This is a genomic window from Rhizobium etli 8C-3, assembly GCF_001908375.1.
GTDB lineage: Bacteria > Pseudomonadota > Alphaproteobacteria > Rhizobiales > Rhizobiaceae > Rhizobium > Rhizobium etli_B.
The window spans coordinates 57,672-288,357 of the sequence record NZ_CP017243.1 but is presented as its reverse complement, the minus strand read 5'-3'; the positions used below and the strand labels follow the sequence as shown (position 1 = coordinate 288,357).

The window sequence follows — 230,686 nt, the reverse complement described above, 5'->3', positions numbered from 1 at the left end:
AAGCCTGGCTGCACGGGAAGAAATACGCGATCTACGGCGATCCTGACTTCGTCTACGCCGTTGCCCGGTTCGTCTTGGAAACCGGCGGTGAGCCGACCCACTGCCTTGCTACCAACGGCACGTCGGCCTGGGAAGCCGAGATGAAGGCGTTGCTCGCATCCTCGCCCTTCGGCAAGGATGCCCAGGTCTGGGCGGGCAAGGACCTGTGGGCGTTGCGCTCGCTGCTCTTTACCGAGCCGGTTGATCTTATGATCGGCAATTCCTATGGCAAGTATCTCGAGCGCGACACCGGCACCCCATTGATCCGGCTGACCTTTCCGATATTCGACCGGCACCATCACCACCGTTTCCCGCTCATGGGCTACCAAGGCGGCCTGCGCGTCCTGACGACGATCCTCGACAAGATCTTCGACAAGCTCGATCGCGAGACGAGCGAGCCGGGTGTGACGGACTATTCTTACGACCTGACCCGCTAGGAGCGGCGGCGGTCGGCCTTGTGAGGCCGGCCGCCTTCATCTGAACTTGGAGACCGCAATGCCCTTGCTCAATGCTAAAGTCCAGGATGTCTTTGACGAGCCTGCCTGCGAGAAGAACCGCAGCAAGGATTCCAAGGCGCGCAAAAACGGCTGTTCGAAGCCGCTGATCCCCGGGGCGGCAGCCGGCGGATGCGCTTTCGATGGCGCCAAGATCGTGCTGCAGCCGATCACCGACGTCGCGCACCTGATCCATGGGCCTCTCGGCTGTGAGGGCAATTCCTGGGACAACCGCGGATCGGCTTCCTCAGGTCCAACGCTCTGGCGCACCAGTTTCACGACCGACCTCACTGAAACCGAAGTGGTGATGGGGCACGGCGAGCGGAAACTTTTTAAAGCAATCCGCGAGATCAAGGAGGCCTATGCTCCACCGGCGATTTTCGTCTATTCGACCTGTGTGACAGCATTGATCGGCGACGACATCGAGGCCGTCTGCAAGCGGGCCGCGGAAAAATTCGGCCTTCCGGTGGTGCCGGTCAACGCACCGGGCTTTGCCGGCTCCAAGAACCTTGGCAATAAGCTCGCCGGTGAAGCGTTGCTCGATCATGTGATCGGCAGCGTAGAGCCGAACGACGTGACCGCCTACGACATCAATATCATTGGTGAGTTCAACCTATCCGGCGAGTTTTGGCTGGTAAAGCCGCTTCTTGACCGGCTGGGGATCAGAGTAAGGGCCTGCATTCCAGGAGACGCCCGATATCTTGACATTGCTTCTGCGCATCGCGCCAAGGCGTCCATGTTGGTGTGCTCGACAGCACTCATCAACCTCGCCCGCAAAATGGAGGAGCTGTGGGATATCCCGTTCTTCGAAGGCTCCTTTTACGGAATTACCGACACCTCGGAAGCACTCAGACAGATCGCCAAGCTGCTCGTGATGCAGGGGGCGGATCCCGAAATCCTCGAGCGCACCGAGGCATTGATCGCGGAGGAGGAGGCGATTGCCTGGATGAAACTCGCAGCATATCGACCAAGGCTTGAAGGCAAGCGCGTGTTGCTCAACACCGGCGGCGTCAAGTCCTGGTCGGTTGTCCATGCGCTGATGGAGGTGGGCATCGAGATCGTGGGCACCTCGGTCAAGAAATCCACGCCTGAAGACAAGGAACGTATCAAGCAACTCCTGAAAGACGAAAACCACCTGTTCGAGTCAATGGCGCCGCGCGAGCTTTATAACATGCTCGCCGACGGTAAAGCCGACATCATGTTGTCTGGCGGGCGCACGCAATTCATCGCGCTGAAGGCCAAGACACCTTGGCTCGATATCAACCAGGAACGCCACCACCCCTATGCCGGCTATGACGGCATGGTGGAGCTCGTTCGCCAGATCGATCTTGCTATTCACAATCCGATCTGGATGGAGGTGCGGGAGCCGGCACCGTGGGAATGCCAGCATGCGGTGGAAGAAGAACTGACGAATACCAAGAGCGAGAACGAGACTGGGTACGTCTTGCAAAACTTTGTCGGCGCGGTCGCCGGCAGCTTCTGCAAGCGTTGAGGAAAGCCGATGGTTCAAGTCTTTCCCCAGACCAAATCAGCTGCGGTCAATCCGCTGAAATCGTCGCAGCCGCTCGGCGCCGCGCTCGCCTTTCTTGGCGTCGAGCGTGCCGTGCCGCTGTTCCACGGCAGCCAGGGCTGCACCAGCTTGGCGCTGGTACTTTTAGTCCGGCACTTTAAGGAAGCCATTCCCTTGCAGACAACGGCATTGGACGCAGTGGCGACCATTCTTGGCGGCGCAGGCAATCTGGAAGAGGCGATCCTAAATCTCAAGAGGCGCGCAAAACCCAAGCTGATCGGAATTTGCACGACAGCCCTGGTGGAAACCCGCGGCGAAGATTTCGCAGGCGATCTCGCCAACATCAAGCGGGATCGTGCCGATGAGCTCGCGGGTACGGAGGTTGTGCTGGCGAATACCCCGGATTTCGAGGGAGCGATCGAAGAGGGATGGGCGAAGGCCGTCATCTCTATGGTCGAGCGCATCACCACTCCAGGCGAGCAGAGCCGCCACCAAAAGAAGATTGCGATCCTACCAGGATGGCATCTGACAGTCGCTGACATCGAGCTTCTGCGCGAAACGGTCGAAAGCTTCGGTCTGAAGCCGGTGATCCTGCCGGACATTTCCGGCTCTCTCGACGGCACGGTGCCCGGCGATCGTTGGGTTCCGACCACCTATGGCGGTACTCCCGTCGACGAGATACAAGAGCTTGGCACGGCGGCGCAATGTATCGCGATCGGCGAGCATATGCGCCGCCCCGCAGAGCTACTGCGGACCCGGACGGGAGTCCCTTACGCATTGTTCCAGTCGCTGACAGGATTGAAACGAGCCGACCGGTTCGTCTCGTTTCTTTCTGAGATTTCTGGTGCGCCGGTGCCAGCAAACATCCGCCGTCGCCGAGCACAGCTGCAGGACGCCCTGCTCGACGGACATTTCCATTTCGGAGGCAAGAAGATCGCAATTGCTGTGGAGCCGGACCAGCTCTACCAATTCGCTACCTTCTTCACCGGCATGGGCGCCGAAATCGCGGCAGCGGTCACCACGACCGGCACCTCAAAAATACTCGCGGAAATGCCGGCCGAATCGCTCCAGGTCGGTGATCTTGGCGATCTCGAAGAACTTGCCGTCGGCGCTGATCTTCTCGTCACGCATTCGCATGGACGACAAGCGGCGGAGCGCCTTGGGATTCCGCTCATGCGGGTGGGCTTCCCGATATTCGACCGACTCGGCAGCCAGCATAAGCTCACAAGTCTCTATCAGGGAACGCGCGACCTGATCTTCGATGTTTCCAACATCTTCCAGGCCAATCAGCGCGCGCCGTGTCCTGGATCGCTTGATCCCTCCCGCAAAGGAGAACTGCCTAGATGATCGCCGCTCGTCGCCTTTCCCTCGTCCCTGACGGGGTTCACTCGTCAGCTCCAAAACGGAAGGCTGGCGCGTTGCGCGTCGCAATCGCCACTCAAGATATGAAATCTCTCGACGCCCATTTCGGATCGGCAAAACGTTTCGTCGTCTATGATGTGAGTCTCGACGACTGGAAACTGGTGGAAGTCCTGGACTTCGAAGACGTTTCCGACCAGAGCGGAAAGCATCGGAACGAGGACGTCGATCGTATTAACCCGAAGGTGAAGGCGTTGGAAGGTTGTCACTTATTGTTCTGTCTGGCGATCGGTGGGCCATCGGCAGCCCGAGTTGTTTCGGCCAAAATCCACCCAATTAAAGTATCCGATCCTCAACTGATCGAAGATGTTTTGTCGCGAACTCGGGCGATGCTCAGGACTACTCCGCCACCCTGGTTACGCAAGGTGCTAACCGAAGCAGGCGCCATTGAAAAGAAGCCTTTCGATGAGGAGGACTAGGACATGGGTACATTGACAGGAAGTACGAATGGCCCTGCTGTCAACGAAGATGGGGATCTCGCCACCCCTTTTCTCAGATGCCTGATAAGGCTCATCCGCGCTCAGGATGCCCATGGGGCGTGGGAAGGCAAATCGGACACTGACCTGCTGGCCGACTTCATCCTCACCAAGGAGCAGCGCCGTAAGATCCCGATCATAGGCGATCCGGATCCTGATGTGCTGTGGAGGCTACAGAATTTTTACAGTTGCGTGGGGCTTGTGATCGAAGAGTGCACAGGCCTGTTGGCATCGCCGATCATGACGATCGGCCATGAGGGCTTCGGCCGCTTGCTTTTGACGACTGGACGGTTGGTCGTTCTGTCGAAGACCCTGCGCGATGTCCACCGGTTCGGCTTTGAGACGCTAGGCAAGCTCGCCGAGACCGGCACGAAAATGGTCGATGACGCTATTGAAGTTATCGAAACCTATCCCGACGTGGCGCGGGCATCATGACATCAATTTTCGAGGAAAGAGATCATGTCAGACATTGTGGAGCAGCTGAAGAAGGTCCGCAAGCTGCAGTCCCGCGCCGCCGCTGCCAAAATCTCAGCATTTGCAATGGCCAGAACGAGAGTTCGATGGTGAGCTCACTGGCATGATCATGGCTCTCAACCACGCGGCGGTTGCCGCCTGAAGAACTGCCAGACTCTCGTTGCCGCAGACGACATTGCTGCGCAATCTCGCGAACAAATCAGGAGAACGGTGTTGCGTTTCACAATCTTTTGCGGCCTCCTGCTGCTCGTCGTCTGGGCGAAGGCACTAACGAGTTACTTCGTCTGGCATTCCATCCACGAAGTCATCGTTGCAATGGTGGCTAGTTTGTTGCTTCTTCAGTGGGCGTATATCGCAAGCCTGCTCTTTTCCATCTGGCAATCCAGCCGTAATTACAGGAGTCGCCAAAGGGCTAGACGATCCGATCATCGCTAGACTAGAACGTGGTGTCAGCCACAGCCTATCATGAGGGCGAAAACCTCGGCGTTCTTTGGAACGCCTCTCATCAAATCAGATCCAACCATGAGTCAACGGAATTCGAACCTGCCGGATGACGTGGATGCGTCGAGAGCCCTATCGCCGCGCAAGCTCTGCAACCTCGGCCGTGCCATGATGACGTGTAACAGGTGGCCTGCTCATGCCCTATCTGTGGTGGCTCCGACTTCATTCGCGGCGGCGAGACCGTCAGCGAAGTGCTGGACTATGTTCATGCGTCCTTCCGTGTCGTGCATCATGTCCAGCCCCGCTTTACCTGCAAAGCAAAATTGGCCCTTGTTTAGATAGTCGAGGCCGCACTGCCAGAACACAGCGAGGCGATTTTGTCTTGTGGCCAGGTATGTGAAAGACGCTCATGCGAGCCAGCAGCACTGGACAGGAGAGGTCAGCATTTGAATTTAAAAAGGTACCTTGATCCAAAAGTGGATGTGCTCGCTTCAGTAGCTGAATTGGATGGTCTGTACCGCGTCCAGAGGACCATAAAGAAACGTAAGTTATAAGGCTGAGCCTATGAATTTCATGAGAACGGAGCAGGGGCTTCTCTGCGTTTCAATTGCCGTTACCATCCTCCTTGCCTGCATCGGCATTTTGTTCGGGATCATTTCAGGTTCGTTCGCAATCATATTCGATGGTGTCTACGCATTGACGGACGCTGCTATGACTGTCGTAGCTCTGCTTGTTACAAAGCTCATCGCGTCATCCGAAGCGCCCTCCAGCAAAGGAAAACTTATCGAGCATTTCACGATGGGGTTCTGGCATCTTGAGCCCATAGTCTTGGCTCTCAACGGCATTCTCATAACCGGGTCGGCTGTTTACGCACTTGTCAACGCAATCGGCAGCATTTTGCATGGGGGACGTCCGCTCAACTTTAGTCAAGCAATCGTCTACGCCGTCGTAACACTCGGTGTGACAGCCACCATGGGGGTTATTGGTGATCGAGCTAATCGTAAGATCAAATCTGATTTCGTTGCCCTGGATACGAAAGCTTGGCTGATGTCCGCCGGGCTAACGATCGGGTTACTCGTCGCGTTTGCCATCGGATATTTCATTCAGGGGTCTTCTTACGAATGGATCTCGCCGTTTATTGACCCGGTCGCGCTGGCATTAATCTGCATTGTGATCATTCCCATTCCGGCGGGCACGGTTCGGCGAGCGCTCGCCGACATACTGCTTGTTACGCCATTAGATCTCAAACAACAAGTTGACGCGGTCGCCAAAACAATCATCGAACGACATGGATTCATATCCCACCGGGCTTATGTGGCCCGGGTCGGCCGAGGCCGGCAAATCGAGCTACATTTCGTTGTCTCAGAGGACCTCCCGGCGAGGAAATTGCAGGAATGGGATAAGATCCGTGACGAAATCGGGCTCGCGATTGGTAACGAGGGTCCGAGTCGTCGGCTCACCATCGCCTTTACAACCGATCCTGAGTGGGCGGATTAGGATTTTGAACCGAATTTGGAGCCCTGTATCGCAGGCATTCCATAACGGGCGTGATCCTCGAACCGGATGCATAGCTCGGCGTTTTTTCCAGCCACCATGCGTCAATTTCACGGTTCGTACCAATCTTCGATCAATGCGGCCAGTTTCGATGCCGTAGTTTTCCGTTATGCCTCCAGGCGCGATACTCGATTCAGCGAATAGGGTTGGCTGAACCCAGATCGCGCCTTTGCGTTCAAGCTCCACAGGCGGTTTCGCCGTCTTGATCTTGTTGAGATCCTGCCGGAGGCCGATTGTCTCGCGTTCTTTGAAACGAGCGACGCCTATGTCCTTGTACTGGCTCAGGAGGGCGCGGCCCAGCTGCCCAGGTTCCGATAGATGTCATCGCACAGCTGTCGGACCTGTCGATTGAGCTCACCAAGTTGCGCAGGCGTATGGTCGGAAATTTCCAGAAGAGCGTCGCCCAGGCAGCCAGCTCGCGACCTCAGCTCCGGCCCGCGTAACCCGCCGGGTGATGCTGCGGGCGGCAAGGGTCATCAGCGACTATGGTTCCGCGAACGCGACGAGGCGCCCGCGGATAGCCGTCGGCAACATGAAGTCGCCTCGTAGGTCAGACCTTGTGCAGAAAATCGACCACGCCGGTATCGAGATCATAATAGGCGGGCACGATCTTCACCTTGCCTTCCTCGACCAGGCGAGAAACAATCGCACTTTCGGTGAGGATGCGCTCGGCGCCGTTGAAGGCATTGGCATGGACGGTGTTGTCGACAAAATTGTCGCCGCGATCGGTCTCCGCCAAAGCCACGGGCAGGATCGGCTGGGTCATCTTGCCGATTGAGCCATCGAGCTTGGTGCCCTTGGACACGACCTCGCAGGCGGCGGAGACCGCCCCGCAACGCTTGTGGCCCATGACGACGATCAGCGGCGCATGCAGATGTTCGGTGCCATATTCGATCGTGCCGAGCACATCGGTGTCGACCACGTTTCCGGCATTGCGGGCGACGAAGAGTTCGCCGAGCGTCACGCCGCCGAATACAAGTTCCGGCACGACACGGCTGTCGGAACAGGTCAGCACGATCGCCCAAGGTGCCTGGCTCTTGGCGACGTCCTGCCGGCGCTTGGAAATATTGGCGGCGCAGGCTTCCGTGTCGGCGACGAATTTCTTGTTGCCTTCCTGGAGTTTTGCCAGTGCTTCATCCGGCAGAAGGGCGGGAGCGTTCGAGGCGAATGCCGGCATGGTCATGTCAAAGCCTGCAGTCATGACGGCCACGCCTCCGATGCCGGCAAATTTCAGCAGGGAGCGACGGCTGAGTGGGGAGGAATTGCATTCAAAGCACATGGTATCGGTCCTTTTGCAATATCCGGGATGGCTGCGGAGAAATGGCACCTGCTCCAAGTCATGTCCGGCAATTCTCCGGGAATCGGAGAATGGCCGATTGGTTATGCCTTGATATAGCACTCATCAAGCGGAATTTTGACGCATCGGAGGAGCTAAGCCAATACTGGAGTATTGCCCCGGCCGTACGGTAGATCAACCCGGCCCTGACGGGTTCTGGCGAGGGATGCTCATGCGCGGCATATTGGGTTGCAAGGGACCCTTTGGGCGCTGCCTTCTGCTTCTTTAGTGGCTCCGCTGCCGCCGGCGGGATCGCATTCATTAACTCACTCGGGAACCTAGGAGCATTTGTGGGGCCGTTCGTTATAGGGTATCTCCGTAGTCAGCCCGGAGGTTTTTCCACAGGCCTATACGCTTTGGCAATCATGGGCCTAGCCGCGACAGTCATGTTGATTTTCCTCCTGCGCCTCCTGCGCCTCCTGCGCCAAACTCGATAGAAACAACCAGATGTTCTTGTGTTTGTTGTCACGTGAGCCGAGCCGGTTAGGTGCACAACGAGATGCGGCTCGGGTCCGCGAGGAACCAACAGCAAGAGCTCGCAAAATTCCTCAGCGTCACCGGCCGCCGTCTTCGCACCCAAGGCCGAACCCGGCAATGCCGACGATGTGCTGGTGTCGACCGAAGCGATGAAGGTGGAAACGGCAATTCACGCCGAGGAGAACGGCACGATCGCCGAAGTTCTCGTCAAAGCCGGCGACCAGATCGATGCCAAGGACCTGCTTGTAACTATCGCGGCCGGTTCAGCGTAAAGTTCCATAACCTGCATTATGCTATTTGGTGTTGTAGAGGCTATTTAGTAATGCGACAGTTGGGCCAGTTAGAGATGCGACAATCTCGCCTCTCGACGACTGGTCAATGCCAATGTCGGGAGCAAGGATGACGACCTTCAGCCTGGTCGAGACCATGAGCGGTCGGAGTCGTCATGTCCTTTATGATCACTATGTCGCAGAAAGAATTGCATCGCCTCGAACTCATCCAGAAGATCCGTGACGAACGCCTGAGCGTTGTGCAGGCCGCCGAACGGCTCGACCTCAGTCGAAGTCAGGTCCATCGGCTGCTGCAGGCCTATGACCGGGATGGTCCGGCCGGGCTTGTTTCCAAGAAGCGATCGCGACCGAGCAACCGGCGCCATAGCGAGGAGTTTCGCAATGCGGCGCTGAATCTGATCCGTGAACGCTATCTGGATTTCGGTCCGACGCTGGCGCGTGAGAAGCTGATCGAGCTGCACCGGATCTCGGTCGCCAAGGAGACCCTGCGGCAATGGATGACCGAGGCCGGCATCTGGGTCTCGCGTCGGGAACGCAAGAAGCGGGTTTTCCAGCCACGCGGCCGACGTGATTGCTTTGGCGAACTGGTACAGATCGATGGCTCGCATCACTGGTGGTTCGAGAACCGTGGGCCCAAATGCGCCCTGCTCGTCTATATCGACGACGCCACCGGCAAGCTGCTGCATCTACGGTTTGCCGGCTCGGAGAACACCTTCGACTATCTGCACGCGACCAAGGCCTATCTGCAGCAATGGGGCAAACCGCTGGCCTTCTACAGTGACAAGCACGGCGTCTTTCGTTCGACCCATGCGTCGGAGAAGGACCGGACGAGCGGCCTGACACAATTCGGCCGCGCGCTTTATGAGCTGAACATCGACATCATCTGTGCCAATACCCCGCAGGCCAAAGGCCGCGTCGAACGTGCGAACCAGACACTGCAGGATCGGCTGGTCAAGGAAATGCGGCTGCGCGGCATGGACACGATCGAGGAAGCCAACGCCTATGCGCCTGAGTTCATTGCGGATTTCAACGCGCGTTTTGGCAAACAGCCGCGTAATCCGAAGGACATGCACCGGCCGTTGGCCGACCACTAGAACCTCGATGGCGCCATGTGCCGCAAGGAAGTTCGCACGCTGTCGCAGGCTTTGACGCTGCGCTATGACAAGGTGCTGTTCATCCTTGATCCGACAGATCTTTCCAGGTCCCTGGCGGGTAAGAAGGTCGTCGTTTGCGACTATCCGGACGGGCGCCTCGAGATCATGCACGAGAGCTTTGCCCTGCCCTACCGAACCTTTGACACGTTACGCTCCGTGCATCGCGCCGAGGTCGTCGATAACAAGCGGTTGGACGACATGCTGTCTGTTGTCGCCGAGCTGCAGGCTGGGCGGGAGCAGCAGCGCAGCAAGGGCGGACCACGGCGAACTGGGCAGACGGACCATATGTTCGGCATTCGCGATGGCAGCACGGGGAACGGCTACCAGAAGCGTGGACGCAAGCCGAGAACGGATTACATGAACGATCCGGCGGTGATCGCACGGCGGGAGAAAGCGTTATTGAGGCAGCCGGCTGCGGAATAAAGGGCGTCAATGCACGCCGATATCGCTTTGCGTATCTGACTCCAATTGCAGGCAGGCGGACCAAAGCGGCGTCTTGTGGAAGGCTCCGTCTTGAAGAAGCGTGAGCCCTTCTCGTGCCTCATAAAGCAGGCCCAGCCAGCACAGGCGCCGCAGGACGCCATATTGGAGATCGAATTTGAGCTCCCAGGCTTCCAGGGTCATTTCGGTGGCGGACAGAGGTGCCGTGTCTGGATAGAGGATCTTCACGACGTCCAAAGGCGTACAGCCTTCTCTCGCCTTGATATTGAGAAGATTGAGGAACATGCGCCACCAGCGTAGGCGCGCTTGCACCTCAGCTTCCCGCTCGGTGGCATGGACATACGAGTAGAGATAGTCTGTGGCCACGAGATCGAAGAAGGCTTGCGGGTTCACCAGAAACTCCCGGCCGCGTCTGGTTGGCAGCAGCACATCCTTTTTCCGGCGAAGCAGCTTCAGATGGCGGGTCATGTCCCGCACGACCCAGAGCGGCGGCATGTCGCTTTCGTTCAGCACTTTGTTCATGCTGTAGAGGTCTTCGGCTGTGAAGTCGGGCCACAGGAAGTTCACAGCGGCCCAATGTACGAATTTGCGGTTCATAGCACCGGTCGCGGTCAATCCTATGCCACCCTCACCGTCAGCATAGGCAACGGACAGAAGCATGCCGCGAAGAAGAGGTGACAGCGCGGCGACATCGACGTCACCCTGCAGCTTGATTTCCGGAAGCATCGTGCAGCTTTGATCCCTACCCGCTCAATTCAGATAAAAGCGAGTATCAGCCGGCGACTGAACAATTGCTATTGAGAAAGCTAAAGCCGAAGAGGTGTTCTTTCACCCGCCCCCGCTCCGCCCTTTCAACCCGGCCCAGCCGGTCGGATCGGGGGCTGATCATCGGTGCCAGTGTCGCGTTTCTAACTGGCCGACAGCGTCGCAGCCCTATTCGGCTTTGACAACTACTGTAGCCGCAAAGTTGAAGTGTCCTGTTTCTGCAAAGTTGGAATGTCACACTCCCCGCGTTTTTCTGACGTGGGAGATTGCAGATGGGATTGGTAGCGATGAGCGAGCGTGATCTGCAGCGGATCGAGGTTTTGTCGAAGGTGATCGCCGGCCGAATGACGATGGTGTCGGCGGCACATGTGCTTGATCTGAGCGAGCGCCAGGTGCGACGCCTGTTGGATCGCATCCGCACGACCGGCGCAGCCTCGATCCGCCACACGGCGATCGGCCGACCGTCGAACAACCGGATCAGCGACGGTGTTCGGGATTATGCGGTGACGCTGGTTCGTGAACGTTATGCGGATTTCGGTCCAACGCTGGCGGCCGAGAAGCTTGCCGAGCGCGATGGATTGCGAGTGTCGCGCGAGACGTTGCGCGGCTGGATGACGCAGGCCGGATTGTGGCTGTCACGCAAGCAGCGGCGGACGTTTCATCAGCCGCGGCTGCGGCGCGAAGCCTATGGCGAGCTGGTGCAGATCGACGGGTCCGAGCATCGCTGGTTCGAGGATCGTGGAGATCCGTGCTCGCTCCTGGTGTTTGTCGACGATGCGACTGGCCGATTGATGCAGTTGCGGTTCGTGCGCTCGGAAAGCGCCTTCAGCTATTTCGACGCACTTGAGCTTTATCTGAAGCAGCACGGGGCGCCGATCGCCTTTTATTCCGACAAGCACTCGGTCTTCCGGGTGACGAAGAAGGAGGCCAAGGGTGGTCAGGGCATGACCCAGTTCGGACGGGCACTCTCGGAGCTAAACATCGAGATTCTCTGTGCAACCAGCCAGGCCAAAGGCCGTGTCGAGCGGATGAACCGGACGCTGCAGGATCGTCTGGTCAAGGAATTGCGACTGGCAGGCATCGACACCATGGAGGCAGGCAATGCGTTTTTGCCTGGCTTCATGGTGGACTACAATGGGCGGTTTGCGATTGTCCCTGCCCGATCCGATGACCTGCACCGGCCGGTAAATCTTGCACCGGATCGGTTGAAGGAGATCCTGTGCAAACGCGAGCAGCGCTATGTCGGATCGCAGCTGACGTTTTCGTTCGAGCGTAAGCGGATCATGCTGGAGGAGACCGACGTGACGCGCGGATTGGCCGGCCGCTATGTCGAGACCTATGCCTATGCCGACGGCCGCCTCGATGTACGATGGAAGGGACATTCCCTGCCCTACAAAACCTTCGACAAAGACCAGCGGGTGACGCATGCGGCGATCACCGAGAACAAACGGCTCGGCGACGTTCTGACTTATATCAAGGAGCGCCAGGACCAGCAGTCGAAGCCGGTGGTGATGACCAACAGCGAGAAGAACGGCTATGTGCGACGGGCTCACGGTCCGGGACGGCGGAAGGATTTCATGAACGATCCGGCAGTGATCGAACGCCGCAAAGCAGCGCTGGCAAAGCTTGACGCTGCGGAGTGAGGCGTCAATCGCATCGTCTCAAAGCTAAAGCCGAAGAGGTACTCCCTCACCCGCCCCCGCTCCGCCCTTTCAACCCGGCCCAGCCGGTCGGATCGGGGCTGATCATCAGAGCCAGCGTCGCGTTTCTAACTGGCTGACAATGTCGCCCCTCTAATCAGCTTTGACAGCAATTGTAACCGCAAAGTTAGAATGTAAGAACGACTGGCATCTATTGCTCGATCCATCTCCACCCTATTGCTGGAAAAGGTAAATGTCGCTCTGCATGCCTGATGGCCCCAGAGTGGCCGTGTAGGGCACACCATGGATACTGAAGTTGGTGGGTTTGTCCGCGCTCGGCAGCAAGTCAAACAAGTACATTGCAGGCAGAAGGTCATCTGGTACCGGTTGATTGCCGTGTTGCCAGCTCGGAGGGACAAATCCTCCCAAGTCGTCCACAGGCAGCGTGTACTGTGGGGTGCCGAAGATCGATGCCCCCAAGCTTTGCTCCCATGGTGCGTCTGGCGGATTGACGCTTTGCACCGGTGAATAGGCGGCTGACGGCAAATCCTGCCGGAAGGGCGCTGTATTCCAGCTATCGGGAAGCTGGCCGGGTTGAGCCACTCCATGCCAAAACTCTGCGGGATCGGCGATCTGTGTGGAGGACTCCGGTCCAGCCGCCGCAGCCCCCGCTCGAGCACTGTTGGGCGCGGGGCTCAGACGTCGTTGGAGTTGCTCCCGATCGGCGACGAGGTTGTCGAGGTGCAGCACGGCTGGCCGGCCTCTTCGCGCCAGTCGTCTAACGAGCGCCCGCGTGCCGTCAACCACGAAGACTCCGCAATCATAGTCGTTGCGCTGTTGGGTCATGCGGACGGGCTCCAGACGGGTACCCAATCTTTGTGCGAGCATTGCTGCAAACTCGTCGTTCTGGCCCCGGAAGGAGTCATAGTGATAGGCAGCCGGCCCCTCGCGGTTGCGACGGTCAACGAGTAGCAGCGACCAATGGGTGCCGCGGTGATCAGGATCCGAAGCACTGGCATCGCTCACTGGAAGGAACAGGAAGTCGGCTGTATCTCTTCCATCCTGATCATTAACGATGCGCTGGAAAGCGCTCAGCGCGGTGCTCTCATCGCCCAGGCGCAGATGATAATGGGCTATCAGGGGATCGATAAGCCGCGTCCTGGCGGCGAGATCCGGATCGTTTCGCTGCAAGTCCTGCATTAGCAGCTCATAATCCGTCTGGATATGCTGGTCGCCCAGCCATTCGGTATGGTCGAGCGACAATCCGCTGCGGCCTTCGATCGATGGATCAACCTGCTGCAGCGGCGAAGTTGATCTGAACTCGGCACGTGGATCCGAACGGCCGTCCAGACCGGCCGGTTCCCGGCCACTTGCCTGCTCAGGGGACAACCCCGACGCTGCGTTCGCCTCAACGACTTGCTGGTACTGCCGAAGCCGCTTGAAAGAGATAGTGTGTTTTCCCATGTCTTCGGTGAAGTCTTGGTAATCTTTTTTCAACGACCATTGCTGCTGATCACTGCCGTTGAGCCGGCTCGCTATGCTCTCCCTACCCCTGGTTTGCAGCCAATCACTAAACTTTCGTTGATTGCTGGCCAGTCTCCAGACGACTCTCCTCTGCGAAGTCGAGTCCGGTCGGAGCTTACTCAGCTCTTCGTTGGCGAAGCTATCAATCATGAGGGCGTCGTCGGGATGGGGATCATGCTGTTTCAACTGCGACTCAGCGCCTAGATACTGCCGCAGCCGATCGAGACTCACGTTTATTTTTACTTCAACGTTAGTAGTAAATTCCCTAAAATCGTCCTTCAACGACCGTTGCTGCTCATCACTGCCAGTCAGGCGACTGCTTATGCTCCCCCGACCATTCTTTCGGAGCCAATTACTAAACCTCCGTTGATTGCTGGCCAGATTCAAGACGCCTTTCCTCTTGGAAGTCGAGTCCGGTCCGAGCTTGCTCAGCTCTTCATTGGCGAAGCCATCAATCATGCGGGTGTCGTCGGGATAAGGATCATGCTGTTTCAACTGCGACTCAGCGCCTAGATACTGTCGCAGCCGATCGAAACCCACGCTTATTTTTACTTCAACGTTAGTAGTAAATTCCCTAAAATCGTCCTTCAACGACCGTTGCTGCTCATCACTGCCAGTCAGGCGACTGCTTATGCTCCCCCGACCATTCTTTTGGAGCCAATCACTAAACCTCCGTTGATTTATCGCCATATTCTGGACAACTTTCCTCTTGGAAGTCGAGTCCGGTCCGAGCTTGCTCAGCTCTTCGTTGGCCAAGCCATCAATCATGAGGGCGTCGTCGGGATAAGGATGATGCTGTTTCAACTGCGACTCGGCGCCTAGATACTGCCGCAGCCGATCGAAACTCACGACCACTTTTCCCTCGGCCTCGGTAAATTTCCTAAAATCCTCCTGCAACGACCGTTGCTGCTGATCAGTACCCGTGAGTCGGCTGACTATGCTCCCCCTACCCTCCCTTTTGAGCCAATCGCTAAACTTTCGTTGGTTACTGGCATTTTTCTGAGAAATCGAGACCGGTCCGAACTTACTCAGCTCTTCCTTGGCCAAGCTATCAATGACGCGGGCGTCATCGGGATAGGGATCATGAATTCGGCGGCCCATCAGGCGCGGCCCAGCTCCAACGGCTTGGAGTTCTTGCCCCTCAGGTCCGAGCCTCCTGAAATGAGACAGCGCTGAGTTAAGACGGTTCTGATCGTCCTCACCGCTTGCCCAATAATCCGCGATATCAACGGCTAGTGAATCTGGATCGTTTAAAAACCGAGAAGCCATCGAATCTCTGTTTGCTGCTCGGAGCCAACGAGCGAACCTCCTAAGAATCCCTAAATTGTTCTCGACGGTAGCCTCGGGAACCCTTCCGTCCCCTCGGCCGATGCTACCGTCGGGTAGAATTTCGTAGTTTCGGACTGCTTCCGCGAACTGGTTGATACGGGTCTCGTCATCAGGATGCATGTCTCGGTCGGCGGGGCGACCACGCTTGCGAACCTTGGTTGAGGCCACGTGAGTCTCCGTTGCGGCATCGACGTCTTGCTGCCCCGAACCCCTCTCCGGCGCCAGCGACTGCGGCGTCACTCGCATCGAACCGCCCACGGAACTGCGACGCGGCACACGGTCGCCGGCGTCACTATCGTGCGAACCGAGGCGCAAGTCGGTCGGATCCTGTTCCATCTCTCGGCTCTCTGAATAGTAGTCGTCGATCCAGGCGTCCGTCTCGAAAGCTCCGGTCACGTCTTCGATCCACCCACTTACTTCGCGAGAATCGTCATCGCGCGGCTGGTTCCGTCTTGGGTACATCGATGCCGGTCCTCCGGAAATCAAATTTGGAACCTCGATCCTAATGCCTGCCGGCCGCCGCCCAGCATGCTAAACCCAGATCCAATCATGCCCTCAAGGCATGGCCGAACGCTATATGGCGACGGCCTGCCGACAATCGTCTGCACTCGACCATCAGGCCGGCGTAAGCGCTCTCCCTCTCGCACCTTGACCACTAGGTTTATGCCGTTTCGAATAGCGTCGCCATGTTCGAGACGGAGCTTCGCGCCGATTGCAGTTATGCTGCCCGTTGACCACTGAATGACGTGAGATCGAAATCATTACTTGGTCGCGGCTCATCTGCTACCAGCTCCAAAAAAATCATCCTTAGTTAGCACAAAGCCGATCGGCCGGCCTTTCGCCGATAGGCCGTAGATGTCCAGGTGGATCACTCTGGAAGACACGCTTAGATGAATTAAGCCAAGGCAGCCGCGTTCTCAACTTCGCAGTCAAGGGCTCATCGGTGATTTCAATATCAAGCCGCTTAAAAACTACACCAGGGAAGCGCGTCCCTAGCTTTGCGGGATCGATCTCGTAAACCGTTTAGGATTCCCTTTATCGGCAAAGGCGACAAAGGTGGGTAGCTGACTGTTGTCAACATTATACGGTCGACGACCTTTGGCGATCCGCAGTGTATCGAAGTCAGCGGGTGCCAAACTTCCAACGCTGTTCTTAACACCGAACGTACGCAGTACGTTAAATTCATAAATATTGTAAATTATGCTACCGCTTGGAGGCCTGCGGATCGGCAGGATATATACGGTGCCTTTGCCCCCAAGATCGAAGATCAAAGCCTCGCCGTAAAGCCGCGTGGTGCCCCCATTGCCGATCAGACTCTGTGTCACCTTCGAATAGGAAACTTCCATGACTGATGAACTTTCGACCGGCCGCCCGTCGACAGTGGCCAAAGCGATCACCTTAAAACGGACCGTTGCACTCTCGCCCTGGCATCCCATGAGCGGAAGCGAAACCAATGAGGCAATGAGCGTCCTTCGAGTATACGGCATTGATCAGACGAGGCGCTCCGAGATGGAAGCACACTATTAAGCGATTCCAGTAAGAGATCACTTAACGGCTCAGCATCGCATCCAGCCGTAAAACATCTGTTGCAGTCTTCACCGAGCAGCTTGCATATGCATAGGCGGCGACATCAAGACCAAGGACCATATACTTTAGATTTTTGAATGATCGCTGCGGGCCGACAGACGCCTTTACGCACCTATCACCCTGCCGGGTAATTCCACGGCAGGAGACCCTCAATCTGGCTCTGCTTGTGGCCGTTAACGATGGCGGTGAGCGTGCTGGTCAAATACGCAAACGGATCGACGGCATTGAGCTTGCACGTCTCGATCAGCGAGGCGATGGTCGCCCAATTCTCAGCTCCGGTGTGATGACCAGCGAAGAGAGCATTCTTCCGGTTTAGCGCCGGACCTGAGTCATTGTGCACTCCCTCTTTAAGTATCTGTAAACATTGGAAGCGTCTCCGTGTCGGGAATGCGACACGGGCGGCCCTTTCGGGCTATCGCGGCTTGGACGGTCGCCGAAGTCAGGTCGCTGGCCCGGATTTGATACGGCGCGCCGGGAACCACCTGCTCGGCAGACAACACGTTCGTGTTGATCAGGTGGCGTATTCGGTGGTTGGTCACGCCCAAAACCGCCGCAGCTTCTGTCATGGTCAGCCATTCGCCATCTTTGCCGGCTGATTTGTACGCGTGGATCGCGCGGACGCGCCTTACAGAAGCGACCCGGTGTGCGGTCCAGGTTTTTCCTTGCCCCGTGGGCATTCCCATTCGATTGAGCGAGGCGGCGATATGTTCATCGGACCAGCGTCCTGCCATGCTCCGCATCACTGCCAAAGCATCTTCCGTTGTGGCGCACCCGTGTTCCCCCGTCTGGGGCTTGCGAACCTTGAGCTCCGAATGCTGACCGCCTTTCCAGTGGATGGTCAGCACCACGTCGCGCACCTCATCATCAACATCGACAACGATGTCGGCGATCAATGTACGCAGCAGTTGCTGGCGCACGCGCATGGTGACATCCGGCGACTCCCAGGCCGCCTGCAGATTGTCGGCGAGGTTTGCGAAAGTGCCTGGGTCAACTTCGATGGTTGAAGGACTTTCGGCAGGCCTGCGCACTTCCAGATCACGGACGCGGCGTAGCGCCGTTTCCCAATTCTTCTCAAGCTGTGCAGCTATCAGGCGGTTGTCGGGATCGCATGCCGCATAGCGGCGCTCGGCGAGGCTAGCCTCGTAGCGGGCCTGTTGTCGCTCCAAATCGTGAATGTGGCGCTGGTCTTCCTGTCGCTCCCGATGCATCCGCTCTGCTTCAAAAGTCGCCTCGATCGCTAATGGTTCTACCGCGCGCAACAACTCGCGCGCAACCGCCGCATCGACCTTCGAGCCGCCGAACGTCATGCAACGGGGCAAGCCCATCATCAGATTCTGTTTGTAGCAACGATAGACAGGGCTTTGCGGATTGCCCGTATAGGCAACACTCAGCCGCCGCCCACACCGTCCGCAAGTTAGGAGACCCGATAATAATGCTTTGCCGCCACGGCCCGATTTAGTCCCACCCGAGCGGCCATAATTATTGAGCGCCAGTTGCTGTTGGTTACGCTCGTATTCGTCCCAACTGATGTAACCTTCGTGATGGTCCCGGATCATCACCTCCCAGGTACCGACGGGCTTGCCGTGCCCGTAACTGCGCCGAGCTCGTCCATCGACGATGGCAGTCCGCTTCTCGCTCTTCCCATAGACGTAAACGCCGGCGTAGAAAGGGTTTTTGAGGATGCCGATCACATTGCGATAACGGACTGGGATCCATACGAAGTTGGTCATGCGCCCTTCATCCCTGGGCCGAGGGAAGTGAATCTGATCTTTCGTCATCGACAGCAGCACCTGGCGCGCGCTTCCAAGCTCGTGGAAGCGGGTGAAGATGGATCGGATTACCTCTTGCAGACGCAGATCAGGATCGAGCCCGAGCCCGGCCTCGCGATGCCAGATGTAGCCGAACGGAACGGAAAGTCGCAATTCGCCACGGCGCGCTTTGGATCTGGCGGCATCGAGCATGCGGGCTCTCAGCACGCCCAATTCGAACTCGCTGATACTTCCCTTCATGCCTAATAACAGACGGTCGTTGGGCCGGCACGGATTGTAGACGCCGTCGTGGTCTATGACGCGGGCTTCAACGAGGCCGCATAGTTCGAGCAGATGGTGCCAGTCGCGGCCGTTGCGTGCGAGCCGTGAGGCGTCGAAGCAGAAAACGGCACCAACTTTGCCGGCGCACAGTAGGGCGACAAGACGATCGAAGCCGGGGCGCGCGACCGTTCCGCTGGCAGAGCGACCCAGGTCGTCGTCGATCACCTCGACGTCGCTGAAGCCGCGTTGTCGCGCAATGTCAACAAGATCATACTGCCGTCGCTGGCTTTCCAGATTGGTTATAACCTGCGACTGCGTGGATTGCCGCACATAAACGACGGCCTTGCGCGCGAGCAGCGCTGTCGGAATCAAATCAGTGCTGGTCATCGTTGAGCTCCTCGACGACCAGACCGGCCGCCTGCATCAGCAGGCAAGCCAGAGTTGCTACCGCCTTCTTGCGGTCCTTGTCGCTCACTCCGTCGAGCGTCCGAGGTTTGAATATCAGGTCGAGCTGCCGGCGTGACGCCGGCACCAGCGTATTGCGGGATCTCATCGTCTTCCTCCTGAGTGATTCTACGTCCACCTCGGAAGAGTGCAGGCTTGTCGCCGCCGGTGACCAGCCTGTTCAGTTCGATCAGCGCCGCAAGATCGACACGTGCAAGACCCATGGTCATGACGCCGCACACCACAGGATCAATCATCCAGCCCGAAATCGAGACCACGACACCTGTCGGCCCCAAAACCTTCAGAAACCGACCCGTCGCTCGTTCTTCGACGCGGCGAATTGAAACCCTCTGGCCAAAATACGGATGCCAGCGATAGTGAACCTCGACTTCATCGCCGACATGGGCAGAATGAACGGGGCATTGCTATCGGTCGGATGGTTCTCTCGACACTGTTGTTGTCGATCTCGATGCGGCCGTCAGCCACAAAGATGCACAGGCCATCCCAGTATTTGGCAATATAGTTGAGAGCCTCGCCAAGTGGCGACTTGCCAGCAACACGCGCACGATGATGAGTGAGCCAGGTCCGCATGTCCGCGATCAGCGGTGCTGATCGTTCTTGCCTTCCCGCAAGGCGAGCTTCGGGATTGAGACCGCGCAACTCAGCTTCGATGCGATAAAGTTCACCAATGCGCCTGACGCCTTCCTCAGCAATGGGCGCTGTGCCAGTACGGGTGATCTCGACCAGCTTGCGCCGCGCATGCGCCCAACAATAGGCGAGCTGAATGTTGGGACCGACGCGGTCCGGTGCAGTCAGGCGATTATATCCGGCGTAGCCGTCAACCTGAAGGACGCCCGCGAACCCCTGCAATATCCGTTCAGCATGCTGCCCGCCACGGCCGGGCGCGTAGGTGAAGGCGACTCCTGGTGGACCACCACCGCCCCAGGGTCGATCATCACGAGCAAGCGCCCAGAAGTACCCGATCTTGGTTTTACGGGAACCGGGATCAAGCACTGGCGCACGGGTCTCATCCATGAACAGCTTCGTGGAGCGCTTCAGGTCGGCAATCAAGGCGTCGAAGACCGGACGCAGTTCGAAAGCTGCCCGACCGACCCAATCGGCAAGCGTGGAGCGGTCGAGATCGATGCCCTGGCGGCTCATGATCTGAGCCTGCCGGTAGAGCGGCAAATGGTCGGCGTATTTGGACACCAGCACATGCGCGATGGTCGCCTCCGTCGGCAAGCCGGCTTGGATCAGTCGTGCCGGAGCCGGAGCCTGCGCAACGCCGTCGGTGCAGGCACGGCACGCATATTTGGGGCGGCGTGTGACGATGACGCGGAACTGCGCCGGGACTATATCCAGTCGCTCGGAGACATCCTCGCCAATGCAATGCAGGCAACCGCCGCAGGCGCAGATCAGGCTTTCCGGCTCGATCGCTTCTTCGACACGAGGAAGATGCTTTGGAAGGGAGCCCCGATTGATCGCGCGCGGCCTGATGGCCCTATTCCCGGTAGGAGTATCCGCCTCATCCTCGGCATGAATTGATGCCATGGCCGTTTCCAAGTCTTCTAGTGCCAGATCGAACTGGTCAGGATCACTCTTCTCGGACTTGCGCCCGAAAGCTGCCTGCCTGAAGGCCGCGACCAGCTTCTCAAGCCGCTCGATCCGCTCGTCCTTGCGGGCCATCTGGGCGTCTTTGCCTGCCTCGCGTGCCTTGGCTGCGATCAGCATCGCCTTCAGGGCAGCCACATCATCGGGAAGATCGGCGGTGTTCAGCATGGCCGGAACCTAGCAAATCCCGCACCCATTTGCCTTTGGAATTAGCCGTCCTGAGTCATCGTGCCGCAGCTATTCGATGGTCTCCGGCGTTCTCGTCTTGACGGCATGAACCCGCCGCCAATCGAGGCCTGCAAACAGGGCTTCGAACTGGGCGTGGGTCAGCGTCATCAGTCCATCCTTGATACCGGGCCAGGTGAAGGTGTGCTCTTCCAGCCTCTTGTAGGCCAGGACGATACCGGAGCCATCCCAGTAGATCAGCTTCAGCCGATCTGCCTTGCGCGACCGGAACACGAAGACCGTTCCGGTGAACGGGTCCTTGTGCAGCTCGTTCTTCACCAGTCCCGCCAAGCCGTCATGCCCCTTGCGGAAATCCACGGGTTTGGTCGCCACCATGATCCGTACGCGGTTCGATGGAAAGATCATGCCGTGGCCGCCAGGACACGCGCGATAACGGCGATCCGGGTGGCAGATGCTCCTTCCTCAAGACGGATGGTGACCGCACCGACGACGATCTCGGCACGGGAGGTCTGCTTGGCGGCTGGCGGCTCCGGCGCGGGAGTCTCGACAACCATGGCCGCGAATTCGACTACGTCCTCCGGCTCAGGCAAAACCAACTTGCCCCGCCGCGCCAGTGTTCGCCAGGATGACAGATGGTTGGCCTTCAGACCGTAGCGTTCCGCCACTTCGTTCACCGTCACGCCCGGTCGAAAGCTCTCCGAAACGATCCTTGCCTTGACCTCGTCAGGCCATTGGCGATGAACCTCACGTCGGCCCCGCCGCGTCGTGAGAACCTCCAACGTAGTCTCCATGGAGAAACTCCTTGTCGCTCGTCCATGGAACGTCGATCACAGATCAGGCGACAGCGAGCAATGTGGGAGCAGAACACCGGTTACAAGGCCGGCACATGGCTTGAGAGGCTCGCCAGCTTGCCGCTTGCCATGCGGAGCCCGCTAAAATTGGCCTTCATTTAAGCAGTTCGAGTGATGTGTTGGACATGCAGCGTGAAGGGTGCCGTCAGAATTTCCGATTCCAACCAATCTTTCCGCCGGCCTTTCTGATTTCGCCGCCTCAGGCAACGGAACCATTGCGGTGTAGCTGCTGACAGAACCCGTTGCGCGCCTGATAGTTATGCGACCTATGGGGCGGCGATCAGGATGAGACGCGCGCGACAATCTGGATGAGATTCTCATGTCGCGGTCGGGATGAAGTTATCATGTTGATTGTCGCTGGCAAGAGCTTCATCGTGGGTCTGATTGCCGCTCCGCGACTAACCGTGCGGTGCCTTTGATTGTCGCGAATGAGGCTGGCCTGCCGCGCCGGCGTTTGACCCCCATGGGTGGAACGTCGTCGATAGCTTTCGACGTTCATTTCGAATGATCGTTGCGTGATGAACAAGTCGGTCCACCGCGGCACCCGCCCGCAGGCATAGTTTGATAGTTGCAGGATACGTGGTCGGCATCGAGTACCCAACTCACACGTTGGCTCATGATCGCTGTATGAAATGCATCCGGCGCCATGGGCGGGTTTCGTCCTGGCCTGAAGCCATAGTAGAACCCGCAAAGGGTAGGCCGTCATAGACGGCACTAAGCACTTCAGCGACCGCGCCAGCATCCTTCGCACCCGAGGCTCTTCCCGCATCCGTATCTGTCTACACCTCAGATGCGACAGCCGTCGCCTCTTGGGATGCTGGCCAAACGTCACGTTTTGAAGGAAGACTGGCGACGTGCACATTCGATGTCGCCCCCGGCACTGGGGATCGTCTCATCTGGGTTGGCGCGCTGCACGTGGCCGCGTAAAAACGGATTCTCCCTCAACGATTTGGTGCTTTTTCAAGAACGACTGGCATCTATTGCTCGATCCATCTCCACCCTATTGCTGGAAAAGGTAAATGTCGTTCTCCCTGCCTGATGGCCCCAGAGTGGCCGTGTAGGGCACACCATGGATAGTGATGCTGGTCTGGGGGTTGTCCGCGCTCGGCAGCAACTCAAGCCAGGACATCGCAAGCCGAAGGCCAGCCGGTGCCGGTTGATTGCGGTGTTGCCAGCTCGGAGGGACAGCTCCTCCCAAGTCGTCCACAGGCAGCATGTACTGTGGGGTGCCGAAGATCGATGCCCCCAAGCTTTGCTCCCATGGTGCGTCTGGCGGATTGACGCTTTGCACCGGTGAATAGGCGGCTGACGGCAAATCCTGCCGGAAGGGCGCTGTATTCCAGCTATCGGGAAGCTGGCCGGGTTGAGCCACTCCATGCCAAAACTCTGCGGGATCGGCGATCTGTGTGGAGGACTCCGGTCCAGCCGCCGCAGCCCCCGCTCGAGCACTGTTGGGCGCGGGGCTCAGACGTCGTTGGAGTTGCTCCCGATCGGCGACGAGGTTGTCGAGGTGCAGCACGGCTGGCCGGCCTCTTCGCGCCAGTCGTCTAACGAGCGCCCGCGTGCCGTCAACCACGAAGACTCCGCAATCATAGTCGTTGCGCTGTTGGGTCATGCGGACGGGCTCCAGACGGGTACCCAATCTTTGTGCGAGCATTGCTGCAAACTCGTCGTTCTGGCCCCGGAAGGAGTCATAGTGATAGGCAGCCGGCCCCTCGCGGTTGCGACGGTCAACGAGTAGCAGCGACCAATGGGTGCCGCGGTGATCAGGATCCGAAGCACTGGCATCGCTCACTGGAAGGAACAGGAAGTCGGCTGTATCTCTTCCATCCTGATCATTAACGATGCGCTGGAAAGCGCTCAGCGCGGTGCTCTCATCGCCCAGGCGCAGATGATAATGGGCTATCAGGGGATCGATAAGCCGCGTCCTGGCGGCGAGATCCGGATCGTTTCGCTGCAAGTCCTGCATTAGCAGCTCATAATCCGTCTGGATATGCTGGTCGCCCAACCATTCGGTATGGTCGAGCGACAATCCGCTGCGGCCTTCGATCGATGGATCAACCTGCTGCAGCGGCGAAGTTGATCTGAACTCGGCACGTGGATCCGAACGGCCGTCCAGACCGGCCGGTTCCCGGCCACTTGCCTGCTCAGGGGACAACCCCGACGCTGCGTTCGCCTCAACGACTTGCTGGTACTGCCGAAGCCGCTTGAAAGAGATAGTGTGTTTTCCCATGTCTTCGGTGAAGTCTTGGTAATCTTTTTTCAACGACCATTGCTGCTGATCACTGCCGTTGAGCCGGCTCGCTATGCTCTCCCTACCCCTGGTTTGCAGCCAATCACTAAACTTTCGTTGATTGCTGGCCAGTCTCCAGACGACTCTCCTCTGCGAAGTCGAGTCCGGTCGGAGCTTACTCAGCTCTTCGTTGGCGAAGCTATCAATCATGAGGGCGTCGTCGGGATGGGGATCATGCTGTTTCAACTGCGACTCAGCGCCTAGATACTGCCGCAGCCGATCGAAACTCACGCTTATTCTTTTTCCTTCAGCGTTGGTAAAGTTACTGTAATCGTCCTTTAACGACTGTTGCTGCTGATCACTGCCAGTCAAGCGACTGCCTATGCTCCCCCGACCCTTCTTTCGGAGCCAATCACTAAACCTCCGTTGATTGCTGGCCAGATTCAAGACGACTTTCCTCTGCGAAGTCGAGTTCGATCCGAGCTTGCTCAGCGCTTCCTTGGCTAGGTCATCAATGATGCGGGCGTCGTCGGGATAAGGATCATGCTGTTTCAACTGCGACTCGGCGCCTAGATACTGCCGCAGCCGATTGAAACTCACGACCACTTTTTTTCCTTCCTCCTTGGTAAAGGCCCTAAAATCCTCCTGCAACGACCGTTGCTGCTCATCAGTACCGGTGAGTCGGCTGACTATGCTCCCCCTGCCCTCCCTTTTGAGCCAATCGCTAAATTTTCGTTGGTTACTGGCATTTTTCCGGGAAGTCGAGACCGGTCCGAGCTTACTCTGCTCTTCGTTGGCCAAGGCCTCAATAATGAGGGCGTCGTCGGGATAAGGATCATGCTGCTTCAACTGGGACTCGGCGCCTAGATACTGCCGCAGCCGATCAAAACCCACGTTTATTCTTCCTTCAGCCTTGGTAAAGCCCCTAAAATCGTCCTTCAACGACCCTTGCTGCTGATCACTGCCAGTCAGGCGACTGGCTATGCTCCCCCTACCATTCTTTTGGAGCCAATTGCTAAACCTCCGTTGATTTATGGCCGTAATCCGGACAACATTCCTCTTGGAAGTCGAGTCCGATCCGAGCTTGCTCAGCTCTTCGTTGGCGCAGCCATCAATCATGAGGGCGTCGTCGGGATAAGGATTATGCTGTTTCAACTGGGACTCGGCGCCTAGATACTGCCGCAGCCGATCGAAACTCACGACCACTTTTCCCTCGGCCTCGGTAAATTTCCTAAAATCCTCCTGCAACGACCGTTGCTGCTCATCAGTACCCGTGAGTCGGCTGACTATGCTCTCCCTGCCCTCCCTTTTGAGCCAAGCGCTAAATTTTCGTTGGTTACTGGCATTTTTCCGGGAAGTCGAGACCGGTCGGAGCTTACTCCGCTCTTCGTTGGCCAAGGCCTCAATAATGAGGGCGTCGTCGGGATAAGGATCATGAATTCGGCGGCCCATCAGGCGCGGCCCAGGTCCAACGGCTTGGAGTTCTTGCCCCTCAGGCGAGAGCCTCCTGAAATGAGACAGTGCTGAGTTAAGACGCTTACGATCGTCCCCACCGTTTGCCCAGTAATCCGCGATATCACCGGCTAGCGAATCTGGATCGTTTAAAAGCCGAGAAGCCATCGAATCTCTGTTTTCTGCTCGGAGCCAACGAGCGAACCTCCTAAGAATCCCTAAATTGTTCTCGACGGTAGCCTCGGGAACCCTTCCGTCCCCTCGGCCGACGCTACCGTCGGGTAGAATTTCGTAGTTTCGGACTGCTTCCGCGAACTGGTTGATACGGGTCTCGTCATCAGGATGCATGTCTCGGTCGGCGGGGCGACCACGCTTGCGAACCTTGGTTGAGGCCACGTGAGTCTCCGTTGCGGCATCGACGTCTTGCTGCCCCGAACCCCTCTCCGGCGCCAGCGACTGCGGCGTCACTCGCATCGAACCGCCCACGGAACTGCGACGCGGCACACGGTCGCCGGCGTCACTATCGTGCGAACCGAGGCGCAAGTCGGTCGGATCCTGTTCCAGGTCTCGGCTCTCTGAATAGTAGTCGTCGATCCAGGCGTCCGTCTCGAAAGCTCCGGTCACGCCTTCGATCCACCCACTTACTTCGCGAGAATCGTCATCGCGCGGCGGGTTCCGTCTTGGGTACATCGATGCCGTTCCTCCGAAATTCAAATTTGGAACCTCGATCCTAATGCCTGCCGACCGCCGCCCAGCATGCTAAAGCCAGATCCAATCATGCCCTCAAGGCATGGCCGAACACCATATGGCGACGGCTTGCCGACAATCGTCTGCACTCGACCATCAGGCCGGCACATGGCTTGAGAGGCTCGCCAGCTTGCCGCTTGCCATGCGGAGCCCGCTAAAATTGGCCTTCATTTAAGCAGTTTCGGGTGATGTGTGGAACATGCAGCGCGAAGGGTGCCGTCAGAATTTCCGATTCCAACCAATCTTTCCGCCGGCCTTTCTGATTTCGCCGCCTCAGGCAACGGAACCATTGCGGTGTAGCTGCTGACAGAACCCGTTGCACGCCTGATAGTTATGCGACCTATGGGGCGGCGATCAGGATGAGACGCCGTATTGCCTCACCCAAGAGTGTTCCCGGAGAATAATGTCGTTGCCTCACTCGATGTTTTCGAATGCCTCACGGGTTGTTCCGATCGTATCCCCGCACCTGGTGCAGGTGACGGAGGTAGCGAAGCCGCTCGCGAGCGCGCCTCTCAATAGCGCTGTAGCGAGCGGGCGGCTTCGCGGGCGGTCATCATGTTTTCCGGTGGGGTCGGTTGTCGAAGGCCAACCTGGCGGTAAGAGCGCGGATGACGATCCTGTATTGTTCGGTAATGATCTCACTGCCCGACCTCTATACTTTCCGTCTGCCGCGCGGCATCGGCGAATGGCCCGAACACCAGCGCATTGGCCTGTGTACTGCGCCAGATTTTCATTCGGCGCTGCACGGTCCGAATGAGGCCGTCGGGATACACGCCGGGGCATTTGACCTGCAAGCGTTCAAGCAACTCTCGCGAAGTTCGCCAAGGCTCCGCCTCGAACCATTCCTCGAGTTCGGCAGTGACGGCGAGTAGAGGATCGGGCCTCCGCCGCTCTCGCTTGGCCGCTGGCTTGGAGCGGGCAGTCGGTTTCACTTCACCACCACGCCAAGCAATCCGTAAGCCAGAAAGAAAGTCTTCGAGCGTCAGGTACATCGCCTTGAGCCAAAGGCATGTATCCTCCGGCGTGCGTGGGTCGTCAAACAGCCGCTGGAAGAGTGTGGCAGGACGATGATAGCGCTTGATCACCTTGGCTCCGTCACGGTGCTTTTCTTCCAGCTTGACTGATGGCTGAAAGAAATTCACGAACAACCGCATTGACGAATAAAGCTTGGCCAGCTCCCGAGTGGCTCGCAGCCCCTCGAAGCGTCGGTATCCAACGATCTTGCGCACGATTGCGCCATTCTTCTGCTCGACAAATGCCTGATCATTCTTTCGGTAAGGGCGGCAACGGGTAAGTTCGATATTATCGCGCAAGCAATACTCATGAACACTCTCGTTCATGAACACACTGTCGTTATCGGTGTCGAAGCCCAGCAGCGGGAACGGCAGCAACTTGCGCAGTTCGGCCAACGCAGTGATCAGTACCGTTTGCTCGCGAACCAGCAGCGGCGCGCATTCCGTCCAGCCCGTGGCTATATCTGTCAACACCAGCGTTTGCGAGAAGGCACCCCTCGGGTACGGGCCGGAATGAGAAACGAGGTCAGCTTCGACAAAGCCAAGTGCGGGGTCATCCCAATCCGAGAAGGTTCGAACGGGAACACTACGCCGAATCGCTGTTGATCCTTTCCGGCGCCGCGGACCCGTGGCGCTCGCTTTAATCTCCTTGAGGACCCGATCAATCGTCGCTGGGCTCATCGTCAAGAGTCGCCGGCGCGTCTCGCTATTCATATCGCCGTGTCCATGACGTTCCATCGCTTCGATTAGTGTTGGCAACAGGGGGTGTAGTCGCTTGCCGCAAATTCGATCCGACGCCTCCCAAACAACGACGAGCGCTGCCCGCACGTCGTCGCCGTAAACCCGGCGCCCTGGCCGAGGACCACCCTTCGCCGGTTTGCGTTCTCCTCGCAGCAGTCGCATCGCATGCTTGCGATGAAAGCCCGTGAGCGCCACGAACTCGTCTAACATCCTCGCCTTCTCGGCCCGCCCGCCTAACACATAGCGACAACTGATCGCTGCCACCAATTCCGCACGTGTCGCCATGCTGACCTTCCTCATCACAGCTCCCGAGGTTGATTCGGCGGGAGCAATTTAGATGAGGCAATAACCCATTCTCAGGGAGCAGTTCAGGCGAGGCAATGCGCGCGACAAACTGGCGGTGCCTTTGATTGTCGCGAATGAGGCTGGCCTGCCGCGCCGGCGTTTGACCCCCATGGGTGGAACGTCGTCGATAGCTTTCAACGTTCATTTCGAATGATCGTTGCGTGATGAACAAGTCGGTCCACCGCGGCACCCGCCCGCAGGCATTAGTTGCAGGATACGGGTCGGCATCGAGCACCCAACTCACACGTTGGCTCATGATCGCTGTATGAAATGCATCCGGCGCCATGGGCGGGTTTCGTCCTGGCCTGAAGCCATAGTAGAACCCGCAAAGGGTAGGCCGTCATAGACGGCACTAAGCACTTCAGCGACCGCGCCAGCATCCTTCGCACCCGAGGCTCTTCCCGCATCCGTATCTGTCTACACCTCAGATGCGACAGCCGTCGCCTCTTGGGATGCTGGCCAAACGTCACGTTTTGAAGGAAGACTGGCGACGTGCACATTCGATGTCGCCCCCGGCACTGGGGATCGTCTCATCTGGGTTGGCGCGCTGCACGTGGCCGCGTAAAAACGGATTCTCTCTCAACGGTTTGGTGCTTTTCAAGAACGACTGGCATCTATTGCTCGATCCATCTCCACCCTATTGCAGGAAAAGGTAAATGTCGCTCTGCATGCCTGATGGCCCCAGAGTGGCCGTGTAGGGCACACCATGGATACTGAAGTTGGTGGGTTTGTCCGCGCTCGGCAGCAAGTCAAACAAGTACATTGCAGGCAGAAGGTCATCTGGTACCGGTTGATTGCCGTGTTGCCAGCTCGGAGGGACAAATCCTCCCAAGTCGTCCACAGGCAGCGTGTACTGTGGGGTGCCGAAGATCGATGCCCCCAAGCTTTGCTCCCATGGTGCGTCTGGCGGATTGACGCTTTGCACCGGTGAATAGGCGGCTGACGGCAAATCCTGCCGGAAGGGCGCTGTATTCCAGCTATCGGGAAGCTGGCCGGGTTGAGCCACTCCATGCCAAAACTCTGCGGGATCGGCGATCTGTGTGGAGGACTCCGGTTCAGCCGCCGCAGCCCTCGCTCGAGCACTGTTGGGCGCGGTGCTCAGACGTCGTTGGAGTTGCTCCCGATCGGCGACGAGGTTGTCGAGGTGCAGCACGGCTGGCCGGTCTCTTCGCGCCAGACGTCTAACGAGCGCCCGCGTGCCGTCAACCACGAAGACTCCGCAATCATAGCCGTTGCGCTGTTGGGTCATGCGGACGGGCTCCAGACGGGTACCCAACCTTTGTGCGAGCATTGCTGCAAACTCGTCGTTCTGGCCCCGGAAGGAGTCATAGTGATAGGCAGCCGGCTCCTCGCGGTTGCGACGGTCAACGAGTAGCAGCGACCAATGGGTGCCCCGGTGATCAGGATCCGAAGCACTGGCATCGCTCACTGGAAGGAACAGGAAGTCGGCTGTATCTCTTCCATCCTGATCATTAACGATGCGCTGGAAAGCGCTCAGCGCGGTGCTCTCATCGCCCAGGCGCAGATGATAATGGGCTATCAGGGGATCGATAAGCCGCGTCCTGGCGGCGAGATCCGGATCGTTTCGCTGCAAGTCCTGCATTAGCAGCTCATAATCCGTCTGGATATGCTGGTCGCCCAGCCATTCGGTATGGTCGAGCGACAATCCGCTGCGGCCTTCGATCGATGGATCAACCTGCTGCAGCGGCGAAGTTGATCTGAACTCGGCACGTGAATCCGAACGGCCGTCCAGACCGGCCGGTTCCCGGCCACTTGCCTGCTCAGGGGACAACCCCGACGCTGCGTTCGCCTCAACGACTTGCTGGTACTGCCGAAGCCGATTGAAAGACATATTGAGTTTTTTTCCCATGTCTTCGGTGAAGTCTTGGTAATCTTTTTTCAACGACTGTCGCTGCTGATCAGTACCGGTGAGTCGGCTGACTATGCTCTCCCTGCCCTCCCTTTGGAGCCAATCGCTAAACTTTCGTTGATTGCTGGCCATATTCCAGACAACATTCCTCTTGGAAGTCGAGTTCGATCCGAGCTTGCTCAGCGCTTCCTTGGCTAGGTCATCAATGATGCGGGCGTCGTCGGGATAAGGATGATGCTGTTTCAACTGCGACTCGGCGCCTAGATACTGCCGCAGCCGATCGAAACTCACGACCACTTTTTTTCCTTCCTCCTTGGTAAAGGCCCTAAAATCCTCCTTCAACGACTGTTGCTGCTCATCACTGCCGGTGAGCCGGCTGACTATGCTCTCCCTGCCCTCCCTTTTGAGCCAAGCGCTAAACTTTCGTTGGTGACTGGTATTATTCCGGGAAGTCGAGACCGGTCCGAACTTACTCAGCTCTTCCTTGGCCAAGCTATCAATGACGCGGGCGTCGTCGGGATAAGGATCATGTATCTGGCGTCCCATCAGGCGCGGCCCAGGTCCAACGGCTTGGAGTTCTTGCCCCTCAGGTCCGAGCCTCCTGAAATGAGACAGTGCTGACTTAAGACGGTTCCGACCATCCCCACCGCTTGCCAAATAATCCGCGATATCAACGGCTAGTGAATCTGGATCGTTTAAAAGCCGAGAAGCCATCGAATCTCTGTTCTCTGCTCGGAGCCAACGAGCGAACCCCCTAAGAACCCATAAATTGTTCTCGACGGTAGCCTCGGGAACCCTTCCGTCCCCTCGGCCGACGCTACCGTCGGGTAGAATTTCGTAGTTTCGGACTGCTTCCGCGAACTGGTTGATACGGGTCTCGTCATCAGGATGCATGTCTCGGTCGGCGGGGCGACCACGCTTTCGAACCTTAGTTGAGACCACGTGAGTCTCCGTTGCGGCATCGACGTCTTGCTGCCCCGAACCCCTCTCCGGCGCCAGCGACTGCGGCGTCACTCGCATCGAACCGCCCACGGATCTGCGACGCGGCACACGGTCGCCGGCGTCACTGTCGTGCGAACCGAGGCGCAAGTCGCTCGGATCCTGTTCCAGGTCTCGGCTCTCTGAATAGTAGTCGTCGATCCAGGCGTCCGTATCGAAAGCTCCGGTCACGCCTTCGATCCACCCACTTACTTCGCGAGAATCGTCATCGCGCGGCTGGTTCCGTCTTGGGTACATCGATGCCGGTCCTCCGGAAATCAAATTTGGAACCTCAATCCTAATGCCTGCCGACCGCCGCCCAGCATGCTAAAGCCAGATCCAATCATGCCCCCAAGGCATGGCCGAACACCATATGGCGACGGCTTGCCGACAATCGTCTGCACTCGACCATCAGGCCGGCACATGGCTTGAGAGGCTCGCCAGCTTGCCGCTTGCCATGCGGAGCCCGCTAGAATTGGCCTTCATTTAAGCAGTTCGAGTGATATGTGGGACATGCAGCGTGAAGGGTGCCGTCAGGATTTCCGGTTCCAACCAATCCATCCGCCGGCCTTTCTGATTTCGCCGCCTCAGGCAACGGAACCATATGCGGTGTAGCTGCTGACAGAACCCGTTGCGCGCTTGATAGTTATGCGACCTATGGCGCGGCGATCAGGATGAGACGCGCGCGACAATCTGGATGAGATTCTTATGTCGCGGTCGGGATGAAGTTATCATGTTGATTGTCGCTGGCAAGAGCTTCATCGTGGTCTGATTGCCGCTCCGCGACAAACTGTGCGGTGCCTTTGATTGTCGCGAATGAGGCTGGCCTGCCGCGCTGGCGTTTGGCCTCCATGGCGGAACGTCGTCGATAGCTTTCGACGTTCATTTCGAAGATCGTTGCGTGATGAACAAGTCGGTCCACCGCGGCACCCGCCCGCAGGCATAGTTTGATAGTTGCAGGATACGGGGTCGGCATCGAGCACCCAACTCACACGTTGGTTCATGATCGCCGTATGAAATGCATCCGGCGCCATGGGCGGGTTTCGTCCGGGCCTGAAGCCATAGTAGAACCCGCAAAGGGTAGGCCGTCATAGACGGCACTAAGCACTTCAGCGACCGCGCCAGCATCCTTCGCACCCGAGGCTCTTCCCGCATCCGTATCTGTCTACACCTCAGATGCGACAGCCGTCGCCTCTTGGGATGCTGGCCAAACGTCACGTTTTGAAGGAAGACTGGCGACGTGCACATTCGATGTCGCCCCGGGCACTGGGGATCGTCTCATCTGGGTTGGCGGCTGCACGTGGCCGCGTAAAAACGGATTCTCCCTCAACGATTTGGTGCTTTTTCAAGAACGACTGGCATCTATTGCTCGATCCATCTCCACCCTATTGCTGGAAAAGGTAAATGTCGTTCTCCCTGCCTGATGGCCCCAGAGTGGCCGTGTAGGGCACACCATGGATAGTGATGCTGGTCTGGGGGTTGTCCGCGCTCGGCAGCAACTCAAGCCAGGACATTGCAAGCCGAAGGCCAGCCGGTGCCGGTTGATTGCGGTGTTGCCAGCTCGGAGGGACAGCTTCTCCCAAGTCGTCCACAGGCAGCATGTACTGTGGGGTGCCGAAGATCGATGCCCCCAAGCTTTGCTCCCATGGTGCGTCTGGCGGATTGACGCTTTGCACCGGTGAATAGGCGGCTGACGGCAAATCCTGCCGGAAGGGCGCTGTATTCCAGCTATCGGGAAGCTGGCCGGGTTGAGCCACTCCATGCCAAAACTCTGCGGGATCGGCGATCTGTGTGGAGGACTCCGGTCCAGCCGCCGCAGCCCCCGCTCGAGCACTGTTGGGCGCGGGGCTCAGACGTCGTTGGAGTTGCTCCCGATCGGCGACGAGGTTGTCGAGGTGCAGCACGGCTGGCCGGCCTCTTCGCGCCAGTCGTCTAACGAGCGCCCGCGTGCCGTCAACCACGAAGACTCCGCAATCATAGTCGTTGCGCTGTTGGGTCATGCGGACGGGCTCCAGACGGGTACCCAATCTTTGTGCGAGCATTGCTGCAAACTCGTCGTTCTGGCCCCGGAAGGAGTCATAGTGATAGGCAGCCGGCCCCTCGCGGTTGCGACGGTCAACGAGTAGCAGCGACCAATGGGTGCCGCGGTGATCAGGATCCGAAGCACTGGCATCGCTCACTGGAAGGAACAGGAAGTCGGCTGTATCTCTTCCATCCTGATCATTAACGATGCGCTGGAAAGCGCTCAGCGCGGTGCTCTCATCGCCCAGGCGCAGATGATAATGGGCTATCAGGGGATCGATAAGCCGCGTCCTGGCGGCGAGATCCGGATCGTTTCGCTGCAAGTCCTGCATTAGCAGCTCATAATCCGTCTGGATATGCTGGTCGCCCAACCATTCGGTATGGTCGAGCGACAATCCGCTGCGGCCTTCGATCGATGGATCAACCTGCTGCAGCGGCGAAGTTGATCTGAACTCGGCACGTGAATCCGAACGGCCGTCCAGACCGGCCGGTTCCCGGCCACTTGCCTGCTCAGGGGACAACCCCGACGCTGCGTTCGCCTCAACGACTTGCTGGTACTGCCGAAGCCGCTTGAAAGACATGGTGAGGTTTTTTCCCATGGCTTCGGTGAAGTCTTGGTAATCTTTTTTCAAGGACCTTTGCTGCATCTCGCTGCCGTTGAGCCGGCTCGCTATGCTCTCCCTACCCCTGGTTTGCAGCCAATTACTAAACTTTCGTTGATTGCTGGCTATAGTCCAGACAACATTCCTCTTGGAAGTCGAGCCCGATCCGAGCTTGCTCAGCTCTTCGTTGGCGAAGCTATCAATCATGAGGGCGTCGTCGGGATAAGGATCATGCTGTTTCAACTGCGACTCGGCGCCTAGATACTGCCGCAGCCGATCGAAACCCACGACCACTTTTTTTCCTTCATCCTTGGTAAAGGCCCTAAAATCCTCCTGCAACGACCGTCGCTGCTCATCAGTACCGGTGAGTCGGCTGACTATGCTCTCCCTGCCCTCCCTTTTGAGCCAAGCGCTAAACTTTCGTTGCCCACTGGCATTTTTCCGAGAATTCGGGACCTCTTCCTTGGCCAAGCTATCAATGACGCGGGCGTCGTCGGGATAAGGATCATGTATCTGGCGTCCCATCAGGCGCGGCCCAGGTCCAACGGCTTGGAGTTCTTGCCCCTCAGGCGCGAGCCTCCTGAAATGAGACAGTGCTGACTGAAGACGGCCCTGACCATCCCCACCGCTTGCCCAATAAGCCGCGATATCAACGGCTAGTGAATCTGGATCGTTTAAAAACCGAGAAGCCATCGAATCTCTGTTCTCTGCTCTGAGCCAACGAGCGAACCTCTTAAGAATCCCCAAATTGTTCTCGACGGTACGCTCGGGAACCCTTCCGTCCCCTCGGCCGATGCTACCGTCGGGTAGAATTTCGTAGTTTCGGACTGCTTCCGCGAACTGGTTGATGCGGGACTCGTCATCGGGATGCATGTCCCGGTCGGCGGGGCGACCACGCTTGGCGTAATCGACGCGAACCTTGGTTGAGACCACGTGAGTCTCGGTTGCGGCATCGACGTCTTGCTGCCCCGAACCCCGCGACGACGTCTTGCCGCTGCTCAATCCGAACGCCTTCTTGAACCCTGACACCATGCGCGACTTAAATCCGCGGCTTCTGCCCTGCGGCGCCGCGGCGACTTCTCCCGCGTCCGCCATATTGCTCGATGTCTTGCTCCCCGAGCCGCCGAATCGCAAGCTGCTGGAGCCCGCCCGAGAGACGTCTATGCTGTGGCGGGCGCCGCTCAACGAGTTCTCCGGCGCCAGCGACTGCGGCGTCACTCGCATCGAACCGCCCACGGATCTGCGACGCGGCACACGGTCGCCGGCGTCACTGTCGTGCGAACCGAGGCGCAAGTCGCTCGGATCCTGTTCCATGTCTCGTCTCTGTGAATAGTAGTCCTGGATCCAGGCGTCCGTATCGAAAGCTCCGGTCACGTCTTCGATCCACCCACTTACTTCGCGAGAATCGTCATCGCGCGGCTGGTTCCGTCTTGGGTACATCGATGCGGGTCCTCCGGAAATTCAAATTTGGAACCTCGATCCTAATGCCTGCCGACCGCCGCCCGGCATGCTAAAGCCAGATCCAATCATGCCCTCAAGGCATGGCCGAACGCTATATGCGACGGCTTGCCGACAATCGTCTGCACTCGACCATCAGGCCGGCACATGGCTTGAGAGGCTCGCCAGCTTGCCGCTTGCCATGCGGAGCCCGCTAAAATTGGCCTTCATTTAAGCAGTTTCGGGTGATGTGTGGAACATGCAGCGTGAAGGGTGCCGTCAGCATTCCGATTCCAACCAATCTTTCCGCCGGCCTTTCTGATTTCGCCGCCTCAGTGCGCGGCGACAAACAAGGTGAGACTCAGCCAGATTGTCGCTCTACAGAACCCACTCGGCCTTCCGTGATCATTCAACTTTTGAGGCTCATTCCCGCACCCGTATCTGTCTACACTTCAGCCCCCCCCGTTACCGCGACGCCCGCAAGACTCGCCCCGGCTTCGCCGCTGTGACTTTGGCCGGATGGGACTTGCGCCGCCAAGCAGCTATCAGCTTGGCATGACGTATTCCCGAGCGGAGGTCCATCATCTCATTGGTCATCAGTGGCCTTCTATCGGGCTGTGCTTGAACAACCAGACCCTGCCGAAAAACCACTGATGCCCACCTACTCCTCAGAACCTTCACCACCTAAGGGGACTCCGTGGATCCGCTTTTCCAAAGCATTTTGGAATATCGGTTTTGCATGATGGCGGCCAGTCCGGTTGCACTAGCATATGCGTAATCTGCAATTGGAGACCAACAACGGTGAACACAGAACAGGCCCGCGGGGCGGTAAATCCTCCGAGGACACCTCTAACATTCAAGCTAATCTTAGCCCTGCCGCGGCGCAGACACCTCCGACGGACTTCCACGATGGTTTGGCGAAGGGACCACGCTTTCACGAATCCTCGAGGCTTGGGCTGAGGAAAGGGATCAGGAGGAGACGAGGAGCGGCTGGAGGCGGTAAGACGAACTATAACGTGGATGGACGCTGGCGATGTTAATGCAACTACAATCACTGCGGCTGGCCAAGCCGCCGGCACTGTTCCGCCAGAGCTCCAGAAGCTCGCGGACGACAACCGGCTGTGAGCAGCTTCCCGAGCGGGTCCGGACGACGCTGGCAGAACCAGTGATCGCATCGGGCTATATGGGCCCCGCAGGTCGTCTTTCCGCCCAGTTCGCGGAAGTTTAGTCCCCTCTAGGCGAGACCAGGAGCCGCGCATGCAACGCGTACCCCCCGCTTCATCGAAGCTTAGCAGTCACGTATCCGCTTTATAGGCCGGACATGTGAGCGCACCGTTCCCACATGTGAAGCGACTGAAAAGGATGCGCTTCATCACACCTTTCACTCTCAGGAGAGACCGCCATGGATAACACAGAACGATCGCTGCGCTACAACATTTCCGAGGAAGATGATCGCACCCGGGCCATGGCGGGGTGGATCGAGAATATGACCGGGGCACAAACACTTACGGGCATGCCGTCCCGATCAACGTCAGATCCCCATGCTCGTTCGCCTTCGTCGCCAACGCGGCCATACTCGCTCTCTTCCGAACCTCCAATTAAGGTGCTCGACAGATCGACATTTGCCAGAAAAGTGAGGGAATTTTACGGTGATGATATCAAGCACATTTCCGTCAATCCACAAGAGTACTCGCCCTTCGTGTCCTCTAAAGCCCTGCGTACGGCTACCATCGCTCGACTCTACGGCGGCACCGACAATGATACGCCCAGCGCGCGATATTTCAGCTATGATCTGGGAGAACGAAGCGTTGGGCTTTTAAGAACAGAGGATGGATTTAGCATCGAGAACGAGCCGTGGCGGGAACTTTTTCCCGGTCGGAAAAGAATCACTTCGATTGTAGACCTTCGCGTTACTCATCCGCTTGTCGAGAACGCAGGCGATATTCTGCTCGAACATCAACTTCAACTCGACGGCGAACAGCCGTTAATCATGTCACGTCCCGCTTCGCCAGAGATGGGAGCCCGTCTAGAGCAGATGGGTTTCGTTGACGTGGGTCAAAATCGCTGGGTGCTCGACCCTACGCAACATCCGGACAAGTGGACAAAGAATAGCAAGGGTGGATGGCAGCGCGCAGGCAAACCTTGGAGTTATCTCTCGAAAACCGTGGACTATCTTAGCGACGATGAAGCAGGTGTCGAGGGGCATTCGAGTGAAGCCAGTGTCGAGACAGATTCATCCGATGATGACCCCTCTTGGTACTTCGAACACCTCAATTTGAACCGCGAATAAAAGCTTGCCGTCATCGTGATGACTTTTTGCGCCGCCGGCCGAGTTGATACGCCCCTCTATTACGAGGACGCAGGCGAAGATTAGAGACTGCAATCTTGCTGCGACTGTCTGCGACGGCCCGCCTCATGCTGCACTGTGAAGTAGCTCTCGACAGTTGCTTCAGTCGGGCTGATAAACTCAATCAGAACTTTCGTGATCTGGTGGATGTTGGGCGGTTCGGTCTTGAAGACACCAAGCGCGAACTCAATGAAGCCTCGGCGGAGCCCGTATCCGCTCCATGATTGTCCTGCGCATCGACCCAGAAGGAGCTGCGCAGCGCCGCCTCGTCCGCCTGTCTATCCCGCGGCAATACCGATAGAGACAGTCGCGGATCGTTTCGCGATCATGCAATTCGACCATTTTCTCTTGGTCCATGGCTCGTCGCAAGTCTAGTCTTGAGTTGAAAGTGGCGTTCGGTGCATCTGCGAACGGACATTCGCGCCGTCGGCGCTTGACCTGGCCTCGCAATGCCGCTTCCCAGGGAACGTCTGTGAACTTGAAACCGCGTGCGTAGGACAGCAACTCTCGCGCAATCAAGGACCATTGCTCCGTTGGATTTTGCCTGCAAGAACAGCCAGTGCCCCTCTGCGCTTGTGTGGAAGGGAGCTAACGGTCCATTCGGCAACAATGCGATTGACGAGTTCGCCAGAAAGAGCCCAATGTCGACTGGATCCCCGTTTGCGGCCGCCGGGCGCGCCGGCGCCTGCCTCGGCGAAGCCTCCTCCAAAGCCTGTGATCCGAACGATCCTGCCTGGCTCGCAATCGGTGCGCGTCTGACCGAGCGGGAACGGCTGATCGACGCGATGGAGAAATCTGGGTGGGTTCAGGCCAGGCGGCTCGCCTCCGGCCTCACCCCACCTTAGGTTGGTTATGCCATCCGCGGGCATCAAATCGGGGTGAAAGAAAGTTCTAAGCCTGGTGTGGTCGAACGGCCCGACCTGCCCTCCTCAACTCATGCACTCGAGGCGAGCCGCCATTTTACCGGTGTCTGTCTATTGTCAAATGCCTGACAACCCTATGTCGGGTAGCAAATGGAGGGAACCGGACAAAAAACGCTAACCCGCTGAAAAACCTAACTATTTGCATTGGCATGGCCCTTGCTTTTTGAACCGCGATGTTAAGCAGCAACGGAGCCTTCAATGTCCCCACCAATGATTTCGCTCAAGAGCCTGACCAGCACGACAACCATGAACCAACTGCTGGCCACAGCGAAGTCCACTGCTTGCGCCGCGTCATTGTGCGGTTCGTCCGCAAAGCCGCACCACGCCGAGCCGGCTGTGTGGGAGAAAATCAAGGACCTTTCCTGCTATTCAGAAGAAGTTTACTATTTCGCGCGCATGCACGTCGTAGCCGCACCAGCCTGCAATATCCAGTGCAACTACTGCGATCGTAAATACTGCGCCAACGAAAGCCGGCCTGGGGTCGTCTCGGAAAAGCTGACGCCTGACCAGGCCCTGCGAAAGGTCGTTGCGGTCGCCAATGAAGTCCCTCAGCTTTCCGTGCTCTTTATCACCGGACCAAGCGATGCCTGTTATGACCGAAAGAAGACAAAGGCGACATTTGAACGCGGAGCCACAGAGATCCCCGATATCAAGCTGTGTCTTTCAACCAACGGTCTGGCACTGCCGGACCGTGTCGGCGAGCTTGCTGACATGAATGTTGATCACTTGACGATCACCACCAACATGGTCGATCCGAGAGTCGACGCGAAGATATCCGCGCCACTGCCGGGCCGTGCCGCAGCTCAGCAGAAGCCCGGACACAAGCAGGCCCCGCGAGCACATAGGCAGCCAAGTCTCGATATTCGTCCAACATGCCGGGCACTCTCGGTCGCAGCAGCGCTGAGGCCTTGGTCACCTCCCCGCGCAAAATGCCCGGTTGCTCTCTTTGATGCTTCAGGAGCATCCCGATCACCCGCTTCTTGTGTCAGTCCGCTCCCGTCTCCAACGCGGCGGCGACCTCCTTGCGCAGCCATTTATGCTGCGGGTCGTGATGGCACCGCTCGTGCCAGATGAGCATGACCTTGTACGGTGCCGGCTCGAGGGGTGGATCAACAACCCTAAGCGGCAGCATCGCGGAAACTTGGGTCGCAACGCGGCGCGGGACGAGCAATACCAAATCCGTTGCCGAAGCTACCACCGCTGCCGTGAGAACGCTGGAAAAAAGTATGGGACTACGATCCGCTCGCAGGTTGGGCAAGTGGTCGTAGATCGGGCCGAAGTGGTCGGGGGAGTCCGTACTGATGGCAGCGTGACGCAAGGTCGCGAAGTTGTCGATCGTCCATTCCTGCGCCAGCGCTGGATGGCCGTGGCGCAACAAACACGCGAAGCGGTCTGTATAAAGACTGCGCCGAAAATAGCCAGGCAGTTGCACGTCGATATGCCCAACGGCCAAATCAATATCACCTTGCTCAAGCCCCCGCACGGCACGATCAAACGGCAAACAGGCGAGTGTGTCGAGATGAGGGGCACGCTCGCGTAACCACGGCAGGAGGCGCGGTAGTACAGCCAAAGCTTGATGATCGGGGATCGCCAGCGTTGCCCCCCTCCCCCATTCTTTTGAGATTACGCTGCGGCTTGTCACCATCTCTCGGATCGTACGCAGTGCCGACGGCAGCCTTTGAGCCAAATGTTCGCCTTGCGGCGTTGGGATCAAACCCGTTGAAGACCGCACCAGGAGATCATCATTGAACAAGCCGCGCAGCCTTCCCAGTGCCCGGCTCATCGCCGGTTGACTCCGCCCGATGTGCTGGCCCGCGTGCGTCACGTTCCGGTATTCGAGCAGAGCCTCGAGCGCCACCAGGAGGTTGAGGTCTATTGATGCTAGGTTTATCTGGTGTCCAGTGAGGCGCTCTCCTCTCCAATCTTGCAACATCTTTCGCCTATAAGCGAGTTGATCCGTCACCTCTTTTTCTACATTGCGTTTCATGAAGTTCATTCCTCAACAATCAATTCCGGGTCCAACGTTTTCGAGTTCATCTCGGCGGTGGAGCGCGGGTGACAACCTCCATGGCATTGTGCCATCACGCGTCCAATGGGCGGCCAGATCTGTGTGACGATGGCGATCACATGGAACATCGGGGTGTCCCACAGGAATATAGAGCCCGTGTCGACCTCCCCGAGCCCGTTGCAACAGCCTCGCATCCGATACTGGGGTGCTTGGGTGAGAGAGGCGCACGCGCTCGAGCACAGCGTTGCAATAGGCCTCGGTTGCATAATACGCGATGCGGTCGATGTCGCTAAGCTGAACACCTGCAGATGCGAGGCAATATTGAATCGAACGAATTGGTAGCGTGTTGGAGTGCTTGATTCGGTTAGGCCGTTCCTCTTCGACTGCCGCTATCACTCGGCCGTCGCGAACGCGAACCGCAGCCCCATTGTGCATAAAGCTGTTCGGTAGATCGAACGAATTTTCGTAGACTCTGCTTAGACGCCCACTCAGCCCTAGACACAGCATGTTGCTCTCCAGTCCGTTTCGAAAGGTAGGTCGCTCTGGCCCGACCGCCGGCTTTCGTAAGTTCAAAGCTTGTGTTTGACGTGTCAGATAGAGCTCACAGGCGAAGCCGATACTAATAGCGACCGGCTCGGCGACATTGCCGACAATCGATGCTGCGCAACCTTCTTGATGCTATAGTTGCGACGCCGCACGGAAACCCTGACCGAAGCATTTGCAGCAGAACTGCCACGTAATCTATCCACATTACTCAGTCCTTCATATTTCGGCCCGACAGCCGCAAGAAAATCACGAGGTTTGGTGTTCCTGCAAAAGGCGCAGATCATGTCCTTGCGGCTGCGAGCGCGCCTGCTCTGGCTTCTAGTCATTGTGAGGGATGCACTCACAGATTTAGTCGACCAGGCAACAGTGCTTCTTGTGAGAGCCCATTAGCACTGAAACGGCAGAAGCAACGGCCAAGATTTGGCCGATCACGTCCAACGTGATAACAATCGAGGCCAGGCAACTGACAGAGTGCTCCAACTCGTTTTCCAGCACAGTCTCTACCGAACCTGAGGACCCATTTTTAGAACTCCACACAATCGTTCTGCACAGCGCTCTTCAGCGTTTTTTCTAAGGGCAATTGTTTTGACCAGTAAAATTGTTTGTTTGGATGGAATGCGTGCAAAAAAGGGATGGGTGGATTCATAGCAAGGCGAGCGGCACTTTCAAACAGCGGCCGTGATGATCAACGTTTACGGCAAATCCGCCTCCGACGTCGGTGCCGACGACCGACCTCCGAAATCCTCGTGTATCGTCGTACCCGCAACACTCCTTCTCTACTCTGGTTTTCAGCCGATAAGCCTAGCCGCAGCTTCGCCAGTCGGCACGTCGATAAGCGTGATCGGGCTTGCTGCAAGGAAACGGCGTTGGTTGTTGGTCGGCGCTGCCGCATCCAGCACCGCAAAACGTGGTGCGTTGGATCGCGTCATGATCTGTCGGGCGTAGGTGCGCAGCATCTGGTCGTTGAAGCGGCAGCCGATGAAGAAGAGCCGAAGAGCCTCTGTTGGTGCGCCGCTCCTTCACCGCTTCGCTGACCCACCTGAGCGGCGGAACTCCTTCCGTCGCTGATGAGGCCGTTGATGGCCTGCTCGCCCGGCCTTCCGGTGGGTCGGCCGGCATCGAGACAGGCGATTATTACGCGGCGGGCGCGGCGCGCGAGGTTTCGATGCGCTTCAGTCCATCGGTGATGGCCGCGAGCCCTTCCCGCAGCGTCTGCCCTATAGTGCCCGGACCGATGTCGATTGGAGGATTGTCAAGCATGGCTACAATGTCGCTGCCGTTGAGATAATCGAGCTTCTTCTGGACTGTGGTTCGGACACGCTCGGTCGCGCTCGACAGTGCCTCACCGTTGCGTTCGGTGATGGCGGAGAGCTGATCTGAAAGCTCTCCTCCGAACTGCAGGAAGATGTCGTCGACATACCTCCACGTTCCGCCGCGGGCTTCCACATCGACCATCTGGTTGATCTTGCTCTTTACCTCATCCCGCAGCGTCAAGGCAGTGTCGAGATAAGCCTGCCATATAGCTATGATACTTTCGACCGAGTTCTCGATGGATTTGGTCCGTTCGGGCTGGTCTGCGATGCCAAGAAGGACCAGAAGTTGATCATCGTTACCGGGCCGCGGGACCACCGCTGCGATCAGACGCTCCACAACCGCGCGCCTACGGGCTGCATCGCCTAGTTCCTTCGGCCATTGCGACGACACTATCTTCGCAATCCTCTCAGAATTCGCGTTCTCTAGCGGATAAGAAAGCTGTCGCTCCTGAGCCTTTGCCTTGATCAGACGGAACAAGGACTCTACTACCTCGTCTTGATCGAGAGCGCCCGTTGGAACTCTGTTCAGATCGATCCCATTCACCACGACCTCTTCGCGGCGGTCGCCGTTTGTCTCGCCCTGCCCCGCCCCATCGGGCATGTCATCCACATATTGAAGATTTCGCAGATTCTCAGGATAGGCCAGCATCAACAGAAGTCGGCCGGCGAAGTTGTGCAACGTTGCCTCCTGCTCTTCCGGAGGCGTCGCAGCCAGCACACGTTGCAGCCAATCCGCGATCTTCGTGGTCAGATGGGACAACTCTGCGGTCTGTCCCGCGCCAATTTGCGCGCTGAGACTTACTGCGTGATTGGAAATGGTCGCGGCCGCGGCGGCAATCCCCTCCTTCACTTCCGGGAGAAGCTGCTCCAGGAGCTCAGCCCCGCCTTCACGCTTGCTTCTCTCTTCAGTTTCCTCAACACTCCCTGCAGAGTTCCCTTCCGCGCTATCGAGCGCCGTCATCGGCCGATTGAATTCTTCAGAGTCGTCGGGTGGAAGAAATTGGGAGTTCTCCTCGGCGTTCATCTCAAACTGCTGAATGTCTTCTTCAGTTAAGATTCCTGCTTCCTGCATGTCAGGCAACCTCATGCGGAAGTTCACGAAATACTTCTTCATCACCTTTTGGACCTGCGGGAACCCGGCCTTTCCACCATCAGCCAACTTGACGAGGATAACGCCGTTTTCGTTCATCCTGCCCGTGCCTCTCCGCAGAAGCGAAAAGTTCTCCTTACTACTATCCTCATCATCTTCAAAAGGCATGTTTTTCAAAGTTTGTGCCAATCCATTGAGCTTTTTCTTACTCACCAGGACAGCAGGCTTCCGCAGATCGCCAACCGTGCCAACCGCAAAGCAGAACTCCAAATCCGCTCTGTTCTTCGTCTGGTCGATCAACTGCAGAAATTTCTTCGCTCTTGTCCTATTGTGCTTCATTCCGGCCATTATATCTCTCCAGTTTCCTGTTCTAGATCAGTGTACGTCGGTTGATAGGGTGGGACAGGATCTGATCACCCAACTTCCCGAAGATCTGCCTGATGGAGGTGACCGCGCTCTCCAGCGGTCTAGTCGAGCGGGAAAGCGGCGCGCCGAGATCAAGCGACGATCGCCGCCAGTCGCAGCCGTGACCGCCTCCGATCCGGCCGGCAACCGACATGCCGACCTCTCCCGCCGCAGACCTGCGTGGGCGTCTCGTGACCCCATAGGGCTTTCCCAGCGCCAGTCGGATGCTATCCCGGCGTTCATAAGAAATCTGGACATCGGAATTCTGACAACAGATTGCGGGACAACGGGCTCATCACGCTGTCAGGCTGGAGGTTAAAAACCGCCCAATGGCGACCGGACACCAGTCGTACCTGAATAAGGTCCCCTCCTCCCAATGGCTGCTTATCCGCCTCATTTAAGAGGCGAAACAGCGCCCAATGGCCGCTCTTGGAGAGGGTGGCGCCTTGAAAACCGATGAAAGCGACGGAAGCGCCGCCGACGCCGCCGGCCGTAGGCCAATGGAAATGCATGGCCGCGGCGGCTGTTCCTCGTCGATGTTCGAGGCGCTGGCCGTCGATGTCTACCACCACCTGGTCTGTCAACGGATCGGTCTCGGCGACGGTGAGCAGGAATCCAACTGACACCTTGCCGGCATCATCGAACATGGTGTCGCGGATCGTGGCTGCCCGTTGGAACTGGGCCAAGGTATTGCGGCCGATAGGGAAATCGACACCGCTCGTTGGCCGAAACTGCCACGAGCCTTTGGATTTGTCGACGAATGGGGAAAGGTTCTCGGCGAAGAAAGTGTCGATCTCCGCCTTGCGGCCGAACAGCCGGGCGAAATCGCTCAAAGGGATATCCCGGCGGGATCCGCTCGCGAAGGGATACCGTCCTTCGGTAGCCCGTCGGCACAAATCGCCGGGGCCGCCCGCCCAACCGCTCGCCAACCCGCGCCTCATGCCGCTGACGGTTAAGTCCGAGCTGTGGCGGCTGAGGCCGAGGATCCATTGCCGGATGGGTTCGGGCAGATCGGCCGCCCCCGCCTCGATCTGTTGGATGGCGACGCCCGCCTGCCCGTTGTGTTCCAAGATGTTCGAACCCGCCAGCCCCTGCGCCTGGCTGAGGGAGCGATACAGTTCGCCAAGATCCCGGAGAGCACTGTCAATCGGCGCCTGCGCGCCCGCTTGGCTGTTCGACGGCACTTCGACCAGCTGGTGCAGCCACCGGAAATGATCGCCCATATAGAGCTGGACGTGAGCTTCAGGCGTGTCCGCGGCCGGTTGGGACCGGAACAGTGCCTCGAGCTCGCTTGGCAACACCTCGCCCTGGGGGACACTGTCACCTTTCGTCAAGCCGTCCTCGGGAGCCGGTGGTTGCTTGAGCTTTAGCTCCTGCGCCGCCGCGAAAAGGAACAGGCGCATTGGTGACGTCGGCGCGGACAGCGTGTTCAAGGTGCGCAGCGCGTCATCGATACCCCCAGAGGGGCGGATGGACATATCGCCAATGAGCTGGTCCCAGCGCAACGCGAACTCCTGAGCGTAGAGATCCGCCGCCGAACGCCGCAGCTTCTGGCTCACATCACCGGCTGCAATCGGCGCGACTACCTGTGAGTCGAGAACCCAGCCTTCTGCAGCGACAGCGTCAGCCACTTGCGGCAGCAATCGCAGGAAGGTTCCGTAAAACCCCGCCCTCGTGTAGATGCCAGGAACCCCCTCGCTGAGCGGCTGTCCCGATTTGCGAGCCAGGACGCCCTGCGCCAGCGGCCCGGCATGGTCGGCCAGACGCCAGGTTGGCGCCCGCGAGGCTTCGGGACTGGTCGCGATGATGTCGAGGACGCGGCGCGCCATCGAGACGGTCTGGAGCTTCGCGCGGCTCCTCTCGATCAGTTCGCCATTAAGCTCACTATGGGGCAGCGGCCCTTCCATGAGTGCATCCAGGTGATCAGCGAGCGCGCTGCGCAGGCCGGCATCGGCTTCGGCCGGAAACATCACTCGCCAGTCGGCAGCCATCCAGTTCTTGACGACCGCGCGCTGGAGCGGACCCTGCTGACCCAGCATCAGGTAAACCTTTAACGCCTGGTAGACGAACTGATCATCGTCGTGCCGCTCGACCAATAAGGTTTCCAACCGGAACATCAGCCGCGGCAGCAGGATGGTGTTCACGGCGCGGCGGTACGCCGCGAGCGTCTGAACCTTGATTTTCTTACTCTGGTCGAGACCCGAACTTGATAGGGGGCCGCCCGCGCTGTCGCCGTTGGCATCACGCAGCCGCTGAAGCAGTGGCAGGATGGGTCGAAGATCGCCACTCTCAACCCGGTCGAGCTTCAGCTTTTCGGCCCCTCTGGCATAGCTGCCAGCCATTAGGCGAACGCTCTCGATCAGCTGAACATTCCGAATATAGCTGAACGTCCATAAGACGCTGGCGGTAACAATGACCGCCGCTATCATCGTGTAGGCGCCATACCGGATCCGCCGCTGGCGCCGATCGAAGCGGTGATTGGCATCGACGAGCCCAGCTTCGGCGAAAACGACTTCGCGCAGCAGCCGGCTGATGAAATAACCACGGCCCGGGCCACGAAGCGCTGTACAGGGCGGCTGAGCGATCTCGAAGGTCTGAGATCTGGCGTTCGCAAGTCGATCGAAGGGCATGCCAATTTGCGTGCCGCTTAAGAAGTAGACGCCGCGGAGCATAAGCGGTTCCTGGAACGAATTCCCGCCAAAGGCTTCCTTCAAGAACTGTTGCGTCAGGTGCTTGAGGCTAGCGACCTGCTGTGGGAAGCCGAACATGAGCGCGCGACGCTGGAGGTTGCTTTCGTGCTGCATTCGTTCAAGCAGCCTTTCGTTTAGGCGGCCAACAAGCGCATCGTATGCTGCGGCAAACGCCATCGGATCGCCTTCGTCCTCCGACGCCTCTTGCGCATAGGTGAACCCCCACACCGCCTCCCGCCCCTCGCGACCCAGATCGTCGAAGAATTCAACAAATCCCGCCAGCAGATCGCTCTTAGTGAAAAGCACATAAATCGGCAGTTGCAGGCGAAGCTCCCTGTACACTTCGAGGAGCCGCTCACGGATACAGCGCGCGCGATCGGCGAGCACTTCCTCGGATGTAGAATTCAGCTCGCTGATTGCGATCGTGACTAAGACACCGTTCAGCGGCTGCCGTGGCCGGGAGCGTCTGAGCATACGAAGCAAGCCACGCCAAACCGCTTTGTCCCGGTCTGCATCACCCTCCTGTATCGTGTAGCGCCCAGCAGTGTCGACGAACACCGCGTCATCGGTGATCCACCAGTCGCAGTTTTCCGTACCCGCTAACCCACCGGCGGCTCTCAGACCGGACCTCGCCGCCATCGGAAAGCTGAGCCCGGAATTGACTATTGCTGTGGTCTTCCCCGAGTTGGGCGGACCGATCATCACATACCAGGGCCGCTGATAGAGCCACCGCCTGCTGATACCTCCTGCGTAGCGGCGCCCCTTGAGTGTGGTAAGGGTCTCGCGGAAACGATGACGAATCGCCTCCAGCTCTCTTTCAGCAAGCGTGCTGGCTTGCCCCACACTTCGGTCGGAAGGCCTTGGGTCTCCCTTCTTCTGCTCGGCCCCACCCGCGTCCAGCGCTCCCGACACTCGTGATTGGACGAGGTCTTCAAAATAGGCCTGAACCTTGTAAAGCTGGGACTGGATCAAGTAGATCACGGTGTATCCGACCGGAATCAGCATCGATGCCGCGATCTGGCTGCGAAGGCTGTCAAGCGGCGCAAATCCTCCGACCGAGATATGCGGTCCGAGCGTGAAGATTAAGGCACATACGATCGCCGCCCCGCCGACACGGAGCCATTGCCACCTAAGCGCTTTCTTGATTGACTGCATGGCTTGTCTTCATTGTGTCTTTGTGATGATGATTTGAATCCGACGGTTCCGCGCGCGGCCCTCGGGCGTGTGGTTCGAAGCGACCGGTTCTCCGCTCCCTCTGCCCTCTTCTCGCACGCGGCCTGGGTCATTCATCATGGATTTGATAATCTCGGCAGCTGCGCTCGCACGCGCGAGCGAAAGGGAATCGTTTGAAGGGAAGGCGAGTGATTGCACCGGAATGGCGTCGGTGTGCCCGGTCAGGAGGACCGATCCCGACTCACCGTTCAGAGAACGACCAATTCGTAAAAGAAGCGGCAGGAACATTTTCTTCACTTCCGGACTAGCAGAATCGAACATCCCGGAGGCGCGAATGATAACGACGATCTGCTGTGGGTCCTCGGACACAGTGACAAGCCCTTCGCGGATTTCGGGCTCGAGGAAGTTACGCAGTCGGTCGCTGCTCATAACAACCTTTGGTGGCAATGCGATTCTCGCCGATCTGACAACGCCGTTCGGCGGCAATGTCGCGATATCGTTGAAGACAGCGTCGGCGCGGGCATTTAATGCATGCAGGAGTCCGGCATAGATCGAGAGGAGTAATCCTGCCCCAAACGCTACGACGGCCCAGATTGGAACGATTGTGCGGCGTGGCTCCGGATTATTTGAGTTCCTCCGCCAGTGCGGGGATAGTTCGCGCTCGAAGTCACCACGGGCTGCTCGGATCAGGCGGTAGACGTCTTCGCACAGCACACTGAGCTCTGCGGCTCCTCCCGCAGTGACGCGGTAGCGGCCTTCGAAGCCCAACCTCATGCAGTAATAGAGCAGCTCCAGCAGTTCTATATTGATGGCCGGTTCATTTTTCAATTGCGTCAGCAGATCGAAGAAGCGCTCGCCGCCCCAGGTATCGCTGAACAGCGATCCCACCAAGCTGCGCGTCGTCCAGACGCTGTTGCTGCCCCAGGCTGTGTTCAGAACGATGTCATCGATGGTCGCGCAGAGGGCGTATTTGCAGACCTTGATCGCTCGCGAGGGCAATCCGAGCGGCGTGATCCGACGCTCAAAAGCATCGATCTCCCGCAGCACCCTAAGGCGCAGTGCTTCAACGTCGATATGGCTAGCACTGCTCTTGAGCTGAGCGCTGAGACCCAGCAGCGCCGCCGCGGCCGCGACCAGTGGATTAAGTCGGTCGAGCGCAAGCATCTCCCAGGTAAGTTCCTCCGCCACTGGCGATGACGGCGAAGGGACAGCCAACTGCTCCTCGGCGTGAAGGAGGACGAGTGGCTGGGATTTTGGCATCGTTTCCTCAATCACCATCATCAACCCGCCCACTTCCCTTTGGAGCGGACGCTCTCATCGTGGGATCGGCGGGTGGGTCGACTACGCTCTCGCACTGGGCGCGCGAAGTCGGCGCCGAAGCTCCGGAGCAAATCGGTTTCGATGCTCGATACGACGTCATTGAAGACGCGCACGTACGCACTCCGGTTTCGCGCCTTATGGTTGCGGTGCAAAAGGGAACGGGGCCGCCCCATCGCCTTCTCGATCCCTGCTAGGGACAAGCGTGCACGGACGCTGGACAGAGCCTTCTGCACAGCCGCGAATGACACGTCATGCGTCCCACGGTCGGTGAAGGCTTGCTCAACGGCCAGGTCTCCGCGGAGGAACCCGCTGGAGTCATTGCACAGAACTGCGCGCAACGCCTCACCGACATCGGGGACGAGACTCAGGGTTTTTTCGTCGGAACTCTTATTTCTGAATAATTGTTCGCCAGCTCTCGCTCGGAGAGTATGCTGTGCAGCGCGGCGGAATACAGAAGCATTTTCCCTGCACGATCCAACACGCTTACGATGCCGGCATTCCGGACATCTGCCAATGATAAGCCGCAGGCGGCAAGGAAAGCCGTGACAGCCGCTCGATGATTCTTGGCGAGATGATTGCTCCACCTTGGGTTGCGTCAAGATGGGGGCCCGATCTGGCACACTGTCTGCGTAGATATCCCACGGACTTCTCATCATGCCCGCCAGCGCGTCTAAACGAGTGCCTAAGAACGGCAATGGTAGGAACTCGCCGTCCCTCAGGTCCAGCAGCGCTTCTTCACCCCGGGTGCAATTGCCCGCCAGGAGCGACGAGGCCGTTTCGAGGGGGCCAAGAAGACTCAACTCCTCACTTGTCGCTGCAAGTTGTCCCTCCGGTTCGGCGGCACTCTCCGCAATGGATATCGAAGGCGACACCGCGACGACATCGGTCATATAGGCGCCGATCTGAATAACATCGCTGGTTTTCCGGGCGACCGGCGCCTCTGACGGAAGCGGCACCGCCTCGTCATTTTGACATGTGTCGTCGCGGCCTCGGTCGATCAGTACGTATCGCCGTGCCATGCACTCGATTGAGCAGTGGGATTTCGAGACCATCTGCTGATCATCCGGCAGAACCAGGCTGTTGCCTGCTCGGCTGGTAGTCAGTCCACCAGCCGCGTCGCCCGGCACGAGATATTCCGGAAAACTACATCTATTGCTGTGTACACGTAGCGTGAGGGGCATTGGTGGGCTAACTCAAATGTGGGTTCTGTCCGGCTCGGATGGCCCAGAGAGCCATTTCGAGATTTGGGAAGTCGCCAGCAACGTGCAGCGCCAAGCCGGCGGATTGGGGCATATCCTTCCAGAAGCGGCTATTTTGATCGATCTCGAAATAGCTGAATCCAACATGGAACGGGATCTGACGCGGCGCGACCGGTAGGGGATTGATGATAATGCCGGGCAGTGCGACATTGACGAGTTCCGTGATTTTCTCCGCCGGGCCGATCTTAATCTGAGACGGGAACTCGCGCCGGAGGCGCTCGACCTCAATATCAGCCCGAGCAGCCAGCACGAAGCTCGAGGTCGTAAAGAGAGAGCGGTCGGCCACCTCAGCCACATGGACACCGTATTTTTGCCGCTGCAGCGGTACGGGGACCGCAGTCTGCTCAATCACTGCACCCAGCGAAGCCCGGATCGACTGCATCACTGGCAAAAACGCCTCCGCGAGAGAGTCGTGCTTGTAAACACCAAGGGTCGGGGCACGTTTATCGACGCGGGCGAACGTGGCTAGTTCACCCGCCAATTGGAGCATGACAACATACAGCGATTCCGGATTTACAACGGCGGCCTTGGACAGGTGGCAGAAGTACGGCTCGTACCGATTGATCGCCTGCAGCAGAAGGAAGTCCGCGAGCTCTGCAACCCGGCTCGTTCCCGACTGGGAGACCCGAGTGGCCAGAGCTTCACCACGATGGTGAAGCAGGCCGGTGATCTCAGTGATGTAGTTCGAGAGGACCCGGGAGCTGGCGCAGTCGGGGGTTGGCGGCACGTGCGTTTCGTCCAGAATGATCTGTCGGTCGGCCCGGACCTCTATGATACGGGCGATTGGGATGCAAGTGTAGCCAGACCGGTCTGCCGCGTCCGGCAGCAGTCGAAAATCCAGCCTCGCTACGTCGATGGAGGCGCTGCCTCGCTCGCCAGCGTTGGTGTCGACAACATCCTCAGTGGAGACTGCGAAGCGGATAGGTACGTCAATTCCCGCTTGCGCGTCGGTTTCAAGAGCGCCGGGTTGATAAAACGGTACCGCCAAGTGAATAAGCGAATCTCGAAAATCCGGCGGAACGTCGTAGGGAGTTGGCTGGTTGGCTTCGTCAGGAATACTGAAGGGCATCCCGTCCTCCAAGACGCCGCGAGCCGCTTCGATGGCGATCTTACCGAGACCAAGCAGCTCTCGATTGAGCCGCAGCTCGCTGATACCCCACCCGTACCCATGCAAAACCGCCGTCCTGCTGCGCACCAGCTGTTCGACGTGACGATCGGCCTGCTGAAAATGCTGCGGGCGGAGGAACAAGCCCTCCGACCAGACGACCCTATTATTCCACGACATTCAAGACTCGCCTCGCGTCCACCTGACAGAACGGCTTTCTCCGTAAAAGTAGCAGAGCTTCACTGCCCCCTTGCATGCACATCTGATATCCAACAATGCGCTGGTAGAAGGGCATCGCGTGTCGGGACAGCTCAGATATGCAAGCGCCGAAGCTCATCAGGATTGGTCATGAGCCCCCTTGCAGCGCGACAAGCAAGGGGTCTCATCTAGACTGTCGCTCAGTAGCCCGTTGCCCTCAGAGCCTTATTGGTCGTTCATGTTCACACTGACCTACAACGCGCCAATTCGCCTGTCCTGTCACTCGTACGAGATGAATCTCGCAAATGACCGCCCGGAAGCCTTGAGACCCGGCGCCGCAAGTACGGGGCCAAAAGAGCAGCGCAACAGGCAAGGTGACACGTGATGCGCATTGCCTCGTCGAAAATGTTCCTGAATACGCTGAGGCAGTGCCGCCGCCAACATCGTCTTCACGCGCCGCCGCCCCTAAAGCACCTTGACGACCAGTTTAGCGATTAGACAACCACCTCCTGGACACGATCCACGAACCGGTTGCAGTCCCGGTTCGCGCCAGGTGCGGGATAGCAGCCCTGGCGGCATGGATCATTCATGCGGCGAAGATAGGCATTTCCACATTTGGTGATGCCCAATAGCTAGCGAATGGGATATGCGCTGCGCCTCATGTTGGCGCGCGAGCACATGCAAGATGGCACGGTGGAGATCGACCGTTTTCATCTCGGTGAGCGACCGAGAATGGATCCGGACGGTCTACCGCCTGGACGGGGCCGAAAAGGCCTTTCGATACATGCAGGGCGCGCGACGGCGAAAGGGATCGAACCGCAACCTGCCTGCTGGGCGGTGAGGCGTTCATGGCGATTGGCAAGAGCTTTGCTACGCATGAGAACGTAAAGCATTCGAGCCGCGAATTCGTCCAAGTCGCCGTCCACTCGGTGGGAGGTTTCAAGTCCCGGGTCCGCCGCACCATTGCCGGCGTCTTTCATCATATCAGCCCGCAGCATGCCTTGTCTTTCCACGAGATCGGCTTCCGCTGGTCACAGCGCATTGTTACGGGCCAGGCAGTGCGGATACTAGTCACGGGTGCCGCCGGCGCTGCGATTGCTGCAAGTCTTTCGCGCTATTACCGGCCGGCAATGCGCAGAAGTCCGGATGCCGGGATCATCGTTAAATCTCCCAGCCTTTTGTGATAAGGCCGCGTTGTTTAGCGGAAGCCAGCAAGGAGTTCGAAGATGAAGGCCGACCTCACTGGCGCCGCAATTGGCGACAGTTGCCACTACCCTGGTATCGGTGGGCCAATCCCACCATAGAAGAGATCATGTCGATGTTTCGTCGTAACCGGCTTGCGCGGCACCGGCGGCCGTCAGCGTTGATAGCAATCCGTGCCGATCGCCACATCAAGCACGGACCTCCGGTCTGGAGAACGGGTCGTCGCTGCATCTCTCGAAGGATCGCCGCTGTCGTTATGGGTTCACGCAGGAGCTGCGCCATAGCCGCTCACTAACCGGATGCGAGCATATCACCTGTGCATGCAATCCAATACCGGGACTGCGCTAGTTTGAATCGCGGGCTCTTCTCCGTGGTTTTTGAGGTTCTGCTGCAATGATGCGTTTACGCTACCAGTTATCAACGGCCTGGCCATGTCTTCGGGATCTGCCGGCCTCCCGTCACCTGAGCTCGATTCCGCAGAGCCGCCCCATGCCACAACAGCAAAAAACGGGACCCACGGTGATTGAGCGGCGTCCGAACGAGGCTCGGCAAGCTGGAGCGGTCGATGGTCGCAGTCGCGCCCCTTGCACTCTGGTTAAGTCGCTTGAGCCCCTGATAAATTCTGACCTTCCGTCAGCAGTCGGTGCCCGACAGCTGACCCCTTGTTTCCTGAAGGCCATATCCCAGGGGGGTGAGCATGGTTGACAGGGACCCTCGGACTAAGGGGCAGGGCTCTTCGCGGCCGGATGAGGGCCGGCACCCAGCGGATCAAAGAGCGCAGTCTTCAGTGGCGCGTGTCGATCAAGTGGCCGACAACTTCAATTCGGACGACATCTGGCAAGAGAATTCGGTATTGCGTTACGTGGAAAGGCTAAGCGTCGGCCAGCCAAGCCCGCCGACCGAGCTTCAAAGCCCTGAAGAACAAACCCCGCAAATGATGGCTGACATGACGGAACTGACGAGAGTTCCGGTCGTCCCGGCAGAGACCGCGTTCAACCTCACGAGGACAACAGATGAATACAATAATGCCGATCGCACTATTCACCTCGTCGAGGGCCAGCCGCTGGAGACTGGCCCTCAGCGCGGGGGGCTGCATGGCCTTGGGAATTTAGAAGCCTCAGCGGTTGCCGGGCCCACCGAGGTGCCGGGTGGAAGAGAGGAGCATTCGGCCATGTCCGAGGTGCCCGCGGAGCCCAGCGATCCGACCGGTGGCGGGCGCAAGAGGCGGACTACTGAGAAGGACGCAGATCCCAGGCCCAGCCGCAGGCAGACGTTATATGCTCAAAGGCCGCTGGCGTTGGCGCCTGATCTCAGCGCCGCGAATGCCGGCATAATCGTGGGGCCTCGAGCGGCGTTCCGGACGGTGTCGGCCCAGGACCAGGCGAGGCTGGACGAAATCGCCAGGCAGACACCGCGGCAGTCGAGGCAGAGCAAGGGGGCGTGGGCGGACGCGCTGAAGGCGGCCCATCCCTATCTCAGCGCCGCCGATGCCGCCGTAATCGTGGGCGTCGTAAAGCGGGTTATCGCCAGGAGGGCGGCGTATCGAACGGTGTCGGCCCAGGACCGGGCGAGGCTTGACGAGATCAAGGCGGCGACACCGCAGCTGCCGGGGCAGAGCAAGGGGGCGTGGGCGGACGCGCTGAAGGCGGCCCATCCCGATCTCAGCGCCGCCGATGCCGCCATAACCGTGGGCTCTTTTAAGGACGATATTGCAAGGAGGACGGCGTTCCGGACGGTGTCGGCCCAGGACCAGGCGAGGCTGGACGAAATCGCCAGGCAGACACCGCAGCTACCGGGGCAGAGCAAGGGGGCGTGGGCGGACGCGCTGAAGGCGGCCCATCCCGATCTCAGCGCCGCCGATGCCGCCATAATCGTGGGTGCCGTAAAGCAGGATATTGCTAAAAGGGCCGCGTTCCAGACGGTGTCGGCCCAGGACCAGGCGAGACTGGACGAAATCGCGGCGGTGACACCGCGGCTGCCGGGGCAGAGCAAGGGGGCGTGGGCGGACGCGCTGAAGGCGGCCCATCCCGATCTCAGCGCCGCCGATGCCGCCATAATCGTGAATGCCGTAAAGCAGGATATTGCTAAAAGGACAGCGTTCCAGACGGTGTCGGCCCAGGACCACGCGAGGCTGGACGAAATCGCCAGGCAGACACCGCAGCTACCGGGGCAGAGCAAGGGGGCGTGGGCGGACGCACTGAAGGCGGCCCATCCCGATCTCAGCGCCGCCGATGCCGCCGCCATCGTGGGCGCCGTAAAGCGGGTTATCGCCAGGAGGGCGGCTTTCCAGACGGTGTCGGCCCAGGATCAGGCGAGGCTGGACGAAATCGCTAGGCAGACACCGCGGCTGCCGGGGCAGAGCAAGGGGGCATGGGCGGACGCGCTGAAGGCGGCCCATCCCGATCTCAGCGCCTCCGATGCCGCCATAATTGTGGGTTCCGTAAAGCATAATATTGCTAAAAGGGCGGCGTTCCGGACGGTGTCGGCTCAGGACCAGGCGAGGCTGGACGAAATCGCCAGGCAAACACCGCGACAGTCGAGGCAGAGCAAGGGGGCGTGGGCGGACGCGCTGAAGGCGGCCCATCCCGATCTCAGCGCCGCCGATGCCGCCACAATCGTGGGCGCCTTAAAGGACGATATCGCCGTGAGGGCAGCGTTCCGGACGGTGTCGGCCCAGGACCAGGCGAGGCTGGACGAAATCGCGGCGGTGACACCGCAGCTGCCGGGGCAGAGCAAGGGGGCGTGGGCGGACACGCTGAAGGCGGCCCATCCCGATCTCAGCGCCGCCGATGCCGCCACCATCGTGGGCGCCGCAAAGGACGAAATCGCCAGGAGGGCGGCGTTCCGGACGGTGTCGGCCCAGGACCAGGCGAGGCTGGACGAACTCGCTAGGCAGACACCGCAGCTGCCGGGGCAGAGCAAGGCGGCCTGGGCGGACGCGCTGAAGGCGGCCCATCCCGATCTCAGCGCCGCCGATGCCGCCGTAATCGTGGGTGCCATAAAGCAGGATATTGCTAAAAGGGCGGCGTTCCGGACGGTGTCGGCCCAGGACCAGGCGAGGCTGGACGAAATCGCGGCGGCAACACCGCGGCAGGGGGGGAGCAATGCGGCCTGGGCCGATGCGCTGAAGGCGGCCCATCCCGATCTCAGCGCCGCCGATGCCGCCACCATCCTGGGCACCTTTAGGGACGATATCGCCAGGAGGGCGGCGTTCCGGACGGTGTCGGCCCAGGATCAGGCGAGGCTGGACGAAATCGCTAGGCAGACACCGCAGCTGCCGGGGCAGAGCAAGGGGGCGTGGGCAGACGCACTGAAGGCGGCCCATCCCGATCTCAGCGCCGCCGATGCCGCCATAATCGTGGGTGCCTCGAAGAAACGGATAGCCAGGAGGGCAGCGTTCAAGGTGATATAGGACGGCTCATGACTCATCACCACATTCCCTAGGAACTGCACCATCATGTGCGTTGGTTGTCCACCACGGGATTGCATGAGCATGTGAGAGCGCCGAATTTTTCTTCAGTCTGGAGGCCAATACCTGGCTCGAGATCGATATTTAGGGGCACGACGGCCGGCGCATTCCGGCTGACTAACACGCCGAGAGCGACCTCGTCTTCGACGGTCGGGAGCGCAGAATGTCGGCTCGCATGCCGCTGCGACCATCAGCCCGCTCCTCGCAAGATTGGCGCCAAGGCCGCCGTCGAACGATGGCGACGAGGCAAGTTTTTCCAAAACTTTCTTTAGCATAGAGGTAGAAGGATCGCTACAGCGGGGTTGCAGTGCGCGGGCGGCTAGGGTGACTAAGTGCGTGCACTCCACGACCGTCAAACGGGGTCGGTGTCCGTCAATTCGAAATCGCAGGGATCTGCACGAGAGACCGCGTGGTTGCCCTGCACGACTAATGGAAGCAGGGTCGACAGTCACGTTGGGATGCGGTAGGTGCGCGATAGAACGGGGGATTGGCGGCGGGACTCGATTCTTTTTAGAAGATCACGCAAAGCCGCATCACACCCATTGTCAAAAGTAAATACCGCGACGATGGTTATTAAACTTCGACTTCCGTCGAAAACGGCAATGGCGCTCACGAAGGAGGCCGGCCGCTGCGAAACCCCGCCATCTCCGCACCCCACTCCTTCGCTCCAACTGGGAGCAAAATGAATGAGGCAACGTGCGAATCTCGGGGAGCATCGTTACATGCGGTCAATACGGATCTCATCCAGATTGTCGCCCTATATGCCTCGTGCGGCGATCCGGCGGAGCGCAGGAGATATAATGCCGTTGAAGTGCTCGAGCCGTTCTACCACTGACGCCGGGTCGCTGCACGCGCGATGGACCCGCCGGCTGGCTGCTCGTTCGATGAGGGTCCGCGCGCCGACACCCCCAAGAGCGATCGCCGAGGACGCCATCCACCTTATGCAGCAACTGGCGCGGAGGCGGCCGCGCGAAGACTTCGTAGTTGGAGGCCTTCAGGCTCACGTTTGCAACGGTACTCCGCAGGTTGCCCTTTGCAACGACTGCCCGACGATGTCAATTCAATCTGGCTGAGCTTGTACCGTCAAGTTTATCCAGTTTGGGGTTCGCTCCAGCGGTGGGTTGCGCATCTGCGGCGGCATCGGCGGGTTTAGGTGCGGAGACCATTCCGAATGCGTAGCACTGCATCACGTCGCGGGTTGCCGATCTGGGCGAACTCTGCAGGGTTAGTTAGCCGAGGCCAGAGTGCTTGGCTTGCCACGCTCCTCAACAACCCGATCCAGTCCACAGGCGACCGCAGGCCGGAGAGCGAAGTATCGGCGACGAGAGTCCGGCTTTCCTCACGACCATCAGAAGCCTGAACCCGCGCCAACGATCATTGGCAGCCAGCGGGATCAACACCAACGCTTGCCTTTCGCTCGTTTCCGGCCACGGCGCTTGCGCATCGTGAGCTTCTCCTCCCGATGGACCCGGAAGAGCTTCTTGTTGTTCACAAGGTGTCCCTCGCGCCTGAGCAGCACATAGCTGCGTCAAGATCCGAAGCGGCGGCATTCACGCCCCAAGCATTCACGACATATACGAATGTCGATTGTGCATGAGCAATCGCGTCTGCTCATTGCTAAACATTGAGAAACAGAGGCGCGACGATCTTTTATGTCGGGAAAACTGGGATTTGGGTCATGCTCGATGCAGATCATCTATTAAAACCGATCAGCGACGGCAACGCATGCGGGGATGCTCTCGATTACGATTTGAGCTTCCTGGAGCTGGAGATAGCGTCGCATGGCAAGCCGCACCAGCAGATAGGCGACTCCATCGCCACCGAGGAGGCTCCCGATTGGACAGAGGTGTGGCGGCTTGGCCTCGACCTTTCTGCCCGCACTAAGGATCTAAGAGTCGGCATCTTGCTCACACGATCCGCCCTCAGTCAGTTCGGCTTCTCTGGTCTAAGTCGGGGGCTTGAGCTGCTCGCGGCCTATGTCGAGCTCTACTGGTCAGAGCTACATCCGCGACCGGATCCAGAAGATGACGAAGATCAGACCGTTCGCCTCAACGCTCTAGCGAGCCTCTGCGATCTCTCCGGGCTCTTGGCAGAAATACGCCAAGTCCCACTCACCTCCTCCAGGCAATTCGGGACTTTTACGCTCCGCGATTGGGCTGGTGCGCTACGGTCCCAATCTACGGAAATTGATCGTTCGACCATCGAGCACGCCTTCATCGACACCGATCCACTGCAGCTCGAGCAGATCAGCACTGGTCTCCACGCCAGCCTGGCAGCCGCCACCCATCTAGACGCGAGTGTTCGGCAGCACGTCGCGAGTGACGAGGCCGTTCGATTCGACCCTCTGATAGTGCTACTCACCCAGGCCAAGGATCTGGTCGACGCCCATCGGAAAAGGGCCCAGCCTGCAGCCCCGGCATCTCCATTGCCAGACTCTAGCAAGGCCTCTTACCCCGAAGTGATCCGCAACCGCGATGACGTTGTCGAAATTCTTGGCCGCATTTGCCACTGGTACCAGGTGAATGAGCCCGCGAGCCCGCTGCCAGCCCTCCTGGAGCGCGCGCAGCGACTTGTCTCGAAGGACTTCATGGCTCTTATCAAAGAGTTGGCGCCAGAAGGGGTTGCCCAATACCGTTCGATTGCCGGTCTGGCGGTCGGCGAGGGCACGTGACGTGCGCAATCTTCCCTATCAGGAGAGTGGAACACATGACAAAGGCGAGTAGTCAAAAGTTCATCGCGCGGGTTCGTCCGCCTCGCGTACAGATCGAATACGACGTCGAGACCTATGGCTCTCAGAAGAAGGTTCAGCTTCCCTTCGTGGTCGGCGTGATGTCCGACCTCGCCGGCAATGCTGCCGAGCCGCTTGCCCCTGTCGCGGAGCGCAAGATGATGGAGATCGATATCGACAATTTCGATGATCGGCTCAGATCGCTGAGGCCCAGGGTGGTGATGCGGGTGCCGAACCTATTGACCGGAGAAGGCCAACTCGCTGTCGACTTGACGTTCGAGCGGCTCGAAGATTTCTCGCCGGCGGCCGTGGCGCGCAAGGTCGACAGCCTTAGCAGGCTGCTCGAGGCGCGAACGGAGCTCTCCAATCTGCTGGCCTATATGGACGGGAAGAACGGTGCCGAAGAGTTGCTCACCCACTTCCTCGCGGATTCGGCACTGCTAAGCGCCCTCGGCAATGGCATCGAGACTGAGAAGCCTGATGCAGTGGTTGCCGCTCCGCCATTGGCATCCCCAGACACAGAGGAGAACTGATCATGATGCCTGCAGATGCCACAGATGTACAGGTCGCCACCGTTGATCTCGGCGATTTCACCCGCATGCTTCGATTCGAGTTCAAGATCCGCTCGGACCACTCCCGTGACTTGGTGGAGAGTGCCGTCCGAACACTGGCCGAGCAGGCACTTCAAAACACGTCGCTAATCAGCGACGATGTCGTCACGACTATCCAAGCAATGATTGCTTCGATCGACCAGAAGCTTTCTGCACAACTCAACGAGATCCTCCATCACGAAAATTTCCAGCGCGTGGAATCAGCTTGGCGGGGCTTGCATCACCTTGCCATCAACACCGAAACCGATGAAACGTTGAAGATTCGCGTTCTCCCAGTTTCAAAGGTGGAGATGTCCCGAACTCTGCGGAAATATAAGGGTGTCACCTGGGATCAGAGTCCGCTATTCAAAAAAATTTACGAAGACGAATACGGCCAAATCGGCGGTGAACCCTATGGCTGCCTGATTGCCGACTACTATTTCGACCATACCCCACCGGACGTAGAGTTGCTTTCGGGACTGGCGCAGATCGCGGCGGCGAGCCACTCACCGCTTATATCTGCCGTCTCACCACATCTGCTGCAGATGGATTCTTGGCGTGAGCTTGCGAACCCGCGTGACATCACAAAAATCTTCCTCACGCCCGAACATGCCCCTTGGCGGGCGTTCCGCGAGAGCGAGAACTCTCGGTACGTGGCCCTGACCTTACCACGCACCCTTGGCCGGCTGCCCTACGGGGCCAAAACCAACCCGGTCGATGAATTCGCCTTCGAGGAGGACACAGACGGCGGCGACAGCGAGAAATACCTTTGGACGAACGCAGCCTACGCCATGGGCGTAAATATCACGCGCTCGTTCAAGCTCTATGGCTGGCTCTCCAGAATTCGTGGCGTCGAATCCGGCGGCCTGGTCGAGGGTCTGCCGGTACATACCTTCCGCAGCGACGACGGTGGCGTCGACCTAAAATGCCCCACTGAGATCGCGATCAGCGACCGCCGTGAGGCCGAACTGTCCAAAAACGGTCTTCTACCGCTGTTGCACCGCAAAAACACGGACCTCGGCGTATTTATTGGCGCTCAAACTATTAACAAGCCGGTCAAATACGAAGACCCCGACGCGTCAGCGAACGCCGAACTCAGTGCCCGGCTACCCTACATCTTCGCAACCTGCCGCTTCGCACATTATTTGAAGTGTATGGTCCGGGACAAGATTGGCACGTTCAAGGAGCGCCACGAGGTCGAGGAGTGGCTCAACCAATGGATTCAGGGCTATGTCCACCCCTCGCCCGAGCTTGGGAGCGAAGAGAGTAAGGCACAGCAGCCGCTCTCCTCAGCCGAGGTCAAGGTGGAAGAGGTCGAAGATAATCCCGGATATTACGTTGCGAGATTTTACATGCGGCCACACTACCAGCTCGAAGGCCTAACCATCTCTTTGAGACTTGTCTCGCGCCTGCCATCCGCCCGCAAGGACTGAGAAAACCCGCAGATGATTGTGCTCCGTTCTCGGCGCCAAAACTCCGGAATAGCTGCCCCGGGCTGGCCGATGCAATCCAGGCCCAATCAGATCAACGAGAAAAGGAAAGTCCATCATGGCGTTCGACGCGGTTATAAAATTCACGCAAGCGTCCAAGGACGGCATTTTGCCCAAGGGCGAATCTATCATTCTAAAGGACGGTATCACCCTAGCGGACGAATGGAGCTTTTCACTCGAAAACAAGCTGAACATTGGGCCTCATACCGCCGGGGCGGGCGCGGGCAAGGCCGAATTCGAGGTCTTCACTATCAAGAAGCAGGTGGATACGTCATCGCCCTCTCTGTACGTTGCCTGTGGTCGCGGCGCCCACTTCAATAGCGTCGAACTGAAACTTTTCAAAGCGACGGGGAGCGGACAAGCTACATCAGAATCGAACCTGTTCTTGCACTGGAGTTTCAACATGCTGGTAGTCGAGAAGGTCGAGTGGTCCTATGCGGAAGAGGCCCCCGAGGAGACGATCACATTCCGGTTCGGCGCCTGCAAGGTCATTTATTACAGGCAGGATGAAAAAGGCGCTCTTACCAAAGCTGGCGAGGGCATCTGGAACCAAATCGCGAACAGCACCGACTTCAATAGGCTCGTCGGCTGATGGGGCCATCGGCAACCCGGGAATATTCGGGGCTGCGCGCGAAAACGACAGATCGACTCGTCGCCATTGCACCTGGAGATTGTAACATGGGCAGAGATGTTAAGCGGGATCTCGTGCAACCATCCCTCCTGGACCGGCTTACGGACGATGAGCCGCGCAGCTCGTGTGAAGCGCAGGACAAGCGCAGCTTCTCTGTTCGCCAACTGGAAGAGGTGATTCTACGCGATGTTTCCTGGTTGTTGAACACCAATCAATTGGGTGCAACCGTAGATCTACAAGCGTACCCTCACGTAGCGGCCAGTGCACTTAATTATGGTGCCTGGCCTCTCAGCGGACAAATTCGCGAAGGCATGGATAAGAGCGCATTGCGCGAAGCGATAATCGAGAGCCTTCAGCGCTTTGAGCCGCGTCTCTTACCGGACACCCTGAAGGTCACGGTCCTGGACGATGGTCAGGGTTGCGGCACTTTTCGCTTTAGGATCGAAGCCGATCTGTGGGCGCAGCCATTGCCGGTGCGAATGGTGATGCGTACGGAGGTAGATTCCGAGCTCGAATCCGCCCGCGTTCATCTCGGTACAGAGATAAGCTGATGGATCCCCGGCTCCTGCGACTGTACAACGACGAACTTGCTTATATGCGCGAGATGGGGGCCGAGTTCGCCCGTGCATTCCCGAAGGTCGCCGCCCGGCTCGGGATGGAATCAGCGGAGGTCGCCGACCCCTACGTCGAGCGGCTTCTGGAAGGCTTCGCTTTCATGGCGGCGCGGGTGCAATTGAAGCTTCAGTCTCGCTTTCCGGAATTCACCCAGCACCTCCTGGAGATGGTCTATCCGCATTTTCTACCGCCGCTCCCCTCGATGACGATCGTCCGTTTCGAGCCCGACCAGGATGCCGGACGACTTGAAAATGGATACCTCGTGCCGCGGGGAACCAAGCTTTTGGGCCGTCTTGCTCCGGGCGCCGTCACACATTGCGAGTTCCGCACGGCCCATGATGTGCATCTCTGGCCAATTGTGGTGAGCGCTGCCGATTATTTTTCGACGCCGGGGCAGATCGCCGCACTGGATCTTCCGGCCCGGCAAGATGCGAAGGCTGCTTTGCGACTACGCCTTCGTACCACCAATGGCATGCCGTTCAATAAACTCGGACTAGAGGCTCTCACACTGCACCTAACAGGCCCCGGTGGCATCGGCGCCGCACTCGCCGAACAGCTTCTCGGTGACGCATGCAATATCATAGCCCGTCCGGTCGGCCGGCCTATCCCTTGGCAGGAAAAGATTCCGGTTCATGCGCTGCAGCAACGCGGTTTGGAGCCGAGCTGTGCTCTCCTGCCCGAGGTGCCACGCTCTTTCGACGGGTACCGTCTCCTACAGGAGTATTTCGCCCTCGCGGAGCGGACGTTGTTCGTCGAGGTTAGCGGGCTGGCAGACGCAGTAGCCCTGTCAACTGCCGAGACCCTTGAGATCGTCTTCGCACTCAGACGTGTCGAGCCACGGCTGGAACGACAGCTCGGGCCCCAAAATATCGTTCTCTTCGCAACGCCCGCGATTAATCTCTTCGAACGCCAGGCAGATCTCGTCCACGTGAGCGACAAGAACACCGAGCATCATGTGATTGTTGACAGGATGAGGCCGCTCGACTTTGAGGTCCACTCGATCCTCGAGATGAGCGGAGACGGGGCGAAAAACGAAGCGGCTCCCGTGAGGTTCTACCCGTTCTATAGCATCAGCGCGCACGGTCAGGAGGAGCAGCATTCCAGATACTACGCGATCCGCCGGGAGCAGCGCCTCATGTCGGAGCACCAGCGTCTAAATGGCGCGCGGACTGGCTACATCGGCAGCGAAACGTTCGTTTCTCTAGTTGATCGCCAGGCGGCTCCCTATTCGGCGGAACTCCGGCATTTGTCTGTAAACTGCCTGTGCTCGAACCGGGATCTGGCGCTGCTGCTGCCGATCGGCCGGGACGTGACAGACTTCACCCTGGAAATCGGCGCTCCAGTTACCGCCACCCGGTGCGTATCGCCCCCGAGCCGACCGCGCCACTCCTTCGCCAATGGCGATATCACTTGGCGATTAATTAGCCATCTTTCACTGAACTACCTCTCGATCAGCAATTCCGATAGGAACGACCACCGGGGCGCAGAAGCGCTACGTGAACTCCTCCGCCTCTACGTCGATCCAGTCAATGCCTTCGCCTCACGGCAGATCGACGGGATCCGGGAGATTCGGTCCAGGCCTGCGGTCAGGCGATTGTCCAGCGGTGGACAAGCCGCCGTAGCACGTGGGATTGAGGTTGGTATCATCCTGGACGAAGCGGCCTTCGAAGGCGTTGGCATCTTTCCGCTCGCCTCCGTGCTCAACCAGTTCTTCGCGAAATACGTATCCATCAACAGCTTCACCGAGATGGTCGTCTCGACGCTACAGCGCGGGGAGGTAATGCGATGGCCGACGATGGCCGGCCGCCGGGCGATCCTTTGATTTCGGGGGCACTCGGCGACTTCCTAAGCTCGCTCAGGGCCGAACCGCATGCCTGCGACTTCTTCCAGGCTCTGCGGCGGATCGATGCAATCTGCTCAGATCGGCCTCGGCTGGGAGAATCGAGCGGTCCCAGCCTGGATCGCGTGCGGATCGCCCAGCAGCCCTCCCTTGCATTTCCGACTCGATCGATCGCGGGCGTGACTGCGCACGAGGAGAACGACCCCGTAATCTCCACCTACGCCTTCGGCTTGTTTGGACCCCACGGTCCCCTCCCATTGCATCTGACGGAGTACGCCCTTCTCCGGCAGCACAACGCCGCGGATGAGACGCTGATCCGATTTGCTGATACCTTTCATCATCGAATGGCCTCGTTCTTCTTCCGCGCATGGGCGGAGGGCGAACCGACCGTGAGCTATGACAGGCCACAAGAAGATCGATTTGCCCTTCAGCTCGGCGCGCTAGCCGGCTTCGGGATGACCTCCCTGCGCGCGCGGGATGCTATGCCTGATCTGGCCAAACTCCACTTCACCGGCCGTCTCGCCTCACACACCCGCAACGCCGAGGGGCTCGCTGCCATCCTCGCCAGCTTCGTCGAGGCGCCGGTTGATATCCGTGAATTTGTCCCAAAGTGGGTGGATCTGCCCCGCATATCGCTCTGCCTCCTGGGCCACGACCCGGCCACGGGCACGCTGAACAGCAACGCTATTGCAGGTGCGAGGGTCAGAGTGTGGCACCATCGGTTCCGACTCATTGTGGGTCCCCTCAGCCTGGCTCATTACGAATCGCTTCTGCCCGCAGCTCCCGGCCTTAAGTCGATAGCGGAGATCATCTGCAACTACCTTGGAGATGAACTTGACTGGGAGATTAACCTCGTTCTCCGTCAGGAGCAGGTCCCGGAAGTGCAGTTGGGTCGCTGCGGCAGACTCGGATGGTCCAGTTGGATGGGCAAGAGGAAAACGCGCCAGCACGCCGATGACTTGACAACTACCCCGACTGACCGGGGCCCACCGGCTGCCGCATGGCACTCTCCTGAAACGGACATCCATGATGCGGCGGGCCCGCTCGACCTTCTTTTCGGGCGGGGAGAAGATCTCCTTGGCGAGATCGATCTGGAACGGGTGAATGGCCCACGTAACCTCGATACCAAGTGCGGCGGCACGGCGGGCGGCGGCTTGGAAGGCCCGTTATGACAAGCATCGGAAGCTCGACTCTCTTCAGTAAGCTCAACGCAAACTGCAATGGGACCGCCAAGGCCCTTTGCAAAATTCGCCGTGACGCCTCTTTGGAACGTTATCGCCATTTTGACGCCCTTGAGGCTTCAGCAGCGGAGAGGCCTATCGAGCCGACGATCGCGGCGAAACTCGACCACCGTGGTTGTCCGCTCGGGCGCTGCGCCCTGGGCCTGGTTGAATCTTCCAGGAGACACGTCGTCGCTAGCACCGCCGGAATCCGCCAACTCATCGATGTTACAAGGCCGCATGGCGAGATTTGGGTGGGACTTAGCGTGGGTGAGTTCCAAGAGACCCACACGCTTTCTTCACCCCGCCCTCCCCCGCTTGGCTCTGACGATGCGGGCCAGCAAGACATCTTGGCTGAGCAACGGTCGGCGATTTCGATGCACGAAATAAACGCTTTTCGGCATCTTCGCCGATGGCTTCGGCAGCATCCTACTCACGCCATCGGGCGCAACCGCGCCTTCTCATCAAATCTGCGGAACACACACCACCATGGTCGAGTCAAGAATCGAGAGTCTCTTAAGGCACAATCGTTTTGTTGCGGTCACTTCGGCCGCGTCCGAGTTGAATGAAATCTCTCTCCGGCGGCTCAGTGGCACCGAGCGGCTGGGGGAACCTTTCCTCTACGAGGTGAAGCTCGCCAGCCGCAATCCAGTTCAGAACTTTGCTACGATCCCCGGTCAAAACCTGACAATCGGCCTTAAGCTCAAGGACTCGCAAACGCGCTTCTTCAACGGTGTTGTTACGCGCTTCCAATATCTCGGCCTCGACGATACCGAGCACCTCAACTACGTGGCGCAGGTGCGGCCGTGGATTTCATTGCTCGAGCATCGCTCTAACAGTCGGGTCTTTCAGAACAAGACGAGCATCGAGATCATCACCACGATTTTTCGAGAACATAAAGGCAATTTCAAGAATCAGACCGCCCGACGGTTCCCACAGCGCCCATATTGCGTCCAGTACGATGAAACGGATCTGGCCTTCGTCAGCCGCCTCATGGAGCAGGACGGCATCTACTACTATTTTGAACATGCTGAGGACCAACATGACCTGGTGCTGGTCGACAACGCCGCGAGTCACATGGCCTGCACGCCTGAGATCGTAGAGACCCACCACAATCTCAGGCCTGCCCGAAGTCTTTACCAAGAAGATGTCATCCTGCATTGGGACGAGGTCGTATCGCTACAGCCGAATAAGGTCGTTCTCAGGGACTATGACCATGAGAAGCCGATGGCAGAACTGACGTCTGTCGCGCGTGTTCCTCCCGTGAGGACAGGCGGCATTCCGCCATGCAAGCTCACGGGAAGCGCCATCACCCGACCGCGGGAGAGCGTGGCGGTCAGAACGGGCGAGACCTCGTCGGCAAGCAGCGGCTGCACGGCAATGCGGGAGGTCTTCGAGTATCCAGGCCAGTATACAAAAAAAAGCGATGGCGATTTCTACGCCACCATCCGTGCCGAGGAACTCGCCTGCAACGCTTATCGCGCGCGGATCGAAAGCACTGCGCGCCAGATAACGACCGGGTCATTATTCAAGGCGGCAAATCCCTTCTACTACGGCCAGGTCGGTTCCCGCCCGAAACCCACCGATCGCTTTCTGGCAGTCGGACAGGACTTCACTGTCATCGGTGAGGTGGGGGACGATCTCACTGCGGACACCGTGGGGGGGAAGGGCGAGCGGTTCCTCTATCACAGCAACGTAGAGATTATCCCCGCGACCACCCAGTACCGACCGAGGCGCCGCACACCGGCGCGGTTGATTCACGGACCGCAGACGGCCGTCGTCGTGGGCCCCGAGGGCGAGTCGATCGCGACGGATAAGTACGGCCGTGTGAAGGTTCAGTTCTTCTGGGACCGAGAAGGCGGAAAGAACGAGAACAGCTCCTGCTGGATTCGGGTGGCCCAGAACTTCGCTGGTAAGGGTTTTGGCAACCTGGTCGTCCCACGGATCGGCCATGAGGTCGTGGTTGATTTCATCCACGGCAATCCCGACACGCCCCTGGTGACCGGCGTCGTATACAATGGCTCAAATCTGCCGCCTGAAACCCTGCCGACCGACAAAACGCGGTCGACCTTCCGGACGCATACCGATGGCGGCGCCGCTAATGCCTACAATGAACTGCGCTTTGAGGACAAGCAGGGCCGTGAGGAGGTCTATTTGAAGGCCCAGAAGAATCATACCGTCGAGGTCGGGAATATCTACAGCATCGACGTCAAGAGACACTTCCTCCTGACCTCGGGCGGCGCCGCGCCCGACTCCCCTGCCGCAGCGGCCTTAGGTAGCCGCGTCGAGGTAACACCCGACAAGATCCGCCTTGTAGTATCGGGCAGAACCGGCCCGCAGGCCATCGAAATCAGCGGCGATGGGATCGCCATTATCGGCACGATGATTGGCGTTATGGCAACGCCTCCGCGGCTCGGGTCCATCGTCTCCATGCCGCCGCCGACACCGGGTCCACCCACGCCGTCGATAATGAAGCTTATTGCGACACTCGGGCTGCCGCCTGTTACGCCCGAGTGACACGATGTCAAGGTGAACTGGTTCTGGGCCTCGGCTGTCCGGAAGTCGTTGCCTTTAAGTCGGCAGGGCCCTGCAGGCGTAGAGAAAAAGCGTAACGGCTTCGGCGTCGTAAGCTGACCTACCAAATCAACGTGACACTGCGAGATTGCCCGAAAATGAGGAAAGGTTATCGCGCGTGAGCGTTTGTTCCGGGAACTTGCGCCTCAGTTAGATGGAGTTGCCACGCGAAATCGGCCGCAAGCGGCTCCAAATGCGTCTGGTTTAGGTCTCCACCAAGCTGGAACTGGTGGATGAAATACCTTTATCACTCGGCGTCACGAAATTGCGATCAGGGCGCGGGCGGCGCAAAAATCAGCGTTCTCGATCTGGGCGTTACAGCGCTGCTTTGCAGGGCGGGCTCTCGCCTCGAAGCGCTTCTGGCGGAGCGTGGCCGCCTCGAGCAGCAGTCGAAGCCTTTCACCATGCTCGAAGGTGTCTCGCTTCTATTTGCGTTTCGAGTTCCTGATAGGCGCTGGCCATGCCTGTCAGGCCGAGTTTGCGCAGCATGTCAATGGTGGGATTGTTCAACGTCGCGATAAAAATCATGCGCTGTCCAGCTCGAGGGAGGACGCTGGCCATGCCCCCGAAGCATAACGGGATACGAATTTGGTATTGGAAGGAAAGGTCGCGACGGAAGTAACATCAGCAGTGACGCAATGACCTAAGGAACGACGCAATGTACGGCAGAAGGCAGGGGGGTGTTGGCAATAGTTCCGAACAAGGCGGTGAAGACACCTTTAACTGGGTTGAAGGCTTGACTGGCTCCTCGTCCGGCGAAGCGGCACTGAAAGAAATTTTACTGGCCTGGGCGGAAGACGGGCAGCAGGAGCAGGACGAGGACCGGCACGAGGCAATGGCACGGATCGAGGCCTGGACGGAAACCCGCAATTTTCGTGCCCCCCTGAACTTAACATCGCTGTCCCTAACGGCACTGCCCCCCACCTTACCGGCCGGCCTCCAGCGGCTCAACGCCAATGACAACCGGTTGGGCAGGCTGCCCAACAACCTCCCGCCCGGTCTGCGAAAGCTCTCTGCCTGCGACAACCAGCTGACCACGCTGCCTGAGGTTCTTCCGGACATGCTCGAGACGCTCTACGTCGACGGCAACCGGCTGACCAGATTGCCGAACGAGCTTCCTTCCGGACTAAAGTATCTCTACGTCAACCACAACCGGCTGACCAGTTTGCCCGATAACCTGCCGCCTGAGCTCAGGGAGCTTCATGTCACCCGCAACGAAATCGCGCACCTGCCGGAGAATCTCCCCCTCGAATTGACGGATCTCCGCGCCGAACTCAATAATATAATTCGCCTGCCCGAGCGCCTTCCTGCAAAGCTCACGAGGCTCGAAGTCCCTCACAATGAACTGACTAGCCTACCCGAGGACCTCCCGGCCACCCTAAAGTGGCTCAGCACCGACAGTAATGAACTGACCCACCTGCCCCCTAACCTGCCGAGGGGGCTGGAGGAGCTTAGCGTTCGTGGAAACAACCTGAGAGGACTTGGCGACGGGCGAACTGCACTGCCGTACATTCTGTCGCAGCTTCCGCCTCATTGCAAAGTGTACCTGAATAACAATCCGCTGCCAGATCGACTGCGGGCGCACCTGAGCGCGCAAAGCGGGACGAGCCTTCCGCAGATCTTTTTGTGATGCTGCCTGACAAACGGGCCAAACTAGGTCCCTGCGTTTTGAGTAAAAGGCCTTTTGCCGAAGCCATGGCGGTGGGGTGCAGGCCAGGTATGACGCGTGCGGATCAAAAACAATGAGTTTGCAGGTTTATGCCGCTCGCCGGAATGTGTTGAGTTGTGGAAGCAACAGACGTCTCACTGAAGACTATGGCCGGAAAGCCCAGGCTCGGCACTTGTGTCCTTCGGGCGACCTTGCATGCGAGCCAGTTCGTACAAAGGATTACCCGCTATCGCGTACCAGGAGGTGCGACGCTTACGGCCTAGAGGCATTGCCGCCGGTTGGAACGTTCGGAAGCTGGACCCAGATTTCAACAGGCCTCAAGCGCATCCACCATTTCCACATGGTCCACCCCCAGCATCGCGTATTCGTTGATCTAACTACCCGAGACTCCAGCCTACGGGCCTATTTGCATTCGTCGGCGATCGACGACTCTGTCGCCTATTAGTTGAAATAGGGTTTCGTGGCGAGCCAGCAGAGGAACAGCCCATGGATGAGAAAAACAGCCCCATTGTTTGCATCTCGGGTGTAGACGAACGAAAGCTCGGCGCCGCTCTAATCGCGGTCCAATCGGCATTTAGTGTCGCGATTGCGGAACTATCGAAGCTTCACAAAGGGAACAGTCCTCAGTGGTTCGAAGACCTGGAGGAGGTGGTAATCGCTAACGCAAAAGGCACAGTCACCGAGGGCATCTCGCTGGATGTCGAGGTGGAAAGCCTCAAATTCGGCATCGACGTCCTTCGGGCGATCTTAGATGTCAGCCGCGTTGAGCTAGGCTTTGCAGCAAAGGAATAACCTTTCGCCCAAACGAGGTCTCGATGCTATTTGGCGCCGGAGATGTTCGATGCACACTCGAACCTTCGCATGAGTACCGCGCTCGTCGCCAAAGTAGCCCGCATCGTCACCAAATGGTACGGTCGTCCGACAAACCAGGAGGTCTTGCCGCATGATCGACGATACGACCTATGCATGGCGCACCGGCGTTTTTGAGGCAACGCGCGTTTTCCATGCGGAAGACCCGGGCGGACCAACCTTCATCGGGGGCAATTTGCGCAAGCCGGACTCCCATGGAAGACAATAACTTGTCGGACGCTGGGCGCACGAGACTGAGGGACTCAGCGTTGAAGATGTGCCGACAAGCTCGGCATTAGCGATGCACCCTGTATAGCGGGCAGCGACCGCCTTGCCATGCTTGAAGATGCCCTGAGCCGACACGCCCACAGTTGATAAAGATGTCGACTCAGTACCGCCGGCCGCTCCTCACCTTCTACCTTGCTGAGCCGCCAGCCATTGCGGCTCGTGGCAAGGATTTTTCGGACTCTTCCCGAGAATATGCACAACGCGACGCAGCGCTTGTCGACCCGCTGTTTCGTGAAGTTCGCGCTCGCCAGGAAATGGTGCGTGATGAGCCCTTTGTAAGAGTCACCCTTGCGCCGGCAGTCCGAGACCTCCCCGTTCATCTGGTTCGTCGTCTGGAATCGCAATCGATCGATGATCGACCTCCGCCCCTTCGTCGCAGGGATACACATCAAGTGGCATTGACCTGGACAGCGACCGCTCGCGCTGGAGCGCCGAATACCGGCGGCGCATTTCACCGGACGCAATCGACCCTGCCGTCCAAAGAGCGACCAGTTCCATGAAACCCGGGTCTTCATCGATCCGGATTCCTCGCGCCTTCCAACGCGCGATGACCCGCTCGGCTATGTCCCTGCGTGAATCCATTACCACTTCCCTGCCCCCTGCCCCCTGCCGCCTACGCGGTTAGATACCAAGATGGTGGGTTCTTCGCCAGTTCAAACCGTCCAATATGTCACGCCGGCCGCCCGCGATCCGTTTTCAGGAGCTTGTTAGCTGGAGCTATCGAGATCGCAGGACACACTTTCCAGCTCTCTCCCGACCTGATGGTCCCCGTCACCATCTTTTCCGTCCATGAATAAGGTAGGCCGCCCCCGATCAGTCCAGGCGATTTAAGTGCGAGTCCGCTTTTACGTCGCCTTGAGGTCCGTCAGCACCTTGTCAAAAGCATCCTTGACCGGCTTTGAGATTTCCTCCACCGCCCTGCTTGAGAGCACCCGGACTTCCTTGGCGTGCTGCAAACTTGTCTCAACGCGCTTGCGGAAAAAGGTCGACTGCTGTTCGAGGATCTGCGACGGCGAATTCGCGCCCAGCAAAGCTTGCAAATGTGAGAAGCTGGCCTCGGCGTCGGCCTGCAGTGCAGCGATCGTCTTCCACCACAATTCGTTGCCGAATAGACTTGTCGTTTCGAGGATCGGAGGCAGCATTTTCTGTGTCGCTTCAGCGCCGGACGCAAATTTCAAAAAAGCCTCTGTCACCTTCTTGTTCCCCTTTTCAACAGATGCGCCGAACTGATCTGGCACCTTGAGCGACGATGACCCCGGGTTTTCGATCGTTTCAAAGGATCTTTCGGAAATCTTGGTCATTGCATTTTCCTTCTCTTTGAGTTGGTTGCAAGCTGTGACATCGGGATTGACCCTTCCGCCGGCGGACTATGCATGGCCGCTTGGTAGAACGCGGATCCGATGACGAACGGTCAGGTGGCCTCCGTTCCGTTCGTTTCATGAACCGGCATAATGCAGACTGCTTTCTGCCGCTTGTAACCAGGGATCAGCAAACACCATGCCAACTGCTCCGACGCGCCAAGAAGATGATTTTCTTTTATCAATGGGCGGGTTGAGGGCAGGTTGATGTGTATTTGACGGAGAGACCGGCGAACAAAACGTTCCAATCACGACAAACCTGACAAAAGTGGCGGATGCCCGACATCTGCGAGAAATGTCGACGGTTGCGCTGGGGACAAGGGAATTCACGTGGACTTCAAATCGCGCCAAGGATCATGTGCCTGTTCGTGGCTAAGGGGCGTTACCCGGAAAATCAAAACTCGCGGAGCTCTCCGCTATTCCATATCGCGCCGCGATATCTTCGAGCGCTTCCTGAAAGACGGCCGCGTCGAAGTGGACTCCACATGTTGAGCGGGCAATCAAGCCCCAGGCGTTAAGAAAAAATAGCCTGTTTGCTGAAGGTGACGAGGGCGCGACATACTCCTCATCTGATGATGTCCTTATAATAAAAGAGGATTTTGAACCGGATCCTGAGATATCGGACGCCGGGATCGCCTGGCATCGGCTTCGCGGCGCACGGTTTCGTGTTGAAGGTCGGAAAGCTGGATGATCCACGGCGCTCCGGTGCATAACTGGCGAGCGGGAAGGACACCGCTGCTGACCATCCGGTAGGCGGTAGCTCGACTCACCTTTAGAATGTCGGCGGCCTCGTCGAGGGTTCTCTCACCGCGTTCGGCCCGTTCACCTTCTCGATAGACGGAGATGCCGTGGATGTTGCGAAGACTGCAGACGTGGCTTCGCGTCCAGCTGGCGCCATGCCCTGTCCGCTTGCCGGATCGATTCAAGATTGCTGCGATCGACAAATCGGGCAACTGCCTCGCCAAGTTGCGAACGAGATCGACAACATCAGCCTTAACTGCCCAGCGGGTCTGGCCGATCTTGTTTTTCTTCACCGTCATCCGGGTGTGATCGCCACCCTGCCAATGAATGACGAGCGCCAATGTGTCGTCAACGGTATCGACAATGATTTCTTTGATCAGCAGCCGAATGATCTTTTCGCGTGTCTCGATAGACGCGTCGGGACCTGTCCCATGCCTTATTATAGATCGCTACCGAGCATCATCAATCTTGTACGGTCGTCGGCCGATAAAGCAGGCGTGTTACGGTCGGTCGAGAGCATCTCGAACTGGACCTCGAGATCACGCAATAGGATCAGCTTCTCATTCCAGCGCCGCTCCAGTTCGCCGGCGACCAACCGATTGCCCGGATCGACAGCATCATACTGGCGGCGCGCCCTGGCAGCCTCGTATTGTGCTTGCTTGATTAAGTTCTCGAGTTGCTGTTGATTGTCGCTATGACGCTGCGTGTGCGCCTCCATTGCCCGCAAGGCCGCCTCGATTCCCAGAGGTTGCAATCGCTCGAGCACCTCCTGCGCCACGGCCCGATCGACCCGCATGCCGCCGAACCCGATACAGTTGCCGACCGCCATGGCGCCGAACGTGCCGCGACAAACATATCGCTGCGTATTGCCGCCTTTCCCGGAGTATTGAATGTGCAATCGGCGACCGCAGCGACCGCAACGGAATAGTCAGGCAACAAAGCTTGGCGCGCAGTTCAACGAGTTTGGTTGCCGAAAGGCGCGGCGCAGCTACGATCTCGATCGAACTTGCCGCAGGATCAAACATCCATGCCGGAATTTGAAATGAACCACCGTGTGCCAGAATGAGCAGATAGTGAACGCCTTCGTGCTCATGGCTGCCGGTTACCAAGACGGTTTGGTCAACCAGTGGATGGAAGGGATAGGTGACCCTTGCTTCAAACGTCGGAAATCCGGCATTATGAACCCGGCTCGGAAGGCGGCGGCAGGACTTGGGCGACGATCGCGACGCTGCTTCAAACTGCATTTTGCCGCGCGCGGCAAAAGCACGTTTATGCTGACCAGCAAACTATGCCGATTAACCGACTTTGCCAACGTTTCCGGCACCATAGCGGCCGCCTAGTCGGCATAGCTTAGGGTCTCTCCGTCGCGAAGGAGAGGACACATGAACGCAACTCAGGATCGCATCGCCCTATGCAGGAAGCTAGTCTACAGTCCACATCGGGACGACGATGCACGTGGCACTCGCTAAGCCTGTTTCGGGATCTGATCGACTGCCATGTCGGCAATGGAATACTCCGCAGGATTTAAGCGAGGTTCACGTCGACCGCTTCCCTGAGCATCGTTTCAAACACTGGAGACCCGACTCGGGCGATTGATCGGCGCTCCGCCGCTCGCCTTTGGCGTTACGGGAGAATGGCTTAATACCGACCGCGCTTCCTATTCAGCGCAGTGAGCACGAGAAGATCGACGATGCTGGCCGGTCCCAAAAACGGGATGGCAGCTTCTAGAAGTCGATTGAACGGACCGGTCGGGACCGGCGTCCGCACGCGGTGCCCCACGGTCTGTCGGCCTCTGAATTCTGTTCTGCAGGTAAAGTCAGCCGACGCCGTCGCGTATCGCGACTTTGGAGCTCGTTGGGTTCGCTCGCCAGCCCCTTCCTCATGCGATGCGGCTCCGCCCCTTTGCAAGAAACGCTCCGGCGTCCCAATACTTTTGGCTTTGCTCGACGGCGCTGTATCCCGCAGCTTCGATAGCCTTGCTCCGAAACGCTTCCTGCGGGGTCGTCAACTCCTGCAGTCAGGCGCCTTCCGCCGCTGCGTTATGATCCGTCGGAGCCAGACTTTCAGCGGCTGTTTCCGCCGCTGACTTTATGGCTGCGGACCCTCACGGTTGAACTCTCCAACCCGGATTAGTGCCGGTCGAGTTCGGCTTCGACCTTCTTGCGACTGTTGCCTACGTTCTTCACGGTCTTCTTCACCGCTTCCTTGGAAATGCCTTCCTTCCGGGCTTCGTACTTCACCTCGTGATCCTGACCACCTGCGACGCGAGCACGATCCTGGCTGCGGGCTTTGGATGTGGTTGCCATGGTGAGATCCTCCTAATGTCGGTCCTTACGAACGGGCGCCGATTCAATAAGTTCCGGCCTCCGTTATGGTGAGGCGCGCTTCGGCGATGTCGCGGACGCGCTGCACATGGCCTCGGGCGAGATGGTTCACTTCGACGATGAGATCGCGCAAGGCATATCTGCGACCGCAGTTAATCAGTAGCGGACAATTCTTCCCAGGCAGTTGGTACGGCTCGTCGTGTGCCTATGAGCAAACCCATGGATTGATTGTCATAGAAAGCAGGACTAGAACAACAGCGCTAATGCAGGAGCGCTCGGCATCCGAACGCAGAACAAGATCGCGGCGGAAGCCACGCAAGAGCGTCGTCTGCGAAGAGAAACCAAGCGGCTCGGCAGGTTGCGGCTAACCTCTGACCGAGTCGGCACCACGAAGGAGCCAACCCATCGGGGACAGATCCCCCTCAGCCGCTACATCAACGTGATTTGGAGTTTGGAATGGATCAATTTGCTACCGCCGACAACACCTCCGCAGCCGCTCGTCGCCGCAAAGCCAGGATTGCGAAGGGCTACAGCCTTGAGGACCTGGCCATCGCCACCGGACTTACGGTCGAGGAAATCGCAGCGGCCGAGGAACCCCTTCAGATCGTGCCTCAGCACCACCTCGAGCGCATTGAGCATGTGATCTCATAGCTTCCGTCGCCACCGGCACGCGGTCCCGGTTTAGGGGCCGCAGTCAACCACGGAGGGCGCGGAACGAAAGATCGATGCTCTATGGGACGTCCTAGGCGCATTGATGCTCCGCTTCACGCCGACAGAATGCGCAAACTACTTCAGGGCTGCTGGATATGACCCGGATTGAACAGGATTTGCTCTAGTCGATATTGCGTCCAATTGAAGTGTCATCCGCCATTTTAAGATAACTGCAGAATCACTTAAAGAGAACATGGCACCAATGATCGCACAAACAACCGGTCCGCTTCTGCCAACCGACGCAGTTCCGATTGTCGCGATGTTCTTCTACGATATGGCGCAACTATCTGCTCGGTGGCTTAGGTAAGCCACCGCCGTTCGCGGCTTGTGGCTACTCATCCTGCCGGGCTGCGCTGTCCGTCGCGTCACGCGCCGCACCCAATCGATCGCGATGCTGATGCCAATGCGGAAGCGCTTGGACGCCGCCCGGCACCACACCCCTCCTGTATCACCGCTTCTACAACTTCTCGCGGTTATTCGAAACAGGTCTCGCCATCCAGCTCAGCCTCCTGACCGGCCAGAAGGATGAATCCGATTTGCGTCATAGGGAATCCTTCTCACGGGTCTACCTAAAATCATCCCGCTCTAAGCTTACGCGCACAACTCGCGGTTCAGCATGAACTCGCAACATCTGTTTTCCGGTGCGAGGGTCATACCTCGATGCGATCGTCAAGCAGCCCGATCTGTCAAAGCCGCGACTATCTCTTCCAATGCAAATCTTAGGCTATCACTCAGCTTTCGATCTTTTTGCCAAACGACGACGTAGTGATATGTTGCCCCTGGCTGAAATTCGCGGAATGCAACGTCGAATTCAGCATATTCGCTCGCAATAATCTCGTTCGTAATCGAGACGCCGATCCCTGTCATGACATAGCCAATGTCATTGCCATTGGCGTCATATTCCACGGCGATGTCAGGAGCGGTTCCCATATACCGAAGGGCATTGACGCTCATTTGGTGAGAGGCAAATTGCGGGTCGATGTCGATGATCGCCTCACCGGCAAGATCTTCGGCAGTAACAAGCTGCTGTGCCGCAAATCGATGGTTGACCGGAAAAAGACATACGTTGGTGGCTGAGCCGACCGGCATCCAATCAAGAATGCGCTCATCAAGAGGCAATCGGGAGATGCCAAGATCCGAGCGGCCGTTTAACACATGATCTGCAATCTGCTGATAGGTTCCTGTTTTCACCTGAACGGCGTAAGAGCGGCTTCTCTCCCGAAGCCTTTTGACCACTTTCGGCAAGGTCGCGAAGGAGAAAGCGCTTGGCGCCGCGATGCCGATCATTCGCGTATCGTTGCTCCGCAGGAAGTCGATTGACGGTCCGATCCGATCAAGTCCGGCAAACGCCGCGTCGATTGTGCGTAGAAATTCCCATGCCTTGACGGTGGGGATCAACCTGTTGTTTTCCCGGCGAAAGAGTGCGAAGCCGACAGTCTCCTCTAGCTGCTTGATGTTTTGGCTGACCGCCGGCTGGGTTATTCGCAACATCTGCGCTGCGAGCCTTTCCGAGCCGGCGCGCATGACCTCCCGTAATATTTGAAGGTGGCGGATCTTCACTCCGGAGTCGGTGATGTCCATGGCCGGGAATCTCAATCGTGGTCGAGCGACGCGCCTCATAAGTTGCGCTTATCAAAACTTCCTGAATCTTATAAATTGACGGCGGCAAGTCAAAGTATATTTTTGACATACGCCAAACTTAGAGCGCTGGTTAAGCTAATAAATCCAATCTACCCTCGGTTAATCTCGGCAAGCCCTTTGTATATGTCGGGAGAATAACTTTCCTATTTCGGCGCGCTCGCAAGAATATTGGAGACTTGCATTGTACGCATTTGTAGATCAATTTTTATCTGGATTGAAGAACACACTTTTAGTGTTTGCCTTGAGCTGCGCTTTCGGGACCCTATTAGGTTTGCTTATTGCCGTTCTCCGCAACTCGACCCGCAAGTCGGTTTCATCGTGCATGCGGGCCTACACGGGCATCATCCGGGGTGTTCCGGAACTTCTGATCATCCTCCTGACGTATTTCGGCGGAACCGCCCTTTTGAGCGCGATTACCGGTGGCTACATCGAGATTAATGCATTTGCGGCCGGTGTCGCGGCACTGACCGTCGTATTCAGTGGGTACGCCGCGGAAATATTCCGTGGTGCGATCAACGCGGTTGCACCAGGCCAACGAGAGGCTGCAGCGGCGCTCGGGCTTTCGAACGCGCAGATTTGGTTTCTGATCATCATTCCCCAGATGATCCCGATCGCTCTGCCGGCATTCTGTAACCTCTGCATCTCCTTGATAAAGGATACATCGCTGATTTCCGTCGTCGGGCTGACGGATGTCATGCGCGTCGCCTATATAGGCGCAGGCTCACTGCGCGCTCCACTCCCCTTCTATCTCGCAGCGTCTGCAATCTACCTCGCCCTCACAAGCCTGTCGCTTCTTTCGTTCCGGTTATTGGAGCGCCGCTATTCGCTCCCGGCGATGAAAGGTTGAGGCAATGAGCATGACCATCGCGCTTGAAGCGTTTCTCACCCTTCCCCGCGGCCTTCTTCTCACTCTGGTTCTGACATTCGCATCGCTTGCCGCAGGCTTCGCCGTCTCGGTCCCGCTCGCCTTCCTACGGGCATCATCAAATCCGTGGGCTTCCGCGCCCGTGCTGGCATATACCTATGCGTTCCGCGGCACGCCACTTCTGGTTCAGCTTTTCCTGATTTACTACGGGATTGGCCAGCTTCCCCTCGTCCGCCAAAGCTTTCTATGGGCCGTGATGCGAGAGCCATTCTGGTGCGCCTTCATTGCTTTCACCCTGAACAGCGCCGCCCATACGACAGAAGTTCTGCGCGGCGGGATCCAGGCGGTCCCGCGTGGGCAGATTGAAGCGGCCAAAGCCTTGGGCCTTTCCCGTTTCCACACTGCCCGTCTTATCGTGTTCCCTTTGACCCTCAGGATCGCTCTTCCCGCCTATGCAAATGAGGTGGTTGGAATGCTGAAGGCAAGCTCCCTTGCAAGCACCATCACGCTGCTTGAGGTGACCGGGCTCGCCCGACAGCTGGTGTCGGAGACATTCGCCCCATACGAGGTCTTCATTGCCGCGGGGGCTTTCTATCTGCTGCTTACCCTCTTGATCACGCAAGGTTTCCAGATGCTGGAGACGCGTTGGACGCCGACGGCAAACCGTCCACCGCCGGCGCAACCTGTACCTCGAAGAGCGAACGGAAAGCCGCCTCTCGCCTCGGCTGAAACTTGACGCCAGCCCACATCCCGGACGCCAACAATCAAACTCAGCAATGAAAGGAACATCGTCGTGAAACGAACACTTCTGCTTGCCCTGTCTCTTGTCGTCTGCGCCAACAACGCGGGAGCAATGGACAGGAAGACACTGACAATCGCCTCTGAAGGTGCTTCGCCGCCCTGGAATGCCATCACCCCCCAAGGGGAGCTCGCCGGCTTTGACATCGACGTCGGCCGCGATCTTTGCCGGAGGATGAAGTTCGAGTGCACTTTCGTGCCTCAGGACTGGGACGGAATCATACCGGCGCTCACCGTTGGAAAGTTCGATGCCATCATGTCGGGGATGGCGATAACTGAGAAGCGGAAGAAATCTATCGCTTTTTCCAAGCCCTACGCCGGAGGTTTCAACCAAGTTGTCATACGCAAAGATCTCAATCTTCCGCCCACGGATACGTTGGCCGAGCTCGACCTCACAACTATCGACCCTGAAAAGCAGGCAAAGATCGAGGAGCTTCGAGCCGCTCTCAACGGCAGAACTTTGGGCGTATTGCGATCATCGAATTCGGAAGCGGTGCTCAATGAACTGTTCGGAAAGGTCGCGACGATCAGGAGCTACGATTCCCAGGACAACATGCATCTCGATCTCGTGGCTGAGCGCATCGATGGCGGTCTTGCCGACTATTTCACCTGGAAAGCCTTCCTCGACAGCACGGATGGCGGGATTGCGACGCTCTACGGCCCGCGGCTCTCCGGTGGCCTGTGGGGCCCGGGTGTCGGCGTCGGGCTCCGGCAAGATGACGGCGAACTGGTTGCGGCATTCGATAGCGCCATCGAGGCCGCCACGAGCGACGGAACCCTGAAGCGGCTGAGCGAGCAATGGTTCAAGATCGATGTTTCGCCGCAGACATCGAACTAGACACTGGCTTTCCGACACGCATTTCCCCCGAAGCCATAGCGCGTGAGCAGTCGGCAGTCCCAAAGATCGAAGGTAGACCATATGTCCGCACCCTTTTCCATTGCTGTCACCGGCCAGTCGCTCATCCGTCATGATCTTCGAACGATCGGCGATCCACGGCTCGCTGAGATCGCCGAGATCCTCAAAGCAAGCGATGTTGCCTTCACCAATCTCGAGACGACTATCTATGGTCGTCATGGTGGATGGCCGCTCAAAGGCAGCTATTTCGGCGCTGCAGCGCCGGATGTCTTGGCGGCGTTGAAGGAGCTCGGTTTCAATAGCCTGGCTCTGGCGAACAACCATGCTTTCGATCTTGGACCGCCGGGGATCCTCTCGACGCTGGAGGAGGTTGCGGCACACAATTTCCTGCATGCCGGCATCGGCCACAACAAGCATCATGCTTCCACGGCACAGAAAATGACGTTCGGATCCCGAAATGTCGCGCTGATTGCCATGGATGCCGGGCCAGGCCCGTCTTTCATGTACGCCGAGGACGCAACTGAGGGCAGGATAGCAAGGCCCGGCATCAATAGTCTGAAAGTCTCCAGGGTATTCGACCTGGAAGCGGGAACATTCAACTTGCTTCGCTCCATTCAGGAGCGTCTTCTAAGTTCGCCCTTGGAGCGCGCGAATTATGCCCAGCCAGAGGATCCGCCTGATCTTCATGGCCAAGACGAAATTGATTTCTATGGAACCGTGTTTCGCAGATCAGATGAGACCGCTCGCCGCATCGTCATGGACCGGCACAGCGCCAGGGCTCACCTTTCGGCGATCGCGGAAGAAGCGGGCCGCGACACGCTCGTCATCGTGTATTTGCATCATCACCATTGGGAGCCGAACTGGCAGCAAGTCCCCGTCTGGGTCCGCGAATTTGCGCACGATTGCGTTAACGCGGGCGCAGGCCTCTTTGTCAGCCATGGCGCTCCGGTCCTTCAAGGGGTTGAGATATATCGGAATACGCCAATTTTCTACGGCCTTGGCAACTTCCTCTTCCATACGGAAAAGGACGAACAGGAATGGAGCCCGCCGGAAGTGTGGAGGAGCGTCATCGCGACCTGCAATTTTGGATCTAGCGGACAGCTGGAAAATGTACGCTTGCGTCCGATTGTGATCGGTGGAACCGAGGCATTATCGAATCCTGCACGCGATCGCCTCCCCTTCCCTGTGCTCGCCGATGGCAGAATGGCGGCAGACATCCTTGACGATCTTGCCGACCGCAGTGCCGGTTTTGGCACTGTGCTTGACCGAGAGAAGAACGTTGGCCAGATCGCTTTTTAGAACCTGCAGTATGCGGCGATAACTCTACGAACCGCTGACCAATTTTTGCGGCCGCGCTCTTGTTGGTCTTTTTATGGGGAAACGTCCTTGTGTTCTTCCATCTCTTCATCGACAATCGAGCTGACGAGGGCAACGACCCGGCTGCGCACACGCGGAGAAAGGAGCAAAACGTCGTCTATCAGACGCCGTCCCTCCGCCGTGGATATGTAGGCAATCTTCCCATCGATCTCTGTTATGAATTGCTGGCCCTGAGTGGTTTCGGGATCTGGAAGGCCTTCGAAAAACCTCGAAACCGGGATCTTGAGGCAATTGGCAAGCTCGTAGAGCATCGAAGCGCTGACGCGGTTCTTACCGCTTTCATATTTTTGTACCTGCTGCAAACTCACCCCGATGCCGGCGCCGAGATCCCCTAGGGAGACATTCGACTGCATTCGGCGGATACGGATTTGCTGTCCGACATGCCGATCGACTGGATGTACCGACTCGCGTGCAACATCCGACTGTTTGGCTTGCGCAGGTCTCGAAGTCCGAACCTGGGCTGCTACATAGCGCTTCATGGTGGTCACCCCGATGGAGAGTTTCACGCGGTGCGCCCCCGCTGAAAACTCGCTCAACCCACTGATCGGGGAGTTCGTAACCGTGCTAGACGGCCCTGTGGCCTTTAGTTCCGAGGAACCTGGACATACGCCACAGGCTCCTCGACCGAAGGTCAAGGAGTGTGGTGCCGAATCGGCCGGCACCAACCGCTAACAGGGGTTACGAAGCCCCAAGGCAGCGCGTACTGCCTCGCTGCCAGCTTAGTTGAAATCCGCCCGCCGCGCAACCGAATTCTTTACAAAATTCAATAGCTTCGCTTTACGCGCGGACACTTGTCTCAAAGCGAGAGGTCACGCTTCGGGCGGTAAAGTGGTCAGAAAACCAAAGGAGGTGCGATCAGCGGAACGCCCATTGCCAGGATTGTCTGCCCACTCTCCCGGAGGAATAGGCTACCGCAAGCTCCGCCCATAGGGGGTCCTGGGTGAAGCTGGAAAGGGGCCCGCAAGCGTCGATAATGCTCATCTTGCCGAACAGCCCGAGAAGCGTTTCAATTCCCCCACGGCTAAAAGCATTCAACAGCGAAAATGGCTCGCACGGCGAGGAGATGATGCGATGGCCCCAAACCCCCGGCCGTTCGTCCTTTGACAGTGCGTTGAGAAGCTGTGTGTCACGATGGTTGTTCCTCAACGCCTCGCAGAATGCCCAGCGCATCAACGGATAATAGATCGTATGCCGACTTCCACCCAGGACACGCACGCCAGGCAGGATCGACGTTACGATGAACATCAGCAGAAGGTTCGGAACGATCCGGCCAGTTCTCAGGGCCTCCACAAGACTTGGCGGCGAGAATTCAACACAGACATCATCTGTCGCCTTCGACCGGAGGACCCTGCCATCCAGCCAAAGTGGAAAAAGCCGCCCTTCAATGCAGCCCCAGAAAAAATGCGTCGAGTTTTTCAGCCAGCCTCGCCAAGCCGTGTCAGCGAGTTGATCGATGCAGTGGATGAGGCGCATCGCGAATGCTCGGTCCTCGATCAGCGAGGCTCGCAGCCAGGACCGGCCATCGGAAAGGTGATCCGCGACCAGATCGGCAACGTCGGTATCGTCAAGCTGAAGAAAATCGACCTGGCTGTCAGAATACCGCTTCCAGAGGCAAAGATTTGCCGCTTTGATCGCCTCTGCCGCCGACTGGAATTCGCCCCGAGGCAAAAGGTCTCGCAAGCACGAAATTGCCTCCGAGTCATCACCGGGCCTGTCGACGTTTTGAAGATGGAACCTGTAGCAGCCGTTTCTGCCAAGAATGCTGTAGGGGATCATTTTGCTGCGCGACAGCCCGAAGACGTTGACTGCATCGCCATCGACGTGGAGCCAGGCCGGACCCTTGCGACCGCGTTCTACGAACTTCACTGTCGAGCAAGCGTAGGAGATATAGGATGTCCTGCCATGCGCGCGAAGTCCCATCAGGGAGAACAGATGGGTGTAAAATGCGTCAGGCTCGATCAACAGGTGGAGGTGGGGGCCACACTGCAGCACCGGAGCGACTTCGATTTCGGTTTGAAAGCGCGATGCGGCTTCTGCTGAATAACCCTGACGTTGCGCGACGGCCGCCACGCGTGACCGCAATAAAGACATTGCCTGGCTTCGCGCGACGCACCCCGATTGATCCGATCCAACCGAGAAAGCCGCCTTTGCGTAGTCGTTCAGCGATGCCTGCTCAAACTGACGCAACCAAGGGAATAATTCAAAAATGAGGGCCAACACCTCACCTTTTGAAACCAGGTCGCTATTGGGCGACGTCTCCATCCTCAGACGAACCGGCTTTCCGCCGGCGCTCCCCGATCCATGTTAAAGTAAAAGAAGAGCGCGACGGTCACCATCAGCGCCCCGAAGAGGCCGAAAATCCCCGAAGGTGGAATTGCGTCTCCGATCGTCCCGATGATGCCATACGCAAGAAGCCCTATCGAAACACAGATCGTGTGGATCTGGCTTCGCGCCCGCCCCAACATGTCAATCGAAACAGTCGATTGAACCCGTACATCGATCAGGATTCGCGTGACATTGTAGCAGAAGCCGAGCAACACCAGTTGAACGAGCGCTGACAAAAAGCTCTGGAAAACCGGAAAGCCCAACAGAACAATGCCAGCGAGCGCCGACTGGAAGAGGATGCTTTGTCGTCGCGAACGCGCCCTTCTGAGAAGAAGGGTTGAACAGCCCGCCATCGAACCGAGGGCCCAACCTGCCTCGAGATAACCGAACTCTAGCGCCGACCCCATGAGTTCGCGGGTGACATATGCGACGCCCAATACACTCACAAGCATGCCCATCGCATAGGTCAACGCATACATGACGGCGGTGGTCTTCAGTGAGTGAACGACGAAGGTCGTCGGCAACAGATCCATCCGACGAATGCTCTTTGCCTGCAAATCCGATCGAGAACGAGAAGGCGGCTGTCGGCCGAGCAGTGCCAGCAGCCCCAACAGTGATAGGCCGAAAAAGGCGCCAGGCAGGATCGACGTCAGATTCATCCCGATGGCGGTTAAGCTGTACCCGGTGACGATGGCGGCGATGAGATTGCCCGCCTGCATCGCAATATAAGACGCCGAATTGAATGAAGTGAGGTTCTTAGGACGAACGATGTCTGGAATGATGGCCTGCAGCGCAGTCGAATAGGTTCTGTCGATGAACGCGAAGATGGTCCACGATAGGCAAAGAACACCAAGTGGGTCACCGAACGAGAGACCAATACCAGTTGAAAATATGAGGATCAACCTGGATAAATCGCAAGCGATACAGACGAAGCGACGATCAAATCGATCAACTAGAACCCCACCAACATTGCTGGTGAGCAACTCGGCGGCACTGCCGAGCGCCAAAAGGATAGCTAGAGCGCTCGCGCTCTTGCTGACATCTGTCGCAGCCCATGCCGCCAGCACGAAGTAGACATTCCGGCCAATGGCCGACGCCAGAACACAGAAGAGATAGATGCCGCGAGAGGCATAACACCCTATGCCGCTGTTTTCTGTTGCGCCCACTTCATCCAAACTCCCTACTGGCAGGTTCATGGGGACATGCTATTCTTCTGAAGAGCTGGCGGCTTTCATGAAATTGATATTATCTCTCGTCCAGAACCAGCTATTCTTTCCAGAGCGCCCGGTACTCGGCAGGGGAAAATCCCGTCTCTCGGCGAAATCTGGTCGAGAGGTGGCTCCCGCTGGAGTAGCCACAGGCGATGGCGATCTCGGTCACGCTGATCGCAGTCGTGCGGAGAAGGTCGGTCACGCGTTCAAGACGGCGTTGGTTATAGAAGCCATAGGGCGTCGAGCCTTGCGACTGCTTGAAAGCGCGGGAAAAATGCTCGTAGGTCAATCCCGCCTCTTCAGCCAGAGCGCGCACGCTCGGAGGTCGATCAATGTGAGCTTCAATTCGCCCTATTACGCGCTTGAGAACCGTAGGCGACAATCCTCCTCGAGACAATCTGCCAGATGTGCCGGAGCGGCGCTGCAGAAGTCCGAAGATAGCCGCGAGGTGCCCTTCAACGATCAGACTCCCCACGGAATCGTCGTGTGAAAGTTCTCCGGCAATCTGCCGCGCCAAGCATTGGATCGGCAGATCTCTAAATCCAAGCTCCGGACGTAAGGTGCCTACGCGCGGGAGCTTGGTCGTGAGGTTGGAAAAAAAATCCTGCGTCACGGTTATCATAAGATAACAACCCTCAGCATCGCCTTCATCCCAACCGCTCCAATGGCAACCGGGCGGAATGTAAACAAGCGAGCCGTCTGGACGCGGACTGAACTCGACTCTTCGTCCGTCCACAAAATTTTCGCCGGATGCCGCCGTACCCCTTATGTTGAGGAAGATCAGGTGGTCATCCGCGACAACGTCGATAACCTGTCGCCCGAGACTGCGCCGGCGAACGACATCTGCGCGGGCATGGCTCCAAAGGCCTTGCTGGTGAAGGATGATCTCCCCTTGTGACTTCTTCATCCTCTCGGGGTGAATTGATGGAATGATCCCCACTCGAAAGCTGCTCCCCTGAAAAACCGGTGTGGTAGCGACCCTACCTCACCCCAAGTTGTCAACAAGCCAGGCTTTAACCTCAGGTCGAATTTCATGTCAATTTCATGAAAACCAATCAAAATCGTGGATGCGAAAAGATGACGTTCGCGATCATCTTCTGCCGACATCATCGCTGACGGCACAATCTTTTCGGGATGCGCGATTTCCCCCTGAACCCCAAAAACGCGATGGTGCGAGAGAAAGGCAGGCTTTCGCATGCGTGAATTTGCCGACTTCATTGAGGAGTGCGACCGTGCCCCTCGCCTTAACGAGCTTTCTGAGTTTTTTTCGACCACCGCATCCGGTGAGGCCGGAATGCCTATCCGTCCGCCTGAGCTCGATCGCCGCTTGTTCCCAGTGGACATGACGTTCAGGCGCTTTTCAGCCCTTCATCCGCTGCGCCGAGGTCCATTCGATAAGCACTACTTGAGCAGCATACCCTACCGCCTCGAAGAGGAGTGCCGCATAGGCGGCGCGATCCTCAAATACGCGCGGGCCAGAAAGGGTCAACTGCAACTCTACACGCTAGGTACAGCCGAGGGGACGATGGCTCGTGTGATCGGCGAACTTGGCAAGGGCAGGATAGAAACACTGTCATGCAGTCCCAACGTCGAAAACCTTAGAAGCTTCTATGCCTATGGCGTTCCTCCTCATGCCATGTTTTTTCACGGACCATTTCATTATTTGACATCGCAAAGGGTCCAAGAAGACGTGGAGCTCCGAAAGTTTGGCAGCGGTTTCGATATCATCCTCGAGGACACGACTTTCCAGATGTATTCGCCAAATCGCTTCGATCAGATCCGTTTCGTCTCGCAGCATCTCAAGACCAACGGGCTCTTCATGTTCGTCGAGAAGTTCAGGCATGAAGACGCCGAGGAATATCGGCGGCGGGAACGCCAGAAGGACCATAGCTTCAAAGCTCGCTTCTTCAGCGCGTCAGATATTCGCGCCAAGGAAGAGACGGTGCTAACGCGAATGGATCGAAACGAAGTCACCCTTTCGGAGATGAGCGAAACACTACGCCGGTTCTTTGGACACTCATTCGTCACCTGGAACAGCGGCAATTTCTACACGCTTGTCTCCAGCAACAGTCGGGAGAATCTCGACCTGTTCCTATCGAAGCTGTCCCCACCCGCGATTCCGGCAGAATATGTCTATGCGGACCTTCCCTACCGCCTTTACCCGGAATCCGAAGCAAGGCGGCTATCGGGGCGATCTTGGACCCTTTAGCGATTCCTCATCTTCACCGTCGCGTAAGCGCAACTGCGTCACGTCTTCACGAGCCTCAACTGGAACAACGTTCGCGTCAGCAGAAAGCGCTCCATCACGTTGAGCAGCCCTCAGCGCTTTGCCACCTCTAAAAGCCTTTTTTCTCCAAATAGGCAGGAACAGCATGAAGAAATCGATTGGCGAAGTCCGTCACTTCGTTGAGCTGAGCCCGCCGTGCAACGCGCATCTGGTCCTGCCACGAGCGCCATCATTCGCGGGTGAGGAAGATGTTCCAAAGTGCGTGCACGTCGCCGAAGCGTGTGTCGCAATCACGCGCACGCAGCACGTTGCCGACAAGATCTGCACGCAAATCGAGGACTTCTACCAATCCCTCGTCTCCGTGGGACCTGACAGGTTTCTAGCTTTCGAAGGTGGAGGCGCGATCATAAGGCCGACCAGTGAAAGCCTGTTCTTCACGGTCTCAGCGCGAGACCTCGTCACTTTCTGTGGCATCCGCGCGCTGCTGGAAGCAGGCTTGTTTCTGGCCACGTCCGTGTCCGAGGGGGCTATAGAGTGGCTTCACGCAGACGGCACCCGATCTGGTGAAACCTGCAATCGCCTCTACAACGACCGCTGCGGAACGGACGAACAGTAGCTTCGACCGCTCCGCCACCCAAAGGAAGATCGATCTCGGGACAATCGGGTCGTAGTGCTTTTCCAATCGACCAACCATTTCGTCCCCCCGCTTTTCTTCGAGTCTCAGAGGTTGATGCCGCGAGCGCGGCTAGCAGCCCTTTGGCGCCGCTCCGCTATGATCTGCTCACTGCTCTGCAGACGGACAGTCTGCTGCAGGACCTTCAGCCGCTCCTGCATCGCCTCGAAAGCTCGACGCTGCGCCGGCGGCACGCGGTTGACAAGATCCTTGTCACCCCGGACGAGGGCATTGCGACCGAAGCGCTCGTCGAGCGCTCGGCTGACAGCGGCAAACTCCCGGGCAATGCCCTGCTCGAGGGAAGCGGCGGAAACACTCAGCTTCCTGCTGTCCTTCCTCACCTCGACCGTCAGGTGCGCCAAAGCCTCTTCCGCAGCTTTCGAAAGAGCTGGAATGGCAACCGCCATGCGCCGCCGTTCGTCCGTGATAGCCTGGCGTTCGGCATCGAGGGCATTGAGGTGGGCCGCACCGAGCGCGCGCAGGCGCGCTGCAGCTTCCGGCACGGCCCGCATCGCCTCTTTCCGCTCCTGGCCGGACGCCAGCATCCGGTCCAGCAGGCGATTAGAACCGCGCAAAGCCCCATAGGCGGCCGGATCATTGGTCACCGCGGCGGCGATTCGATCAGCAGCAAAGCCTTTCCGGAGCAGCTCCTCGATCTTGCCGACGGCGCCCGACGGATCGCGCCAGATCATTGTCGCGGCGTTGGCCAATGCGCCACGCTGCTGGCGATAGAAAGGGTTGGAGAGCGCCCGCAATCGAGCCTCATCGTCGACCGACGTCTTGAACACGATGACGGCAGCAAGCATCGGCGGCACGGCGACATTCTCCTTCCCCGGTCCGTTCTCTGTCTCTTGGCCCCGAACAACACTGGCAGCCATGACGATCTTCGAGCGATCCTGCCGCTCGGCGAGATGCTGCGCCTCGGCAAAACGTTTGACCGCTTCGAACAGCCGGGCCAGCTCCTCGCGCCGGCCGGCCGTCAGATCTTCCGGCAAACGCTCGGTCATATTGCGTTCAGCAACCGCATCCGCCTTCGCGGTGAATGCGCTCCAGCCGAAGCGTGCCGTTAACGCTTCGCTGACCGCCTTGATCTCCTGCACGACCGAGCGGTCCTCGGCGGCAAGCGCAAAGGCGCTCTTATAGGCGTCGTCCCCGTCCCGGTTGCGCACCGCCTCGATCTCCATAAGGCGCGCCATCGCGCGCTCGGAAAGCGCCGGGATCGATAATGACATGTAGGAGCGCCGCGTCTGCTCACGCATTTCGAACCGTTCGGCATTCCGGCGGAACCCGGTCGCATGGGCCCGGGCCAGGGGAAGCAGTTCCTCCAGGGCTGCCTTTGCGACCTTGCGCTCGGAAAGCGCCGCGCCTCCGTCGACGATCAGCTCGGAGCCACGCAGCCGGCCGAGCCGGTCGGGTGCTGCGGCAAGATCAGCAGTGAGCCTGCGGGGTTCGGTGCCGGTGTCCGAGGCGAGCGCATTCAGGGCGACAAGTGCTGCATCCGGATCCCGGTAGATCTTAGTAAGCAGCGGTCGCAGCATCGTTTCCCGCTCCGTCCAGGCCGGTGACGAACGCTGCGCCAGCCGCGCATCCGCCTCGACACTCCTAACGAAGGACGTGCTCGGCGGGATCAGATACTGTGGTTCGCCAGCGCTTGCGCTCGCGATGGTGTGGGATTCAGTTCGCGCCTCGTTGTAGGCGAAGCGCCGTTCCCGCTCGATGGCAAAACCGAGCGCCACGCTTGCCCGCTCCCAGAGCTTTTCCACCTGCTCTCGCTTTGCGGTAATCCACGTCCAGCGCCGGGAAAGGCTTTCCTCCATCTCGGCGGCAGCAAGCGAGAGATGATCGAGCCCGCGGCGCCGGGCGAAGTCTTGCGCCTGGGCGCGATAGCCCGCCTCGCTCTCAAAATCGAGCGTCGTCGTCTTGGCACCGGAGCGCGACAAGCGTTCGACGAGACGGCTGAACACATCCGGCCGATGACTTTCCCGTTCGATGCGCTCCTGACGCGCTTCGGCGGTTTCGATCTGTCTGGCCGTCCAGACATTGCGGTCGACTTCCCTCTCCTCGTAACGCTTCTGACCTGTCTCCTCGTCGACAATGGCAATCTGGACCTTGACCCGCTCGACACCATCCTTGCGCAGCGTGATGGTGTCGCCGTCGGAGATGCCGGCATCGTCGAGCGCTTTCGGCAGGCTGACGCCCCAGAGCCGATGGGCGGTTCCGTCGTCCGTCCTGACATCGGCATAGGGGCTGTCGTCGGCATCCTCGTCCTCGGGCCGGAATTTGGCTTCGCCGGTTTCGACAAGCTCGCCGGTGACACCGGCGGCATGATCGACACGCGGTTTGCGTCCCCATTCCGGTCTCGGCTCAAAATCCTCTTTCGCCGCATAAAGATCGACGCGGTCGCGATGCCGGGTCATCGACACATAGGTCAGATGCCGGTCCATCATGCCGGTGGCGAGCACGAAGGTGCGGTCGACGGTCGACCCTTGAGATTTGTGGATCGTTGCGGCATAGCCGTGGTCGACATTGTCATAACTGTCCTCGCCGAAGACGACTTTATTGCCATTGTCGAGCAGAACCGACAGCAGCGGATCGCCGCGTTTGTCGCCGGTCGCGGTGACCGTGCCGAGCATGCCGTTCTTGACATATTGCGGCCCGGAGTGCTTGGCCCGCGGCTCGAGGAAGCGGGCGTTCTCCAGGAAGATGATGCGGTCGCCGGCGGCAAATTTTCGCGCCCCGCGCTCGGTCCGGAAGCTGCGGCTTTCGCCGAGGGCATTATCGCCGGCCATCACCTCACGCAGCGCCTCGTTGAGCTTGCGGACATCGTCGTTGGTGTGGGCGAGCACCAGCAGTTCATCACCGCGAAGACGGCCATCCCTGCCCTCGGAGATCGAGCGACCGATTGCGTGTTTGCGTGCCTCTGTCCAATCGACCACAATCCTGTCGATCGTTTCCTCGCGTGTGCCCGCCTCGACCAGGTGGCCCTGCTGGGTATAGGCGTCGAGGCCCTTCTCGACCTCGCCGCGGGCAAACAGCCGCGAGGCATTACGTGCCCAGGCCTCACGCTGGCGGCGCACGCCGGCAAGCTCTGCAAAGCCGATGCGTTCGGTAATTGCCCGGAAGGCAGCACCGGCCTGGATCGGCTGCAGCTGCATCGCATCGCCGACCAGCACGACCTTTACCTCAGCCTCCTCGGCAATCTTCAGCACACGGGCCATCTGCTGCGAGGCCACCATGCCGGCCTCGTCGATCACCAGCACATCACCGCGATGGAGCGTATCGCGGCCATTGGCCCAGGCCAGTTCCCAGGAGGCAAGTGTCCGCGACTTGATGCCGGAACTGTCTTGCAGCCCTTCTGCGGCCTTGCCGGCAAGGGCTGCACCGATCACCCGGTGTCCCTCGCCCTCCCAGGCAAGACGTGCGGCAGCAAGCAGCGTCGATTTGCCGGCGCCGGCAAGGCCTACAATAGCGGCAATGCCACCATCACCGGTGACATGACGGACAGCATCGACCTGCTCTGCATCGAGCCGGAACGGAGTTTTGGGATCGCCGCTCTCGATGCTCTCCACGCGTTCGATCGCCACCGTCACATTCCGCTCGGAAACACCGAAGCCGCGACGCTCCGACAAAACCCGCGCCGACTGCGCCATGTCGTATTCGATGCGCAGCATCTCCCGCGTCGTAAACACCGCGGGCTCCGACACCTTTCCTGTCTCTGCCTCGATCTCCTTCGGCTTCAGTATGACCAATTGGTCCGACGCCATCAGCCTGGCGCGGATGTTGGCAAAATCGGTGGGATCGTCGACGTAACGGTGCAGCGCCCTGGCGATATCCCTCTCGTCGAAGGTAGAGCGTTCATTGCCGAGCTGCTTCAGCAAAAGCTCCGGCTCTGAAAGCAGCCGATCGGCCATCTCCTGGCGGCGGGCGAGATCGGCCGGCGCGAAGTGGAGCTCCCTGCCCTTCCTCGCCAGCGCCGCCTTCTCCGGCCCGAGATGTTTTTGCGCGATCCCGTCGAGGCCCTGTTCGGCATAGGAGCGACCGTCGAGGCGGATGTCATGTCCGGCCAGCGCCAGATGCCGGTTGGCCGTTTCCGCCCAGGCGATCTTCCACGCTTTCATCGTTTCCTTGTCGCCCGCCCAGACTTTGTAGACGATCTTGCCGTTCGGGCGGTCCGGCGTGACGACACGCAGCGGCTTGCCACCCTCACCAAGCACTGGAACCTTCTTTGCCCCGAACCCCTCCTCCGTCGCCGGCCGGAGCGTCGTCATCAGGTGGATGTGCGGGTTGCCGTCCTTGTCGTGATAGACCCAGTCGGCGATCATTCCTTTCGAGGTGAGATTGTCGCGGACGAATTCGCGCACCAGCGTGATATTCTCGGCCCGCGTCAGCTCCTCCGGCAGCGCGATGATCAGTTCGCGGGCGAGCTGCGCATCTGCCCGCGTCTCGAAGGCGTCAACGGCATTCCAAAACACTTCGCTGGCCTTGCTGACGGACTGACCTGATATCGCCGACCGCAGCCAATCCGGGATCTCATCCGGCAGCGCCAGTTCCTCATACATCAGTTCGCCCGCCCCACCGCGATAGCTGAACGACGTTCCCGCCTGCTCGTCCATCATCCGGGCGCGGTGGCGATAGGCGGCAGCCGAGACGATGCTGCGTCCCGATCCCCTGCTGATCACCTGCGCTCTGACGAACATGATCGCCACTGGCGTCTCCAGACTGGCCCAAGCACGTCGCGACAGCGACGTATATTGCGCCCTCAAACAGATCGGACCGAAGGGCCGATGCCGCTTTTCTGGTTGCACGGTAGCGCATTTTACTGTTTTATTCTAGTTAGTATAATCGCACCTTCGACATCAAAGCAGAAAAGGAACCAGGAATGGCGACAAAATCATCGATTTCCGATCTCGACGCCCAGATCGAAAAGCTGCGCGAACGCAAACGATTGTTGATAGTTAAATCGGCCGAGCGGTTTGCCCGCGCCGCGACCAGAACCGGGCTGGCGGAGATGGAGATCGCCGACGAGGAGGTCGATCGGATCATCGAGGAAATCGCCGCGCGATTTCGGAAGGGGGAAAGGAAAGGCGCCGCTGGCCCCACTCCTCAAACGCGTCGACCAGCAGATAGCGGCGCTGGAGCGCAGGGGCAGGTTCCAAATGACGGCTGAGCGCAAGCGCGACACGCGCGAAAAGATCCTGCTCGGCGGGATCGTCGTCAAAGCCGGGCTATCGAAGGCGGATCGGGCGTTCCTGCTCGGCGGCCTCATAGAAATGGCAAGGCTCGTCCCAGGCTCCATCGAGCATCGGCGGCTGCGCGATATCGGCGAAGAGGCTTTCAAGGCCCCCTCGCTGAGGAACGGTTCATCGCATCTCGAGGAGAAAGTAAGATGGGCCTAAGAGGGAAACCGCATCCGAGCCTGTTACTCGTTTTGGTACCGATCGCCGTCACCACGATCACAATCTACATTGTTGGCTGGCGATGGCCGGGACTCGCCGCCGGCATGTCCGGGAAGATAGAACACTGGTTCCTGCGGGCAGCACCTGTACCGCCTCTACTGTTCGGACCTCTTGCCGGACTTCTGACCGTGTGGGTCTTGCCGCTGCATCGGCGAAGGCCGGTCGCCATGGCAAGTCTTTTGTGTTTTCTCAGCGTTGCCGCCTTCTATGCGCTGCGCGAATTCGGCCGGCTTGCACCTACTGTGCAGGCCCGGGTCGTTCCGTGGGATCGAGCGCTGTCCTATCTTGATATGGCCGCAGTCATTGCTGCCGTCGCCGGCTTCATGGCAGTGGCGGTGTCCGCCCGCATCTCCGTCGTCGTGCCAGATGAAATCAAGCGTGCCCGGCGTGGAATATTTGGAGATGCCGATTGGCTGCCGATGGCGGCAGCAGGAAAGCTGTTCCCGCCGGATGGGGAAATCGTGGTCGGCGAGCGTTATCGGGTCGACAAGGAAATCATCCATGCGCTTCCCTTCGATGTAAACGATCGCAGCACATGGGGACAGGGCGGGAAGGCGCCATTGCTCACCTACAGACAGGACTTCGATTCCACCCATATGCTGTTTTTCGCGGGATCGGGCGGATACAAAACGACCAGCAACGTCGTGCCGACGGCGCTCAGATATACCGGACCCATGATCTGCCTCGATCCTTCCACTGAGGTCGCGCCCATGGTCGTCGAGCACCGCACCAATGCGCTCGGGCGCGAGGTCATGGTGCTCGATCCGACGAACCCGATCATGGGCTTCAACGTGCTCGACGGGATCGAAGCATCCAAGCAAAAGGAAGAGGACATCGTCGGCATTGCCCATATGCTGCTGTCGGAAAGCCTTCGCTTCGAAAGCTCGACGGGATCCTACTTCCAGAACCAGGCGCACAACCTCCTGACCGGTCTGCTCGCCCATGTGATGCTCTCGCCCGAATATGAGGGCCGGCGAAGCTTGCGCAGTCTCCGCCAGATCGTTTCCGAACCGGAGCCCTCGGTGCTCGCTATGCTGCGCGACATTCAGGAGCATTCCGGTTCGGCCTTCATCCGCGAAACGCTCGGCGTCTTCACCAACATGACCGAGCAGACGTTTTCGGGCGTCTATTCCACAGCATCGAAGGATACCCAGTGGCTGTCGCTCGACAGCTATGCCGCGCTCGTCTGCGGCAATGCCTTCAAATCGAGTGATATCGTTTCGGGCAAGAAGGACGTCTTCCTCAACATCTCCGCATCGATCTTGCGCTCCTATCCGGGCATCGCTCGTGTGATCATCGGCTCGCTCATCAACGCCATGGTGCAGGCCGACGGCGCCTTCCAGCGCCGGGCGCTGTTCATGCTCGATGAGGTCGATCTGCTCGGCTACATGAGGGTGCTCGAGGAGGCGCGCGACCGCGGCCGCAAGTACGGCATCTCGATGATGTTGATGTACCAGTCGGTCGGGCAGTTGGAGCGGCATTTCGGGAAGGATGGCGCGACGTCATGGATCGATGGCTGCGCTTTCGCCTCTTACGCAGCGATCAAGGCGCTCGACACGGCGCGCAACCTCTCTGCGCAATGTGGCGAGATGACGGTGGAGGTGAAGGGCAGTTCCCGCAACATCGGCTGGGACACGAAGAACAATGCATCCAGGAGATCCGAGAACGTCAACTTCCAGCGCCGGCCGCTGATCATGCCGCACGAGATCACCCAGTCGATGAGGAAGGACGAGCAGATCATCATCGTCCAGGGGCATAGTCCGATCCGCTGCGGCCGGGCGATCTACTTCCGGCGAAAGGAGATGGATCAGGCAGCGAAGGTCAATCGTTTCGTCAAACCGGTGCTATGATCGTGGTTTTATCAGCGGCCCACCTCGTCCTCGCCGGCATAGGCGTCGACGGCGTTTTCGAGTTCGGCAAAAAGCTCATCGGGCATCGTTTCGATAGTGCCGACGGTGCGTCGGTCTGCCTGCCTGATCAGTTGCTGATAATCTTCGATATTGAGGAGAACCAGCCGGGGTTTGTTCCGCTGGGTGATCGTCACCGGATGACGCAGCGCCTCGGCGATGATGTCGCCGGATTTACGTGAGAGGTCACTGGTTGAATACGTCCCGCTTGGCTTCGGCATTGGGCTTCCTTGCTATCGCTGGAATTTAGAGCATTTACAACATTACTGCGATTGTTGTGAAACTTCGCAGCCGTCCTTCCTCGGCTCACTTGAGGGCCATCGGCAACTGAGAGGCAACCTCGTCTGTCGCCTCTCAGTATGTGAGATGGTGCTGCTACCACCATGACCAAACGACGCGCCCCGCATAGACCGGGATGCGAGTTGCCAACGTGATATCCTTGATGATCGGCGCCAGCGAGCCGAGTTCGTCCGCAATCAGCGCAACGAGCTCAGGATAGTTGATATCGACGCCAGTGTCGTCGGCAGCCCAAGCGCTCATCCAATCGCCGCCGTTGACGCGGAATTCATGCGTGTCGTAATCAATTTCGAGTTCGTCCAGCAGATTGATAGTGAAGCGCCCGAAAATCTCGATCTCGCCCTCCAGCTGATATTCGGCGAATTCATCCTCCCCGATGAGAACACTTCGTTCCAATTCCATGATGACGCTGATCCGATCGATTGCCGCGTCGAGCCCCTCAACCAGGCGATCGTGAAGCTCTCGCGAAAAATCGCTGTCGCAGCCGAAGCGGTTTGCCAGGACGACGAGCCGGAAGCCGGCAAACTTGGTGTAGAGTATAAGGTTCTGATCGGTTGTCATAATGTGATCTCCTTCGTTGATGACGGAGATCGGCCACTCTCTTGCAAAGAGGGGTCAAGGACCGCGGAACGCGGCTCGCAAGCGGGGGAACCGATTTTTCCAGAGCGCAGTGAAACGCAGCAGCGGAAAAATTGGGGGAGACGCGCCGTCCTTGACGCCGGATTTGCTGGAGTAAAATTGGACGTCAGAGAGAGAAGAGACCCGCGGACCCGAAGGGGACGCGACCGTTTCCGGCGTGAGCCGGCAGGAGGTGTCGAGGATAGAACCGCCGCCCTGCGGCTGGGCAATTCGCTCACGTCATTCCGCGAGAGGGGGCGTGACCGGAGGCGGAGACGGTGTTCGGGCTCCGTGAGCGGAGCGAATAGCACCCGGCCGCCGATTGGCCGGCTCGCCCAAATCCATGATCTTCGGCTTCAACGATCATCACAAAAATGAATCGGTGTGGGCCGACCGATTCATAAGTGTCGTTAGACGCAAAAGCTGGAAGAGGCGACTCTCCGTCATGCTCACTCAACCCTATCAGCTCTACATCGAACGCAGGGACGCGACGAAAAACATGGCGCGCTTCTACGCGCTCGCAATCGAACCGACGTTGTTCGGCACACCATGCCTGACGCGGCGATGGGGACGCATCGGAACGATCGGACAAGCCATGGTGCATCACTTCGACAGAGAGGAGGATGCAGTCCGTATGTTCCTCGAACTTCTCCGATCAAAACGGGCGCGCGGCTATAGGCCGAACACAAATGTCGGACGGGAACCCATGGTCCGGGCTGTCCGCGGAAGTCTTCCTGGTCCTTGCCGGTAATTATCGGCGTGAAGCGCAGCTTCGGGTCGACGCGCCGGTCGATCCGGCGTACCGGCCCAGGCGAGGAGGCAAACGCCGCCTCAGAAGGGTGGCGCGGCGTCGATGGCGCCCTCCTGCTCGGCGATCGCTACCCTCAGTTCGGCCCGAGCGATCTCCAGCTCCGCTTCGATCTGGCGGCGCTCAGCCGGATCGGCGTTCCTGAGCTCGGCCCGCAGTTCCTCAACCTGAATTTCGAGTGCAATCGTCATCGTCGTCGTCTCCTGAAATGTGAAAGATGACGCCCGGGGTCGTGAGGATCGGGCCGGGTCAAGGATCGCGTCAGCGACCGGCGGAGCCGGCGAGCGGAGGAACCGATTTTCTGACGGTGCCCTTCAGGGCGCCGGCTGAAAATTGGAGGGGCCGCGAAGTCCTTGAGGCGGCACGAGCCTCACGGCAGACTTCAAGTATCTGAGCAGACAGGGTCCTTGGTCTCGTGTGGCACGACAGGAGGATTGAAGGCGGGCTCGATGCCCGCTTTCAATCCCGCTATTGCGCGCAAAACCTGAGATACGGCGAAGCCGGCCCCGATTGCTCGAGGCCGCTCGCTTTGTTCTTCAGTTCGGGCTGTTCCAGAGGATCACCTTCTTGCTAGGATCGCCGCCGGGTGCCGGTGCGAGATTGCCGAAGATCACACCGATCTCGGGAGCCTCAAGCTTCACTGAGAGGTATTCCTCGCCGGTCTGCCGCGCGATGCGGTTCCAGGCGGCGCCGATCTCGAAGCCCGTCTTGCGGTGAATGACGCGGTAGTCGGGCGCTTCTTCGCTTGCCTTGCTGGCATTTGGGACGATGGCGATCGGGGCGTTGACCCGGATCGTGGCGAAGACGCCTTCGAGGATGCCGTCGGTCTTCTGCGTGAGCGTTGCGATCGTGGTGGCCATGGTTGTTGTCTCCTTCGGTTGCTCGGGACCATTCCCGATGGCGCACGAAGAGACGGCCGACCTGCTGCGGTCAGCTCGCCTGAAAATTTTGCAAAATTCTATTTTCCACCAGGATAAACGAACCGAAATCGAATTTGCAAAAATTTCGGGCGAGTCTTACCCCTTCAGGGGTTGGCCGCCAAAGCAGGCGGTCGTCTATACGAGCGATATAAAACGGGAATGGTTCGGGGCAATCGAAGGAGACAACAAACCATGGCCTCCCGGTCCAAGCACTGGGGGATATTGGCCGCACACTCCACGGACGCTTCGCCCGCATGTCGATCAACATAATACCCTCGCCCGCTCCCGGCTGCGGCAGGCTGTGAGCACCTCGATAACATTTCTGCTGATCGGCGAGGTCGCCGCGGCACCGCATTGCCGTCTGCAGACCGTGCTCCAATCCCGGGTGAAGCTGTTCACGCGGGCGTCGAATGAGTGATCTTCCCCAAACGTGCCCGCTCCCAAGCACCTGAGCCGCCGATGGGTCGCCAGGTACATCGCCATTGGCAAACACGCAACCGGAACGATGTGAGCCGGCTTCATCCGCGGAGCCAAGCTCGGTGAGATCACAAGGCAACAGGATCGGAGCAAGTCACAAACGGAATGCCATAAAGCGCGACATTTTGATCGTCCGAAACCAAATACGCTCCCTCCGCCACGGCTTGCGCCATGAGCAGATGATCGAAAGGATCGCGGTGATGAAGTGGAAGAGCAGCGAGAGCGATAAGATGCGCGTCCGAGATATCCAGCCGGTCGAAACCTTGATCCGGCAAAATCGCAACAATCTCTTCGATATCGGCATCAAGTTTGCCGATGCGCAGCTTCACAGTGATTTCCCAAAGGGAGACAGCACTGACGAGGACATCATTCTCGGGATCGCCAATAAGGCGACGCGCATGGTTCCCTAGCTTCTCGTCGTCGTTCAGCCACCACAGCAAGGCATGTGTATCGAGCAGCAGCCTCACGTCCCGTCTTCCATGGACTTCAGAACATCCGCCGGCAGACCATCGAAGTCATCGGCAACTTTGATCTTTCCGCGCAACGCGCCTGGTTTCCGCATGACGACGCCGGCTGACGGCGGGCCGATTTCGGCGACAACCTTGTGATGCGACGTCAGGACGAACCGCTGGCCGTCTTCGACCTGCTTGAGGAAAGACGTCAGGTTGCCGCGAAATTCCCGCACGCCGACACGGCGGGGAGATGGTATCTGCTGCCGAGATTGGGTCATGGCGAAGCTCCGTTTCAGCGGCAAATGTGTACACAATTTTTGCGAAATGCAAGCATCTCCTTCAGCCGTATGGACAGATGGCGCTTACGCGCCATCTCCCGCCGCTTGCCAAAACGGAGATGCCAAGTCGGCGGGTCTTGTCGGCAAGATTGCCGGTAATGCCGGAGCCGGGGAAGATGACGACGCCAGCCGGCATGACCGAGAGCATGTCGTCATTGCGGCGGAACGGTGCGGCCTTGGCGTGCTTCGTCCATTCGGCTTGAAGGCGATCTGTATCACCTTGCGCGCTTCTGCCCAGCAGGCAGCGATACGTTCGGCGCCCTTCGGCGAGCCGCCGTGCAGCAGCACCATGTCGGGATATTTGGCGAGGGCTTGATCGAGTTTCGCCCAGATTCGTTCGTGATCATTGTAGTCGATGCCGCCGCCGAAGGCGATCTTGGTGCCTGCCGGGATCAGCACTTCGGTCTCGGCGCGCCGGCGGGCGGATGGAAAGTCTCTGGAGTCGATCATCGCCGCGGTCATGTTGGCGTGGCTGACCTTGGAGCCCGTCCGCGGCCGCCATGCCGAGCCGCATTGGCTTCGAAGTGGTCGCCCGCATAGGCGCGCATGAACTCGAAGGCATTGCGGCGCTCAAGCAGCGTGATGCCTTCGGCAACGAGGCGCTCCAACTCGACACTCTTGACCTCCGAGCCGTCCTGCTCGCGCTGACCGTTGCGTTGGCTATCCTCATTACGCTGAAGCTCCCGCTGGATGCGCTCGCCGGCGCGGTGGAAGAGATTGACCGTCGACCACAGGAGGTCTTCGAGATCGGGCTCCAGGCGGGTATCGCCGAGCATTTCGAATAGAGCATCGAACATGGCGGTCAGCGCCGACTGGACGACCGGCTCCTCCGGCAGCGGACGCGGGTCCGGTTCATCCTGGAAGGGGCGATGGCCGTAGATCTGCATCTCGTAGATGAAACGGTCGGTTGGGGACGAGGCGGGGCGGGGCTCGAAGGCGTCGTCGATGGGAAGACATAGGTTCAGATGGTCTCCGTCGGATTTGGGCCGCGCCTCTCGCGGCCTGACGGCGATTGGGCGCGGTAGCTCAATCCCTCGATACGTAGGCGCTGGGGATCCTGCCGCTAGTGCTTGCCCCGGAGTTCGGCGACTTCAACGAGGATCTGCGCCGGCTCAGTCCGGAACGGCTCATCGCTAATCTCAGGGCGCAGCTCGTTCTGAAACGCTCTGGCCTTTCTGCCCGCATGATCGAGCCGGACGGGGAAGGTGAGGGCGTGAGGGCCTACAGGATGGCAGGTCTCTGCCGGTCGCCGCACGGGTAGGCGCCCGCCCGCGGGCCTGCCGAGAGGCGACCCTTACCATGCGGCGGGCGGGCCTTCAGCGGGTCGCTCAGGTTTCTTCCCCTGGCTTGGGCCGCGTGCGGCCCGCCATTCCTGGCACAGCAAGAAACCTCCCTTCCGCCGCCCGGCGCTTCGCCGCGGCGTCAGGCGCCGCGGTTCCGGCCCGTCTGCCGCGTGGACAGGGTGCCGGCCGGCCGCATCGGCGTCAGCTGCGATGTAGAGACGCCGGCAGCCATCGGGCAGTCGGAAGGCGGCAAGGTGATCGGCGGTTCAGTGCCGGCCGGCTCGAAGGGCTGGGTAGCACGCGATTAGAACTCACTTCATGCTGGCGCAGCCTCTACATTTTGACCGGCTGACTTCTAATCAACGCACCGTTGACTTCTAATTATCAAAAGAAGATACGTGCATTCCAGCCTCCAAAAATTAAAATTAACGATCATTCCTGCCTTGGCGTTGAAATCGGCCCCAGCGGCCGTAACATTTACATACTAACTATTTTGCGCTAGTAAAGTCCGCGAAGCTCATGCTACGCCTTCCTTTTACGGCTCGATCAGCCTTTGGCCAGGCAAGGGAGGAACGACGTGCGACAGTTTTTGATCGGCAACCAGGCGTTCGACGACAGTTCTCCAGAGTTTCTGCCGCAGCTCGAACGCGCTTACGAACAGAAGCTCAGGCCACTTTGCCCGTGTCGGCAACCGCCGGTGCCGATGTATATCGCCCGGATGGATGGCCAATTCCTGATCAAACGGATGCCGCTTTCAGGACGAGATCACGATCCCGGCTGCCCATCCTATGAACCGCCATATGAGCTGTCGGGTCTTGGTCCATTGATCGGCAATGCCATCCAGATCGACGCAGCGACGGGCGCGGCTGTGCTGAAACTCGATTTCTCGCTGTCGAAACGAGGGAACCGATCGGCTTCGGCCTCATCTTCGGAGCCGTCGGAAACGGTGCGAAACGATCCGAAAAAGCTGTCGCTCAAGGCCATGCTCCATTATCTCTGGGAGACAGGGGAACTGACTGAATGGACGGCGCTGTGGGCTGGGAGACGCGGCTGGGGTCGCGTCCGCAGCAGCCTGCTGAACGCAGCGCGACAGATGATTGTCCGCGGCGGTCCGCTTAGCGACATCCTGTTCGTGCCGGAAGTGTTTCATCAGGAGGACAAGGAAGGGATCTCCGCCAGGCGCGCAGCGATGTTGGCCGGAGCCCAGTTAACCGGTCCCGGTCCGCGGAAACTGATGATGACCGTCGGAGAGGTAAAGGAATTTTCCTCAGCGCGCGATGGCCAGAAGATGCTGGTGCGCCACCTGCCTTTCCCCTTCATGCTCGATGAGGGTGCGTGGAAACGGTTGAATGCCCGATATGAAACCGAACTGGAACTGTGGCGATCCAACGAGGGGTTTCATCTCATCGGCATCGCCACGTTCGGCATTTCGGGAGCGGGGATAGCTTCGGTCGAGGAAGTGGCGCTGATGGTGGTCAACGAGAACTGGATCCCGTTCGAAACCATCCATGAACAGCGTCTCCTGGAGCGGCTCTCAAGCCTGAAGCGAAGAAGCGTGAAAGGACTCCGGTTCGATCTTTCGCGCGACCAGCCGATTGCCTCCGTGACCTTACCGGAGGCAAAGCCAGCGCCGATCGCCATGTTCATCGTTCCGACGAAGGCCGACGAAGACTATGACGTTGCACTGAATGAGATGATCGCCGCGAGAGCCGAGATGACGCCGTGGATCTGGCGTGTGGCCGACGGCGAAATGCCGCGGCTGCCATGATCCACACCAGCCTCCTTGGTCAGCGACGTAGGCGCCCTAAAAGGAAGCCATCGCCCGGGCGATCTCGAATGCGTGAAGCTATATCCCGGTCAAATCGGCCCAGAGAACTCTCTGCCATTTCTGCATAGCTGCACTGCACAAAAAATGTTTTACCAAGCGGTCAAAATATGAGCATATTGCCTCAAGTTGATGCAGTCGATGGTTTTCCTCCCAGTGCCATCGTATCAGCTGTTCCCCTCTGGAGGTTATTGACCTTCACACCTTAAAGGGCCCTGGTTTTCCAGCGGCCCTATTTTTCTGCATAGTTGGTGAGGCGGCCCCTTTGCATTGCACGATCACATCGGAAGCGGAGCGCTTGCCGTTGGCGGTAACCCACGCTTCAAGTTGGCGGGTCGAGCTCGTTCGCCGCGCGCTCCTATGGCACCCGGAAATCGGAGATGGAAAGCGGAGGATATTTCAGGTATTGCAGTTATGAGCGACTTGCCCTATATACATGGTCAGAGGTGTTCGCCATGACCAGCCATGTTCTTCAATTTACCGAATTGTCGGATCGCGACCGCAAGGCCGTCGCGCCGATCCCAAAGCTGGCGGAGGGCGACCACCTGGAACTGCGGATTCGCCGCGAAGGTGGACAGCTTCAAACCCTTTCTCTTCCAGCCTCGGCTTTCGCACCTGTCGAAGCACTCCTCGATCATCTGTTGCGCGGCAAGCGTGTTGCCGTGCTCACGGAAGATCAGGAATTGAGCCCGACCGACGCCTCCACCATCCTCGGCATCTCACGTCCTCTCGTGGTGCTGCGCATGGATCGCGGCGATCTGCCCTTCCGCTATGTCGGCAAGCACCGCCGAGCCAAGTTGAAGGATGTTCTTGCGCTCAAGGCCAAGCTCGATGCTCGCCAGAAAAGCCTCGACGCGCTGGCCGAGGACACAGAGGATCTGATCGTCAATCATGGCCTCTAAGCCGCCCGTCGCGGTCTACGATGCCTGCGTCCTCTACCCTTTCCATTTACGCAATGTCTTGGTCCAGTGTGCTTTCGACGGTCTCGTCGACGCACGCTGGACCGACGACATCCACGCCGAGTGGATTCGCAATCTGGCCATCGGCTCACCCGAGATACCCTTCTCCCGTCTGGAAGCGACCCGTGATCGGATCAAGGAAGTTTTGCCCGATGCCGATGTCGGTAACCACCAAATCCTCATCCCCAACCTCTCGCTACCGGTCCCGATGATCGTCATGTTTTAGCTGCAGCCATCGCCGGAAAAGCTTCCGTGATTGTCACGTGGAATCTCAAGGATTTCCCTGTCACGGAGCTTCGGCCTCATGGGGTGACCTGCGTATCGCCGGACAATTTCCTCGTGGGCCTCCATCCACCTTTTAGAGCGCATTGATCGACAGCATCAGGCGCGCCCGGTTGAATTTACGCAAGACGGTGCCGGCGGTTCACGAATTCATTGATGCACTGGACCATCAGGGGCTCCGCGCGTTTTCAGTGGTCCTGCGTGAGAAGGCCGCACAATTGGACTGACGGTCGAAACCGACAGAATTGTTAGAGGCCCGGACGCAACCCGTTAAGCTCGATCCGACGAAGAGCGGCCGAGGTCAGTCGCGGCGTCTCGATAGTAGATCTCGCTCACCCGAAACCGGCCGTCGATCCGCTTGCATTGGACGATGATGTCGATCGCGATCGTCAGCATCTCGCGGATGTCGTGCCGTTCGAGGTCCCCACCACCCTCCGACTCCTTGACCAGCAAAGTCAGCTGCTCAAAGGCGAGGCGGGCGGAGTCGGCATGGACCGTGGTGATGGAGCCAGGATGGCCGGAGTTGACATTGCGGATGTAGTAGAATGCCGTCCCGTCACGCAGCTCCTGCAGCAGGATACGGTCGGGCCGCATGCGCAGGCAGGATTCGAGCAGGTCCTTCGCGCCGACCTTGGCGAGACCCTGCCCGCCCTTGGAGTAAAAGAGCCGAACATGGTTGGGCTGCGGGACCACCAGTTCCGGTGTGTCCTCGATGGAAATGATCCGCTCATTTTGCGGGATGTGGCGGATCAGCGCTTTCGACAGCGTCGTCTTTCCCGACCCCGTGGCGCCGGAGATGATGATGTTCTTCCTTGCGAACACCGCCTCCCGCAGAAACGCCTTGTAGGCGCCGATCCGATAGTATTCCAACAGCCTTTGGTCCAATCGTCTCCCGTCGCTTTCGACAGGCGCGACATCGGCGAACAATCCTCCATGATCGAGATCCTCGAGGGTCAGCGACACAGAGGACGGCTTGCGGATGGTGATGCTGACGGTTCCCTTCGTCGTTGCCGGCGGGATGACGATCTGGATCCGCTCATCGTCCGGCAGGGTCGCCGACAGGATCGGCCGCGTCTCGTCGATCGACTGATTGGAGAAGCTCGCGACCGTGCGGGCGAGACGCATCAACCTGTCGAATGAGAGTTCGGGCATCTCATAGGTCTGCCATCCCTCCCTCCCCTCCGTGACGACCTGTCCCGGCCGGTTGACGATGACCTCGTAGAGGGTCTTGTCACGCAGAAAGCGTGATAGCGGCGAAAGCAGTTCGCGCACGACGCCGGAGTCGGCAGCTTCAGTCATTGCCGAACCTATTTCGTCACGAGCTTCGAGGAGGGGCTGAAATCCCCAAGCGCAGCACGGTCGTAGATGCGGTTGCGGGGCTCGGTCACACGAAGCCGGTAGACGGTGGAGAAATCGAGGTCGCGTGCGACGAAGATCGAAACCAGCTCGCCCTGATGTTTCATGAGCGTCGGCGGAATGTTGATCGATTGCTCGACGGCGATCGCCGCCGCCTGCTGACCGGCGCTGGTGGTGTTTTGCGCGTCGACATCGCTGTCCTGCAGCCGGCTGCTGGCATAAGAGCTGGCGTCGCCGACGATCGACAGGAGCATCGCGCTGCCAAAACGCTCCCACCAATGGGTGTCCACATAACCATCGATGCCGGCCCGGCCAAGCGCGTCGGTTGCGGGCGAAGCCAAAGTGATGATCACGCCTTTCGGCGTCTTCGCCCGGTTCCAGAGAACGAACAGGCGCTTTTGTCCACGCCGAATACCGCCGCGATATTCACCGACAATCTGCGTGCCTTTTTCCATCAGCACAACGCGGCCGTTATCTGAAAGAACGTCCCGGTTGATGACGCAGCTCGTGAACCCTGGCTGATCGGAGGAGAGCGCGGTCTCGAGAACGCAAGGAATGGATGTCCCCATTGCGACGATGAAATCACGATTGCCCAACGTGCCGGCACGCGATCCCTGCAATTGCGTCGGTGTCAGCAAGCGGTCGAAGCGCTGGTCATCGTTTTCGCCCTGCGAGGCGAAGCCGCCGGGATTGGCGCCGAGCGGCACGTAATTCGAGGCCTGATCCGACGCCTCGCCCTGATCCTGCCGCCGCGTTGCCGGCGATTTCTCGCCGCCATAGGCGATGACCGGCGCACGGCGGGCAGCATCGAGCAGCTTGTCGCCGTCGGTCGGCGCCTGCTCGGCGGCGACAGGCGTCGGGAGCTGGACCTGCGGCGGTGTCGCCACCGGCTGTGGCTCCTTCGCCGGTTCGAAATCCGATGTCTGCCGGATGACAACGCGCTCCGGCTGGGCACCGTCTGACGGCTTGTCCTGCCCTCGCATCGACCAGAGAGCGAACGCGACAAAGACGACGATCGCCAAGGCGACAGCGCCGCGTTTGAGGATCGGGTTATTGTCGAGCCGGCCGCCGGCCGACGTCTCGGCGCGCTCGCCCGGAATCTGGGTAATCTCTTCCTCGGCCATAACGCCTCCTATTGCGCCGCGCCGGGCGGCACTTTGACGACGCGCTCGACCGATGGTGACGTCGTGTTAGTCTCGGGATTGGTGCCGACGCGATCGTAGGCTTCGTTGAAGACGCAAAGCACGTCGCCGCCACGGCGCAGTATGAACTTGCGGCTGATCGCGTGAACGAGGACGAGATTGCCGTCGACTGACTTCGGAACCAGGCTTTCGCTGCCGTCGGAGTTTTCCATATAGATCGCCGGCATTTCCTGGTTGCCGGCAAAGGCGAAGGTCGTGACCTTGCCGTTGTCATAGACCGCTTGCGGTTCGAGCGCCTGGGACCCTTGCGCCGAATAACGCCAGTTGCGCGGTCCATAGGCTTCGTGAAGGGCAAGCACGCGATCGGCCTCGCCGGCTTGTGCCGCCTGCGCGCGCGCAGATGCTTCCAGCCGGCGCCGCTCCGCTTCATCAGCGGGATAGCGATATTTCACATAGAAATAGGTGTTCTGACCGGCTTCAACACTGCCGTCACGGACGGTGAGTTCCATCTGATAGCTGCGGGTCGAGCCGTCCCGTCGTGTCGTCACGACCGAGATATTCGTCACCGGCTGATTTTCGCGAGGCTTCAGGAACAGGATGTTGCCGGCCGGCGCCACCTCCCAGGCGACGCTGTTGCCGAGGGCGACATGAGCGATTTCCTCGTCGGCGGCGAATTCGATCTGCACGGAAGACCGGAGCGTGCCGACGACTTTTGTGATGTTATAGGGCTGGTAGTCGACGAAACGGATGCGGCTGTCCTGCGTGGCGCCGCGTGGCGTCTCGAGGGCGAGCGCCGCCGAAGAGAAACCGGTAACCAGAATGAGCGGGAGAAGGAAACGCGGTTTCAATTGATCGCCTCCGGATCGGCGCGATATTCGCTGACGACGAAGCCGATCGGGTTGATCAGCCGGTCGGTCGAGGACATCGGGGCATTGGCATAGGAAAAGGTCAGGGTCGCAACCCAGTGCGTCGTGCGCACCTCGTCACCGCGGGTCACCGTCCTCATATAGCGGACGGATGCCACATTGGCGTTGATCAGCGAGATGGAGACAATGTTGATCCGCGACGTGGCACTGCGGCCATAAATGTTCTGCGGGGAGTCTGGATTGCTGCCGCGGTAGACTGCGGCAAATCGAGTCTGCTCCGGCTGCGCCGATAGCAACGCCGCGGTGCGAAAATTCTCCTCGCCCTCGCTCCAGACGTAACCTTCGCGGGCACGGACATATTTGGCCGCGAAATATTTGGTGACGGCCTCGTCGTAGGTGCCGGCGGTCGATGTCAGCGCCGAAACCACATCGACGATGCCGGTGGAATTATCGACCCGCACGACGAAGGGCTCGACGGTTTTCAAAGGCGTGAGGCCGGCAACGGCAAAGACGGAAACGGCAGCAAGCGTACCGGCGCAAGCAGCGATGAACCAAGCGATGCGGGCGGAGCGCTCGACCTGGATCACCCGGTCCTGATCGAATCGGCGGGCCTTGTCGAAGTAACTTTTGAGGTTATCCGTGGTCACCATGTCACTCGCCCTCGCATGGACGGTAGGAGCTCGCGACATCGAAATGCGCGAAAGCGGCCGGTGTGGCTGAAGATGGTTCCGGCACATAGGCGGCGGCGTGACTGGTCGGCTCAGCGGGAACGGCCCGGGTCGCCGGCTGCTCGCCTCCACTGTCCTGCCATTGCCACATGGCGCGGTTCAGCGGCCGGCGGGAATAACCATCACATTTCGGTAGCGGGTGGGAAATCGAACCGCAGCCTACGAGACCGGCGGTCAGCAAAAACGACAAAACGATACGAAGCATCGAAAAAACCTGTTCAATTGTCTGAAGCGTTGGTGACCGTCATTCGGTCCGGCCTGGCGTCAGGCGGCGGCCGACGGAACGCGCGCCGCGGCCGACCGCTCTGACTGTGTGGGATGTCGCCCAGGCGAGCGTGCTTTCGTGCGCATCGCGGGCGGCGCCGTAGCCGTAGGTGAGCGACGCCCCGCCCGCCGCAAGAGCCGAAGCAATGCCGGGCAGTTGGTAGAAGACGTAGAGTGCGGCGACGCAAATGGCGCAGAGCGCGATCGGCCGCATCAGCACGTCGCTATAACCTTCGATCGCCGTAAACGTCGTATCGATGCAGGTGATCAGCAGCGAGCCGATGGCAACGACCAGGACCTGAAGGATGACGAAATTGACGAGCTGGCCGATCCAGGATTCGGTGAACCGGCGGGTCGACTGGAACATGGCGAGCGCGATGAAGATCGGACCTATTGCCAGCACGATGGCAAGCGTCAGCCGGGCATAGAGCGAAACTATATAACCGATCGCCGCGACAAGAAAGCTTCCGCCGATAACCAGTAGGCCGCCCACGCCGGTGACGATATCGATAGGCCAGGAGCCCCGCGACCATATCTCTTTGGCGCATTTCTGGCCCTTATCGAGCAGGCTGTCGAAGGTCGACGCGCTCGGCGCCGTGCCCGAATTCAGCGCCTGCGAGATTTCGCGCGGCAGCGCATCGAAGAAGATATTGGTGACGTAGGTCTGATAGTCGCCGGCGTTCCTCACCAGCATGACGATGATGGCGAGCTTCATCGCCCGGAAGGCGAATTCGAGGATCGGTTCCTGCACGGAGCCGCGCAGGACGAGATAGCCGTAGAGCACGACATAGAGGGTGAGTGCCGCCGTCAGCGGGCCGCTGACCCAGTTGGCGATATTCGAGGTGCCGGAGGAAATGAAGTTTTCCAGCGGTGTCTTGAACTGTCCGTCGACGAAGCTGAAGACCTGATACATCGTCAGCCTCCCAACGATTTGCCCATCCGCTCCAGCCGCAGCTTGCCGTCGGCTGCCTCGGCGTTGCGGCAATTGGGCGTATCGCGGAGTTCTCCGGGATTGTTACGGCATTCGCCGATAATCCTAGCGAGCAGACCATCGTCCGCCATGAGCTCATCGACGGTGTAAATCTTATCCGCCTGTGGGGAGCAGGCCGCCAGTAAAAGCATGGCCGCGCTAGAAAGAAGCCACTTCATTTCAGCGCCGCTCCCATCGTGTCCATTCGCTTGCGCCAGTCCTCAGCCTTGCGTTGGTCATCGACCTGCACCTGAGCCTGCTGGACCATCTGCAGGCCCTGCATGCGCAGGACGTCGGCTTGCAAGAAGGCGGTCTCGGCCTGGAGGCGGGCCTGCAGATCGGCGATGTCCTTGGCGTCGGCAGCACCGGAGATTTTCTGGCGAAGCTCATCGATGCCGCCGATGCGCTTGGTCGCCGCATCGTAGATCTGCCGGCCGAGGCTCATCTGCCCGGCGTTCTGGTTCTGGATGCGCGACAGTTCCTGCGCATAGAAATCGTCGGCATCGGTGCGGTAGGTGGAATTGTCTTGAACGAATTTGGAAGCGGAACTACCGAAGACGCCGCTGCCGGAACCTTTGAACAGCCCCTCGATCGCGTTGAAGTCCTGCGGAAGCGCCTTGCGGATCGACGGATCGTTCAGCAGGTTGGCGACGTCGGCCATGTTGGTGATCTTGTTCAGCGAGCCGTAGAGCTGCTGGGCTTGTTGGAGCTGCTGGTTCAAGGCGTCGAGCTGGGACTTCAGCTGCGCGATGCTCTCGATTTGCTTGGCGATCGATGTCTGATCGATGACGGGGATGCCCTGCGCCGATGCTAGCATCGCCGACGCCAAAAGAGCGGCCGATACAAACAATGGCCGCATCGTTCCTGTTCGGATCATGCTGTCTTCCTCCTCTGATGAAACACGGCAAGCCAGTCCTCCCGTCCCTCGCCGATCTCCAAACGGATAGCATCGGCAAGCTCGACATTGGCGGTCCGGCCGGAGAGGATGGCAAGTTCGTCGTCGAAGCCGTTGAGGTTCAGCTCGGCGACAACGCTGTTGTGCCCCTGCTTGACGATGAACCGGCGGCTCTCGACGGAGAGTTCGCGCGAGACGAGCTCGAATTCGCGCTCCGTCAGCTTGAAGCCGTCGACATAGTCGGCGCGGTCGCCGCGCGGGTTCGGAAGAAAGATCTGTGTCGGGCACTGCTCGATGATCGTGTGGGCGATCGGCGAGACGATGGCATCGCGCGGGCTCTGGGTCGCAAACAGCATGAGACCGTTCTGCTTGCGGATCGTCTTGAGTTTGTTCTGGGCGAGATCACGAAAGCCTTCGTCCTGCAGCGCCTTCCAGAACTCGTCGATGACAATGATGATGCGACGCCCGTCGATCAGCTGCTCGATCCGATAGAACAGGTAGGCCATCAACGGCGTGCGGATCTCCTCATTGTCGAGGAAATCGGTCATGTCGTAGCCGATGAACCTGGCGCCGATGCCGATATCGTCAGCCTCGTTGTCGAATACCCAGCCGAGCGGGCCGCCCTTTTCCCATCGTCGGAGACGTGCGGCAATGCCCTCGGGATCGGTGTTGTTGAGGAAGGTGCGCAGGGCGCCGATGGAGCGACGCTCCACCGGCAGGTCCGCCACCCCGTCGACCGCCGAGGTGATGTCGCGCAACTCGGTGATCGACAATTCGCCAGATCCGGATCGGACCAGCTTGGCGATCCAACCGGTGAGGAATACTTTGTTTTCCGCAGTGAATTCCAGTGCTTTCACCGGCGCGCAGCCGGTGGCGACACCATTCTTCAGCGGCAGATAGGTGCCGCCGGCCGCCCGCACGAAGAGATCGGCGCCACGGTCCTTGTCGAAGAAGACCATATGCGGGTCATGCTTTTCGAGCTGGGACAGCATGAAATTCAAGAGCACCGTCTTGCCGGCACCCGACGGACCGCAGACGAAACTGTTGCCGAGATCGCCGTGATGAAAGTTGAAATAGAAGGGCGAGCCGGACGCGGTCTTGAGCATGGCGACCGCCGGTCCCCACTCGTTGCCGTCCTTCTTGCCCGCCGGATAGGAATGATAGGGAGCAAGGGCTGCGAAGTTGCGCGACGTGATCGCTCCCGAGCGCGCCCGGTAGCGGAAATTGCCCGGCACTTGCGCCCACCAGGCAGCCTCGAGCCCAAGATCCTCGCGGGCGACGACCGCGCCGCCGCTGGTGAGATAGGCCCGCGCTTTCGCCATGTGATCAGTCAGTTCCTTGACCGAGGGCGCGAAGACGGCAAGCGCAAGATGATGTTCCCCGAGAACGAAGCGATTGGATTCGAGATCGTCCATCGCCTCGCCGAGTTCCTCGATCTGTGAGGCCGCCTTGTCGCCGGCGCTGACCATCTGGTTCTGCTTGCGGCCCATGATCGTGCGGGCATCGGCCTTTGAGGTGAAAGCGAAGGACTGCGTCAGGATAAGCTCGAAAGGTGCGGTCAAGATAGCGTCGAGCATGCCGCTGCGCGTCGTCGCCGGATATTCCTTGAAGCCGAACATGCCGGCATAGCGGCTGTCGGCCTCGTGACGGATCTCGACGGTCTCGCGCCCGAAAATGACCCGGTCGGAATAGATTGCCGAGGAAATTCGTCCCTCCGTCAATGGGATCGGCTCCCGCCGGCCGCCGACGATCTGGTGGAGCACTTCGCTCGGCTCGGAGAACAGGATCCCGTCCTGTTCGTGGAGGGTGAGCAGCCGCGGCTCGAAGCGCTTCAGGCCGGCGACGACATCCGCCACGCGGTCACGCAGATGCTTCAGGGCCTGCCCGTCGAGCTCGGTATCGGATCGGCGGGCCTTGCGCAGCCGGGAGAGAAGCTTGGCCGCCTTTTCGGCAGGATCCCGGCCGGGATGCCAGACAAGGGTGAGGTAAAGATCGTTGCGAAACAGATCTTCCCTCACCATGCGCTCGCGGTATCGCGCGTTCAGACCGTCGGAGAAGGGATTGGCGAAGCGTCCCTCGGGATAAGCATTGTCGCGGCGGCGCACCAGATGCGTCCAGAGCGCCAGCCGCTCGTCAGCGATATTGCGATAGAGCGTGTTCAGGCTGCGGTGCAGGTCGTTGAGGTCCCTGACGTCCGAAGTTTCGAAGGAAACGCCGTCGAGAGCGATCATCGTCATCAACGCTCGGGATTCGAGCGCAATGGTCGTCTCGTCGACATGCCTGACATAGGGGATGAAGGTTTCCGGCCCGAGCTCGCGCGACCGGAGCGTCGCAATGTTAGACAAAGCTGAGATCCCTTTCGTCATAACGTCGGGTGAGCGTCAGAGGCGAGAGCGTGGCGCCGCCCCAATAGGCGGCATTGCGGGAGCGGCCACGGGTTTCGATCCACGCAATCAGGATCCGAAACATGTTGTGGTCGTGCTTGACGAGCGCCCGGAACACGACGTGGAAGACGACGCCGATCAGCGCATAGGCGATCGACCCCGCTGTGATGTAGAGAATGGTCGTCAGCATGATGTTGACGCCCATCGCCTCCATCGTCACGCCTGCGATCGTCGCCGGGCGGGTGCAGGCGAGGAACAGGATGTCTTCTTCGAGGCTGGGAGCGTTTGCCATGCCCGTCAGCCTCCGACGATGGTGTTGACCAGCTCGGTGGCGCCAAAAATGCCGCCGATCCCGATAATCCAGAAGCCGGCCCGCCTCAAATCCATGTAGCCAAACATCCAGGCAATGCAGATGATGATGACGGCGATGACCGCCAGCAGACGGGCGATATTGCCGGTCAGCATGTCGACGATGTTCTGCAGCACGGTTTCGATGCCGGCGGCCTGGGCGAAGGCCGGCTCGACCAGGCAGATGACAATGGCGGCCGCCATCAGCGTGGATGCGGCAAAGGGGCGAAGGCTGGCTTTGGAGATCATTCACTTTGCTCCGATCAATCATTCTGGAAAACGAGAACCGTGGATCGCCGCCCTGAGCTGAAAACATCCCAGGATGCGGCCTCAGCGGTTTGGGAGGATTGTTTCGCAAGCGCCGGCGGCGCCTCATCTTGCGTCGGCACGCCAGACCCGGCCTGGTCACCTCGTTCGCCGATGGTGAGCGAGGCAAGCGTCGGCGATAACTGCTTTACTTCCTGGCGTACCTGCTCGTCATATTTGACCATGGCGCCGAGGGATCGATCATCGCGGCCATAATAGGACTGGAGCATCACCCTTTCGGCCTGAGCCGGATCCCCCGCGCGTAATGCGGCGCGGTAGTATCCGTCGAGAAGCGTAGCCGTGGCCTTGAGGTTCATGCAGGGATCGAAGGCGTCGGCGACGGATAGCTTCAATTTTTGAAGCGCCTCTATCGCGATACCGCCGAGCCCGATCTGAATATCCTGGTGATCGGCAATCAGAGACGTCGTGACCTCGATCGCCTCCGCCTTCGATGCGGGTTGAGCAGCGAGTGGTGGGCCGCTGTTGATGCGGATGGCGAAGGGCTGAAACCGGCTCTCAAGGCTGACAATGCCGGCCAGCGTCTCCACCTGAACCATCGGCGCGCAGGTTTGCGCGATTTCGACGAATGCAGCACCCATCGGTCAATACCAAACGCGCTGTTTACCGGCGCCGTCGATGGTGACATCGACATAGTGCGGCTGCGATCGCACATTCGGGCGCGTTGTCGGATAGCCGATGCACTGGCGGTGCCCGTCCACGCGCTGCCAATGTGGCGACAGGACCGAATTGTCGCGGGAAGTATAGTCGTTCCCATCCCAGCAGAGGCTGTTGCTCACCGGCTGCGGCGATGTCGATACGCAGGTTGCTTGCCGACCGCCGCGACCGCTATCAGTCGTGAGCTTGTACCCCGCATCGCAATAATAGGGTTCATAGCCAGGCCGCGAACTCTGAAAACCGACGCCGCTACAGGTCGGGAATGAGTGCCCCTCGGCAAGCTCCCGCCACAGCTTCTGGATCGGCGGCCGGCATTCTGCATATTGCGTCGGCCCGCCGGGATTGGAAAGGCATAGAATAACCTGGCATCCCCAATCCTCGGCCCGCGCTTTACTGCCGAAAATAAGATAGGGTGGCGCAACGAAGCAGACCGTAAGCAGTGAATTCAGGAGAAGGCTTTTCATGAACAGGATCCTTCGAGACGATGGCGCCCTATTGCGTTTCGGGAGACTCAATCTGCCTGCCCGCGTTTATACTGTCGTATATAACATAGTTAAATGACATGACAAGCGCGATTAAAACGCAATGGCACAACCTTGCCTTCTCGGGACTCATTCTCCATGAGATCCTCGACCATCCGCTGGAGGACGAGACCCCGCAGGCGAGGCTGAAGCAGATCGGCATGATGACGATCCTCTATACGATGACTCAGGCCCATCAGAAGCTAACCCTCTCTAATATAATTGAGATTACCGAGCTAACACGCAGCGGTGTGAAGGAGACGGTCGACCTTTTGGTAAAGCGGGGAATGCTGGTGGAGACGATGGGGAAGAACGCCATGGGCCGGGGGACGGCGCGGCAATTCGAGATCTCTCAGGACCTCCTGAGCAAGCTGAGCTCTTTCCGCGCCAGCCAGGAGGCGGGGTTAAACTGACTGATCTTCGGCTTTAATGGAGTGAGATGCGAATCATCCGCCAGCCCGATCGCATGGCTGCCGGTAGTCATCAGGGACGATCAGGCAACCCGTCCGCAGGCGGGTTGCAATCAAACAATGAAGAGTATCGGAGAAATCAGCATAGCGGCGCCGTGAGGCGGATTTCGGGAATTCTCGCCACGCTAAGGGCGGAACAAGGGCAGCCGCAGGAGCCTCAGCATAGCGGCCGTCAAGGGAGGCGGGACCGACTGCCCCCGCCCGTGCGTTCCCTATCTCCGTCGCCGCTCAGCATATGGAGCGCGTTGCGCACCGGCGAACTCGGCTGGAACATGACCTACCGGTGAGGGCGCCGATGGTTGGCTCTCCAGTGTCTATCCGGCATTACGCGCCAAGCGAAAACAGATTTCATGAACGGGTCCAACGCGTTTGGACGGAGAGATCGCTAATCCCAGGCAGGATCTGACGAAACAGGAAAGACGTTGTTTGCAGCTTTTATCCGACGGCGATAGTGACGGTGCTATCCATAGGAGACTGAAACTTATCCATTCAAACCGTCCGCCTCCATCTTTCCAATGCGCGCCAGCGGCTGCAGGCACCCGCTCGTGTTGAGGCCGCGGCCAAAGCTGTCAGCGCAAATTTATCAAAGCAATATTTTTTGCTAGTTCCAAATAGATCATCCGACGACCCGCTGTCATCAACGCTTCTCTCGATGCTACGCACGACGACTCGTTCGCGCGGGACATCGTTCTCGTTCGCCCTCGGCGGACGATGGCTTCCGCCATCGCGATGCTAAGGGAGGATCTGCCGGAGGAGGTTGCAAGCCTGCACAGTCGCGTGATTTTCAGCATCGACGGTCGAGGGGATGCGCTGGTTCTCACCACGGGCCGCATGACGACGCCGTCGGAATACTTCGCGCGTCACTTCAATATGCCGGTGAACACGCCCCACTAGCTGCGCGAGGTCAATGCCTGACGATTTTAGACGCCGGTTCGCGGGATAGGAGCTTGCGGCCGTCGGGTCGCGGCAGTGGGCGGCGTCCGGGTGGCTAAGAAGGAGACGGCTCACGCCGCCTCCTCCTCGTTGAGGTCCGGCTGCAAGTCATGCAGATAGTCGACCGCGCGCTGGGCATGAGCTGCCGCTGAAAAGATGGCACGCTTGTCGCTGCCGAGAACCTTGAGCCAGTCATCGAGATAGCTTGCATGGTCGGGGCGTGGTTCGAGCTCGGGGACGATACCAAGATCGGCGCAGAGAAAGCAGCTGCCGAGTTCGGCAATGAGCTCTTCGCGGGCGCGTTCGCTCCTGTCTTTCGCATAGCGGCTGAGATCCCGATCGAGCCTTCGCGGTGCAGCGGTCCAGTGCGTCATCTCGTGACTGAGAACGGCGACATAGGATGCATCGTCCCGGAAGGCGTCGAAGCACGGCATCTGGATGTAGTCACGGGCAGCAGCATAATAGGCCGCCGATCCTCCATGGCGGATCAGGGCGCCGGTATTGGCAAAGAAGCGGCCGGCAGCACCGATGCGGCTCATCCAATCCTGGTCAGGCGCGATGGAATGGGCAAGGCCATCAAGGCCGGTGATCTGGTCGGTGTTGAACACGGTGTAGGTTTTGAGGAAGGGGATGTCGCGTTCGATTTCGGCGCCTGTCTCCGTCGTCTCGGCGCGGATGAAAGAGCTGGCGAAGACGACGGTCGTGCCGGTTTCGCCCCTGCGGACGGCGCCGCCGAGCTCGATTGCCTGGCGAAACGTCATCCACCTTGGTGATGCAAAGCCGCGGGCGATGGCTTCAGACCAGAGGAGCAGAGCATTGATGCCGGTGTAGGGTTGGCCATTGTGGCGCAGTGGCCGGCTGACCTCGGCTGTCCAGCCTCCCGTCGTCCATGGCTTGGTCCATGGACGGACGCCCTGTTTGAGATCGGCGATGATCTTGGTGGTGATGCGGCTGTAGATATCGGATCGTTGATTGGATTGCTGCCTGTTCATCTCTGAACCTCCGTTCGAGGTCGCGGCCATCGCGACCTGCTACGGCGGTCCAAAAGCCAGGCTGCAAGTGCGGCCAGCACCCGCAGGGCCGCAACGAAGTGAAGGACGGCAAAGCCGTTGCGGGCAGCGCGAGCCTGGCAGGACCAAAAGCCGGGGCAGGACGGGATGCAGCAACACCACGGCGAGACAGGTTTGAAACCCAGGCAGAAATGAAAAATCCAGTCTATTACGCAAGGCGGGAGCGTCCGGGATGAATCGATGGACCCGAAGCGTGGCATCGACCTTGCGCGGCCGTTCCTCGTCGACGCAATGGAGAAGGTTAGCAACGAGAGTGCCATTTCGTCGAGGAAGCCAAGACCGCCGAGACCAAACTCGTAGTCTTCGCGCGCATGCATTCGACCCGTACCTCAGCCCCTACTTCGTCGCCAACCAGGACAAGATGCGGGTAGAGTTCGAGGATCCGTATATCCTCATCCACGAAAAGAAGCTATCGAACCTGCAGTCCTTGCTGCCGGTAAGTTGAGGTCTGATGGAGCATTCCAATCGGCCGACCGCCTTCAGCAAAGTAAGCCTCCGGTGAAGGCCGCAGGTCAGGCCGCTTGAGCGTTGACGGTCGGCGGCGTCCAATTCCACGGAAGCAACTGCTCCAGCCTGGTAATCGACGTATCAGCGATGCTGGCAAGAACGTCGGCCAGCCACACCTGCGGATCGATGTCGTTGAGTTTTGCCGTCATAATCAATGTGGCCATGAAGGCCGCACGATCTGCACCGCGGTCTGATCCGGCGAAGAGCCAGGATTTTCTGCCGAGCGCAAAGCCTCTGAGCGCTCGCTCTGCCGCATTATTCGTCAGGCAAATCCGGCCGTCCTGCAGAAATGATGTGAAGCCATCCCAGCGCTTGAGCATGTAGTCGATCGCCTCCGCCACCGGAGAACTGCGTGAGAGCTTTGCCCGCTCGGTTTGAAGCCAGACCTGCAGATCATCGACGAGTGGCAGACAGTCTCTCCGGCGACGCTCCAGGCGTTGATCGGCCGTAAGCCCGTTGATCTCGCGCTCAATATCGAACAGGCCGTCGATCCGTTTGACGGCTTCGAGCGCCATAGGCGAGATCGGCGCGGCATTCTTTCCACGCTTGGCATTTGCGGCGATGTCGGCGAGCACGAAGAACTTACGCCGCGAGTGTGCCCAACAAAACGCCTGCCTTAGAGGATTTGGATCGCGATCAACCTTGAACAGCGGATTGTAGCCGCCATAGGCGTCCGCCTGCAGAATGCCGTTGAAGGTCTTCAGGTGGCGCTCCGGATGCTCCTGCCGTCGGTCCCGCGAGGCATAGTAAAGGGCCGCCGGCGGAGAGAGCCCTCCGAACGGCCGATCGTCCCGGACATAGGTCCAGATGCGGCCCGTATCGGTCTTTCCCTTGGCCAGGATAGGCACGGTCGTGTCGTCGCCGTGCAGACGTTCGGCAGCAAGGACATGCGCCTCGATCAGGGAGTGAATGGGCTTCAACGCCGCGGCACATGCTCCAACCTGATCGGCCAGCGTCGACAAGCTGAGGTCGACGCCCTCGCGGGCGTAGCGCTCGCTCTGGCGATTGAGCGGCTGGTGCTGGGCGAACTTCTCAAACAGGATCATCGCCAGCAGGTTCGGCCCGGCAAAACCGCGGGGTGTCACATGGAAGGGTGCGGGTGACTGCGTGATCTTCTCACACTCGCGGCAGGTGAACTTCTCCCGCACCGTCTGGATGACCTTCCACTGACGCGGGATGACTTCCAAGGTCTCGGTAATGTCTTCGCCAAGCTTCGACAGTTTAACCGATCCACAACAGGCGCAATTCGTGGGAGCGGCGATTACGACGCGCTCACGCGGCAGGTGTTCGGGAAAGGGCTTGCGTGACGGACGCTTGCGCTCGAAGGCTTTGACGGCTGAAGCTTTGGCTGCGATCTCCGCCGCCAGTTCATCTTCACCGGCGTCCGCTTCCAACTCCTCGAGCTGCAGTTCCATCTGCTCCAGGAGCCGCGCCTTGCGCTCGGACCGGCTGCCGTAGAGTGCACGGCGAACCTTGTCGATCTCCAGCTTCAGCCGCGCGATCAGCGCCTCGGAATGCGATACGAGTGCCTTTGCGCTGGCGGCTTCTGCCTTGGAGGTCGCTGCTTCTGCTTCGGCTGCGACACGTCGAGCGCGTTCCTGGGCCAGCAGTGCAAGCGCACTGGCAAGGTCGTCCGGAAGCTCTTCGGTCGCATTGCTCATGACAGGATGGAATCATATTCGACCCTGTCATTCCAGTGTTTTTGCTTATCCGGCCGACGTCGGCCGCCAGGTCTTTTGCGGCATCCGCCAGTCGATACCTTCCAGCAGATAACCGAGCTGCGCAGGCGTGATCACCACCGTGCCATCGGCCGCTGATGGCCAGATGAAGCGGCCGCGCTCCAGCTTCTTCGTGAACAGGCAAGCGCCCTGGCCGTCATGCCAGATCACCTTGATCAGACCGCCACCGCGGCCGCGGAATACGAACAGGTGTCCACACATCGGGTCGCGCTTCAGCGCCTCCTGCACCATCAACGACAAACCGGGGAAGCCCTTTCGCATATCGGTGTGGCCTGTCGCCAGCCAGACCTTCACGCCACTCGGAACCGGAATCATCGCAGCCCCAGCACGCAATCGAGAATCCGGCCAAGGGCATCCGTATCGATGTCGCTATCCACGCGCACGCGCCGACCCCGTCCAAGCTCGATTGTCACATCGCTACGCTTCCGACGAGGGTGGGATGTGGTGGGCGATTCCGGTTGAACGGGAGAGACTGTCGAAGCGGCCTCGGATACGATCACCGGCACCAAAGTCGCCGTATCAGACCTTGGCTCCTCGATCCGGCAAAGCTCTTTGCGCCAACGGAACAACTGGCTGACATGGATGCCGGCCGCGCGGGCAATCTCGGAGATGACCGCGTCTGGCTCAAAGCATGCAGCGACAAGGCGCTCTTTATCTTCGCGTGACCAGCGCCGACGGCGCTCTACAGACGTGATCACCTCAATTGGATGCTTCGTCATATGACTACTCCTAGTGTTACCACTAGGACTGGCAGTCAGAAGCCCTCTATCGCAAGACGGCCTTCACCGTGGGCTTACTCAGCAAATAGGCAGAACCATTACGAAATCACGGCGCAATCGCTGGCGTTTTTTTCCGCCACCCGTTCAAATGGCCGAAAGTTTCGAGTTGATCGAATTGAAGCTCCCGTGTTCGGGAAGTGGTGGGATCCGGGAACGTTTGGCAAGATTCAACGAACCACTGGCCGCCACGCCCAGAGAGGGTCATAGGGAATACGATGACAAGCGCGGACGCTCAGTCGTTCAGTCAGGTTGCGAGCACGTATCAGCTTGGGATCGGTATGACTCACATAGCGCCTCCAACTGATTTACGGCACTAGCCAAATCGTGAAGTTCCGATTTCAGCGATTGGATGATGTCGAAATGTCCGGAGCCATTCGAATTCGCAGTTGAACTTTTCAAATCCGCAGAACTTCTATTCGGATGGGGAAATGGGATGAGCTTTTGCACGGTTATGCTTTTGACGATATTGACGCAGAATAGTAGATTGTACTGGGCAAGTCTTTGCAATGGCAATCGAAAGCGAAAACACGTCAACGTATGTTTCGTCGCGCAATTCGGTACAGGGCCTGCATATTTCGGAACATCAAAGCACCTGAAGTTTTAAGTAGTTCCTATTGGTCCGCGTTTTATCCAATCGCCCAGAGTAGTTTGGGCTTCCGTTGGATGAGTGCGGTATAAACAGCGCCGCAGGTGGCGTGGATCCTGCGCGCTGTTAGCCGTAGGCTTCACGCGGTTCGGGTCCCAACAGATGCGGGAGGCAAGCGCATGAGTGCCACCCCTTCCTCTGCGGGCATCGGCGTAAGATGGGAATCACCGCGAGAGAACTCGAGCACTGCGTTTGCAGCGAGAAGTTCGGACTTCGGGATGGGCTTGCTATAGTAGAACCCCTGTGCCACAGCGCAGCCGCTTTCAGCCAAGAATTTTTCTTGATCGACCGTCTCCACGCCCTCAGCGACTACATTTTGCCCTAGGCAGCGCGCAATTGAGAGAATTGCCTTGACCAGTTCTCTACTTCGCTTGTCGGATCGATTGATGAATGACCGGTCAATTTTGAGGGTATCAATGGGAAAGTTAGCCAAATAGCTCAGAGATGAGTAGCCGGTGCCGAAATCATCGATCGCTATGGAAATTCCGCTCGCATGCAATTGAGAGAGTGTCGTCGAAACGCCCTCGCAGTTATGGAGCAGGAGACTCTCAGTTATTTCAACCTCGATCCACTCCGCACGACAACCGGTTTCCTGCAATACGTCCGCCACCGTTTGCGACAAACGCGGGCATTGAAACTGCTTAGGAGACAAATTTATCGCAATCTTGTGCGGGGGCAGTCCATCTGCATTCATGACGGCAGCCGTGCAACACGCCTCATGCAGCACCCATCGTCCAAGATCGATGATCAATCCCGTTTCCTCGGCGACACCTATGAATTCTCCCGGAGGGATCATTCCCATCTTCGGATGATGCCATCGTAGCAGTGCTTCTGAACCGATCACCTTTCCGTTGTCCAATAGGACCTTTGGCTGATAATGGAGTTCAAGTTGCTCATGTTTCAAAGCTAGGCGTAGGTCTGATTCTAGCGCTAGGCGCTTTTCAGCCCCAATCGTGAGATCCTTTGAGTAGAAGCGGAAGTTGCTACGCCCCGAGCGCTTCGCCAAATACATCGCAGAATCCGCATATTTCACCAAATCGTCGGGAGCGTCGCCGTCATTTGGAAATACCGATATCCCGATGCTGCAGGATACAAAGATCTCCCTGTCGGAAAGCATGAAGCGTTCGCCGAATGCGGCAAGCATTCTGCTGGCAATTTGAGCCAAATCGTCATTGTCCTGAACATTGGGCAGCAAGACTGCAAATTCATCTCCACCGAGTCTCGCCACGGTGTCGCTGGCACGGACGCCTTTTTTCATGCGTGTCGCCACCTGCCGCAGCAACTCGTCACCGACGGGATGTCCCATAGTGTCATTGATCGCTTTGAAATGGTCCATATCGATCAGCATCACCCCGGCTCGCTGGCCCGCCGAAGCCGCGTCCCCGATCATCTCGCGTAGCCGTTCATTGAAAAGTGTCCGGTTAGGCAGGCCGGTCAGAGAATCGTAGAATGCCATCTGATGGATTTTCTTACGGGACGTGTCCAGTTCGGTGATATCGCGGGCGACGCCGAGGATCCCCATCAGCTTTCCCCCCGTGAATACCGGAACCTTACGAGTCTCCAAAAGCGTTGATCGACCGTCCTCGTGAGCGGTAAACCGTTCCTCATTGATGAGAATACGGCCGGCTTGCATGGCCTCCTCATCCTTGTCACGAAAAAACTGGGCGAGTTCGGGAGTAAACAGGTCATAATCCGTTTTCCCGACGATTTCCGCTTCTGCCTTGCCGACCAATTCTTCGAAGGCATGATTGCACAACAGATATTTGCCTGTTACGTCTTTCAGCCATACCATATCCGGAATGGTCTGCAGGACACTTAGGAGGCGAGCCCGAGCTTCAATAGTCGTGCCCTCGGCGTGCTTTCGTTCGGTAATATCGCGAGATAACACCAGAAAAGTGACGGTTGAGTGATTGCTGCTTGGTCGCCTTGCGACCGACAGTTCAAACCAACGGGATTCGCCGTTTGGTAGGGCTATACGGACACAACGACCGTAGGAGGCGCCGGTTTCATCGGCTTCTTCAAGAGCCAGCATAGCGATGTCGGCCTGATCTGGAGGGAGCACATCGCGGACAAGCTTGCCGAGCAGCACTTCTTTTCGCTGCGCCAGGATCTCCTGATTCCTTGCCCAGACCTGCAGGTAGCGACCGTCGGCATTTACCTCGAACAGAACGTCAGGAATGGCGGCAATAATTCCCTCTGCGAATTCAAGAGCCTCTTTGAGATCATGCTCCGCACGTTTTCGCTCTGTGATGTCCAACATCGCGCCAACCAAGCCGATCCTGTTACCAGCGATATCAGTGATTGCGGTCTTGCTGAGTAAAAGATCAACGACACCACCATTCTCGGTGGTGGCCTTTGCTTCATATTGCTGAACACCGCCATTTGCAAAAAGCGCCTCGTCCAACGCGGCATACGTCTCGGCTATGGGTGCGGGCACCAAATCGAAAACGGTTTTTCCGATAATATCTCCCTTTGAGCGGCCGGAGAAGCTTTCGAAGGCCCTGTTGCAACCAAGGTGTATCCCATCTCTGTTTTTGAAGAAGACGGGTAACGGGATCGCGTCGAGTACGACGGCACTGGACATCTCTTCGGCGTTGAATGGCAAGTCGATGTTTGTCGCAGGATGCCGCGGATTCGCCCGGAAAGCCTTCTCAAACGGTTGCTTCAGACTTGCGACATCTGCGTCGTGACCGTGCGATGGCCGGACAACGGAGGCTTCCGAAAATGGCGGGGCCGTGCCCGTGGCAAGCGGAGGGCTGGCATTGACCGCGTTGCGGAAGGCTCCACGCCCCTGGTCGATTTGAGCATCAGTCGGCATCTGCACTTCCACAGGCTGTTCGGGGCGGGATGTGCGTTCCGATTGACGTACGTGTTTCATGTGCCTGTCCTGCTTTGTCACGTGGCTGAGCAATCATGCGTCAAGCCAGCATTTTGTTAGGACCGCACAAGTCATTTGGCGGAGTACCATGCCGCTACCCCACCGGGATATCGCTCTCATTCAGAATCATCAAAGACGTGTATTTGCATGTGGTCGGCGACGCCGCCCATATCATTTAGAACGCTTGCCAATCATCATTCGAAGGCGCGAGCACCAGGTTACCACGGCGCATCGGATAGTCTCCGCGGTCAACCATTGTCTGACCGGGCGGGAAGCTCTTCCCAAGTTCGCCCGTGACCTTCTGTGGCTTCCCGCTCTCGTCTTTGAAGTGGAAATGTTTCAACAGTGCGGCTAGGCTTTGGCTCTCTTGAGCGAGGTGCGATCCTGCAGTATTCATCTCCGCGACCATGCTCGCATTTTCTTGAGTGGCATGGTCCATATGGTTAACCGCGCCGTTGATCTCGCGCAGGCCCGACGATTGTTCCTGGGAGGCCGTTGCGATTGCGTCCATATGAAGATTTACATCCTGCACAAGCTCTTCAATCGTTCTCAGGCCCGATCCGGTTTCACTCACGAGCCTTACGCCTTCGTCGACGGCAAGAGCTGAATTGCCGATGAGATCCTTGATTTCTTTTGCCGCTGTCGCTGAGCGCTGTGCAAGCTCCCTGACCTCCTGGGCAACAACCGCAAAGCCTTTTCCCGCGTCGCCAGCACGCGCTGCTTCGACGCCGGCGTTCAGCGCCAGGAGGTTCGTTTGGAAGGCGATCGCGTCGATGACGCTGATGATCTGGGAAATCTGCTTGGAGGAGTTTTCAATGCGATTCATGGCGCCGATAGCATCGCGTACAACCCGACCGGACATTTCCGCATGATCTCGCATCTGTTGGACGGCTCCGCGCGCCTCAGCCGTCCTCTTCGTGGTCGATGCAACGTTGACGGTTATCTCCTCCAACGCCGCTGCAGTTTCCTCGAGCGAAGCCGCCTGCTGCTCCGTGCGTCTTGAAAGATTTTCAGATGCGGCCGAGACGCCCGAGCTGCCATTCGTGACCGTTTCGACTGAATGGCCGACGGTAACAAGCACGTCCCGGAGCTGACGAATGGAAGCGTTGAAATCCCTGCGCAAACTTTCAAACTGTGGCGCTAACGGCTCCTCAATTTCATAAATCAAGTCTCCATCCGCCATCCGCTTCAACCCGGTTGCCAATGCCGTCGTCGCTCGGATGAGGCGCTCTTCTGCTTCTTTTTCCGCCCTTACCTGAATATCCAGCTTCTCTTGGTCAGAACGAATGCGCTCAGCTTCCGCGGATGTCTCCAGGTTACTTTTCTGTATGGCCGCGCCGCGGAAAAACTCAAGGCAACGCGCCATGTCCCCGATCTCGTCGCGTCGGATCGTCAAGGGCACCGGCGCCGACGTATCGCCTTCTGCGAGTGCCTTCATTCGGCTTGTCAGAGTCCGAATGGAGCTTGAAATTCTCCGAACGACCGAAATGCACAAAATGAGTACCGTAGACATGATCAGAAGCGTGGCGCCGGAGTAGCCGATAAAGGCATTGCGAAGATCGGCGTAACGCTGAAATGCCATCTCGTCCAACTCGTCGCCGGTGCGCATAATGAGTGCGGTCAACAAAGCAGCCCGCTGTTGGGTGATTTCATTCCATCGATCCAACGTCTCGGGGGGGAAGGAAACGCCCGGCTGGTTTGCATACATCTGATCGCGAACGCCCGCGATGAACTTGCCTGCGGCGCTGGCCTCGAAGTCGTCATAAGATTTGACGAGATCGGCGGGGAGAAATTCCTGCATCGCAGGCACATAAAGCTGCTTTAGATTTTTTGACTGTAAGAGGGACGAAAATAGATCGACGGACATGGCTGAATTTTTGACGTAGGCTCGGCCGGGCCTGATCTCCAGCAAACTAGCTTCCGTGATCTGCATGAGCGCGTGAAAACCGGTAATTTGGCGTGCTAAATCCAAATCATTGACAGTCGCCCCAGTGCGACGGACGAGCTCCAAGCCCGCAAGGGCAGCTGGGCGCAAAGCAACAGCTCCCTCCGCCTCGCTAGCCGTTCCGTCATCGACGCGCCGGCGGAAGCTATCGATATTGTCCCGCCTTTCACGAATGATCTGTACCGCCCGTTCTATGGCCGGATCGTCGAATGCCTTTTTCCAAGAGTCGTAAGCGGAAAAGACCGCTGTAAAAGCCCTGTCCGATGCAGCTTGCTTTGCCCGACGCACGTCGGCGCCTGCAAACGCTTCCGCCGCTATAGCTTGGGCGAGGAATCCGCCTTCCCGCCCAAGTCGCTGCGTTGTTTGTGCGCTGCGGAAGGTAGAGTATTCTCGGTAATATCCCAGTGATGTTGATACTCCGATGATTACGAACGCCGTCAACGGGATAATTGCCAAAATCATTAAAAGTAGAGATAGCGGCAGTCTCGACATATGTTCCTCATAGACGACTATAAATTACACCGGCTTCCATTAGCGACGCGGTCCAGAACATTGCGACATTGACCGCTATGTGTGAGATGACCTCGGCATAATTACTATAAGATTAACCCCTGTAGTGGTCTTGAACTGCGTTGCGCAGATCGGAACATCGTCGCGTTCAGGGGATCATCTGCAAGACAGATCTTGGGCCGAGGCAGTCGGCTTTTCTGGAGAGTGCTGTTGCTGCAAGCCTTGAGGACGGTCGAGCGTGCCGGCTGATCGTAGCTCGGTCGGCGCAATCTGCTTATGATATACGCAATGTTTCCGAGGGAAGTACCCCATAGCGCTTGCGATAGTCCGCAGAAAATCTGCCTCTATGCACGAAGCCCCATTTCAGAGCGACCTGCGTGACCGAGAGGCCAGGTTCGCCTGTCATCAGTTCCTGATGCACTAATTCCAACCGTAGGTGCTGCAGGAATGCCAGAGGGGTCGTATTCCGAAAGTTGCGAAAACCGCTTTGAAGAGTGCGTCGGCTTACGCCACAAGCCGTTGCGATTTCCTCAAGAGATAGCGGCCGAGTAATATTGGCACGCATATAGTCGACCGCCCGCTTAACGGCCTTGGGTAAGGGTGATTCAGCAACGCGGCATAACTCAGATGAGTAGCGATGCTGCGCAGCTTCGATCAAAAGCTCCATCGTCGTTTCAGTGAGGTGATGAAGTGCTATCGGTGATTGAAGGAGGGTTCCGTCTCGTAATCCAGCATACAGCACTGGTACCAGTTGAACCAAAAGGGAGCCGAACCCGACCGATAGGTCGATTTCTGGCGAAAAATCGAGGCTGCCTCTTATTGGCGTATTGAGCCGACATCCCAAACGGCGCGTCAGCTCATCATGGGCGATCCTAAGCCCCAAATGTTTCCTGGGCCCAATGAATTGGGTCGTACTCGCCGACATACTGTTCACGAAAACGCCCCGCGTTCCCTCTGACGGGATTTGTCTGCCGTCAACGGTAACGACCGATCGCCCATGTAGTGGAAGCATGATGATGTTTGCCTCCGCCGGTCCCCGGTGCTGGACGGTTAGGTCGCCCTCGTAGTGCGCGGCAATAACTGCAATCGGACCATTGGTAATCGCATGTACATCGTAGGCGATCGTCTTATCGCCATGTACATGCGCTTCAGATTGCGGGGAAAGCCTCGAAAGCGCTGCCGCGAGTTCCTCGCTGCAGGTACCTTTGAGCGAGAAATGGTCAATCTTAGAGGGGGACACTCTCAACTCTCCACATCATCACTTCCTTCCCGAAACGGTATTCAAGCATGAGGCCCGCCTATCGCTAACGACAGGCGGACAGGGCAATTGACTTGTCGCGGCCAGTCCTCGCCGTGAATTCGACGCAGTCGAAGTCGCCTAAGTTGATAGTGCGAAGATCAATCATTGTTATATATGGAACTCCGACAGAATTGTTACCTGCTGCCAACCATCGCTTCGCAACCGATTCCCAAATGTCTGGCCTTTGATGGTCTCCATTCACGGCCCAGCAGACTCGGGCGTGCTCGCGCTAGCGACTAAACCTCATCCTTTAAGGTTTCTTTTTGCGTGATCAAACGTGCGGAGTGATGGCCGGAAACAAAGATCCATAGCCAGCTTAGTCCCACTGCCAATCTGCTCCTCGTACCTATCAGGAAGTAGATATGGGCAAGCCCCCAAATCCACCATGCAATTCCGCCCTTGAGCCGGATCTTCCCAAAGTCGATAACAGCCGAATTCGGCCCGATGGTAGCCAGGTTTCCCAGATGCCTATATCTGAACGCACTTGGAGTGGGTGTACCCAGACGTCGTGCTTCAATTACCGAAGCGACATATTTGCCTTGCTGTTTGGCGGCGGGAGCCACTCCGGGGACGGGTGTTCCATCAGCGGCCTTCACGGAGGCAGTATCTCCAATAATAAAAATCTCGGGCTTACCGCCAACAGTCAGATCTGGCTGCACGACCGCCCTACCCGCCCTGTCCTTTTCAGCACCGACCCAGGCGGCGGCGTTCGACGCTTGCACCCCCGCAGCCCAGATGACGGTCCGGCTTGAAACGAACTCATCTCCGATCGCGATGCCGTTCTCGTTGCATGCCGTCACGGGAATGCCTGTTCTCACTTCGACGCCCATCTTGATTAGCGACTGCTCGGCATATCTCGAAAGTGCTTCCGGGAACACGGGTAGGACACGTGGACCTGCCTCGATGAGAAGGATGCGCGCCGATCTGGTGTCGATGCTACGGAACTCCTCAACAAGGGTTCGTTGGGCCAGTTGCGCTATAATCCCAGCCATCTCCACGCCTGTCGGGCCTGCTCCGATTATGCTGAACGTGAGCATTGCCTTCCGCCGTTCGGGATCAGCCTCCAATTCGGCCTTCTCAAACGCGAGAAGAAGCCGCCGCCGGATGGTCGTCGCGTCTTCGAGTGCCTTTAGCCCGGGCGCAAACGGCTCCCACTCGTCCCGGCCAAAATAGGCGTGCCTTGCACCTGTCGCGAGAACGAGCGTGTCATAGGGAATAGCATTCCCATCCTTGAGCGATACTACGCGTGCCTCGGTATCAACGCCAACAACCTCGCCCAGCAGCGTCGATACATCCTTTCGTCCTCTGAACAATGCTCTGATGGGCCAGGCTATCTCCGAGGTTGCCAATACAGTCGTGGCAACTTGGTAGAGGAGCGGTTGAAAGAGGTGATGGTTGCGCCTGTCGACGATCGTTATGGAAGTGTCGGGACACTTGAGGTCCTTCGCTAACTGGAGTCCGGCAAAGCCACCGCCGACTACGACAACTCGATGCGTATCCATTTCGTCTCCCTCAAACCTGCGCGCTCGGGGCGCGCGCCTCGTAGAAATGGCCATTGCGCCCGATCAGTCGCTGATACGGGTATTTACATTAATCGACGGTGGACTCACCAACAGTGGAAGAAGAGGCTCCAGCACCCGCTTGACATTAGGATGTTCGCCATGGCCAACGACAGCCGCCTCATTCTGCCAGCCGTCTAAGATGATGAAAGTGTTCGGATCGTCCGACCGCTGGTAGAGGTCGTAGTAGAGACAACCAGACTCTTCGCGGGCGGGTCCAATGAATTCCTGAAGGAGTTCTTTTACGCGATTTCGATTTTGGGACGTGGTTTTGAATTCAACGACAAGGTGCTGTTCCTCTGACTTCTTCGATGTCATTTGCGCTGGCTCCTAATTGAAAACGACGACCGGCTTGATCACTCGCCCGGCTTCGGCGTCCGCGATCGCTTCGTTGATCTTCTCGAAGGGATACTTGGTGATCAATTTTTGGAAGGGGAAAAGCCCAGCCTGATTAAGATCCATCATCTGCGGAATGAACAGCTGTGGAATCTGATCACCAAGGATCGCACCCTGGATCTTGCGATTGAACACCATTAGATCGAGGGGGATGGGAATGTCGTTCCCGAGCGCGTCGAGGCCGAGCAAGACAACGTGCCCGCCGGCACGGGTGCACTTGATCGAGTTCAGAATAACCGGAATGATGCCAACTGCGTCGATCGCGAAGTCGGCACCGCCGCCCGTCAGCGCATGGATCTGGTTGACTACGTCGGGATCTTTGCCGTTGATCGCATGTGTGGCACCAAGCCCCATGGCCATGTCTAGCCTCTGCTGATTCAGATCTATGATGATAATCTTGCTGCACCGACGAACTTTGGCGGCCATCACGGCGGCCATGCCGACAGCACCTGCGCCGAAAACGGCTATCGTCGACCCTATTTCCGGCTTCATCGCGTTTATCACTGTTCCTGCACCCGTTGCCATGCCGCACCCGAGTGGCGCAGCGTCGGTAAGGTCGAGGTCTGTTTTCGGCAAAAGCGCTGCATTGTTTTCAGTCGCAAGGATATGCGTCGCAAAGGACGACTGGCCCACGAAATTGCTGCCAATGCCAACTTCATCGCAGAGCAATGCCTTCTTACCATTCGGACGAAGCCCCGTAAGATTGTACTGGGTATAGTTTTGGCAGTTCATTGGGTGAGAACGGCGGCAGTCGGCGCAGAATCCGCATGAGCTCTGGCTCAGTGCGACGTGATCACCCACTTTGAGGCTCTGAACTTCTGGTCCGACCGCCTCGACGACGCCGACGCCTTCGTGCCCCGGGATCACCGGTGCCGGCGGGCCAAAAATACCGTCGCGAAGCAGCAAGTCCGTGTGGCAGATCCCGCTCGCAACCGTGCGAACCAGGATCTCGTTGCCTTCGGGGTCAGCCAGTTCGAGTTCACGGAATTCCAGCGGGCTCTTTGGCTTCACGGCGACAGCCGCAGTGATTTTCACCATTATATTCTCCTGCGTTCTCCCGCAATTGCTACGGGAATGACTTGATCGGCCCGACGGACTAGACGCGACCCGCGCGCGCACCGTAGATGATTGCGGCAAATGCAATGATCACGCCCTGGACGATAAGCTTGCCCGGCTCCTGGATGCCGAAGACGGTCAGCATCGCGAACAGGAAGCTGAAGGCAACGACGGCAACGAACGGCCCGGCGACGCCGCCCCGGTCGACGCCGAACGTCACACCGCCGAGGATCGTGGCGGCGAGAGCATTCATGAAGGTGTCGAAGCCTGGCTTGATGGTGCCGACCGCCAACGCGGATACCTGGACCAGGGCCGCGATGCCTGTCAGGGCGCCCGCGAGCGTGTGCGAGACAAAAATCGTACGTGCCAACGGAATTCCTGTAGTTTCCGCCGCCCTCGGATTGTCGCCGACGGCCCTGAAGTAACGCCCGACGATGAGAAAGCGAAATGCGATAGAAATCAGGGCGGCGATGACGATCCACAGGACCACGGAATAGGAAAGGCCGTGGATATTGCCGCTCGTAAGTATTCGAAGCCAGCTTGGCGTTGAACCGGGCGCGCGGCCGGCGCTCATGTATTGGACGATCCCAATCAGAATGGCCGAAACACTTAGTGTGGAGATAACGGCAGAAGCGCGCACGTATGCTACGAGTATTCCGTTTACACCCCCCACAGCTAGCCCAATCACAACAGGCATGAGGACGGTCATTAGCGGTGGATAGTTGTTGAGCTGGCCCGAGCTGGCCAGATAAATCGCGAACGCGAAAATACCGCTGACAGAGAGATCGATGGATCGCACCCGCATGACAAGCGACTGGGCGAGCACCGCGATCCCGAGCGGCGCTGACTGCTTGAGGATTACAAACCAGTAGTTGGGATTTATGAGCGTGGCGCTCACTGCTGGAGCAACCGCAACCAGGATTGCGAGCACATAGTATGCGGGCGGTAGCCCGAGTATCCACGAAATGGCGCTCTTACCCCTCAATGAGCGAGATGGTGCTTCAGTTTTCGAGTCTGATGTGGTCATCGAGAAGTCCATTTCTTTCAAAGTCCGATTGTTTTGCGTCGCTGCGAAACGACGAGTACGAGAAGCAACACACCCTTGACGACCGACTGAAGAAATGCAGAGACGTTGGCCAGATTCATCACATTATTCACTGTCCCGAGGATCGCCGCGCCAACGACGGTTCCCACAATGCTTCCGATGCCCCCGGCGAGGTGGACCCCACCCAATGCTGCAGCCGTTACAGACTCAATCCCGAATGAAGCGCCGCCCTTAGGATCACCCGATGCAAGGCGACCTGCAAGAAACATCCCCGCAGCGCATGCGAATAGAGCAGAAAGAACATACGCTTTGATGATGGTGCGCTCGACGGGAACACCGTTCATCCGTGCGTTGAAGTCATTGCCGCCGGAAGCGAAGAGGTAGAGGCCGAAGGGACGACGATAGAGAATCCAGGATGCGAAGAGCGATGCCGTGATCAACCAAAACAATGAGTTAGGTACGGGGCCGATGGATCCGGCTACCGAGCCGGAAAGCCACTCCGGCACGCGCCCGCCTGGGATTGGCAAAATGATCAACGCGATACCTTGGCCGATGCCCATTGTTGTCAGCGTCATGATGATTGGATGTACATTGAGGCGCGCGACACCGTAACCGTTCGCTACTCCGAACCCCATCGCCACCGCGATGCAGATAAGCACGCGGGTTATCTCAGGAAGATCAAGCGTCATGATCGTCGTCGTTAGACTGATGACGGACCCAACCGACACGTCGAGGCCGCCAGTGAGAATGACGAACGTCTGACCGAGAGCCGAGATGACGAGCACCGTCGATTGCGCCAGGAGATTAGACAAATTCTCCGGATCCATGAAGTCCGGCAATAATATTACCGAGGCGACAACCATCACCAGGAGCGTTCCAATGGAAAGCCCGATCGCTCCCGCGCGATAAGGGAGCTTCAGGCGACTGGCAAATGAATTCATAAGTTATCCTCCTCAATGCACCGCAGCACGGGGATCCGGTGACGCACTCGCCCCCAGCGCAGTCTCGAGGATTCTTTCCTCGGTCGCCCCCTCTGCGGACATCTGCCCGACGATCTTCCTGTCATGAACGACCAAAATGCTGTCGCAGAGCCCTATAAGCTCAGCGTGCTCGCGCGACGAAACCACGACCGCACCGCCACGATCACTGAAGTCCCGCAGCAATCTGTAAATCTCTGCCTTTGCACCGACGTCGACGCCGCGCGTGGGCTCCTCAATAACGAGGATGTCCACTCCGGAGAGCAACCAGCGGCCCAGCAGCACCTTCTGCTGATTCCCGCCCGAGAGTTTACCTACGGGCGCATTGGGATCGGCGGCCGCAACTCGTAACGACTTGATCACCTCGCGGACCCTCGACACCGATCGCCACGCAACGCTTGCCATATTCCGATTGAGCTGTTTTCCCAGCGCGATGTTGTCGTAGATAGGCAGGCGCAGGAACAGCCCTTCCTGCTTCCTGTCCTCAGGGATAAAACCGATTCCTGATGCGACCGCGCGAGCGAACCCTGACCCTACATTCACCACGTGCATGCTGTTGTCGGGGCCGGCACGCCACACGGCGATGGCCTTTGGCGATTCAACGCCCACAATGGCACGCATTATCTCTCGCTGGCCCTGTCCTTCGAGCCCTGCCAGCCCGATGATTTCACCTTTTCTGACAACGAAAGTGACTGTCGAGCTGCTGTCGTCGAGGCGCAAGTCCGAAACCTCCAGCATTGCCGCTCCGGTGGCCTGCGAGCGCGGCGGAAAGAAGTTCTGAAGTTCGCGACCAACCATTGTCGCTACCAGCGTTTGCAAGTTGAAGTCCTGCGCTCTTGCAGTCCTTACCCAAGCGCCATCTTTCATGACGGTGATGGTGTCGCATAGTTCGAAGACTTCATTCATGCGATGAGAGATGTAGACGACAGCCTTATGTTGAGCCTTAAGGTCGCGGATAACCTTGAAAAGATGCGCGACATCGGTCGAGTTCAACGCCGCCGTTGGCTCGTCGAAGATGAATACGTCCGCGTTCGACGTAAGTCCCTTCGCGATCTCTACTGCCTGCTGCTGCGCGACAGTCAGTGTCTCGACGATCGCGGTTGCGTCGAGCTGTGGAAATACGTCAGCCAGCAAAGCGCGAGCGCGTTTCACTACCTCGACGCTATCGATCGAACCGTCAATGCGACGAGGTTCGTGGCCCAGGAACATGTTCTCAGCAACGGTGAGATTGGGGATCAGGGTAAACTCCTGAAACACCGTCGACACTCCCGCCAACCGTGCCTCCTTAGGGGAACGGAAATTGACTTCCTCCCCGCGGAGCCGAACACTTCCTGCGCCCGGCTGATATACCCCCGCCAGAATACGCATCAGGGTGGACTTCCCCGCGCCGTTTTCCCCCATCAGAGCGTGCACGGAGCCACGTTCCAGGGAAAAGCGAACGTCCGAAAGGACTTTCGTGAAACCAAACGATTTGTTGATGCCGACCATCTCGACAAGCGTGCTCATGGGAATTTCCATCTTCGACAGGGATACGGGCACGAGTGATCGTGCCCGTAGTTCATCAAGCCTTGAAATAATCAAGGAGCTTTTCGTTCGGCATTTCGGTCGGCGCCCAGTACGCATCAGTGAGATCTGCGCGATAGAACTGGGAGAGCGTCTCGTCGGTGATCGGCTTGGGGCGGTTCGTCCAGTTACGCTGAATCGGCTTCCCATCCAGCAAGGCGAAGGCGGCCCGTAGCGCGGCAGTAGACAGAGCGGGTGGGCAAATCGGACCGATCGAGGAAAGTTTTTCGTCATTCCAACGACGCATCCAGCCGTTAAGTGCTTCGCCCGTGATTGGCGGGATCGTTGAGGCGCCAGCCTCCTGCAAGGCATCCAAAACGCCAAGAGACATGTTGGCTCCATCGGTCCAGATGCCCGCGACATCTGGGTCGGAGAGATACAAGCTTTCGGCGATCTTCTTTGAGTCCTCATAAGACCAGCTTCCGTGCTGGGTCGACGTGATCTGAAGTCCAGACTTGCTGAAGACTTCCATGGCGCCTGCATAACGATCTGCATCGATGGGATGCCCGGCGACGCCACGCAGAACCCATACCTTGCCCTTGTTGCCAAGCTTGTCGACGAGGAACTGAGCCATCACGCGCCCGAAATAGAAGTCGTCGCCCTGGACCTGAACCGTAAACTCCTCGGTGTCGACGCGTCCGAGATAGACTACGGTTGGAATGCCAGCAGCCTTTGCCTTCTTGATGCCCTCGACGGCGGAACCGGTGGTTAGCGGTGCGATGATGATCGCATCGACCTTCTGGGCGATCAGATCCTCGATATCGGCAACTTGTTTGGAGGCATTGAGATCAGCGCTCCGGAACTGGTAATCAGCGATCCGATCCTTGTTCTTTTTTATTTCATATTCGGCTTCAAACGCCGTCTGGTAGGTATGCGTTGAACCAGCGAGGCCGTAGTGGCTGTGTCCGATCTTCCACGGGCCTGACTTCTTGAACTTACCCGCGTCGACAATTGGGTTGGCGCCTTCGGAGGGCCAAGTGTCAGGTAGGAGACTGATCGCGTCGTCGGCGCGAAGAATCCCCGGCATTCCGAACGTGCCGGCTACAGCAATTGCCCCGCTCGCTTGTAGAAATGTACGTCTCTTCATGAAAATTCCTCCTCCGGCCGCTCTGGGCGGCATTGTCTGTTAAGGCGAGAGCCTTGCCTTCCCAAGCCGTGCCGGACTCTCCTCAATACGGCGGAGTGCATTGGTATGAGCTATCAGACAATCTGTCAATAAATATAAACTTCGACGTTTGTTTTTTCGACATCGTTTTGTTTTCACTTGCACATAGTCGCACTTGACGGATTGTCCGATAGTGCGACAATATTCGTGTTCGCTAAATCGATGGGAGGGTTATGAATGTCCACTCTGGTGATTGTCCGGCATGGCCAAAGCGAAGGGAACGCGCGCGGGGAGTTCACGGGTACGAGCGACGTGCCGCTCACACAGGAGGGCTGGTCTGAGAGCAGGCGAGCCGGCTCACTGCTCGCGAACCTCGGCATCTCGTTCGATATTGCGTTTAGCTCTGCCCTCTTGCGCACAGTCGACACTTGCAGAGCGATTTTGAACGAAACCAACGGCGATCTGCTGGAGCCAATCAGGAGAACCGAGTTGAACGAACGCGACTACGGACAGCTCACCGGCATCAACAAGAACGTGGCACGTGAGCGGTGGGGCCAGGATGTTGTCCAGGTTTGGCGCCGCTCGTACAGCACTCCACCACCTGGGGGAGAAAGCATACGGGACATAAGCGCGAGGGTTCTGCCCTTTTTGATAAGCGAAGCGTTCCCCCCCTTGTTGAGAGGGAAATCGGTTCTTGTGGTGGCCCACGGGAATACGATCAGGTCACTAAAGCAGGGCATCGAACGCCTCACGATCCAGGATACGCTCGCTATTGAGTCACCGACCGCCGCGCCAACTGTATACCGGATTGCGTCGGACCTCTCGATCATCGAGAAGACTAACGTCCTGGTTGGTACTGTCTGTTAAGCCTGGCTGGCAGTAGCATCGTTTGTAGTCGGTTGAACTTGGCAATACCGGTGTCTCGAAGCTGTCGATAGCCTTCAGAACCGGCTCGACGTCGGCAAGCGACGCCATCCGGCTCGCCTCACACGTTGCTACTAAATTTTCGTCTGCCGATCTTTCAGCCCAAAGCGGGACAAGACGCATGCTCCCTTTCGAACATGCATCGGAACCCTTTGATCACTTCAAATCAGCGTTCACTCGTGACTTTGCAAAAATGCAGCCCTGCTCCGGTTGAACTGATCTAATTTAATAGAGTAATTATTGACTGATTGTCTGACGATGAGTACGTTCGCGCGAATTGCGTTGTGAGCCTTGGAGGAACAGTTACATGAAGCAGGCATATGCGGCGGTCTCGCGCGAAAAGGCGAAGCCCTTGATCTTGGAGTGCATAGGGATTGAGGAACCTCGTGCAGACGAGATTTTGGTCCGCATCGTCGCATCGGGGGTATGTCATACCGACCTGGTGGTCAGGGACCAGGGATATGACGTACCTCAACCTGTTGTGTTGGGACACGAAGGCTCTGGCGTCGTCGAGGCCGTCGGGAGCGCAGTTAAAGATCTTGTGCCCGGTGATCACGTTGCTTTGAGCTACGCCTATTGCGGCAAGTGCGAAAAGTGCCTTTCCGGTACACCTTTCTACTGCGAGGACTTCTTCGGTCGCAATTTCCGCGGCACTCGTCCGGATGGCACCTGCCCGATCCATGATTCTCACGGGAAACAGATTAGTGGCTGCTTCTTCGAGCAGTCGTCATTTGCAACCTACGCCATCGCCAGCGAACGAAACGCCGTGAAGGTTGCAAAGGATGTTCCACTCGAGTTGATCGGACCGCTCGGGTGCGGGCTTCAGACCGGTGCTGGCGCGGTACTGAATTGCCTCAAGCCGAAGCCCGGCTCGTCAATAGCAGTGTTCGGTGCTGGTGCGGTTGGCATGGCGGCTACGATGGCCGCGAAAATCGCCGGATGCGCGACCATCATCGTGATCGACTTGAACGATGAACGGCTGGAACTTTCGCGCGAACTCGGGGCGACGCACACGATAAATGCCCGCAAATTGGACAGCGTTGCCGCGATCAGGAAGATCGTCCCCGCAGGCGTTGATTTCAGCTTGGAATGCACGAGTTCGCCGCGAGTTTTCCGTCAGGCAGTCGACTGCCTTGGTACGCCGGGAACATGCGGTCTCGTTGGCTCGTCCGCTCTCGGCACTGAAGGCACGATCGATATCGGGAACTTCCTTTTCGGCCGCACATTGATCGGCGTTGTCGAAGGACAAAGCGTTCCGTCCGAGTTCGTCCCGCAGTTGATCGAGTATTGGCAGCAGGGACTTTTCCCGTTCGACAAACTGGTTCAGTTCTATGACCTCGACCAGATCAACGAGGCGATGGCTGATTCCGAGAGCGGCAAAGTCATTAAGCCGATCCTTCGCATGAAGCATTAGTTTTGCGAGACTTTTCGAAAGACAAGACGGACCGCGATTAAATGCGATCCGTCGGAACAGCCGTGCTCAAGACGAGATATGGTCGAACGCTGCTTTCGATGCAATCGCGGGCCACATCACTCCGATAGGCCTGCACGAATGATGTGCTGGCAGGGCCCACGCAAAAGCTCTAGGACTCTGCCGGTCAAAGGCGGCCCCCTACAATCACCGGCAGGTAAGTGGCGAGGGCGGCTCCGTTAACCCAGGGGTCCAGAGAACACCTGCGCGCCAAACACTGAAAAGACGTTGCTCCGGCCGACGTGTTCAGCTGACGTGTCCTGGTCCAACAGGTGGCCAAACCGATCGCGCTTTGTCTTAAAATAAGTGATGTTGGACGCGCTAGATGCGGCGATCAGACTCTGGCGAGACGACACGATGACGCCTGACGTTCGCAGCGCCTCTATTTTTGTAGGATTGTTGGTCAGAAGCCGAACGCTGCCGATACCGAGGTCGCGGATGATATCCGCCGCTGCGTTATATTCGCGGGAATCAGATGCGAAGCCGAGTTCCCGATTTGCCTCAAGAGTATCACGACCATGATCCTGCAGGCTGTAAGCCGCAATTTTGTTTCCTAAGCCAATGCCACGCCCCTCTTGCCCACGCATGTAGATCACGCAACCAGCGCCCGCTAACTGGACCGCCCGAAGAGCCATTTCGAGCTGTTGACCGCAGTCGCATCGCATGGACCGGAACGCCTCACCTGTCAGACATTCAGAATGCACCCGTACCAGAACGTCTTCCTTCTCGCACAACTCGCCAAGTGTCAAAGCTAAGTGTTCCGTTCCCGTCAAACTATCGCGATAAGCAATTGCCTTGAAATCCCCAAACCGCGTTGGCATAAAGGACTGCGCGTAACGCTTTACCCTCGTATCACGACTCCTGCAGTACTCAATCAAAGCGTCGATCGTTACTATGTGCAGGCCATGTTCGATTGCGAACTTCTCGAGATCTGGCAGTCGAGACATGGTTCCGTCGTCATTGGCGATCTCGCAGATTACGCCAGCCGGCGCCAGGCCGGCAAGTCGTGCAAGATCCACGGCAGCTTCGGTGTGGCCAGGACGGCCCAGGACACCGAGACGATTTGCACGCAAAGGAAAAATGTGACCCGGTCGCGATAGGTCTTCCGGCCGCGTCTGCGGATCGATGAGCGACTTGACGGTTGCTGCTCGATCTTCGGCTGAAATCCCTGTCGTTGTGCCGTGTTTGCAATCGACGGAAACGGTAAATGCCGTCTGCAGTGAGTCCGAATTACGTGTGACCATCAGGGGGATCTCGAGTTTGTCGAGACGTTCGGCTGGAAGTGGCACGCAGATAAGGCCTCTCGCATATTTCATCATGAAAGCGATGTGCTCAGCTGTTATTTTTTCGGCAGCAACGACTAGGTCGCCTTCATTCTCCCGGTTTTCGTCGTCGACCACGATAACCATCTCGCCCGCTTCGATCGCCTCGATCGCCTCATCTATGCTCGAAAAAGACATGGAATCCTCCTCCTTATTATGGGCTGACGGCGCGACGCGCGGCATCGAGCTCTCTGTCGACAAGCGCGCGCAGGTTCTCAGAAAGAGCATCGTTCTGAAAATCTTCATCGAGAGCGAAAATGAAACGGCTATGTATTTGCGCTTCGAAAAAGTCGAATAAGGCTTCCATCGAGGCTTCGACGAGCGGCTTGTGACTCGATGCTTTACCGGTTGCAAAAGGGATCACATAGCGGCCCTTAAGCGCTTTCATGTCGACAAGGTCGAATAAATGCTTCAGCAACCCAGTGTAAGATGCTTTGTAGACCGGACTACCAACAACTAGCACGTCACTAGCCAAAATATCGTTGAGTGCCGCTTTAACAATCTCAGCGGCGCTGGAGGGCAACACTGTTGCCCCAAGGTGCGGATGAAGGTCGACAAGGTCCCAGCAGCTTGCTTCGTTGCCGGACGCGCGCACCCGATCCACCATGAAGTCTGCTACGGCCCGGGTTTTCGAGGGGCGCGATAAATTCCCCGTTATTACAACAACTTTCATGTCACAGGACTCCCAACATTCTCGCATAAGACAATCTTACAATTTTCACTCACACCGCAATGGAGGTCGTTGAGGACCCGTGGGGGCAAAAATAGTCCTGCGGTGTCCTGAGCCCTCACAACCCGTAATTTCCCAACCTCGAAGGCTGGATTGCTTCGCAGAAGTCTTCTGTCTCGTACGACTTTATTCTCTCAATGGGTGGGCTCGCCGTGCAAGCGCACCTACTGTCTGCAATCCCTGCCGCTTTTACCGACCCAGCACGTTTGCGTTAGAACCTCCTGGACACGGAATGAGGCGTTGCCGCTTGATATACGGTCGCCGTGGCTCCACCTCAGTTACGACAGGTAGTATCCCGGTCACTTACGGGAACTCTGGTGAGCTTGCCTTCGATGGATCATGGGCGAGCCAAGGTTCCGCATGCGATACCCATACGTTTGACATCGGCACACTTCCAGGATCGGTATCGAACGTGCCGGCTCTAACGACTTTGAGCTCCGGGCTGGCCGGCCGCTCCGCATAAACGTGCGAGCCACATACCGAACAAAACCACCGCAGCTTTCCAGGCGTCGATTCGAAGCTATGAAGCGTATCTTGGCCTGTAAGGATCTTGAAGTGCTCGCTTTTCACCTTCGCAGCGGTATTGTGATCAGCGGCGTGTGACTTCCGGCATGTTTGACAGAAGCAATTCCACATGGGTCCATCAATTTCCTGAACCTGGTACGTTACCGCTTTGCATTGGCATGATCCGAAGATTGGCATCGGGTATCCTTTCACTGATTCATTACGTTGATTTCAAATTTCTCGTCGCCGCTAAGCCAGCGTTTGATGTTGCGCGCAGCCTGGCGGATGCGGTGTTCGTTCTCGACGAGCGCCAGACGGACGTAGTCGTCGCCCATTTCGCCGAAGCCGATACCCGGTGCAACGGCGACGTCGGCCTTCTCGACCAGCAGCTTGGAAAACTCCAGCGAACCGAGATGACGGAACTTTTCCGGGATCTTTGCCCAGGCGAACATGGTGGCAGCCGGCGGCGGCACGTCGAAGCCGGCCTTCCCGAAGCTTTCGACCATGACGTCGCGGCGACGCTTGTAGACGTTGCGAACCTCCGCAATGTCGGAACCGTCGCCGTTCAGCGCATGGGTCGCGGCCACCTGGATCGGCGTGAAGGCGCCGTAGTCGAGATAGGACTTGACGCGGGTGAGCGCCGCGATCAGCCGCTCGTTGCCGACGGCAAAGCCCATGCGCCAGCCGGGCATGGAAAAGGTCTTCGACATCGAGGTGAATTCGACGGTCACATCCATTGCACCCGGCACTTCGAGAACCGATGGCGGCGGAGCGCCGTCGAAGTAGATCTCGGAATAGGCAAGGTCGGAAAGCACGATGATGTCATGCTTCTTGGCGAAGGCGACGACGTCCTTATAGAAATCGAGCGTCGCGACGAGGGCCGTCGGGTTCGACGGATAGTTGAGGATCAGCGCCAACGGCTTCGGGATCGAATGCCGGACCGCCCGCTCCAGCGGCGGGAAAAAGCTCTCATCCGGCTCAACCGACATCGAGCGGATCACGCCGCCCGCCATCAGGAAACCGAAGGCGTGGATCGGATAGGTCGGGTTCGGGCAGAGGATCACGTCGCCGGGCGCGGTGATCGCCTGCGCCATGTTGGCGAAGCCTTCCTTGGAGCCCAAGGTGGCGACCACCTGGGTATCCGGGTTGAGCTTGACACCGAAACGGCGGGCATAATAGGCGGCCTGGGCACGGCGCAGCCCCGGAATGCCCTTGGAGGAGGAATAGCGGTGGGTGCGCGGATCCTGCACGACCTCGCACAGCTTGTCGACGATCGACTGAGGAGTGGGAAGGTCGGGGTTTCCCATGCCGAGATCAATGATATCGGCGCCGCCCGCTCGCGCGCTTGCTTTCAAACGGTTGACCTGTTCGAAAACATAAGGCGGCAAACGTTGAATTCTGTGAAAGTCCAGCACACTATTTCCAATCAAATCGCAGATACCTCCCGCGCCGATTATAGAAACCGACGCGGGAGGCTGGGAGGTCTCCTTCCGGAGAACATTCATTACTTCTTCGGCCGCCAAGCTAACGGATCTTCAGGACGTTCGAAGTAGTTTGCAGCGACGTCTGCAGGCCACCAGCCGTTGTTCTTCGGCTCGATCCAATCCGTGGAATTGGGATCGCAATCTTCCTTCAGCACTTCCTTCACGTCATCAATGGTGTAAGGAAGCGCAGGACGAAGAATCGACTGGATCTTTGGTCCCTGGCCTTCGAGCGTTCGCATCATGACGTCCCACACAAGGCGGGCATCAGACCGCGGCGGCCAGAAATGGAAGCTCTTGCTTATGAAATCAGGGTTCTTACGCCAGTAGCAGGCTGCCGAAGCCTCACCCCCGAGCACGATAGGCATCATGTCGCGGCCGGATTGCTGTACTGCGTTCACGACACCGTTTTCTGAAGCGGACTGAACGAGAATGCCATTAACCTCAGCAAGATTGGTGGCAAGAAACTTCTGAACCTCAACCTGGGCGACCTGGTCGGTCCATTTGCCAGCTATCGTGCCTACAATTTTGATACCGGGGAATTTATCGAACGCGTTCTTCGCGCCGATGTCGAAGCTGTCCGATGATGCGAAACCGGGGATGCCCGATACCATCAGGACGTTGCCTTTTTCACCGATTTCCTTGGCAAGCCATTCAGCAGCCTTGTAGCCACCGTCGGTGTTATTCTCTGTGGCATTGATTGCGTAGGGTGATGTGACATAGCCCGAGACTGAGAAGACTGGCACGCCTTTCGAATGAGCATACTCTATGGTCTTGTTAAGTGCGGTAATGTTCGAGCAGCAAATGACGATCGCATCAACACCGTCGTCAACCATCTGCCGCATCTGCTGGATTTGGACAGCGTCTTTGAGGTCAGACTGCGTGACGATTAGATCGGAGACTAGGCCTGCTTCCTTATATCTCGGAAGCAATACGTTGGTGAATTCGTCCAGGATGTTCGCGCGCCAGGTATTACCGGCATATGTGGATGCATAACCAATTTTCCACGGCGGTGGACGTTTTGGAACAAAATCTTTGTACACCGTCCCCCCGAGCGGAATGGCGGGATCGATATTCTCGTAAAGCGCCTTTTGGTCCGGCGGCAACGAATCGAGGCCGTCAGCCTTCGCCACGCCGTTCATGTGATAAAGGCTCGACAGCGTAAAAAGCGCTGCAACGATTTTCTTCAGCATTCAGGGCCTCCTCCCCTTGTGGTTCCGCTCAACCGCCGGCCCCTTTGGCCGCCAGCCGCGAAAATCCTGCCAGAATCTGGCAGAGTTCGTGTCGGGACGGCAATCGCCGTCCCGAGGACTGGTTCAGTTGCGCAGACCGGCTTGCTTGAGCAGCGGCATGACACGGTCGTTAAAGAAGGGAAGTTCCTCGTTGTAATCGACCATTGTCAGCAAGGCGCCGTTGACGCCTGTATTGCTGAGATCCACGAGCTTGTCGGCGACTTGTTCTGGATTGCCGACGATCGGGTATCCACCCCAGCCAGCGACGAAGCGTTCCTTGAATTTTTGATACATTTCGGCAGAATGGTTTTGAGATTGCACCTGCAGAACTTCACAGATGTTCTCGCATGCCTCCCAGTCACCCTTCTGGTTGACGTAGTAGTCGTAGTATTCCTTTGCTTCCTTCTCCGTTTCGCGAACGATAACGGGGCAAGCTGTGAATGTGCCAAGATCACGGTTATATTCAGTACGCGCCAGGTCCTTCACCTTTTTGACCCAGGCAGCGCCGGATTCCATGTCTTGCATGAAGCCGAAGTTGAAGTCGCAGAACTTGGCGGTGAAATGCAGTCCCTTGCCCGAGGCGCCGGCGCAGATCAGGAGCGGGCGACCCGCCTTGTTGTAGGGTTTGGGTTCACTGAAGGCGTCTTTGACTTTGAGGAACTCGCCTTCGAAGGTAACGCCATTGCGTTTCCAGAGCGTCTCGACGATATCCATCCATTCAGTGGCGTATTCATAGCGGGTGTCGTGCTCCATCATAGGAACTCCGAACATTTCCATTTCGGGAGTGAACCAGCCGGTAACGAGATTGAGGCCGTATCGACCCTTCGAGATGTGATCGATTGTTGTCGCCATCTTGGTTGCAACAATCGGGTTTAGCGTCGGAATGTGAGTCGTTGAGAAGAACTGGAGCTTCGTGGTGACCGCCGCGAGAGCGGCCGCCCAGGTGAACGTATCCATGTTCACGCCATTGAAGTTTGAAGGACCGCCAAAACCACGCCAGCGTGCAATCGGCACCATGCATTCCCAACCGGCTGCCTCAAGCTTCTTTGCAATCTCGACGTTGTGGTCGAAGGTAGGTTCGAACGTTGTCTCAGCGAGCGTAATCGCGCATGCATTCGAGCAATTCGTGCCAAATACGCCGAGCTTGAGCTTGTTATCATTGAACATTGGGTTTCCGGCAGCGCGGAAATCGTCTTGTGCGGTCACTGTAGTCCCTCCTCGGGCTGGCAACGGATGATGCTCAGCCCACTCAAATGCGTTGAATAACTAGATGCCCATCTCGTCGAAAACTTCCGCTGCCACGCGGAAGCTGTCGATGGCCGCAGGAACACCGCAGTAAATCGAAACCTGGAGGAAAACCTCCCGAATTTCCTCTTTGGTAAGACCGTTGTTGATTGCTCCGCGAACATGCAGTTTCAGCTCATGCGGACGATTGAGGGCCGAAATCATCCCGAGATTGAGGATGCTGCGCTGCTTGCGCTCCAGGCCCGGCCGATTCCAAATCGCGTCCCAGCAGTATTCTGTGACGAGGGTTTGCATCGGCCAATTGAAGTCGGTGGCTTTGCTGACCGACGCATCAACATAGCCCCCCCCCAAGACTTCGCGCCGGGTCTTTAGTCCGCGCTCAAAGCGCTCTGTGACTTCACGTCCATGAATTTCTCTTGCGGGTGCCATATTGCTCACGCTTTTCTCCTTGCCGCCCTTGGGCTTTCGATGAGTGATGTGATTGGTGGTTAAAGCCACCTACTATGCGGCCGATCCACTGATGGACGACGACCTGACGAGTTGACCGTTTTCGTAGAGAAGCGGCGCGATTGACTCGATGAACCGTGCTTCGAGCACTTCTCCGAGCACAACATCATGCGTTCCAACGTGAACGACATCTTTTAGCTTGCAGACAAACGCCGCCTGCGCATCGGACAGGACCGGCATGCCGTCGAGAGACAGCCACTCGCCGTAATGAAAGCGCTCTTCACCCTTCAATTGCCCACTGAACAGCGGCACAAGATCGGCATGTGAAAGATGCAGCATGTTCACGGCGAACTTCCCGGAGATCTTCAAAGGCTGATTCACCGAAGCCGATTGGTTGATGCAGACAAGAACAGTTGGTGGGTCCGCGGTAACCGACTGGACCGCGGTGGCGGCCATGCCATGACGGACCCCGTTGAGTTCGGTCGTGATCAAGCAGATGGTTGATGTGAACCGACGCATAGCTGCCTTAAAAGTCAACTGCGCCTCAGTGCTGGTATCGGCCATATTGTCCTCCCACGGCCAAATTCGATCGAGCCTAGATAAACAGATCAGCAGACAATCTGTCAACTGGATTTTCACAATTGACAGATTGTCTGCTAAAATGTCTTCTAAGGCACCCAAAAATGAGGAGATGGTCGATGGATTTGAATCAAAGAGTTTGTATCGTCACAGGGGGCGGCAGCGGCATTGGTCGTGCGACAGCCGAGCTTTTCGCAAAGAACGGCGCCTATGTGGTTGTTGCTGATGTCAATGAAGACGCCGCGGTTCGTGTGGCGAACGAGATCGGCTCGAAGGCTTTCGGTGTTCGCGTCGACGTCTCGTCCGCCAAGGACGCGGAAAGCATGGTTGAGAAGACGACCGCAAAGTGGGGCCGGGTCGACGTGCTCGTCAATAATGCCGGGTTCGGAACGACGGGGAATGTGGTGACCATTCCTGAAGAAACTTGGGACCGGATTATGTCCGTAAACGTCAAAGGGATCTTCCTTTGCTCAAAGTACGTCATTCCTGTTATGCGACGGAACGGCGGAGGTTCGATCATCAATACGACTTCCTACACCGCAACCTCAGCAATCGCGGACAGGACTGCCTACGTAGCATCGAAAGGAGCAATATCTTCGCTGACGCGCGCGATGGCCATGGATCATGCGAAAGAGGGAATTCGTGTCAACGCGGTCGCTCCAGGGACAATCGACTCTCCTTACTTCACGAAAATCTTCGCCGAAGCGAAGGACCCCGCGAAGCTTCGCAGCGATTTCAACGCCCGTGCCGTCATGGATCGGATGGGGACAGCTGAAGAGATTGCTGAAGCAATGCTTTTTCTTGCGTCCGATCGTTCGAGGTTCGCGACCGGTAGCATTCTGACGGTCGATGGCGGCTCCTCGATCGGAAACCACCTGGTCAAGTGAAGGAAAGGGCGGCACTCGTCATGCCCTTACATTTGAGGCAGGAACACCGGGTATAAGGCTCCAGCCTCGTTGATCATTGACGTGTTCCTAACCCGTCAATGACAGCACAGAGCTGTTGGCCTAGGCGCAGCTCTTGTCGGACTTGCGGCACGCTCCAGCAAATATGATAGAGAAGGAGAAGGACTGCCGGCGACAACTAGATCTAACAGCGGAAACTGGATCAAGGACATTTCGCAATTTTTGTCGAATAACCCCACGATGTCGGTCAGATGACGTCATGCGAGTGCCGACCTTCCGGAATAGCCGCATGCTGGTTCCGAATGCCCTCTATCGCAACGCTGTCGGCATAAGTTTAGTCCGGAATACAAGGTGATACGATCGTGTCCCGGGAGGTGGTGTAGGTCGCGGCTGATGGCCGTGCTTTCCCGACATGGGTCGGAAGGGGATATCAGCGTGCCACAGCGGGGCAGGCTGATTTGGGGCTCATCTCATTTGGGCCATGGTCTCAAGCGTCATATACTTGGCGCGTTGAACGGCCCATTCGTCATTCTGTTCGAGCAGCAGTGCGCCGACGAGACGGACGATGGCTTCGTCGTTCGGAAAGATGCCGACGACCTCGGTGCGTCGCTTGATTTCGCCGTTGAGACGCTCAATTGGATTCGTCGAGTGCAGCTTTGCCCGGTGCTCTTTCGGGAAGGTCATGTAGGCGAGCACGTCCTCTTCAGCGTCGTCCATGATGGTGGCAAGCTTCGGCACTTTCGGCCTGATTTGATCGGCGACACTGCGCCATTGTGCGGCTTGCTGCCTCCGGGGTCTCCTGGGCAAAGGCCGTCGCGATGAAGGCGGATACGACCCGCCTGCCGCTCTTTCCAGCATGCGCGAGCACGTTCCTCATGAAGTGAACCCGGCACCTTTGCCAAGTGGCATTGAGAACCTTGGAAACGGCAGCCTTGAGACCTTCGTGCGCATCAGAGACAACCAACTTCACCCCGCGTAGACCGCGGCGCGTTAGCCTGCGCAGGAATTCCGTCCAGATCGGTTCGGCCTCCGAGGTGCCAACTTCCATACCCAGGACCTCGCGCCGACCGTCGTTATTGACGCCGACCGCGATAATGACGGCGACTGAGACGATGCGGCCGCCACGCCGGACCTTGAGATAGGTCGCATCCACCACAGGTCGTCGACAGAACGAGTCGAGATTCCCTGGATATACGCTTCCTGGATAACGGCCGTCAGAGCTTTCTCTGCCATGCGGCGCGGTTCAAGGAAGCTCGGAAAGTAGCTGCCTTTGCGCAGCTTCGGAATGCGAAGCTCGACGGTGCCAGCCCGCGTCTCCCAATCGCGGTCACGGTAGCCATTGCGTTGAGTGAGCCGCATGGGGTTCTTCACACCGAAGTCAGCACCCGTAGCCGAGCCGACCTCCAACTCCATCAGCCGCTCGGCGGCAAAGCCAATCATCTCACGCAACAAATCTGCATCGGCACTCTTCTCAACAAGCGAACGCACGTTCATCATGTCATTGGTCATCGGTGATCTTTCCGTCAGGTTGGTCTTGAACAACCCGACCCTAGCGGAAAACACTGATGGCCGCCCGCAAAGCCGATCACCCGCTACAGCGCAACGAGAAGCGCGCGGGCGCTCGGCTTTACTCCCTACCGTCACCTACGCCACGTACTGGGACACGATCGGTAAATGGCCAACGCGGTTGCTTTGTGATCAGCCGTTATCTTCGACGAACCGAATAGCGTCTTGCAAGAAGCTCCGGAAATAGTCAGGATTTTCGCACATCGGAAAGTGCCCAAGCCCCTCCATAACGACATGACGGCTGCCAGGAATGAGGGCCGCTAGCGCTGCTCCGTCTGCAGGCGTCGCAGAGTAGTCATAGGTCCCGGAGAGAAGAACGGTCGGTGTTCGCTTGGCATCAATCTTCGGACCGACGACGGCACCGTCGAACTCGTCGCTGTAGAACGAAAGATCGCCGGGATAAACTCCAGGAGCACCCTGCGAGTAGATCCAACTGGCGCGGCGTCGCTCTTCTTGCGGGCTGAGCGGGCTCATGATTCCGCGGACATAGGCTGAGTTATGAAGCGACCCATGAACGTTGACGTTGTGTTGAAAGGGGTTGCGACGGCCCTTTGACTTCAACGGCGGCTCGACCGCAATTACACCCATTAGACGTTCCGGTCGCTCCGCCGCCAGCACCATGCACATCGCCGCGCCCATAGATCCTCCAACGACGATAGCTCTGTCTCCGACGAGCTGGTCGAGTATCGCCGTGCACCAGGTCAGGTAGAGATCCGTTGTGAGTTGATAGGGCGAGCCGTCCCAAGTTAAAGGAGGCATCGAACGTCCGTGAAACGGCAGATCAACTGAGATCAATCGGTTCGTACGCGCAAACCCAGTGTCGGAGAGTTGCGGTAGAAACTGACGGCCGTCTGCGCCAGCCGTATGGAGGAAAAGGATAGGAGTTCCTGCACCGGCTTCCTCGTAAAAGATATCGTGTTCTACGCCGCCGACCTCTACCCGCTTATAGCGTCCGGTGACCTGTTCAATATTTCGATCGATCTTCGGCGCAACTAGGGGCGGAGACGCTACGACGATTTCGAACAGTCGCTCCAGAGCGGGACGCGCTTGAGCGATTGCTACGGGCGAACCAGATAACGTGAACTCAGGGTTAGCGAGTTGAAAGGCGGTGAACGAATGGTAGGTTGCCGGCGGCGGCACCTGCATAACCTTTTCCCAAGCTCCTTCTGGGGCACTCAGTATGACGTCAGCATTTTCGTCCGCGCCGTCCAGTGCGACTATCCCGCCTCCCACAGCAAGTGATGACTTTTCTGGTCCAACTTGCAACGAGATCCGTGTTGTAAGACCTGGGGTCAGTCGCGGTAGCTCCGGATCTTCGATCGCCAGGGTTACGCGTTTAATCAGCTCGGCATGGGCGCCCATACGTCCTCCCTAACAAAATGATGTTGTTGGGAAGCCGCACTTCCTGTGTCTCACCTCCCATAAGAGAGGTAAGCAGATTTTCAGACAATCTGTCAACCTTAGCCGTCGCCTGAACTTCGTTTTGTGGAACTACTCGGAGGTTTCGACGGGGTTCTTGCTCAAGTAGTCCAACGCCACCTTAGCCGCGATTTCGATATGGCGCTTGCAAAGCGCGGCTGCCCTGTCGCCATCACGCAACGCAATAGCGGCCGCAATCTCTCTTATTTCGAAAACGCTGTTCTGCAGCCGCCCTGGCTGGGTCATCGATGTCATCCGCAACAATGTGACCCGGTTGTGCAACGACGTGAGCATTTGCTTCACAAACACGTTCTTGCTGCCGGTCATCAAACAATCGTAAAAAGCGGTCTTGGCTTCGATGATCCGCGTTCCGGAACCGCTCTTGGCTGCGGCTTCGAACGCTTCCACGGTCTCGAGGAGAGCAACGATCTCTTCATTCGAACCGTTCTCGGCGAACTCCTGGCCGGCAAAGCTTTCAAGCAGCGCGCGTACACTATAAAGCTGCCTAGCCTCCTCGTAGCTGATAGTGCTGACAACCGGCCCCCGATGCGGATAGCTAGTAATAAGCCCTTCAGCTTCTAACTGGCGTAGCGCCTCGCGAACTGAAGTTCGGCCAACCCCGATAAGTTCGCACAACTCGCGCTCCACCAGCCGCTGCCCGGGCTTGAAACGGCCACTTGAAATAGCCTGCCGGAGCTTATCCTCAACAAGGATTCGAAGAGAGGCGTTTTGACGTCTAATCTGGAGGTCGATCGTTCCCATTCACAACAAACCTTCGATGAAATTTCTAGTGACGCACAGAATCAATATACTGCCGGAGCGTTTCGTAGGACAACCCGATTGTCTGCAAACAGCAAAAAATTTCAATCGGTTTATTGTGGGTCACAGGAGAACTCTAGCGAACTGGAGGTCTGGCGCAAGGGGAGAAAATTTCTGTAGCACCTCAGGGTCATGACCCGGAATGATGAGTCCGTTTGCTCCGGCAAGGACGCGGAGCTTGTTGTAACCCTCGATGACCTCTAGGTAATCTGCAAACAGGGGAAACGCGCCGTCATTTTCAAGATAGTGCTGGAAATGAAGCGCGTCGGAAGCGATAACCAGCAAAGCGCCGCCTGTTGCCACCGTAACAACTTGCAAACCTTTCGAGTGACCGCCAACCAGATGCACCCTGCATCCAGGAACAATTTCCCCATCCCCATCATGGAACCGTACCCGTGACTGAAAAACGAGCCGGACCGCGTCGACGACACCTTCTGTAGCAAAAGGCCGACGCATTCGCTCATGGCACATACACCGCCCCGTTCCATACGCCATCTCCCGATCCTGAATGTGAAAAGTGGCGTTAGGAAAGGCCGGGAGGTTTCCGGCGTGATCGTAGTGCAGGTGTGTCACAACGACATCAGTAATTTCGCTGGATTTGATGCCAAGGCTGCTCAGTGCTGCCACCGGATGGATCAAGAGGGTCCGCCCTCTGGCCGCGCCCTCTCCGGCTTCGAAACCAGTGTCAACAAGAATTAATCGGTCCTCGAGACGGATCAGCCACACGAAGTAGTCGATTTGTGATGGACGATCATGAATGTCATTCGTCTCTAGTATCAGGTCACTTACTGGTCTTTGCGCGGTGCCGTAATGGATGGCGAGCACTGTCCACTCGTTCAAGAGAATTCTCCCCGCCATCAGTCCATCAAGACTAGGTGTCGATTGATCTCGGCCCTGTCAAGACGGTCGAAAACCTCATTGATCTCATCAAGGGGGCCAGTGCTCGACAGCAATTTGTCCACTGGCAGCTTACCTTTGAGGTAAAGGTCGATATAGCGGGGTATGTCGCGCGATGGCACGCAGGAACCCATATAGCTGCCCTTGATCGTTCTCTCCTCTCCGACCAACGGCAAGGGCGAAACCTCGAAACGGGAATTTGCGCTGGCCAGTCCGGCCGTAGCGGTCATCCCTCCGCGCCGGGTAATCTCATATGCAAGCTCGAATGCCTTTTTGGATCCAGCCATCTCTATCGCGTAGTCTACCCCGCCGCTTGTCGCGCCTTTTACTTGGGCAACAATATTCGGCGAGGTGGCCAAAAAAGTCTTCGTCGCTCCCAGCTCCTTGGCAAGATCCAGCTTCGCTTGGATTAGGTCGATCGCCACGATATCGCTTGCACCGCTCGCAACAGCGCCAAGTATCGCCGAAAGGCCTACGCCGCCGAGCCCGATTACCGCCACACTACGGCCTGGGCGGACCCCACACGTGTTCATCACAGCTCCAACGCCGGTCATAACGGCACAGCCGAAGAGAGCAGCTGTCGCCAAATCGATATCTTTGGTCACTTTGACTACCGAGCTCGCCGACACGACAGCATATTCGGAAAACGCAGAAACGCCGCTATGGTGGTTAATTTCGTATCCTCTCAAACGGATGTGCTTGCCGCCGGATAGAAGCGTTCCTGCAGCATTGGCCTGGTAGCCCGGTTCGCAGAGGCTGGCGCGGCCTTCAGCGCAATATGAGCAATGGCCACAAACCGGCAGAAATGACATGACTACATGGTCACCAACCTCAACCTTCTCGACACTCGGTCCGATTGCTGCGACGACGCCAGATGCCTCATGGCCTAGAGCGACTGGAAGCGGACGCGGTCTGTCCCCATTGATTGCGGACAGGTCAGAGTGGCAGACACCGGCAGCCTTGATCTTGACCAACACCTCCATGGGGCCAGGCGGCGTCAGTTCCACAAGCTCAATCTTAAGAGGTTTCGAATTTGAATAGGGCTTCGGCAGACCCGACTCCCTGAGGATTACCGAACGCATCTGCATCTTTGAAATTCCTTATCGATGTGCAAGCAACTGCATTGGAGAGGGGATATAGCGGAATCCGTCTCCGTTTCGCACCACATGCCCGGCACCTGGCCATGCGAAGTGATAGGACATTACCGCAATGCGATCTGTCGCCAGCATATCAAGCACGCGCGTGCGGGATCTAGCTGACAGCTTCGGGTCCGTGTCGTATCGGAATTCCATCATCGGCCTCTCCATCAACAGGATATGATGGTGCGTAAGGTCGCCGAGAAAACAGAGGCGATCGTTTCCCGACTGCAGCATAAAACAATGATGACCGAGCGTGTGGCCGGGGGCCGAAATCGCGTGAACGCCCGGCAAGAACTCCTCGCCGTCTTTGAAAAAGAAGGTCCGATCCTTGTGGGGAAGCAGGTTTCGCCGAGCGTTATCGATTTGAAATTGAAATGAAGAATCGATCGACGACCCGTCCGTCCAGTCCGTGAAGTCTCGCTCACTGATGAAGATGTCGGCGTTCGGGAAATTTAACCTTCCATTGGCATCGCACAGACCGCCGATATGATCGATATGGGCGTGCGACAGAACCACCGCATCGATCTCCGTCGGATCTCGACCTGCCTCTCTCAGGCTGGCTAGGAGTCGACCTGTGGTGGGCCCGAAAGCTTTGGAAGACCCCATCCCGGTATCAAATAGAATTGTTCTTCCATTTATCTCAACAAGCGGCACGTTTTGCTCGAGTACAACTTTGTTCGTTGGCAGGAAATTGTCCTCTAGCATCAGGCTGACCGTGCGTGGCTCTACCCCCAAGAAGTTCAGGCGAGGATCTCCTAGCTCTAACGGCCCGTCGGACAGTACCGTGATTTTTCCATCGCCAAATTCGAACGGATAAAAATACGGAAGCTTGGCCAGGTGATGCATACTAAGAGACACTGATTTTCCTCCCATCAGGTGCTTGGCGACATTTTTGGCAGATTGTATGATAATCTGTCAAATATTTTTGAAGAAAGCCATATCGAGAGCGACTGCCTTGCTTTAGGAGCCGGTGTACCGCGTTTTCCCCGGCCTACCGAATGCCGCGCAGTAGGAGCAGAGCATTCGAGAATGCGGCTCGCGGGGCCGCACAACGCATGGTCGTTGACCCAGCGTTGCCCCCTGTTCCGCGAAAAACCGCAGACATTCAGAGATTGACGAGGCTCAAGTTGAGTTGTCTCACAGCGCGCACCGCATCACCGTCCATCAGACAGGTGACATTTTCCCTTATTCGCGCTCATCATCGCGAAGCGGCGTAACGATCTGAAACGAAGCCGGTGGCGGACGCGCGCACCCAAAGAGCGATCAATTCCATCTTCGGCAGGGCCTTGCTGTAAAAGAAGCCTTGCGCCGAACCGCATCCGTTCGCTGCGAGAAATGCTGCCTGCTCGGCGGTCTCAACACCTTCCGCCACCACGTCCTGCCCAAGACATTGTGCAATGGACAGAATCGCTTTGACCAATTCTTCGTTCCTTTTGTCCGAGCTATTTATGAATGACCGATCGATCTTCAGCGTGTCGATCGGGAAGCGGGCTAGATAGTTGAGCGCCGAGTAACCGGTGCCAAAATCATCGATAGCAATCGAAAATCCCATTTGACGCAGCTTAAGAAGCGTCTGCAGGGTCTCGCCCTTCCGATCGAGAAGCAGACTCTCCGTGATTTCGATTTCGATCCATTCCGCGCGGCAACCGGTTTCACCGAGGATTGCAGCGATCTCGTTTACCAACCGTGAGCATTGGAATTGCTTACCCGAAAGGTTGACTGCAATCTTGTGCAGGTGGTGGCAATCGGCGTTCAGCTCCTTCGCCGTCTTGCACGCTTCACGCAGCACCCATCGCCCGAGTTCAACGATCAGCCCGGTATCCTCAGCGACCGGAATGAATCGAACCGGCGGAATCATGCCCATCTCGGGATGAGGCCATCTCAACAACGCTTCCGATCCTATCATTACGCCGCTGTCCAGAAGCACCTTGGGCTGGTAGTGCAGCTCCAATTCTTCGCGCTCGATAGCGCGGCGCAATTCAGATTCCAACTGCATCCGCTCCTCCACGCCCACAGTCAAATCCTTCGAATAAAAGCGAAAACTGTTTCTCCCCGAGCGTTTGGCAAGATACATCGCAGAGTCGGCGTATTTCACCAGATCGTTGACATCTGTGCTGTCGTCGGGCGAGATCGCGATGCCTACACTGCATGACACGTAGACTTCCTTGCCATCCAATAGGAAAGATTCCTTGAATCTCTCGAGGATCGAGCACGCAACCCAATCGAGATCGTCGGTTGTCTGGATTTCCGGCAACAGAATCGCGAACTCGTCGCCGCCGAGACGCGCAACCGTGTCGAGATCGCGGACAGATTTCTTAAGCCGGGTAGCGACCTGGCAGAGTAGTTGATCACCCACAGGGTGACCCATCGTATCGTTCACGACTTTGAAATGGTCGATGTCAATCAGCATTACCCCTGTCCGCCGACGTTGAGACGACGCGTCACTGACGACCTTTTGCAATCGCTCGTTAAACAGCAAGCGGTTCGGCAAAGAAGTCACCGGATCGTAAAAGGCCATTTGCCTGATTTTTTCCCGCGAGGCGTTCAGTTCCGTGACATCGCGAGAGACCCCGAGGACTCCTGTAACCTCTCCCCCGGCGCCGAGGACCGCAAGTTTACGTGTTTCGAGAAGAATGGACTGACCGTTCTCCGGGGAAACCACCCAATTCTCGTCGATAAGTATGCCACCGGCTTCGATCGTGGCCTCATCAGATTTTCCGGAAATGTGAGCTCTCTCAGCCCCGAACAATTCAAGGTCCGTTTTTCCAACGACCTCCGCCTCCGATTTCCCGGTCAGCCGCTCAAATGCATGATTGCACAACAGGTGTACGCCATCGACATTCTTTACCCAAACCATGTCAGGAATGGTTTGCAGCACACTTAGCAATTGCGTCCGCACGGAGTTGATGGCGTCTTCCGCCTGCCTTCGTTCCGTGACATCACGCGAAAATGCCAGGAGCGTGGTGGCGGCGTCAGGATCGGCGCTTGGTCGTCTAGCCACCGACAACTCGAACCATCGGGTCTCGCCGTTTGGCAAGGATACGCTAATGCATCGACCGTAGGCAACTCCTTCACTGCTTGCAGTTCGAAGCGCCTCCATTGCAATAGCCGCTTGATCAGGCGCAAGAACTTGGTCGACCGTCCTACCCAGTAGCATTTCCCGCTGCTGGGCTAGTAGTTCGGGATTTCTGGTCCAGACCTGAAGATATCGCCCATCCTCGTCGACCTCAAACAGAACGTCTGGAATAGCGGTGACGATCCCTTGGGCTAGTTCGAGAGCGTTTTTGAGTTCCTGCTCCGCCAACTTGTGTTCGGTTATGTCGATGATAACGCCAATCAGACCCGCGGGCTCGTCGTCGTGACCTCTGAAAACTGCCTTGTTGCAGACAACATCCAGGATGGCGCCGTTTGCGAGAGCGATCTTACGCTCGGAGACTTGGGCTCCACCCCTTTCAAGAAGGCCTTTCTCTTCAATAGAATAAATTTCCGCCAGTTGCGTTGAACTGAGATCAAAATCTGTATTCCCGATGATCTCGTCGCGCGAGCGACCGAGGAGATCTTCGAAAACCTTGTTGCAACCGACATAGCGACCGTGCAGATCTTTGAAGAAAATTGGGAGGGGCAACACGCCGATCAATGCTTCAAGCAGCGCTCCTCGGTCGGCTGAGGTATCATGATGCAGCGCTTCGTCTCTCCGGCGATTGCGCCTTTTCTGAAAAAAGGAGCGTTGCCAAAGCGGTTGTAAAGTCGAATTCATCGTGAAGCTCCTTACCGAGGGCCAAGACAGATGCATCATCCATCCGATCAGGAATTCCGGGAACGCCACCCAAATCATTCGAGCAACAAATTGATGCAGATATGTCAGTAAGGCGTCGAACCGCGCGTCGGCCTGAGCCGGATAGTGCGGTCGGAAATGAACTTTGCTTTCACATTCGAAGCAACAACCTTCGCGGCAGCACGTAGATCGAAAGGCGCAATGAGTATGTTGTCCCGTTTGGCGAGAGGAGGGCCGGAGGAAGAATGCTACCGCGGAGCAAATATGTTCGTTGGAACCGGATCGCTTGTCTCATGTCTCCTGAGGCGACCCGGGCATTTCCCAATTTGAACTGTCATTCCTTAGCGCAGCCTACCTTGCACGAGAGCCGATCATGAAGGCACCGCATTCCACACAGACCCCGCATGCGATCTTCAATCGGCCGGCTTCCAGGAGAGCGGATCCGCTGGGTTATCGAAATATTTAGCAGCAGCGCTGGCAGACCACCAAGCTGTATTCTTCGGCTCGATCCAATCCTCAGAGTTAGGATCGCAATCAGCTGGCAAAACCGCCATTACATCCTCTATGGTACTGGGAATTGCTGGCCGCAGGATTGTCTGAATTTTGGGGCCCTGTCCCTCAAGAGTTCGCATCATTACGTCCCATACGAAACCCGCCTCAGAGCGCGGCGGCCAGAAATGAAAACTCTTGCTTACGAAGTCGGGGTTCCGTCGCCAGTAACAGGCTGCCGAAGCTTCGCCCCCTAGAACGATTGGGATCATGTCGCGCCCGGACTGGCGCACCGCGTTGATAACACCATTCTCAGCTCCCGACTGAACGATAATACCATCAATTCGACCGGGATTCGCTGCAAGGAATTTTTGCACCTCGGCCTGCGCGACCTTGTCTGTCCACTTCCCGTCGACATGACCTACGATCTTTATCTCGGGATAATACTCCAGAGCCTTCTTTGCGCCGACGTCAAAGCTGTCCGAGGAGGCAAAGCCGGAGATCCCCGAAACGAGAAGCACATTGCCACTTCCTTCGATTTCTTCAGCGAGCCACTTCGCCGCCTCAAACCCGCCTTGCATGTTGTTCTCAGTTGCGTTGACGGCGAACGGCGATGTTACGTAACCAGAGTACGAGAACACAGGCACTCCTTTTGAATACGCATACTCTATCGTAGGATTAAGCGCCGTGAGGTTCGAACAGCAGATAATAATTGCATCAACGCCGTCGTCTACCATCTGCCGCATCTGCCTGATCTGGACAGCGTCTTCAAGATTTGACTGGGTGACGATGAACTCGGAGACCAGCCCCGCTTTCTTGAAAGCTGGAACAATCTTGTTTGTGAACTCATCAAGAATACTCGCACGCCAAGAATTGTCAGCATATGTCGATGCGTACCCAATTTTCCACGGCGGTGCTCGCTGTGCCTTAAACGTGCGGAAGACAGATTCACCTGTAGGCAACTTTGGATCGAGCAACTCGTAGGTTTTTCGTTCCTCCCGCGGCAATTCCGTAAGGCCACCGGCGGCCGCTACAGAAGGGATCACCAAGCCGGTGATTAGAATAATGGCTCTTGTAATTTCACGTATGCGCACGGATTTGATACCTCTCGTGTCTCTGAGCATTGCAAAGCAGTTGATCTCTTGAAGGTTGATCGGCTCTAGGTGGGTTTTTTACAGTCAGACGGGCGGCGAAAGGGAGACCAAGAGCCTAAGGCCGGATTTCGCTTCCGTAAGCGGATTTCCCTTCAGTAGAACGCCGCTATCACAGTGGCCATCCGACGCGTGGCAGTCTCGTTCGATGCGTAGCTTACGCCACTAACCTAACCCGACGCGTCGACTTATCTTCGGTCAATTTGAATGAAGCGAGCCGCTCGCTGAGTTCGTTAGTCTGATCCGAGAGAGTCTTTGCCGCGGCATTTGTCTGCTCGGCCATGGCAGCGTTTTGTTGTGTTCCCTGGTCAAGTACATTGACGTTATTGTTGATCTCGGCGAGGGACGCCGCTTGCTCGCGGCTCGAATTGACGATTTGATCAATCCGATCGGAAATCTTCAAGATCGACGCCGTTATGTTGTGTAACGCCTCACCTGCTTTCCCCACGTAATCTGAGCCGATCGCCACCTCCGAAGAGGATTCCGAAATCAGGTGGCGAATCTCGCGGGCTGCAGCTGATGATTTCTGGGCAAGTTCGCGCACTTCCTGGGCTACGACTGCAAAACCCTTTCCGGCATCTCCAGCACGAGCCGCCTCGACACCAGCATTTAGTGCCAAAAGATTTGTCTGGAACGCAATCGTATCGATCAAACCAATGATTTGGCCGATCTTGTGGGACGCGTCTTCTATTCTGCCCATTGCGTTGATCGCATCGGTCACAATGGTTGCCGCACCCTCGGCGTGTTCTTTAACAACGGACACGAAAGCCTGGGTTTCATAGGCATTCTCGGATGATTTTCTGACCGTGACCGTCACCTGTTCGACGGCGGCCGCAGCCTCCTCCAGTGAGGCGGCTTGCAATTCAGTTCGCCGCGACAGATCATCTGAGGCTTTGAAAAGCTCGCTGGTTCCCCATTGAATTTGATTGGTATTCTCGTCGATATGAGACACTGTCTCTCTCAGGATCGAAAGCGAGTGATTGAAATCGCGCCTCAGCGGCTCAAGATTGGGATGGAATTGGCGGTCAATTTCTTGAGAGATGTCGCCACGCGCCAATCGAGATAACGCCTCTCCTAGAATGGTGACGGCAGTTGCGACCTCCTCCTCCATCTGAGCGCGTTCGCGTTCACGATCCATCCGCTCCTGTTCAACGGTTTTCCTATCGGCTTCCGTTCGTGTCTCGATGTCCATCTTCGAGACAGCATTTTCACGGAAAACCTCGAGTGCGCGAGCCATTTCACCTATTTCGTCTCTCCGGTCACGTCCGACAATCTGCGATCGAAGATCGCCCTTTGCCAGCTCTTGCATGCGCTTCGCGATCCGTTCGATCGGGGCGCGAAGTGTCGCCATCAGGCCGGCGCCAGCCGCCAAGGCTACCAAGACGCCGGACACTGTGGCGATAGTTGACAGCAAGCGGGCAAGATTGCTTTCATTGCGAGCATCGTTTTCCTGAGTTGCTGCAAAGGTTACGAGGTTTTTCCAGATCTCCTGGCCGGTTTTGTCCGCCTCAGAATATTGCGCTTGGCGGGCTTCCGCTATCTTGACCAGCTTCTCTGTGTTCTCTTGGATAGAATCCACCTGGGCGAATAGATCTTCCTGCATTTTATCGAAGCCAGATATCGAGCTGGCAACGCCTCCAACTGCCACGGTGTCACGCGCCAATTTTGTAAGTTGCTCAACGAGGCGCTGCTGATTCTCTGCGTTGGCTGTACGGAACAGGTTATTGATTTCGATTTCGATCGAATCGGCGTCCTGGCCGATCGTTGTCGCCGTCGCAACAAGCATTTCGGAATCCGTCAACGCTTTATCCAACGCCCGGATCGCATTTGTTCCTTCAATCATGTGCTGGATCGCATCCACTCGCAGGTTCGTCGCAAAGCTCTGTAGGTCAGAGCCGGCAAGCCGTGTGGAAGGGTCGACAAATTCGGGGTTGGCGATTAGCTTGGCGATAGTCCTCTCAATTTTAGTAACGGCCTGCTCGTCAGCAGTCGAGACTACCCGCTTAACTGTTTTTAGCGACTTTTTGATCACAAGCCCTTGCTGGGCGACAGTCGGAGGCTGCTTCGCTCCGTCCGGCAAGCTCACCAAGTCTTCCGCCATGTGTTGCATAACTGATGCCGTATCGAGTGAGCGGGTAGCCTCCCGGAGCATGGTTTTCCCGGAGTTCTCCTGATTGCGTACTTGTGAGCGCACATCAACCGCAGCCAATTTAAGGGCGCCTCCGACCTCCTTGATCTTCGACAAGTTGGAAACAATGTCGCTGCGAACGGATTCCTCGTCATTATGCAAAGACCACATGCGGCCGATGCTGCCCGAGATAACGGACATTGCCGATACACTGTTTTCGAGCGCACCAGTTTCGCTCCCGCTACCTGCCGCCGCTTCCTGGAGCGACTGCATGGTTGCGCTCTGCCCGTTTAAACTTGTCAGCGCCTCATCTCGGTACTCCGTTGAGCTTTGCGCCAAAAAGCGGTTCATACTTTCCGCGACACTTCGAAACCCGCTCAAGGTCTGAAGAACCTCATTTGAAAGCCGAAGACGAGACTGAAGCAAGCCAGTTGCTTTTAAGCCGACCCCACCAACTGCCGCCAATATCAGGATCAAGGGTACAAGTACCAATAACACCTTTGCTCTTATGGTAAAGGTGGACAACAGGCGATCGACGAACATACTTACCTCCAAAGGGCTCAAACGGTGCTGGGGCCTCGCTTTTGGAATAGTAATGTTTGAGCCTGAACGAACATGGATAAGAGTTTCACTAAAACAATCGAAACTTTTTTACGTGTTGTTAGGATTTGACCTCTTGCCCATTGCGTCTTTCGAGAAACTTAACGGAAGGTTAATACCTGCAGATTTGCCGGATCAGAACGTGGGAGTGGATCTATCTGCACCGAGGATCGATCTCCAGCACGTTCCCTGTCAGCTTTCCGGACAGTTCCGAATTCGCCAGGAATTGCACGGCGTGGATCACTGTTCGAAGCACGTCATTTTCGCTTGAAGACGTAGAGTTCACATCGCTGGCGTGTACAGCATTTATCCTCAGCCCGGAACCGAAATATTGCCTAGCAATTGCGGAGGTAGTAGTGCGCAACGCCGCTTGAAGGACGGCTTCTGCTTCCAGCGAGGTCGTCTCTTCGAACCATGCGACGTCCACTACGGCAAGCTCCGCGCCCTGAAGTCGAGAGCTAAAGGCACCTGTAACTCTGATTAGATTGGATACGGCATCAAGCCCCAGATTCGCGCTGGATAGCGATCCCGTTACAGTTTGGGTTGTTTCATTTCTGCGGAAAACTATGTTCACCAGAACGTCGACCCGTCTCCAGCGCAAATACACCTGGTCAGCCATTGAGTTGACGTAAACGTCTCTGTTCGGGTTGACTTTGACCGGTAAAAAATTGTTTCCCTGGCCTTCAGCCAGGGAGGCGAAGTCGGCGGGATTGGCGTCGCCTACGGCGACCCGATAGCCTTTTTCTATAAATGAGCGCGCCAAACAAAGACCAACAGGATTTGACGCGCCTATCAAGACACAGACTTTTTCCCCAGGAGAAATGTTGGCGTCACTGTCACGTTCAACCAGTACCTCGGTCGATGGAGTATGACACGCCTTGTGAGTCAGAGACGCTTGTATCACGCGCCGGTCGCCGCTTCCGGCAGATTAAGAAGGTCGACAATTTGTGCATTTTTGGCCAAGTTTAGCACTTATAACTCCCGGTCCGTCGCTGCGTCTCCCGCGAACAAGCAATGCGCGGGCGATATAGTAAAATTTTTGTCCGACAATCTGTCAATTCCTTTTTGCGATTTTCGGCGGACACAGGTCGAGACCGGCGTCATTTTGAGGCCTCATGCACGCAATGCCGTAAGCATCGGTATTCCGACACCCGGTTGAGTTTGATGTGGTCTTTCCTGTTAGTCTTCTCTCGCCGCCACGTTCCGATTTGATCGCGCTTTTCGCGTTCGCGCGGCACAGACAACAGCACGCCTATGGCAGCACAAGCTGTTTGACCATCATCAGGTTTCGTCCTTAAGCTCTTCTTTTGCCCAATCAGACGCCCGGAGTCCGTACCCGCTAAGAAGAGCGCAAAGTCAACTCAATGCGACGAGGCGCGGCTTACGCATTGATATTTGCCGCGACCGCCTCGCTTAGTAGGCCAAAAGAACTCGTCGACGTCTTTGCGTCTCCGAGTGTTGAGCCTGGAGCGTGCCTCTCTTATACGTCATAACCGAAGTATGCTGATGCGCAGGATAAGAGGACCAGCGTGTGGCGAAATCGTGGGGCCATCCTACAGCACAATCATTTTTCTCCGTGTCGACTCAACGGCCTCCAAGGTCGGTTGGCGTAGGTTCTCTCCCACTCATAGCACTCCCACCCTTCCCGTGACGGGCTGCGATCGAAAGCAGCCCGTCACCCCTCGCCTTGGGAGGCATCTTTAGATTGATTTGCCGTGCGGGAACTCCACTAGAACCGTGGCAGATTTCCCTGATGCTGCCTTGCCTTTGATCAGGAATAGCATTAACGTATATCAGACAATCTGTCAATCTGTTCGAGGCTTGTGGAAGCCAGTCATCGCATCATTAGAGGCTTCCCAACTGCAGCGCTGAAAAACTAGGAGGCCATCTCGAGCGGGAGAACGTGGATGTCGGTGCTGGTGATGATCCGCCATGACGAAAGCCTAGGGAATGAGAGATTCAACCGGCCTCCACAAAGGTCCGAATCGGTCATGTACGCGATCAAAATCGCTCGCACGCCATCCGGTCTCGAGCTTTGAAGGTTTGGAAAACTAGTCCCGGCATGTGCGAGTTGGTGTTCATAGATAGGTTTATATTGGATGACCGAAAGTTTGTTCAGCAAGCCCGATGAAGGGACCTTAGTGAAAGACAACTTTATCGAGGGCTCCGATCCCGAACGTCTTTTGCCTTTGATATCATCGCCCCTGGCGTCCTCTGACCTTGCTCAACACGACAGTAGATCGCTTAACTCTCGCTGCAGTCGAATTTCCCTTGATGGTTTTGGCGTTGCGGATGCCCATCATGAAGGGGCGTTCTCGGTCATGATAGATTCCCCAGTTGACGTCGTAACGGTCTTCCTGCCGGCGTCCGGGAATGCAGTCTTTCATTGGTCTGGGCAACAGGTAGAGTCGCCGCATGTTGCAAATGCTCCGCTGAATGCCCGACAAGATGGCATAAGATCTCAACTGTCATTGACGATCGATACGCAATCCTTGCGTGACAAGCTTTCTCGCATGCTCGATCGGACGATCAGCGGAAATCTGCAAATTCAGCCGACCCTTGATCTTGCATCGAGCGCGGGAACGCTCATGCGAGAACTAGCCCTGTCTGCCCATCGCGGCCTCAGTGCCGGGGGGGCTCTGCGACAATGCCCGTCGGCCTATAGCTCGCTCCTCGACGCGATAGAGTACCTTTTGATCGAAAGCTGTATGCATCGCTATACCGATGAACTTCGTCGTCCGTCTCCGTCTCCCACGCCTCGCCACGTGAAACGGGCAATGGAGTTTATGGAAGAGCATATGGCTCAACCCATTTCCCTTAACGATATCGCCGCTGCGGCCAAGGTCAGCGTGCGGACTTTGCAGCACGGCTTCCGACAATTTCGTAATACCAGCCCCACAATGCACCTCCGAGACTTGCGTATGTGCGCAGCTCGACAGGAACTGCTGCAAAACGGCGCTAAAATCAGCGTTTCGGAAATAGCGCTTAAGTGGGGCTTCACACACCTCGGCCGTTTTGCTGCAGAGTACAAGAGACGTTACGGCGAACTGCCATCTAAAACAGTGCATATGATGGCCTCTCCGCCCGAAAGCTGACCCGGAAATAGCCCTTCGCGATGGCGCTGTGGTTCGCAGCGCTCCACCGGGCTATACCATCGCTGCGCCCTTAATTTTTCGGTCTGTCGCCACAGACGGTCAGCAGCCGAGCGTACAGTGCTTCAAGGTGATTGGTGATTTGGATCATTTGCAGCCGCTCTTGCTCCAGGCGCTGCGACTGTGCATCTTCGTGGCTTTCTAAGTGGGTATCTGTCTTAGCCTGTTGCCCGAAATTGATTGCGATAACTTTGGACATCTTCGAACTCTCGTTGAATTTCGTTAATACTCCGCGTCTTGAAGGAAGACAGTCGCGGAAGGTGAAAAAGCAAAAGTCTGCTAGGCAGCTGCGATGCGTCCTGATTGGTGCCAAACCTTTGCTCAAAACTAAGGGAGCATTCCATCCCTTGTTCAAGCGGAGTGATTCCGTAGCTGAAGGTTGGGTCGAAGTCGCGCCTAAGTCCGAACCGGTTGGATCCGATCGCCGTTGATCGATAGAATGCCAGAGACCTGATCGACGACCGGGCCGATGATACCATCTGCTACCTCAACGACGACAATGGCGCTGTGGCTAGACCGATGGGATTGGTTATCTCGGCAGCAAGCTCTATCACCGGAATGACAGAACCGGCAGATCCCTGAACCGAGAACATGCGTTAGGGGCAGCGGCGTCGCCTCTGCTAACCCCCGGATTTCCGGGATCAACGTCGTCTTCATGCAGAACTGCTGGCTGCCAGATGGAAACCGATAATATCCTGCGGTGAATTATGACATGATTCATTAAAACTCTTCCCATTCCTTAGTCGCGACAGCGGCTGTAGTACGTCCGCCGAAGGCGCCGGCAAGCTTCTGGGAGAGGGCACGCGCTGGCGAGGCGGCCGGCTTACCGTTCTGGTGGGCAACACGCCGTACAAAAGTCGAACCGTCGAGCCTGAAGCGCGCAATAAGCCGCGCCAGATTGGAAGCCTCATCCGCCAACCGGTTGGTGGCCGCCGTCGATTCTTCCACCATCGCCGCATTCTGCTGGGTCGTCTGATCCATCTGGTTGACCGCAGTGCTGACTTCCGCCAGCCCGGTCGATTGCTCTCGTGCCGCCGTCGAGATCGTATGAACGTGCTCGTTCACCTTGATCACGTGGCCTCGGATTAGACCAAGGGCATCGCCTGTGGCCGTTACCAGCCTGACCCCAGTTTTGACCTCGTCGCCGGACCGGTTGATCAGCGCCTTGATATCCTTGGCGGCAGTGGCGGAGCGCTGTGCCAGTTCACGCACCTCCTGAGCCACAACGGCGAAACCCTTTCCAGCGTCACCCGCACGCGCCGCCTCGACGCCGGCGTTAAGGGCCAAAAGATTGGTCTGGAAGGCGATCTCGTCAATGACGTTAATGATCTGGCCGATTTCATCCGAGGCCTGCTCGATGCGGCCCATGGCGGCGACCGCGTCTTTGACAACCGCGCTCGACTGCTCGGTGCTTCTGCGTGCCTCATCGACCATATGGCTGGCTTCCGTGGCTCTTTCTGTCGAGCTTTTTACCGCCACCGTGATTTCCTCAAGCGCCGAAGAGGTCTCCTCCAGGGCCGCGGCTTGCTGTTCCGTGCGCTTTGAAAGGTCGCCTGAGGCGATGCGCATCTCGCCGGCTCCGCCGTTGATCGTGTCGACGGCGGAGCGAACCTCGCCTAATACGGATCGAAGGGCTGCCATGGTGGCGTTGACATTACTCTTCAGTTCACCAAAGGCTCCCTGAAACTCGCCGCACATGTTTTCCGTCAGATCCCCATCGGCAAGCGCTGAGATAACTCGGCGAGTTTCGGCGATGCCCCGGTCAACAGAGGTGACCAGCTCATTGACGCTTCCTGCAAAACGGTCGAGAGCCGCATCGCCGTATTTCTTGGTGATGCGATGGGTGAAGTCACCGGCTACGGCGGCTGACACCACCTCGGCAATGCTCGACTGCAAGTCGGCGCTCTTGGCCTGCAACGCGGCCTCCTGCGCGTTCAGATCGCGGGCCTTGATGCTGTTTTGCTTGAATACCTCAACGGCTCTCGACATCTTGCCGATTTCGTCGGCGCGCATTGCGAAAGGAACCTCAGTGTCGAGATTACCATCTGCCAGTACGCCCATCGTGGTAGTCAACCGCGAGATCGGATCGGTAATCTTCCGGATGCAGTAAAGCAGGGCTATAATGCCCGTCGTAGTTGCCAGCGCCATGGCAAGAATGGTGACCAAAACCGTCGATGAAACGGCGCCCATCGTGTTTCCGACGGCCGCGACTCCACCACGCTTGTTAACTGCGACATCCTGGTCAAGGAGCGCTCCGCTATCATTATACAGTTTCGTCGTGGCGTCACTCGTTAGAAGAGCAAATGCTTCATCCTTCTTGCCTGCCTGCATTAGTTTAACAATCCGCTCGCCATCCTCCTGATATTGCGTCCACAAAGCGGAGAACGCGTCATAGGCCTGACGCTCCTCGCCGGATGTCACCATCGGCTCATATTCACCACGGGCATTCGCGAGATCCTCCATCTTCTGGCGGAAGGTGGTGATATTATGCGCAAGGCTCGTCGAATCTGATGAGTTTGTCACCAGCCTGAACTGCAGGATGCGGTAGTCCCCGGTGATCGTATTGATCCGATTTATCACATCGATCGATGGCAGCCAGTTGCTGGCAACTTCGGATATATTGCTCCTAATGGACAGCAGCTTGACGATACTCACGATGCCCTGGCCCGCCGCGAGAAGAGAGAGCAGAACAAATATCAAAGATAAAGCGAGTCTAATGGACTTGGGCATAAAGGCAAACCTTTTAGGTGAGGTGGACGATCGACTTGTCTACTCAAATCTTCCAATTGCCGTTTCATTCATTCGAACGGCAGATCAATCTTGTGGGTCTGTGACATAGCTGAGAATACCTATTGGTTGCGTTGGTTAATGAAGCCTTTCCTGCCCGTCTCGAATGCAAAAAGACGACGTTTTAAGGATAGTCAGGCGTCCAATGGATCGTCCGCGCTTACAAGGAGGATGCAGCCGGCAAAATTTCATTTGGCGCCGTTCGAAGAGCATCATCGTTTTCAGCAACCGAGTTTCGCCCCGCCACGAGCGACCTAGAGCAAGTCCTGCGATCGATGAATCGATTGTGATGTGACGGCGTCCATCGAAGCTGATTCAACTCCACAGAGAAGAGGTGGATGATGGGACAGGCCCTGAGCGATGATCTTCGAATACGGGTTTTGAAAGCGTCTGCGGCGGGCATGTCGGCTCGACAGGCTGCGGCTCGTTTCGGAGTTGGGATTTCGACGGCGATCCGCTGGATTGCAAGAGCGAAAGAGGGTGAGCTGACTGCTCGGCCACAGGGCTGGAGACGACCTTCGGCAGTGGATGCACACGAGGAATTCGTTGTCGCGTTGATCAACGAGCGTAGGGATGTGACGCTCGATGAGATGGTTGAGCGCTTGTCCGTCGAGCGGCAGGTGAAGATCAGCCGCAGCGCACTTGGCGCTTGGCTTCGAAGCCGTGGGTGGACCTTTAAAAAGGACCGCACACGCACTGGAGCAGGACCGACCGGACGTCCTGAAGCGCCGGCGCGCCTGGTTCGATGGTCAATTGGACCTCGATCCGGAGAAACTGATCTTCATCGACGAAAGTGTGCTGCAGAGGCACGGAAGGAGTTCAGTGTGAGCTAACCCCGTAACGTGAAGCTGCGTGAATGATGGAGGATGGCCCTCCGGGATCGGCTTTCAGGAGCGGGTCTCAAACCAGTCCGAGCTGCTGCGGTAAAGAGCCGTGGTGGTGAGCGCCGGATGAAAAGTTCGGACGAGATCCGAGCAGGTGCGTGTCCGAAGACGAACGAAAGTGAACCCTCCGAAGACGCGCCGTTATGAATATAAGCGTCGTCGAAACCAGGACTGTTTCGTCATCCTGGGACAAGTCCGCCGGGTGCCTGATGATTGGGCGGGCGGCGACCGGCGTAGAGGGGGCGTGAGTTGGACACAGGCTTTCACCCGGAACTGCAGGAACCAGGCTCCTGATGCCAAGGGAGAAGCCCAAGCGGAGAAACCGTAAGGCGAGAGTACCGATGCAGGAGACTGGGGCGGACCGATCCGTATGAGCGTTGAGGGCCCTGTAATGGGGCCGGAGCAAAGGGATCGGATCAGGTGGTCGTATTGTTTGGAACAACTGGAAACAGGACTTCGATAGGTACGACAGACAAGCCGTTTCGGATTGAGAAGCGGCAAGTGTACGAAGCTTACAAAGCGGTCAAAGCCAACCGTGGTGCAGCCGGGTGGACGGTGAGACCCTGGAGATGTTTGACAAAGACCTTGCGAGAAATCTCTACAAGATCTGGAATCGGCGGTCAGTGATCGGATCGCGCAGATGGTGGTCAAGCAGATGATTGATCCGGAATCCGACATCAAAGCTGTTCGACAATCTTCCGCATGATCTCTTGCTGAAGACGGTCAGAAAAGACGTTAAATGCAACTGGGCTCTGCTCTACATCGAAAGATGGTTGACCGCGCCTATGGAAAAGAACGGAGAAGTCATTGAGCGGATGCGTGGTACCCCGCAAGGGGGCGTGGTCAGCCCGATCCTATCGAATCTCTTCCTGCATTACGCGTTTGACGTCTGGATGACCCGGACGCATCCGGATCTACCATAAAGGCCTGGCGCCGGCGAAGATCGGCGGCTACGTCAAACCGACACTGAGGGTGCGGCCGCCGACAACTACACCTTGACGCGTCGCTGGTTGACGCGAATGGCTTTCGCTTGACCCTCCACGCTGGCACGTGCAGCATCGTCGGCCTGATCGATTTCAGGACGAACGCGTGCATCGATCGGGTGGTGATCATGCTCCTGCTCAGGACTCCGATACGTTGAAACGACAACGCCACGGTGCAACAGCTCGTTCATGTCGTGTTACCTCTTCGAAGGCTACAAGCTATCTGGGAAAGACTTACCTTGTAGGGCATTGGCGGAAGGATCGACAATCGAAAAGACAGGCAGAAATCTCGTCTGCAAGGCCGGCCCCAGAAGGGGTCGGAAGGGAAGATCCGTAGGACAGCTCCCGCGAAACCTCTAGAAAAGTCCAGCCTTTTGAGACCTCGCAACCGGCGGAGAGGATGTTGCTGTCCTGCCTCTATTCAACAGACCTCTCCCCCTTTAAGTTCAGTCGGCGAGCGACCCTTGGGCGATCGCTATGCGCCGATCCCGCCCATGCAGACGTATTTCATGGATAAGAAGTCATCCATTCCGTACTTTGAGCCCTCTCGGCCGAAGCCGGATTGCTTGACGCCGCCGAATGGCGCTAATTCGGTGGAAATCAGACCCGTGTTCACGCCAACCATGCCGTATTCCAGCGCCTCTGTGACCTTCCAAACGTTCCTGAGGTCGTTGGCGAAAAAGTAGGCTGCCAAGCCGAATTCCGTATCGTTCGCGAGTTCGATGACTTCCTCGACAGTATCGAACTTGAACACCGGAGCCAGAGGCGCGAAGGTTTCCTCACGCGCAACCTTCATATCCTTTGTGGCACCCGAGAGAAGCGTTGGTTGGACGAACGTGCCTCCGCGAGCATCGCGGTCACCACCAACCACGACAGTCGCACCCTTGGTCACAGCGTCATCGATATGACCATAGAGCTTTGCTACCGCTTCATCGTTGATCAACGGGCCGATCGTCGCCCCGCTCTCAAACCCGTCAAGAACCTGCAAGGCACTCACGCGCATTGCCAGCTTCTCGACGAACCTGTCATGGATCCCGCTCTGTACGTAAATACGGTTCGCGCACACGCAGGTTTGACCCGCGTTACGAAACTTAGAAAGCATAGCCCCCTCGACCGCCTGGTCGAGATCTGCATCGTCGAAAACGATAAACGGCGCATTGCCGCCGAGTTCCAGGCTCAGCTTCATGATCTTCTGGGCGCCTTGCGCCATCAAGATACGGCCAACTTCGGTCGAACCGGTGAAGGTCAGTTTCTTGACGACCGGGTTGGAGCAGACCTCCTCGCCAAACATTCTTGCATTATCCGTCGGGAGGACGCTGAACAAGCCATCGGGTATTCCGGCACGCTCCGCGAGGATCGCCAATGCAAGCGCCGATAACGGAGTCTCGGCAGCAGGCTTGAATACGATCGCGCAGCCGGACGCGAGCGCCGGCGCGATCTTGCGGCACACCATCGCCGACGGAAAGTTCCAAGGAGCGATGGCGGCCACAACGCCAACCGGCTGCTTGATGACAAGCAGTCGCTTGTCGGCCTGGTGACCTGGAATGGTGTCACCATAGACACGCTTGGCTTCCTCACCGAACCATTCGATGTAGGAAGCGCCGTAAGCAATCTCGCCACGCGCTTCCGCCAGTGGCTTGCCCATTTCCGATGTCAGAATTACGGCCAGGTCTTCAGCGTTAGCTACCACCTCTTCGTAGAACTTCCGCATGATCAGCGAGCGTTCCTTCGCCGAAACCCTAGCCCACTTCTTCTGTGCAGCCTTTGCAGCATCGATAGAGGCTCGCACTTCAGCAAGGCCAGCGCTAGGCAAAGAGGCAAGGACGTCCATCGTGGAGGGGTTTAGCACGTTGATGCGTGTGCCGTTTACCCCTTCGCTCGACCACTTTCCTCCAACCAGCATCTGCTCGCGAACGAGAGTCTGGTCCTTCAAACGGCCTAGCAGGGTGCTGGAGATTGCCATGGATCTTCCTTTCTATGCATTGATCATATCTGATTTCGAATGTGTGGTGACCGTGCGTATATCGCGACCATCGGAACGATGAGCAGACCGACGACAGCCTGCTGCGCCGGAAAGTTCAGTCCGAGGCCAACTAGAAGCGAGGTCAGTACAGTCAGGACAAGAACACCGAGCACTGTCGCGCCATAGCCGCCCGCCCCACCAAGAAGCGACGTCCCTCCAATCACCACCGCTGCTACGGTGGTGAAAAGATAAGGGTCGCCCACGCCGACGAAGCCACCACCGGAAAACCCTAGTAGCAGCATGCCCGTGATTGCAGACATGGCACCGCTGACGCTATGGATGACGGTCCAGACCTTGAATTCGGAGATTCCGAGGCGGGCGGCCGCCGTCCGGCTTCCGCCGACGGCGTAAATGCTGCGGCCAAACCAGGTGTTGTACATGAACCATCCAAGCGCGATGGCGACGATAGCCCAGATCACGATGACCGGAGGCAGCGACAGGCCGAAAAACTTTCCGTTGAACGCCGAAATGTTCCTCAGCCATTCGGGTACCGGAGCAAACACTGTACCACCAAACGCCGAGCCGAGTGAGGTGTAGATCTGGACCGCACCGACGGCCGCGAAGCCAACTCCGAGCGACATGATCAGCGCTTGCCCTTGGAGACGGAAGCTCAGGGCGCCATTGGCGGCCCCGACAAGCGCACCGAGGAGCATGACAACCAGCATCGCGAGGGGAGCGGGAATACCTGCGACCATAAGGCTGGGAAGGAGGATGTTCGCGCCTCCAATAATATATGGTATCGAAAGATCGAGCGCACCGACCAGAGCGCACAGGGTCTGGCCAATGGAGGCAAGCCCCAGAAACGCTGCGAGAAGAAGGATTGAACGCGCGTTTTGGGATGATACGAAGCCGGGGACCAGCAATGCACCGAGTGCTAAGAGAGAGGCCAGAAGAACAAAGCCAATGACGATGCTCCGATGAGCCTTGAGCGGGTTAGACTTCTGAGCCGATTTGATTTCGGAATTCATAACTGTCGCGACCATTATCTTGCTCCTTACACAACCGCGCGGCGACTGATGACAAAGACGTTCACGAGAAGTGATCCGACGAGGATTAAGCCGAATGCCATCTGGGTAACGAACCCCGAAACCGTGCCGAAGTTGAAGGTGGAGAGGAGATAGGAGATGAGGAACATGTTGATCGCGCCAAGCGTAGATCCAAGTGCTCCACCACGACCACCGGAGAGGCTCGCACCTCCGAGAACCAGGGCCGTAACAGCCTGAAGGGTGTAGGTGCTGCCCTGCGTCGGATCACCAGAGGAGATCAGCGCCGTGTAGCTGAGGGCGGCAAGTCCAGCGAATGCTCCACCAACAACGTGGGCGATGATGCGGACTGCGTCCACTCGAACGCCGCTCGTATACGCCATGCGCTCATCCGCACCCGTCATGCGAAGGTTGCGGTAAAACATAGTCCCCCTGAGAAGGAGCCATAATGCATACGCTGCAACCAGCAACAGCAAAACAGGTGACATGATGTCGGTCCCCGCCCCCCAGCTAAGCATCCAGTCGGGCGCGACTCCACCCGGTCGGGACATCACCATCAGGTTCAACCCGGAGAGGACAAGAAAACCCGACAGCGTAACGATTATCGGAGCGACACGCACATAAATGATAACCAGCGCCTGGAGTAGCTGGAATGCCGCTCCCAGGCCGACTGCCCATACTATCACTGCGATAGGGTTGGTAATTCCGTTACCCACAAGCCAGGTAATAAGGGTAACGTTGATGAACCCCATCAAGGGGCCAACTGAAAGGTCCACTGCTCCACGACCCGCCATGACAATGGGGGTGAGGGCAAGCGCCGTTAGAATCAAGGGCGTGGCGACAAGGATTGCACCTGCGAGGCCGTTGTTCGTGAATAGCCCGTGTCCGCGTAGGGCAACGGCGACCAAAAGGACAATGAATAGGCCGGCCGGCACGAAGAGGGAACGGTCCTGGGTGATTTGACGGAATGCGATTCCAGACATCATGCAGTCCTTTCCAGATCGAACTCGATGGAGGCGTTTGGCGATTTTCCAAACATTGCGGCCAAGATTGGCTCTTCCGCTATGTCCTCGCCTGCTAGCGACCGGAAAAGCCTTCCAGCAAAGAAGACGTCGACGCGGTCCGCAAAGCCGATGAACTCTTCGATTTCGCTTGATAGATAAATCACGCTGCCACCCTTCTCCGTGAACAGGCGCAGTTCGCGGTAGAGATCGCGCTTCGTTCCGAGGTCGACACCGCGAGCGGGATCGTTAAGGACGATGACGGACGGTTCGTTTGCAAAGGCACGGCCGATCAAAACTTTTTGCTGATTTCCGCCCGACAGTGAGGTGATCTTGTTCGCCGGACTTCCAATCTTAATCCGGAGCCGATCCACCTCGCGTTTGAACATGGGTTTGAGGCCGGCCTTATTGATTATACCAAGAGGACCGAGGTTCTTTCGATAGACGCCGATGGCAAGATTTTCGAAGATGCTCTGCTGAGGGAAGATACCTTCACGCTTGCGGTCGCCGGAAATATACGAGATTCCTGCTTTGGTAGCGTCTTCGAGCGATGCGACCTTTTTCATTCTCTCGGTGCTGGATGACCAGACTTGGACATTACCACCAAAAGGCTGGATGATACCCGCAACGGCGCGTACGAAAGCGTCCTGCCCCTGCCCGTCGAGTCCTGCAACACCGATGATCGCTCCTTTCGGTAGATCGAAATCGAAGGGCGCTGCCGCGCTGTGAGTAACGAGGTCTCTTACCGCTACCACGGCCGGCGCGGCGGCGCCTACTTGCTTTGATTCGTACGCCTTCGCGTCGCTTGCGTTTCGGTCCGCGGGCGTCATCATTGAAAGCAGGTTCTCTTCAGTTATTTCATGCTTCTCGAGCGTACCAATGGTGACGCCGTCGCGAAGGATCGTGGCTCGATCGGCGATGCGGACAAGTTCAGCGATCCGATGCGTTACGATCAGCACGGTCGCACCTTCCCTACGGAGACGATCAATTTCCTCGTGGAGGCGGATCGTGGAATCGAGGTCTAATGCCGCAGACGATTCATCGAGGATGAGGACCTTCGGCCTGCGCAAGACCGCTCGCGCAATAACTATCCATTGCTTGACGCTCAGAGGCAATGCCCCAACGTTCTGATCGAGATCCACGGGCTTGCCGACGAGGCGTTTCAGGATCTCCTCAGCCTCGGTACGCCGACCACTGCCGCCCTGCGAGCGGAAGATGCCGTCGCGCCCGACATACAGGTTTTCCAATACACTGGCCTCGTCGGCCACCAGCACTTCCTGGAAGATCGTTGTCAGCCCGATGCGCTTGGCGTCAGTCGGAGTCGAAATCTCTTCTCCAAGGACCGAAACGCTCCCGGAATCTGGGTGCAACACTCCAGACATGATCTTCGCCATCGTGCTTTTGCCACTTCCATTCTCTCCGACGATGGCGTGCACTTCTCCGGCCCGGGCTTCAAAATCACACTTCTTTAAGGCCTTAGTCTCGCCGAAAGACTTGGCAACATTGATCAACTTGATCGTAGTTTGGTTTTGCATCGGAGATCCTCTAATCCCAACGGCCGCGCGAGGCGGTCCTCCCACAAGAGAAACTTCTGTCCGGTGGCAAGACCCACCGGGCAGAACAGTTTCACTTCGACACAGGCTTCCAGGGATTAGCCGGGCGTTCGAAGTAGTCTGCAGCAATCGCAGCAGGAAACCACCCGTCCGCCTTGGGCTCCACGAAGTCTGTCGAGTTCAAGTCGCAATCTTCTGGTATTGCCGCGCGGACTTCATCGATGGTGTAAGGCAAGACGGGTCGAAGGAAGGACTGAACCTTAGGGCCTTGTCCCTCCAATGTGCGGAGCATGATCTCCCACATCTGTTGCATCTCGCGACGCGGCGGCCAAATATGGAAACTCCTGTCCACAAACTCGGGGTTCTTGCGCCAGTAGCACGCGGCGGAAGCTTCCCCCCCGAGAGTAATCGGGATCATGTCTCGACCTGACTGCAGCATTGCGTTGAGAACGCCGTTCTCTTGGGCCCCCTGCGTGAGGATCCCATCAATCTTCGTCGGGTTCGTCGCAAGAAACTTCTGAACTTCGACCTGGGCCACCTGGTCGGTCCACTTCCCTGCAACTTCACCGACGATCTTTATGTCGGGGTACTTAGCAAGTGCTTCCTTAGCCGCTTTGTCAAAGCTGTCCGAAGAAGCGAAACCGGGAATACCAGAAACGAGAAGGATATTGCCCTTCTTTCCTATTTTTTCCGCCAGCCACGTCGCCATCTCGGCACCGCCCTGCGCGTGATTGGCCGCGCCATTGATGGCGTATGGCGACGTCACGTAGCCCGAAAATGAGAACACCGGCACACCGGCTTTGTAGGCATATTCGATCGTCTGATTAAGAGCCGTGACGTTCGAGCAGCAGATGATGATTGCATCGACGCCTTCGTCCACCATTTGACGCATCTGCTGGATCTGAACGGCGTCTTTAAGATCCGACTGGGTGACCACGACATCAGACACCAGGCCCGCAGCCTTTGATCGCGGTAAAAGATCGCTCATGACCGCATCGAGAGCTGCGGCTCGCCAGGTGTTGCCAGCGTAGCTGCTTGCATAGCCGATCTTCCACGGAGGACCCTTTTTGGGCTTGAAGTCTTTGTAGGCGCTCGCCCCCAATGGAATCTGCGGATCTACAGTTTCATAGATCTTCTTTTCTGTAGCCGGTAGCTGATCGACACCATCCGCGTAAGCGGTTGTCGCCAGGGCGCTAACCGAGATCAGCGCCCCAAGTGTGACATTCAGAATGCACCTCATTGAAGTTCTCCTCCCGAGAAAAGGATCAGGCAACCTTAGACCGGGCTGCTGATGACTGTTGGATCTCCTCAAGAATCGGCAACAGATACTTCCGGAACTCGCTATAGTCCTCAGTAACGGGAAAATGTCCGAGCTTTTCCATTGTCCAAAACTTGGAGCCTTTGACCAGGTCTGCAGCAATCTTGGTATCGGCCGGGGACGTGTTTGGATCGTATTCGCCCGTGAGGAAGTATAGCATACATTTCGACGTATCGATTTTGCTGGCTTCTTCTGGCGACACATCGTGGTCGTAGTAGTAGTAATAAAGATCACCCGCGAAGATTCCCGGTCCACCGCAGCTGTATTCCCACTGGATTTCACGGACATTCGCTTCTGGCGAGTACGGTGAGATATTCAGCATCATCGCCGCACCGATGGAGGTGCGATTGACGTTTGGATTGTCGAACTCCCTGCGGATGCCAGCCATACCGACGTCGACGTACTCCGCCGCCGAGCGCAACGCACCTTCGACCGAGATCGTGGCGCGGAAGTTGTCCGGATAGTTCGATGCCAGGTCGATCGCGAGATGGCCGCCCATGGAGCTGCCCAAATAAACGGGGCGGTCTAGGTCGAGCGCTTTTGAGAGTTCGAGCTGGAAGTCCATCATGAACTTCTTGGTCATGTTGTATTCCTTCTCCCACCAGCGAACGCCGTAGGGGGGAAGGGACTTGCCGTGATACGGCAGATCGAACGCGATGACGCGAAAATTTTTCGTCACGTCGGAATCGCAAAGCATATGACGGTATTGGCGACCGTCGGACCCTGCCGTATGACCGACGAGAAGCGGAATCCCCTGGCCCGCTTCTTCGTAATAGACGCGGTACTCGATACCTTCTACGGTGAGATAGAGATAACGGCCGATAATGGGGTCAAACTTGGTCATGCTGCTGCTCCTTCAGAACGGGCATTGCGCATCAGGGTGGTCATGCGGTTGAGAGCAGGCAGATACGCGAAGGTTTCGTTGTTACTGCTAAGGTAGAGGCCATGCTTGATGTTTGATGACTGCAAGCACTGATAAAACGGCAAGGGTTTGTGCTGAAGCAGCGCCTCCCACTGTGAACCGGTCCCGCGTATGACGATAGTGCACTTGTCGTCGTCGTATTCGGCCTCTTCCACCTTTAGCAACGTACCGTCCTCGAAATGAAGCGCTACACTGCGGGTAGGGAAATCGCATTTTAATATACCGTTAAGATAACGAGTTTCGCGCTTGAACTCGAAATCCTCCCGCACGAATTCTATGAATTTCTTGAGATCTATCGCCATTTTAGGCTCCTCCCTTGTTGATAAGCGCTGAGAACTCCGCGCATGTTGTACATGCCCCCTCACGGGACAGCACATTCTCAAATGCCCATTTCGGTGAATACTTCCTGGGCATGCCTGAAACTGTCGATGCCTGCTGGCACACCAACGTAGATAGCCACCTGAAGGAAGATCTCCTGGATCTCCTGTTTCGTAACACCGTTGTTGATGGCGCCGCGGATGTGGCCTCTGAGCTCGTGCGGTCGGTTTAAAACCGCTATCATTCCAAGGTTGAGGATCGATCGAGCGCGACGGTCGAGGCCAGGTCGGTTCCAGATATTGTCCCAACAATACTCGGTGACGAGTTCCTGCATCGGCCAGGTGAAGTCGGTCGCCTTTCCGAGGGCCGCATCAACGTAAGCGTCCCCCATCACCTGCCGACGAGTAGCAAGTCCGCGCTTGAACTGCTCCGATGGAGCTGTTCGCTCGCCGGCCTTAGACCCCTTATCTTTCCTGTCCAAAGTGGCCATTGGGTTTCGCTCCCTTCATCATATTTGACAGATTATCAGACAATTTTCAACTGTCAGTTTGGCGTAGTTTTTCGCGGTCAGGCCTGATCTTTCACGAACTGCGCAATTTTCGTATGGTCGACATCGGGGCCTAAAGCATGCCGAGCAGCATCCCAGGCATCAGCGGTACCGGCCAATGTCGGCAGCTGGAGATTGAGCGCCTTCGACAAGTCCGCTGCAATCCTAATGTCTTTCGCCATAAGCCCCAAAGCAAAACCAGAGCCAAAAGTCTCCGAGAGGATGAACTGCTTCATCTTCACTTCTGTTGCGTTGTTCTTGCCAGACGACGAGTTGAGAATATCGACGATCGTTCTAGGATCGAGACCAAACGTTCGGCCAAGAAGAACGCCTTCGATAGCTGCCAGAACCCCGGCTCCCGATACGAAATTGTTGATGGCTTTCATGGCGTGCCCTGAGCCGATCGGGCCTGTCCTAAAAATCTGGCCGCCCATGGCGCACAGGATGGGATCAGCTTGATCGATATCGTCAGAAGCACCGCCTGCCATGATAGTAAGAGAGCCTTCGACGGCTCGCTTCACTCCGCCTGACACGGGAGCATCGACCAGCCGCAAGCCCTTCTGATGCAAGCGTTCTGCGAGCTCACGAGTATCATTGGGCGCCGATGAGCTCATGTCGATGACAAGCGCGTCAGCACTCAGGGATTGCCAGGCCCCATCCTTGAAGAGCGCGTCTTGAACAACCTTGCCGTTGGGAAGCATGGTAACCGCAACATCGGCCCCATTGAATGCTTCCGCTACCGTCTCTGCCGGAACGCCGCCGACGGCCGCGAACCTTTCCCTAGCCTCGGCCGATAGATCAAAGCCAGTGACTTCGAATTGAGCCGACAACAGATGTTGTGCCATCGGCCCGCCCATTGCGCCGAGACCAATAAAGGCGACGCGCAGATTTTTTCGTGGTGACAACGTCCCGCTCCCGAATGTGAGGCAAGCACAATCAGCTACCTCCGTTAGTGAGGAGTAGTTAACGACCTATCAGACAATCTGTCAATCGGAAAATTCATGCTTGGGCCGGCCCTCCCTCGCTACGACGCCAATTTTGCCGTCGCTTCTTCAATCACCTCACTTAAAATGACCGTGCAAGCAGCACCCATCTTATCGTCCGATGGACACCAGAGAGGTTGTTGCGTTGTCAAAAGCACCGTGCCCTGAAGGATTTAATTACACCCGGCCACCTCCAGCATCAGACAATCTGTCAATTTTCAGAAAATCTTATGGCATCAGCCTGAGGTGTTGTTGCGCAGGTACTCGAGTGCGACTTTCGCAGCCATATCAATGTGGTGCTTACAAGCGGCCGCAGCCCTGGGTCCGTTGCGATTTTGGATCGCTTCGGCAATCTCTTTGATTTCTGCAATGCTATGTTTGAGGCGCCCCGGTTGTGTCATCGAAGTCATGCGCAGAAGATTGATCCGGTTGTGCAGCGATGTTAGCATTTGCCTGACGAAGACGTTTTTGCTGCCATCCATCAAGCAGTCATAGAAGGCGTTTTTGGCAGCGATGAGCCTGTGTCCCACGCCGCTTTCCGCCGACGCTTCGAATTCTCTAACGGCATCTTGCAAAGTGGCAATATCTTCCGCCGTTCCATTTTCGGCGAACTGCTGACCAGCAAACCCCTCGAGCAGCGCGCGGACGGTGTAGAGCTGAGCGGCCTCCTCATAGGTTATGATACTGACAACTGGACCCTTGTGGGGGAAGCTTGTGATCAATCCCTCTGCCTCAAGCTGCCGAAGCGCTTCACGGACGGACGTGCGACCCACGCCGATCATTTCGCAAAGCTCGCGCTCGACGAGCCTTTGCCCCGGCTTGAACTTGCCCGTCGCAATAGCCTGTCTGAGCCTTTCTTCGACTTGCACTCGAAGAGAGGCATTTTGCCGAGCGACCTGCAGCTCCACATCTACCATGATCAATGTCCTACGTAGCACTAATGAATTTGAGCTAAATATATGGCTGCTTCGCGGGGAACTTTCAATCAGATTGTCTGATGAGCGGTCATTAGCAACTATTCTAGAGGATTGAGCCCGCTGTGTAGAGGTCGGCTTCCCGATCCATGAGGAACCGATCGGTTGGCGCGCCATAAGTGGAAATTCTAGTCCAAATGGCCTAGTTCAATTGGTGTCCTGATGGCCGACAATGTCCGCCCGCCGATTTCTCAAAACCAGCCACGGTTGCGACCCTGATCGACGAGGTGTCCACGGTCACCGACACCACCGCATCTTCCAGGAGCACCCGTTCGACTAAGGGCCGGGTGCAGCTTGGCAATCGGCAAAAGCCGCATCAGCAGACGATAGTGGTTCCGATCGCGCTTCCAGTCCGGAGGCGGCATCGATCTTGAGCACCTCAAGATCCGCCATCTTTCTTCGCCTGCCAGCCTGGCTCGTACTTGCGCTATCGCTCCCGCGATTCCCATTCTAACCACTTTTCTCTCTGACCATCTCTCTTGAAAAATTGTAACCTTCGTGCTACATATCTAGTGCAATCTGTAGTGCGAAGGTGACAAATTCCGACACCTCACAACGCTCCGGCCGCTGTGCGGCGCGCGCTGCGCAAACTGGGCGCAGACATCCACGACGCACGTCGACGTCGCCGCCTGCCTATGGCGGTAGTAGCCGAACGTGCCTTCACCTCACGCTCAACGCTTCAAAAGATCGAGGCCGGCGACACCAATGTCAGCATCGGCATCTATGCAGGCGTCCTCCAGGCACTCGGCCTGCTAGATGGGCTGAGCCAAGTCGCCGACATCCGTAACGACAGCGTCGGCCAGTCTCTGGCCAATGCAGAGTTGCCCAAGCACGCTCACCCAAGGCGATCACCGGGATCGTCACGCGATGGCTGATTTCGAAGTTCATCTCGACCTTCACGGCCGCACACGTCCCATCTGGCCCGGAGCAATCGCGCCCGTGGTGCCGAAACAATCGTGTTTGAGTATGATCGTGCCTGGCTCGAGGACCCCGGCCGCTTCTCGCTGCAGCCCGCTCTAGCTCTGAGCTGGGGAGAAAAATCACGGCTTTCTGTGGCTCAATAAAGCCAGCTGGTCGTTGTCCCCTGCCTATGACCTCAATCCAGTGCCTACGGATGTCAAGGCGCGCGCGCTGACGACAAACATTGATCTTGATGAAGGCACCTGCTCCCTTGACCTGCTGGAAGAAGCTGCAGGGCTCTACGCCCTAACGCTCGCCGAGGCTCGCGCGATCATTAAGGAAGTCGCGACACCGCAAGGTGGCGCGAGACCGCCAAGGCGGTCGGTGCGCGGTCAGCCGAGATCAACCGTATGGCCAGTGCGTTCGATCACGATGATTTGCAGCGAGCGCCAGCCCTATGACGAGAGCCTTCCTCCACAGTTTCAATCCGCCCTCTGCCGGCCCGATCACTGAACCGGATTACGGCATCGTTGCGTTGTAAAGGACGGATGTCCAATGGCAATTTTCCGATCTGCGGTCCTGGCTGAATTTGCGATGGAATTGTTTCAAGCGCCTCCGTGACCAACGAGCGAAAACCAATAATTATGTGATTCGGTGAGATCGAGACGCTACTCTACGAACAAACTATGTCACTGCCAGCGGATCCTCAATCACATCGACGATCGATGGCTGGCCAAGCACGTCCGCGAAGCGCTGTAGCATGGCAACAGTACTCGATGACATCTCCGCCCTGGAGCCCGGGATATAGCAAGCGGCTGCATAAGCGAGTTGCCGTTGCCTCGGTTCCGTTAGCAACAGCGGCAGCGTCTCCATTGCTTGCTCCGGCTCAAAGGTGACGATAGCCGTCTGCACGCGAGTGATTTCGGCCAAATGATCAGCGCTTAGTGAGCGGAAGGGCTCGTCCTCGGTCAGCACCCGTGACCAGCGCGCCAGGCGGTCGCGTCGGATCCCGCCACGATCGCTCACCAGGAGTACGACCATACGGATGATGGCATCGGCGAGTCCGCCGATCGCGATCCTCCTGAGCGCATTGGCGATGTCCGGCTGCCATCTCATATCGTCAAGTGTCGTCCCTTTGCGGTATGCTTCGTGGGGATTGTCAAAATATCGCTGCCAAGGGTTGTTCCAGATCATGTGAAACGCGAGCTCATAACCCATGTCGCGCCAGTCGCGCATGACCACGATCGCCTGTTCGACAGCCTTGAAATAGAGCGCTTCCGCAGCCAGGAAAGGATTTTCCGCTGCTGCGTTCGCCCGGGAGTTCCGTACCTGCTCTGAAATTGACTTATAGCCAACCATGATCGGATTCTGAGAAGACAGCAGCGATCGCTCCAGCCGCTTTGGATGGAACATTCGGCTGGCGTCTGCTGAGATGTCTGTGACCGCGGCCTGCACAAAGGGGCGGGCAACTGTGTGATAGATCTGCGCTTGCAGTTCAGAGACGCGGGCGACGGCAGCGAAGGGACCTCCATCGTCATGGCCATCGTTAAACTCACGGATATTCTCGAAGGTGCGCTCGATCAGTTCAACACTATAGCTCTTGTGTCCAGCATCTTCTTGAATGTCCGTGATGCGCATCTCGTAAAGGCCAGGCAACAACGCCTCAATTGCCTCGAGCGTGCTTGCAACCTCATTGTATTCTTTGTTGATTACTCTCGAGGAAACGAATGTACCGAGGTGACCGACGTCGTTGTGTACCATATAAATAATGTGCTGGCCGAGAAGGCGGATTTCCTCCTCGTTGTCATAGATTTCGGGGATCCAATTCAGCGCCTGCTGCGGCGGCGTTACATTGTCGCCATGACTGGCAAATATGATAATAGGCGCCCTGATCTTCTTAAGGTCGAAATGCCGCCGGTCCGGCTCCCCATACGCCTTGTTGTGCGCCAGTCGATTACCAACAAAGAGGTGCTCAACTATCCAGCGGATCTCGTCTCCCCGCATCAGGCAGAAGCCGCCCCACCACTTCTCAGCCTTAAGGAAGGCTTCGCTCGCCGCATCCACATCTCGGAACAGTTCGACATACTTCATGAATAACTGGCGCTCGGGATTGAGCGTTTAGAAATTCTGTACGAGATGGGCGCCGTCGAAGATGCCTCCGCCCAGATCTGACAAAAACATGGTTATCCAAGCTCCCCCGAAGAGGCCCGCCATGTAGCGGAGGGTATTTTCACCGATATTTCCCGAGGTAGGTGTCACCGGCGATCCGTTGAGGATGATCGGGCCAGCTAAGTCGAGATTTGTCGCAACCATCAGAAGGGTAGCCCAGCCAGCTTGGCAGTTGCCGACTACGACTGGAAGGCGGGCAAGCGGATGCAGGCGCATGACCTCACGAACAAAGGCCGCTTCCGCATACGTGACATTAGAGAGATACTGCCCCCCCCTCTGGCTCTCGGCGGAAGGACACCAAATAAACCGGGTGACCTTCCCGGAACGCTACGCCGACCTGGCTGTCTTCTTTGTGGCCACCGACGCCGGGACTATGTCCGGCGCGCGGGCAAATGATTATGAAGGGGCGCTTCGTGTCATCGACGTTAACACCTTGGGGCGGGATCATTCGAAGTAACACGTAATTGGATTTCAAGGGCAGATCGTTTCCATCCATAACTGTCTCGTAGTCGCAGAAGAAAACCGGCGGACAGCCTGCCGCTTCATGTTCGAGGAAGATGTCGCCGCGCTGTCGGAGAAGATCCATGCACAATATGGCGCGCTCACTAGCGTCGCGCAGGTATTCCGCCCAAGCGTAGCCCAAATTCCCATTGCCGTGCACCTCGCGTAGACTCTCGGCAAGACGTTCGGCCTCAGTAAAGAGCTTTCCCTGGCGGGTAGAGTGGCTGTCGCACATGACTTGCACGCGGCGCAATAAGGCAACCTGCAGAATTTTAGCGGTTTCAGCGCCCGCTTCCGCCAAGCGTTGGAACATCGGGAATAGACTTTGGGTCACTTGGCTCTCCAGTTCCGTGGATGGCGCTTCAATCCACCGGAGCGGGTTTAGAGATGTAAGAATATCCGCCATCGTTTCAACTCCTCTATGGTTATGATCCCGTACGCATACATACGTGCCAGATCGATCGTGCTTCCGTCTGGCGAGGTGCTCGGTAGGCAATGCCGACGCCTAGGAAAGCAGTTTGACGACTTCCGACCCCAACGAGTTACCGCCGCATTCATCCCCTGCAATGTCTATGCCAAGCACTGGGTCAGCCAGCTACGCCGGGAGAGGGGCAGCAAGCTCGTCGCCAGGGAATGCCACACAAAGTCTTCATTCAGCCTGGATCAGCAGTTTCTCCCAGCTCGTTGGAGACTATCGGAGGACAGGAGGTGATGGATTCGCCTGCGGTGTGGGATCCCACCAACTAGGATGTTTCAGCGGCCGTCCGCGTGGCTTTGGTTGGGGCTAAGGCTGGTGGTGGCATGGTTTATAGACGATGCCTTCTGTCTGACGCTCACCGATGACGGCAGTCTTCATCCGGTCGCAAAGCACTCCCGCGGAGCGCCGCCGAGAGCCTCGAAGGCCGCGATGTGGAAACGCAGGCCGGTCATCTCATGCATGACGAAGCGTGCCCAGATGGGACGGCTATGACCCGGCACTATCGTGAACTGCCAGATGATCCTCGGCGCCAGTTAAAGTGCCGATCGCGTGACACCGCCATTTTCGCTGGCGTTAGTGTTGGTCAGGTTTACAGCAGATCACCGATAACAGTGGACAGGTTAAACGGAACGATTCCGATCTCACCACGCGGCATCCTGTCGAGCAAGTCGACCGTGCGGGCAAAGGTTTCGACTTGCTGAAAGGCGTAATCAGGGTCGAGCCGGTCCAAGCCTCCGCCCGGCAAGACCTGGCAAAGATAGTCCGGTATCGGACAGCTTGATATCGTCGGAATTCCTGATGCGTATAATGGCTGTCCTTCGCCCAACATCACCTGCGCCGCCGCTGGGGCGACTATCAGCGCGCGTACCTTTTTGCGCCCGCGTGCGGCAGCGATGTACACGCCACTCATCGACTTATTACTGGTATAGATCAAATCGAGTTCCGGCTTCCCGGTGGGCGCGGGGTGCCCTTTTGCAAAGTCATCTCGCCACTCGGTACATCCAAGATGCTCAATCGTAGCTCCTGCAACGGCTTTAGCATGGCCGGGTTTGCCGTCCCACAATTCTGGATGCATTTCGAGCCAGGTCGCCGTCGCCTGATTCCCGTGGCGGCCGAACTGGGCAAGCTGGAAATGACCCGTGACGAGTACGAAGACGAGGCTTCGGTTGCGGGCAGATTTCGGTAGCGAGGAGAAATAATGCGCCAGAGCGAGTACCCCAGCACCGCCGTTCTCTTCGCACGCATTAGGTCCATCGGTGTGGGTGTTGATGATGATTGTCTCAAGCAGGTTGCAGCCCGGCAAAACCGCATAAATCGTATCGGTCGCAACGTCTTCCAACGTGCCATCCAAGGTCAGGCGACCGCTCAAACCGTGCTTGATCGCGGCTTTGATCCGCTCTCCTTCAGATTGCGCCACCCATATTGCAGGTAAGCCCCAATACGGTGTGGTGAATGGCAGCACCTGCCCCTTCAACTGCACTTCCGAGACGCCTTCGAAAATGCAAACGACGGCTAAAACCCCTGCTTCACGCGCCTTGTCGATCGGTACGCCAAGCAAACCGGTGATAAGCGGCGTGGTTACGGCTTTGGGAAAGTCTATGCCTTCCGGCAGGCTGCCGCGTCGATTGGTCACCAGTTCGAGGAATGCCGCCAGATCCCGACGCTTTACCGTCACCACCGCAATTTTGCCGCGGGCTTTCTCAAACGCCTGAACCCGACCGTTGAAAAGAACCATCTTACCCGAGATACCGCCGGGAGGTGTAAGCCCGGAATACGGGAACGGCGCCGCTACCTCAATTACTTCACCATTTGACAGTTTGAACGCGGTGGTTCGTGGCATCCACCGGCGCATCGTGAGTTGATCGCGCTTCACCTCAAGGCCCATCCCTCTCAACTCACCAGCAAGATAATCGATTGCCCGTGCTTGCGCCGGGCTGCCGGTCAATCGGGGGCCGAAACTGTTGAGCCTTTTGATCCAACTCCAAAGTTTCCGCTGATCAGGGAGTGCGGGGATGGACGGCTTTCGCTGCTCACTGAATCCGGTGCTGGGAAAAGCCGGGAATACGATCCCGGCGAGAAGAGCAGTGAGCCCAACAGTCGAAAAATCTCTTCGTTTCAAGACTAACCTCCGCGCCTCTCTATCACGATACCTATGGCCGCACGCCGCCCGTGTCCTTGCAAATCCAGTGCCATTAAAAGCACACGTCTAATCTTCAGTTTTGAATTGAACGCGCAGTCTGAATCGGTTTTGGACCGCGTGCGAAGTCAATGCAGCTTTCGGACAGACTCCGCGCAAGCATCTGAAGTGGTTGAAGAGTCACTTTACTGATCTAGGAACGCGTCGTTGGTTCAATGCCTTTAAGAGCGACTTTATCTTGAGCCTAGTCTCGGGTCGGCCAAAAACCTTTGCCTGCTTGCAGACGACCATCAGTCGCCGAATGCAGCGGCAAGACTGTAAACTGTTGACCACGATAGGCGCTGCGCGTTGGACCTTTGTCACAACAACCTATCAAAACCCTCTATTTTATCCGGCGGACTTTCATTGCCGCCAAGGTTCTGGAGCTAGCGGCAAATCAGCCCCGACTGCCAATCTATTCGATGCTTGCGTCGCTGATAGTGATGCTGGCGCCCGAACCGCCGCCTGTTTGAGGCTCCAGCCGGATAATGACGGTCTGTGGCTGACGGCAAGACGGGTCATCGGGCAAGGGAAACCCAAATCGTTGAGGCTTTGCCCCGTCCAATACCGAAAACGCCTTGTTCGGAAAAATACCAAACCTACCAATTTCGCGAACGTTACTGCCGCAGTCAAGCGAAACGACCGTCGTCACTGGTCCTGAAGTCGACGGTTCATAACCAGTGACAGTAAGGACGACCCGCGCACTGGTATCAGCCGATGAGTGGACTGCTCTGCTCGATATGGTTATCGTCGCGGGCTTACTGGTCGTTGCCCGCATGTCGCTCTCGTTAGCTTGAACCGGGCTGACGATGCGCAGCATCGATAATGCCGCCGCACGAATAGCGATAAGCACCCAACGATGATAGCGCATCGATGTCTCCACAACCCAGCCAGTCCGGATGTTAGGCGGACACTATGGCTATTTCTAGCTTTGCGGGCTCTACGGCGCCGGGTTTGCCCGCTCCCGATCCGACAGGAATGAGCTGCAGGTCGATGGCCTCGCCATCCGTCTGCCCCCTTCCGCCGTAAACCCGCTGGATCGCGTCCGTCAGATCGAGGACGAAGGATGGTTTGCGATGATGGTCGCCGTCATGACCGAGAACGGCGAAAGAACCGACGTAATGGGGATCGGTGACGGGCGTATCGGCCTTAAGGTCGTTCTTGCCGAGAAACACCCGAACGCTGGTCGTGCTGGCACTGGTGATCTCGACATCGCGCAGGAATGCCAGCACACGAGGAGCGGAGGCCGCCTGCTCCTGTGCCGCGCCGAAATCCATTGTATCCATGCCGGATGGCAGAGGCGGTTGGCGGACGATCTCCTGCAATGCGCCCGCCGGGATCTTGATCGGCAGCGAAAGCGGCACGTTTTCCGTTGCCGCCTTGCTGTTGTCCGTGGAGGTGGTCGTCACGCCGGCGACTGCAGCATCGGTCGCCGTCGCCGCGATCACGGACGTGAGTTTATCGTTCAGGGCCAGCGTTTTGGCGCTCGCCGCCGCGACCTTGAAGTAGGTCCGGAAACCATAATTGTATCCGAGTTCCTCTGGAACATAAAGGTCAGAGACCTTCGGGGACCAGAAGTTGCCGTCGACATCGTAAAAATTGTCGGTGAACGGCATGTCGGCCCAGAGCCGATCCGTGCTGTTGGCGTTGCGCAAATTCCACGTCGCCCAGATGCGGTCGATGTTGCAATGATGCATGAAGAAGATCGGATCGCGGGGCGACGACATTTCCGGCATCCAGCCACCGATATTGTTGTGCACCTGATTGTGCGGTGTGTATTCCAGCGTCCCCTGCGTGCCGCTGCTGGTGGTGACCCAGGAAGGATCGAGTGAGTTCTGTCCCTGGGGGCGGGTGGTGCCGAAGACCTCGTATGGCTTCGCCGTTAGGATGGTGTTGAGAACCTGTGGCCCAACTATATTGTCCGGCATCGGCTGCGTGATTGGCCAGGTGCGCGACGAAACATAAAGTGGATTGTCCTTGCCGTCGGGCGTCTTTTGCATTGTGAACACTTCGGGCAGGTACGGATTGTCGGTCCAGTCCCAGAACGGCATAGCGAAATCGTTGTTCTTGGTCACGTGCCGAACGATGCGCTCGTACATAGCCGTATAGGCCCTGTGCCACGGCAGGAAATACCAGTTGCCATGCGGGCAGTATTTGACGACGTCACCGCTGCCGTGAATTTTCGAGAGGTTGACCCAGTTGAATTTGTCGCTGGCGGGAAGGGCGTTGAGAAGGCGCACTGCGTCGCGATAGGTCTCGATGATCGGGTCGTTCCAGGCCAAGCCCTGCAGTGAGCGCCGCCAAGGGATTGACGGTATCTGCGCGAAGGCTTTTGTCCCCGGTAGGCCGCTGGCGAGCAGGCCTGCTGCAATGACGCCACCCTGAACGATGACATGTCTGCGTGTGATGCTCATCTTACTCTCCCTTGGATTTGAATTGTCCTTCGCCAAGATTAATGCCGCTTTTAGGACGGTTCCGCGCCGTCTGGGCGCGGGAGCAGTGGGCAATTCGCACCACCATAGAGCTTGCGTTGGCTCTTTCTGAGTTTCGGTGAATCGGCGGCACGAGAAATGAAGCAAGCGACGTGCCACTCGAAAATGCAGCGTAAAATGCGAGCTAAAAACGCTACTACCGATCGTCTTCCTGCATTCCAGTTGGAATCCAGATTCCGGAAAACTTAGTATCGCATTCCATGATCGTTCGAGCGACGGCTTGCCGACCAGCCACGGCAAGCACGTTCGGTTGCGAAAACCTCAAATGATCAAGCTGAAACAGTTGTTCAGACCGGTGAGAGGGCCCAAGATGCTGAAAACGCCCTGTGCGACGATAGAGAAGCACGCATCTCGAACAGGCTTTCGCTATCGGACCCCCAGCAATGACGGAGCCGTAGCCCGCTCGCTCTCAAATTCAAAACTGCGAAGCAGGCACCACTCCGTGGCTTGACGGGTGCGTAGAGCAGAGCGGGACAAACCGATTGTCGTGATCTCGACAAATGCGACAAAGGGCGGCGGCTGTCCGACATTTGCGAGAATAGCGGCGGGATCTCCGCGCGGGAACAACGGGCTCACCAAGTGATCCCACTTTCAGTCCCATTGTGCCCACTCATTCGGGCTTACTGTCGGACCCTATCGAGACCTCGCCGCAGCTGCGAAGCCCCACTCATATCCGTTTGAATTTGGCATCAAGGCTTGACGCTTGCCGTCCACACGGGGCAATTCGGGCAGTGTATTAGCCTGCTGTCCCGCTCGTTTCCTGACCCGACATCACAGCGGGGCAGGCCGATTTGGGGATCATCGCTCATTTGGGCCATGGTCTCAAGCGTCATATACCTGGCGCGTTGAACGGCCCATTCATCATTCTGTTCGAGCAGCAATGCACCGACGAGACGGACGATGGCTTCGTCGTTCGGAAAGATGCCGACGACCTCGGTGCGTCGCTTGATTTCGCCGTTGAGACGCTCAATTGGATTCGTCGAGTGCAGCTTTGCCCGGTGCTCTTTCGGGAAGGTCATGTAGGCGAGCACGTCCTCTTCAGCGTCGTCCATGATGGTGGCAAGCTTCGGCACTTTCGGCCTGATTTGATCGGCGACACTGCGCCATTGTGCGGCTTGCTGCCTCCGGGGTCTCCTGGGCAAAGGCCGTCGCGATGAAGGCGGATACGACCCGCCTGCCGCTCTTTCCAGCATGCGCGAGCACGTTCCTCATGAAGTGAACCCGGCACCTTTGCCAAGTGGCATTGAGAACCTTGGAAACGGCAGCCTTGATGCCCTCATGTGCATCAGAGACAACAAGGTTCACACCACGTAATCCTCGACGTGTCAGCCTGCGCAGGAATTCCGTCCAGATCGGTTCGGCCTCCGAGGTGCCAACTTCCATACCCAGGACCTCGCGCCGACCGTCGTTATTGACGCCGACCGCGATAATGACGGCGACTGAGACGATGCGGCCGCCACGCCGGACCTTGAGATAGGTCGCGTCCACCACAGGTCGTCGACAGAACGAGTCGAGATTCCCTGGATATACGCTTCCTGGATAACGGCCGTCAGAGCTTTCTCTGCCATGCGGCGCGGTTCAAGGAAGCTCGGAAAGTAGCTGCCCTTGCGCAGCTTCGGAATGCGAAGCTCGACGGTGCCAGCCCGCGTCTCCCAATCGCGGTCACGGTAGCCATTGCGTTGAGTGAGCCGCATCGGGTTCTTCACACCGAAGTCAGCACCCGTGGCCGAGCCGACCTCCAACTCCATCAGCCGCTCGGCAGCAAGACCGATCATCTCACGCAACAAATCTGCATCGGCACTCTTCTCAACAAGCGAACGCACGTTCATCATGTCATTGGTCATCGGTGATCTTTCCGTCAGGTTGGTCTTGAACAACCCGACCCTAGCGGAAAACACTGATGGCCGCCCGCAAAGCCGATCACCCGCTACAGCGCAACGAGAAGCGCGCGGGCGCTCGGCTTTACTCCCTACCGTCAGCTACACCAGGTGCTGGGACACGATCCGCGTTGCCGGTTGCTCACACCGCGCCACTTGGCGTATCAAAACCGCCGAGGCTCTAATCGCCGCTGGATGAAAGTTCAGTGGCAGGTCACGCAGGCTCAAGACCCTCAAGGGCCTCACACTACGAGTTCGTCTGCAAGACATAGACTTCGCAGCCTGAACGTTTCACCCTCGATCCGCTCCATGAAAATGCCGGGACTGAACAACGACGGCTGAGTGCAGGCATCAAGACTTAAGTCTGTCGTAAAGCAGACAAAGCGAATACAAACGTGGTGCGAACTGTCGGCTATTGGCTGACACGAAGATGCAGAACCCTCGACGTGCTGGAGGTGCCCCAGGCACCTGCTATCATCGCAGGTTGGGGCCAAGGCTGGCCTGCTCTGATCCCCGGTAGTGGGCGGGGTACACCCTGCCGATTTCAATGAAGCTACGCCTTTTTTCCCGGCTGATCTCGTCCACCGTTCAAAGGCCCAACCGCCACGTCAGCAGCGTTTAGGCGAATATACGCTCCAGCATCTCTCTTAACTGCAGCGCTTCGCCGCCATCTGAGGTTTCGCGACCGCACGCGCTTGCCATGGCAGGTCCCGCAATCCGTCGCCCAAAGCCGTTATGGATGCAATACGAAATTTCCCGGCAATCTGGACATCTGCCGCGTGAGACCTGGAATGCAATATTCGAGTTCTGGTGCCTATTCAGCTCGCATTCGTGCTGCATGTCCGAGTGGCACGTCCCTTGCTTCACTTCATGCTACTGATTCACCGCAGAGAGCGAGGATGAACTGACGTAAACTCTATTTCTATCGCCCCAGTCGCTTTGTCGGAGATGGGTCACGAGCCGCATCGACGGGGCAGGAAGGCCTCAGATCGGGATTTAGCCCCAACGAAGCTGAAACCAGGGAGGCGCTCGCGCCGTGCTGGCCTTCGCGCCAAGGGCCGGCGAATTCTCCTGCGATATCGTGGCGCGGATGCACTCTGAGCCTCGAGAGGTAAGTGCTACCCTGCTCGTCAACGAGACGCCAATGAGCGTGCGGCGTCACGGAAACATATGGCACGGATTTTTTCCACGGTAAACGTCCGTACTTTCGAAAGCTGGCAATGGTGAATCCTTCAACATACTCTGCGCAACTCGCCGACGGCACTATCTCGGTTCACGTGGATCGAAGCCTTGTACCCCCCATCGAGATGTTCGGCTTCGGGCAGCGAATCAACCCGAACCGCTCGTTTCTGTTTGTTTCCAAGGTTCTTGGTCGATTCCTGCCGATCCGCCCTTCGGTCATGGGAAATGCATTCGACCTCCTTGCACGTCAGATTCCTGCCGATATTCCTGGTCCGGTTTTGTTCATCGGAATAGCCGAAGCGGGCATTGGCCTTGGTGCGGGTGTCCATCGGCGGTTCCGCGAACTCACTGGTCGCGGCGATGCAATATATATCTGCTCCACTCGCCATGATCTTAAACTGCCGCTGCTGTGCGAATTTGAGGAAGAGCATAGCCATGCCCCGCGGCACCTCCTGCACGAACCATGCGAGGCAAGGCTCCGCGACTTGGTTCATGGTGCGACCGGCTTGGTACTCGTTGACGATGAGGCTTCGACAGGTAAGACATTTGCCAACATCTTCGCTGCCCTTCCCGCAAAAATTCGTTTGAAGCTGAAGCACACAGTCCTACTTACGCTTACCGACTGGTCAGAAGGCGCTGCCCGCGCGGAGATCACGGGAACAGTCAGTGAGGCTACTATCGTTTCCGGACGGTACAGTTGGACTCCGCGTGGGGATTTCACGGCAGCTACTCCGCAGGTCCCTTCCTGTGACCGTCCTAAGCGGCCCGAGGTCTGTCCCGACGTCGCTCGAGACTGGGCGCGTCTCGGCGTCGTCGATCACTTGCAGGGTCTCAATGCAAACGCTGCCGATGACGGGATTACCCTCGTACTCGGAACGGGCGAACACGTGTGGCAGCCCTTCCTGCTTGCGGAGCGCTTGGAAAAGGAGGGCGCTGAGGTTTTCTATTCATCCGTGACGCGTTCTCCCCTGTCGAAAGGCCACGCGATCGGTTCAGTACTTTCGTTCTCCGACAACTACGGCGGAACAGTTCCACATTACCTCTACAACGTCGATCCAGCGCTGTACTCGAAAATTATACTCTGCTCGGAGACAGGCCCGGAAAATGTCTGTGCCAGCCTGATGTCCGCACTGGGCGATCCCATTGTCCTTTCAGACGTAGAAGGTGAATGAAGCCGCCTTAGGCCATGCGGTCTGCCGCTTCGAAATCGGCTCACTCGATCGGACATTTCCGCCAGTCCACGGCGACACAACACTGCTGTCGCGTTATCTAAGGACATCACTCCCATGGGGGATACCTATGACAGCATCGCCTCCCCTGCCACACTAGGCTCCTACGCCGAATACGACGTGACGCTCCTTCTCAAGAGAGTGGATATTCAGCCTACTGACACGGCCACGAGGGAAGAGGCCATCCAATCCGGGCGGCGGCATTACTCGGAAATGATTTCCGCCGAGATGGCCCCGACCCGCGAATACATGGAGCTGTTTGCTAAGGCCATGGCCACTGGTGGCCCGCGCATGGGCGCCGAGACGGCACGCCTCGCCCTCGCGATCGTGCAGTCGGTCGAGGGTCCTATTACCCTTGTCAGTTTGGTCCGCGCCGGCGTGCCCTTCGGCATCCTTCTCAAGAGGGCCATCGCCTTACTCGGCCGGGACGTCGGACACTACGGGTTGTCGATCATTCGCGACAAGGGCGTTGACGACGAGGCTATGCGCCACATTCTTGCCAGGCGTCCTGTCGAGAGCATCGTCTTCGTAGATAGCTGGACGGGCAAAGGAGCAATTGCGAACCAACTCGAAAAGAGCTTCAAGGACTACTCAGACCGGCCTGCGCGGCTAGTTGTATTGGCCGACCCCTGCGGCTGCGCATGGCTCGCCGCATCGGGCGACGACTGGCTTATTCCCTCCGGAATGCTAGGATGCACCGTATCCGGGCTTATCAGCCGCTCGATCCTCAACGCTGCCCTCGTCGGTCCCGGTGACTTCCACGCCTGCGTCCAGTGGGATAATCTCGCGGAACACGATATTTCCCGATCATTCGTGGATGGTATGTGGAATGATGTCTCCACTGTGATTGCAACCGAAATCCCGAGCGTCTGGAGTATCGAGACCCGCCGGGCGCATCGCGATGCCGCCGCCGCTGCCGTCGCCTGGGTGATGGGGGAGGACGCCGTAACGAACATCAACCGAGTAAAGCCGGGCATTGCGGAGGCGACCAGGGCCATCCTGCGACGTGTGCCGGAAAAGGTGTACGTCTCGTCGCCAACCGATCCAGAACTCGCGGCCCTCATGTACCTGATCGACAACAAAGGCGTCCCGTATGTCGTCTCCCCTAGAAAGATCGCCCCCTACCGCGCCGTCACGCTGATCCGGCACGTCTCCTAATCTCCACGTATGTCTACTTACGAGCTCGGCGCGCAGGTCAAGGAAACTGAGATGTGACAAATTCCGTATCGTAAAATTCATTGCCAATGGAGAATCCGCGAAAGCTCACATCTGGCAATCGATCAAATATTTAACCAGTCGCATTTTGGAGTACGCATATGAAGCCCATTGCTCTGGTGGACCTCGACGACACCTTGTTTCAAACCAAGAAAAAGATACCGGAGATTGCGGAAGCCGATCTGGTATTGGCGTCCAAATCCATTAATGGAAGCAACTCCTATATGACGAAGATTCAAGCTGCCTTTGTCGAGTGGCTGCTCGTCTCCACGGAGGCCATCCCGGTTACGGCGCGCGGCTCTGAGGCTCTTTCGCGCGTTACGATCGCGTTTGAAAGCTACTCAATCGTATCGAACGGTGCCGTCATCCTCAAAAAGGACGGCAAGCCTGACGCCGAATGGCATGAGGTCGTCGCAAGGGAGCTCCGGCCGCTTGCCGGCTTTTTCGATAAGCTCCTCGATGAGGGCAGGACCAAGGCGAGGGAACTTGGCGTCCACATCCGGTGCTGGTCGGTGATGGAAGCTGATCTCGCGACATATGTTGTCTTCAAAGAGATTGACGGAGACGGCTCACGCCTTGAAGAGATTGTGCCGATCATTCGAGAAAAACGGGGTTGGGTTCGACACCACAACGGCAATAACCTTGCGCTAGTTCCGCCTGCGATCTCAAAACGGGTGGCCTCACAATTTCTGCTCAAAAAGCTTCGGACGGAGCATCCAGGTCGCCCAGTGATCGGCTACGGTGACAGTGTGAGCGACTTCTCCTACCTGTCCCTCTGCGACTGGTGGGGCGCTCCGGGTAACTCTCAAATGACAGACCTTGTCGTTTCCGCTGTTGCGCGTGAGAGATAGGTGACACGCGTACTGCGAACGTGGTGATATGTGAGGAGGGTGCAGGAATGATCCTGCACCTCCAGTCTTTTAGTAGAAACTTCCTATAGGTAAAACGCCGCGCCATATCGCGGTAAGAACCATGGCAAGCGCGGCGAGGATCGCGAGATTCCCGTCGGCTTTTACCACGAGTACGTAGAGCTTGTATTTCAGCATGATATGACCTTTCGATGAGCTCATTAGGAACTGCCGTCTCGACGGTTCGTGCCTTACTTGCGCAGAGCGAAATTTCGCGCCCATGATCCTCTCGGCGTCGATCCGCCGGAAATGGTCGACGATGGGTTGATCGTCATAGACCATGGCCGCGCTCTTGACGCAGCCGAACATCATGGCCTTCAAAGACGCGACCGGGCCCTCGCCCGCAGCCGGCGCTGGAGATAGGAAAACTTGGTTGCTTGCCAAACGCGTCCTGTCGATCTTATAAAAACGCAACGTTAGCCGAAGCGGGATCCATTTGGGATCCACGGCAACCAGCCGCCGGTCTCCCGCTCGAAACAGCAGCACATCGGCGCGCATGTCCGGCGTGAACCGTTTGCCGAACCAGCCAAGATCTTCGAGCACACCATCGAACGATGCCCCGTCGATTGGCGACTGTCTATCCATTCAAGCGGCCAGTGCGGCTGCTCGGCGTCACGCTTTCAACGCTGACGACCTCCGATCGGCAATGCACGACCCCAGTCCCAACTTGATCTCGGGCTCTGACGGCCCATCGCCCCGAAATAGAAAAGCCTGCCGCGGGAGGAGGTGCGGCAGGCTTTCCTAAAAGAACCGAACGGCGACCTGGGAGGAGGAGTGCCGCTGTTCCCACAGACGTCCCTTTGGGAGGAGGAGTGGGCCGTCTAAACTTCGAAGCGTTGCGGGAGGAAGCATCGCTTCGATGAAAATAGCAATACTCGGGCCAGCGCCATGAAGCCAGCGTCTATGTTGCACTGCAGCTATGCACCCGCCGCAACAATCGGCAGGACATCGAGCATTCCTACCCCTGATTTTGTCGGCGGCTCTGCCGCTGTTACAGAGTGGAACCGCTACAACGTCAATTTCGATATCGAAAGCCCCAAGAAGGCCGTGACAGTTCGCGGCGGCCCTGCCGTCATGGAAAGTAGCGCCGCTGGAGACGGTGGCCGGCAGCTAAGCTGGATCGGTGCGGTTCGCGACAGTCATTAGGGGACACCCGGTGACAGACAGTATGAAGTGGCAGTCGCTCCCAGAAGCGCAAGATGTTCTGCGGGTATGTTTTCACCGTTAAGACCCGGCTGTACAATCCCGATCCGGTACTCGATGAACTTGCGTTGGGCAGCCTTTCGAAGCGTGGCCAAGTCATTCAGGCTGCCTCGAATGAAACGGGCCCGGCCCTTAAGATGTGATGTTTCTCTCACGGTCAGGTGGTTGATGAGGTTCTTCAAGCTCCATGTCCCCTTCACCCCCTTCTGTGCTTGACCGCAAACGAGGTAAAGATCGTCCGCCCGGCGCCCCATTACTGCCTGCGAGTATTTCAGATGCCAGAGAAGTACGGTGACGGTATCGTCCGTCTCCTCGATCGCCACGACGTCCGCGCTCTCCCAGGTGTCATCGTCATCTCTTCCGGGAGAGTGGGCAGACAATCCTCGCAATGGGCGTTCCGCTGATCGCACCTCCTTTGGTTTTCTGACCACTTTACCGCCCGAAGCGTGACCTCTCGCTTTTGAGGCAAGTGTCCGAGCGTAAAGGGAAGCCATTGAATCTTGTAAAGAATTCGGTTGCGCAGCGGGCGGATTCCCGCTATCTTTTTCGATAGGGCAGTACGCGCTGCCCTGGGGTGTGGAAACCCCTACACGTGGTTGATGCCGGCCGTAACGGCATCACACTCCTTGACCTTCGGTCGAGGAGCCTGTGGCGTATGTCCAGGTTCCTCGGAACTAAAGGCCACAGGACCGTCGTGTACGGTTTCCAACTCCCCGATCAGTGGGTTTAGCGAGTTTTCAGCGGGGGCGCACCGCGTGAAACTCTCCATCGGGGTGTCCACCATGAAGCGCTATGCAGCAGCACAGGTCCGGACTTCGAGGCCTGCGCAAGCCGAACAGTCGAATGTAGCGCGCGAGTTGGTGCATCCAGTTGATCGGCATGTCGGACAGCAAATCCGTATCCGCCGAATGCAGTCGAATGTATCCCTAGGGGATCTCGGCGCCGGCATCGGGGTCAGTTTGCAGCAGGTACAAAAATATGAAAGCGGTAAGAACCGCGTCAGCGCTTCGATGCTCTACGAGCTTGCCAATTGCCTCAAGATCCCTGTTTCGAGGTTTTTCGAAGGTCTTCCAGATCCCGAAACCACTCAGGGCCAGCAAATCATAACAGAGATCGATGAGAAGATTGCCTACATTTCCACGGCGGAGGGACGGCGTCTGATAGACGACGTTTTGCTCCTTTCTCCGCGTGTGCGCAGCCGGGTCGTTGCCCTCGTCAGCTCGATTGTCGAGGAAGAGATGGAAGAACAGAAGCCGGTTGGTTCATCTGCTGGTTCTTAGCTCCCTACCGGTCGATTTTCTCCGCTGCTTCAAGCGAAAATTCGGTGCGCAATACCGCCTTCTGTGCCCGCGAAAAATCGGCGGCGACGTGTTCTGCCCGCTCTTGCGCAGCCAGCCGGTCGGCTTTGCGCTGCGCAAGCGATAGGCCGGCAACGGCTTCATGGCTGCGCAATACGGATTGTCGCATCAGCGCGTCCTGAAGCTCGGCGGCGGAGATAGCGCCGCTCTTGCGCAATGCGTCGACGACAGGATTGCCGGCGGCCAGGCTTGCCGCGATGTCGAGCGCTTCGGAGGCTTCCGTTTCCCGCTCCCGCGCGTTTTCGGCGTCCGCCCGCGCCTCAGAGAGGCTGCGGGAAAGATTATCCGCCCGCAGGCTGCGGATCTCCAGCAACTGCCTGAGAGACTTCAGCGCCTTCATATCAGCCGCTCAGGCACCGTTGTTCGTCGTCAGGACTTCCAACTGGCCGCCCTTGATGACCTTGATGCTGTCGGCTTGCGGCCGGCTCAGCACGTCTTCGACGGCCTTGGTGAAGACCGCGGGCCCGCGCACCAGCACCAATCCGCTGGCGGGATCTTCACGCAGCGCATCGTCCGGCAGCAGCGGGAACAGCGCGCGAATGGCGTTTTGCTCGGTCTTCCAGCTGCGGCCGCCGCGATCGAGGACGACGGTGGAGACCTCCTGCTTCGGCGCGATGATGATGCGGCTGCCGTCATAGGCGACGAAGAGATTGCTGGCATCGCCAAGCTTGACGAAGGCCTTGGCTCCGCTTTCCCGGACGGACCAGTGCTCGACCTTGCCGCTCAGCGTCCCGACTGTCGTGACCGGGATGCCGGACATGAAGGACAGCGTCTGGACAACTTCGCCAAGCGGCAGGGAGACGACATCCAGGCGCACCTCCCGCTCGCTGGCGCCGGCCGATGGAGGAAAGGAGGCCAGCAGTCCGATAGCGGCCATGTAAACAAAACGCGCAAACATCTGAGTTTACCTCACGATCCGGATATCGCCCGACAACTAATGAACGAAGGCAGGCAGTGAGTACGGAATCCAGTCTATTAATAATTATCCGATCTACTGTTGCAGATCATCGGTCCTCTGGGAACAGGACGGATATCCATTTCGCGCATTTGTTGTACATATCGCGAATTAATAACTTTTTAACATAAGCTATTGAATTCGATCTTGAATTCTGCAAGGCTCTGGCCGCCAAAACCATGCAAGGAGTTCAAGACATGGCTAGTACTTCGACACTTGATGCGGGCATCGGCTCGGCGATTTCCGCCTTCAAGTCGGCCCAGAACGAAGCGACCGAGCAGAGCCTGAAGGTTGCAACCGAAATCACCAAGATCAACGGCGTCGCAAACGCCATCAAGAAGATCGGCCCAGGCTGATTGAAACAATGGCGAGACGGGTTCGCCCGTCTCGCTTCCCCGCTTTCGAAGACAATAAAAGCCGCTCGACGGACGGTTCGGGAACAAGATGGTTATGGATCTAGATTCCTCTTCGCCGACATTCAGAGGTAACGCCGGCAACGCTGCGTCAGGCAGCGGCGGACCGGTCTTGCGCATCACGCGCGCCGGGCGCAGCTCCAATCTGCCGCTGACGACAGAGCGGCAGGTGGTCGGCGGCAGCGCCGATTGTGACCTGATCGTCCTAGGCGCCAAACCGGAACCCGCCTTTGCCATCAGTCTGCAGCGCTCCCGCGGCTCCGACACGGTGTCGTTGACCGCGTTGCGGGATGACGTCGTGATCGACGGTCGTTCCATCCCGCGCGATCGGACAATGACCCTTACGAAGAGACAGACCATCTCCTTCGACGGCACGATCTGTGAGCTCGAAGGTCTCGGCGCCGGGCGCGTGCGGTTCGCGCCGCGCCGGATTGCGGCTGCCGGCCTTCTCGGGCTGGCGGCGTTGCTTTTGCTGGCCGGCCTTTACAACAGCGATGCGCCGGCTCACGAAGCCCCGCTCGTCAGGGTTTCCGCCGCACCCGAACCGGCGCCGGCGGCGGCGGCGATCGCGGCCGAAATCCGCCAGGCCATTCGTATGGCGCAGCTTCCCCAAGATCTGAGCATCGTCGCCACCGCCGACGAAATTCGCATCGGCGAAGGATCGCGGCCTCTCGGCCTGCCCGACAAGACCAAGCTGCGCAGCATCATCGCCTCGATGAGCCGGCGCGGTTCCGTTTCCATCGTCGATCTCACCGCCCTCTCTTCCGGTCTCGACGGCTTCGTTGCCGCCGCCGGCTATACGCCCGTCAGGTTCATCATCGGCTCCGACGGCCGCCGCTACGAGGAAGGCGATGTCGTTTCGAGCGGCTGGCGCATCAAGGAGATCGGCAAAGACCAGATGATCGTTTCCCGTGACAGTGAGGACGATACGGTCAATTTCGCCTCTGCCGGCAATGCCGAGCCGAAGCTCGCCGAAATTTCCAGCAGCGAACAAGAATAGGCGATGGCGTCGGAAGCCGGATCATGAAGGTAAGGTCATCCGCCTTCGCCATGCTTGCGCAGCGCACCGATATGCTGCTTGCGGTTTTTTTCGCCTCCGTCGTGACGATGCTGGTGCTGCCGCTTCCGACAATCGTTCTGGACGTGCTGATCGCTTTCAATCTCTCCTTCGCTTTCGTGGTGCTGATCACCACGACCTATCTGAAGAGCGTGCTTGAAATCTCGACCTTTCCCGCGGTCATTCTGATCGGCACGCTGTTCCGCCTGGCCTTGACGATTTCCTCGACCCGGCTCGTGCTGGCGGACGCCGATGCCGGCGAGATCATCATGGCCTTCGGCGATTTCGTCGTTGCGGGAAATGTCGTCGTCGGGCTGATCATTTTCCTGATCGTGGCGCTGGTGCAGTTCATCGTGGTGACGAAGGGCGCCGAGCGCATCGCCGAGGTCGGCGCCCGTTTCACGCTCGACGCCATGCCGGGCAAGCAGCTCGCCATCGACAGCGACCTGCGCAACGGCCATATCAGCACGGAAGCCGCGCAGAAGCGCCGGTCGCGTCTCGAACAGGAGAGCCAGTTCTTCGGCGCGATGGACGGCGCCATGCGCTTCGTCAAGGGCGATGCGGTCGCAGGATTGGTGATCGTCGCCGTCAATCTCATCGGCGGCCTGGCGATCGGTATCTTCCAGAAGGGCCTGAGCTTCGCCGAGGCCGCCCATCTCTATACGCTGCTGTCGATCGGCGACGGTCTGGTGTCGCAGATTCCGTCCATTCTGATGGCAGTCTCGGCCGGTATCGTCGTGACCCGCGTGTCCGATGACGGCAACGGCAGTCTCGGCAGCGATATCGGCCGCGAACTCTTCCGGGAGCCCCGTGCATTGGCGATTGCGGCGGCGCTGACGATCTGCGCGGGCTTCGTGCCGGGATTTCCCACAGGCGTGCTCGGCGCGATCGGCCTGTGTCTGGCGGGCCTTGCCTTCATGGTGCATCGCCGGCGCGCCGGCCCAGCCGCGGCCGCATCGGCGAATGCCGTGGAAAGCGCCAATTCCTATCCGCTCGACAGGACGAAATATGGCGATCCCGTCATCGCCACCGTCGCGGTGGAAACGCTGGCGCGGCTTGAGGCGATGCGACTCGGCGAAATGCTGGACGGGCGGATCCGCATGGCGGCGCGCGCCGTCGGCGTCTCCGTGACGGTGCCGACGTTCAACGCCGATCCCCGCATGGCCGAGGATCTGATCCACCTTCAGGTCGAAAACGTGCCCGCCGGTCTCGTCAGCTGCGGTCCCGAACGGACGGCCGAACAGATTGCCGACGGCATCGTGCGCATCGTCCGCCGCCATATCGGCGCCCTGTTCAGCGTCGACGACGCGGCACAATGGCTGGGCAGCCTCGAACCGCGTCTCGGCAAACTGGCGATCGACGTCGCCACCCAGGTGCCGCTGATGCTGACGGTCGCGGTCGTCAGACGCCTGCTGGATTCCGGCGTGACGCTTTCCCAGCCGCGCGGACTGCTGGAAGTGATGCTGCACGCCGGCACCGATCACGCGCCGGATGCCCTGGCCGAAATGGCGCGCGCCGCGCTGGTCAAGCAGATCGCCTTCGGGCTTCTCGACCGGCGCGGATTGCTGCCGGCGCTGGTGCTTCCCGCCGAATGGGACCACTTCATCCGCTCCTATGACGCCGCTGGAGCGACCGAGAAGATCGAGATAGCCGAAAGGCTGCGCCTGCTGGCCGAGAAAGCCAGGCAGGCTCTCGAGGACGCCAACGAGCGGGGATACGATCCCATCATCATCGTGCCGGGCGAGTGGCGCCTGCTCACCCAGACGCTGATGATCCACCACAACTGCCGCATTCCGGTGCTGGCGGCGGAGGAGATCGACAGGGATATAACGATCGAAACCATCGGAGAGATCGGGCAAATCCGGAACGCTGCCGGCTCCAAACAAAGGCCGGGCTGATAGAGCAAGTGAAGTAGACGAGACCAACTGGGGATGAATGCAATGTGTGGCGTAGATGGACAAAGGCCCATAGACTTCGACAGAACCTCCCGTTTCGACCTTGAGTCCGATTGCCTTGGCGGCAGCAATAGGGCCGACACGGATTTCACCACCATCCGAACCCGCAAGGTCTCGCCCTTCGAAGATTTCTCCGGCAACCCGCCGACACTGACCTCCTATGTGCCGAATTCGCGGGAAACGTCGGAAAACGGCATGGATTCCGACCCCAAGGATCTGCTGCGCAAGCACATCAACTGGCAATCCGACTCCAAGAAGGTGGATCCATCCGACGAGAAACAGGCCACGACTTTGCAGACCACGACGGAAAAACCCGACCTCTCGAAAGAGGGCAGCGTCATCGTCGTCAACGAGCCGATCGTCGTGGATGGCGGCGTGTTCGACGGCAAGGGCGCGACCTATACGGCCTCGTCCAAGCTCGGCGATGGCGGCCAGTCCGAAACCCAATCGCCGCTGTTCATTCTCAAGAACGGCGCGACGCTCAAGAATGTCGATCTCGGCGAGAATGGCGCCGACGGAATCCACGTCTATGACGGCGCGACGCTCGAAAACGTCAATTGGCAGAATGTCGGCGAGGATGCGCTGACGGTAAAAAGCGCCGGCGACATCACTATTATCGGTGGCTCCGCCAAGGGCGCGACCGACAAGATCTTCCAGATCAATGCCGACACGAGGTTCTATCTGAAGGATTTCGTCGCTGACGGCTTTACCACGCTCGTGCGCACCAACGGCGGCAAGCAGATCGACGCCGACGTCACCATCGATGGCGGGGCGTTCTCCCACGGCAGCAACGTCTTCCGCACCGACAGCTCACTTGCCAGCGTGACGTTCCTCTCCGATATCACGCTGGACGATGTGAAGAACTGGACGCGTGTAGGTGACAACCAATCGGGCGTCTGAGACGCCCGACCACCGGAACCGCAAAGCGAAGATCAAGCGGGCGGCTTAGGCTCCCGCTTTTCATTGCCGGCCTGATCCTTGCCTGCGCGGCGGGCTGCTGCGCATTTCCGCGCCGATTTGCCGGCGCGCCGATTTCAGCTTCGGGTCGCCCTGGGTATCCTTGTATTCGCGCCGCGCCTCGGTCTTGGTCATGCGGTGTTCGTGCCTGAACAACGCGCGCGAAATGCGGATATCGAAAAACGCCGCCGCCACCATGATGCCGGCGGCAATGACGAGGATCGAGCCGAGGAGATGGGCTGTCGTGGAGAGCGTGCATGCTTCTCCGCAAAGAGGCGACCAGAAGATGCTGTTGAGGAAATAGAGGATCGCACCGCCGCCGGCGGTTGCGAGCAGGACAAACTTGACGAGCCCCTTGACGAACTCGGCGATGCTCGCGAGCGAAAAAAGCCTCTTGATGCCCTCGAACGGATTGAGCCGGGTGAAATCGAAGCTCATATGTTTGAACGATACGGGAAACCCCTGCCCGTCGAGGATCGACACCAGGATGGTCGCGGCAAGACCCATGGCAAGCGGCAGCCAGATGAGATCGAGCAGCGCCACGCCGGTTTCGCTCAAGCCGACAGTGACGGCGTCGGAGACGTCGGCTCGCGCGGCGGACTGAAGGCCGGCATCGAAACTGCGGGTGAAATCCTCGAGGATATCAGGCAAGCCCCAGGTGACGTAGACGGCGATGGCAAGGACGGAGATCGCAACCGGGATTTCCTTCGAGCGGGGAACCTGGCCCTCGCGGCGGAGCCGATCGAGCTTCACCCGGCTCGGCGGCAGGGTTTTTTCCTCGGTATCGTCATTTTTGGCCATGGGTCACCTCCAGCATGGCTTTCACCTCGTTGAATCCGTCGATCCAGAGATCGTGGAAATAGCTGGAGATAAAGGCCGTGTAGATGACGAGAATGACCACGACCGCGAAGTTCTTGATGGCCGGCAGGCTATCGTTCAGCGGGAATTGTTTCGACGAGCGGCCAACGAAGGCCAGCGACAATTCGAGCGCGCAGGTGACGATCATGAACGGGGCGGCAAGCAATCCGGCCGCTTTGAACAGCCGGCCGAATACACCGAGGATCATGTCGAGCGGATCGTCGGGCATGGCGGGCATGAGCTTGAAGAGCGGCCAGAACTCGAACGACTTGTAGAAAATCGCGACCAGATCGATGATGCCGCCGGCGCTGACGAAAATCACCAGGGCGATCGACATCATCAGCGAGCCGAGCGGCGCGGTTTCCAGCGCGTTGATCTGGTCGAAGAGATTGGCGGCATTGGCCCCGCGATAGACATCGGTCATATCACCCGCCGCCTGGGCCGCCCAGAAGGGAATGCCGAGCCCCATGCCGATGAGCGCCCCGAAGCAAAGTTCCTTCATCGAAAGGGCGGCCAGATCGAACCAGGACGTATCTCCGATAGCCAGCACCGAATAGGCGAAGGCGACGGAGGGCGCCGAAAGGCCGATTGCCAGGCCGAAACGCAGAATGCCGACGATGCTGAACAGCGAGAAGATCGGGAAGATCAGCAGGATCCCGAGCGCGCGGGCGGCGCCGAGCATGGCTGCGGCCGGTGCCGCGACCTCGATGCCGACGAGCGGAAGATGATCCGGCCCCATCCGCCCCGCCTCACTGAACCATGGTCGGGAAGTCGTTCAGGATATGAACGGAATGTTCGATCAGCGGCGTTGCCAGCACCCGGCCGAACAGCAGCAGGGTGATGGAGATCACGAAAATCTTGACGATCTGCGCGATGGTCTGTTCCTGGATTTGCGTTGCAGCCTGGAAAATGGCGATGATCAGCCCGAGAAGCGCGGCCAGGCCCAGAATGGGGCCGGCCAAGGCGAAGGTCGCCATGACGGACATGCCGATTTCAGCTGCGACCTGGTCTTCACCCATGGTGGCAGGCCTTTCGCGTGGGCGCGGCAGGCGCTCGAACCGGGGCTTTCGTCAAGGCGCGATGCTCACTGCGCATAGGACAGCACCAGACCTTCCAGCAATCGCCGCCAGCCGTCGATCGAGACGAACAGCAGCAGCTTCAGCGGTGTCGACACCACGGTCGGGGACATCATCTGCATGCCGAGCGCCACCAGAATGGCGGAGACGGCGAAGTCGATCATCAGGAAGGGCAGATAAATCAGAAATCCGATTTCAAAGGCCCGCGTCAGTTCCGAAACGAGGAAGCTTGGCGTCAGCACGGTGATATCGTCGGAGGCAATGGGGGTTGCCGGCGCGTTTGCCCAGATCTTCTGCGACGCCTGCACGAAAAAGTCGCGCACCTCGGCGTCGGAAAATTTCAGCATGAAATCCTTCAGCGGCGCTGCCACTTTGATCATGCCGTCCGCCATGCCACTGACCGTGCCGAAATCGCCGCTATGGGCGAGCAGCAATTGCCAGCTGTTTTGCAGCACCGGGTTCATCACGAAGGCCGAGAGCACGATGGCAATCGCAAAGACCAGGAGATTCGGCGGCGTCTGCTGGATGCCGATCGCATTGCGCACGATCAGCAGGACGACTGAAATCTTGGTGAAGGAGGTTGCGATCACGGCAATGACCGGCAGCATCGAGATCGCCGCCATTGCCGCGAGGCTCTGGGCAAGAGGAAAGCTCTGTTCCATCAGTCGTGCAGCGCCGTGACGCGAACGGCGCTCAACCCATCCACGGAAATGATTTCGCCCCGTCCGATAATGCGGCCCTGGGCGATGATATCGACGGCGTCCGACAATGGCCTGTCGAGGTTGAACACATAGCCCTCGCCGATCGTCTCGAGTGTGCGCAGCGGCAACTCCAGCCGTCCGGCATCGAAGACCAGCTTGATCGGGATGCTGTCGACAGGCGACGGACGCGGCTCGCCCTGCAATTGCTGATCGACGGTGTCATTCGTCATGAAATGCCTCATTGGTCCGGTTGGCGTCGACAGGAGCGGCTCGGTGAGGACCGCGCCTTTGTCCGAGCGCATGCAGGTTGCAAGGTAACGTTCACCCGTGATCGCGACCACGGTCTCCGGTGCCCCCCCATCGATGACGATGCCGTCCCCCAATCGCAGGGATTTGATCTGACCGACCGACAGCACGGCATAACCGCGCCGGATGTTGACCGCCGTCGTCAGGGCATTGAGCGTGCGGCGCGGTAGGCGGCTTGCCCAGCCGACGAGGCCGGCAAGGAAGGTTTCATCGAAACGGCCGCTCAAGGGCAGGCTCATGCCGCTCCAGCCGATTTCGAAGCCGAAATTGCCGCTAAAATCCGGCTCCGGCTGCGCGCCGATCTCCAGCAGCGAAAGGCCGATGCCGATCTTGTTCTCGATTGCCTCGAAGGCCTCGGCGAACTGATGTTCCACCACCGCCGCCTTTTCATGCGGTGACAGTTTTTCCCAGAGCAGCAGCGGTTCCAGCCTTTCGGCCAGCAGCCGCAATGCTCCGGCCGAAGCAATCAGCATCTGATCCTGCTCGCCGACGCGGCAGAGAATGCCGACAGGATCGGCGATCCGCGTGGCCGCGATATCGGGGGACAGCGGGCGAACGGAAAGCGTCTGCTCCCGGACCGGAATTTGCCAGGCGGCGCGCATCGTCGTGCCGGAACGGGAAAAGAAGCTCCCGGCCATCGATGAGTCGGGCCATGCGGGCGCGGCGATATTCATCGGACAAGCTCCTCGAGCGCTTCGACGATCGCGCCGAACGGCTGCGGCTTGCCCTGGCCGTCAAACAGGAAGCGCTGGATGAGCCCGTGTTTGGCGACGGCCTCGTCGACGGCGGCATCGCGCCCCTGGCGATATTCGCCGACGCGGATCAGCAGTTCCACCTCGTCATAGAGGGCCAGCAGGGCGCGCAGCCTGTCGGCTGCCTGGCGATGGCTCTCGCTCACCACCGCGCTCATCGTCCGGCTTCGGCTGGCCAGCACATCGATCGCCGGAAAATTGCCCGCCCTGGCAATCTTGTCAGAGAGCACGATATGGCCGTCCAGCAGCGACCTGGTTTCTTCGGCGATCGGATCGTCCTGCTCTTCGCCTTCGACGAGGACCGTATAGAAAGCCGTCATCGTGCCGTTTGCGCTGTTGCCGGCGCGCTCGAAGATCTGCGGCAAGACGGCGAATACGGAAGGCGGAAAGCCGCGCCGCACCGGCGGTTCGCCGGCAGCAAGCCCGACTTCGCGCAAGGCGCGGGCCATGCGGGTGACGCTGTCGATGACGAGCAGCACATGTTTTCCCTGCTCGCGAAAATATTCGGCGATCGCCGTTGCCGTCATCACCGCCTTGAACCGCTCCAGCGCCGGGCGATCCGATGTCGCCAGAACCAGCGCCACATTCGAGGCAACGCCTTCCGGCATGTTGTCGGCAACGAATTCGCCGACCTCGCGTCCGCGTTCCCCCACCAGCGCGCAGACGATCACATCGGCCTTGTTGTTGGCGACGATCTGGGACACCAACGTCGACTTGCCGGCGCCGGGCGCGCCGAAAATACCGATGCGCTGGCCCTGCCCGCAGGTCAGCAATCCGTCCAGGGCGGCAATCCCCGAGGTGAACGGCTGGCGGATGGGACGGCGCGACAAGGGGTTGACCGGCTGGCCGTAGAGCGGCTGCAGGAAACGCGCGTCATCGCCGGCCGGATTGGCGGAGGGACGCAGGACGTTGCCGTGCGCATCGACGACCGCGCCGAGCAGGAAGTTGCCGACAGAGATCGCCGGCTCCCGGCCGGTCGGGACGATTTCCGTGCGCTGGGAGATGCCGCGGGTTTCGCCGTGAAGCGAGAGAAGTGCCGTCTCGCCGTCGATACCGACGACATCGGCGAGGCCGATGCGGCCCCTGCCCGGCTCATGCAGTTCGCAGAGCTCGCCGATCCGAACCGAGGGGATGAGCGCCCGCACCAGCAGGCCCGAAACACTCGTCACGCGGCCGCTCTGCCGCCGCACGTCCGTCTGTTCGAGCGTCCGCTCCATGCGAAGCAATGCGTCAGCCATGGACGAGGGCCTCGATCACGGTGGCGAGCTGGTCTTTCAAGCCGATCTGGCTTCGTCCCGCCGATGTCTCCAGGACGATCTCGCCGGCAGACATCAGCGGATCCGTTTCGATAGTGATGCGATGATCGATATCCGCAATTGCCTGGGCGATCATGGCGGCATCCTCGGGGGCGACATGGAGGGCGATCTCCTGGGCCTCTGCGGTCTGGGATATGGCGTGGCGGACCAATCGCCTGGTGCGTTCGTCGGCCTCCATCGATCCGAGGATCAATCCGACCGATTTCAGAACCACCGCCTCGACCCAGCTGTCGAGATTGGCAATCTCCTGTTCGGCTTTTCCGAGCGAGGCGGCAAGCCGTGCGGCGGCATCACGAACGCCCTGTTCGAACCCGTCGCGATAGCCGTTTTGGGCGGCCTGCTCGCTGGCGGCTGCAAGTGTGGCCTGGGATTGGGCGGCGTCCTGGCGGGCAGCCGCCAGAATTTGCGCCGCCTCCCTGATCTGGCCGAAGTTTTCCGCCGGAATGATGCGGTCGTGGCGTGCAAATCCCGAGCTCATCGTCCGGCGCCTTCCTGTGTGGAGGCGACCTCGTCGACGGCGGCCGTCGCCAGAACGAGCGCCGGGCTCTTCAACAGGGAAGCCGAGCCGTTTTCGGCCATGTCGCGCCAGCCCGCCCACCGCCATGCCGCAGAGATCCGATATTCGTCTGCCAGAAGCGTCAGCATCGACCAGCCATCGGCCTCGACGACATGCCTTGCCTGCTCGCTCAACAGATCAAGCGGCGGCGTTGCCGTGGAAAGATTGATGTGGCCGAGGGCGAATGCGACCGCTTCCTCGCCGTAGGCGGCCCTGAGCCTCGCAAGGGTCGGGCGATCGACCGCGGGGCAGAAGGCTGCGAGATGATAGGCGAAGCCCGCCCGGAACGCGGCCTTTGAGAGTCCGTCCGCGTCCATGGAAATCAGGCGGCGGGCGCCGTCGGCAAATGTGGCGGGGTCGCCATGGGCTTCTGCGATCTCCGTGAAAAGCCGCCGGTGCAGCCGCCGCGACAGGGTAGACCCATCGGCAAGGAGCGGCGCGGTCCCATCCCATCGGGCGGCCGTCAGCATATCCGCGGAAAGCAGCGCTGCCCTGCGGATCCTCGCCGCATCCGAGATCGCCTCGCCGTCCGAACGCGGCGTGCGCATGCTCAGCGCTCCTTCCGCTGCGGCAACAGCAGCAGCAGGCATGCCCCGATGGCGAGGATAATTGCGCCGATCACGGCCAGATTGGGGGCCTTGAAAGCCGAGAGAGCGCTTTGCACCATCGAGAATGGCGCTGCGGCGGGTGCCGGCGTCACGGTTGCCGCCGGGGCCGATGCTGCCGTTGCCGGCGGGGCCGCCGGCGCGCCGACCTCCGACCAGGGGCTGACCACCACCGAGACATCTTCGTAAGAGAGATCACGGATGCTGTTGACCAGAACGGACCGGCTTTTCATGTCGATCTCGTTGAGATTGGCGCCGGGGCGATATTGCAACACGGCCGCCGCCTTCGCCTTTTCCTTGATGAGCCCGCGGCCGTTTTCCTCCGGCAGCACCACATGGACGCGCGCCGTCGCCACGCCGTCAAGCCCCGAAAGCGTTTCGGCAAGCTGCTGCTCGATGGCGTAGCTCATCCGGGCTTTTTGTTCGTAAGGCGTCACAAGGAAGCCGTTGCCGGGAAAGAGTTCGGCGACATTTCCGAACGACTGACGCGGCAGACCGGCGCCCGCCAGCAACTCGATCGCCCGGGCATGATCGGCTGATTCAGCGGCGATCGCATAGGTCCCGCCCTTTTCGCTCCTCATGGTGACGGAGATGCCGGCGCGTTCGAGCAGGACCTGAGCATCCAGCGCATCGCGCTGATCGAGTCCCGTCAGCACGTCCTGGCTGCAGGCGGCGAGGAACAGGCAGAAAGCGAGCATGGCGGCCTTCGGAAGGACTTTGCGCGCGGGCGAAGTGATCGGTGATCTCGCAAGGGCCGATGTGATCATGATATTCACTGGCCCTGCGTCAGCCGTTTGGACGACGACATCACCGACTGGGTGAGTGACGACAGCAGCGTCGTGCCGGTCGCGAATTGCTGTGATTTCTCCAGCCGGTCGATCGATGTCGTGATGTCTTCGATCTTCGGGCCGCTGTGATCCTTGTCCGCGGCAAATCGCACCAGCGGCGTCTCCGGCTGGCCGTTCCCGGCCACCGGCATGAAGAATGCCGACAGCCGGTCGAGAATGCTGGAGGGCCTGGTATTGCCTTCCGGTGAATAGGAGGGCGGGACGGCGTCGGACTCAGGCGCGATCTTGCGGCCCTGGATGTTGGGAATGGAGGTGAGTTCGGTTGGCCGAAGGCCGGCGAAATCCGCCGGCTGCAGCCCGATCCGCTCCGCCACGATCTCCGAGGTCTTCAGCACATTGCCTGTCGATACGCCATCAACGGGCGGCGTAAAGGCGCGGCCGGTAAGTTCTTCTCCGCTCATTGCAATTCCTCAACTCGGTACACGTCAACTGCAAACGATGAACGGGAACGCTACTCGTCGCTGCCTTCGTCGATCGCCTCCTTGGCGAAATTGAAAAGCGAATTGTTCAGCATCAGGGTGTTGGAAATCATGCCTGGCAGAAACGCGTCCACGGCAGCGGAGAGTATCTCGCTCTCGCTGTTCGGATCGACCTTTTTCGTCGTGCTGCCGGTGGTGTCCTTGGAATCTGTCTTATCAGTCGTCAGCTCCACCGAGACAGGGTTTGCAGGCGCCAGGTTCAGGTCGGAATTCACTGCATCTACGGCCATATGAGCACTTCCATCAAGGAGTTATCAAAATGAATGCATGATTTGATATGGATAAAAAAACGGCCGGTCAATTGTTTAAACTTAACCGATGGTTAATTTTCGGAAATTACAATCGCTTTGACAACTTTCTCGACCTTTATATTAAAATTGAACGTTTTTATCCATAAAGCGCAGCAGATATCCAGATTGCGCATGAAATTCATACTTAAATTTATTGCTATCAAATATTCACAGGCCCGACCGCCTCTACGCCAACCGGGCCTGTGAGTACCCAGATATTTGGTGTTGCGAAAGCGTCCCGGATCAGCCCACCGCCGTACCGCGGCGCTTCTCGATATCGGCGATGATCGCGTCCCAGTTCTCAGGGGTCAGCTCGCGCTGTTCCGGGTCGCGGGGCGCGGGGGCGACGCCGCCCTTGGCGCCGACGCGCTGACCTGTTTTGGCGTAGATGCCGACCGTGTCGTTGACAGTGCGCTTAAGCATGTCGTTCATCATGTCGGTCTGCTTGTGGAAGGCTTTTTCCTGCTTGATGCTCTGGTAGATGGCAAAGCCCGCCCAGGCCGCCCAGGACACCGCGCCGGCGATCGCGAAGGCGAGCGAGAAGCCGCCGGAGACGAGCGCTACCGTTGCGCCCGTGCGCCCGAGGAAGGTGGAATTCACCAGCATATTGGCAACGCCTGCGATGCCCTCGATCGCGCCGACCGTGTCCGCCGCGGTTCCGATACCCATGAAGATGAGATCGACCGGATCGCCCTTGCCACTGGTGAGCCCCTGCAGGAACTGGTAATATTCCACCGGCAGCCAAGCGACGCCGGCAACGGCGCCAACCGTCGTCCCGGTATTCTTGAAAAAGGCGGAGAGCACGCTGCGCTGCGCCCGCGCCAGCTCGTCGGAAACGCCGACGAGTGAACTGATCCCATCCAGCAGCGAAAAATTCGAGGCTTTGATCGCCGAGCCGAGCGCACTGCCCATGTGCGCGAGAGCGCCAAGGGCGTGCAGAACCACGATGCCGATGCTGTCCCAGGTCGGGCTCGTCATGTTGAGGCCGGCATAGATGGAGCGGGATGCGGTAAGCACCGACATCACGCCGGAAGAGAGCGCCGCCTTGTATTTGACAGGATCGACCCCTGCCGGCGCCGCCGTCGCGGTCTTGTCGATCAGCTTGGCAAGGTCGGCCTTGATCGTTTCGACGCTGCCGCCCGGTCGCATCGTCGCCCAAAGCGCGGTGAAGATCGTCGTGAAATTGGTCTTGTATTGCGCCATGGCATCGGCATTGCCCTTGAACAGGGTTTCCGCCAGCGCGTCGAGGCTCGGGGCGATGATCCTCTTGATCGCCTCTTCGGCGGTCTTGCCGTCGACGATGATTGGATCGATCACATCCGTGCCGGGCATCAGCGTCTTCATCAGGCCTGACATGGAAAGTCCCATGTCCTTGAGGCTCGATGTCAGATATTCGCTGTCGATATAGGGCAGATCGAGACTTTGGATGGTCTTGCTCCAGCCATTGTCCTTGGTGGCGAACATGCGCTCGGCGATCCAGGCGTCGCCCCCGCTGCCGGCGAAGAAGCGCCCGCCGTCTGAGCCGTTGGCGGCAATGCCCTTGCCGGCCAGCCCGGTGCCGATCATGATTGCCGCCATGACGTCGTTGAACGAATAGCTGGCGAGATTGCTGGAGGGCAGCGGCGAGACGCTCTTGTCCCACTCGGCATTGGCCGGCAACTTCGAGACCAGGCTGGCGCCCATGACGAGCCCTTCCAGCGCGGTCTGCACCGCATGGCGGTAGCCCAAGACCTCCTTGCCGCCGGGTGCGCTCAGGCGCGACGTCAGGCGCTCCAGATTGCCGGCGAGATCGCCGATGCCGATTTCTCCGGCGCCTACCTTGTCGAGCAGCGGACCGAGAAGCGCCTTGACGTCGGCCTTGAACTGATCGCGCACCTCGGGGCTGTCTGACCCGTAAAACTGGTTGGCCATCGCCTGGATGGTCGGGTTGAACAGGTGGGTGATATTGTTGGGAACGGTGCTGCCGAATTCGGAAGCGGCAACCTTTTTCAAACCGTCGAGGTCGATCTTGAGATCGGGGAACAGGCTCCCGCCGAGCCCGAGCGACTGGTCGAAATCCACAACCGGCAGGATGGAGCCGAGCCCCTTCAGTTCCCGCTCGGTCTTGTTGCCGGCCAGTCCCATGCGGATCAGGCCATCGAGCGCCGTCGTCGGATCGGAGATCGTCGGCAGCACGTTCTTGTCGAAGAATTCGGCATAGGTCTTGTCGGCAATCGCCGAGCGCTGCTTTACGAAATCGTCGGGAAGCACCATGGAATAGAAGCCGAGGGCGGCATTATATTCCTTGAGAATGGTGGTGACGTCCTTGCCGGATTTGAGACCGTCATTCAGCAGGCCGCCATTGACGATGTCGCGCTCAAAGGCATCCTCGACCTTCGTACGCAGGTCCTTCATCTTCTCGTCACGCGTTATCGTGTCGTTGATGATCTCGGAAGCGTCCTTGTTCGTATCGGCCGGCGCCACGCGATAACCGGAGAAGATCAGCTTGAAGGCCTTCAGCGCCTTCTCCGTCATCAGCGAGTTGACGTCGGGGTCCGAGCCCAGGATGGCGATCGACTTGTCGAGATCCTTCAGGATCTCCTGGTCGTTGTAGATGCCGCGCTGGTTGTCGCCGAGGCTGTCCTTGTATTGGCCGAAGGTCGCCTTGGTCTGAAGCAGATCGAGATACATGATCAGTTTCTGCTCGGCAGTGTAATTGTGAGGGTTTTTGACGACGTCGATGCTCTCGAAGGATTTGTCCTTGTCCTTCAGCCCTTCCATGAAGCCCTGATTGATCTCGCTCATGAAATCGGAATTGAACAGGAGATCGATGACCGGCTGGATCGGCGCGGTAGGGCGGGACGTGCCATTCGACGTGGCGGCCAGCGAAACGAACTTCGGACTGCTCGTCTGCGCCGATATAGAGGAGAAAATCGTCAGGGCTGCCGTCGTGGTCCCGTCAGAGGCAAAAGGCGATGCCTTCTTGACCGTGGTGCTCGTGGTTTTGCCCTGGCTCGTGGAATTTTCGGACTTTGGATCGGAATTGGCGTTTAGCCGGAGAAATGAAACCGTATCGATATCCGAAGATGCTGGTGCGATCGATGACATGCGTTCCCTTTGATTTTCTTTTTCCGCTTTTCGCGGATGACGTCGTTTACCTTACGTTAGGCATAAGATCGACCTTTGCGTGATAATTCAAGCCCGATCGGACATCGCGGTTGCATAAAATGCAGCGGCCTCGCGCCTGGAGATCAAAAATCACATTTTTACCGAGGGGTCGCAGGGTATTTCCCAGGCTGTGGCGGTCATCGTTGCCGCCCCTCTGCCTCTACCAGATGAATGACGGGTCTGGCCCAAATTCGAGATGCACGGACTCGCCGGTGTAGCGTTCAAGCTTCTCGTTCAGCTGCTTTTCCATTTTGTCGAGCTTCTTCACGCCATTGGCCATATCCCACAGACCAAGCGCCAGCCCGACGGCCGAGGCAACGAGGCCGGTGACCAGTCCGGCCGCGGCAAGGCCGGTTTTGGCGGCGCTGCTGAAGATGGTCACGACTTCCGGCGCCACCGTTCCGAGTCCGGAAAAGGCACGGGACATGGCATTGGTCAGATAAAGCATCGCCTCGGAGAAACCGATCAGCGCGTTGCCGGTACCGGCAATGCCGCCGATTATTTCGAGCGCGCCCTTGGCGCGGTCGCCGGCCTTCATCGACCGCGACGCCGAATAGAAGCCGAGGCCGGCCATGGCGAGGCCGCCGGCCGCGCCGAGGATCTTGCCTGCCGCTTCCATCGTCTTCGGCGAGAAGTTCATCGAGATCCCCTTGCCCCAGCTGCCAGGCTGATTGCCGAAGGCGCTGAACGGTTTGCCGGCAACGTCGAGGTTCTTGCCGAGCCCCTCCATCGTCATGCCGACGATCTGTGTCGCCGAGCCGACCGCAGCGGCGATATCGGCCGGCGTCCACTTGCCGCCGACACCGAGGCCGTGCGCCACCAGCACGCTCGACATCGTCAGCATCTGCACGGCGTGCATCAGACCGGCCTTGTACACTTCGGCATCGATGCCGGCAGGTGTACGGGTCTGGCGCGGCAGGTCGAGCGAATCCTTGAAGGAGGCAAGCGCGTCGTCGAGCTTCATACCGCCGCGCACCATGCGCAGAACGCCGTCGACGTCGCGCGCTATATCCTGCGCCAGGTTCTGCTTCAGCGTCTCGCCGCCATCTGCCGGGCCGTTTTTGCTGATGAAATCCTCGGCGAAGGTGTTTGCCAACTGGCTGATGGCGTCATTCGTTGCGCCGGGCACAAATGTGTCATCCGGACCCGACAGCAGCGGCTCGAGATCGACACCCTGGCCGTCGCCGATATAATGTTCCTTGACGATGTTCGAGAAGGTGACGTTCGCGGCGTCGAGATGCGCGTCGATATAATCCTGGGGCAGGAGATCGACGAGCGTGTTGAGTTCGGAATAATAATCCTTCAGGGCATCTTCGAAGCTCTTGCCGGCGCTCAGCGCCCGGTCGATCGCCTTGCCGCCGCCGATATCGATCAGATAGGCGTCTTCGATGTTGGTGAGCAGATCGGAATTCTCCGGGCTTTGCAGATATTCCTTCATGCCGCTCGCGAAGATATCCGAGAGATGCTGCTGCGTCGCCGGATCGGCCGTCAGCTTTTCGATCCGCGCATCGAGGTCCTTGCCGACGCGCTCGCCATCGGGCACGCTGTCGCCATACTGGTTCATATAGCCATTGAACTGCTGTTTGATCTCGATGAGATCGTAGAGCACCGTCGCCTTCTGTTCCGGCGTCAGCTGGTCGAGGTGGTCCATGTTGTCGGGCGCGACGAAATTCCGGTTCACGTCCTTCACGGCGTCGCCGAGAATGCCGTATTTGAGTTCGTCGAGCTTCTTCAGCGTCGGCTCATAGGCGGTCGACGGAGCGTAGCCGCGCAGCACCTTGCTTTCCAGGATGTCGTTCTCGTCGATCGGGCGCTCCACGACCGGCTCGATGGCATCCGAGCCCGACATGACAAGGTCCATCTTCTTGAGGCTCGATGTCAGATAGTCGCTGTCGATATAGGGCAGATCGAGATTTTGGACGGTCTTGCTCCAGCCATTGTCCGTGGTGGCGAACATACGCTCGGCGATCCAGGCGTCACCGCCGCTGCCGGCGAAGAAGCGCCCGCGATCTGAGCCGTTGGCCGCAATGCCCTTGCCGGCCAGCCCGGCGCCGATCATGATTGCCGCCATGACGTCGTTGAACGAATAGCTGGCGAGATTGCTGGAGGGTAGCGGCGAGACGCTCTTGTCCCACTCGGCATTGGCCGGGAGCTTCGAGACCAGGCTGGCGCCCATGACGAGCCCTTCGAGCGCGGTCTGTACCGCGTGGCGGTAACCCCAGACTTCCTTGCCGCCGGGAGCGCTCAGACGCGAGGTCAGGCGCTCCAGAAGGCCGCCAAGATCAGCCTGACTGACCTCTCCGGCGCCTACCTTGTCGAGCAGCGGACCGAGAAGCGCCTTGACGTCGGCCTTGAACTGATCGCGCACCGCGGGGCTGTCTCCCCCGTAAAACTGCTTGGCCATCGCCTGGATGGTCGGGTTGAACAGGTGGGTGATGTTGTTGGGAACGGTGCTGCCGAATTCGGAAGCGGCAACCTTTTTCAAACCGTCCAGGTCGATCTTGAGATCGTTGCCCGGGTCGGTTTCGGGCGTGCTCACCTTTGCATCGACCAGGATCGCGGTGGCGCCGCTTTTGCTCTGGGTAAACCCGACGAAGCCCCGCGCAGCGGAGATGTCGAGTGCCTGCCCGTTGCCGCTCGGCGCGATCTTGCGTATTTCGCCGGCGTCGATGGTTTTTGTCGATGCAGAACGGCCAGTCACGTCTTTCTGGTCGAGGTCCACGACCAGGGTTTCGACCTCTTTCGATCCGCTGCCAACACGTTCCAACATGATTTCGTCACTCCTGATCGACGGCCGCACCCTGAACGGAGGCCCGGAAAGCCTCGTTAGGTCAGAAGTTTTTCAGTGATATGACAAATGGGTGCTATCGGAGCGGCAAAATTGAACCATTGACCCCCACATAGCGCTTCCAAATTATACCGCAGTACAAATGCTGGTGACACCGCAGTCGCCAAGGTGCGGCGCAATAGAGCACGCTACCGTAGGGAATGCGCTCACGAGACAGATCAAAGTCGGTCCTCGGGCTCGGTTTTCAGACTGCATTGTCCGGCAAATCGGTATAAGCCGTCCTCTCGAACAAATCAGGGGACAACATGGAAACCGTGGAAATCAGCAGCCGCAGCGACTTCGGCCTTTGGGCAATTGAGCGGGCGCGGGAAATCGTAACGTCCGAGGGAACTGCTTTTGCGATGGCCGCTCGCGATATGGACGACGAGGCGCTTGCAAACGCTGCAGCCGCGCTAGGCAAGGCCATCAGCGATGCGATGGTGGAAGTGTTTGACGGCCTGATAGATGAATCGTGATTGTGAAGAGACAGCGGGTCACTGACCGATAAAAATTGGTCAGCACCGTCCGGGCTCGCCGTCTTCCCCTCTCATTGCAAACTGTCAGAAACTTGCATATAATTCTGACAAGAGAAATGCCATGCAAAAGCTGACATAGCAAATCATGGGACATGCTGAACGACTGCCGGAAGGACCGCGCTTTCGGCAAAGAGTTTTTTGCATCTCGGAAATCGAGCCGCCCTGGATCAGGCTCTGTCGCGCCTGGCCGAGCGTGGCGAGCTCGTCCGGGCGGGCCGTGGTATCTATATGCGGCCCGTCAAAAGTCGCTTTGGCAGTCGGCCGCCGACGGTCGAACAGGCCGTAGAGGCGGTGGCGCAGCAGCGCGGTGAGGTCATCGTCTCGATGGCGCCGCCGCGGCAAATGCCCTGGGCCTGACCTCCCAGGTCCCGGTCCGCTCCGTCTACCTGACATCCGGCCGTAGCCGGACGATGACCCTTGGACAGCAGACGGTCGAGCTCAAGCACGTGCCGCGCTGGCAATTGGCCTTGGCCGATCGACCTGCTGGCGTGGCGGTCCGCGCACTTGCATGGCTTGGGCCGGAAAGGGCCGATGAAGCACTGTCGCGGATCAAGCGAAAGCTGCCGCCAAACGCGTTCGGCGAGCTGGTGGCGGCGGCTCCGCAGTTTCCGACCTGGCTTGCAAGAAGCGTAGGAAAGGCTGCGCATCGCTGATCTGTTTCTGACCTTGTCAAAGGATAACCGACGCGAAGCCTTGGCGGTGGCGGCCGACCGCACCGGACGGCCCATTCATCTCCTCGAAAAGGATGTCTGGGTCGTCTGGACGCTGCAGACGCTCTTTTCGTCCAAGCTCGGTGAGCATCTCGTCTTCAAGGGCGGCACCTCGCTTTCGAAAGCCTACGGTGTCATCAAAAGGTTCTCCGAGGATGTCGACCTGACCTACGATATCCGCGCCCTGGCGCCGGACTTGGTTGGCGACAATGACGAAGCACTGCCGAAAACCCGCAGCGAGGAGAAACACTGGACCAGCGAGGTGCGAAAGCGGCTTCCGGTCTGGGTGGCGGGCTCGGTGGAGCCGGTTATGGCGCGTTGCGCGTTCAATCTCTTCCGGCGGCAATCCGCCTCGAGGACGATACGCTCTACCTCGACTATGAAGCGGTGAGCAGCGGATCCGGCTATGTCGCCCCGAGCGTCATGCTCGAATTCGGAGCGCGGTCGACCGGCGAGCCGGCCAGTATCCGTCGACTGTGACGCGTCGGGCCAGGTTGATGGTGTCGAATTTCCGAAAGCGAGTCCCCGCGTCATGCACGCGGAGCGGACGTTGTGGGAGAAAGCGACCGCCATCCATGTCTTCTGCCTGCAGGAGCGCCTTCGCGGCGATCGTTTTGCCCGCCACTGGCATGATGTCGTCCGGCTGGACGATGCTGGTTTCGCCGACAAAGCATCCGCGGATCGGCAACTCGCCAATGCCGTGGCGAAACACAAATCCATGTTTTTTGCGGAAAAGGCGGCCGACCGCTCGCCCATCGACTACGCCGCAGCCGTCAACGGCAATCTGGTTCTGACGCCATCCGGAGAAGGTCTGCGTGCGCTCGGCGAGGATTACGCGCGCATGGTCGACGACGGCCTGCTGCTCGGCGATTCCGAGCCGTTCGAGCACCTGATCGAGCGATGCACGCAAATTCAGGCGCATGCCAACAAAAGCGACGCGTCAAAATAAGCAATTGCCGGCCCACAGCCGCACCCTGCCCATTACTGTGAGTGCCCTGTCACCGACGCGGTTTGGCTTCGCGCCAATTATAAGGCGTTTGCTCGTGGCAGGCACCCTTGATGTGATGAGAGTGAAGCTCGGACCCGGTTATTCCGGCTCCGGCCTCGGCGAGGATGTGGCCAAATACCGCACGGGTGCGGGTTCGTTTGAGGAAAGTTGCGCCACGTAAAATGAAGATCCGGTGTGTTTGCAGTGAAGGCATTCAAATTCCCAATTTCAATCTCGCCGGAAGCCCGAGCAAGCTCAAAATCGCTGACGCGAGAATCGACACGGATGTTCCACTTGCCGCAACGGCACGTTCTCGCGCCAAGTGCCGTCCTCCCACTGGCGCGCCGCACGCTTGATTGGCTCTATTCCCGCAGGGGGGGTCGACAAGACGAAGGTCACTTCTTGGCGTCCAGCGGATCGACGTCGCCTTTCATCAGGAAGGCCGCAATCTCGACAGGGCCAGCGCGCGCGGGCGTGACGATGATTTTTGCCATCGCCTTGTCTGAATGAAGATGCGTCGAAGCCGGCTGTGCTGCCGCAGCGATAGGCGCGCGGTGGCGGCGTGAATCGCCAAGTTGCCGCAACGGCCAGCACGAGGAACTCGACCAACGTCTCGGCGGCGAAATAGCGGAAGGTGCATTCCGGTAAACCACGGCGATCGAAACTTAAATCCGTCGCAATCTTCTCGACACTCACGTAGCATGAGCCTCGCGAACAAACGCCGCCACGCCACTATGGCAATTTCACTTCTCCTCCTCGGGATGAAATGGGACCATTCCTGAGGCGCTCTATTCCATCTCGAATACGGAGGATCCGGCATGCCTACGGTGTTGTTCAGACACGACCTCGCTTAACGATGTACTGAAGATTGCAGTCTACACGAAGCACGTTGCAGGCAGTGCTATGAAGTGTTCGCGGAAGATGGTTCGAGGTCTCGTCGGACGCTCTGTCGCGGCGAGCGCGGGACGTGTCTGATGCCCTCGATTTCAGTGAAGAACCATATTTCACGTGTTGCCCACCTGCCGACAACTTCCACCATCGCAAAAATGCACGTCCGCCTACCGAAGCTGAACGCTAACGATCCCCAAATGAGCTCAAAGATCACCTGTCGGCGGCGGCGGCGGAATTGGACTGATGAGGTGAGGGCACAGATTCTTGCCCACAACGTTCTTCAACTCGGCCCAATCCGGCGATATGTTCCCTCATCCTGGTTTCAGGCCTGCCTTCAAGGCCCTGTCGGCTCGACACTTGGATTTTACAGGCGCCTGGCTGCTGGCCGACTGCCGCGCCCATTCCGTGATGATAAAAGTATTGTGCCGTGTTGGGTTCTTCACAAATATGTCCAGCACCCGACGTAGTTCTCTGCTCGGAAGCGGTTGAGGTCTGCGCCTTGACGCCGAAGATGGCCCTCTACAAGTTGGGTGACAATGTCCCGAGAGTTCTGCTCGCATTGGTTAGACGGGCAGGCTGGCTCTTTTATGCGTAGCGGCGATCTCGATGAGATTCAGCGTCAATCAGGATGAGACTCGCGCCGGGGTGTGACGGAGTGAGGGCGTAGCCCGATCGTAGTCATACCCCGGCGTGGCGCAGATTTTCGGCGTCTCATGATCGCGGTCGGTCCGGTACATTTGCGGTTTTCTGGATTGGAGAACCAGTTTGTGCCGGGTCGCCATTTAACCGATCATCAGATGAGACTCTTCATGAAGTACCGACAAACGCATTCCGTAGAGGTCGCCGCGTCAAAAGCGTCGATCAGCCGAGCCACGGCATACCGCCTCGACAAGGAGGTACAACTGCCTTCTCAGAGCAAAGCGCCGCGCGGACGCCGCCGCCCTGATCCCTTAGAGCTGATATTCGAGACCGAAGTCGTCCCGCTCCTGAAGGCCGCACCCGGTATCCGTGCCGTCGCTGTCTACAACGAGATGCTGCGCCGACATCCAGAACTCTCTGAAGGTATCCGCCGCACGCTTGAACGACGCATTCGGTCGTGGCGTGCTGTCCATGGCGAAGCGCAGGGGGTCATCTTCCGCCAAACGCACGAGCCAGGCCGGTTGGGCCTTTCGGATTTTACCGACGCCAGCGGTCTTGGTGTGACCATCGCCGGCCAGCCGCTTGATCACCTGTTCTATCACTTCCGGCTTGTCTGGTCGGGCTTCGAACATGCCCATGTCATTCTCGGCGGCGAAAGCTTTGTCGCGCTGGCTGAAGGGCTTCAAAATGCCCTGTGGTCCGTGGGAGGTACGCCGCTTTATCATCGAAGCGACAGCCTGTCGGCGGCATTCCGCAACCTCGACGCCGATGCCAAGGTCGATCTCACCCACCGATACGATCAGCTTTGCTCCCATTATCGAATGACGCCGACGCGCAACAACAAAGGCGTCGCGCATGAGAACGGCTCTATCGAAAGCTCCCATGGCCATCTCAAGAACTCTGTTCATGACGCCCTGCTGATGCGGGGGGCCAAGGAATTCGACGACCTCAGTTCTTACCGCGCCTTTGTCGATGACATCGTCAGCCGTCGCAACGCTGCCCATGGCAAGCGCATTGATGCTGAGCGATCCCATCTGCAGGCGCTGCCCGAGCGCCGGACCACGGACTTCGAAGAGATTGTCGTTACGGTGTCCCGGACGGGCGGCTTCACCTTGCGCAAGGTCTTCTACACCGTGCCATCCCGCCTGATCGGCCACAGGTTAAGAGTTCGCCTGTTCGACGATCGGCTGGATGTCTTTGTCGGCGGTACGCATCTGATGACGTTGCGCCGAGGACGCGGCCATCCCGACGGCCGACACGACCAGGTCGTCAACTACCACCACGTCATCCATTCCCTGCGCAAAAAGCCGATGGCGCTCCGCGGCCTCGTTTATCGCGACAAGCTCTTCCCGCGTCAGGAATATCGCAAGGCCTTCGAAGCCCTCATCGAGCATCTTCCCGACAAGCAGGCTTGCAAGATCACCGTCGAACTCCTGGCGCTCGCGCATGACCGTGGTTGCGAACGCGAACTTGCCGAAGAATTGGCCAGGATACTCGATGCTGGTGACTTACCCAATCTGGCTACCATGCGAGCGCTCTTCGGTCCGGATCCAGCCAAGCTGCCGACCGTTCATGTGCAACTCGCATCGCTCAACGGTTATGAGGCCCTGATCGGGACGGGAGAAGCGGCATGAAGAACGCCCACGTTATCGATGAAGCACGCCTCGGCATCATGCTCAACGAGCTCCGGCTGCCGACGATCAAAATGCTGTGGCCACGATTTGCCGAAGAGGCGGACCGGGAAGGATGGCCGGCAGCTCGCTTCCTGTCGGCTATTGCCGAGCACGAGCTGGCAGAGCGTGCCAATCGCAGGATTGAACGGCATCTCGCCGAAGCGCACCTGCCGCCCGGAAAGACCTTAGACAGCTTCGCCTTTGACGCTGTACCCATGATCTCGAAGGCGCAGGTCATGGCAATCACCGCCGGCGACAGCTGGCTTGCCAAGGGAGCTAACATCCTCATGTTCGGTCCGCCCGGCGGAGGAAAGAGCCATCTTGCTGCTGCCATCGGCCTTGCGCTGATCGAGAACGGATGGCGGGTCCTGTTCACCCGGACCACCGATCTTGTGCAGAAGCTTCAGGTCGCCCGAAGGGAACTGCAGCTTGAGTCTGCCATCGACAAACTCAACAGGTACGACTTGCTCATCCTCGATGACCTCGCCTACGTCACCAAGGACCAGGCGGAAACAAGCGTGCTATTCGAGCTGATCTCGGCACGATACGAGCACCGGTCGATCCTGATCACCGCCAACCAGCCGTTCGGAGAGTGGAACCGGGTCTTTCCCGACCCTGCCATGACACTCGCAGCAGTCGACCGGCTCGTGCACCATGCCACGATCTTCGAGATGAACGTCGAAAGCTATCGCCGCAGAACTGCGCTTGAGGAAAAACGCCAGCGCGGCCGACCGGCCTCGTTTGCGACAATCAGGACATCAACGCTGTCTGTCGCGGAGCGGCAATCAGAAAACGACGAAGAACTTGTCAGCGGCAATCAGCATGATAATTTGATCCCGACCGCGACCTAAGAATCTCATCCAGATTGTCGCAAGCGTCTCATCCTGATTGCCGCGCTATTAGCTATTTTGCATCGATGGGCAGGCTCAAGGTTCTCTTGGAAGTCAGCATTTAGCTGCCTCACCATGGCGTTGAATAGGCTGAGTCGACCAAAGTGCTGCGCCCATTACCGAAGATTGCGATGAGGCATCAGCGTCCTTCAGCAATCTTGCCAAAGAATGCAGGCTTGCGAGATCGACGTGCGGAACCGCCAGGCTGCGCCAACAACCACTCATTGATCGGTCGAACATCCACGATGGGACCTCAAGAAGTCGACCAGAAGAAGAACCAGAAAGGCTGCAGCGGAAATATGCTTCCCTTTGGACACCGCCTCATGCACGTGAACGGGTTGCCCGGACCAGGGATGCCACGGATACAAAAGCTCGCGAACCTCGGTCCCGTGGGTGTTCTGTCGTCGTGTTGTACAACCATTTCCGGCCGCACTCATCGCTCGGATACCAGACCCCGGCCGAGGCTCTAATTGTGAGCTTTCGGGAGGTTGTCCATTCAAAGCGGATTTAGGAGACTGGAGCTATCACACCTCGAGTCGGAAGGATCGCCGCGAATGAACATTCATAAGAATGCCCGACTGACGCCGTTGCGCCGGGAACAAATGGCGCTTGCTGTTATCGAAGGGCATCTGACCCAGGCTCAGGCAGCACAGGCCTATGGCGTCGCGGCCAAGATCGTCGCCCGTTGGGTCGAGCGTTTCAAGGCCGGTGGTCGAGAGGCGATGCTCGATCGTTCCTCCCGACCTCATGCCATGCCCCGGCAGACCAGTCAGGCGCTGGCGGAGCGCATCATCACGCTTCGCCGCCAGCGCCTGACTGGCAAGCACATCGCGATCGAAACCGGTGTATCTGCAGCGACGGTGAGCCGGGTTCTCAAGCGCGCAGGCCACTCCCGCCTCAAGGATATCGAGCCGGCCGAGCCTGTGCGTCGTTATGAACGCCAGGCTCCCGGCGAGATGATTCATATCGACATCAAGAAGCTCGGCCGGTTTCATGAGGTCGGCCACCGCATCACCGGCGATCGCACTCGCCAGAGTTCGCGCAGAGGCAAGAGTTGGGGCGCCGGTTGGGAATGCGTTCATGTGGCCATCGACGATGCCTCTCGCATCGCTTTCTCACAGATATTGCCGGACGAGACGAAAGAAAGCGCCGTGGCCTTCTTGAAGGCGGCATTGGCCTATTATGCCAGCCTCGGGATCGCGGTCGAGCGCGTCATGACCGACAATGGTCCCTGCTACACATCAAAGCCATTCGGCCAAGCTTGTCGCGACAACGGCCTCAAGCACGTCCGCACCAGACCATATACGCCTAAAACCAACGGAAAGGCCGAACGCTTCATCCAGACCGCCCTCAGAGAGTGGGCCTACGCCGTCGCCTATCCCAACTCGGACATGCGCGCCGCCGAACTGCCACGATGGCTTCATCGCTACAATTGGCACAGGCCTCACGGAAGTCTAAACTCAAAACCACCAATCACTAGGCTCGCTCTTACCCAGGACAACCTGTTGAGGCTCCACATCTAGTCGCCGCCGGATGAAAATTCAGTGGCAGGTCACTTCTTCCATCCCTTGGTGTCCACCTATTTTGGTGGACACCTCATGCCAAAGCTCACTCAATTGCAGAAGGTGCGGGGAAAATCGCGCTTACGATCGTTCAGAAAACATTGCCTGTTTTTGGAGGCGCAGGCGGTGTTTCGCCATGCCATTAACCAAGTACCGGTTTTGAGGCATTCTCTCACTCAACTCACCCAGCTTCACCGCCAAAACTGCATACGTTGGAACTCGACCACTGCCCAATGTGGTCATTGATTTGCGGCCCATTCAGAGCGCCAAGACAGCGCCCTTTTGCGTGACAGTTAAACTCAAACGGATGTCGGTGGCCGAGAACCCAGCCATCACTGCAAATTCCCCCGCCTCTATCCGCCAACGCCGCTCGGTCGTGTCGAAGAAGGCAAATGTTCGGGCGTCAAGTATGAAACGCAACCTTCGTTTCTCACCGGGTTCCAGGGCAATTTTCGAGAAGGCTTTCAGCTCTTTAACCGGTCTGGGTATAGATGCTTCAACATCGCCGACATAGATTTGCACCACTGCCGAACCTGGCCGCTCGCTGATGTTGGTCAATTCCAGTGTCACTGTCACCGCGCCGGCAGCGTCTGGTAGCCCTACCGTCAGGTCCGACATCGCAAAGCTTGAATAACCGAGACCATGACCGAACGGGAACAGCGGCTTAATGCCGTGGCGGTCGTAGTGCCGATAACCGACGAACACACCTTCGTCATATCGCACATGGCCGTCCTTACCTGGATAGACCGCGTCATCCTCAGTATGTGTGGGGTTGTCAGCCCAGCGCACGGGGAAGGTCTGTGCCAGTCGGCCCGAGGGCTCGGCCTTGCCGAGGAGCACATCGGCGATCGCGTTGCCAGCCTCCTGTCCGGGATACCAGCATTGCAGTACTGCACGAGCACCGGAAAGCCAGGGCATTTCCACCGGTCCACCGGTTTGTAGTACGACGATCGTGTTCGGATTGGCCGCAATTACCGCCTCAACAAGCTGGTTCTGCAGACCGGGAAGTGCAATACCGCGAAGATCGGAGCCCTCGGTATCCCAGTCGCCCGTTCTGCCCACGAAGACTACCGCATGATCAGCCTTTGCCGCGACGGCTGCTGCCTCGGCAATCTCCGCTTCGGCCGAAAATCTGCCTATTCCTACCCGAATTGCGGCGATATAGAGGTTGACGTGGTCGTGCCGGGCGTACTCGGCGACGACCTCGTATGTACGGCCGGCTTCGAGCGTGATTTCACCCACGACCTCTTCGCAGCCTTCTTCAAAGAATGTGGTACCACGTATCCAGGAAGCCCAAGCGTCCACCACAAGTCTGCCGTCCACATAGACCCGGCCAAGCCCGGCCGAGGTTAGTCCGACGCGATAGACGCCGGCTTCCGAGGCTGTGAAGATGGTGCGCATTCTAGCCGAAAAGCGAAGGGGATCGACAAAGCCCTCGGCCACGGGGGGCAACCATACACCAAGGCTCGACGGTTCCTCGACGACCTTCACCGGTTCGCCAGCTAGCTCCCTTCCTTGGAAAAACTCGAAGGTTGTGGGGTTTTCGATTAGCGGCTGAAACCGATAATTGTTGCAGCCCTGAGCGTAGCACAGATTCTCCTCACCCAGCGCGTCCACCAGCCCCTGCCACGGACTGATGACATAGTGAGGGTTCAACTGCGCCGAGCCGCCTCCCATCACCTGCGCGACCTTGGCATTGGGTCCAATGATGGCGACCATACCTTGCTGAGCCAATGGCAGGATCCCGTCATTCTGTAGCAGAACTGCGCTTTCCGCTCCCGCGCGCCTGATCAATGCCCTATGTTTCGGTTGATCAATGGCGTACTCCTTAAACTCGCGATGATCGTTGATAGCGCCGGTGCGTTCCATCAAAGTCAGGATATTGCGCACACAGGCGCGGATCGTCTCGACACTAACCTCGCCGCCTTCGACCGCAGCCAGTAGCTTGGAGCCGCGATCGCGAGTCGGGCCCGGCATCTCCAGATCCAGCCCGGCATTCACGGTGGGTGCGGTCGAACGCGAGCCGAACCAGTCCGACATCACCACGCCGTTAAAACCCCAGTCACCGCGCAGAACCTCGTTCAACAGCCAATGGCTTTCCGCCGTGTAAGTACCGTTTAGCTTGTTATACGAAGACATCACGGCCCAGACCTTTGCCCGCTTCACCGCCGTCTCAAAGGGTATCAGGTAGACTTCGCGCAGCGTGCGTTCATCGATATCTGAAGAGATGGTTGTACGTTCAATCTCGGACTCGTTGCCGACGAAATGTTTTATCGTGGCACCGACTTTCGTGGACTGCAGACCTTCGATATAGCCGACTGCAAGTTCCGCCGTCAGGATCGGATCCTCAGAGAAGCACTCAAAGTTGCGGCCGTTTGTGACGCTACGCTGGATGTTAACGGTGGGGGCTAACGAGACGTGGGCACCTTTTGAAAGAACCTCGTCACCTAGGGCACTGCCGATTTCCTTGGCTAGATCCGGGTTCCAACTCGCTCCGATGGCGATGCCCACCGGGAAAGCCGCTGCAGTCACACCTCCGACAAAAGACCCCGCCCCGCGGGCGCCGTTGGGGCCGTCGGTCAAGCGCAATCTCCCTATCCCTAGGCGGTCGATGGGCGGTAAAGACCAGAACGTATCGCCGGAAAGTAGCGAGACCTGCTCCGCCAAGGTCATATTATCGAGCAATGCTTTCTTATCAATCATCTTCTCTGCTTCTTGAATCTCAATACTTACCTGTCCCAGATCAACATCTCAAGATGCATATCGGGGAAGCTGGTGATCTCGGCGCCATGGAGCCGTCCATCCATAAAAAGGACGCCCGTTTGTTCATCAAGGCGTCGCGTCCCGCCGTCGCGAGGACGACGACATGTTCGAAGCCTTCACATAGCCGAGATGCGGTCACCGCTTTCCATTGAAAACAAGGAACATCGCGGCAATCGATTTCAGCAGTGAAAGTTGTGCCGGCTGCGGCAGCGCCGGTTCTGTTACGGAGTTATTCCTCCGCAAGTTTGTGAGACAGTTCGAACATTAGCAAGCTTTATCAGACAATCTGTTGACAGACAACCTCGGTCGCGCAGCTTTCGTGTCGTCATTGATGATTCGATGCTTCCCTCGGAGGCGGATCCCGATTGATGAAGTTTCTTCACCGCCTATGGACAAGGATCGACCACAATGGACAGGCTGTTGTCCCGTTTCCGGCTACAGAGTAATCATTTTCGTACTGTCTTTCATAATCAGCATTTGCGCGGTGGGGTTTTCGGGGCACTACGCCGCGGGTCTCCTACAAGGCCGCCTGGAAACCTCGAGCGAGGTGATGCAGGTGCTCTCGGGTTTCCGTGACGTCTCCGCCTCGTCCGTCTGCATCGCCCTCACGCCGTGCTTGAATCCTCCCTACATATGCAGGCATTCCCGGTTGATATCGATCCAGATTGTCTGAGAGCTACCAGTATTCGTTGATCCTGCCGTTATAGCTTTGCCTGCTCGTCTGCACAAATTTAGATATCGAGAGATCAAAAACGGGCGCCTGGAGGAGAGCCGTGGCAGTACCGCATTCGTACCGGCTGGTCGTGTCAGACAGCCGAAGACTTGCGGATTCTCTACCATCATGGATGGCCTCGGCTCAGAGAGGGATCGGAGGCTGTCACGTATTTTTTTCCGCTTTCGGCATGTTAAAGGATGCCAGGCGATCTTGCTGCCAATTATTTTTCTGGCTGCGAGCGACCGCTTTCTGCCGGCACTCAAATTCCCCTGGTGAAGCAGGGCTATCGCATATGAGCGATGATAGAGATGAGGAACTGATCGTCCCACCCTGCCTTCTTGATCTTTCGACGAATGGAGGCCTTATCTGGATGGGCCCGGATGAGGTTGAGGGCAATCTTTCGTAACAGAGCAATGTTTGCCGGTCCGTGATCCTTACGGTTTCTGGCGGCATCCTCGCGGAACTGGACGTCGAGCACCCAGTGCAGTTTGTTTTCGATCTGCCAATGAGTTCTGGTTACCTCGATCAGGGCGGCAGCCGACATGACGGTGGAGAGCAGGAAGTAGCGGACATGGCTGGTCAGACGGCCATCGGCATGACGGCTTGTGGCCTCGACGGAGCCGATGGCCTGCAGGCCGGGGAAGTCGATGTCATTGACGGCGACGATGCAGGCACGGCGTCTTTCGCAGCGGTCATGGTCATTCTCGGCGGCGGTCTGGACGCCGAGTGGCTCGACGTCGTCCAGACGAGCAATCGTCTGTGCCAGGAGGCCGGGCTGATTGGCCTTCAACGCCAGGGCATAGTCGCCGCCGGCGGAAAGGATGGCATGAGCGGTATCGGCGCGGCAATGCAGGGCATCGGCGGTGACGATGGCACCTTCCAGCGACAAAAGCGCAAGCGCATCGAGCGCCCCTTGGACCTCGTTGCGGCCCGGCGCGGTCTGTTGGCCGATGACCAGGCCGCAACCGGCAGCCCAGACCTTGACGAGGGGCAGCGGCGTCGCCTCGTACCGCCTTGCCGTCGACCGCCACCACGCCTTCCATGCCCTTTGCAAAGGCTTCGGTAAAGCGGCTTCGAAGGCAACCTGATTGAGGCAGCGGAAAACGGTGGAGAAGGTGCCATGGCCGGCGATGCCATAGGGCAGCGGCACGATCGTCTTGAGCCACTTCTTTTTGGAAACGCCGAATCGGCCATGTCGGCGCAGCTTTCGGCGCCGCAAACGATCGCGGCAATGGCAATGAACAGGATCGACATCAGCGGATGACGTGTGTTGCGCCCCGAGGGTCGGGCAGATCTTTAAAACAGGTGGCAAATCGATTCATCCGTACCTCCAAATTATCGGAGAGTTCTTGAGTCGATTTGCCTCAGCAAAACAACTCCTTACCATCCATATGCGATTCTCCTGCCTGGTGAAGCTGTCTCGTCTGGCCGTCACTTCAATCGCCCGCAACCGGCGCCTTAAGGTAGTCGAGAAACGTCCGGAGAGCGGACGGCACCTGTCGATGCGAAACGTAGTATGCATGAAAACCCGGCCCGGTAGAGGTCCAGTCCGGCAGCACGACTTCGAGTGAACCGGCCGCAAGTTTGTCCTCGACCCGGGCCTGCAGGCAATAAAAGAGACCGCCTCCCTCCTCCGCCATGCGGATAGATAGTTCCGAATCTCCGAGCGTGAGAAGTCCCGGAACGTCGAGAGAAACCATGCGATCGCCGTCGCCAAGTTCCCATTTGCAGAGGTGATCCGTACCGGTTCGGATCCGGATGCACTCGTGCGTCAAGAGATCTTCCGGCCGCGCGGGCCGCCCTCGTTCGTTGAGATAGGCCGGAGAACCGACTACGATCCATTCGAGTTCGGATGTCAGACGCGACGCGATCATCCCCTCGGGAACCGTTCCCCCATAACGGATGCCCGCGTCAAAACCTTCGGCGACCATATCGATGAAGCGATCCTCGACGCTGACTTCGACCTCGACATCTGGGTAGCTCTTGCGAAAACTGTGCAGTCGAGGAGCGATCAGCAGCTCGGCGGCGTCACGCAGGGTGGTCACTCTCACTCTGCCCGTAGGCCCGCTCCTGAAACTGTCTAGGAGATCCATCGCAGCTTGAATGCCGAGGAAACGGGGCTCCAGTTCGGCAAGCAGCACTTCGCCGGCGGCGGTGAGACTGATGCTCCTGCTTGTCCGATGAAACAGACGGACGCCCAGACGGGCCTCCAAACCCCTGATCGAGTGGCTGAGGGCAGACCCGGAAACGCCGCGAAGCGCGGCGGCCTTTCGGAACCCCCCCGCACGCGCGATCGCGACGAAAGTTTCAAGGTCGGCCAGATCGGCCCGCGTTGATACCATGAGTTATGGATACTCGCACTTGTACTGAAAAAGATCGCCCTTGCCGGCGCCGACCTTGCTTCAGGCCGGCCGGCACCTTCAATCCTTATTTAACTGGCCCTGTATTTGGTATGTGATGGCCGAGGAAGCAGTCAAAAATTTGACCTAGTGATCCATGTTGGATCCTGCGAAGGACGGCGGAGATGGCCCGGTCGCTGAAAAACGAAAACGTCCGGGATTAGATCGTCATGCAATGAAGATCTTCGTGTCCACAGCCACGAGAGACGGCACCGGTTGGTTCCGCGAGGCGGTCTAACAGTCCCGGAGGTTCTAGTTCTGAGCTCTCGAAAACGCGGGCTACCAGTCCTGCCGGGTTGGATGGACGAAATGTCGTTGATCGTGATCTCCGGGGGCTGGTCTAGTGCATAGACCACGGCTTCAGCCACCGACGACGGCGGAATACCCTGCTTGTTGAGCTCTCCGGCGATCTTTCTGCCCGTCTCGTCATGAACCTTGTCGGCCCAGCCGGTATCGATCACGCCAGGGCTGATCATAGACACTTGGATCCCGCTACCCACGCCCACCTCCTTCCTGAGGCTTTCGGTAATACCGCGTATGAAGAACTTCGTGGCTCCGTAAACCCCTGCCGCCTCGCCGACATGAACGCCGGCGATAGAGCTCATATTCAGGATGCGGCCGGACCGGCGCTCCAACATCGACGGCAGCACCGCGGCGATCGCATGCAGATAGCCACGCAGGTTGGTATCGATCATCTTGTTCCAATCGCCGACGGCGGCATCCTTCCAATAGGAAAAGAGCATGAGGCCGGCATTGTTGACCAATATATCGACCGGGCCGTACGTCGTTGTGGCGAACGCGACGAGGGCCTTGGTACTCTCAAAATCCGTGGCATCAGCAACCTTGTAGCTGGCAATACCTCCCGAACCGGTGATGTCTTCGACGATCTGACTGAGGCGTTCCTCATTGCGGCCGGCAAGGACGACGCGCGCACCTTTTTCCGCCAATCCTCTGGCGGTCGCCGCTCCAATGCCCGAGGAAGCCCCTGTGACGATGGCGACCTTGTTTTTCAGATGTGACATGACGTGCTCCTTCACTGCGGTTGGGTCAATTCGGCTTGCCGCGCGGCTTTGACGGGCTCGGGGGTCGTCCGGTTTTCCAACACCTGCCGCTTGGTTTTCTGATCTCCGCCGACGATATGGTCGATGCCGTTCATGAGGGCCTCGAAGCCCTGCTTGGCGACGAGCGTCTTGTCGTTTTTTTGTTGGCCACCGAGCTTCGTACCGCCCATTCCAGCGTTCGCGTGGAAGTCGCTGTTGGTGGCGCCCGGAAGGAGTGCCGTCACCGTGACCCCGGTCGAGCGCAACTCCTCGCGCAGAGATTCCGCGACCATGTAACCGAATGCCTTCGACGGGCCGTAAACGGTTTCGTATGGCGTGGGCAGGGTCGCCGAAACCGAGGAGGTGATGAGAATCCTGCCGCGGCCGTTCTTGACCATATGTTGGACGACGCGTTTGGCCATATGGACGGTCCCGGTTACATTGATCGCAAGCAGGCGAAGCTCATCCTCGAGATCGTTATCGACAAAGGCGCCGCCAATACCGATACCGACGTTCAGAGCCGCGGCTTCCAAGGGGCGCCCCAGCCCCTGCGTAAAGGTCCAGAACCTCTCGACGCCATCGTACGTCGAGGCATCCGCTTTGAACGGATATGCTTCGGCATCAAGGCTTCGTAGCGCATCGGCGGCCTCGTTCACCTTGTCGCTTGAGCCTGAAATGGCGACATCGAATCCATTCTTGGCGAATTGTTTGGCAAGCTCGAAGCCTATTCCAGATGAGCCGCCCGTGATCATTGCGAGTGGTTTATTCCCTGTCATGATTTCACTCCTTTGGTTTGGTCAGCACCACGATCGTCTCGAGGCGCTGGTGACCAAATGCCCGTGGAGCCGATTGGTTACATGAGCAAAATTGATCGGGGCGGCGAGTGAAAATCATCCACCGATCTGGCAGGGACCAGGAGTGCGTTACCTTTTTGGTCCCGTCCGCGGTCGAACTGGCCAGGCATTCCCTACGTCACGAAGGCCCTTGAGTGAACACGGCTCATCGGTGCGTGCGATCCCGCTCACTTCAAGTAGCCGTCGCGCTACCCTATTCTTATAGTGCGATCGAACGGTCGTTCGCAGCCCGCGGATATGATCCGACGACCCAAGCGCCCGAGTAGCGTTGA

General features: G+C 58.1%; 179 protein-coding genes and 33 pseudogenes (1 of these 212 running past the window's edge). 77 read left to right on the top strand and 135 right to left on the bottom strand.

Annotation, left to right across the window (positions count from 1 at the left end; translation table 11 throughout):
* The 7 genes from nifK to AM571_RS23885 all read left to right on the top strand — a co-directional run.
* On the top strand, positions 1 to 476 hold the end of the coding sequence (gene nifK / locus AM571_RS23920; RefSeq protein WP_018247184.1) for a nitrogenase molybdenum-iron protein subunit beta. The gene continues 1,066 nt to the left of window position 1, outside the view; the window shows 476 of its 1,542 coding nt (coding positions 1,067-1,542); its start codon lies off the left edge, out of view; it ends in the stop codon at positions 474 to 476.
* A 58-nt stretch (positions 477 to 534) separates the two neighbouring features.
* A complete protein-coding gene (nifE, locus tag AM571_RS23915) occupies positions 535 to 2,025 on the top strand; it encodes a nitrogenase iron-molybdenum cofactor biosynthesis protein NifE (protein WP_018247183.1) in 1,491 nt (496 codons plus the stop codon).
* A gap of 9 nt (positions 2,026 to 2,034) precedes the next feature.
* Positions 2,035 to 3,390 (top strand): nitrogenase iron-molybdenum cofactor biosynthesis protein NifN, encoded by a 1,356-nt coding sequence (nifN, locus tag AM571_RS23910; RefSeq protein WP_004672660.1) that lies wholly within the window; start codon positions 2,035 to 2,037, stop codon positions 3,388 to 3,390.
* Positions 3,387 to 3,881 (top strand): nitrogen fixation protein NifX, encoded by a 495-nt coding sequence (nifX, locus tag AM571_RS23905; protein WP_018247182.1) that lies wholly within the window; start codon positions 3,387 to 3,389, stop codon positions 3,879 to 3,881. The genes nifN and nifX overlap by 4 nt, the downstream gene beginning before the upstream one ends.
* Positions 3,882 to 3,884: 3 nt before the next feature.
* Positions 3,885 to 4,373 (top strand): NifX-associated nitrogen fixation protein, encoded by a 489-nt coding sequence (locus AM571_RS23900; RefSeq protein ID WP_009991126.1) that lies wholly within the window; start codon positions 3,885 to 3,887, stop codon positions 4,371 to 4,373.
* Positions 4,374 to 5,038: 665 nt separating this feature from the next.
* A complete protein-coding gene (locus AM571_RS38250; RefSeq protein ID WP_196411598.1) occupies positions 5,039 to 5,191 on the top strand; it encodes an IS66 family transposase zinc-finger binding domain-containing protein in 153 nt (50 codons plus the stop codon).
* Between the two features lie 226 nt (positions 5,192 to 5,417).
* A complete protein-coding gene (locus tag AM571_RS23885) occupies positions 5,418 to 6,350 on the top strand; it encodes a cation diffusion facilitator family transporter (protein ID WP_004675922.1) in 933 nt (310 codons plus the stop codon).
* Between the two features lie 607 nt (positions 6,351 to 6,957).
* On the opposite strand, the gene AM571_RS23880 is transcribed toward AM571_RS23885, so the two are convergent.
* Positions 6,958 to 7,686, bottom strand: a complete 729-nt coding sequence (locus AM571_RS23880; RefSeq protein WP_004675921.1) for a carbonic anhydrase — start codon at positions 7,684 to 7,686, stop codon at positions 6,958 to 6,960.
* Positions 7,687 to 8,339: 653 nt separating this feature from the next.
* Here AM571_RS23880 and AM571_RS23875 point away from each other — a divergent pair.
* Together AM571_RS23875 and AM571_RS23870 are read left to right on the top strand one after the other, a co-directional pair.
* A pseudogene (locus tag AM571_RS23875) lies at positions 8,340 to 8,492 on the top strand (biotin/lipoyl-containing protein); the annotation flags it as partial.
* 173 nt (positions 8,493 to 8,665) lie between these two features.
* Positions 8,666 to 10,087 (top strand): annotated as a pseudogene (locus tag AM571_RS23870) (ISNCY-like element ISRel10 family transposase).
* A 6-nt stretch (positions 10,088 to 10,093) separates the two neighbouring features.
* Here the strand turns inward: AM571_RS23870 and AM571_RS23860 are convergent.
* A complete protein-coding gene (locus AM571_RS23860) occupies positions 10,094 to 10,831 on the bottom strand; it encodes a hypothetical protein (RefSeq protein WP_004675918.1) in 738 nt (245 codons plus the stop codon).
* Between the two features lie 311 nt (positions 10,832 to 11,142).
* On the opposite strand from AM571_RS23860, the gene AM571_RS23855 reads away from it, so the two are divergent.
* A complete protein-coding gene (locus AM571_RS23855) occupies positions 11,143 to 12,513 on the top strand; it encodes an ISNCY family transposase (protein WP_004675917.1) in 1,371 nt (456 codons plus the stop codon).
* Positions 12,514 to 12,744: 231 nt separating this feature from the next.
* On the opposite strand, the gene AM571_RS23850 is transcribed toward AM571_RS23855, so the two are convergent.
* Positions 12,745 to 15,759, bottom strand: coding sequence for a Ulp1 family isopeptidase (locus tag AM571_RS23850; RefSeq protein ID WP_420493392.1), 3,015 nt, complete (start codon positions 15,757 to 15,759; stop codon positions 12,745 to 12,747).
* Between the two features lie 596 nt (positions 15,760 to 16,355).
* Positions 16,356 to 16,709, bottom strand: a complete 354-nt coding sequence (locus tag AM571_RS23845) for a hypothetical protein (RefSeq protein ID WP_018247177.1) — start codon at positions 16,707 to 16,709, stop codon at positions 16,356 to 16,358.
* Here AM571_RS23845 and AM571_RS23840 point away from each other — a divergent pair.
* Positions 16,708 to 16,890 carry a hypothetical protein gene (locus AM571_RS23840; RefSeq protein ID WP_004675977.1) on the top strand — a complete coding sequence of 61 codons (183 nt, stop codon included), beginning with the start codon at positions 16,708 to 16,710 and terminating at the stop codon, positions 16,888 to 16,890. The genes AM571_RS23845 and AM571_RS23840 overlap by 2 nt on opposite strands.
* A 175-nt stretch (positions 16,891 to 17,065) precedes the next feature.
* Here the strand turns inward: AM571_RS23840 and AM571_RS23835 are convergent.
* The 11 genes and pseudogenes from AM571_RS23835 to AM571_RS23760 all read right to left on the bottom strand — a co-directional run.
* Positions 17,066 to 17,269: pseudogene (locus AM571_RS23835) on the bottom strand (transposase domain-containing protein); the annotation flags it as partial.
* A 28-nt stretch (positions 17,270 to 17,297) separates the two neighbouring features.
* Positions 17,298 to 19,367 carry a recombinase family protein gene (locus AM571_RS23830; protein WP_004675975.1) on the bottom strand — a complete coding sequence of 690 codons (2,070 nt, stop codon included), beginning with the start codon at positions 19,365 to 19,367 and terminating at the stop codon, positions 17,298 to 17,300.
* Positions 19,354 to 19,533 carry a hypothetical protein gene (locus tag AM571_RS23825; protein ID WP_004675974.1) on the bottom strand — a complete coding sequence of 60 codons (180 nt, stop codon included), beginning with the start codon at positions 19,531 to 19,533 and terminating at the stop codon, positions 19,354 to 19,356. Before AM571_RS23825 ends, AM571_RS23830 begins: the two co-directional genes overlap by 14 nt.
* 305 nt (positions 19,534 to 19,838) lie before the next feature.
* Positions 19,839 to 21,203: pseudogene (tnpC, locus tag AM571_RS23820) on the bottom strand (IS66 family transposase); the annotation flags it as partial.
* Between the two features lie 69 nt (positions 21,204 to 21,272).
* Positions 21,273 to 21,626, bottom strand: a complete 354-nt coding sequence (gene tnpB, locus AM571_RS23815; RefSeq protein WP_018247174.1) for an IS66 family insertion sequence element accessory protein TnpB — start codon at positions 21,624 to 21,626, stop codon at positions 21,273 to 21,275.
* On the bottom strand, positions 21,623 to 22,012 hold the full coding sequence (tnpA, locus tag AM571_RS23810) for an IS66-like element accessory protein TnpA (RefSeq protein ID WP_004675971.1): 390 nt from the start codon (positions 22,010 to 22,012) through the stop codon (positions 21,623 to 21,625). Before tnpA (AM571_RS23810) ends, tnpB (AM571_RS23815) begins: the two co-directional genes overlap by 4 nt.
* 1,060 nt (positions 22,013 to 23,072) lie before the next feature.
* Positions 23,073 to 26,447 carry a Ulp1 family isopeptidase gene (locus AM571_RS23800; RefSeq protein WP_420493391.1) on the bottom strand — a complete coding sequence of 1,125 codons (3,375 nt, stop codon included), beginning with the start codon at positions 26,445 to 26,447 and terminating at the stop codon, positions 23,073 to 23,075.
* A 695-nt stretch (positions 26,448 to 27,142) separates the two neighbouring features.
* On the bottom strand, positions 27,143 to 28,558 hold the full coding sequence (locus tag AM571_RS23790; RefSeq protein ID WP_026188840.1) for an ISNCY family transposase: 1,416 nt from the start codon (positions 28,556 to 28,558) through the stop codon (positions 27,143 to 27,145).
* A 682-nt stretch (positions 28,559 to 29,240) separates the two neighbouring features.
* A complete protein-coding gene (locus AM571_RS23775; protein WP_074063721.1) occupies positions 29,241 to 31,709 on the bottom strand; it encodes a Ulp1 family isopeptidase in 2,469 nt (822 codons plus the stop codon).
* A gap of 448 nt (positions 31,710 to 32,157) precedes the next feature.
* Positions 32,158 to 32,379: pseudogene (locus AM571_RS23770) on the bottom strand (hypothetical protein); the annotation flags it as partial.
* 457 nt (positions 32,380 to 32,836) lie between these two features.
* Positions 32,837 to 35,260 carry a Ulp1 family isopeptidase gene (locus AM571_RS23760; RefSeq protein ID WP_420493390.1) on the bottom strand — a complete coding sequence of 808 codons (2,424 nt, stop codon included), beginning with the start codon at positions 35,258 to 35,260 and terminating at the stop codon, positions 32,837 to 32,839.
* 1,654 nt (positions 35,261 to 36,914) lie between these two features.
* Here AM571_RS23760 and AM571_RS23755 point away from each other — a divergent pair.
* Positions 36,915 to 37,802 (top strand): hypothetical protein, encoded by an 888-nt coding sequence (locus AM571_RS23755; RefSeq protein WP_004678802.1) that lies wholly within the window; start codon positions 36,915 to 36,917, stop codon positions 37,800 to 37,802.
* A 134-nt stretch (positions 37,803 to 37,936) separates the two neighbouring features.
* Here the strand turns inward: AM571_RS23755 and AM571_RS37645 are convergent.
* Positions 37,937 to 38,216 (bottom strand): annotated as a pseudogene (locus AM571_RS37645) (nuclear transport factor 2 family protein); the annotation flags it as partial.
* Positions 38,217 to 38,500: 284 nt separating this feature from the next.
* Between AM571_RS37645 and AM571_RS36550 the strand changes: the two are divergent.
* A complete protein-coding gene (locus tag AM571_RS36550; RefSeq protein ID WP_010032001.1) occupies positions 38,501 to 38,704 on the top strand; it encodes a nif-specific regulatory protein,nifA in 204 nt (67 codons plus the stop codon).
* Between the two features lie 276 nt (positions 38,705 to 38,980).
* Positions 38,981 to 39,556, top strand: a pseudogene (locus AM571_RS38240) (radical SAM protein); the annotation flags it as partial.
* 211 nt (positions 39,557 to 39,767) lie between these two features.
* Here AM571_RS38240 and AM571_RS23735 read toward each other — a convergent pair.
* The 10 genes and pseudogenes from AM571_RS23735 to tssK form a co-directional block, all read right to left on the bottom strand.
* The gene (locus AM571_RS23735; protein ID WP_018247171.1) at positions 39,768 to 40,778 is read right to left on the bottom strand and encodes a LysR substrate-binding domain-containing protein; all 1,011 of its coding nucleotides are present in this window, start codon (positions 40,776 to 40,778) and stop codon (positions 39,768 to 39,770) included.
* Positions 40,775 to 40,918 (bottom strand): hypothetical protein, encoded by a 144-nt coding sequence (locus AM571_RS23730; protein ID WP_004678808.1) that lies wholly within the window; start codon positions 40,916 to 40,918, stop codon positions 40,775 to 40,777. The genes AM571_RS23735 and AM571_RS23730 overlap by 4 nt, the downstream gene beginning before the upstream one ends.
* Positions 40,919 to 40,970: 52 nt before the next feature.
* Positions 40,971 to 41,297: pseudogene (locus tag AM571_RS23725) on the bottom strand (carbamoyltransferase N-terminal domain-containing protein); the annotation flags it as partial.
* Positions 41,298 to 42,124: 827 nt separating this feature from the next.
* Positions 42,125 to 42,359: pseudogene (locus tag AM571_RS38235) on the bottom strand (SIR2 family protein); the annotation flags it as partial.
* Positions 42,360 to 42,470: 111 nt separating this feature from the next.
* Positions 42,471 to 44,087 carry a hypothetical protein gene (locus AM571_RS23715; protein ID WP_004678814.1) on the bottom strand — a complete coding sequence of 539 codons (1,617 nt, stop codon included), beginning with the start codon at positions 44,085 to 44,087 and terminating at the stop codon, positions 42,471 to 42,473.
* Between the two features lie 22 nt (positions 44,088 to 44,109).
* A complete protein-coding gene (locus AM571_RS23710) occupies positions 44,110 to 44,298 on the bottom strand; it encodes a hypothetical protein (RefSeq protein ID WP_004678816.1) in 189 nt (62 codons plus the stop codon).
* An 85-nt stretch (positions 44,299 to 44,383) separates the two neighbouring features.
* Complete coding sequence (gene tssM / locus AM571_RS23705; RefSeq protein ID WP_004678817.1) at positions 44,384 to 47,989, bottom strand: type VI secretion system membrane subunit TssM; 3,606 nt, start codon at positions 47,987 to 47,989, stop codon at positions 44,384 to 44,386.
* Between the two features lie 9 nt (positions 47,990 to 47,998).
* Positions 47,999 to 49,288 (bottom strand): type IVB secretion system protein IcmH/DotU, encoded by a 1,290-nt coding sequence (gene icmH, locus AM571_RS23700; RefSeq protein WP_004678820.1) that lies wholly within the window; start codon positions 49,286 to 49,288, stop codon positions 47,999 to 48,001.
* Positions 49,288 to 50,454, bottom strand: coding sequence for a type VI secretion system-associated FHA domain protein (locus tag AM571_RS23695; protein ID WP_018247169.1), 1,167 nt, complete (start codon positions 50,452 to 50,454; stop codon positions 49,288 to 49,290). Before AM571_RS23695 ends, icmH begins: the two co-directional genes overlap by 1 nt.
* Before the next feature lie 61 nt (positions 50,455 to 50,515).
* Positions 50,516 to 51,871: a type VI secretion system baseplate subunit TssK gene (tssK, locus tag AM571_RS23690; protein WP_004678823.1), complete on the bottom strand. Its 1,356-nt coding sequence runs from the start codon at positions 51,869 to 51,871 to the stop codon at positions 50,516 to 50,518.
* 654 nt (positions 51,872 to 52,525) lie between these two features.
* Between tssK and AM571_RS35855 the strand changes: the two are divergent.
* Together AM571_RS35855 and AM571_RS23675 are read left to right on the top strand one after the other, a co-directional pair.
* A pseudogene (locus AM571_RS35855) lies at positions 52,526 to 53,073 on the top strand (transposase); the annotation flags it as partial.
* A gap of 965 nt (positions 53,074 to 54,038) precedes the next feature.
* Complete coding sequence (locus AM571_RS23675; RefSeq protein ID WP_225881312.1) at positions 54,039 to 56,504, top strand: hypothetical protein; 2,466 nt, start codon at positions 54,039 to 54,041, stop codon at positions 56,502 to 56,504.
* Positions 56,505 to 57,789: 1,285 nt separating this feature from the next.
* Here AM571_RS23675 and AM571_RS37630 read toward each other — a convergent pair.
* Positions 57,790 to 58,146: pseudogene (locus tag AM571_RS37630) on the bottom strand (IS3 family transposase); the annotation flags it as partial.
* Positions 58,147 to 58,239: 93 nt separating this feature from the next.
* On the opposite strand from AM571_RS37630, the gene tssA reads away from it, so the two are divergent.
* The 7 genes and pseudogenes from tssA to tssG form a co-directional block, all read left to right on the top strand.
* On the top strand, positions 58,240 to 59,232 hold the full coding sequence (gene tssA / locus AM571_RS23660; protein ID WP_004680423.1) for a type VI secretion system protein TssA: 993 nt from the start codon (positions 58,240 to 58,242) through the stop codon (positions 59,230 to 59,232).
* A gap of 35 nt (positions 59,233 to 59,267) precedes the next feature.
* A complete protein-coding gene (gene tssB / locus AM571_RS23655; RefSeq protein WP_004680424.1) occupies positions 59,268 to 59,822 on the top strand; it encodes a type VI secretion system contractile sheath small subunit in 555 nt (184 codons plus the stop codon).
* Positions 59,823 to 59,824: 2 nt separating this feature from the next.
* Entirely contained in the window at positions 59,825 to 61,312 is a 1,488-nt protein-coding gene (gene tssC, locus AM571_RS23650; RefSeq protein WP_004680425.1) for a type VI secretion system contractile sheath large subunit, read from the top strand.
* Positions 61,313 to 61,427: 115 nt separating this feature from the next.
* Entirely contained in the window at positions 61,428 to 61,961 is a 534-nt protein-coding gene (locus tag AM571_RS23645) for an Hcp family type VI secretion system effector (protein WP_004680426.1), read from the top strand.
* Between the two features lie 86 nt (positions 61,962 to 62,047).
* Positions 62,048 to 62,551 carry a type VI secretion system baseplate subunit TssE gene (tssE, locus tag AM571_RS23640; RefSeq protein ID WP_004680427.1) on the top strand — a complete coding sequence of 168 codons (504 nt, stop codon included), beginning with the start codon at positions 62,048 to 62,050 and terminating at the stop codon, positions 62,549 to 62,551.
* Positions 62,551 to 64,437, top strand: a complete 1,887-nt coding sequence (gene tssF, locus AM571_RS23635; protein WP_004680428.1) for a type VI secretion system baseplate subunit TssF — start codon at positions 62,551 to 62,553, stop codon at positions 64,435 to 64,437. The genes tssE and tssF overlap by 1 nt, the downstream gene beginning before the upstream one ends.
* A pseudogene (gene tssG / locus AM571_RS23630) lies at positions 64,401 to 65,372 on the top strand (type VI secretion system baseplate subunit TssG); the annotation flags it as partial. The gene tssF and the pseudogene tssG, both read left to right, overlap by 37 nt.
* Positions 65,373 to 65,477: 105 nt before the next feature.
* Here the strand turns inward: tssG and AM571_RS38230 are convergent.
* Positions 65,478 to 65,615: pseudogene (locus tag AM571_RS38230) on the bottom strand (CoA ester lyase); the annotation flags it as partial.
* 549 nt (positions 65,616 to 66,164) lie between these two features.
* Here AM571_RS38230 and AM571_RS23625 point away from each other — a divergent pair.
* From AM571_RS23625 to AM571_RS38225, 5 genes are all read left to right on the top strand, one after another.
* On the top strand, positions 66,165 to 68,192 hold the full coding sequence (locus AM571_RS23625) for a type VI secretion system Vgr family protein (RefSeq protein WP_004680430.1): 2,028 nt from the start codon (positions 66,165 to 66,167) through the stop codon (positions 68,190 to 68,192).
* Positions 68,193 to 68,907: 715 nt separating this feature from the next.
* On the top strand, positions 68,908 to 69,879 hold the full coding sequence (locus tag AM571_RS23620) for a hypothetical protein (RefSeq protein ID WP_004680431.1): 972 nt from the start codon (positions 68,908 to 68,910) through the stop codon (positions 69,877 to 69,879).
* Between the two features lie 525 nt (positions 69,880 to 70,404).
* Positions 70,405 to 70,710 (top strand): hypothetical protein, encoded by a 306-nt coding sequence (locus AM571_RS23615; protein WP_004680432.1) that lies wholly within the window; start codon positions 70,405 to 70,407, stop codon positions 70,708 to 70,710.
* 42 nt (positions 70,711 to 70,752) lie between these two features.
* Positions 70,753 to 70,905 (top strand): hypothetical protein, encoded by a 153-nt coding sequence (locus AM571_RS35850; RefSeq protein WP_312863359.1) that lies wholly within the window; start codon positions 70,753 to 70,755, stop codon positions 70,903 to 70,905.
* Positions 70,862 to 70,996, top strand: coding sequence for a hypothetical protein (locus tag AM571_RS38225; protein ID WP_004680433.1), 135 nt, complete (start codon positions 70,862 to 70,864; stop codon positions 70,994 to 70,996). Before AM571_RS35850 ends, AM571_RS38225 begins: the two co-directional genes overlap by 44 nt.
* A gap of 341 nt (positions 70,997 to 71,337) precedes the next feature.
* Here AM571_RS38225 and AM571_RS23600 read toward each other — a convergent pair whose 3' ends face one another.
* On the bottom strand, positions 71,338 to 71,637 hold the full coding sequence (locus AM571_RS23600) for a hypothetical protein (RefSeq protein WP_004680434.1): 300 nt from the start codon (positions 71,635 to 71,637) through the stop codon (positions 71,338 to 71,340).
* 263 nt (positions 71,638 to 71,900) lie between these two features.
* Entirely contained in the window at positions 71,901 to 72,356 is a 456-nt protein-coding gene (locus AM571_RS23595) for a phasin (RefSeq protein WP_010024976.1), read from the bottom strand.
* Positions 72,357 to 72,794: 438 nt separating this feature from the next.
* Between AM571_RS23595 and AM571_RS38480 the strand changes: the two are divergent.
* Positions 72,795 to 72,966, top strand: a pseudogene (locus tag AM571_RS38480) (IS66 family transposase); the annotation flags it as partial.
* Between the two features lie 28 nt (positions 72,967 to 72,994).
* Here the strand turns inward: AM571_RS38480 and AM571_RS23585 are convergent.
* The 3 genes and pseudogenes from AM571_RS23585 to AM571_RS37620 form a co-directional block, all read right to left on the bottom strand.
* Entirely contained in the window at positions 72,995 to 73,495 is a 501-nt protein-coding gene (locus AM571_RS23585; RefSeq protein WP_010011748.1) for a helix-turn-helix domain-containing protein, read from the bottom strand.
* A 98-nt stretch (positions 73,496 to 73,593) separates the two neighbouring features.
* Positions 73,594 to 74,052: a hypothetical protein gene (locus AM571_RS35840; RefSeq protein ID WP_011053402.1), complete on the bottom strand. Its 459-nt coding sequence runs from the start codon at positions 74,050 to 74,052 to the stop codon at positions 73,594 to 73,596.
* Between the two features lie 136 nt (positions 74,053 to 74,188).
* Positions 74,189 to 74,263, bottom strand: a pseudogene (locus AM571_RS37620) (hypothetical protein); the annotation flags it as partial.
* Between AM571_RS37620 and AM571_RS35830 the strand changes: the two are divergent.
* Positions 74,228 to 74,494: a hypothetical protein gene (locus AM571_RS35830; protein WP_237358605.1), complete on the top strand. Its 267-nt coding sequence runs from the start codon at positions 74,228 to 74,230 to the stop codon at positions 74,492 to 74,494. The pseudogene AM571_RS37620 and the gene AM571_RS35830 sit on opposite strands and share 36 nt — an antisense overlap.
* 789 nt (positions 74,495 to 75,283) lie before the next feature.
* Here the strand turns inward: AM571_RS35830 and AM571_RS23565 are convergent.
* Positions 75,284 to 75,460 carry a DUF3606 domain-containing protein gene (locus tag AM571_RS23565; RefSeq protein ID WP_004668584.1) on the bottom strand — a complete coding sequence of 59 codons (177 nt, stop codon included), beginning with the start codon at positions 75,458 to 75,460 and terminating at the stop codon, positions 75,284 to 75,286.
* Positions 75,461 to 75,934: 474 nt separating this feature from the next.
* Between AM571_RS23565 and AM571_RS23560 the strand changes: the two genes are divergently transcribed.
* Positions 75,935 to 76,129 (top strand): hypothetical protein, encoded by a 195-nt coding sequence (locus tag AM571_RS23560; RefSeq protein WP_004668585.1) that lies wholly within the window; start codon positions 75,935 to 75,937, stop codon positions 76,127 to 76,129.
* A 58-nt stretch (positions 76,130 to 76,187) separates the two neighbouring features.
* Positions 76,188 to 76,298, top strand: a pseudogene (locus AM571_RS36535) (IS630 family transposase); the annotation flags it as partial.
* Positions 76,299 to 76,507: 209 nt separating this feature from the next.
* Here the strand turns inward: AM571_RS36535 and AM571_RS37615 are convergent.
* Both AM571_RS37615 and AM571_RS23555 read right to left on the bottom strand, forming a co-directional pair.
* A pseudogene (locus AM571_RS37615) lies at positions 76,508 to 76,685 on the bottom strand (IS630 family transposase); the annotation flags it as partial.
* Positions 76,686 to 76,858: 173 nt separating this feature from the next.
* The gene (locus AM571_RS23555) at positions 76,859 to 77,770 is read right to left on the bottom strand and encodes a LysR family transcriptional regulator (RefSeq protein WP_004668587.1); all 912 of its coding nucleotides are present in this window, start codon (positions 77,768 to 77,770) and stop codon (positions 76,859 to 76,861) included.
* Positions 77,771 to 78,011: 241 nt separating this feature from the next.
* Between AM571_RS23555 and AM571_RS23550 the strand changes: the two genes are divergently transcribed.
* The 4 genes from AM571_RS23550 to AM571_RS23535 all read left to right on the top strand — a co-directional run bounded on the left by AM571_RS23550 (position 78,012) and on the right by AM571_RS23535 (position 81,648).
* A complete protein-coding gene (locus AM571_RS23550; RefSeq protein WP_018247166.1) occupies positions 78,012 to 78,677 on the top strand; it encodes an ABC transporter permease subunit in 666 nt (221 codons plus the stop codon).
* Positions 78,678 to 78,681: 4 nt separating this feature from the next.
* Positions 78,682 to 79,431 (top strand): ABC transporter permease, encoded by a 750-nt coding sequence (locus AM571_RS23545; RefSeq protein ID WP_016737468.1) that lies wholly within the window; start codon positions 78,682 to 78,684, stop codon positions 79,429 to 79,431.
* Positions 79,432 to 79,488: 57 nt separating this feature from the next.
* Positions 79,489 to 80,331, top strand: coding sequence for a transporter substrate-binding domain-containing protein (locus tag AM571_RS23540; protein ID WP_011053397.1), 843 nt, complete (start codon positions 79,489 to 79,491; stop codon positions 80,329 to 80,331).
* 81 nt (positions 80,332 to 80,412) lie between these two features.
* Positions 80,413 to 81,648, top strand: a complete 1,236-nt coding sequence (locus tag AM571_RS23535; protein ID WP_004668595.1) for a CapA family protein — start codon at positions 80,413 to 80,415, stop codon at positions 81,646 to 81,648.
* Between the two features lie 71 nt (positions 81,649 to 81,719).
* On the opposite strand, the gene AM571_RS23530 is transcribed toward AM571_RS23535, so the two are convergent.
* From AM571_RS23530 to AM571_RS23515, 4 genes are all read right to left on the bottom strand, one after another.
* A complete protein-coding gene (locus AM571_RS23530) occupies positions 81,720 to 82,205 on the bottom strand; it encodes a helix-turn-helix domain-containing protein (RefSeq protein ID WP_018247165.1) in 486 nt (161 codons plus the stop codon).
* 376 nt (positions 82,206 to 82,581) lie between these two features.
* The gene (locus tag AM571_RS23525) at positions 82,582 to 83,988 is read right to left on the bottom strand and encodes a hypothetical protein (RefSeq protein ID WP_018247164.1); all 1,407 of its coding nucleotides are present in this window, start codon (positions 83,986 to 83,988) and stop codon (positions 82,582 to 82,584) included.
* A gap of 2 nt (positions 83,989 to 83,990) precedes the next feature.
* Positions 83,991 to 85,247, bottom strand: a complete 1,257-nt coding sequence (locus tag AM571_RS23520) for an MFS transporter (RefSeq protein ID WP_004676106.1) — start codon at positions 85,245 to 85,247, stop codon at positions 83,991 to 83,993.
* Positions 85,248 to 85,317: 70 nt separating this feature from the next.
* Positions 85,318 to 86,169 (bottom strand): helix-turn-helix domain-containing protein, encoded by an 852-nt coding sequence (locus tag AM571_RS23515; RefSeq protein ID WP_157214064.1) that lies wholly within the window; start codon positions 86,167 to 86,169, stop codon positions 85,318 to 85,320.
* Positions 86,170 to 86,457: 288 nt separating this feature from the next.
* On the opposite strand from AM571_RS23515, the gene AM571_RS23505 reads away from it, so the two are divergent.
* Both AM571_RS23505 and rctB read left to right on the top strand, forming a co-directional pair.
* Complete coding sequence (locus AM571_RS23505; protein ID WP_004676105.1) at positions 86,458 to 87,471, top strand: class I SAM-dependent methyltransferase; 1,014 nt, start codon at positions 86,458 to 86,460, stop codon at positions 87,469 to 87,471.
* 163 nt (positions 87,472 to 87,634) lie between these two features.
* Positions 87,635 to 88,105, top strand: a complete 471-nt coding sequence (rctB, locus tag AM571_RS23500; protein ID WP_004676103.1) for an SMa0974 family conjugal transfer regulator — start codon at positions 87,635 to 87,637, stop codon at positions 88,103 to 88,105.
* 104 nt (positions 88,106 to 88,209) lie between these two features.
* Here the strand turns inward: rctB and traA are convergent, their stop codons facing one another.
* Entirely contained in the window at positions 88,210 to 92,868 is a 4,659-nt protein-coding gene (gene traA, locus AM571_RS23495) for a Ti-type conjugative transfer relaxase TraA (RefSeq protein ID WP_018247162.1), read from the bottom strand.
* A gap of 173 nt (positions 92,869 to 93,041) precedes the next feature.
* On the opposite strand from traA, the gene AM571_RS23490 reads away from it, so the two are divergent.
* The 3 genes from AM571_RS23490 to traG are packed head-to-tail and all read left to right on the top strand — an operon-like array spanning position 93,042 to position 95,468.
* Positions 93,042 to 93,329, top strand: coding sequence for a TraC family protein (locus AM571_RS23490; protein ID WP_004676102.1), 288 nt, complete (start codon positions 93,042 to 93,044; stop codon positions 93,327 to 93,329).
* Entirely contained in the window at positions 93,319 to 93,558 is a 240-nt protein-coding gene (locus AM571_RS23485) for a conjugal transfer protein TraD (RefSeq protein WP_004676101.1), read from the top strand. The genes AM571_RS23490 and AM571_RS23485 overlap by 11 nt, the downstream gene beginning before the upstream one ends.
* Positions 93,549 to 95,468 carry a Ti-type conjugative transfer system protein TraG gene (traG, locus tag AM571_RS23480; protein WP_004676100.1) on the top strand — a complete coding sequence of 640 codons (1,920 nt, stop codon included), beginning with the start codon at positions 93,549 to 93,551 and terminating at the stop codon, positions 95,466 to 95,468. Before AM571_RS23485 ends, traG begins: the two co-directional genes overlap by 10 nt.
* Before the next feature lie 11 nt (positions 95,469 to 95,479).
* Here the strand turns inward: traG and AM571_RS23475 are convergent, their stop codons facing one another.
* Together AM571_RS23475 and AM571_RS23470 are read right to left on the bottom strand one after the other, a co-directional pair.
* Positions 95,480 to 95,746, bottom strand: a complete 267-nt coding sequence (locus tag AM571_RS23475; protein WP_004676099.1) for a type II toxin-antitoxin system prevent-host-death family antitoxin — start codon at positions 95,744 to 95,746, stop codon at positions 95,480 to 95,482.
* Positions 95,747 to 95,900: 154 nt separating this feature from the next.
* Positions 95,901 to 96,383 carry a hypothetical protein gene (locus AM571_RS23470; protein ID WP_004676098.1) on the bottom strand — a complete coding sequence of 161 codons (483 nt, stop codon included), beginning with the start codon at positions 96,381 to 96,383 and terminating at the stop codon, positions 95,901 to 95,903.
* 502 nt (positions 96,384 to 96,885) lie between these two features.
* Between AM571_RS23470 and AM571_RS23460 the strand changes: the two genes are divergently transcribed.
* The gene (locus AM571_RS23460) at positions 96,886 to 97,191 is read left to right on the top strand and encodes a WGR domain-containing protein (protein ID WP_004676097.1); all 306 of its coding nucleotides are present in this window, start codon (positions 96,886 to 96,888) and stop codon (positions 97,189 to 97,191) included.
* A gap of 80 nt (positions 97,192 to 97,271) precedes the next feature.
* Here AM571_RS23460 and AM571_RS37075 read toward each other — a convergent pair whose 3' ends face one another.
* Positions 97,272 to 97,439, bottom strand: coding sequence for a hypothetical protein (locus AM571_RS37075; RefSeq protein WP_004676096.1), 168 nt, complete (start codon positions 97,437 to 97,439; stop codon positions 97,272 to 97,274).
* Positions 97,440 to 97,784: 345 nt separating this feature from the next.
* Positions 97,785 to 98,108, bottom strand: a complete 324-nt coding sequence (locus AM571_RS23455) for a DUF736 domain-containing protein (RefSeq protein ID WP_004676095.1) — start codon at positions 98,106 to 98,108, stop codon at positions 97,785 to 97,787.
* A 37-nt stretch (positions 98,109 to 98,145) separates the two neighbouring features.
* Between AM571_RS23455 and AM571_RS23450 the strand changes: the two genes are divergently transcribed.
* Positions 98,146 to 98,586 carry a hypothetical protein gene (locus tag AM571_RS23450; protein WP_004676094.1) on the top strand — a complete coding sequence of 147 codons (441 nt, stop codon included), beginning with the start codon at positions 98,146 to 98,148 and terminating at the stop codon, positions 98,584 to 98,586.
* A 127-nt stretch (positions 98,587 to 98,713) separates the two neighbouring features.
* Here the strand turns inward: AM571_RS23450 and AM571_RS23445 are convergent, their stop codons facing one another.
* The 3 genes and pseudogenes from AM571_RS23445 to AM571_RS23435 all read right to left on the bottom strand — a co-directional run bounded on the left by AM571_RS23445 (position 98,714) and on the right by AM571_RS23435 (position 100,400).
* Entirely contained in the window at positions 98,714 to 99,112 is a 399-nt protein-coding gene (locus tag AM571_RS23445) for a type II toxin-antitoxin system VapC family toxin (RefSeq protein ID WP_008536014.1), read from the bottom strand.
* The gene (locus AM571_RS23440) at positions 99,109 to 99,375 is read right to left on the bottom strand and encodes a type II toxin-antitoxin system Phd/YefM family antitoxin (RefSeq protein WP_004676093.1); all 267 of its coding nucleotides are present in this window, start codon (positions 99,373 to 99,375) and stop codon (positions 99,109 to 99,111) included. Before AM571_RS23440 ends, AM571_RS23445 begins: the two co-directional genes overlap by 4 nt.
* Positions 99,376 to 99,459: 84 nt before the next feature.
* Positions 99,460 to 100,400, bottom strand: a pseudogene (locus tag AM571_RS23435) (DUF2493 domain-containing protein).
* Positions 100,401 to 100,501: 101 nt separating this feature from the next.
* On the opposite strand from AM571_RS23435, the gene AM571_RS37070 reads away from it, so the two are divergent.
* The 4 genes from AM571_RS37070 to AM571_RS37610 all read left to right on the top strand — a co-directional run bounded on the left by AM571_RS37070 (position 100,502) and on the right by AM571_RS37610 (position 103,728).
* Positions 100,502 to 100,696 (top strand): hypothetical protein, encoded by a 195-nt coding sequence (locus AM571_RS37070; RefSeq protein WP_010011691.1) that lies wholly within the window; start codon positions 100,502 to 100,504, stop codon positions 100,694 to 100,696.
* A gap of 599 nt (positions 100,697 to 101,295) precedes the next feature.
* Positions 101,296 to 102,486, top strand: coding sequence for a DUF1173 domain-containing protein (locus tag AM571_RS23430; protein ID WP_026188839.1), 1,191 nt, complete (start codon positions 101,296 to 101,298; stop codon positions 102,484 to 102,486).
* 512 nt (positions 102,487 to 102,998) lie between these two features.
* On the top strand, positions 102,999 to 103,445 hold the full coding sequence (locus tag AM571_RS23425; protein WP_004673432.1) for a hypothetical protein: 447 nt from the start codon (positions 102,999 to 103,001) through the stop codon (positions 103,443 to 103,445).
* Complete coding sequence (locus AM571_RS37610; RefSeq protein WP_004673430.1) at positions 103,435 to 103,728, top strand: hypothetical protein; 294 nt, start codon at positions 103,435 to 103,437, stop codon at positions 103,726 to 103,728. Before AM571_RS23425 ends, AM571_RS37610 begins: the two co-directional genes overlap by 11 nt.
* A 326-nt stretch (positions 103,729 to 104,054) precedes the next feature.
* Here AM571_RS37610 and virB11 read toward each other — a convergent pair whose 3' ends face one another.
* Genes virB11 through AM571_RS23355 form a run of 13 tightly spaced genes read right to left on the bottom strand, consistent with a single transcriptional unit; the run spans position 104,055 to position 114,182 of the window.
* Entirely contained in the window at positions 104,055 to 105,083 is a 1,029-nt protein-coding gene (gene virB11 / locus AM571_RS23415) for a P-type DNA transfer ATPase VirB11 (RefSeq protein WP_004673428.1), read from the bottom strand.
* An 8-nt stretch (positions 105,084 to 105,091) separates the two neighbouring features.
* Entirely contained in the window at positions 105,092 to 106,264 is a 1,173-nt protein-coding gene (gene virB10, locus AM571_RS23410; RefSeq protein WP_004673426.1) for a type IV secretion system protein VirB10, read from the bottom strand.
* A gap of 8 nt (positions 106,265 to 106,272) precedes the next feature.
* The gene (gene virB9 / locus AM571_RS23405; protein ID WP_004673424.1) at positions 106,273 to 107,130 is read right to left on the bottom strand and encodes a P-type conjugative transfer protein VirB9; all 858 of its coding nucleotides are present in this window, start codon (positions 107,128 to 107,130) and stop codon (positions 106,273 to 106,275) included.
* On the bottom strand, positions 107,127 to 107,798 hold the full coding sequence (locus AM571_RS23400; RefSeq protein ID WP_004673422.1) for a virB8 family protein: 672 nt from the start codon (positions 107,796 to 107,798) through the stop codon (positions 107,127 to 107,129). Before AM571_RS23400 ends, virB9 begins: the two co-directional genes overlap by 4 nt.
* 1 nt (position 107,799) lies before the next feature.
* Positions 107,800 to 108,081 (bottom strand): hypothetical protein, encoded by a 282-nt coding sequence (locus tag AM571_RS23395; protein WP_004673420.1) that lies wholly within the window; start codon positions 108,079 to 108,081, stop codon positions 107,800 to 107,802.
* A gap of 39 nt (positions 108,082 to 108,120) precedes the next feature.
* Positions 108,121 to 109,053 carry a type IV secretion system protein gene (locus AM571_RS23390; protein WP_004673418.1) on the bottom strand — a complete coding sequence of 311 codons (933 nt, stop codon included), beginning with the start codon at positions 109,051 to 109,053 and terminating at the stop codon, positions 108,121 to 108,123.
* A 2-nt stretch (positions 109,054 to 109,055) separates the two neighbouring features.
* Positions 109,056 to 109,289, bottom strand: a complete 234-nt coding sequence (locus AM571_RS23385; protein ID WP_004673415.1) for an EexN family lipoprotein — start codon at positions 109,287 to 109,289, stop codon at positions 109,056 to 109,058.
* Entirely contained in the window at positions 109,286 to 109,987 is a 702-nt protein-coding gene (virB5, locus tag AM571_RS23380) for a P-type DNA transfer protein VirB5 (RefSeq protein ID WP_004673414.1), read from the bottom strand. The genes AM571_RS23385 and virB5 overlap by 4 nt, the downstream gene beginning before the upstream one ends.
* Positions 109,984 to 112,350, bottom strand: a complete 2,367-nt coding sequence (locus AM571_RS23375; RefSeq protein WP_004673411.1) for a VirB4 family type IV secretion/conjugal transfer ATPase — start codon at positions 112,348 to 112,350, stop codon at positions 109,984 to 109,986. Before AM571_RS23375 ends, virB5 begins: the two co-directional genes overlap by 4 nt.
* On the bottom strand, positions 112,343 to 112,681 hold the full coding sequence (locus AM571_RS23370) for a type IV secretion system protein VirB3 (RefSeq protein WP_018247156.1): 339 nt from the start codon (positions 112,679 to 112,681) through the stop codon (positions 112,343 to 112,345). The genes AM571_RS23375 and AM571_RS23370 overlap by 8 nt, the downstream gene beginning before the upstream one ends.
* 5 nt (positions 112,682 to 112,686) lie before the next feature.
* A complete protein-coding gene (locus AM571_RS23365; RefSeq protein ID WP_004673407.1) occupies positions 112,687 to 112,986 on the bottom strand; it encodes a TrbC/VirB2 family protein in 300 nt (99 codons plus the stop codon).
* Positions 112,987 to 113,000: 14 nt separating this feature from the next.
* On the bottom strand, positions 113,001 to 113,642 hold the full coding sequence (locus AM571_RS23360) for a transglycosylase SLT domain-containing protein (RefSeq protein ID WP_004673406.1): 642 nt from the start codon (positions 113,640 to 113,642) through the stop codon (positions 113,001 to 113,003).
* Between the two features lie 3 nt (positions 113,643 to 113,645).
* On the bottom strand, positions 113,646 to 114,182 hold the full coding sequence (locus AM571_RS23355) for a hypothetical protein (RefSeq protein ID WP_018446357.1): 537 nt from the start codon (positions 114,180 to 114,182) through the stop codon (positions 113,646 to 113,648).
* Positions 114,183 to 114,280: 98 nt separating this feature from the next.
* Between AM571_RS23355 and AM571_RS23350 the strand changes: the two genes are divergently transcribed.
* Together AM571_RS23350 and AM571_RS23345 are read left to right on the top strand one after the other, a co-directional pair.
* Positions 114,281 to 114,652, top strand: a complete 372-nt coding sequence (locus AM571_RS23350; protein WP_004673403.1) for a hypothetical protein — start codon at positions 114,281 to 114,283, stop codon at positions 114,650 to 114,652.
* A gap of 768 nt (positions 114,653 to 115,420) precedes the next feature.
* Entirely contained in the window at positions 115,421 to 115,603 is a 183-nt protein-coding gene (locus AM571_RS23345) for a hypothetical protein (RefSeq protein WP_016737443.1), read from the top strand.
* A gap of 110 nt (positions 115,604 to 115,713) precedes the next feature.
* Here the strand turns inward: AM571_RS23345 and AM571_RS23340 are convergent, their stop codons facing one another.
* Positions 115,714 to 116,634, bottom strand: a complete 921-nt coding sequence (locus AM571_RS23340) for an ArdC family protein (RefSeq protein ID WP_004673402.1) — start codon at positions 116,632 to 116,634, stop codon at positions 115,714 to 115,716.
* A gap of 294 nt (positions 116,635 to 116,928) precedes the next feature.
* Between AM571_RS23340 and groEL the strand changes: the two are divergent.
* Positions 116,929 to 117,151 (top strand): annotated as a pseudogene (gene groEL, locus AM571_RS37605) (chaperonin GroEL); the annotation flags it as partial.
* A gap of 73 nt (positions 117,152 to 117,224) precedes the next feature.
* Here the strand turns inward: groEL and tnpC (AM571_RS23330) are convergent.
* From tnpC (AM571_RS23330) to AM571_RS23265, 13 genes are all read right to left on the bottom strand, one after another.
* Entirely contained in the window at positions 117,225 to 118,880 is a 1,656-nt protein-coding gene (gene tnpC / locus AM571_RS23330) for an IS66 family transposase (RefSeq protein ID WP_018247155.1), read from the bottom strand.
* A 45-nt stretch (positions 118,881 to 118,925) separates the two neighbouring features.
* Positions 118,926 to 119,273 carry an IS66 family insertion sequence element accessory protein TnpB gene (tnpB, locus tag AM571_RS23325; protein WP_008536653.1) on the bottom strand — a complete coding sequence of 116 codons (348 nt, stop codon included), beginning with the start codon at positions 119,271 to 119,273 and terminating at the stop codon, positions 118,926 to 118,928.
* On the bottom strand, positions 119,270 to 119,677 hold the full coding sequence (gene tnpA, locus AM571_RS23320) for an IS66-like element accessory protein TnpA (RefSeq protein ID WP_004675073.1): 408 nt from the start codon (positions 119,675 to 119,677) through the stop codon (positions 119,270 to 119,272). The genes tnpB (AM571_RS23325) and tnpA (AM571_RS23320) overlap by 4 nt, the downstream gene beginning before the upstream one ends.
* A gap of 785 nt (positions 119,678 to 120,462) precedes the next feature.
* The gene (locus AM571_RS23310) at positions 120,463 to 123,261 is read right to left on the bottom strand and encodes an EAL and GGDEF domain-containing protein (protein ID WP_004671498.1); all 2,799 of its coding nucleotides are present in this window, start codon (positions 123,259 to 123,261) and stop codon (positions 120,463 to 120,465) included.
* A gap of 175 nt (positions 123,262 to 123,436) precedes the next feature.
* The gene (locus AM571_RS23305) at positions 123,437 to 125,698 is read right to left on the bottom strand and encodes a methyl-accepting chemotaxis protein (RefSeq protein ID WP_008534399.1); all 2,262 of its coding nucleotides are present in this window, start codon (positions 125,696 to 125,698) and stop codon (positions 123,437 to 123,439) included.
* Positions 125,699 to 125,990: 292 nt separating this feature from the next.
* Entirely contained in the window at positions 125,991 to 126,956 is a 966-nt protein-coding gene (locus AM571_RS23300) for a helix-turn-helix transcriptional regulator (RefSeq protein ID WP_008534397.1), read from the bottom strand.
* Positions 126,957 to 127,252: 296 nt separating this feature from the next.
* On the bottom strand, positions 127,253 to 128,518 hold the full coding sequence (locus AM571_RS23295; RefSeq protein WP_004671504.1) for an NAD(P)/FAD-dependent oxidoreductase: 1,266 nt from the start codon (positions 128,516 to 128,518) through the stop codon (positions 127,253 to 127,255).
* Positions 128,519 to 128,581: 63 nt separating this feature from the next.
* The gene (locus AM571_RS23290; protein WP_004671505.1) at positions 128,582 to 128,893 is read right to left on the bottom strand and encodes a putative quinol monooxygenase; all 312 of its coding nucleotides are present in this window, start codon (positions 128,891 to 128,893) and stop codon (positions 128,582 to 128,584) included.
* A 12-nt stretch (positions 128,894 to 128,905) separates the two neighbouring features.
* The gene (locus AM571_RS23285) at positions 128,906 to 130,009 is read right to left on the bottom strand and encodes an NAD(P)-dependent alcohol dehydrogenase (RefSeq protein WP_004671507.1); all 1,104 of its coding nucleotides are present in this window, start codon (positions 130,007 to 130,009) and stop codon (positions 128,906 to 128,908) included.
* Positions 130,010 to 130,067: 58 nt separating this feature from the next.
* Positions 130,068 to 131,066, bottom strand: a complete 999-nt coding sequence (locus AM571_RS23280) for an ABC transporter permease (RefSeq protein ID WP_026188838.1) — start codon at positions 131,064 to 131,066, stop codon at positions 130,068 to 130,070.
* Between the two features lie 5 nt (positions 131,067 to 131,071).
* A complete protein-coding gene (locus tag AM571_RS23275) occupies positions 131,072 to 132,013 on the bottom strand; it encodes an ABC transporter permease (RefSeq protein ID WP_004671512.1) in 942 nt (313 codons plus the stop codon).
* 12 nt (positions 132,014 to 132,025) lie between these two features.
* Positions 132,026 to 133,555: a sugar ABC transporter ATP-binding protein gene (locus tag AM571_RS23270; RefSeq protein WP_004671513.1), complete on the bottom strand. Its 1,530-nt coding sequence runs from the start codon at positions 133,553 to 133,555 to the stop codon at positions 132,026 to 132,028.
* A gap of 55 nt (positions 133,556 to 133,610) precedes the next feature.
* Positions 133,611 to 134,699 (bottom strand): substrate-binding domain-containing protein, encoded by a 1,089-nt coding sequence (locus tag AM571_RS23265; protein ID WP_004671515.1) that lies wholly within the window; start codon positions 134,697 to 134,699, stop codon positions 133,611 to 133,613.
* A gap of 255 nt (positions 134,700 to 134,954) precedes the next feature.
* Between AM571_RS23265 and AM571_RS23260 the strand changes: the two genes are divergently transcribed.
* Together AM571_RS23260 and AM571_RS23255 are read left to right on the top strand one after the other, a co-directional pair.
* A complete protein-coding gene (locus AM571_RS23260; protein ID WP_004671516.1) occupies positions 134,955 to 135,584 on the top strand; it encodes a 2,3-bisphosphoglycerate-dependent phosphoglycerate mutase in 630 nt (209 codons plus the stop codon).
* A gap of 364 nt (positions 135,585 to 135,948) precedes the next feature.
* Positions 135,949 to 137,055, top strand: coding sequence for an NAD(P)-dependent alcohol dehydrogenase (locus AM571_RS23255; protein WP_004671520.1), 1,107 nt, complete (start codon positions 135,949 to 135,951; stop codon positions 137,053 to 137,055).
* Between the two features lie 236 nt (positions 137,056 to 137,291).
* Here AM571_RS23255 and AM571_RS23250 read toward each other — a convergent pair whose 3' ends face one another.
* The 8 genes from AM571_RS23250 to AM571_RS23215 form a co-directional block, all read right to left on the bottom strand.
* Complete coding sequence (locus AM571_RS23250; RefSeq protein ID WP_004671523.1) at positions 137,292 to 138,572, bottom strand: bifunctional 3,4-dihydroxy-2-butanone-4-phosphate synthase/GTP cyclohydrolase II; 1,281 nt, start codon at positions 138,570 to 138,572, stop codon at positions 137,292 to 137,294.
* 16 nt (positions 138,573 to 138,588) lie between these two features.
* Positions 138,589 to 139,107, bottom strand: a complete 519-nt coding sequence (locus AM571_RS23245; RefSeq protein WP_004671524.1) for an NAD(P)H-dependent oxidoreductase — start codon at positions 139,105 to 139,107, stop codon at positions 138,589 to 138,591.
* 360 nt (positions 139,108 to 139,467) lie between these two features.
* Positions 139,468 to 139,866 (bottom strand): GFA family protein, encoded by a 399-nt coding sequence (locus AM571_RS23240; protein WP_010029274.1) that lies wholly within the window; start codon positions 139,864 to 139,866, stop codon positions 139,468 to 139,470.
* 11 nt (positions 139,867 to 139,877) lie between these two features.
* The gene (locus tag AM571_RS23235; RefSeq protein ID WP_011053357.1) at positions 139,878 to 141,173 is read right to left on the bottom strand and encodes an LL-diaminopimelate aminotransferase; all 1,296 of its coding nucleotides are present in this window, start codon (positions 141,171 to 141,173) and stop codon (positions 139,878 to 139,880) included.
* Positions 141,173 to 142,342 (bottom strand): ABC transporter substrate-binding protein, encoded by a 1,170-nt coding sequence (locus tag AM571_RS23230; protein WP_004671529.1) that lies wholly within the window; start codon positions 142,340 to 142,342, stop codon positions 141,173 to 141,175. The genes AM571_RS23235 and AM571_RS23230 overlap by 1 nt, the downstream gene beginning before the upstream one ends.
* 123 nt (positions 142,343 to 142,465) lie before the next feature.
* A complete protein-coding gene (locus AM571_RS23225; protein WP_011053356.1) occupies positions 142,466 to 143,587 on the bottom strand; it encodes an LLM class flavin-dependent oxidoreductase in 1,122 nt (373 codons plus the stop codon).
* 60 nt (positions 143,588 to 143,647) lie between these two features.
* Positions 143,648 to 144,055 (bottom strand): carboxymuconolactone decarboxylase family protein, encoded by a 408-nt coding sequence (locus tag AM571_RS23220; RefSeq protein WP_004671531.1) that lies wholly within the window; start codon positions 144,053 to 144,055, stop codon positions 143,648 to 143,650.
* A gap of 72 nt (positions 144,056 to 144,127) precedes the next feature.
* Positions 144,128 to 144,637 (bottom strand): flavin reductase family protein, encoded by a 510-nt coding sequence (locus tag AM571_RS23215; protein ID WP_004671533.1) that lies wholly within the window; start codon positions 144,635 to 144,637, stop codon positions 144,128 to 144,130.
* A gap of 134 nt (positions 144,638 to 144,771) precedes the next feature.
* Here AM571_RS23215 and AM571_RS23210 point away from each other — a divergent pair, with 134 nt between their 5' ends.
* Positions 144,772 to 145,539, top strand: a complete 768-nt coding sequence (locus AM571_RS23210; protein ID WP_004671535.1) for an SDR family oxidoreductase — start codon at positions 144,772 to 144,774, stop codon at positions 145,537 to 145,539.
* 489 nt (positions 145,540 to 146,028) lie between these two features.
* Here AM571_RS23210 and AM571_RS23205 read toward each other — a convergent pair.
* The 10 genes and pseudogenes from AM571_RS23205 to AM571_RS23150 form a co-directional block, all read right to left on the bottom strand.
* A pseudogene (locus AM571_RS23205) lies at positions 146,029 to 147,066 on the bottom strand (IS256 family transposase); the annotation flags it as partial.
* Between the two features lie 189 nt (positions 147,067 to 147,255).
* A complete protein-coding gene (locus tag AM571_RS23195; RefSeq protein ID WP_004673293.1) occupies positions 147,256 to 148,485 on the bottom strand; it encodes an alpha/beta fold hydrolase in 1,230 nt (409 codons plus the stop codon).
* 129 nt (positions 148,486 to 148,614) lie between these two features.
* A complete protein-coding gene (locus AM571_RS23190; RefSeq protein WP_004673291.1) occupies positions 148,615 to 149,304 on the bottom strand; it encodes a GntR family transcriptional regulator in 690 nt (229 codons plus the stop codon).
* Between the two features lie 120 nt (positions 149,305 to 149,424).
* Positions 149,425 to 150,219 (bottom strand): N-acyl homoserine lactonase family protein, encoded by a 795-nt coding sequence (locus tag AM571_RS23185; protein WP_018247149.1) that lies wholly within the window; start codon positions 150,217 to 150,219, stop codon positions 149,425 to 149,427.
* Positions 150,219 to 151,346 (bottom strand): zinc-dependent alcohol dehydrogenase family protein, encoded by a 1,128-nt coding sequence (locus tag AM571_RS23180; protein WP_004673287.1) that lies wholly within the window; start codon positions 151,344 to 151,346, stop codon positions 150,219 to 150,221. The genes AM571_RS23185 and AM571_RS23180 overlap by 1 nt, the downstream gene beginning before the upstream one ends.
* Positions 151,347 to 151,358: 12 nt before the next feature.
* A complete protein-coding gene (locus tag AM571_RS23175; RefSeq protein ID WP_011053353.1) occupies positions 151,359 to 152,243 on the bottom strand; it encodes an MBL fold metallo-hydrolase in 885 nt (294 codons plus the stop codon).
* 352 nt (positions 152,244 to 152,595) lie between these two features.
* Positions 152,596 to 155,154 (bottom strand): EAL and GGDEF domain-containing protein, encoded by a 2,559-nt coding sequence (locus tag AM571_RS23165; protein ID WP_004673285.1) that lies wholly within the window; start codon positions 155,152 to 155,154, stop codon positions 152,596 to 152,598.
* A 431-nt stretch (positions 155,155 to 155,585) separates the two neighbouring features.
* Positions 155,586 to 156,785 (bottom strand): ABC transporter substrate-binding protein, encoded by a 1,200-nt coding sequence (locus AM571_RS23160; RefSeq protein ID WP_018247148.1) that lies wholly within the window; start codon positions 156,783 to 156,785, stop codon positions 155,586 to 155,588.
* 184 nt (positions 156,786 to 156,969) lie between these two features.
* Positions 156,970 to 159,483: a methyl-accepting chemotaxis protein gene (locus AM571_RS23155; protein ID WP_008534365.1), complete on the bottom strand. Its 2,514-nt coding sequence runs from the start codon at positions 159,481 to 159,483 to the stop codon at positions 156,970 to 156,972.
* Positions 159,484 to 159,694: 211 nt separating this feature from the next.
* Positions 159,695 to 160,444: an SDR family oxidoreductase gene (locus tag AM571_RS23150; RefSeq protein ID WP_011053351.1), complete on the bottom strand. Its 750-nt coding sequence runs from the start codon at positions 160,442 to 160,444 to the stop codon at positions 159,695 to 159,697.
* A gap of 1,195 nt (positions 160,445 to 161,639) precedes the next feature.
* Here AM571_RS23150 and AM571_RS23145 point away from each other — a divergent pair.
* Positions 161,640 to 162,635, top strand: coding sequence for an AraC family transcriptional regulator (locus tag AM571_RS23145; RefSeq protein ID WP_004673281.1), 996 nt, complete (start codon positions 161,640 to 161,642; stop codon positions 162,633 to 162,635).
* Between the two features lie 70 nt (positions 162,636 to 162,705).
* Here the strand turns inward: AM571_RS23145 and AM571_RS23140 are convergent, their stop codons facing one another.
* Together AM571_RS23140 and AM571_RS23130 are read right to left on the bottom strand one after the other, a co-directional pair.
* Entirely contained in the window at positions 162,706 to 162,891 is a 186-nt protein-coding gene (locus AM571_RS23140; protein WP_004673279.1) for a hypothetical protein, read from the bottom strand.
* 521 nt (positions 162,892 to 163,412) lie between these two features.
* The gene (locus AM571_RS23130) at positions 163,413 to 165,422 is read right to left on the bottom strand and encodes a HAMP domain-containing methyl-accepting chemotaxis protein (protein WP_004673275.1); all 2,010 of its coding nucleotides are present in this window, start codon (positions 165,420 to 165,422) and stop codon (positions 163,413 to 163,415) included.
* Positions 165,423 to 165,820: 398 nt separating this feature from the next.
* Between AM571_RS23130 and AM571_RS23125 the strand changes: the two are divergent.
* Positions 165,821 to 166,280, top strand: a pseudogene (locus AM571_RS23125) (helix-turn-helix domain-containing protein); the annotation flags it as partial.
* Between the two features lie 460 nt (positions 166,281 to 166,740).
* Positions 166,741 to 167,283: pseudogene (locus AM571_RS35810) on the top strand (reverse transcriptase domain-containing protein); the annotation flags it as partial.
* A 68-nt stretch (positions 167,284 to 167,351) separates the two neighbouring features.
* Here AM571_RS35810 and AM571_RS23110 read toward each other — a convergent pair.
* From AM571_RS23110 to AM571_RS23060, 11 genes are all read right to left on the bottom strand, one after another.
* The gene (locus tag AM571_RS23110) at positions 167,352 to 167,537 is read right to left on the bottom strand and encodes a hypothetical protein (RefSeq protein ID WP_004668636.1); all 186 of its coding nucleotides are present in this window, start codon (positions 167,535 to 167,537) and stop codon (positions 167,352 to 167,354) included.
* A 284-nt stretch (positions 167,538 to 167,821) separates the two neighbouring features.
* Positions 167,822 to 169,309, bottom strand: a complete 1,488-nt coding sequence (locus AM571_RS23105) for an NAD-dependent succinate-semialdehyde dehydrogenase (RefSeq protein WP_004668634.1) — start codon at positions 169,307 to 169,309, stop codon at positions 167,822 to 167,824.
* A 23-nt stretch (positions 169,310 to 169,332) separates the two neighbouring features.
* Positions 169,333 to 170,352 carry an ABC transporter permease gene (locus AM571_RS23100; RefSeq protein WP_004668632.1) on the bottom strand — a complete coding sequence of 340 codons (1,020 nt, stop codon included), beginning with the start codon at positions 170,350 to 170,352 and terminating at the stop codon, positions 169,333 to 169,335.
* An 11-nt stretch (positions 170,353 to 170,363) separates the two neighbouring features.
* On the bottom strand, positions 170,364 to 171,338 hold the full coding sequence (locus tag AM571_RS23095) for an ABC transporter permease (RefSeq protein ID WP_008534336.1): 975 nt from the start codon (positions 171,336 to 171,338) through the stop codon (positions 170,364 to 170,366).
* Positions 171,335 to 172,888, bottom strand: coding sequence for a sugar ABC transporter ATP-binding protein (locus AM571_RS23090; protein WP_004668627.1), 1,554 nt, complete (start codon positions 172,886 to 172,888; stop codon positions 171,335 to 171,337). Before AM571_RS23090 ends, AM571_RS23095 begins: the two co-directional genes overlap by 4 nt.
* A gap of 91 nt (positions 172,889 to 172,979) precedes the next feature.
* Positions 172,980 to 174,146: an ABC transporter substrate-binding protein gene (locus AM571_RS23085; protein ID WP_004668626.1), complete on the bottom strand. Its 1,167-nt coding sequence runs from the start codon at positions 174,144 to 174,146 to the stop codon at positions 172,980 to 172,982.
* A gap of 25 nt (positions 174,147 to 174,171) precedes the next feature.
* Complete coding sequence (locus AM571_RS23080) at positions 174,172 to 175,068, bottom strand: alpha/beta fold hydrolase (protein WP_004668623.1); 897 nt, start codon at positions 175,066 to 175,068, stop codon at positions 174,172 to 174,174.
* Positions 175,065 to 175,448 (bottom strand): hypothetical protein, encoded by a 384-nt coding sequence (locus tag AM571_RS23075; protein ID WP_004668622.1) that lies wholly within the window; start codon positions 175,446 to 175,448, stop codon positions 175,065 to 175,067. The genes AM571_RS23080 and AM571_RS23075 overlap by 4 nt, the downstream gene beginning before the upstream one ends.
* 77 nt (positions 175,449 to 175,525) lie before the next feature.
* A complete protein-coding gene (locus tag AM571_RS23070) occupies positions 175,526 to 175,954 on the bottom strand; it encodes a carboxymuconolactone decarboxylase family protein (protein ID WP_004668619.1) in 429 nt (142 codons plus the stop codon).
* 77 nt (positions 175,955 to 176,031) lie between these two features.
* Entirely contained in the window at positions 176,032 to 176,916 is an 885-nt protein-coding gene (locus AM571_RS23065) for an NAD(P)-dependent oxidoreductase (RefSeq protein WP_004668614.1), read from the bottom strand.
* Between the two features lie 314 nt (positions 176,917 to 177,230).
* On the bottom strand, positions 177,231 to 177,911 hold the full coding sequence (locus tag AM571_RS23060) for a GntR family transcriptional regulator (protein ID WP_004668612.1): 681 nt from the start codon (positions 177,909 to 177,911) through the stop codon (positions 177,231 to 177,233).
* A 596-nt stretch (positions 177,912 to 178,507) separates the two neighbouring features.
* On the opposite strand from AM571_RS23060, the gene AM571_RS23055 reads away from it, so the two are divergent.
* Both AM571_RS23055 and AM571_RS37600 read left to right on the top strand, forming a co-directional pair.
* Positions 178,508 to 178,843 (top strand): helix-turn-helix domain-containing protein, encoded by a 336-nt coding sequence (locus tag AM571_RS23055; protein ID WP_026188835.1) that lies wholly within the window; start codon positions 178,508 to 178,510, stop codon positions 178,841 to 178,843.
* 160 nt (positions 178,844 to 179,003) lie between these two features.
* Positions 179,004 to 179,329 (top strand): annotated as a pseudogene (locus AM571_RS37600) (HipA domain-containing protein); the annotation flags it as partial.
* Positions 179,330 to 179,552: 223 nt separating this feature from the next.
* Here AM571_RS37600 and AM571_RS23045 read toward each other — a convergent pair.
* From AM571_RS23045 to AM571_RS23025, 7 genes and pseudogenes are all read right to left on the bottom strand, one after another.
* A pseudogene (locus AM571_RS23045) lies at positions 179,553 to 181,253 on the bottom strand (DUF3141 domain-containing protein).
* 37 nt (positions 181,254 to 181,290) lie between these two features.
* Entirely contained in the window at positions 181,291 to 181,944 is a 654-nt protein-coding gene (locus tag AM571_RS37965) for a DUF3141 domain-containing protein (RefSeq protein ID WP_004668605.1), read from the bottom strand.
* Between the two features lie 402 nt (positions 181,945 to 182,346).
* A pseudogene (locus AM571_RS36525) lies at positions 182,347 to 182,540 on the bottom strand (IS21 family transposase); the annotation flags it as partial.
* A 65-nt stretch (positions 182,541 to 182,605) separates the two neighbouring features.
* On the bottom strand, positions 182,606 to 184,135 hold the full coding sequence (locus AM571_RS23040; RefSeq protein ID WP_004668604.1) for a hypothetical protein: 1,530 nt from the start codon (positions 184,133 to 184,135) through the stop codon (positions 182,606 to 182,608).
* 472 nt (positions 184,136 to 184,607) lie between these two features.
* Positions 184,608 to 185,063 carry a hypothetical protein gene (locus AM571_RS23035; RefSeq protein ID WP_004668602.1) on the bottom strand — a complete coding sequence of 152 codons (456 nt, stop codon included), beginning with the start codon at positions 185,061 to 185,063 and terminating at the stop codon, positions 184,608 to 184,610.
* A gap of 31 nt (positions 185,064 to 185,094) precedes the next feature.
* A complete protein-coding gene (locus tag AM571_RS23030; RefSeq protein WP_004668600.1) occupies positions 185,095 to 186,606 on the bottom strand; it encodes a tyrosinase family protein in 1,512 nt (503 codons plus the stop codon).
* A 767-nt stretch (positions 186,607 to 187,373) separates the two neighbouring features.
* Positions 187,374 to 188,528, bottom strand: a pseudogene (locus AM571_RS23025) (IS256 family transposase).
* A gap of 250 nt (positions 188,529 to 188,778) precedes the next feature.
* Here AM571_RS23025 and AM571_RS37595 point away from each other — a divergent pair.
* The 4 genes and pseudogenes from AM571_RS37595 to AM571_RS23010 all read left to right on the top strand — a co-directional run.
* A pseudogene (locus tag AM571_RS37595) lies at positions 188,779 to 188,903 on the top strand (IS481 family transposase); the annotation flags it as partial.
* Between the two features lie 878 nt (positions 188,904 to 189,781).
* A complete protein-coding gene (locus AM571_RS37590; protein ID WP_011053330.1) occupies positions 189,782 to 190,915 on the top strand; it encodes a phosphoribosyltransferase domain-containing protein in 1,134 nt (377 codons plus the stop codon).
* Positions 190,916 to 191,029: 114 nt separating this feature from the next.
* Positions 191,030 to 192,130 (top strand): cysteine protease StiP domain-containing protein, encoded by a 1,101-nt coding sequence (locus AM571_RS23015; RefSeq protein WP_004675992.1) that lies wholly within the window; start codon positions 191,030 to 191,032, stop codon positions 192,128 to 192,130.
* A 158-nt stretch (positions 192,131 to 192,288) separates the two neighbouring features.
* Entirely contained in the window at positions 192,289 to 193,038 is a 750-nt protein-coding gene (locus AM571_RS23010; RefSeq protein ID WP_004675991.1) for a hypothetical protein, read from the top strand.
* 270 nt (positions 193,039 to 193,308) lie between these two features.
* Here AM571_RS23010 and AM571_RS38215 read toward each other — a convergent pair.
* A pseudogene (locus tag AM571_RS38215) lies at positions 193,309 to 193,656 on the bottom strand (DUF4334 domain-containing protein); the annotation flags it as partial.
* Between the two features lie 5 nt (positions 193,657 to 193,661).
* On the opposite strand from AM571_RS38215, the pseudogene AM571_RS37585 reads away from it, so the two are divergent.
* Positions 193,662 to 193,779 (top strand): annotated as a pseudogene (locus AM571_RS37585) (DNA polymerase IV); the annotation flags it as partial.
* A gap of 204 nt (positions 193,780 to 193,983) precedes the next feature.
* Positions 193,984 to 194,241 (top strand): hypothetical protein, encoded by a 258-nt coding sequence (locus tag AM571_RS23000; protein WP_018447059.1) that lies wholly within the window; start codon positions 193,984 to 193,986, stop codon positions 194,239 to 194,241.
* On the opposite strand, the gene AM571_RS22995 is transcribed toward AM571_RS23000, so the two are convergent.
* Entirely contained in the window at positions 194,238 to 194,687 is a 450-nt protein-coding gene (locus tag AM571_RS22995; protein ID WP_237358603.1) for a hypothetical protein, read from the bottom strand. The genes AM571_RS23000 and AM571_RS22995 overlap by 4 nt on opposite strands.
* A gap of 393 nt (positions 194,688 to 195,080) precedes the next feature.
* Here AM571_RS22995 and AM571_RS22990 point away from each other — a divergent pair, with 393 nt between their 5' ends.
* On the top strand, positions 195,081 to 195,578 hold the full coding sequence (locus AM571_RS22990) for a helix-turn-helix domain-containing protein (protein ID WP_018247142.1): 498 nt from the start codon (positions 195,081 to 195,083) through the stop codon (positions 195,576 to 195,578).
* Between the two features lie 4 nt (positions 195,579 to 195,582).
* On the opposite strand, the gene AM571_RS22985 is transcribed toward AM571_RS22990, so the two are convergent.
* Complete coding sequence (locus AM571_RS22985) at positions 195,583 to 195,996, bottom strand: hypothetical protein (RefSeq protein ID WP_004672597.1); 414 nt, start codon at positions 195,994 to 195,996, stop codon at positions 195,583 to 195,585.
* A 9-nt stretch (positions 195,997 to 196,005) separates the two neighbouring features.
* Positions 196,006 to 196,554, bottom strand: coding sequence for a hypothetical protein (locus tag AM571_RS22980; protein ID WP_004672596.1), 549 nt, complete (start codon positions 196,552 to 196,554; stop codon positions 196,006 to 196,008).
* Between the two features lie 254 nt (positions 196,555 to 196,808).
* Between AM571_RS22980 and AM571_RS37065 the strand changes: the two genes are divergently transcribed.
* The 4 genes from AM571_RS37065 (at position 196,809) to AM571_RS22965 (ending at position 200,936) form a co-directional block, all read left to right on the top strand.
* Positions 196,809 to 196,967 (top strand): hypothetical protein, encoded by a 159-nt coding sequence (locus tag AM571_RS37065; protein ID WP_004672595.1) that lies wholly within the window; start codon positions 196,809 to 196,811, stop codon positions 196,965 to 196,967.
* 94 nt (positions 196,968 to 197,061) lie between these two features.
* Entirely contained in the window at positions 197,062 to 198,024 is a 963-nt protein-coding gene (locus AM571_RS22975) for a hypothetical protein (protein WP_018247141.1), read from the top strand.
* A gap of 23 nt (positions 198,025 to 198,047) precedes the next feature.
* Positions 198,048 to 199,979: a flagellar biosynthesis protein FlhA gene (locus tag AM571_RS22970; protein ID WP_018247140.1), complete on the top strand. Its 1,932-nt coding sequence runs from the start codon at positions 198,048 to 198,050 to the stop codon at positions 199,977 to 199,979.
* A 42-nt stretch (positions 199,980 to 200,021) separates the two neighbouring features.
* Positions 200,022 to 200,936, top strand: coding sequence for a pectate lyase (locus tag AM571_RS22965; protein ID WP_004672592.1), 915 nt, complete (start codon positions 200,022 to 200,024; stop codon positions 200,934 to 200,936).
* A gap of 60 nt (positions 200,937 to 200,996) precedes the next feature.
* Here AM571_RS22965 and AM571_RS22960 read toward each other — a convergent pair whose 3' ends face one another.
* The 13 genes from AM571_RS22960 to AM571_RS22900 form a co-directional block, all read right to left on the bottom strand.
* Complete coding sequence (locus AM571_RS22960) at positions 200,997 to 201,794, bottom strand: EscU/YscU/HrcU family type III secretion system export apparatus switch protein (RefSeq protein ID WP_011053325.1); 798 nt, start codon at positions 201,792 to 201,794, stop codon at positions 200,997 to 200,999.
* Positions 201,781 to 202,590 (bottom strand): EscT/YscT/HrcT family type III secretion system export apparatus protein, encoded by an 810-nt coding sequence (locus tag AM571_RS22955; protein WP_004672591.1) that lies wholly within the window; start codon positions 202,588 to 202,590, stop codon positions 201,781 to 201,783. Before AM571_RS22955 ends, AM571_RS22960 begins: the two co-directional genes overlap by 14 nt.
* A 10-nt stretch (positions 202,591 to 202,600) precedes the next feature.
* Positions 202,601 to 202,828, bottom strand: coding sequence for a flagellar biosynthetic protein FliQ (locus tag AM571_RS22950; RefSeq protein WP_225881834.1), 228 nt, complete (start codon positions 202,826 to 202,828; stop codon positions 202,601 to 202,603).
* Between the two features lie 107 nt (positions 202,829 to 202,935).
* A complete protein-coding gene (gene sctR, locus AM571_RS22945) occupies positions 202,936 to 203,589 on the bottom strand; it encodes a type III secretion system export apparatus subunit SctR (protein WP_008534263.1) in 654 nt (217 codons plus the stop codon).
* A complete protein-coding gene (locus AM571_RS22940) occupies positions 203,589 to 204,608 on the bottom strand; it encodes a FliM/FliN family flagellar motor switch protein (RefSeq protein ID WP_004672588.1) in 1,020 nt (339 codons plus the stop codon). The genes sctR and AM571_RS22940 overlap by 1 nt, the downstream gene beginning before the upstream one ends.
* Positions 204,605 to 205,924, bottom strand: a complete 1,320-nt coding sequence (locus tag AM571_RS22935) for a FliI/YscN family ATPase (protein WP_004672587.1) — start codon at positions 205,922 to 205,924, stop codon at positions 204,605 to 204,607. Before AM571_RS22935 ends, AM571_RS22940 begins: the two co-directional genes overlap by 4 nt.
* Positions 205,917 to 206,480, bottom strand: coding sequence for a type III secretion system stator protein SctL (gene sctL, locus AM571_RS22930; RefSeq protein ID WP_004672586.1), 564 nt, complete (start codon positions 206,478 to 206,480; stop codon positions 205,917 to 205,919). Before sctL ends, AM571_RS22935 begins: the two co-directional genes overlap by 8 nt.
* The gene (locus AM571_RS22925; RefSeq protein ID WP_004672585.1) at positions 206,477 to 207,106 is read right to left on the bottom strand and encodes a hypothetical protein; all 630 of its coding nucleotides are present in this window, start codon (positions 207,104 to 207,106) and stop codon (positions 206,477 to 206,479) included. The genes sctL and AM571_RS22925 overlap by 4 nt, the downstream gene beginning before the upstream one ends.
* Positions 207,107 to 207,108: 2 nt before the next feature.
* Entirely contained in the window at positions 207,109 to 207,939 is an 831-nt protein-coding gene (sctJ, locus tag AM571_RS22920) for a type III secretion system inner membrane ring lipoprotein SctJ (RefSeq protein ID WP_018247139.1), read from the bottom strand.
* Positions 207,936 to 208,412 carry a hypothetical protein gene (locus AM571_RS22915; RefSeq protein WP_004672583.1) on the bottom strand — a complete coding sequence of 159 codons (477 nt, stop codon included), beginning with the start codon at positions 208,410 to 208,412 and terminating at the stop codon, positions 207,936 to 207,938. The genes sctJ and AM571_RS22915 overlap by 4 nt, the downstream gene beginning before the upstream one ends.
* Positions 208,413 to 208,462: 50 nt before the next feature.
* On the bottom strand, positions 208,463 to 208,720 hold the full coding sequence (locus AM571_RS22910; protein ID WP_004672582.1) for a hypothetical protein: 258 nt from the start codon (positions 208,718 to 208,720) through the stop codon (positions 208,463 to 208,465).
* Positions 208,721 to 209,023: 303 nt separating this feature from the next.
* Positions 209,024 to 211,867: a hypothetical protein gene (locus AM571_RS22905; RefSeq protein WP_011053320.1), complete on the bottom strand. Its 2,844-nt coding sequence runs from the start codon at positions 211,865 to 211,867 to the stop codon at positions 209,024 to 209,026.
* A gap of 220 nt (positions 211,868 to 212,087) precedes the next feature.
* Positions 212,088 to 214,697, bottom strand: coding sequence for a hypothetical protein (locus AM571_RS22900; RefSeq protein WP_004672579.1), 2,610 nt, complete (start codon positions 214,695 to 214,697; stop codon positions 212,088 to 212,090).
* Positions 214,698 to 215,020: 323 nt separating this feature from the next.
* Between AM571_RS22900 and AM571_RS22895 the strand changes: the two genes are divergently transcribed.
* The 7 genes and pseudogenes from AM571_RS22895 to AM571_RS22850 all read left to right on the top strand — a co-directional run bounded on the left by AM571_RS22895 (position 215,021) and on the right by AM571_RS22850 (position 222,604).
* Positions 215,021 to 215,230: a hypothetical protein gene (locus AM571_RS22895; protein WP_004672578.1), complete on the top strand. Its 210-nt coding sequence runs from the start codon at positions 215,021 to 215,023 to the stop codon at positions 215,228 to 215,230.
* A 145-nt stretch (positions 215,231 to 215,375) separates the two neighbouring features.
* Positions 215,376 to 215,943: pseudogene (locus AM571_RS22890) on the top strand (DUF6088 family protein).
* Positions 215,936 to 216,949: pseudogene (locus tag AM571_RS37060) on the top strand (nucleotidyl transferase AbiEii/AbiGii toxin family protein). The pseudogenes AM571_RS22890 and AM571_RS37060 overlap by 8 nt, the downstream one beginning before the upstream one ends.
* Positions 216,950 to 217,043: 94 nt before the next feature.
* The gene (locus AM571_RS38055; protein ID WP_257784634.1) at positions 217,044 to 217,169 is read left to right on the top strand and encodes a hypothetical protein; all 126 of its coding nucleotides are present in this window, start codon (positions 217,044 to 217,046) and stop codon (positions 217,167 to 217,169) included.
* Positions 217,170 to 218,646: 1,477 nt separating this feature from the next.
* A complete protein-coding gene (istA, locus tag AM571_RS22865; protein ID WP_026188833.1) occupies positions 218,647 to 220,152 on the top strand; it encodes an IS21-like element ISRel5 family transposase in 1,506 nt (501 codons plus the stop codon).
* A complete protein-coding gene (gene istB / locus AM571_RS22860; protein WP_004672573.1) occupies positions 220,149 to 221,042 on the top strand; it encodes an IS21-like element ISRel5 family helper ATPase IstB in 894 nt (297 codons plus the stop codon). Before istA ends, istB begins: the two co-directional genes overlap by 4 nt.
* 593 nt (positions 221,043 to 221,635) lie before the next feature.
* Positions 221,636 to 222,604, top strand: coding sequence for an IS481-like element ISRel2 family transposase (locus AM571_RS22850; RefSeq protein WP_004673777.1), 969 nt, complete (start codon positions 221,636 to 221,638; stop codon positions 222,602 to 222,604).
* Between the two features lie 297 nt (positions 222,605 to 222,901).
* On the opposite strand, the gene AM571_RS22845 is transcribed toward AM571_RS22850, so the two are convergent.
* The gene (locus AM571_RS22845) at positions 222,902 to 225,346 is read right to left on the bottom strand and encodes a beta-glucosidase (protein ID WP_004674391.1); all 2,445 of its coding nucleotides are present in this window, start codon (positions 225,344 to 225,346) and stop codon (positions 222,902 to 222,904) included.
* A 468-nt stretch (positions 225,347 to 225,814) separates the two neighbouring features.
* Between AM571_RS22845 and AM571_RS38475 the strand changes: the two are divergent.
* Positions 225,815 to 225,995, top strand: a pseudogene (locus AM571_RS38475) (hypothetical protein); the annotation flags it as partial.
* A 409-nt stretch (positions 225,996 to 226,404) separates the two neighbouring features.
* Here the strand turns inward: AM571_RS38475 and AM571_RS22830 are convergent.
* From AM571_RS22830 to AM571_RS22815, 4 genes and pseudogenes are all read right to left on the bottom strand, one after another.
* Positions 226,405 to 227,271, bottom strand: coding sequence for an ISAs1 family transposase (locus AM571_RS22830; protein WP_237353332.1), 867 nt, complete (start codon positions 227,269 to 227,271; stop codon positions 226,405 to 226,407).
* A gap of 286 nt (positions 227,272 to 227,557) precedes the next feature.
* A complete protein-coding gene (locus tag AM571_RS22825; protein WP_004674388.1) occupies positions 227,558 to 228,463 on the bottom strand; it encodes a LysR family transcriptional regulator in 906 nt (301 codons plus the stop codon).
* A 336-nt stretch (positions 228,464 to 228,799) separates the two neighbouring features.
* Positions 228,800 to 229,542: pseudogene (locus AM571_RS22820) on the bottom strand (SDR family oxidoreductase).
* Positions 229,543 to 229,553: 11 nt separating this feature from the next.
* Entirely contained in the window at positions 229,554 to 230,336 is a 783-nt protein-coding gene (locus tag AM571_RS22815; RefSeq protein ID WP_004674384.1) for an SDR family NAD(P)-dependent oxidoreductase, read from the bottom strand.
* Positions 230,337 to 230,686: the final 350 nt, after the last annotated feature.

Coding starts and splice junctions, on each gene's coding strand:
- AM571_RS23735 (WP_018247171.1), bottom strand. CDS start 40,778: ATGAACTTCATGAAACGCAATGTAGAAAAAGAGGTGACGGATCAACTC.
- AM571_RS23600 (WP_004680434.1), bottom strand. CDS start 71,637: ATGGATTCACGCAGGGACATAGCCGAGCGGGTCATCGCGCGTTGGAAG.
- AM571_RS23260 (WP_004671516.1), top strand. CDS start 134,955: ATGTCCACTCTGGTGATTGTCCGGCATGGCCAAAGCGAAGGGAACGCG.
- AM571_RS23490 (WP_004676102.1), top strand. CDS start 93,042: ATGGCGACAAAATCATCGATTTCCGATCTCGACGCCCAGATCGAAAAG.
- AM571_RS23060 (WP_004668612.1), bottom strand. CDS start 177,911: ATGGTAGATGTGGAGCTGCAGGTCGCTCGGCAAAATGCCTCTCTTCGA.
- AM571_RS23085 (WP_004668626.1), bottom strand. CDS start 174,146: ATGAGGTGCATTCTGAATGTCACACTTGGGGCGCTGATCTCGGTTAGC.
- AM571_RS23220 (WP_004671531.1), bottom strand. CDS start 144,055: ATGGCACCCGCAAGAGAAATTCATGGACGTGAAGTCACAGAGCGCTTT.
- AM571_RS23840 (WP_004675977.1), top strand. CDS start 16,708: ATGACTGATGAACTTTCGACCGGCCGCCCGTCGACAGTGGCCAAAGCG.
- AM571_RS23255 (WP_004671520.1), top strand. CDS start 135,949: ATGAAGCAGGCATATGCGGCGGTCTCGCGCGAAAAGGCGAAGCCCTTG.
- AM571_RS23175 (WP_011053353.1), bottom strand. CDS start 152,243: ATGCATCACCTGGCCAAGCTTCCGTATTTTTATCCGTTCGAATTTGGC.
- tnpB (WP_018247174.1), bottom strand. CDS start 21,626: ATGATCTTTCCATCGAACCGCGTACGGATCATGGTGGCGACCAAACCC.
- AM571_RS22905 (WP_011053320.1), bottom strand. CDS start 211,867: ATGTCATCGATCGCACCAGCATCTTCGGATATCGATACGGTTTCATTT.
- AM571_RS35850 (WP_312863359.1), top strand. CDS start 70,753: ATGTTCGATGCACACTCGAACCTTCGCATGAGTACCGCGCTCGTCGCC.
- AM571_RS23000 (WP_018447059.1), top strand. CDS start 193,984: ATGAAGCCAGCGTCTATGTTGCACTGCAGCTATGCACCCGCCGCAACA.
- AM571_RS38225 (WP_004680433.1), top strand. CDS start 70,862: ATGATCGACGATACGACCTATGCATGGCGCACCGGCGTTTTTGAGGCA.
- tnpA (WP_004675971.1), bottom strand. CDS start 22,012: ATGGAGACTACGTTGGAGGTTCTCACGACGCGGCGGGGCCGACGTGAG.
- AM571_RS22940 (WP_004672588.1), bottom strand. CDS start 204,608: ATGAATATCGCCGCGCCCGCATGGCCCGACTCATCGATGGCCGGGAGC.
- AM571_RS23475 (WP_004676099.1), bottom strand. CDS start 95,746: ATGCCGAAGCCAAGCGGGACGTATTCAACCAGTGACCTCTCACGTAAA.
- AM571_RS23845 (WP_018247177.1), bottom strand. CDS start 16,709: ATGGAAGTTTCCTATTCGAAGGTGACACAGAGTCTGATCGGCAATGGG.
- AM571_RS22825 (WP_004674388.1), bottom strand. CDS start 228,463: ATGGTATCAACGCGGGCCGATCTGGCCGACCTTGAAACTTTCGTCGCG.
- AM571_RS23285 (WP_004671507.1), bottom strand. CDS start 130,009: ATGGTGAAAATCACTGCGGCTGTCGCCGTGAAGCCAAAGAGCCCGCTG.
- tssC (WP_004680425.1), top strand. CDS start 59,825: ATGATGCCTGCAGATGCCACAGATGTACAGGTCGCCACCGTTGATCTC.
- AM571_RS23350 (WP_004673403.1), top strand. CDS start 114,281: ATGACAAGCGCGATTAAAACGCAATGGCACAACCTTGCCTTCTCGGGA.
- AM571_RS23555 (WP_004668587.1), bottom strand. CDS start 77,770: ATGGACATCACCGACTCCGGAGTGAAGATCCGCCACCTTCAAATATTA.
- virB10 (WP_004673426.1), bottom strand. CDS start 106,264: ATGGCCGAGGAAGAGATTACCCAGATTCCGGGCGAGCGCGCCGAGACG.
- AM571_RS23355 (WP_018446357.1), bottom strand. CDS start 114,182: ATGAAAAGCCTTCTCCTGAATTCACTGCTTACGGTCTGCTTCGTTGCG.
- AM571_RS23035 (WP_004668602.1), bottom strand. CDS start 185,063: ATGCGCTATCATCGTTGGGTGCTTATCGCTATTCGTGCGGCGGCATTA.
- virB5 (WP_004673414.1), bottom strand. CDS start 109,987: ATGATCCGAACAGGAACGATGCGGCCATTGTTTGTATCGGCCGCTCTT.
- traG (WP_004676100.1), top strand. CDS start 93,549: ATGGGCCTAAGAGGGAAACCGCATCCGAGCCTGTTACTCGTTTTGGTA.
- AM571_RS23160 (WP_018247148.1), bottom strand. CDS start 156,785: ATGCTCAGAGACACGAGAGGTATCAAATCCGTGCGCATACGTGAAATT.
- AM571_RS23370 (WP_018247156.1), bottom strand. CDS start 112,681: ATGGCAAACGCTCCCAGCCTCGAAGAAGACATCCTGTTCCTCGCCTGC.
- AM571_RS23185 (WP_018247149.1), bottom strand. CDS start 150,219: ATGGCGGGGAGAATTCTCTTGAACGAGTGGACAGTGCTCGCCATCCAT.
- AM571_RS23525 (WP_018247164.1), bottom strand. CDS start 83,988: ATGGAGACGTCGCCCAATAGCGACCTGGTTTCAAAAGGTGAGGTGTTG.
- AM571_RS23345 (WP_016737443.1), top strand. CDS start 115,421: ATGGCTTCCGCCATCGCGATGCTAAGGGAGGATCTGCCGGAGGAGGTT.
- AM571_RS37590 (WP_011053330.1), top strand. CDS start 189,782: ATGGTGAATCCTTCAACATACTCTGCGCAACTCGCCGACGGCACTATC.
- AM571_RS23080 (WP_004668623.1), bottom strand. CDS start 175,068: ATGACCAAGTTTGACCCCATTATCGGCCGTTATCTCTATCTCACCGTA.
- AM571_RS37075 (WP_004676096.1), bottom strand. CDS start 97,439: ATGACGATTGCACTCGAAATTCAGGTTGAGGAACTGCGGGCCGAGCTC.
- AM571_RS23015 (WP_004675992.1), top strand. CDS start 191,030: ATGGGGGATACCTATGACAGCATCGCCTCCCCTGCCACACTAGGCTCC.
- AM571_RS23775 (WP_074063721.1), bottom strand. CDS start 31,709: ATGTACCCAAGACGGAACCAGCCGCGCGATGACGATTCTCGCGAAGTA.
- AM571_RS23250 (WP_004671523.1), bottom strand. CDS start 138,572: ATGTCTTTTTCGAGCATAGATGAGGCGATCGAGGCGATCGAAGCGGGC.
- sctR (WP_008534263.1), bottom strand. CDS start 203,589: ATGGAACAGAGCTTTCCTCTTGCCCAGAGCCTCGCGGCAATGGCGGCG.
- AM571_RS23455 (WP_004676095.1), bottom strand. CDS start 98,108: ATGGCCACCACGATCGCAACGCTCACGCAGAAGACCGACGGCATCCTC.
- AM571_RS23460 (WP_004676097.1), top strand. CDS start 96,886: ATGCTCACTCAACCCTATCAGCTCTACATCGAACGCAGGGACGCGACG.
- nifX (WP_018247182.1), top strand. CDS start 3,387: ATGATCGCCGCTCGTCGCCTTTCCCTCGTCCCTGACGGGGTTCACTCG.
- AM571_RS23440 (WP_004676093.1), bottom strand. CDS start 99,375: ATGACCCAATCTCGGCAGCAGATACCATCTCCCCGCCGTGTCGGCGTG.
- AM571_RS23295 (WP_004671504.1), bottom strand. CDS start 128,518: ATGGATACGCATCGAGTTGTCGTAGTCGGCGGTGGCTTTGCCGGACTC.
- tssB (WP_004680424.1), top strand. CDS start 59,268: ATGACAAAGGCGAGTAGTCAAAAGTTCATCGCGCGGGTTCGTCCGCCT.
- AM571_RS23305 (WP_008534399.1), bottom strand. CDS start 125,698: ATGTCGAGACTGCCGCTATCTCTACTTTTAATGATTTTGGCAATTATC.
- tnpA (WP_004675073.1), bottom strand. CDS start 119,677: ATGACGAAGCATCCAATTGAGGTGATCACGTCTGTAGAGCGCCGTCGG.
- AM571_RS23270 (WP_004671513.1), bottom strand. CDS start 133,555: ATGAGCACGCTTGTCGAGATGGTCGGCATCAACAAATCGTTTGGTTTC.
- AM571_RS23190 (WP_004673291.1), bottom strand. CDS start 149,304: ATGGGAACGATCGACCTCCAGATTAGACGTCAAAACGCCTCTCTTCGA.
- tssE (WP_004680427.1), top strand. CDS start 62,048: ATGGGCAGAGATGTTAAGCGGGATCTCGTGCAACCATCCCTCCTGGAC.
- AM571_RS23900 (WP_009991126.1), top strand. CDS start 3,885: ATGGGTACATTGACAGGAAGTACGAATGGCCCTGCTGTCAACGAAGAT.
- AM571_RS23280 (WP_026188838.1), bottom strand. CDS start 131,066: ATGGACTTCTCGATGACCACATCAGACTCGAAAACTGAAGCACCATCT.
- AM571_RS23620 (WP_004680431.1), top strand. CDS start 68,908: ATGTACGGCAGAAGGCAGGGGGGTGTTGGCAATAGTTCCGAACAAGGC.
- AM571_RS22900 (WP_004672579.1), bottom strand. CDS start 214,697: ATGTTGGAACGTGTTGGCAGCGGATCGAAAGAGGTCGAAACCCTGGTC.
- AM571_RS22950 (WP_225881834.1), bottom strand. CDS start 202,828: ATGGCGACCTTCGCCTTGGCCGGCCCCATTCTGGGCCTGGCCGCGCTT.
- AM571_RS23625 (WP_004680430.1), top strand. CDS start 66,165: ATGGTCGAGTCAAGAATCGAGAGTCTCTTAAGGCACAATCGTTTTGTT.
- AM571_RS22925 (WP_004672585.1), bottom strand. CDS start 207,106: ATGCGCACGCCGCGTTCGGACGGCGAGGCGATCTCGGATGCGGCGAGG.
- AM571_RS23165 (WP_004673285.1), bottom strand. CDS start 155,154: ATGAATTCGACTTTACAACCGCTTTGGCAACGCTCCTTTTTTCAGAAA.
- AM571_RS23130 (WP_004673275.1), bottom strand. CDS start 165,422: ATGCCCAAGTCCATTAGACTCGCTTTATCTTTGATATTTGTTCTGCTC.
- AM571_RS22990 (WP_018247142.1), top strand. CDS start 195,081: ATGAAGCGCTATGCAGCAGCACAGGTCCGGACTTCGAGGCCTGCGCAA.
- tssF (WP_004680428.1), top strand. CDS start 62,551: ATGGATCCCCGGCTCCTGCGACTGTACAACGACGAACTTGCTTATATG.
- AM571_RS23145 (WP_004673281.1), top strand. CDS start 161,640: ATGACCGAAAGTTTGTTCAGCAAGCCCGATGAAGGGACCTTAGTGAAA.
- AM571_RS23825 (WP_004675974.1), bottom strand. CDS start 19,533: ATGAGATCCCGCAATACGCTGGTGCCGGCGTCACGCCGGCAGCTCGAC.
- AM571_RS23390 (WP_004673418.1), bottom strand. CDS start 109,053: ATGTATCAGGTCTTCAGCTTCGTCGACGGACAGTTCAAGACACCGCTG.
- AM571_RS23275 (WP_004671512.1), bottom strand. CDS start 132,013: ATGAATTCATTTGCCAGTCGCCTGAAGCTCCCTTATCGCGCGGGAGCG.
- AM571_RS22815 (WP_004674384.1), bottom strand. CDS start 230,336: ATGACAGGGAATAAACCACTCGCAATGATCACGGGCGGCTCATCTGGA.
- AM571_RS23385 (WP_004673415.1), bottom strand. CDS start 109,289: ATGAAGTGGCTTCTTTCTAGCGCGGCCATGCTTTTACTGGCGGCCTGC.
- AM571_RS23180 (WP_004673287.1), bottom strand. CDS start 151,346: ATGCAGATGCGTTCGGTAATCCTCAGGGAGTCGGGTCTGCCGAAGCCC.
- AM571_RS23730 (WP_004678808.1), bottom strand. CDS start 40,918: ATGTTCCATGTGATCGCCATCGTCACACAGATCTGGCCGCCCATTGGA.
- AM571_RS22895 (WP_004672578.1), top strand. CDS start 215,021: ATGGAAACCGTGGAAATCAGCAGCCGCAGCGACTTCGGCCTTTGGGCA.
- AM571_RS23450 (WP_004676094.1), top strand. CDS start 98,146: ATGGCGCACGAAGAGACGGCCGACCTGCTGCGGTCAGCTCGCCTGAAA.
- AM571_RS37065 (WP_004672595.1), top strand. CDS start 196,809: ATGGCTAGTACTTCGACACTTGATGCGGGCATCGGCTCGGCGATTTCC.
- AM571_RS23100 (WP_004668632.1), bottom strand. CDS start 170,352: ATGGTCGCGACAGTTATGAATTCCGAAATCAAATCGGCTCAGAAGTCT.
- AM571_RS23595 (WP_010024976.1), bottom strand. CDS start 72,356: ATGACCAAGATTTCCGAAAGATCCTTTGAAACGATCGAAAACCCGGGG.
- AM571_RS23755 (WP_004678802.1), top strand. CDS start 36,915: ATGGATAACACAGAACGATCGCTGCGCTACAACATTTCCGAGGAAGAT.
- AM571_RS23885 (WP_004675922.1), top strand. CDS start 5,418: ATGAATTTCATGAGAACGGAGCAGGGGCTTCTCTGCGTTTCAATTGCC.
- AM571_RS23715 (WP_004678814.1), bottom strand. CDS start 44,087: ATGGCCGGAATGAAGCACAATAGGACAAGAGCGAAGAAATTTCTGCAG.
- AM571_RS23230 (WP_004671529.1), bottom strand. CDS start 142,342: ATGCTGAAGAAAATCGTTGCAGCGCTTTTTACGCTGTCGAGCCTTTAT.
- AM571_RS36550 (WP_010032001.1), top strand. CDS start 38,501: ATGTCGACTGGATCCCCGTTTGCGGCCGCCGGGCGCGCCGGCGCCTGC.
- AM571_RS22985 (WP_004672597.1), bottom strand. CDS start 195,996: ATGAAGGCGCTGAAGTCTCTCAGGCAGTTGCTGGAGATCCGCAGCCTG.
- AM571_RS23535 (WP_004668595.1), top strand. CDS start 80,413: ATGTCCGCACCCTTTTCCATTGCTGTCACCGGCCAGTCGCTCATCCGT.
- AM571_RS23240 (WP_010029274.1), bottom strand. CDS start 139,866: ATGCCAATCTTCGGATCATGCCAATGCAAAGCGGTAACGTACCAGGTT.
- AM571_RS23030 (WP_004668600.1), bottom strand. CDS start 186,606: ATGAGCATCACACGCAGACATGTCATCGTTCAGGGTGGCGTCATTGCA.
- tssK (WP_004678823.1), bottom strand. CDS start 51,871: ATGTCGTGGAATAATAGGGTCGTCTGGTCGGAGGGCTTGTTCCTCCGC.
- icmH (WP_004678820.1), bottom strand. CDS start 49,288: ATGATGGTGATTGAGGAAACGATGCCAAAATCCCAGCCACTCGTCCTC.
- AM571_RS23090 (WP_004668627.1), bottom strand. CDS start 172,888: ATGCAAAACCAAACTACGATCAAGTTGATCAATGTTGCCAAGTCTTTC.
- AM571_RS22955 (WP_004672591.1), bottom strand. CDS start 202,590: ATGGGGCCGGATCATCTTCCGCTCGTCGGCATCGAGGTCGCGGCACCG.
- AM571_RS23860 (WP_004675918.1), bottom strand. CDS start 10,831: ATGCTTCCGGAAATCAAGCTGCAGGGTGACGTCGATGTCGCCGCGCTG.
- AM571_RS23485 (WP_004676101.1), top strand. CDS start 93,319: ATGACGGCTGAGCGCAAGCGCGACACGCGCGAAAAGATCCTGCTCGGC.
- AM571_RS22915 (WP_004672583.1), bottom strand. CDS start 208,412: ATGAGCGGAGAAGAACTTACCGGCCGCGCCTTTACGCCGCCCGTTGAT.
- AM571_RS23560 (WP_004668585.1), top strand. CDS start 75,935: ATGGATCAATTTGCTACCGCCGACAACACCTCCGCAGCCGCTCGTCGC.
- AM571_RS23565 (WP_004668584.1), bottom strand. CDS start 75,460: ATGGCAACCACATCCAAAGCCCGCAGCCAGGATCGTGCTCGCGTCGCA.
- AM571_RS37610 (WP_004673430.1), top strand. CDS start 103,435: ATGGCCTCTAAGCCGCCCGTCGCGGTCTACGATGCCTGCGTCCTCTAC.
- AM571_RS23710 (WP_004678816.1), bottom strand. CDS start 44,298: ATGTCGGTTGCCGGCCGGATCGGAGGCGGTCACGGCTGCGACTGGCGG.
- AM571_RS23520 (WP_004676106.1), bottom strand. CDS start 85,247: ATGAACCTGCCAGTAGGGAGTTTGGATGAAGTGGGCGCAACAGAAAAC.
- AM571_RS23830 (WP_004675975.1), bottom strand. CDS start 19,367: ATGACCAGCACTGATTTGATTCCGACAGCGCTGCTCGCGCGCAAGGCC.
- AM571_RS23290 (WP_004671505.1), bottom strand. CDS start 128,893: ATGACATCGAAGAAGTCAGAGGAACAGCACCTTGTCGTTGAATTCAAA.
- AM571_RS23245 (WP_004671524.1), bottom strand. CDS start 139,107: ATGAAAGTTGTTGTAATAACGGGGAATTTATCGCGCCCCTCGAAAACC.
- AM571_RS23790 (WP_026188840.1), bottom strand. CDS start 28,558: ATGAGGAAGGTCAGCATGGCGACACGTGCGGAATTGGTGGCAGCGATC.
- AM571_RS23615 (WP_004680432.1), top strand. CDS start 70,405: ATGGATGAGAAAAACAGCCCCATTGTTTGCATCTCGGGTGTAGACGAA.
- AM571_RS23545 (WP_016737468.1), top strand. CDS start 78,682: ATGAGCATGACCATCGCGCTTGAAGCGTTTCTCACCCTTCCCCGCGGC.
- AM571_RS22970 (WP_018247140.1), top strand. CDS start 198,048: ATGAAGGTAAGGTCATCCGCCTTCGCCATGCTTGCGCAGCGCACCGAT.
- AM571_RS22960 (WP_011053325.1), bottom strand. CDS start 201,794: ATGGCCAAAAATGACGATACCGAGGAAAAAACCCTGCCGCCGAGCCGG.
- AM571_RS23800 (WP_420493391.1), bottom strand. CDS start 26,447: ATGTACCCAAGACGGAACCCGCCGCGCGATGACGATTCTCGCGAAGTA.
- AM571_RS22845 (WP_004674391.1), bottom strand. CDS start 225,346: ATGATTGATAAGAAAGCATTGCTCGATAATATGACCTTGGCGGAGCAG.
- AM571_RS23210 (WP_004671535.1), top strand. CDS start 144,772: ATGGATTTGAATCAAAGAGTTTGTATCGTCACAGGGGGCGGCAGCGGC.
- rctB (WP_004676103.1), top strand. CDS start 87,635: ATGAAGAAATCGATTGGCGAAGTCCGTCACTTCGTTGAGCTGAGCCCG.
- AM571_RS23105 (WP_004668634.1), bottom strand. CDS start 169,309: ATGGCAATCTCCAGCACCCTGCTAGGCCGTTTGAAGGACCAGACTCTC.
- AM571_RS23530 (WP_018247165.1), bottom strand. CDS start 82,205: ATGAAGCGCTATGTAGCAGCCCAGGTTCGGACTTCGAGACCTGCGCAA.
- AM571_RS23140 (WP_004673279.1), bottom strand. CDS start 162,891: ATGTCCAAAGTTATCGCAATCAATTTCGGGCAACAGGCTAAGACAGAT.
- AM571_RS23395 (WP_004673420.1), bottom strand. CDS start 108,081: ATGCTTCGTATCGTTTTGTCGTTTTTGCTGACCGCCGGTCTCGTAGGC.
- AM571_RS22850 (WP_004673777.1), top strand. CDS start 221,636: ATGAACATTCATAAGAATGCCCGACTGACGCCGTTGCGCCGGGAACAA.
- AM571_RS23010 (WP_004675991.1), top strand. CDS start 192,289: ATGAAGCCCATTGCTCTGGTGGACCTCGACGACACCTTGTTTCAAACC.
- AM571_RS23645 (WP_004680426.1), top strand. CDS start 61,428: ATGGCGTTCGACGCGGTTATAAAATTCACGCAAGCGTCCAAGGACGGC.
- AM571_RS23340 (WP_004673402.1), bottom strand. CDS start 116,634: ATGAACAGGCAGCAATCCAATCAACGATCCGATATCTACAGCCGCATC.
- AM571_RS23675 (WP_225881312.1), top strand. CDS start 54,039: ATGACGGAACTGACGAGAGTTCCGGTCGTCCCGGCAGAGACCGCGTTC.
- AM571_RS23155 (WP_008534365.1), bottom strand. CDS start 159,483: ATGTTCGTCGATCGCCTGTTGTCCACCTTTACCATAAGAGCAAAGGTG.
- AM571_RS23235 (WP_011053357.1), bottom strand. CDS start 141,173: ATGAATGTTCTCCGGAAGGAGACCTCCCAGCCTCCCGCGTCGGTTTCT.
- AM571_RS23470 (WP_004676098.1), bottom strand. CDS start 96,383: ATGACAACCGATCAGAACCTTATACTCTACACCAAGTTTGCCGGCTTC.
- sctL (WP_004672586.1), bottom strand. CDS start 206,480: ATGAGCTCGGGATTTGCACGCCACGACCGCATCATTCCGGCGGAAAAC.
- AM571_RS23110 (WP_004668636.1), bottom strand. CDS start 167,537: ATGAACGAGCTGTTGCACCGTGGCGTTGTCGTTTCAACGTATCGGAGT.
- AM571_RS23070 (WP_004668619.1), bottom strand. CDS start 175,954: ATGGCCACTTTGGACAGGAAAGATAAGGGGTCTAAGGCCGGCGAGCGA.
- AM571_RS23215 (WP_004671533.1), bottom strand. CDS start 144,637: ATGGCCGATACCAGCACTGAGGCGCAGTTGACTTTTAAGGCAGCTATG.
- AM571_RS22935 (WP_004672587.1), bottom strand. CDS start 205,924: ATGGCTGACGCATTGCTTCGCATGGAGCGGACGCTCGAACAGACGGAC.
- AM571_RS23195 (WP_004673293.1), bottom strand. CDS start 148,485: ATGGGCGCCCATGCCGAGCTGATTAAACGCGTAACCCTGGCGATCGAA.
- virB11 (WP_004673428.1), bottom strand. CDS start 105,083: ATGACTGAAGCTGCCGACTCCGGCGTCGTGCGCGAACTGCTTTCGCCG.
- AM571_RS23855 (WP_004675917.1), top strand. CDS start 11,143: ATGGGATTGGTAGCGATGAGCGAGCGTGATCTGCAGCGGATCGAGGTT.
- AM571_RS23360 (WP_004673406.1), bottom strand. CDS start 113,642: ATGGGTGCTGCATTCGTCGAAATCGCGCAAACCTGCGCGCCGATGGTT.
- nifE (WP_018247183.1), top strand. CDS start 535: ATGCCCTTGCTCAATGCTAAAGTCCAGGATGTCTTTGACGAGCCTGCC.
- tnpB (WP_008536653.1), bottom strand. CDS start 119,273: ATGATTCCGGTTCCGAGTGGCGTGAAGGTCTGGCTGGCGACAGGCCAC.
- istB (WP_004672573.1), top strand. CDS start 220,149: ATGAAGAACGCCCACGTTATCGATGAAGCACGCCTCGGCATCATGCTC.
- AM571_RS22980 (WP_004672596.1), bottom strand. CDS start 196,554: ATGTTTGCGCGTTTTGTTTACATGGCCGCTATCGGACTGCTGGCCTCC.
- AM571_RS23365 (WP_004673407.1), bottom strand. CDS start 112,986: ATGATCTCCAAAGCCAGCCTTCGCCCCTTTGCCGCATCCACGCTGATG.
- tssA (WP_004680423.1), top strand. CDS start 58,240: ATGCTCGATGCAGATCATCTATTAAAACCGATCAGCGACGGCAACGCA.
- AM571_RS23095 (WP_008534336.1), bottom strand. CDS start 171,338: ATGATGTCTGGAATCGCATTCCGTCAAATCACCCAGGACCGTTCCCTC.
- AM571_RS23075 (WP_004668622.1), bottom strand. CDS start 175,448: ATGGCGATAGATCTCAAGAAATTCATAGAATTCGTGCGGGAGGATTTC.
- AM571_RS23265 (WP_004671515.1), bottom strand. CDS start 134,699: ATGAAGAGACGTACATTTCTACAAGCGAGCGGGGCAATTGCTGTAGCC.
- AM571_RS23400 (WP_004673422.1), bottom strand. CDS start 107,798: ATGGTGACCACGGATAACCTCAAAAGTTACTTCGACAAGGCCCGCCGA.
- AM571_RS23425 (WP_004673432.1), top strand. CDS start 102,999: ATGACCAGCCATGTTCTTCAATTTACCGAATTGTCGGATCGCGACCGC.
- tssM (WP_004678817.1), bottom strand. CDS start 47,989: ATGCAGTCAATCAAGAAAGCGCTTAGGTGGCAATGGCTCCGTGTCGGC.
- AM571_RS22965 (WP_004672592.1), top strand. CDS start 200,022: ATGTGTGGCGTAGATGGACAAAGGCCCATAGACTTCGACAGAACCTCC.
- AM571_RS23515 (WP_157214064.1), bottom strand. CDS start 86,169: ATGAAGAAGTCACAAGGGGAGATCATCCTTCACCAGCAAGGCCTTTGG.
- AM571_RS23310 (WP_004671498.1), bottom strand. CDS start 123,261: ATGAAACACGTACGTCAATCGGAACGCACATCCCGCCCCGAACAGCCT.
- AM571_RS23880 (WP_004675921.1), bottom strand. CDS start 7,686: ATGTGCTTTGAATGCAATTCCTCCCCACTCAGCCGTCGCTCCCTGCTG.
- AM571_RS22910 (WP_004672582.1), bottom strand. CDS start 208,720: ATGGCCGTAGATGCAGTGAATTCCGACCTGAACCTGGCGCCTGCAAAC.
- AM571_RS37965 (WP_004668605.1), bottom strand. CDS start 181,944: ATGGCGGATATTCTTACATCTCTAAACCCGCTCCGGTGGATTGAAGCG.
- tnpC (WP_018247155.1), bottom strand. CDS start 118,880: ATGAGCAATGCGACCGAAGAGCTTCCGGACGACCTTGCCAGTGCGCTT.
- nifN (WP_004672660.1), top strand. CDS start 2,035: ATGGTTCAAGTCTTTCCCCAGACCAAATCAGCTGCGGTCAATCCGCTG.
- AM571_RS23505 (WP_004676105.1), top strand. CDS start 86,458: ATGCGTGAATTTGCCGACTTCATTGAGGAGTGCGACCGTGCCCCTCGC.
- AM571_RS22975 (WP_018247141.1), top strand. CDS start 197,062: ATGGATCTAGATTCCTCTTCGCCGACATTCAGAGGTAACGCCGGCAAC.